Below are 227,033 nucleotides of genomic sequence, written 5' to 3' on the forward strand. Positions count from 1 at the left end.
GCCGGCCTGAAGGGAGGTAATGGCGGCAAACGCTGCGAACAATGCTGTGCTTAGCGCAATGGTGCGAAGCAGGCCACCGCTTTCACGTTCGACCTCGTCGGCAATGGCCTCACGAAGCTTGTCGGTATCGACTTCAATTTCTTCGGGCATGGTGCGTAAGTCCTCATCCTGTTCAATGAATTCATGGTCCGCGCGATCGTGGTTGGAGGCAAGGAAGGCCACTCAACCGGCATCGGGGATGTACCGTTGTTACGTCATGTACCCAAGGGTTCGCAGATCGGTAGCCCGGTAACCGGGTCAGCGCCCCTTTCGAGAATCTCTTACAGCGGTAATACCGGAGCCAGAAGTGGCTCAGACCCGCTTTCGGCTCGCGGCTGAGGGCCGCATCGCGCTCGACCGCCATGTCGATTTCCTGAAGGAACATGGCAACGCCTCGATCAAATGTCCTCTTCGGTGCCGTTCACGATCTTCCGCTGCATATGATCGAGATAGTCGTCCAACTCCTCCACGCTGGCGAAAACATCGCTGACGGGCACGGCCTTTACGATCTCGAAGACCTTTTTCACCTGAGGTTGCGGATTCACGAGCAAGGTGTGCCCGTTGCGCGCGCGCATCGCTTTGCGAATCTTGGCGATGCTTCGCAGCCCTGCACTGCTAATGTATTCGAGGAAGGAAAGGTCAACGACCACCGTTCCGCCTTCCGCCATCTGCTGGAGTATCGGGGCGACCCCTTCATCGAACTCACCGAAAGTCATGGCATCAAGTCGTCCACCCACGCGCAATGTGACGCGCTGGGGCGTCAAGCCATCGGTACTCAGATTGAACGTCATGGCCCTACTCCGTCCGATTGGGAGAGATGAAGCGAAGTTGCAGGTGGTTGCCCTGCTCGTCGTGGGTGTAGCTGAGATCGCTTGCCATGGCCCTTACCAAGTGGATACCGAGGCCACCGTCGATCTCGCGATCGGCGATGTCGCCAGTGAGCAAGGGTGAAGGCGATAACAGTGGATTGAACGGTTGGCCATCGTGATGCAGTTCGACCAGGATGGCGTCGCTGGCCAAGGTCATGCGCAGTTCAATGTGCCCAACGTTCGGCTCGGGGTGGCCGTGCTCGACCATGTTGACCATCAGCTCCTCGAGCACCAACCGCACGTCCTCGCGGGTGCCTGCTTCGATGCCAGCCGCATGCAGCTGGTGATCGCAACGATCGAGCGCCACGAACACCTCTTCCACGGTGGCGGCGACGGTTATGTCCAGCATGGCGGCACTTCCCCCCGGCCCAGCGTGATGCCAGCGTAGCGCAAGCACCGTGATGTCATCGGCCTGCCCATGCCCTGCCGCGAAGCTTTCGACATCGGCGACCAGATAGCGTGCAGCATCGTCATCTCCGTTTTCCGCATGCCGGGCCAGGCAAGCGAGCATCCTTTCCTGGCCGTACATGTTCAAGGCGCCATCGGTCGCTTCGGTGATGCCATCGGTGTACATGAGCAGGGTTTCCCCGGGCCGCAGGCGGACGCGGTACGTCGGGTAGGTGGCCTCCTCGTCCAACCCCAGTGCCGGCCCGGTCTCGAGTTCCAGCAGGCGCGGTGCATCATTGCGGCCCCATAGGACGGGTGGCTCATGGCCCGCGCTGGCCATGACCAAATTGCCGGTCACCGTGTCGAGCAACCCGCATAGCAGGCTGACGAACATGCAGCCATCGTTGTTGCGGCAGAGCTCCTGGTTAAGCAATTGCAGCAAGTGCTGAGGGGAATGAGCGCGCGGCGCCAGGGCCTTGGCCAGCGTGATCGCTCGCGCCATGAACAGCGCCGCGGGAATGCCCTTGTCGGAGACGTCGCCGACCATGATGTAGAAGCGCTGGTCATGCATCATGAAGTAGCTGTACAGGTCGCCACCGACGGTTCGCGCCGGTTGGAGAACGGCGTGCAGTTCGAAGTTGCGACAGAGCGCGTCCAGGTAGTGCGCACCCGGAAGCAGCGCCGTCTGGATCTGATAGGCAATCTCCAACTCGCTGGAGAGACGCTGTTGCTCTCGTGCCACCCGCGTCAACTCGGCGATATGCCCAGCCAACTCGCGGCGCATGCGATCGAAGGCATGCGTCAAGCGGCCAATCTCGTCACCCTGACGCACTGCGGGCAAGGCGAAGTCGAGTGCTCCGCGTGACACTTGCTCGGCGCGTTCGGTCAGCACACCCAACGGGTTCATGATGCGCCGTGTGATGGCGAACGTCAGTATCGTAAGTACCAGCAGCGCCAGCGAACCCATGCCGAGTGCACTGAAGAACGCATGCCGGGCACCCGCGTAGATCTGAACTTCCGGTACCGCGAGACCGAACTGCCAGTGCGTACCCCTGATGGGCGCGTGATAAATCCACACGGTCCCCGCGGCTCGCGCGGTCTGCGCGGCTGCTTGTCGTATAGGACGAGTGTCGCTGCTGCTCAGAGTCTCAAGCAGCCCGGCTTTCGCCTGCTGGCCGACCCATCTCGGGTCGTCATTTGCCAGGTAGGTCCCGTGTTCGTCGATGACGAAGGCCTCGGTCCCGGGTGGTATGTTCAGCGCCTCCAGTATGTCCTGGAGCCATTCGAGCGTGACGTCCGCATTGACGACACCCACGGCCTGCCCGCCCACCAGGATGGCCGACGAGTAGTTGACCAGCTTGCGATGCCTAGACTGGGAAAAGAACGGCTGCTGCCAGCATCCCTCGACACAGGTCAGCCCCGTGAGAAACCAGGGGCGGTCCCCGTAGGGGGCTGGATCCTGCAGCATATCGCGGCTGGCCAACGAGCCATCGTCCAGCCGACTGACGAAGGGCGATCCACCGGACGCCCGCGCGGCGTCCGATTGCGGAATATATGCTGCCGCCAAGCCCGCAAGGTCGGGATTGTGCTGCATGGCATCGTGAATCAAGGACTGTGCGTCATCCGGCCGTGGGCCAATGAGGGCGGCGAGCATCTGAGCCGCATGGGCGATCTTGTCCAGTCGCTGCTCGATACGGTCGCCGGCGTCGTTCGCCAGTGCCTGGGATTCCCGATGGGTTTGCTCAAGGATCTGATGGCCCACCCGTCGAAAGAGCAGGAATCCACCGGCGACGACCACGAGCATGGTGCCGGCCAAGACCCCTAAGGCCAGGCGTGAAGCAATGCTGCGCAAGGCCATACGACATCCCCCCTTTTAGGGGAATCTAGCGAGTCGACACAATCGCCCGCAAGAGAACCATGTCTCAGCCGCAGGACTGGAGTTGTTTTGCTGACGCTTCGGGGCCGAAAGTTCGTTCTTTGGGACTTCTCCTTCCACACGGAATTCACAAAAGAGAGCGAATATCCGTCGAGGTATTTTTCCTCGAGCGCCGGCGTGACCTACGGTAACCGGGTCAGCGCTCCTCACGAGAGCCCCTTACTGCGGTAATACTGGAGCCCGAAGTGACTCCGGCCCGCTTTCGCAATTTACGGGGTAACCCTCTATCAGTCGGACGTTAGCTGAGACACACGAATCACTCAAACAAGCAGCCCATCACTTGGAGATAGACATGAAGTTGAAGACCGTTGTCGTACTCGCGGTGGCTTCGCTCAGCCTGATCGCCGGTTTCGCGCTGGCCAAGCCCAAGCTGGCACCGAGCGTTTCGACGCCGGAGGCAGCCGACAAGATGATCGTGATCAAGGACACGACCAAGAGCGTCAACGTGTTTGAAAACGAAACGGTGCTGTTCAAAGTGGGCGACAAACAATTTGCCATCAAGTTTGACGGAAACAACGCCTTTTACGACCTGAGCACGCTAGCGCCTCCCGGCGTATTGAATCGGAAGGTGAAGGTCAATGTTGCCCCTACTCCAGCTCAACACTAGCGAGGCATTCCTTGATGTCGACTCCCGCTATTCAGCGTGAGGTTTGGTAACCGCGATTTCATCAACAAAAACGCCCGGCAATCGCTTGCTGGGCGTTTTGCTTTTGGGAGATGGCTGAAGCAACTATCCGGCGTGGTTGTGATGGCTTCTTGCCCAGCGCTCAGCCCACCACTCCATCGAACGCCATGCGCTGGCCAGCCGTACATCTAGTTGCCCAAATACCCATCCACGAGATCGCCAAGCTTGGTGGGCAAGCCACTCCTTAACGCTGCTCCCAATCCCTGAACATCGCAGGGCCTTCAGCCGCAGAGCGCCAAGCGCACGCTTGGCAGCCGCACCGACCCAGGCAAGGCATGGCGCAATTGGACCCGCACCGACATGGTTCGAGCCGGGCTTTTCCCCTGCGCACCACAAAGAAGTCGGCGATGTCGAAAAAGCCGTTCGTCGATGGATAGCGGAGCTGGCCTTCGGCCGTAGGAATGGGATTCGCGATCATCTGAAGACCCCCATGTAGGAGATGCAGCATACGCTGACGCCCGTTACTTATGCGGACTGGCAGCTCGTCGACCGTTGGCACGCCGATGTGAACCTGTGCCTAGCCTGGAGCGAGAAGCCTCGCGCCACTCCGTTGGTCTCCCAATGCCTTCAGCCTCGACCCGTTCCGCGCTGATGTCGTTTAGCCGTTTCAGGCGCACGCCAGTGATCTCCAGGGTGTTGAGAACCCAAGGATCGATGGGCCGGCATCCACATCAAAAGGTTCACACTGCGAACGCACTGCAGGAGTAGTGTCATGACACTGGGGCTCTGCGAGGTTCGGATCATGGCTAATATTTTCGGTACGACCTCGAATGGCTTCGCCTATGAAGGTGAGTACGAGCCCTCGGTCAACGGCAGCGTTCGCTGGATGGCGACGTTTCGCTTTCATGGGATCTACCGTGGCATGCGGCACGGAAGGGTCTTTGACGTGTCCAAACTCCCGACAGCGGACTTGCAGACAGCGGTGAAGGACGACATTGAGGGTGTGTGGGTTAACGTGCATTAGAGCTGGAGTTTTCATCGCGCAGCTCAATGACATCGCCGTCCCACACAGCATCGCCGCGCGCGCGACCGGCATAGGTCAAGAAATTCAACTTTTGCGCCGTGCCTTGGCCCGAAGTTTCGATTGCCTGGTCGATGAACTCTCTAAGACCTTGCACGAAAGCTCCCGGTGGCCAAAGAGGGACCAGGCCGCAATAAGCGCGCCTTAGTTCAAGTCACCCCAGTCTTCCCGACATCCATCGGAATCACCGTCCCCCACATAGCTCGCCAACGGCTTGGCCTGCATGGAGGCGTGCATGGCATCGGCGTGCAGCTCGGCCACAGGCGTGCGTTTCGCTGCGCCGGCGCAATTGACCAGCACGCCAATGGGGCCGAATTCGTTCTCGATGTATTCGACGATCATTTGCGCAGTCACGCTGTCGCTCGGTCGGCCGCGGCCACGTCCATATGCGTTGCTTTCTTGCCGTTACCGAAGAACTCCATTTCGCCCGCGCCGCCGAGCGGTTGCACATCGAGCAGCCATCGCTGTCGCGGGTCGTCAGAAATTGGCGAAACGCATACAAGGACGGGCTCTGGCGGCGTGCCGGTGTCCTTGGACACAAGGTAATGCTCTCCAGCGCTTGCCACGCCATGCTGAATAACCACACAGGCTTCGGCCTGTTGCAGTCGGCGGTAGATCAACCCTTCTGCGCTTCCGGCACTTCCACCCGCAGCCCCGCCGCCTTCCATTCCGGAAACCCCGCACCCAACCGATGGGCCGACAGGCCGTGCGCGCGAAGCGCGATCACGACGTCTGTGGAGAGCACGCAGTACGGACCGCGACAGTAGGCCACGATATCAACATCTTTCGGCAGTTCTCCCAGACGCTTCTCCAGCTCTTCGGTCGGTATGTTGATGGCATTCGGCAAGTGTCCGAGCGCGAACTCTTCTGCGGGGCGCACGTCGAGCACAATGACGCTTCCCATGCGATCGAGCAGCTCTTCGACGGAGATTCCCTCCAGGCGCTCGCGTCGGTGGAGACTATCTGTGACGACACCTTGCATCTCGGCCTGCTGGTGCGCCGCGTAGTCCCGCAGAGATGCCAGCACATTGGCGATAGGGCCAGTGCCCAGCCTGTACAGCACGCGCTTGCCGTCGCGACGTGTCTGTACCAACCCCGCCCGCCGCAAATGCTGCAAATGCTGAGAAGCATTGGCGATGGACAAACCTGAGAGCTCTGCAAGCCGCTCGACCTGACGCTCGCCCTGGGAAATGTGCTCCAGCAGGACAAGCCGATGCGCGTGCGCCAGCGTCTTGGCGACATTGGCAAGCGCATCAAAGAGTGGGGATGGATGCGGGTCGATTCGGGTACTCATTGACGCCAGAATAGCATCAACCTAATATTCAATCAATTAATTGAATGTATATAACAAGGAACCTACCGTGTCACTCTCCCCTTTTGACGCCGGTCTGCCTTCATCGGCCAGCAAGACGCCTCCTTCTGCACCACGCACGGGCTTGGCGTTCACGGTACTGGCACTCGTCCAGGCCACGCTGATCTTCACAATCACGCTCATCAATGTCCCGCTGCCCAGGATTGCAAGCGAGTTCGCTTTGACGCGAGCGAATCTCCTGCTGGTGACGGCAGCCTACGGTCTGCCGTTCAGTGGCTTGCTTCTGTTCGGCGGCCGCCTGGCGGATCGCTACCGCGGCCGGCGGATGCTCGTGGTAGGGGCGATTCTGTTTGGCTTGGCCTCGTTGGCAGGCGCTTACGCGTCGAGTTTCGAATTGCTGGTCAGCATGCGCTTTCTGCAGGGTGTGGGCGGAGCACTGATCGCTCCGGCCGCGATGGCTGTGCTACGCGCGCTTTTTCCCGATCCGGCAGCTTTTGGCAAAGCGATGGCGACCTGGGGTGGTGTATCCGTACTGGGTTCGGTGATGGGCTTTGTCGTTTCTGGCGCACTGACCACTTGGCTATCGTGGCGCTGGATGTTCGCCGTTCCCGCGCTGATAGCGCTGACGACGCTGATGTGCGCGCGCCGCTTGTTTCCAATGGGGGAGGCCATGGCGCCTGGGTCACGGCCTGGACTCGATCCGTTCGGTGCCGTCTTCGCCACGCTGGGCATCTCTCTTAGCAGCTACGGCTTGATCGCTAGTGGCGACCATCCGTGGGGTTCCGCCATCGTACTCACCCCTCTAGTTTTGGGCATAACTTTGTTGGCCCTCTTTGCTCGCATCGAGAGAACAGTCTCCGATCCGCTGCTGCCACCTGGCTTCTTTCTGGAACGATGCCGCATCATCGGTCTGTCCGGGATGCTGCTGGCCGCGGCGGGCGCGGGCGGCCTTATCAACTTCGTGCTCTCGCTCTACCTGCAACAAGTGCGCGCGTGGTCGTCTTTGGCCACGGCGGCGGCATTCGTGCCATTCGCCATCGTTCTGATCGCGACGGGCCGCGCGGCAGGTCCGTTGGTTGAACGTTTTGGTCCGCCACGGGTAATCATCGGCGGCTTTCTGATCGCCGCTGCAGGTCTGGGGCTGCTCTCGGGCATCGACCGCTCGATGTCCTATGCCCTTGGCTTGCTGCCTGGACTCATTTTGTTGGCCGCTGGCGGTTCATTGCTGTTCTCGGGCTCGGCCGTGCTATCGACGACGAATGTCCCGCCGCACCAGGCCGGCTTGGCCGGAGGCGTGATGAACACGGCGATGGAATTGGGGCCGACCGTAGGTTTAGCAACCCTGATGTCGGTAGCGGCGTTGCCGGCGGATGTGGTCTCGGGCTATGGCTGGGCATTCGGCGCCGCCGCCACTGCCTATGTGGTTGCAGCGATCGTCGCCGCGGCGATGCTGATCGGACGTTCTTGCTCGCCAGCGCCGGGTGTATATCAGGTGACGCAAGCGCCGAGGGCTCGGCAATGATCGGCGGATTTGAATGGCTCGTTCGCGTTGCACTGATCGGCGCGGGCGCGACGGTGGTCATGGATTTGTGGGCGCTTTTCCTCAAACACAGCTTCGGCATTTCGTCGCTCGACTACGCCATGGTGGGAAGATGGATCGGCCACTTGCCACAAGGGCGCTTTGCGCACTCGAGCATTGCCAAAGCGGCACCGGTTCGCGGAGAAGCAGCGATTGGCCAGTTGGTGCATTACGTCACCGGCATCGTCTTTGTGGCGTTGCTGCTGGCTATCATTGGCCCCGAGTGGGCGCTCGCGCCTACCTTGGTTCCAGCCGTACTCTTTGGCGCCCTCAGCGTGGCGGCACCATTCTTCATCTTGCAGCCAGGGATGGGCGCAGGCATTGCCGGCTGGAAAACCCCCCGGCCCTTTACAACGCGCTGCCGAAGCTTGATGGCGCATACAATTTTTGGGGTTGGAATGTATGTCGCGGCGTGGCTTCTTGCCCGCCTCTTCACCTGGTGAACGGGTATGCAGCGGATGAGCGCTTCAGGCGGTCCATCGCCCGGTCTCTCGGTAAGAGGCAGCAGGCATGGAACTTCGCCATCTTCGCTGCTTCCTCGCCGTGACCGAAGAGCTCCACTTCGCCCGCACAGCAGAGCGGCGGAACATCGAGCAGCCGTCGATGCGAGGGCATGTGGGTTAAGGTCCATCAGGGCTGCAGCTCCGTGTCGTCGAAACCGGACCAAGTCGCTATGGCTCTCCTTGATTCAAATAACCCCTGTCTTACCGCCATCCATCGGAATCACCGCACCGGTGACGTAGCTGGCGAGTGGCGATGCAAGAAACACGGCGACACTGGCGACCTCTTCCGGCTCCGCCATGCGGCCCATGGGAATTTCAGCGAGCTGCTCGGCCAGCAATTCGTCGGTGGGGCGGCCGGTGGCACGTGAGGAGGCGTTGAGACCTTCCTGTACGCGGCCGGTGCGGGTAAGACCTGGGTTGATCACGTTGACGCGCACGCCTTGCGCGGCATACGCGGTGGCGTAGCCGACGGAAGCGAGCATGAGTGCAGCGTTGGCGGCGCCGCCGCCGATATGCACGGGATTGGCCTGGCGCCCACCCTGCCCGACCACGTTGACGATGCTGCCGCGTCCACGCGCCGCCATGCGGCGAATCACCGGATCGATGATATGCATGTAGGTGAAGTATTTCGCTTGCATGGATGCGTGCATGGCATCGGCATGCAGCTCGGCGACGGGCGTGCGCTTCGCTGCGCCGGCGCAATTGATCAATACCTCGATGGGACCGAACTCGTTCTCGATGTATTCGGTCACCATTTGGGCGGCAACGCTGTCGGTCAGATCGGCGGCGGCCACATCCATGCGCAGCCCTTCGCGTTCAAGATCGTGCTGGGCGGCATGCAGGTGGGCGAGGTCGCGTGAGATGCCCACCACTTCCGCACCTTCGCGCGCGAACGCCATCGCGCAAGCCAGGCCCATGCCCTTGCTGGCTCCGGTGATAACGACCACGCGTCCACTCAAACCAACATCCATGGATGACTTCCTTTCGCGGATGGGTGGCCATTGAATCACGGCCTTCACCAAAACGCCGTGAGGTGATACCTGTCACCCGCGATGCCTGATGGCCGCCCCTGCCCCGCCCTCCCCGGTCGGCGGAGCATGCTCCCCGGCTTCCGCTCGCCATGGTCCGCCCGGATCGCCTGTTCAGCCATATAGGCCATTAGTCATGTTGCGACTATCAACTTTTCCATTGACAACTTCGACTATGGTGTTATAGTTCACTACAACACCGGTCCACGAGGTCACTAAAGGAGTACAGCCATGAACGCGAACCTACTAGCACTGACCGCCGCTGCCCTGTTCACCACCGCAGGCCTGGCCGCCATCCACTCCAACGTCAAAGCAGCCCCTGTGAGCGAAATCAACGGCGTGCGGGTTATCACCCTGGCACCCGTCGATGTCCGCCCGACCGCTGACGACTTCCGCGCTGCGGCGCTGAGCGAGGCCGGCGTGGCCGCCATGACGATCTCTCCGCTGCTGAGCCCGGCCTCCCCGGCCAACGCAAGTGTGCTCGGGGCCCAGCTGGCCATGCCCTACTATTCGTTCGGCACCACGTTCGGCCGTATCAGCAAGGAATAAACGCATATGACCATCACCTGGAACGACAGCGTCCCGATCTACCGCCAATTGCGCGAGCGCGTAGTGGCCATGATCCTGGACGGCGCCTTGAACGAGGGCGACCCGCTGCCGTCAGTACGCCAGGTGGCAGCGGACTATCAAATCAATCCGCTGACCGTTTCGAAGGCGTACCAGGAACTGGTCGATGATCAACTGGTGGAAAAAAGGAGGGGGTTGGGCATGTTCGTTATTGATGGAGCCAGGGAAGCGCTGCTTAAGTCCGAACGTGAGCGCTTCCTTCGTGAGGAATGGCCCTCGCTCTTCGCCCGGCTGCAGCGCCTTGGGCTGGATCTGAAAACCCTGCTGCGGGAAGCGCCGGGCCATTCGCCGGCTAACGGGGAGAACCAGTCATGAACGCGGTTGTGACGGCCACTGGTCTGACCAAGCGATACAAGAACACCCTCGCCCTGGACGATGTGAGCTTTCGGATTGAGTCCGGCCGCATCGTCGGGCTGATCGGCCCCAACGGCGCAGGCAAGACGACGGCGCTGAAGGCGATCCTCGGCCTCACCGATTTCCGCGGCGAACTGAACGTACTGGGCTTTGATCCGCGCACCCAGCGCGACCGCCTGATGGAACAGGTGTGCTTCATCGCCGACGTCGCGGTGCTGCCGCGCTGGATCCGGGTGCGCGAGGCCGTCGATTTCGTTGCCAACGTGCATCCGCGCTTCAATCGGGCCAAGTGCGAGGCCTTCCTGGCACGCACCAAGCTCACGCCCGACCAGCGCGTGAAGCAGATGTCCAAGGGCATGATCGTGCAGCTGCACCTGGCCCTGGTCATGGCCATCGATGCGCGCCTGCTGGTGCTGGACGAACCGACACTGGGCCTGGACATCCTCTATCGCAAGCAGTTCTACCAGAGCCTGCTGGAGGATTACTTCGACGAGAACAAGACCATCATCGTGACCACGCACCAGGTCGAGGAGATCGAGCACATCCTCACCGACCTCATGTTCATCCGCGACGGCAAGCTGGTACTGGATACCGATATGGATGCCGTGGGCGAGCGGTTTGCCGAAGTCATGGTCAGCCCCGACAAGGCCGAAGCCGCGCGCCAGCTCAAACCGCTGGATGAGCGCCAGGTGTTCGGCAAGTGCATCTTCCTGTTCGATGGAGCCGACCGCGCCGTGCTGGAAGGCATGGGCGAGGTAAGGCGCCCCACAGTCAGCGACCTGTTTGTCGCCACCATGAAGGGGACCTACGCATGAAAACCTTCTACTGGCTCCTGAAGCGCGAATATTGGGAACATCGTGGCGGCCTGCTGTGGGCCCCGGTGATTACCGGCGCGGTCTTCCTGGTACTCAACCTGATGGCGATCATCACCGCCGAGGTGCTGGGCTCGCGTCATGGCTTCCAGGTCGGCGGCAATGATTTCCGCATGATGATCGAACACGCCGATGCCGGCGACCTGGCTCATCTCGGCTCGGCCGTGGACGTGGCGATGCTCTCGTCGATGAGCCTGATCGGCATCGTCATGGGCCTGGTGGTCTTGTTCTATTGCCTGGGCTCGCTGTTCGACGACCGTCGCGACCGCAGCGTGCTGTTCTGGAAATCGCTGCCGGTGTCCAACACCAGCACCGTGCTCTCAAAAGTGGTCAGCGCCGCGGTCATCGCACCCGTCATCGCCGTGTTCGTGAGCATCATCTGCGGCGTGATCCAGTTGGTTATCTACGCCGTCGTGTTGTCGCTGCATGGCGTGAACATCTGGCAGTTGCTGACACTGGCGCATCCCTTCCGGGTCATCGGCAGCTTGCTCAGCGCGGTTCCGCTGTACACCTTGTGGGCCCTGCCCGCCGTCGGCTGGCTGATGTTCTGCTCGGCCTGGTCACGCTCCAAGCCTTTCCTGTGGGCGTTGGCGGTGCCGGTGGTGGTCGGCTTGATGGTGAGCTGGTTCGGCATCATGGGACTGTTCAACCTGCCCACGGCCTGGTTCTGGACCCATGTGGTGCAGCGCGTCCTGCTCAGCGTGTTCCCCGGTTCGAGCATCGTGTTCAGCGACCACAACCTCAGCACCATGTCGGACATGGATTCCAGCGATCCGCTTAGCGTGCTATCCCCCGGTCACACTTACGGCCTGCTGGCCACACCGAATCTGTGGATTGGCGTAGCAGCAGGCGCCGCGCTCATCGCCGCCGCCGTGTGGTTCCGCCGGGTTCGTGACGACAGCTGATGTGTTTTGCCCCACCGGCACCTTCCGCAAGGATGCGGCCGTGCCGGTGGGGCAACCTTTTGCGATCAACGAGTGACGCGCGTCGTAGTAGCGCCGGAACTCAACCGCGCGTGACCCGGGTGGTGCCACCGCCGGAGTTCACCCGTATACGGTCACCAGGACGGAAATCATTCGACGTACCGGGCTGCACCACGGCCATCCGCCGACCGGATTCCAGCAGCACGCTCACTTCGACGCCTGCCGTATTGCCACCGCGACCGATGGCATTACCCGCCAGGCCACCACCGACGGCGCCGGCCACCGCTCCAGCCGTATTGGCACGGGTTCCACTACCGATGTTGCTGCCAAGGAGGCCACCCAGCACGGCGCCGGTAGTAGCACCCAAGGTGGAGTTGCCGGGCTGAATCGTCACATCACGCACGGTCTCCACCACGCCAAGCTGGACGTTCTGCGCCTGCATGGACTGGTTGGAACTGAACGTGTTGCTGGTGGGTTGCGACTGGCAAGCGGAAACGAGCAATCCCACACACAGCGCGAGCGAGATATTGCGAAGCGCATTGAGACAAGCATTCATAAAGGTCTTCTCCTCAATTTCTGCGGGCGAAATGGACAGAAAACAGAGCTTCTGCTCGCGGGCAACGCCAATCCGTTAATCGTGTGCGAGGGTCACGCACGCTGAGTGTCCACAGTTAATGTGCATGAAAGGTGTGCGTCAAAACCGTTTCAACTGGACCCATAGGCAGAGCCGCTTGCCGAGGCACAGTTCCTGCTGGCAGCCCTGGCCCCGCAAGCCGCACGACCGGCATCGGGTCGGGCCCGCTGGCCCTTCGTGGCTCTGACTGAAAGAAATTCCGTATGATCCCCGGAGCAGGCAAAGCGTCACACCGAGCCAGCATGGAAGCCTGCCTTGTGCCGAACTCCCGTACTGATCCCCCCAAGGAGTGCCAACCGTGAACCCTCGACATCTCCCCTCGCTGCTGGCGCTGGCCGTCCTGGTGACCGCCTGCAGCAACTCGTCCAATGACACCCAGGTGTTCGGCGGCCGCACCGACATCATCAACCACCGCATCACCATGCAGGACGGCCAGGTCACCATCCACGCGGACGGCGCACCGGATGCCGTCGTCGATGGCAACGGCAAGCTCACCATCGATGGCCGCGATGTGCCGGTGAACGACGCGCAGCGTGCCTTGCTACAGCGCTACAACGCATCCGCGCAGTCCATGCGCGAGGACGCCATTGCCACCGGCAAGGCGGGCGCGGCGACGGCGGCCAAGGCGGTGGGCTCGGTCGCCAGCAAGCTCACTGGCAGCGATGAAGACAAAGCCGCCGCCCACGACCAGATCGAAGCGGCGGCGAAAGACGTGAAAGTTGCCGCCGCGAAGATTTGCGACGACGTGGCCAGCATGAAGAAGGCGCAGGACGAACTGGCCACCCAACTCGATGCGTTCAAGCCCTATGCCACGGCACTGGGCGAGGCGAATGTCGAGAAGTGCCGCGAGCACAGTTCTAACTGAGGGCTCGGAAAGTCTGATTAGCTCATCATCCCAGCGAACACTGGAGGCGCTCTACAACAGCGCAGCTGGTCATCCAGTGCCTCTGCACGACACTGAAGGCACCGGATTCCAGCTTGACCAGCCATTCGGCTGTTGAGAGCCGCTGGAATGACGAGTCATTGAGACTTTCCATAGATCGTGGTGCATCAACCACCGCCACCGTGGATGCCGCCACGCGTGAGCGTCAGCGGGTCGAGCAGTTTCTGTAGCTCGCTTTTCGACAGGCCGGTGGTTTCCAGTGCCACATCGAGGATGGGGCGCTTTTCCTTGTAAGCCTGCTTGGCGGTCGCAGCGCCCTTCTCGTAACCGATGACCGGATTGAGCGCGGTGACCAGGATCGGGTTCCTGTCCAAGGCTTCCTTCACTCGTGCGGTGTTGACCTTGAAGCCGGCAATGGCCTTGTCGGCCAGCAGCACGGTGACATTGGACAAGATGCCGATCGACTCCAGCAGGTTGTAGGCCACCAGCGGCAACATCACGTTGAGCTGGAAATTGCCCGACTGGCCGGCGATGGTAATTGCCGCATCATTGCCGATGACCTGGGCGGCCACCATCGCGGTCGCCTCGGGTATCACCGGATTAACCTTGCCGGGCATGATCGACGAGCCCGGTTGCAAGGCCGGCAATTCGATTTCACCCAGGCCGGCGAGCGGGCCGGAATTCATCCAGCGCAGGTCGTTGGCGATTTTCATCAAACCCACCGCCAGCGTCTTCAGCTGACCGGACAATTCCACCGCGGCGTCCTGCGCCGCCATGCCCTCAAAGTAGTTGTCGGCGGACTCGAAACGTACGCCAGTGATCTTCTTCAATTCACGCGCCACGGCCGCACCAAACTTCGCATCGGCATTGATGCCGGTGCCGACGGCGGTGCCGCCTAGTGGCAGCCGGCGCATGCGCTTCAAGCTGTCTTCGATGCGTTCGATCGCCGTACCGATCTGTGCCGACCAGCCGGACAGCTCCTGCCCGAACGTCACCGGCATCGCATCCATCAGATGCGTGCGCCCCGTCTTGGGCACGTTGCGCAATTCACGCGCGCGGCGGTCGATCGTGCGCTTGAGGTGCTTGAGCGCTGGCAGCAATTGTTCGCTGCTGGTGAGTGTCGCGCTGACATGGATCGCGGTGGGAATCACATCGTTGGAGCTTTGCCCATAGTTGACGTGATCGTTCGGATGGATCTTGCCACCGGCCTTGTTGGCGAGATGGGCGATCACCTCGTTGGCATTCATATTGGTGCTGGTGCCCGAGCCGGTCTGGAAAACGTCGATCGGAAACTGGTCGTCGTACTCGCCCTCGGCCACCGCCAACGAGGCCCGCCGTATGGCCGTGGCCTGGGTCTTCTTCAGATAGCCCAACGCCAGGTTTGCGTCTGCCGCCGCGGCCTTGATCAGGCCTAGCGCACGGATAAAGCTGCGCGGCAGGTGCAGCCCGGAGATGGGGAAATTGTCCACGGCACGCTGGGTCTGGGCGCCATACAGCGCCTTGGTTGGCACCTTGAGCTCGCCCATGCTGTCGTGTTCGATGCGGAACTGACTCATAACCTTGCGATTCCTGGCATGAAAGTTGGGGGAACTATAGGCCCGGCGCCGTTAGCGCGCCGCCAAGGGCGGTCAAGACGGGGCTTTGGAAGTCTGTTGTAAAATGGCCGCTTTCCCGCCTTTGGAACACCCCCCGATGTCCTCCCATGCCCTGACCGCCCTGTCGCCGCTGGACGGCCGCTACGCCAGCAAGGTCGAAGCGCTGCGCCCGATCTTCAGCGAATTCGGACTGATGCACCGTCGCGTGCACGTGGAGATCGAGTGGCTGCTGGCCCTGGCCGCCGACCAGGGCATTGTCGAGCTGCCGGCGTTCTCGGCCGCGCAGATCGCCAAGCTCAAGGCGATCGCGGCGGATTTCAGTGTGGATGACGGTGCCCGCATCAAGACCATCGAGGTGACCACCAACCACGACGTCAAGGCGGTGGAGTACTTCATCAAGGAGCGCATCGGCAACGATGAGTCGCTGGCCCAGGCCAAGGAGTTCGTGCACTTCGCCTGCACCAGCGAGGACATCAACAACCTGTCCTACGCGCTGATGCTGCGCGACGCGCGCGATCAGGTCTTGCTGCCGGCTTTCGACGGCATCATCGCGAAGCTGCGGGAGCTGTCGCACGCCAATGCCGCATTGCCGATGCTGTCGCGCACGCATGGCCAGACCGCTTCGCCAAGCACGCTGGGCAAGGAACTGGCCAATGTCGTGGCGCGCCTGGAGCGCCAGCGCAAGCAGCTCGCTGCGCTGGAAGTGCCCGGCAAGATCAATGGCGCCGTGGGCAACTACAACGCCCATGCCATCACCTTTCCGGAACTGGATTGGCGCGGTTTCTCGCAGCGCTTCGTGGAAAGCCTGGGGCTCGACTACAACGCCTACACCACCCAGATCGAACCGCATGACGGCGTTGCCGAGTACTGCGATGCCGTGCGGCGCGCCAACATCATCCTGATCGACCTGGCGCGCGACGTATGGGGTTACATCTCGCTGGGCTACTTCAAGCAGTCGCTGAAGGCTGGCGAAGTCGGTTCCTCGACCATGCCGCACAAGGTCAACCCGATCGATTTCGAAAACGCCGAAGGCAACTTCGGCCTCGCCAATGCCCTGCTCGGCCACTTCGCCGAGAAGCTGCCGATCAGCCGCTGGCAGCGCGACCTCACCGACTCCACCGTGCTGCGTGCGCTGGGTACCGCGTTCGGTCACACCCTGGTGGCGCTGGAATCACTGAAGAAGGGCCTGGGCAAGCTCACCGTCAATGCCGACCGCCTCGCCGCCGATCTCGACGCGAGCTGGGAAGTGCTGGCCGAAGCCGTGCAGACGGTGATGCGCCGCTATGGTCTGCCGGAGCCGTACGAGCAGCTCAAGGCGCTGACGCGTGGCCAGGGCATCACCAAGGATTCGATGCGCACGTTCATCACAGACCTGGATCTGCCGGCCGATGCGAAGCAGCGGCTGCTGGATCTCACGCCGGGTGGTTATATCGGCCTGGCCGAGCCGTTGGCGAAGGATATCTAGGCCGTCTTCGGACGATGACGCTAGTTTGGGTCGCGCACAGGGCGCGCTCCTACAAGGACAGGTTCCTGTTGTAGGAGCGCACCCTGTGCGCGACCCGCTTTACCTCAGGCCGCAGCCTTCTTGATCAACCCTTCCGCTTCAAGCGCTGCCTGCACCGCCGGACGCGAAGCAACCCGTTGTTGGAAATCGATCACCGCAGGGTAGTCCGAAAGATCCAGGTCCACGTGCTTGGCCCAGTTCGTCACCGTGAAGAGATAAGCATCCGCACCTGTGAAGTGATCGCCCACCAGCCAGAGGTGGCTGGCCAGATGTTTATCCAGCAAGGCGTAGCGCTTGCGCAGGTATTCCTTGCGCTCCTGCCGGACAGCGTCGGGTGTTTCCGGCTTGAACAAGGGCGAATAGGTCTTGTGCAGCTCGGAGTTGATGTAGCCCAAGGTCTCCTGGAGGCGATAGCGCGCCGTGGAGCCATTCGCCGGTGCTAGCTTGCTCTCCGGCTTAAGGTCCGCCAGGTACTGCACGATGGCCGGGCCTTCGGTCAGCAGCTCGCCGTCGTCCAGCAGCAGCGCCGGCACGTAGCCCTTCGGATTGATCTGCCAGTAGTCCTCACCGTGTTCGGTGCGCTTGGCCTTAGTGTCCACCTTTTCCAGTTGTAGGGTAATGCCTGCTTCCTGCGCAACGATGTGGGGGGACAATGAACAGGCGCCGGCCGAATAGTAGAGCTTCATGGTGTTTCTCCAGGCTTTGGTTATGGGGAAGCGCCAACGCGACATCCCGTCGCGAAGGAGCCGCCATGCTAGCCAAGCATGGTTACCCCTGGATACCACCTAACCGGTGGTAACCCGTAAAATCCGGTAACCACGCAGTTACCAACCTCTACCTGGACAAGCCGCCATGGGCCTTCCCGTACGTAAAAGCAAAGTTGCGCCACCGCCGGCCTGCCCGCTCAGCGAAGTACTGGGCCTGCTACGTGGCGCCTGGGCGCCCAACGTGATCTGGCAGTTGAGTGGTGAGGCGCGTCGCTTCGGAGAATTGCGCCATGACATGCCACGCATCTCCGCCCGAGTACTGAGCGCGCGTCTGCGCGAATTGGAATCGCGAGGACTGGTAGTACGTCGCGTGCTCGAGACCTCGCCGCCCTCCGCCGAATACGCGCTAACAGCTCTGGGTCGCGAACTGCTGCCGGCGATCAACGCGCTGGCCTCGGTGGGCCAGAAGCTGCTGCTCGAGTGGGGCTCACGGAGAAGCGAAATACCGGTGACTGACGCTTCACGCAGAACTGCCGCGTAGAAACACGGGCGCCACGTATCTGGCGCCCGCGCGAGGAGCTTATTCGACCTCGTCCGACCCTTCGTTGACGCCCTCGAACAGGAAGGTCGACAAATAGCGCTCACCCGTGTCGGGCAACATGGCCAACAACACCGAGCCTTCCGGTGCATCCTGCGCAACCTTGAGCGCAGCCGCCATGGTGGCGCCAGCCGAGATGCCGACGAAGATGCCTTCCTTCTGGGCGAGATCGCGCGAAGTGTCGCGCGCCAGCACATCGTCCACCGGCACGATGCTATCAATCACGTCACGATTGAGTACGGCCGGCACGAAGTCCGGGGTCCAGCCCTGGATCTTGTGCGGCTGCCACTCGTTACCGCTCAGCAGTGCGGCACCCGCGGGCTCGGTGGCGATCAGCTTCACCTCGGGGCGTGCCACTTTCAGCACCTCGCCCACACCGGTAAGCGTGCCGCCGGTACCCCAGCCGGTCACGAAGTAGTCCAGGCGCCGGCCAGCGAAATCGCGCAGGATTTCCGGTGCCGTGGTGTTGCGGTGATACGCCGGGTTGGCCTCGTTCTCGAATTGCCGGGCCAGGAACCAGCCGTGTTTCTCCGACAGTTCCTTGGCCTTGCGCACCATGCCGCTGCCGCGTTCGGCGGCCGGCGTGAGCAATACCTTGCCGCCGTAGGCGCGGATCAGCTTGCGCCGCTCGATCGAAAACGTTTCAGTCATGACCGCCACGAATGGATAGCCACGCGCCGCGCACACGGCCGCCAGCGCGACACCCGTATTACCTGACGTCGCTTCCACCACGGTCTGCCCCGGTTTGAGCACGCCGCGCTGCTCCGCGTCGATGATGATCGCGTAGGCCAGGCGGTCCTTCACCGAACCGGCCGGGTTGAATGCCTCCACCTTTGCATACAGCGACACGTGCTTGGGACCCAGCCGATGAATACGCACGATGGGCGTATTGCCGATGGTGTCAAGAATGCTTTCGTAAATCATGAGGTCGCTCCGTGGCACGGTATGGAAGGGACGTTACGGATAAGTACGGCAGCGCCCGCGATGGTGCGCCAGTTCAGGGCAAGTTTGTGTCAAGCAATCAGGGCTTGGGGCGCCACTGACGATAGCGGAAGCTTGGCGCCCAGCGGCGCGCGGCCAAACCACGCCAGCGACGTCGCCAGTGCCGCCACTTCGCCGATGATCAGCAAGGCGGGCGAGCGGACCTCATAGGCGCTGGCCCGCTCCGCCAGGCTCGACAGGGTGCCGGTGATGACGCGCTGTTCCGGTCGCGAGCCGTTCTCGACCAGGGCGAACGGCGTGCTGCCGGCACGGCCATGGGCCATCAACTGCTGTTGCAGCACGGGCAATTCGCTGGTTCCCATATAGACGGCCAGGGTCTGGCGTTCCTGCGCCAGCGCCTGCCAGTCCAGGGTATTGACCGAACCCTGGCAATGCGCCGTCACCAAGCGTACGGACTGCGCGTGATCCCGATGGGTCAGTGGCACCCCGGCGTAGGCCGCGCAGGCAAGCGCCGCCGTAATGCCGGGTACCACTTCGTACGGAATGCCATGGCCGCGCAGGAACTCCAGCTCTTCGCCACCTCGCCCGAATACGAAAGGATCGCCACCCTTCAAGCGAACCACGCGCCTTCCTGCCGCAGCGTGTTCCAGCATCAGCGCATGAATCTGAGCCTGGGTGGTGTGGTGGTTGCCGGCTTGTTTCGCCACCTCGATGCGCTCCGCGTCACGACGCGCCAGGGCCAAGACCTCGGCACTGACCAGCCGGTCGTGCAGGATCACATCTGCCTCGTTGAGCGCGCGCAGGCCACGCAAGGTGAGCAGGCCCGGGTCGCCTGGTCCTGCGCCCAGCAACACCACCGAGCCGGTCGGGCTGACGGTGGCGGTTTCCAGCAAGCGTTCCGCTGCCGCCTCGGCCAAGGCCTGCTGCTGGCGCCGCAATAGGCTCAGTACCGGACCACCGAGCAGATGCTCATAGAACCGGCGTCGCGCGGTGAGGTCGGGCAGGCGTGCGCGAATACGCGAGCGCATATTGGCCAATAGCGAGGCTAGCGGCCCCATCACCGGATCGATCAGCACTTCAAGCCGTTCGCGCAACAGGCGCGCCAGCATCGGCGCATGGCCGCCACTCGAGATGGCGATGGTCACCGGGGCGCGATCGATCACGGCCGGCACGTGGAAACTCGACAAGGTCGCATCATCGACCACGTTGACGAAAACACGTCGAGCCTCGGCCAGAGCGGCGATGCGCTTATGCAGGACGGAATCAGCCGTGGCCGCGACGACCAGCCACGCATCATCCAGCCAAGCGTCCTCAAAGGTTCCGGCGCGCCAACTGATACGACCCTGCTCCACCCAGGCCTGCAGGGTCGGATGGAGATGCGGGGCCCCGACCGTCACCCGCGCGCCGGCGTCCAAGAGCGCAGCGGCCTTGCGTTCGCCGACCACGCCGCCGCCCACCACCAGCACCGGGCGTCCGGTGAGATCCGCAAACAACGGGTACAGCTTCATCGATCCAAGGGCTCCATCGGGGAAAAGCACGGCGATATGGGTCTGCTCCACGCTAGGCAGGCGGCGCCGCGCGCACAAATGATTTGTATCGCTGCCTATATGCGCTGTGGTTATAAGTGCGCCAAACATCCACCAAAAACCATTGACGCAGTGCACCAACAGATGTATAGACGTCTAACTTAGCCTTCTCTGACGACGCCCTAGCGCCATGGATATCCACCGCAGATCACTGAACACCGAGACTGCCGCCAGCACTCGCCAGCGCTGGACTTCGTGCGAGGACAAGCGATGTATCCGCTCCGCGACCACGAGCCCAACCTTTCTCGATCGCCTGCGGAACCCACAGCATGACTCTTACGCAATTGCGCTACCTGGTAGCCATCGCCGATGCCGGACTCAACATCACGCTCGCGGCCGAGCGGGTGCACGCCACCCAGCCGGGCTTGAGCAAGCTGCTGCGGCAGCTTGAGGACGAGCTGGGTTTCCAGCTGTTTCACCGCAAGGGTCGCAGCCTGCATGCGATCACCCATGCGGGCACCCAGGTACTGGAGCGCGCGCGCACCATCCTGGCCGAGGCGGCCAATATCCGCTCCATCGCCGCCAACCTGCGCAACGAATCGCACGGCACCTTGCGCATCGCCACCACGCACACCCAGGCCCGCTTTGCGCTGCCCGGCGCCGTGGCAGCGTTGAGCCGAAGCTATCCGCAGGTGAGCGTGCACCTGCAACCGGTGAGCGACTCGGACGTCATCGGCTTGCTGGAAGGTGGCCTGGTCGACCTGGCCATTGTCAGCACCCCGGCAGGCGCCCCACCACCGAGCGGCATCGCCCTGCCCGCGTATCGCTGGAATCGCATCGTGGTCGCGCCGCACGACCATCCGCTGGCCCGGCGCAACCGACCACCGACCTTGGCAGAACTGGCGACGCAGCCGTTGATCAGCTACGACTCGTCGCTCAAGCCGGATTCGTCGCTGACCCGGGCATTCCACGCGGCCAACCTGCAACCGCAGATCGCCATGACGGCCAGCGATGCCGACCTGATCAAGACCTATGTGCGCGAAGGGCTGGGCATCGGCGTGCTGGCCGAGATGGCGTTTCAACCGGAGCACGATACGGATCTGCGCCAACTGAGTGCCGATCACCTGTTCGCACCCTGCATGACCTGGATCGTGTTGCGCAAAGAGAGTGTGTTGCGCGAATTCACACTGGATTTCATCAGTGTCTTCGCGCCGCATCTGGAACGACGGGCGGTGAGCCATGCCTTGGCCAACGCGGGTGTTGGCGCCTCAAACTGGCCGGGCGTTCCGCATTGGCGCGACCGGCGTGTTCCGGGCAAGGTGGTTGAGCAGGTGGTTGAGGCTCGTTGAAGAAAAACCACACGAACCCTCTCCGTCATCCCAGCGAAAGCTGGGATGACGACTTCGGGGTGACCGTCTTGGGGATGGCAGCCGTGGGATGACCGCTTGCTGGACCGTCCTTGGTCCGCGGCTGGAGCCGTAAACTTCAGCTCCGCAGCAATCCCCGCTGCTGCAGCAGCGACACGATATGTCGCGCCAAAACCACCGGTTCCGCAGCGTTGCCATCGACACGCAACTCAGGCTGCTCCGGTACCTCATAGGGATCGCTGATACCGGTGAATTGGGCGATGGTGCCGGCACGTGCCTGCGCGTACAGCCCCTTGCGGTCGCGTGCTTCGCACACTTCCAGAGCGGTGGCGACATGGATTTCGATGAAATCGCCATGCTCCTCCACCAGGGTGCGCGCCTGGGCGCGCGAGTCCGCGTACGGTGCAATCGGCGCGCACACGGCGATGCCACCATGGCGCACGATCTCGCTTGCGACGTAGCCGATGCGCGTCACGTTGGCGCTGCGATCCTCGCGCGAGAAGCCCAGCCCCTTCGACAAGTGCTTGCGTACCTCGTCACCGTCGAGCACGGTCACCGCGCGACTGGTCCGCTCCAGCAACTGCGCCACCACGGCCTGGGCAATCGTCGACTTGCCGGCCCCGGAGAGACCGGTGAAGAACAGCGCGAAGCCGCGTGCAGCCTCCGCCGGATGACGTTCGCGCAGAATCCGCACGACCTCGGGAAAACTGAACCACGCGGGGATTTCACTGCCCTCCTGCAAATGCTGGCGTAGCTGGGTGCCGGAGATATCGCGCACTTCATCGTCGGACTGCACTTCGGTCGACGGCAGGTAGGTATCGCGATTGGCGACGTAGACCATGGCCGGAAACGGCACGATACGAATGCCCAGCTCGTCCTGGTGGCGCTCCAGCAGATGCTGTGCATCGAAAGGACCATAGAACGGCTTGCCGTTGGCATCCTTGCCGGGACCCGCGTGATCGCGCCCTACGATGAAATGGCTGGCGCCGTAGTTCTTGCGGATGATGGCGTGCCACAACGCCTCGCGCGGGCCGCCCATGCGCATGGCCAACGGCAACAGGGAAAGCCGCGCGCTGTTCGTCGGGTACTGGGGTAGCAAGGCCTGGTAGCAGCGCACACGCGTGAAGTGATCGATGTCCCCCGGCTTGGTGCGACCCACCGAAGGCTGCAGCAGCAGTTTCGCGCCGACCTGTTGCGCGGCCCGCAAGGTCAGCTCGCGATGCGCGCGGTGCATCGGGTTGCGCGTCTGGAATGCGACGATCGTGCTCCAGCCGTTCAGGGCGAACCATGCGCGCAGGCTACGCGGGGTGTCGCGCAGCTCGGCAAAGTCGTAATGCGCAGGCGACTGAATGCCGCGCACACGGCCACCAAGATTGACGGGACGATAGCGACCCAGCAATTCGGCGACACCAGGGTGTGTGTGGTCGGTCGTCCCGAATACGCTGAGCGCCTCCTGCTCGCGATCAGGTCGATAAATGTCTTCCACGTCCAGCACGGCCAGCGGCACGCCCTGCGAATCGCGCAACGCCACTTCGCTGCCCGGCACCAGCCGGGCGGCGAATTCCTCGCTGACATCCAGGGTGATCGGAATCGGCCACAAGGTGCCATCGGCCAAGCGCAGATCGTCGACCACCCGCGCGTAATCGCGTTGCGTCAGAAACCCTTCCAGCGGCGAGAACGCGCCACTCAACAGCAACTCGAGATCGCACAACTGTCGCGTATCGAGATCGATGCCAGGCAAGCCCGCACTCCGCTGTTTCAGCCGCTCCGCCTCCGCAGCAGGCAGATACAGCTCTTTCAGCACACCGCCATGTGGGGCGATCAGCTCATTGTCGGCAAGAAGTTCGGCGGACGAAACATCCGCTTGGGCAAGGGCGTTCTGGCTCATCGTGGTTTCTTATGTGATCGGGTAAGCGGCCAGCACGGCGGGCTGGAAGAAATGCAATGAAATAGGCGCGTCAGGCGAGACCATGCAATCCGCATTCGCGCTTGAGGCCAAAGAAGCGTGTTGCATCGGCATCCATACCCGGCTCCCAGCGGTGCGTCGTGTGCACGTCGCCGATGGAGATGTAGCCCTGATCCCACAGCGGGTGATAAGGCAGGTCGTGCCGGCGCAAGTACTGACCGACGTCGCGGTCGCTCCAGTCGGCGAGCGGATGGAATTTCCAGCGCCCATCGCGTCGTTCGGCAAAGTGGATGGCCGCGCGGGTGCGCGCCTGGCTGCGCCGCAATCCGGCGAACCATGAGCCCGCGCCGAGATCGTTCAAAGCCCGCTGCATGGGCTCCACCTTGCGCAACTGGTTGTAGCGATCGATACCCGCGACGCCCTGCTCCCACAGCCGGCCTTCGCGCGCCTCCTGCCAGGCAGCACTCTGCCGCGGGCTGTACACCTTGAGATTCAGTGCAAGCCGCTCACGCAGCTCATCGACGAAGCGGTACGTTTCCGGGAATAGATAGCCGGTATCGATCAGCACCACCGGCAAGCTGGGTTGGCGATGCGTGAGCAGGTGCAGCGACACGGCGGCTTGTGCGCCGAAGCTCGATGAAAGGACGTGCGCACCCGGCGCGTTTTCCAGGGCCCACTCGACGCGGGCTTCCGCGCCGAGCGTACCAAGCCATAGGTTCAACGCATCGAGCGCCCTGGGATCATGCTGTGCTGCTTCGAGTTGCGACGGCGTCACGCCACTACCTCCAGCGGGATCTGCCGTGATGGCGTGTCGATTACCCTGATGCGGAGCAGGAAGTCGCCAAAGTGTTCGCCCGCCAGTCGCTCCGCCGCATAGCGTTCGAACAGAGGTGACAGCGCTTCAAGAATCGCCGCTTCATCCACGTTCTCGCGGTAGAGCTGGTTGAGGCGCTGGCCGCGGAAGTCTGCTCCCAGTCGCAGGTCGTAACGGCCGGGTGCCCGCCCGACCAGGGCAATCTCGCCCAGATAGGGCCGCGAGCACCCATTGGGGCAGCCGGAGAGTCGCAGCAGGATCGGCGCTTCTGCCAGCCCGTGCGCTTCAAGCAGCGCTTCGAGCTTGGGCAGCAAGTCCGGCAGGTAACGCTCTGCCTCGGCCATGGCCAGTCCGCACGTCGGCAGGGCTACGCAGGCGACCGCATGTCGGCGAATGCCACTATGCCGCTGGTAGCCGTCCAACCCGTGCGCTTCGACGATGGCGTCGATGCGCGCGCGCTGGTCGGCAGGCACATTGGCAACGATCACGTTCTGGTTGCAGGTCAGGCGAAAATCGCCTTCGTGCACCTTGGCTATCTCACGCAGGCCGCTGAGCCAACGGCGTGCACCCACGTCGGCAAGGCGACCGGCTTCGATCTGCAAGGTCAGGTGCCAGCGACCGTCGCTACCCTCGATCCAGCCGTAACGATCGCCGTTATGGTCGAACTGATAAGGGCGTTCAGCCTGCAAGGCGAAGCCGAGCCGCGATTCCACCTCGGCCTTGAAGGCATCCAGCCCGCGATGATCGAGGGTGTATTTAAGGCGCGCATGCTTGCGTTCGCTGCGATTGCCCCAGTCGCGCTGCACCGCCACTATCGTTTCGGCTACCGCAAACAGGTGTTCCGGTGCCACAAAGCCGATCACGCTGGCCAGGCGCGGGTAGGTGCTGGCATCACCCTGCGTCGCACCCATGCCGCCGCCCACCGCAATATTGAAGCCGAGCAGATGACCATCTTCGATGATGGCAATGAGCCCCAGGTCCTGGGCAAATACGTCGACATCGTTCAGCGGCGGAATGGCCAGCCCGATCTTGAATTTGCGCGGCAGGTAGGTGGCGCCATACAGCGGCTCCTCGTCCTTCGGCGTATCGACCAAGGCTTCGCCGTCCAGCCAGATCTCGTGATAGGCCCGCGTACGCGGCGCCAATCCGTCGGAAAGGCGCGTGGCCCAATCGTAGGCGAGCGCGTGGGCCGAGGACTCCACCGGATTGGGCGTACTCACCACGTTGCGCACGACGTCGCCGCAGGCGGCGATGGTGGTAGCCAGGGCGGCGTGGATGGCTGCGATGGTCGGCTTGAGGTTGTGCTTGATGATGCCGTGCCACTGGAACGTCTGGCGCGTGGTGATGCGCAACGTGCCATTGGCGTAGTCGCGCGCCAGCTGGTCGTAGACCAGCCATTGCGCTGGTGTCACCACGCCGGATGGCAGGCGCGCGCGCAGCATGAAGGAGTACGCCGGCTCCAGTTTCTGGCGACGGCGCTCATCACGCAGGTCGCGATCGTCCTGCAAATAGCTGCCGTGGAATTTCAGCAATTTGTTGTCGTCATCGCTGATGGCGTTGGTGATCGAGTCACGCAAGCCTTCCGCAATGCCACCGCGCAGGAAGCGGCTGGCCGCCTTGATGCGTTCGAAGTCTGAAGGTGGCGTCGTCATCTCAGTACACGTCCCGGGCATAGCGGCCCTGTTGCAAAAGCTCGCCCAGCCACGCCTTGGCCTGTTCCGGCGATTGACCGCCATGAGCGATCGCCACGTCGATCAAGGCAGCGTGCACATCTTTCGCCATGTGATTCGAGTCGCCACAGACATAAAGGTGCGCGCCGCCCTGTAGCCACGCGTACAGCTCGCGCCCCTGCTCGCGCAGGCGCTGCTGCACGTAGATCTTGGACGCGCCGTCGCGCGAAAACGCCAGATCGAGTCGGTGCAGCGAACCATTGCGCAAGGCCGCCTGCCATTCCAGCTGGTAGAGGAATTCGCTGGTGAAATGACGATTGCCGAAGAACAGCCAGTTGCGTCCCCGCGCGCCCGTCTCGCGGCGCTCCTGCACGAAGGCGCGGAACGGTGCCACGCCAGTGCCGGGGCCGATCATGATCACGTCGCGCGTATCATCCTGCGGCAAGCGGAAGCGTTCGTTCGCTTCGATATAGATGGGCAGTCGGCGTTCGTCGCTGGCGGCGGCGATGAATGAAGAGGCGGCGCCCCAGTGCCGCTCACCGTGGGCGAGATAGTCAACCGTGGCCACGGTGAGATGAACTTCGTCGCCGACGACCTTCTGGCTGGAGGCGATCGAGTACAGCCGTGGCGTCAACGGACGCAGCGCGGCGACCAGCTCCTCGGCCGACCACGCGCCCGGATGACGCCGCCACAGGTCGATCGGCTGATGCTCGGTGAGCAGCGTCGACAAGGCGCGCGACTGATCCGGCCGCAGCAATTGCGCCAAACCCTCGTCACCGCTGACATCGGCCAGTGCGGCGATGAGGGGACGACTGAGTCGCGTCAATTCGCGCTCGTTCGTCAGCCACTGGCGTAACGGCAGACTGCGCCCGCCGTGGTTCGCCAGCTGATCGCCATCCATCTGCAGCAACGACAGCCATTGCTGGACCAGGGCAGGTGGATTCTGCGGCCACACACCCACGGCGTCGCCGGGCTGATAGCTGAGGCCGGATCCTTCCAGTGACAATTCGAGGTGCCGAACATCGCGCGCAGCATCACGCGCGACGATGGCCTGGTTGTCGAGTACCGGCGCCGCAAAGGGACGTTCGCGCGAATGAATGGCCCGGCTAGGCACGGGTTGCAGGGTCGCCACGCGCGCCAGCGGCGGCTGGGCTCCCAGGACCTTCTTTGCCTGCTCGAGCGCATGATCGGCCCAGGGACCTGCGACCGCCTCGATATCCACATCGGCCTCGCCCAAGGGCGCAAAGCGCGAAGCGCCAAGCTCGGCCAGGCGCTCATCGAGCTGGCGACCAATGGCGCAGAACTGAGGATAGCTGGAGTCGCCCAGACCCAGCACGGCGTAGCGCAGACCGGGCAGCTTGGGCGCACGCTTGCCCAGCACGTATTCGACCAGGCCCCGTGCATCGTCCGGCGGCTCGGCATCGCCCTGGGTGCTGATCACGACGACGAGGTGCTTTTCCTTCGCCAGGTCGCGCTGGGAATAGGCATCGGCCCGCACCAGCCGTACTGGCAGGCCTGCGGCTTCGGCCCGCTCGCCGAGCTGGGTGGCGATGCGCTTGGCCTGGCCGGTCTGGCTGCCGTAGATGATGGTCAGCGCATCGTTGAGCGCCTTCGCCGGCTGCGCCTGGATGCCCGGCAAGCCGCGTAGCACCTGCTCCGCCCGGGCAGCACTCCAGGCAGCAACCCAATAGAGCTCCGCCGGGCTAAGCCCTTCCACGAGTCGCTCCAGCGCCAACAGTCTTGCGCTGTCCATGGATGCCGGACGGATTTCTGTCGCAACGACCGCGTTCACATCGACTTCCTTTGGACGTCCATACTTCTGGCCACCCAAAGTAGTCATCACTTCATGTCATGTGAAAGGACGTGTTGGCATATCCATATGTCCACGTGCTTATTTCCAATAAGGAGTGGGCGTCCCCTACACTGGCTTTCTTCACCCTCTGCCATAGCCCATGCCTACGGATTTTCTTACGTACGCCGTCATCGGCGCGCTCGCCCAGCTCGTCGACGGTGCATTAGGCATGGCCTACGGCGTCACTTCGGCGGCCTTGTTGTTGACCCTGGGCGTACCGCCGGCGCTGGCCAGCGCCAGCGTGCACTATGCGGAAGCCTTCACCTGCGGCGCCTCCGGAGCCAGCCACCTGCTCGCCGGCAATGTGTTGCGTCGGCTGTTCTGGGCCCTGGTGATTCCGGGAGCGATCGGCGCCACCATTGGCGTCTACGTGGTGAGCCATGTGCCGCCCGCCTGGATGAAGCTGGTGCTGACGCCTTATCTGATCGGCATGGGCCTATTCCTGCTGTTTCGCCCGATCCGGGGCCAACGCCTGCATGACGAAACGCCCCGGGTCACCCGCCCCCTGGGCCTGCTCGCCGGCTTTGCCGACGCGGTCGCCGGCGGCGGCTGGAGCGCGCTTAGCGTCCCCACCCTGGTGGCTCGCGGGGTCAGGCCGCGCATGGTGATCGGTACCGTGCACCTGGCCAAATGCGTGGTCAGCGCCGTGGCCAGCGTCAGTTTCTTCATGCAAGTCGGACTGCCCCATGGCAGCTCGGTGCTCGGCCTGATCGCCGGCGGCGTCGTGGCCGCACCCATGAGTGCCTTGCTGGCGCGCAGGATGCCACCTCGCGCGGCCACCGTGCTGGCCGCTCTCGCCGTCCTGGCCATTGGTCTTAATAACGTGGCACGAAGCTTCCTGCCCCACTGATCGCGATCAACGAGGCCGCGCGCGTCATTCGCTTAGAATAGGCGAATGAGCACATCACGCCCCCTCCCCATCGAAGTCCGCGGCAGCGCCAAGCAGCCGCTGGGCATGAGTCCCACGCAGTTCCTGCGCGATTACTGGCAGAAGCGCCCGCTGCTGATCCGCCAGGCGTTTCCCGATTTCGAGTCGCCGATCGAAGCGGACGACCTGGCCGGGCTCGCCTGCGAGGAATCGGCCCTGTCGCGCCTGATCGTGCATGACGAAAAGCGTGATCGCTGGCAGGTGAAGACCGGTCCGCTCAGCGAGGCCGACTTCGCCAAGACGCCGGACAGCAACTGGACCCTGCTGGTACAGGATGTGGACAAGTGGGATGCGGATGTCGCCGTCCTGCTGCAGAGCTTCAGCTTCCTGCCCAGCTGGCGCATGGACGACATCATGATTTCGTACGCCGAGCCCGGCGGCGGCGTGGGCCCGCACGTGGATCAGTACGACGTGTTCCTGCTGCAGGGCATCGGCCAGCGCCATTGGGCCGTCAACACCGACCCGAATGCGCCGAAGGAGTTCCGCCCGGATGTGGAGCTCAAGCAGCTCCAGCATTTCGAGCCTACCCACGAATGGCTGCTGGAGCCGGGCGACATGCTCTATCTGCCGCCCGGCGTACCCCACGACGGCATCGCCTTCGGCGGCCCCTGCATGACCATCTCGGTTGGCATGCGCGCACCGTCGCAGGCCGAACTCACGGGCGATCTGGCGGATTACCTGGCCGAGCGCCTGCCCGACGAACTTCGCTACAGCGACGCCGACCTCGCCCCGGCCAAGGCCGCCGGAGAGATCGATCGCGCCGCCATCGCCCGCCTGAAATCGTCGCTGCCGTTTGCGGCAGCGCTGGACGAACCCACGCTGACCGATTGGTTCGGTCGCTTCATCACGCGCTATCGCAACGCCCAGGTGCCGGTGCCGCCCGAAAAGGCGGTGACGGAAGCGGCCCTGCTCAAGCAACTCGACGGCGGTGCGCAGCTGCTGCGCCATCCCTGGGCGCGCATGGCCTGGGCACGCGGTAAAGCGGCCGCCACGCTGTTCGTCAACGGCCATGCCTACCCGGCGCCGATGGAACTGGCCGAGCGTCTGTGCCGCGAACGCGAGCTGAGTCCCGGCAAGAAGATCCCCGCCGCCGAGCGCACCCTGCTGCTTGCACTGGTCAACGATGGCCACCTGGTCCCCCGCAAATCACGCCGCCGATGAAGCTATGAAGCTGCAGGACTTCCACGTCGAAAGCGCCGACTGGGCTCGTCCTAACGAGTGCGAGGCCTTGCGCGACATTCGACTGGAAGTCTTTGTGGCGGAGCACGGCGTGCCGGAGGCTCTGGAATGGGACGAGTTGGACACCGTCTCGCTGCATCTGCTGGCCCGCGATGGCCGAGGTGAGGCGATCGGTTGCGCCCGGCTCACGCCGCAGGGCAAGATCGGCCGGGTGGCGGTGCGCCAGCCCTGGCGCAACCAGGGTGTCGGCGCGGCGCTGGTACGCGAACTGGTCGCGCGGGCCAGAACCCAGGGCCAGACCCAGGTGGCCCTGGATGCCCAGGTCGCCGCCATCGCCTTCTACGAGCGCGAAGGCTTCGTGACTCATGGCGCTACGTTCGAGGACGCCGGGATCATGCACCAGGCCATGCGCCTTGATCTCGCGCGGGCGGAAACCACCAGCAGCCTTACCGCGGCTGCCGATACGCTACCCACCGGCAGCCGTGGCGACCTCGCCGCCAGCCGCCTGCGCTTGCTGAGCGAGGCCAGTCATCGCCTCTCCATCTATCAACCCAGGCTGACCGAAGACGTCTATGCCAGCACCCAGGAGCTGGCCGAGTTTCGGCGTATCGCCACCTCTGGCCGCGGCGCGCAGATCCGCATCCTGCTGCACGACGCGGCTGCCGCGTTGCGCGACAGCCACCGCCTGATCGCTCTGGCCCAGCGCCTGCCCAGCGTGATGTTGGTGCGTACGCCGGTCGAGGACCTCGACCTGGCCTACGCCTCGTCGTATCTGCTCACGGACCGGGGCGGCTACCTGTTCCAGCCCGACGCCCAGCGTGCGGCCGGGCGCGCGGCCGCGGCCGACCGCGCGTCTCAGGCACCGCTGCTGCAGCACTTCAATGAAGTCTGGGAGCGTTCAGCGCGCGCCAGCGCGCTCCATCCGCTCGATCTCTAGCGCTGGCTGAACGACACCACGTAAAGTGGTGCAGGCATTTCCATCACCTCAAAGTGCCGCGAGCCTGTGAAAAACAGAGGTCTACGGCGATGGTCGGTACCCCGGGACTCGAAATATGGTTCGCCAACCCCACTTTGGGTGGGTGCGTCGGGTTGCCGCGCCGCAGCAGCACAAGGCTATAATTAACAGGATTTTTCCCAGCCATCCGGCCAACCCCGGCACGGACGGCTGCAAGCTTCCCTTCCTCACCGGTGGTGACGTGAGCATTAATCTGATCCGCGAGTTCCTCGAATCCTCCCAGCTCGCCGGCGGTAACGCCGAATATGTCGAACAACTCTATGAATCCTGGTTGGCAGACCCGTCTTCGGTCTCCGCCGACTGGAGCAAATATTTCGAATCCTTCAAAGGCCGCGAGTCCGGGGACGTGCCCCGCTCTGCGGCCATTGCGCGTATAGAAGCCGCACAAAAGCAACGCCGCACGGCCGTCGCCGCTGCCGCTGGCCCGGTCGACGACGCCCACGCGCGCAAACAGGCTGGCGTGCTGCGCATCCTCACCGCCTACCGCTCGCGCGGCCACCTGGCTGCCAACCTCGATCCGCTCGGCCTGGCTGAAAAGCTCCCCGCGCCGGACCTGGAGTTGTCGTTCCACGGCCTGAGCGACGCCGACCTGGACACCGAGTTCGACTGCGGCAACTTTGCCGGCGGTGGCCAGCGCATGAAGTTGCGCGATCTGATCGCCCGACTGAAGAAGGTGTACACCAACACCCTCGGCGCCGAGTTCATGTACATCAGCAACCATGAGCAGCGTAACTGGATCTACTCCCGCCTCGAGCAGGCCAATGGCAGCGCCGGCCTGGACAAGGCAGGCAAGCAGCGCGTGCTGGCCGGGCTGACCGCCGCCGAGGGCCTGGAGCGCTACCTGCATACCAAGTATGTCGGCCAGAAGCGCTTCTCGCTGGAAGGCGGCGATAGCCTGATCCCGATGGTGGACGACATGGTCCGCGCCGCGGGCGACAACGGCATCAAGGAAGTCGTGATCGGCATGGCCCATCGCGGCCGTCTCAACATGCTGGTGAATATTCTCGGCAAACCGCCGCGCACGCTGTTCAACGAATTCGAAGGCAAGTTCGATCATCCGGATGATCCGGCGCACTCGGGCGACGTGAAGTACCACCTGGGCTTTTCCGCCGACGTCAAGACGCCGAACGGCGCCACCCACGTGGCGCTGGCGTTCAACCCGTCGCACCTGGAAATCGTCAACCCGGTGGTCGCCGGTTCCGTGCACGCGCGCCAGACGCGCCGCCGCGATACCGAGCACAAGCAGTCGCTGGCCGTGCTGGTTCACGGTGATGCGGCGCTCGCCGGCCAGGGCGTGAACATGGAATTGTTCAACATGTCCCAGGCCCGCGGCTTCAAGATCGGCGGCAGCGTGCACCTCGTGGTGAACAACCAGGTGGGCTTTACTACGTCGAACCCGCAGGACGCCCGTTCCACCCTGTACTGCACCGACCTGGCCAAGATGGTCAATGCGCCGGTGTTCCACGTGAACGGCGACGACCCGGAAGCGGTGATCCAGGCCACCCGCCTGGCCTACGATTTCCGCAAGCAGTTCCGCAAGGACGTCGTGCTCGACCTGGTGTGCTACCGCCGCCACGGCCATAACGAAGCCGACGAACCGGCCGCCACCCAGCCGGTGATGTACCAGATCATCCGCAAGCGCCCCACCGCCCGCGACCTGTATGCGCAGCAGTTGGTGAAGGAAGGTGTGCTGGCCGACGGCGACGCGCAGAAGATGTTCGACGACTATCGCGCCCGCCTCGAAGCCGGTGAGCCGATGACCGAGCTGACCTCGGCCCTGATCAAGGACATCGAAGTCGACTGGGAAGTCTTTATCGGCGGCAAGCTGTCCACGCCGACCAACACTGGCGTGCCGAAGCAGCGCCTGATCGAGCTGGCCAACCAGTTGCTGAAGTACCCGAAGGACCTGACCCTGCAGGCGCGCGTCGCCAAGATCTACGACGACCGCGCCAAGATGGCCCGCGGCGAGCAGGCGGGTGACTGGGGTTTTGCCGAGAACCTTGCCTATGCCACGCTGATCGACGAGAACTACAACCTGCGCCTGGTCGGCCAGGACTGCGGTCGCGGCACTTTCTTCCATCGTCATGCGGTGCTGCACGACCAGAACACCGGCTATACCTACATGCCGCTGGCGAACGTGCGCGACGGTGCCGACGTGGAAATCATCGACTCGCTGCTCAGCGAAGAAGCCGTGATGGCGTTCGAGTACGGCCAGTCCACCACCGATCCCTATACGCTCAATATCTGGGAAGGCCAGTTCGGCGACTTCGCCAATGGCGCCCAGGTGGTGATCGACCAGTTCATCAGCTCCGGCGAATCCAAGTGGAACCGCCTGTGCGGTCTGGCGCTGTTCCTGCCGCACGGTTACGAAGGCGCCGGCCCCGAGCACTCCTCGGCGCGTATCGAGCGCTTCCTGCAGTTGTGCGCGCTGGACAATATGCAGGTCTGCGTACCGACCACGCCGGCCCAGGCCTTCCACATGATCCGCCGCCAGATGGTGCGCCCGGCGCGCAAGCCGCTGATCGTGATGACGCCAAAGTCGCTGCTGCGTCACAAGCTCGCCACGTCCACCCTGGATGAACTGGCCACCGGCAGCTTCCAGCTGGTGATCCCGGAGCATCGAGAGCAGGCTGCCAAGAAGGTCAAGCGTGTGGTGTTGTGCTCGGGCAAGGTCTATTACGACCTGCTTGAGGACTCCGAGAAGCGCGGCCTCACCGACGTGGCCATCGTGCGTGTGGAACAGCTGTATCCGTTCCCGCGCCCGGAAGTCACCGCCGAACTGGAAAAGTACCCAGCCGCCAAGGAAGTCATCTGGTGTCAGGAAGAACCGATGAACCAGGGCGCGTGGTTCCAGATTCGCCACCACCTGCAGGCCTGTGTCAGCAGCAAGCAGAGTCTGTCCTATGCGGGACGCTCACGCTCGCCGGCTCCGGCCGCTGGCCACCTCAATACCCACGTCGCCGAGCAGGCAGCACTTGTCGAGCAGGCGCTGGTCGCACCGATCGGCACTGACCACGCGGCCGAATAAGAGACCCCAAGGATTCCCAATGTCTATCGAAGTCAAAGTTCCTGTTCTGCCCGAGTCCGTCTCCGACGCCACCATCGCTACCTGGCACAAGAAAGCCGGTGATGCGGTGAAGCGCGACGAGAACCTGGTCGACCTCGAGACCGATAAGGTGGTGCTGGAAGTGCCCGCCCCGGTCGATGGCGTGATCAAGGAACTGAAGTTCCAGATCGGCGACACCGTGACCAGCCAGCAGGTCATCGCGGTGATCGAGGAAGGCGCCGTCGCCGCTGCTGCTCCGGCCGCTGCTGCTGCCGCTCCGGCTCCAGCCGCTGCCCCCGCTGCCGCTCCGCAGGCCGCCAAGGGCGCCGAGGATTTGTCCCCGGCCGGCCTGCGCGTTGCCACCGAACAGCACATCGACCCGTCCAAGGTGGCCGGCACCGGCCGCGATGGCCGCGTGACCAAGGAAGACCTGGTCAACTACGGCAAGGGTGGCGCGCCTGCCGCTGCCGCACCGGCGGCGCCGGCTGCCAAGCCGACCCCGGGCGCCCGTCCGGAAGAGCGCGTGCCGATGACGCGCATGCGTGCTCGCATCGCCGAGCGTTTGATGCAGTCGAAGAACTCCATCGCCATGCTGACCTCGTTCAACGAGGTGAACCTGGCCGAAGTGGTCAAGATGCGCAAGACGCTGGGCGAGTCGTTCGAAAAGGCCAACGGCGTGAAGCTGGGCTTCATGAGCTTCTTCGTGAAGGCCGCCGCCGAGGCGCTGAAGCGCCATCCGGCGGTCAACGCCTCGGTCGATGGCAACGACGTCATCTATCACGGCTACCAGGACATCTCGATCGCCGTGTCGACCGACAAGGGTCTGGTCACGCCGGTGCTGCGCGACGTGCAGGACATGGGCTTCGCCGATATCGAGAAGGGCATCCTCGATTACGCCAAGAAGGCGCGTGACGGCAAGCTCGGTCTCGACGACCTGCAGGGCGGCACCTTCACCATCACCAACGGTGGCACCTTCGGTTCGCTGCTCTCCACGCCGATCGTCAACCCGCCGCAGAGCGCCATCCTGGGCATGCACGCCATCAAGGAGCGCGCCATCGTCGAGAACGGCCAGGTGATCGCCGCGCCGATGATGTACATCGCGCTGAGCTATGACCATCGCATCATCGACGGCAAGGACGCGGTGCTGTTCCTGGTCGATATCAAGAACCAGCTTGAGAATCCGCAGCGCATGCTGCTCGGTATTTGAGCGCCCCGCTCAAATACCAAATAGGTAACGAAGCTCTGGCGGCGAGGCGTGGTGCTCACTCCACACTCGCCGCACTCCTCCCCCGCTTCATCCTGATGCGCCCATTGAGCGCGTCACGCAGCTAGGAAACAACATGAGCGAGAAATTCGACGTCATCGTCATCGGCGCAGGTCCTGCCGGCTATGTGGCCGCGATCCGCGCTGCGCAGCTGGGCCTGAAGACCGCCTGCGTGGACGCCTTTGTGGGTAAGGACGGCAAGCAGGCCCTCGGCGGCACCTGCCTCAACGTGGGCTGCATCCCGTCCAAGGCGCTGCTCGATTCGTCCAAGCAGTTCTACAACATCGCCCACAACCTGCCGGTGCACGGCATTACCGTGGACGGCGCCAAGGTCGACATGGCGACCTTCATCGGCCGCAAGGACAAGATCGTCAAGCAGTTCACCGGCGGCATCGGTCAGCTGTTCAAGGCCAACAAGGTCACGCCGTTCTTCGGCACCGGCAAGCTGCTCAAGGGCAACGACGTCGAGATCACCGGCAACGACGGCTCCAAGCAGACCATCAACGCCACCAACGTGATCCTGGCCACCGGTTCGGTGCCGATCGAGCTGCCGTTCGCCAAGTTCGACAACAAGATGATCGTCGACAACGCCGGCGCACTGGACTTCACCGAGGTGCCGAAGCGCCTGGGCGTGATCGGTGCGGGCGTGATCGGCCTGGAGTTGGGCAGCGTGTGGAAGCGCCTGGGTGCGGATGTGACCGTGCTCGAAGCGCTGCCGGATTTCCTCAGCGTCGCCGACGCCGACATCGCCAAGGTTGCCGCCAAGGAATTCGCCAAGCAGGGCTTGACCATCAAGCTCAGCGCGAAGCTGACCAAGGCCGAGATCAAGAAGAATGAGGTCGCCCTCACCTATGAGGACAAGGACGGCGCGCACGAATTGGTGGTCGACAAGCTGCTGGTCGCCGTGGGCCGCCGCGCCTACACCGACGGCCTGCTGGCTGCCGACACCGGCGTGAAGCTGGACGAGCGTGGCCGCATCGTGGTCGACGAGCACAACCACACCGGCGTGAATGGCGTGTGGGCCATCGGTGACGCCGTGCGCGGCCCCATGCTGGCGCACAAGGGTTCCGAGGAAGGCGTGGCCGTGGCTGAGTGGATCGCCGGCAAGGCGGGTCACGTCAACCTCGACACGGTGCCGTGGGTCATCTACACCGAGCCGGAAATCGCCTGGGCAGGCAAGACGGAAGCCCAGCTCAAGGCCGACGGCGTGCCATACAAGATCGGCACCTTCCCGTTCGCCGCCATCGGCCGCGCCGTAGCGATGAACGAGGCGATCGGCATGGTGAAGATGCTGGCTCACGCCGAAACCGACCGCATCCTGGGCGTGCACATGGTGGGTCCGGGCGTGTCCGAGCTGATCGCCGAGTGCGTGGTGGCGATGGAGTTCAAGGGCTCGTCGGAAGATCTGGCCCGCATCGTCCACGCGCATCCCACCCTCTCGGAAGCCGTGCACGAGGCCGCCCTTTCGGTCGACAAGCGCGCCATCCACAAGGGCAACTAAGGGCTTCATCCCGTGCCGGCCGAGTATGGCCTGTGTCACGGGATCCACGGCCCGCTCGTGGCGACATGAGCGGGCCGTTTGCTTTTGTGGCATATACATAACCAACACCCACCAGCGTCATTCCGGCTCGCGCCGCAAAGACGGACTTTTCCCGCCCCGCGTACCCGATTCCCCATGCCCCAACCCACCGCCCTTTGCGTCTACTGCGGCTCCAGCAGCGGCAACCATCCCGAATACGTCGAACAGGCCCGTGCTTTCGGCACCGAGATGGCCCGGCGCGGCATTGCGCTGGTCTATGGTGGCGGCAAAGTCGGTTTGATGGGCACCGTGGCCGATGCGGTACTGGCGGGCGGCGGCAAGGTGATCGGCGTCATTCCGCGCCAGCTGGTCGAACTCGAGGTGGCCCATGGCGGGCTTACCGAGATCGTCGTCGTCGACACCATGCACCAGCGCAAGACACGCATGTACGAACTATCCGACGCCTTCGTGGCCCTGCCCGGCGGCTTCGGCACCATGGACGAAATGTTCGAGATGCTGACCTGGGCGCAGCTGGGACTGCATCGCTATCCCTGCGCCTTCCTCGACGTGCGTGGCTACTACGGTCAGCTCCGCGCGATGATGGACCACATGGTGGCTGAGCGCTTCGTGCGTCCCGAACAGCGCGAAAGTGTATGGTTCGGTCAGGACATGCGGCAGCTGTTCGACTGGATGGAAGTCTACGAGGGCAATCACACGCCCAAATGGATCGACCGTAGCAGCGTCAAGGCCTGAGCGGCCCGACGACTACTTCGACAGGATTGACCATGAGCACACCTAACGCATTCCGCGCTTTCCGCATCCACAACGACGACGCGGGTTACCGCGGCGGCATCGAAACGATCAACGCTGACGCCCTCTCGGCGGGCGAAGTGCTGGTCCAGGTGGCGTACTCCTCAGTCAACTTCAAGGACGCCCTGGCCGGCACCGGCAAGGGCAAGATCCTTCGCCAGTACCCGCTCAATGGCGGTATCGACGTGGCGGGCCACGTGGTCGCATCGAGCGATCCGGCCTTCAAGGAAGGCGACGCCGTGTTGTGCACCGGCAGCGGTCTTTCGGAAACGCGCGACGGTGGCTACGGCGAATACATTCGCCTCCCCTCGGCCTGGACGATTCCCCTCCCGAAAGGCCTCAGCCTGCGCGAAAGCATGATCATCGGTACGGCCGGCTTTACGGCTGCCCTGTCCTTGCTGCGCATGCAGGACAACCGGCAGACGCCGGCGATGGGACCGCTTGCCGTCACCGGCGCCACCGGTGGCGTAGGCATGCTCGCGATCGACATCTTTACGCGCGCCGGCTACGCCGTGCATGCGATCAGCGGCAAGGCAGCGCATTTCGATTTCCTGCGTGACCTGGGCGCGGCCGAGTGTATCGACCGGCACCAGCTCGCCTTCAGCGGCAAGCCGATGGACTCCGTGCGCTTCGGCGGTGCGCTGGACAACGTGGGCGGCAGCATGCTGGCCGGCCTGCTTCCGCTCATTGCTCCCTACGGCAATGTCGCCATCTGCGGCAACGCCGGCGGCCTCGGCCTCGAAACCACCGTGATGCCCTTCATCATTCGCGGCGCCAGCCTGCTCGGCATCGCTTCCGCGGGCACGGCACGCGACATTCGCGATCGCGTCTGGGAGCATTTAGCCAGCGACTGGAAACCGCAGCATCTTGAGCGCATCGCCACTCGCGAAGTGTCGCTTGAGCAGCTCCCGGACGTATTCGCACGCATGCTTGCAGGCGAGTCCTTTGGGCGTACTCTGGTACACATTGGCCAAGCCAGCTGACCATCGCGCTTGGAAGCTCCACGACAGCGTCTTAGAATCCACCGAAACAACAAGGGGAATATCACCTTATGGCACGCATCCTGATCGTCGACGATTCGCCGTCGCAGTTGCTGGGCATCAAGCGCATCGTCGAGAAGCTCGGGCACGAGGCTCTTACCGCCGAGGACGGCGCTGCGGGTGTGGAAGCGGCCAAGCGTGAGCGTCCCGATCTGATCCTGATGGATGTAGTCATGCCAAACCTCAATGGTTTCCAGGCCACCCGCACGATCAGCAAGGACCCGGAGACCTCACATATCCCGGTCGTGCTGATTACCACCAAGGACCAGGAGACCGACAAGGTATGGGGACTACGCCAGGGTGCGAAAGCCTACGTGACCAAGCCGATCAAGGAAGAAGAACTGGTGTCCACGCTCAAGGAGCTTTTGCCCGCCTGACGGACGACAGCCCCAAAAAAAAGAACGGCGCCGTTGGCGCCGTTTTTTTGCCTTGCGAACGGGTCAATGCCGCGGATCGTAATCGGGAAATTGACCGCGCAAGGATTCATAGGCCTCACGCTGAGCGTCGGTATCCGCCAACGGCACGCGGATCGACAGCTCGACCAGCTGGTCGCCCGGATGCGCACCCGGCAGACCACGCCCCTTGAGGCGCAGCTTGCGCCCCGACTGGGAGCCCGCCGGGATGCGCAAGTCCACCGTGCCGGCCAGCGTCGGCACCGGCACCGTGGCGCCGAGGGCAGCCTCCCACGGCGCAATGGGAAGCACATGCAATACATTGCGGCCATCGAGACGGAAGCGTGCGTCGTCCCGAATCCCGACCTCCAGCAACAAGTCGCCATTGGGCGCGCCACCCATGCCGGCATGCCCCTGGCCGGCCAGGCGGATCACCTGCCCCGGCTGGATGCCGGCAGGAATCTTCACTTCGAGCACGCGCTCGCCGCCGCTGGAGTCCTGCAAGGCCAGCCGCGTACGTCCACCATCGAAGGCGGTCTGCAGGTCAATCTGCACGTGTGCATGCACGTCGCCACCCCGGCGCGCACGCGGCGCGCCTGCGCGCGGACCGGCGCCGCCACGTCCGAACAGGCTCTCGAAGAAATCGCTGAAGTCGCCACCGCCGTCGCCGCCGAAGTCGAAGCCGTGATTCTGTCCCCAACCCGGCGGCGGCCGAAACTGCTCGCCACCGCGGTAGCCGCCAGCGCGTAACTCGTCATACGCGCGACGCTTTTCCGTATCGCGGAGTACTTCGTTCGCTTCGTTGATGGCCTTGAATTTGTCCTCGGCCCCGGCGTCCTTGTTCTTATCCGGATGGTATTTGCGCGCCAGCTTGCGGTAGGCACCCTTGATCTCGGCCTCCGTCGCTTCCGGCTTGACGCCAAGAATGTCGTAATAATCTTTGAATTCCACTGCCACTCCCCGACGCAAACCTGCTCACTCGGACGCGCGGGAAATCATCGTTCCCCGCGAAAGCGCCCGCAAGGCAAGCTCCGCCCGATCCAATAACGCTCATGCGTAGCGACGTCTCGCCACCCTCTGTATGGCCAAATGGGTGCGAAAACCGCGTGATTCAAGGCGACAAGCCACCCCGGCTGGCGCTAGCATCCGGTTCCCCCTTCCTTCGCCACAGGTCCAGCCATGAGCATCCAAGTGGGCGATTTGCTGCCCGATGTCGAGATCCGCGCTATCGGCGCCACGATCGAACAAACCCAGACGGGCACCCTGTTTGCAGGGCGAAAAGTGGTGATGTTTGCCGTGCCCGGCGCGTTCACGCCTACCTGCTCCAATCGCCACCTGCCTGGCTATGTGCAGCATTTCGCCGAGTTCCAGGCCCGTGGGGTCGAGGTGATGTGCCTGGCCGTCAACGATGCCTACGTGATGCAGGCATGGGCTACCTCGCAACAGGTACCGCACGAGCTGCTGATGCTCGCCGACGGCAACGGGGGCTTCACCCAAGCGCTCGGCCTGCAGCTGGATGGCAGCGCCTACGGCATGGGGCTGCGCGCCAAGCGTTTCGCCCTGTACGCCGAAAACGGCGTGGTGAAAGTGCTGCAGGTCGAAGCACCTGGCGAGTTCCGCGTGTCGACGGCCGAGGCGATGCTCGAAGCCATCGGCTGATCACCGCACGAGGTCGCGCGCCACGCGAACAAAAAACCCCGGCCAGGCCGGGGTTTTTCGTTTCATGACAGCTGCGGATTATTCGGCGCTGTCGGGCATATCGGCAGCGGGTTCAGCCGCTCCCTCTTCCCCTTCGCCGTTCTCCACTTCCGCATCGAGACGCACCACGCTGACCAGCGATTCGTCCGTTGGCAGGCGGATCAAAGTGACGCCCTGGGTGTTGCGGCTCAGCTGCGAGATTTCCGCCACACGCGTACGTACGAGCGTGCCCTGGTCGGAAATCAACATCAACTCGTGCGCTTCGGTCACCTGCGTGGCAGCCACTAGGGCACCGTTGCGCTCCGAGCACTGGATGCCAATCACACCCTGCGTGCCACGACCCTTCTTCGGGAACTCGTCCAGCGTGGTGCGCTTGCCGTAGCCGCGCTGCGTCGCGGTGAGGATGTCACCCTCGGCGGCCACGATCAGCGAAACCACGTTTGCGTCTTTAGCCAGCTTCATGCCGCGCACGCCGGTGGCGGTACGGCCCATGGAGCGCACTTCCGACTCGTCAAAACGCACGGTCTTGCCGTTGGACGCAAACAGCAGCACATCGCTGTTGCCATCGGTGAGTTCCACGCCGATCAGCGCATCGCCTTCGTCCAGATTGATCGCGATCTTGCCCTTCTGCAGCTGGAACGCGAATTCCGTGAGCGGCGTCTTCTTCACCGTGCCCTGCCTGGTAGCGAAGAACACGAAGCGATCTTCGGTGTATTCGCGTACCGGCAACACGGCCTGCACCTTCTCGCCTTCGACCAGCGGCAGCAGGTTCACCATCGGCTTACCGCGCGCGTTCGGACCGGATTCCGGCATCTGGTAGACCTTGAGCCAGTACACGCGACCGATGCTGGTAAAGGCCAGCAAGGTGTCATGCGTATTGACCACCCACAGCTGCTCGACGAAATCCTCGTCCTTCAGTGCGGAGGCCGAACGTCCCTTGCCACCGCGACGCTGTGCGCGATACGTACTGGCCGGCTGGCGCTTCACGTAACCCGTGTGCGACAGCGTGACGACCACGTCTTCCGGCGCGATCAGGTCGAGCACATTGAGATCTTCCTGCGAATGCTGGATCTCGGTGCGACGCTCATCGCCAAACTCGTCCTTGATCACCTGCAGCTCGTCGCGGATCACCGCGAGCAGACGCGCGGGATCTTCGAGGATCTCGATCAAGCCACGAATGGTCTCGAGGATCTGGCGGTATTCGTCGGAAAGCTTGTCCTGCTCCAAACCCGTGAGGCGATGCAGGCGCATGGCCAGGATTTCCTGGGCCTGCACTTCGGACAACTGATAACCATCGCTCTTGAGGCCGTCGCGCGGGTCCATGTCTTCCGGACGCGAGGCTTCGGCGCCGGCGGCACCCAACAGCGCACCCACCATGCCGGGCTGCCACTTGCGCGCCAGCATGCGCTCGCGTGCTTCCTGCGGCGAGGCGGAATTGCGGATCAGCTCGATCATCTCCTCGATGTTGGCGAGCGCGACGGTGAGACCTTCCAGGATATGCGCACGCGCACGCGCCTTGCGCAGATCGAAGATGGTCCGGCGCGTCACCACTTCGCGACGATGACGGATAAACGCCTCAAGAATTTCCTTGAGGTTGAGGAGACGCGGCTGGCCGTCCAACAGGGCGACCATGTTGATGCCGAAGGTCACCTGCAGCTGGGTCTGCTGGAACAGGTTGTTCAGCACGACGTCGCCCATGGAATCGCGACGGATTTCGATGACCACGCGCATGCCGTCCTTGTCGGACTCATCGCGCAGCTCGCTGATGCCCTCGAGCTTCTTTTCCTTGACCAGCTCGGCGATCTTCTCGATCAGGCGAGCCTTGTTCACCTGGTACGGCAGCTCGTGGACGATGATCGTCTCGCGTCCGTTCGACTCAGTCTCGATCTCCGCCCGCGCACGCACCAGGATGCGGCCGCGGCCGGTGCGATATGCCTCGATGATGCCGGAGGAACCGTTGATGATGCCCGCGGTGGGGAAGTCCGGACCCGGGATGTACTGCATCAGGTCTTCGATCGACAAGGTCGGATCGTCGATCAGGCCAATCGTGGCAGCAACCACTTCGGTGAGGTTGTGCGGCGGCACATTGGTCGCCATGCCCACCGCGATACCGGCCGAACCATTGATCAGCAGGGTCGGTACGCGCGTGGGCAGCACCAGCGGCTCGTGCTCGCTTTCGTCGTAGTTGGGTCCGAAGTCGACGGTGTCCTTGTCGATGTCGGCCAGCAGCTCCTGCGTAAGGCGCGACATGCGCACTTCGGTGTATCGCATCGCCGCGGCGTTGTCGCCGTCGACCGAACCGAAGTTACCCTGGCCATCGACCAGCATGTAGCGCAACGAAAATGGCTGCGCCATGCGCACGATCGCGTCGTAGACCGAAGCGTCGCCGTGCGGGTGGTATTTACCGATCACGTCACCGACCACGCGGGCCGATTTCTTGTACGCCTTGTTCCAGGCATTGCCCAGTTCACTCATGGCGAACAGGACGCGGCGGTGGACCGGCTTGAGACCATCGCGTACATCAGGGAGGGCGCGTCCCACGATCACGCTCATGGCGTAATCGAGATAACTCTGACGCATCTCGTCTTCGATATTGACGCGAATGACTTCTTTGGCGAGTTCTGCCATTCAATCGGCTTCCGTGATGATGAGAAAGGTCGCCCTGCACTCGCCTCATGCGAGTGCGTCAGCGACCTTGGAGGCAACCTCAGAAGTGTAACACGTTTGTCGTCAGATTCACAGTATTTTCACATTACAAATCAATGACTTACGTCGGCGTCTTGGCATCCTTGAAAAGCATGCCGCGGGCTGTCGCGAAATTGACCAGCGCGGCGGTCGCCGAACTCGCCGCCACGGCCAGCGACGGCCAGCGGACCAGCGGCGGATAGGCCAACAGAATCGCCGCGTAGGCGCCGTAATTGACGACCGCGCCCACGCTCATCAGGGCAATCCAATGCAGCCATTCCGCATGCAGGGAGCGCCCGCTGCTGCGTTGCGCGAACGTGTAACGACGGTTCCACAACCAGGTGGCGGTAGCCGCCGCAAGGAACGAAAGAATACGCGCGAGGTAGGGATTCCAGTGCGCGAAACTCACCAGAGCCTGCACGCCACCGGCATCGACCACCAAGCCGATCACGCCGCCCACCGTGAACATCAAAACCTGGCGACGCAGACTCATCGACCGAACAGCGCCTGCATGGCCAGCGTGTTCGGCCGCTCAATCACGCCGCGCTCGGTGACGATGGCATCGATCAGATCCGCTGGCGTCACGTCGAATACGGGATTCCACGCTTCGGCACCATCGACCACGGTACGGCGCCCGGCCACGGACAGGAGCTCGGCCGCGTCACGCAGCTCGATCTCGATGCCTTCGCCCGACGCGGTGGCCATGTCCACGGTGGAGGACGGTGCGACCACCATGAACTTCACGCCGTGGTGGCGTGCGGCAATGGCCAGCTGATAGGTGCCGATCTTGTTGGCGGTGTCGCCGTTGGCGGCGATGCGATCGGCGCCCACGATCACCCACTGCACCGCACCGGAACGCATCAGATGCGAGGCGGCGGAATCGGCGATCAGCTTGGCCGGAATCCCGTCGCGCACCAATTCCCACATGGTCAGACGCGCGCCTTGCTGCCAGGGGCGCGTCTCGCCCGCGAAAACCTGCTCGATACGGCCGTCCGCCACGCCCGCACGAATCACCCCCAGTGCCGTACCGTAACCGGCCGTGGCCAGCGAGCCGGTATTGCAATGCGTAAGTACGCCCGAATGCGGTGCGATCAGCCCTGCACCCAATTCACCCATATGGCGATTGGCGGCAAGATCCTCGTCCTGGATGGCCTGCGCCTCGCGCTCGAGCGCGGCGGCATCGGCACCGGCGACGATGCGCGCCTTCATGCGATCCAGCGCCCACATCAGGTTCACCGCGGTGGGACGTGCTGCGCGCAGCATCGACAACGCCGCATCGAGCGACTCGCCCTGTTTGGCCGCAAGCACCACGCCCCAGGCGGCGGCGATACCAATCGCGGGGGCGCCGCGGACGGCCAAATCCTTGATCGCCTGAGTCACCTGCGCAGCGCTGGCGCAGTCGATCCAACGCTCTTCCTGCGGCAACAAGCGCTGGTCCAGCAGGCGCAAAAGATCGCCTTGCCACTGGACGGCGCGGATGCGGTCGTAACGGTCGTAATCCATGTGTCGTGCTACTCGATGAAAAGCAAAGTCGCATAAACCGGAAGCGGCAGCGAAACCGCCGCCATAGCTCAGGGCGCCTCAGGCATGACCATCCAAAGAATCAGGTAGATCAGCACACCCGAGCCACCCATCAGGGTGAGCAGGATCCAGCCAAGACGCACCAGGGTGGGATCCCAACCAAAGTGTTCGGCGATACCGCCGCAGATGCCGGCCAGCTTCCTGTCGTTGCGGGAACGGTAGAGTCGCTTGTCCATGGCGGCCAGCTCCTGAAAGAATCTCAGTTTCGCGTACTGAGCCATTGATGGATAGCCGGCGGCACTTCGCGCTGCGCGCGCCCGGATACGTAGATACCGATGTGGCCGCCCTTGAAAGCGAGCTGGGTGTAATCGGTGGTACCTACATGGCGGCCGAGCGCACGCGACGCATCCGGCGGCACCAGGTGATCCTGTTCGGCGAAAATATTCAGCACCGGCTGCGTGATCATGCCCAGGTCCACCGGCTTGCCGCCAATCGTCACCTCGCCCTTGATCAGCTTGTTCTGCTGATAGAACTCCTTGATGAATTCGCGGAACGCCTCACCCGCCTGATCGGGCGAATCGAAAATCCAGCGCTCCATGCGCAGGAAATTCACCAGCTCTTTCGGGTTGTCCAGCACGTCGACCAAGCCGATGTACTTCTGCTGATTCAGACGTACCGGCTTGAGCGTGAGATAGACCCAGTTGAGCAAGGCGGCGGGAATATTGCCCATGGTGTCGACGAACTGGTCCACATCGACCTCGCGCGACCAGTGCGACAGCATGTTGTCCGGCGTCTGGAAATCCACCGGCGTCACCATGGTGATCAGGTTTTTGACCTTCACCGGTTGGATCGCCGCATAGCAAAGCGAGAATGTGCCGCCCTGGCAGATACCGAGCAGGTTCACGGCGCCGACGGCAGCGTGCTTGCGCACGGCATCCACGCAACGATCGAGATAACCGTTGATGTAGTCGTCCAGACCCAGCCAGCGATCAGCAGCGTCGGGATAACCCCAGTCGAGCAGATAGATGTCCTCACCTTGTTCGAGCAGGTTGCGCACCAGCGAACGGTCCGCTTGCAGATCGGTCATCCACACCGTATTGACCAAGGCATAGACGATCAGCGTCGGGGTCTTTGCGGTGGGCTTGCCCTGCCCCTTCATATGCCAGACCGTGAGCTTGTCCTCGCGGTACACCGCCTCACGCGGCGTGTTGGCGTATTCGGGCTCCAGCTGATGGGCAAGATTGCCCAAACCAGCACTCAGCTTGCGCTGGAAGGCTGAAATTTCACCCAGCAATGCAGCCGGGTCGAGACGTACGGGAGGAAACATGGACACTCCTTACTTGCGCGTGCGCGTGGCACCGCGCACGACGGACTTGCGAGCGGCTACCGCCGCGGCTGGCTTTGGCTTGGCGCGACGGATCGTCTCTTTGTCCGAGGTGCGCTTGCTGCTACGTGCAGCGGTTTTCTTTGCGACGGACTTCTTGGCGACGACTTTTGCCGCCGCCGGTGTATCGGACAGCTTGCGCTTCAGCGCCGCAACCTCGGCGCGCAAACCGGAGACTTCATCGGATGCGTTGGCGACCGATGCCGCGCGCAGTTCGCGGCGCATCTCCTGCAGCCGCTTGCCCAGGGCCGTGACCTCACTGCGGGTAGGCATGCCGAGCTCGCGGCAAACGGCTTCGAGCTGTTCTTGCTGAAGCTGCCGTACGCGACTCTGCGCATTGACCATCGCCCCGTAAACATGGCGAAATTCATCGGACAGCGCGATCTGGGCATAGGCTTCTTCGGCGCCATCGACCCACAAATCATAGAGCGCCTTGAGCGAATCGATCTGCTGCGTCGAAGTGGTGAGGTCCGCCAACTTGACCTTCAGACGCTCGAAACCTTCCGCATTGGCGCGCTGAATCAACGCCTGGTATTTGCCCGCCGATTCGAGGTACTCGCGCATCGCCGCAGCCAGCGCCTGCTGCTGGAGCTGGCGCTCGCGCGTGTAGCCGAAAGCGGCCATATGCTCGACGTCGAAAGAGAAGCCGCCGGCGGCCGACGGCTGCGCCTGCAGCCAGGACTGCCAGAACTGGGAAAAGCTGCGGGCCGCCTCGTTATCGATACCCGCAAAGGCATGCGCAAACGGTTGGCCGCCCAGGCTGGCGAACAGATGCTGTAACGGTTGCTGCCAGTCGCCGGAGCCCTGCCCCAGGCCACTGCCGACGGCGCCCTGCAGCCATTCGCCGTAGCCCTTCAGGGCAGCCATGCTACGGGCCAGTACATCTTCGCCAGCACCGGCATGCGGCATCGCTGAAGCGTGCGCAAAAGGCGTTGCCGAGGTCACGTGCTGTTGCAGGTGACGGGTCCAGGCGTCCCAGGATTGCTGCGCAAACGCCTGGTAATCCTTCAACAAATCATTCGCCTGGTCGGCCATACCCACATCCTCATGACACTGGCTGCATCGTAGCAAAAGCACGTGACAGCGAACGCAAAAACGGCATTAGGGAAGGTCTGAATAAGGCGTCATCCCGGCGACTCTCAACAGCCGAAGGGCGGGTCACGCCGGGACCCGGTGCCTTTTACCAGGCGCGGAAGGCGCTGGATTCCAGCTTGACCAGCCCTTCGGCTGTTGAGAGCCGCTGGAATGACGAAGAGGAGTCCCCGAAGGTCCCCGAAAAAGGCCACCCTTCCATCCGAAATTTCATGCGCCCCAGAAAGCAAAAGCCCGGCAGATGCCGGGCTTTTGCAGTGTCACACCTTGCGGCGGACTTAGGCGTTGGCGCCCTCGTCCTCGGCCACGGCCTTCATGGACAGGCGGATACGGCCCTGCTTGTCCACTTCCAGCACCTTGACCTTGACGATATCGCCTTCCTTCAGCTTGTCGGAGACCTTCTCCACGCGCTCGCTGGAAATCTGCGAGACGTGAACCAGACCGTCCTTGCCCGGCATGATGGTGACGAACGCACCAAAGTCCATCAGCTTGGCGACCTTGCCCTCGTAGATGCGGCCCGGCTCGACGTCGGACACGATCTGCTCGATGCGCGCCTTGGCGGCGTTGGCAGCCTCACGATTGACCGAAGCGATGACCACGGTGCCGTCATCGGTGATGTCGATGGTGGTGCCGGTCTCTTCGGTGATCGAGCGGATGGTGGCGCCGCCCTTGCCGATGACTTCGCGGATCTTGTCCGGATGGATCTTGATGGTGAGCAGGCGCGGGGCGTACTCGCTCATCTCCGAACGGGCGGTGGTGATGACCTTGGCCATCTCGCCGAGGATATGCAGACGACCCTGCTTGGCCTGGGCCAGCGCGGCACGCATGATCTCTTCGGTGATACCGTCGATCTTGATGTCCATCTGCAGCGCGGAGATGCCGTCAGCGCTACCGGCCACCTTGAAGTCCATATCACCCAGGTGATCTTCATCACCCAGGATGTCGGACAGCACGACGAAGTCGTTGCCTTCCTTGACCAGACCCATGGCGATACCGGCCACCGGCGACTTCAGCGGCACGCCCGCATCCATCATGGCCAGCGAGGAACCGCACACCGACGCCATCGACGAGGAACCGTTCGACTCGGTGATCTCGGAGACCACGCGGATCACGTACGGGAATTCCTCGATCGTCGGCTTCACCGCCTGCACGCCGCGCTTGGCGAGACGGCCGTGGCCGATTTCGCGACGCTTCGGCGCGCCGAAGCGGCCAGCTTCACCTACCGAGAACGGAGGGAAGTTGTAATGGAACAGGAAGGCATCCTTCGACTCGCCTTCCGGCGCGTCGATGATCTGCGCATCGCGGGTGGTGCCCAGCGTGGTCACGACCAGCGCCTGCGTTTCACCGCGGGTGAACAGCGCCGAACCGTGGGTACGCGGCAACACGCCGACGCGCACGCTGATCGGGCGGACATCGTCCAGGTTACGGCCGTCGATGCGCACCTTGGTCTTCAGCACACTGTCGCGCATGGTGTGGTATTCGAGCTCGGCGAATTCCTTCGCCAGGTCGGCAACCGCCCAAGCCTTCTGCTCGGCCTCACCCTTGAGCGACGCCAGTACATCGGACTTGATCGCGGAGATCGCATCGCGGCGCTGCAGCTTGTCGCGCACCTGGAAAGCCTCTTCCAGCTTGCTGCCGACGGCGCCCTTGAGCGCAGCAATCAGCGCTTCGTCACGGGCCGGCGGCTGCCAGTCCCACGACGGCTTGGCCGCCTCGGTGGCGAGTTCGGCGATCGCGCGGATCGCGGTCTGCATCTGCTGGTGACCGAACACCACCGCGCCGAGCATGACGTCCTCGGACAGCAGCTTGGCTTCGGATTCCACCATCAGCACGGCATTGGAGGTACCGGCGACGACCAGATCCAGCGCCGAGGTCTTCAGCTCGGTGGCGGTCGGGTTCAGCAGGTACTTGCCATCGGCGTAACCGACGCGGGCAGCAGCGATCGGGCCCTTGAACGGGATACCGGCGAGGCTCAGCGCAGCGGAAGCACCCAGCATCGCCAGGACGTCGCCGTCGATCTCGGGATTCAACGAGACGACCTGTGCGATGACCTGCACTTCGTTCTTGAACTCTTCCGGGAACAGCGGACGCACCGGACGATCGATCAGACGCGAGGTGAGCGTCTCCTTCTCGGTCGGACGGCCTTCGCGCTTGAAGAAGCCACCCGGGATACGACCGGCGGAGTAGAACTTCTCGACGTAGTCAACGGTGAGGGGGAAGAAATCCTGCCCCTCTTTCGCCTTGGTTGCAGCTACCACAGTGACGAGCACCACGGTGCCGCCCATGCTGACCATAACGGCACCGGAAGCTTGGCGGGCGATTTCGCCCGTCTCCAGTGTGACTTCGTGATTACCGTACTGGAATGACTTGGTTACTTTCGCCACGGGCTTATCCTGATGTGTAAAGTGCGGCCAGGTATGGCCGCTTTTTGACTCTCGCGTTGATGGACCAACGCAAAGTTACCTACGCAGGCCGAGGCGCTCGATCAGGGTCTGATAGCGAGCCAGGTCGCGATCCTTCAGGTACGAAAGCAGGCTCTTGCGGCGGTTTACCAACTGCAGCAGGCCGCGGCGGGAATGGTGATCCTGCTTGTGCTCTTTGAAATGACCGGTGAGGTGGTCAATACGGGCCGACAGCAGGGCTACCTGGACTTCCGGCGAGCCGGTGTCGTTCGGCACGCGGCCGAAATCAGCAATGATCTTGCTGGTCTGTTCAACGGTGAGGGACATGAGTATCTCTTCCTTAAAAGCGGATGCGAAGCTTGCGCAACGTCACGGGATGACGTTGCGCAAGCTTCGCCTTGATGAATGAAAAGTCTTAAACAAGCTCCGTATTGTAGCGACCGGAGCCCTATGACAACAAGACCGTCATGGTTGCCTGGTATTTGCAGCCACCGACGGGAGATTGAAACCACGCACAATTCGCAGCTTTCCGGCCACGGCCTCGCCCAGCGCCTGCAAGCGCCCATCGTCCGCGTAGACCGCCAGCTGCCCCGTCATCGACGGGTCCAACGGAATCTGCTGCCCCTGTGAGACGGCCACCGTGAGATCGGCGTCCAGATGGAGCACGGGCAGCCCAGCCAGACCGGCTGAAACCGGCAGCAACAAGGGCAACAAGACCTCATCGCCCTGCGCCGCGGCAGCCTGCAGCTGTTCCAGCGTGACCATGGCTGGCTCCCTGAACGGCTCCACCCACAGGCGGCGCAAGGCCACCAGATGAGCGCCGCAGCCAAGATCCTCGCCCAGATCCACGGCCAAGCTGCGCACGTAGGTGCCCGAGCCGCACTCCACGTACAAGGTCAGGCTGTTTTCGGTACGGGACACCAGATCAAGTCGATAGACATCGACCTTGCGTGACGGGATATCCACCGCCTCGCCTCGACGCGCCTTGACATAAAGCCGTTCGCCATCCTGCTTGATGGCCGAATAAGCCGGGGGCACCTGGGTGATGCGTCCACGCAATTTGGCCAAGGCCTGCTCGATGGCCTCGTCGGTCAACGCCGGTACCGGCCGCTCGAGGACGATCTCGCCCTCAAGATCCGCCGTGGCCGTCGTCACGCCCAAACGGCATTCGGCCAGATACGCCTTGCGCGAGCCAAGCAGCATGCCGGCGAGCTTGGTCGCCTCGCCGAAGCACAGCGGCAACAAGCCGCTCGCCAGCGGATCGAGCGCGCCCGTATGGCCACCCTTTTCCGCCCGAAAAATACCTCTGCGCACAGCCTGCAGCGCCTGGTTGGAGCTCAGGCCGAGCGGCTTGTCCAGCAGCACGATGCCGTGCAGCTCACGGAAACGTATGCCTTCTGTTTTTCGTCCTCGGCTCATTCGTCCTCGGCACTTTCCTTGCCCGTGCCGCTAGCGCGCTCGCTTTCCTGCCGCAGCAGGCTTTCGATGCGCTCGCCCTTGTCGACCGAGTCGTCGTACTTGAAGCGCAGCTCCGGCACCCGACGCAGGCGCATGCTGCGTGACAGTTCGCGACGGAATTCGATGGCCAGCTCCTTGAGCGCCTTCATGGCCTCGGCGGAACGCTCCGGCTGCAGGGCGGTGACCCACACCGTGGCCCAGTCGAGATCACGAGTGACCTCCACGTCCGACACGCTGACCGAAGGCAGGCCATGGTCGCGCACGGCGGCATGGACCAGCAGGGCCAGTTCGCGGCGCAGCTCGGCACCGACGCGGTCGGTACGCTTGAAATCGCGTGAAGGCATGACGCCTCTCCTCTAAAGCAAGAACCAGCCGGCGCGGCCAGTCCTGAAACAAAGCGAGCGATGTGGATATCCACACCGCCCGCCTGGGTAAACACTACTGAAGGTTACCGGCCGCCCTAGGCAGGCCGGCCGCCATTACAGCGTGCGGGCCACCTCGATACGCTCGAAGCATTCGATCTGATCGCCGACCTTGACGTCGTTGTACTGCTTCACGGCGATACCGCATTCCATGCCGTTGCGCACTTCGTCGACCAGTTCCTTGAAGCGACGCAGCGATTCCAGTTCACCCTGGAAGATCACCGTATTGTCGCGCAACACGCGGATCGGCTTGCTGCGCTTGACCGTGCCTTCGATGATCATGCAGCCAGCGACCGCACCGAACTTGGAGCTGCGGAACACTTCGCGGACCTGCGCCACACCGATGATCTCTTCGCGCACTTCCTTGCCGAGCAGGCCGGAAGCCGCCTGCTTCACCTGGTCGATCACGTCGTAAATGATCGAGAAGTAGCGCACGTCCAGACCGGAGGTATCGATCACCTTGCGGGCGGAGGCGTCGGCACGCACGTTGAAGCCGATGACCAGCGCCTTGGAGGCCACTGCCAGGGTGGCGTCGGACTCGGTGATACCGCCCACACCGGCCGCGATCACGTTGACCTTCACGTTCTCGTTACCAATCTGGCTGAGCGACTCGCGCAGTGCCTGTACCGAACCCTGCACATCGGCCTTGACCAGGATATTGAGCGTCTGCTGCTCAACGCCCGCACTCATCTGGGCCATGATGTCCTCAAGGCGGTTGGCCTTGCTGACCATGCGCGTCTCGCGGCGCTTGAGGTGACGTTCGGCCGCCACTTCGCGGGCGAGGCGCTCGTCAGCCACCACCACGAAGTCGTCGCCCGACTCCGGCACGCCGGAAAGACCCAGCACCTGCACCGGAATCGACGGGCCGGCTTCCTGCACCTGCTTGCCGCTTTCGTCGATCAACGCACGCATACGGCCGTATTCGATACCGCATACGACGAAGTCGCCACGCTTGAGGGTGCCCTGCTGCACCAGCACGGTCGCCACCGGACCGCGACCGCGATCCAGGCTGGATTCGATCACCACGCCGGACGCCGGGCCGTCTTCGACTGCAGTCAGCTCCATCACTTCGGCCTGGACCGAAATGGCGTCGAGCAGCGCCTCGATACCCATGCCGGTCTTCGCCGACACCGGTACGAACGGCGTGTCACCACCCCACTCTTCCGGAATCACTTGCAGATTGCCGAGACCCTGCTTGACGTGGTCCGGATTGGCGTCGGTCTTGTCCATCTTGTTGAGCGCAACGATGATCGGCACCTTGGCGGCGCGTGCATGCTGCACGGCTTCCGCCGTCTGCGGCATCACACCGTCATCCGCTGCAACCACCAGCACCACAATATCGGTGGACTGGGCGCCGCGTGCACGCATCGAGGTGAATGCCGCGTGGCCTGGGGTATCCAGGAAGGTGATGACGCCCTTCGGCGTTTCCACGTGATACGCACCGATGTGCTGGGTAATGCCACCGGCTTCGCCCGAGGCGACCTTGGTGCGGCGGATGAAGTCGAGCAGCGAGGTCTTGCCATGGTCGACGTGACCCATGATGGTGACCACTGGCGGGCGCGGCTTCTTCTCGCCGTCCAGTTCGGCGCTCTGCGTATGTGCAGCCAGCGTGGCCTCGGCGTTGTTCTCGCTCGCGGCGACCGCCGTGTGACCCAACTCTTCGATCACCAGCACCGCGGTGTCGTGGTCGATGGTCTGGTTGATGGTGGCCATGACGCCCATCTTGAACAGGGCCTTGACCACTTCCGAACCCTTGACCGCCATCTTCTGGGCGAGATCGGCGACGACGTTGTTGTCACCCACCACGACCTCACGCACGACCGGCGCGGTCGGGCGGGAGAAACCGTGGCTACCGGCGGCAGCGGACGAACTGCTACGCGACGCTTCACGACCTGATCCCTTGCCGGGCTTGCCACGCTTGTTGGAACGGCGGGCACGATCGGCGTCGCTCAAATGCAATTCGCCACCGGCGAAACGCTTGCCGCCCGGGCCTTCGTCGCGATCGCGACCATGCCGTGGCTTGTTCGCATTGGCGTTGGCATTGGGCGCGCTGGTGCCAGCATTCGCCGGGGCATTGCCGCCAGTGCGATGGGGCGCGCCAGTCGACGCCGCACCGCCAGCGCGATTGGGTGCGCCAGTCGATGCAGCCGGAGCCGCAGCGGCAGGTGCCGCCGGGCGCACAGGTGCAACCACCGGGGCGGGCGTGATCACGACCTTCTTTTCGCGGCGGCGCGGCTCATGAATGGTCGGCACGATCATGCCGAATACGCTGTGATCGACGCGCTGCGGCGGCTGGGCGGCTTCGACGACGGGAGCCTTCTCGACCGGAGTCTTCTCACTCGATACGGCGACCACGGGAGCAACCACCTGCTCTGCGGCAGGCGCTTCGGCCTGACCGGCCTGCTGCGCCTTGGCATGCGCAGCAGCCTCGGCCTCGGCCTGCTGACGGCGCTGTTCTTCTTCAGCCTCGCGCTGGCGCTGAGCTTCCTCGGCGCGCAGCTGCGCCTCTTCATGACGCTGGCGATCGGCTTCGGCGCGCTCGGCTTCTTCGTGCTCGCGCTGCTCATGCGATTCCTGCAGCTTGCGCACGGCATCTTCGCGCTCGACGTCGCCGCCTGCTTCTTCAGCAATGACACTGCGCTTGACGTAGGTACGCTTGGCGCGCACTTCGACATTCACGGTCTTGGCGCCGGTCGCACCGCGGGCACCCGGCGTAGCGACCTTGAGTTCGCTGACCTTGCGGCGCTTGAGCGTGATCTGACGAGGCGAGCTGTCTTCCGCTTCGGCGGTGGTGACTTCGCTCTTGCCATGGGTACGGCGCAGGAATCCGAGCAGCTTCACCTTTTCAGTGCTGCTGATGATCTGCTCCGGATCGGAGAATTTCATGCCGGCCTCGCCAAGCTGTCCAAGCAGCTTGTCTACCGGCATGCCAAGTACCTTGGCGAGTTGTTTGATTGTTACGTCTGACATCGTGTTCTTTCTCCGCCGTTCCCGCGCTAAGTCCGTGAGGCCTCGCCTGCACGTCCACCTCCATCCTTGGTGGAGAGCTTTTCAGCTCTCCTCGGCGCACCCTTCCAGGGCGCGGCCGTCAGCGGTTAGCCACCTTTCTCCAGACGCGCGATCATCGGCGCACGTGCAGCCATGATCAGCGCCGCGGCGCGATCTTCGTCCATGCCATCAATATCGATCAGGTCGTCAACCGCCAGATCGGCCAGATCGTCCACCGTCACCACTTCACGCGAAGCCAGCGCATACGCCGTGGCCTCGTCCATACCCGGCAGCGCAAGCAGTTCGCCCGACGGCTGATGCTCGTCGATGCCTTCTTCCACGGCCAGTGCCTCGGTCAGCAGCGCATCACGGGCGCGGGCACGCAGCTCCTCGACGATATCCTCGTCGAAGCCTTCCACGGCCAGCAGCTCGGCGCTGGGGACATAAGCGATTTCTTCGACGCTGGAGAAGCCTTCCTGCACGAGGATGTTGGCGATCTCCTGGTCCACTTCCAGCTTGTCCATGAACAGCTGGCGGGCGGATTCCTGCTCGGCCTCGCTCTTGGCGGCGACCTGGTCCTGGGTCATCACGTTGAGCTGCCAGCCGGTGAGCTTGCTGGCGAGGCGCACGTTCTGGCCACCGCGACCGATGGCCTGGGACAGCTTGTCCTCAGCCACGGCGATGTCCATGGAGTGCTTTTCCTCGTCCATGATGATGGACTGCACTTCCGCCGGCGCCATCGCATTGATGACGTACTGCGCCTGGTTCTCGTGCCACAGGATGATGTCGACGCGCTCGCCATTGAGCTCGTTCGACACCGCCTGGACGCGCGAACCGCGCATGCCGATGCAGGCACCGATGGGATCGGTGCGGGTGTCGTGCGCGACCACGGCGATCTTGGCGCGGTCGCCCGGATCGCGGGCGCAGCCCTTGATCTCGACCAGGCCCTGGCCGACTTCCGGCACTTCGAGCTTGAACAGCTCGATCATGAATTCCGGCGCGGCGCGCGAGACGAACAGCTGCGGACCGCGAGCTTCCGAGCGCACCTCGTAGAGGTAGCCGCGGACGCGGTCGCCGACGCGGGCCGATTCGCGCGGAATCGTCTTGTCGCGCGGGATGAAGGCCTCGGCATTGCTGCCCAGGTCGAGGTAGACATTGCCGCGCTCGACGCGCTTGACGATGCCGGTGACCAGCTCGCCGACGCGCTCCTGGAACGCATCGACCACCTGCTGGCGCTCGGCTTCGCGTACGCGCTGCACGATCACCTGCTTGGCGGCCTGGGCGGCGATGCGCCCGAATTCGGCGTTCTCGACCTGTTGCTCGATGTACTCGCCGACCAGCGAATCTTCACGCTCGTCCAGGGCATCCATCAGGCGCACCTGGTGGAACGGCGATTCCATCTCACCGTCGTCTGCGATCACTTCCCAGCGACGGAACGTCTCATAGTCGCCCGTGTGGCGATCGATGGAAACGCGGATGTCCGGATCTTCATCCGGATAACGCTTTTTGGCGGCGGACGCGAGAGCCGCTTCCATCGCCAGGAAAATCACTTCACGCGGCACGCCTTTTTCATTGGCAACCGCGTCAACCACCAGCAAAAGTTCTTTGCTCATTGCAGCAACTCCGTAGACGCTATCCGCGCCCGATCGCTTTCGATTGATTACTTCGTAGGCTTCTTGCCCGGCTTGGGCTGCGGCACGTAACCGAGCGCTACCCAATCCGGCACCACGCGCGCGCTTTCCACCGCGCCATGTTCGAACTCGAAGGTCTTGCCCTCGCCTTCCAGCAAGATCCGCTCACCTTCGACCGACACCACCTTGCCGCGCATACGGCGACGACCTTCCAGCGGTGCCTTCAGTAATACTTTCACCTCCGCACCGGTCACCTTGGCAAACTGAGCCGCCGTGAACAGCGGGCGATCGATGCCCGGGGAAGAAACTTCCAGCACGTAGTGGCCCGGAATCGGGTCCTCCACATCGAGCAGCGCCGACAGCTCGCGGCTCGCCGTCTCGCAGTCGTCGAGGCCCACTTCGCGGCTCTCGCCACCTTGATCGAGCACGTCCAGGTAGATGCGCAGAGTACTCTGCCCCTGCGACGGGGTGAACTCCACGCCGATACATTCCAGCCCCAAATCGACCAGAACCTCGCTGAAGCGTTGAGCTAATGCCTGCGTATCCATAGTTCGCCTATCGTTACCGTCGCCAGAAACAAAAAATGGGCTCAAGCGGCCCATTCCCTTATCTCGCCGATGTCCCGACCCATCCAGCATCTTTCCGGGGCACCCGTCCATGCAGCTTCGAAGCCGTATGTGACGCTTGTGCGACGCTTCCTTGCGCCCAACAAAAAAGCCTCACGAGGAGGCTTTCTTGTTCTAAGAAAGATCTGGTAGCGGGGGCAGGATTCGAACCTGCGACCTTCGGGTTATGAGCCCGACGAGCTGCCAGACTGCTCCACCCCGCATCAGAGTCCGAGAATATTAACGAGATGGCCGAATTCTTGCAAGCTTTTTCGAGAATATTTTCAAAGATTCGTCTGACGTTGATGTGACGGAAGGGTTCCGTCACGTCGCACATCAGCCGACAAACACACGCTGGCACCAGCCGAACAGCGGGCCCCAGCCAATGCCCAGCACCAGCAGGGCCAACACATTCAACGACAGCACCAGGCGTACCGAGACATCGCTTTGCAGGCGAATTTCAGTGCCATCGACGGGCTTGTCGAAGTACATCACCTTGACCACGCGCAGGTAGTAGTAGAGGCCGATGATGGCGAATACCGCGCCCACCAGGGCCAGCCACATCATGCCGGCGTGGATCGCCGCCTGCAGCACCAGCAGCTTGGCGAAGAAGCCAAACAGCGGCGGTACGCCAGCCAGCGAGAACATCACCAGCATCATCAGGAACGCTGCCCACGGCGAACGCTGGTTGAGGCCCTTGAGATCATCGATCTCTTCGCATTCGAAGCCCGCACGCGCCAGCGCCAGGATCACACCGAAGGCCGCGGTACTCATCAGCGCGTAGCTGATCGCGTAGAACAAGGCAGCCGCATAGCCTTCCGGCCCTGCGTTGACCAGACCCAGCAGCAGGTAACCCATGTGCGAGATGGTCGAGTAAGCCAGCAGGCGCTTGAGGTTGCTCTGCACGATCGCCACGAGGTTACCGATCCCCAGCGAAAGCACGGCCAACACGGCCAGCATCAGCTGCCAATGCTGCGACAGGTCGCCCAGGCCCGAGGCCAGCAGGCGATACGCCATGCCGAACGCGGCCAGCTTGGGAGCGGAACCGATGAAGATCGTCACCGCGGTCGGCGAGCCCTGGTAGACGTCCGGTATCCACATGTGGAACGGGGCGGCGCCGAGCTTGAAGCCAATGCCTACGACCATGAAGATCAGGCCGAAGATCAGCAACTGCGGCATCGAGGTATGCACAGCCGCGGTATGCAGTTGCGCGAGACTCAGCGTGCCGGTCGCACCGTAGACCATCGACATGCCGTACAGCAGCATGCCCGAGGCCAGCGCACCCAGCACGAAGTACTTGATCGCCGCTTCCGACGACAAGCTGGAATCGCGATTCAGCGCCACCAGCGCATAGGACGACAGCGTCAGCAGTTCCAGGCCCAGGTACACCATCAGCAAGTTACCCGCCGAGACCAGCAGCATGATGCCGATCACCGCGAAGATGGTCAGCGTGTAGAACTCGCCAATAAACAGCTTGCGGTCGATCAGGTAAGGCTTGGCGTAGATGAACACCAGGGCCGTGGTGAGCAGCGCGAAGACCTTGAGGATCTCCGCCACGCCGTCGCGCACGAACATGCCATTAAAGGCCGTCACAGCCTGGGGCGGCTGGCCCGCGATCACCAGATAGATGGCCACCAGCAGCACGGCGACCGAGAGCCAGTGCAGCATGGGACGCTGCTCCGGCTTCATGAAGGCATCGAGCAGTAGCAGCAAACACGCCGCCACCACCAGATACAGCTCCGGCAACAGGATCAGAATGTCATTGAAATTCGGCATGATCGGTCCTGCTTAAACCTTGTGATTGCCAAGCTGCGTCACCAGCTGCGTCACCGACGAATCCATCAGATGGATCAGCGGCTGCGGCCAGATGCCCAGTGCCAGCACGGCGGCGGCGAAGGCGCCAAGTACAAACCACTCGCGGCCGTTGATGTCCTTCATCTCGGCCACGTGGGGGTTGCTGATATCACCCCACAGCACGCGCTTGACCATATACAGCGTGTAGGCCGCGCCGATGATCAGGGTGAAGCCGGCGAACAGCGCGATCCACGGGTTGGCCTGGAAGCTGGCCAGGATCACCTGGAATTCGCCCACGAAACCGCTGGTACCCGGCAGGCCGCTGTTGGCCATGGCGAACAGCACGTAGAAGAAGCCGAACCACGGCATCACATTGATGACGCCGCCGTAATCCTTGATCTGGCGCGTGTGCAGGCGGTCATACAGCACGCCGATGCACGAGAACATCGCGCCCGAGACGAAGCCGTGCGAAATCATCTGCACCATCGCACCCTGCATGCCCAGCTTGGCCGCGTCGATATTGCCCGCGCCACGCACCAGCATGAAGGCGATGAAGATGCCCAGGGTGACAAAGCCCATGTGCGCCACGGACGAGTAAGCCACCAGCTTTTTCATATCCTCCTGCACCAGCGCGATATAGCCGATGTAGACCACTGCAATGAGGCTGAGCCCGATCACCACCCAGGCATAGGCCTCGGACGCATCCGGCACGATCGGCAGCGAAAAGCGGAGGAAACCGTAGCCACCGATCTTCAGCATCACCGCCGCCAGCACCACCGAACCGCCGGTAGGCGCTTCCACGTGGGCATCCGGCAACCAGGTATGCACCGGCACCATCGGCACCTTCACCGCGAACGCGATCAGGAAGGCGAAGAATAGCCAGCTCTGCTCCTTCATCGTCAGCGGCAGCGCTGCCAGCACCTGCAGGTCAAACGAGCCGGCCTTCAGGTACAGGTAGATCAGGCCGACCAGCATGAAGATGGAGCCGAAGAACGTGTAAATGAAGAACTTCAAGGTAGCGTAGACGCGACGCGGACCACCCCAGACACCGATGAGGATGAACATCGGGATCAGCATGGCCTCGAAGAACACGTAGAACAGCAAGGCGTCGGTGGCGCAGAACACGCCGATCATCAGGCCCTGGAGCACCAGCATGGCGGCCATGTACTGGTGCGGGTTGACCTGGATGACCTCCCACGCGCCGACGATCACCAGGATGCCGACGAAGCTGGTGAGCAGGATCAGCGCCACCGAGATGCCGTCGACCGCCAGGCTGTAATGCACCCCGAGCGAGGCGATCCAGACATGGTTTTCGACCAGCTGCTTGGCGCTGTCCGCCGCGTTGTACTGCGGCAACAGGTAGAGGCTGAGGACGAAGGTGATCACGGCCACCAGCAGCGCCGTCCAGCGCGCGACGTTGGGTCGACCCGAGCCGGCAAGCAGCACGGGGATGGCACCCACGACGGGGAGCCAGATCAGCAGGCTGAGCAAATGATTGAACATGGAGCAGGTTCCCTTATTGCCCGACCAGCCAATACCCGCCGAGCAGCAGGATTAGGCCAAGGATCATCGCGAAGACGTAGTGATAGAGGTAGCCGGACTGCAGACGGCGCACGCCGCCTGCGATTCGCTGGACAAGACCCGCCGAACCGTCGATCAGCACACCGTCGATCACGGCAGCGTCGCCGCCCTTCCACAGCGCACGACCGAGCGCGATACCGCCGCGCGCGAAGACGATGTAGTACACCGCATCGAACCAGTACTTGTGGTTGAGCAGGTTGTAGAACGGCTTCAGCGCATTCTTGATGCGATCGGCCACGGCCGGGTTGAACAGATAGATATAGGTCTGGATGGCGAACGCCGACAACACCAGCAGGAACGGCAACTGGGTGAAGCCGTGCAGCGCCATGGCCATCGAGCCGCCGAACTCCTTGCCGAGTTCAGCCAGCACGTTGTTCGCCTCGTGCACCTGGATCGCGCTACCGAACCACTCGCCAAACAGCAGCGGCTGGACCGCGAAGAAGCCCACCAGCAGCGACGGAATCGCCAACAGGATCAGCGGCAAGGTCACCACCCACGGCGATTCCTTCGGCGTCTCGTGCATGATGCCGGCATCGTGATGACCATGGTCATCCTTGTGCGATTCATGGTGATGCTCGCCATGTCCATGATCGTGGACCACCGTGAAGCGTTCCTTGCCATGGAAGGTCAGGTACATCTGGCGGAACGTATACAGCGCGGTCACGAAGGCACCAGCCATCACGCAGAAGTAAGCGTAGGTGGCACCCCAGCGATGCGACTCGCCCACCGCCTCGATGATCGCGTCCTTGGAATAGAAACCCGCGAAGAAGGGCACGCCGCACAGCGCCAGCGAACCGACCCACATGGTGATCCAGGTGATCGGCATGTACTTGCGCAGGCCGCCCATGTAACGCATGTCCTGCTCATGGTGCATGGCGATGATCACCGAGCCCGCGCCCAGGAACAGCAGTGCCTTGAAGAACGCATGCGTCATCAGGTGGAACACCGCGCCCGCATAGGCGGACACGCCCAGCGCCACCGTCATATAACCCAGCTGCGATAGCGTGGAATACGCCACCACGCGCTTGATGTCGTTCTGCACGATGCCGATCAGGCCGGTGAACAAGGCACCGGTGGCGCCGATCACCATCACGAAGCTGAGCGCGGTATCGGACAGTTCGAAGATCGGCGACATGCGCGCGACCATGAAGATGCCGGCGGTCACCATCGTCGCGGCGTGGATCAGCGCCGAGATCGGGGTCGGGCCTTCCATCGAATCGGGCAGCCACACGTGCAGCGGCACCTGGGCGGACTTACCCATCGCACCGATGAACAGCAGGATGCCGATGACGGTAGCCGCATCCCAGTGCGTGTTCTGGGTGATCTGCAGGGTCTTGCCGATCAGGCTGTCCGCGTTACCAAAGGCCGTGGCGTAATCCAGCGTATTGAGGAAATACAGGATCGCCGCGATACCGAGCAGGAAACCGAAGTCGCCCACGCGGTTGACCAGGAACGCCTTGAGGTTGGCGAAGATCGCCGTGGGACGCTTGTACCAGAAGCCGATCAGCAGGTAGGACACCAGGCCCACCGCTTCCCAGCCGAAGAACAGCTGCATGAAGTTGTTGCTCATCACGAGCATCAACATCGAGAAGGTGAACAGCGAGATGTAGCTGAAGAAGCGCTGGTAACCATCGTCGTCGGCCATGTAGCCGATGGTGTAGATATGCACCAGCAGCGACACGAAGGTCACCACTACCATCATCATCGCGGTGAGACGATCGATCAGGAAGCCCACATTGGCGGTGTAACGACCGATCTCGAACCAGGTGTAGATGTTCTGGTTATAGATCGGCGCGCCGCCGGCGGTGAGTTGGTACAGCACATAGAACGACAGGCCGCAGGAAAGCGCCACACCGAGAATGGTAACGGTGTGCGAGCCAGCGCGGCCGATGATGCGACCAAAGAAGCCCGCGAGCAGGCAGCCGACAAGCGGCGCCAGCGCGATGGTCAGCAAAATGGAGGTAGACAATTCCATTGGCTCAGCCCTTCATGCTGTCGATTTCGGCGATGTTGATGGTGCTGCGATTGCGGAACAGCAACACCAGGATCGCCAGGCCGATAGCGGTTTCCGCCGCAGCCACGGTAAGAATGAAGAACACGAACACCTGCCCCGCGGCATCGCCCTGGAAGCGGGAGAACGCGACGAAGTTGATATTCACCGCCAGCAGCATCAGCTCGATCGACATCAGCAACACGATGACGTTCTTACGGTTGATGAAGAGACTGGCCAGGGCAATGCTGAACAACACAGCGCCGAGCACGATGAAGTGCGAAAGCGTGATCATGGGGTGGTCTCCTTGCCCGGTGCCGGCGGCGCAGCGGGGACTTCCGCCGCCATCTTCACCACGCGAATGCGATCACGGGGATTGACGAGCACCTGCTGCGAAGCCGTCTGGTGACGCGTACCGGGACGCTCGCGCAGGGTCAGCACCACCGCTGCCACCACACCGACGGTGAGGATCAGCGCAGCGATTTCGAACGGCAGCAGGAACTGCGTATACAACGCCGTACCCAGCCATTCGGTATTGGACATGCCAGCCACGGTGGCCGGGTTGGCACCCATCACCTGGGCGTGCATCGCGCGAACGCCGATCATCGCCAGCATCTCGCCCAGCATGATCAGGGCCACGATGATGCCGACCGGCAGGTATTTGATGAAGCCTTCGCGTACGTGCTCCTGCTTGATGTCGAGCATCATCACCACGAACAGGAACAGCACCATTACCGCGCCGACGTAGACCACGATAAGCGCGATGGCCAGGAACTCCGCTTCGGCCAGCAGCCAGATGCAGGCCGTGCTGAAGAAGGTGAGCACCAGCGCCAACACGGCGTGCACCGTGTTGCGCAGGCTGATGACGCCCAGCGCGGCACCGATGGTGACCGCGGAGAACGCGTAGAAACAAATGAGTTGGAACATTTGTGGGTCGATCATGATGTCCCGTCCTCAGCGATACGCAGCGTCTTGAGCACGAGCGGCCGCGATGTCCTGCTCGAAGCGGTCGCCAATGGCGAGCAGCTGCGACTTGGTCACCACGTTCTCGCCACGCTGCTCGAAGTGGTATTCGTGGATATGCGTCTCGACAATCGAGTCGACCGGGCAGCTCTCTTCGCAGAAACCGCAGAAGATGCACTTGAACAGGTCGATGTCGTAGCGCGTGGTGCGGCGCTGGCCATCGCTTTCACGCGGGGCCGAGTCGATGGTGATGGCCAGCGCCGGGCACACCGCCTCGCACAGCTTGCACGCGATGCAACGCTCTTCGCCGTTCGGATAACGGCGCAGGGCATGCAGGCCGCGGAAGCGGTTCGACTTGGGGATGTGCTCCATCGGATAGCGCATCGTGTACTTCGGGCTGAACATGTAGCGCATGGTCAGCGCCATGCCCTTGAACAGCTCGATCAGCAGCAAGCTTTTAAAATAGTGGGTAATGCGAGACATGGTTTTCTTCAGCCTCCCGTGCCGACGGTGACCCAGCCGAAATACTTCATGCAGCCGGCGACGAGGACCCAGACGATGGTGATGGGAATAAATACCTTCCAGCCCAGACGCATGATCTGGTCATAGCGGTAGCGCGGGAAGCTGGCGCGGAACCACAGGAACATGAAGGCGAAAAGGAAAGCCTTGATAAACAGCCACAGGAAGCTGCCGTGTCCGATAAAGCCCCACGAGGCCGGGAACGGAGACAACCAGCCGCCCATGAACAGGATCGCAGCCAGGAAGCTGACCAGGATCATGTTGGCGTATTCGGCCAGGAAGAACAGCGCGAACGCCGAGCCGGAATATTCCACGTGGAAGCCGGCCACGATTTCCGACTCACCTTCTGCCACGTCGAACGGTGCGCGATTGGTTTCGGCCACGCCCGAGATGAAATAGATGATGAAGACCGGCAGCAACGGCCACATGAACCAGTTGAGGATGCCCTTGTGGCCGGACTGCGCATGCACGATGTCGGTGAGGTTCAGCGAACCGGCCAGCACCAGCACGCAGACCAGACACAGGCCCATCGCCAGCTCGTACGAAATTACCTGGGCTGCCGAACGCATGGCACCGAGCAATGCATAACGCGAGTTGGACGCCCAACCGGCGAGGATGATGCCGTACACGCCCACTGAGGTCATCGCCAGCAGATACAGCACGCCGGCATTGACGTTGGCCAGCACCATCTGCTCGCTGAACGGCACCACCGCCCACGCCGCCAGCGCCGGAATCAAGGCCAGCATCGGTGCAAGGTAGTACAGGAACTTGTTCGCTTCGGTCGGAAGAATCACTTCCTTCAGCAGCAGCTTGACCACGTCCGCGAAGGCCTGCAGCAGGCCGAAGGGACCGATCTTGTTCGGCCCCATGCGCACGTGCATCCAGCCGATGACCTTGCGCTCCCAGTACACGAACATCGCCACCGCGATGACCAGCGGCAGGATGATGGCCAGGATGTAGATAACCGGCCAGATGATCTGGTTAAGGATCTGATCGCCCATGTGCTTTACGCCTTGCTCAGGGTGAGGGCCGCGCCATAGGGCGGCAGCGCAACGGTGTCATCGTGTCCAGCTTCGATCCACGCCGTGCCATCGGGCACGCTGACGTCGATCACCAGCGGTAGCACCGTGTCGGCAACGCGCACCGCCACGCCCTCGCCCAGACCCAGGCGCTGAGCCTCGTCGGCGTTGACGCGCACGGCCGGCGCCCGGTTCAACGGGTGGGCGCTCAGGGCCGATGAACGACGGAGTACCGCGTCGGTACGATAGATCGGCCAGGTGGCCAGACGGCTCAGGCCGGCAACCGCCGGACGCGCCGCCAGTTCCGCACGCACCTGATGACCGCGCTCGATGATGCCTTCGCGCAGACCCGCCAGATCGTCGAACTCGAACCCGGCAAGCTTCAGCACGCCACCCAGGGCACGCAACACTTTCCAGCCCGGACGCGCTTCGCCCGGCGCCTTGGCACCGGCAGCGACGCTTTGCGACAGGCCGTCGACATTGACCAGGGTGCCGTCGTTTTCCGGCAACAGCGCGATCGGGAGGATCACGTCAGCCACGTCACGCAGCACCGGACCGGCGTAGGCGGAGAACGCCACCACATGCTCGGCACCACGCAGCGCCTTCAGCAAGGCGGCGCCATCGGCGACGTCCTGCGGCTCGACGCCATACAGCACATACGACTTGCGCGGCTGGGCCAGCATGCCCTGCGCATCGAGGCCACCATTGCCCGACACCACACCGACGCGCGCCAGACCCAGCGCATTGGCGCCGACCGGCAGCTCGTTGTAAGCCGCGCCCGTCGCTTCGGCGATGAAGCGCGCGACGGCACGCAGCCACGAGGCTTGCGGATGCGTCACGGCGGCTTCGCCGAGGATGACCACGGCGCTGCCACTCTTGAGTGCAGCGATGGCGTCGTTGTCACCCTGGTCCGACGAGGCAGCATCGATCGCGGCAGCCAGTGCGGACGGTACCGCAGCACCCGCCCCGACGGCAGCCTTGGCCAGCGCCAGCAGCGCATCGACCAGGGCTTGCGGCGCGACGATCGCTTCGCCAGCCAGCTTGTAGTTGAAGTTGAAGCTCACCGGATTGACGGCGTAAACCTTGGCGCCCTTCTTCACCGCCTGATGGATGCGGTGATTGACCAGCGGCATCTCATGGCGCAGATCCGAACCGACCAGCAACGCGGCCTTGACGTGGTCCAGTTCCGCCACCGGCTTGGCAAACACCTGCGCAGCGGCGTTGTCGGCGAAGTCCAGCTGACGCAGGCGGTGATCGATATGCGCGCTACCCAGCCCACGCGCCAGGCGCACCAGCAGGTCGCCTTCTTCGTTGGTGGTGGCCGGATGCACCAGTACGCCCAGGTCGCTGCCAGCGGACTGCTTCAGCGATTCCACGGCCGCACTAAGCGCATCTTCCCAAGTGGTGGTCTGCCACTGGCCGTTCCGCTTGACCTGCGGTGCGCTCACGCGATCGGCGGCGTACAGGCCTTGATGGCTGTAACGGTCACGGTCGGAGAGCCAGCACTCGTTGATCGATTCGTTATCGCGCGGCACCGTGCGCAGCACCTCACCGCGGCGCGTATGCAGCCACAGGTTGGAACCCAACGCGTCGTGATAAGCGATCGACGGCTTGGCCACCAGCTCCCAGGCACGGGCCTGGAACTGGAACGGCTTGTTGGTGAGCGCACCCACCGGGCAAACATCGATGATGTTGCCCGACAGCTCGGTCTCGAGCGTCTTGCCGATATAGGTGCCGATCTGCAAGTTGTCGCCGCGGCTCATGCCACCCAGTTCGTAGGTGCCGGCAATCTCGCTGGTGAAGCGGACGCAGCGCGTGCACTGGATGCAGCGGGTCATCTCGGTGGCCACCAGCGGGCCGAGGTTCTCATCGGCGATGGTGCGCTTGCGCTCGGTGTAACGCGACACGCTGCGACCATAACCCAGCGCCACGTCCTGCAGTTCGCACTCGCCGCCCTGATCGCAAATCGGGCAATCGAGCGGATGGTTGATCAGCAGGAATTCCATCACGTCCTTCTGATACTTCAGAGCGACGTCGGTGCGGGTCTTCACCTTCATGCCTTCGGCCACCGGCGTGGCGCAGGCCGGCTGGGGCTTGGGCATGGGCTTGCCGCCCATCTCGACCTCGACCAGGCACATGCGGCAGTTCGCGGCGATCGGCAGCTTGCGGTGATAGCAGAAACGAGGGATCGCGACGCCAATGGCGTCAGCGGCCTCGATGATCATGGCGCCCTTGCGGATCTGCGTGGGCTTGCCGTCGATCTCGATGTTCAAGAGATCAAGAGCGGGGGCAACGGGCTGCGCACTCATGCGGCGGCTCCAAGCTTGTCGTCGACGATGGAACGACCGTTGACGATGTAGTACTCGAATTCATCCCAGAACTGGCGCAGGAAGCCCTGCACCGGCCACGCCGCGGCTTCGCCGAAGGCGCAGATGGTGTGGCCTTCGATCTGGCCGGCAATGGCCTTCAGGCGATGCAGGTCGTCCATGCTGCCCTCGCCATCCACGATGCGGGTCAGCACGCGGTGCATCCAGCCGGTGCCTTCGCGGCACGGCGTGCACTGGCCGCAGGATTCCTTATGGAAGAACTGCGAGATGCGACGGGTGAAACGCACGGTGCAGACGGTGTCGTCCAGCACCACGATGGCGCCCGAACCGAGACCGGTCTTGAGGTCACGCAAGGTGTCGTAGTCGAACGGCAGACCTTTCAGCTGTTCGGCACGCAGCACCGGCATCGAGACACCGCCGGGAATCGCACCCTTAAGCGTACGACCCGGACGCAGACCGCCGGCCATTTCCAGCAGTTCGTCGAAGGTGGTGCCGAGCGGCACTTCGAAGTTGCCGCCCTTCTGCACGCAGCCGGAGACCGAGAAGATCTTCGGACCACCGTTCTTGGTCTTGCTCTGCGCCAGGAACCAGTCCGCGCCCTTGCGCAGGATGGCCGGCACCGAGGCGTAGGTTTCGGTGTTGTTGATGGTGCTGGGCTTGCCGTACAGGCCGAAGTTGGCCGGGAACGGCGGCTTGAAGCGCGGCTGGCCCTTCTTGCCTTCCAGCGACTCCATCAGCGCGGTTTCTTCGCCGCAGATATAGGCACCAGCGCCGAGTGCGCCATAGATGTCGATATCAAGGCCGGTGCCCTGGATGTTCTTGCCCAGCAGACCCGCTGCGTAGGCTTCCTTCAACGCCTCTTCGAAATGTTCGAAGGGCTCGTGATGGAATTCGCCACGCAGGTAGTTATAGGCCACCGTCGAACCCGTGCAATAGCACGCGATCGCCATGCCTTCGATCACCGAATGCGGGTTGAAGCGCAGGATGTCGCGGTCCTTGCACGTACCCGGCTCGGATTCGTCCGAATTGCAGAGAATGTACTTCTGCATATTGCCCTTGGGCATGAAGGACCACTTCAAGCCGGTCGGGAAACCCGCGCCGCCGCGGCCGCGCAGATTGCTCTTCTTGACCTCATCGATCAGCGTGTTCGGATCGGGCTTCTCGGCGAGGATCTTCTTCCACGCTTCGTAGCCGCCAACCTGGGTATAGCTGTCCATCGCCCACGGCTTATCGAAATGCAGCGTGGTGTAGACGACCTGATGTTCCTGGGGTGCGGGTCCGTATGCCATTGCGCCCTGCCCTTACTTGAGACCGTCGAGAATCTCATCGACCTTTTGGGCCGTGAGATGCTCGTGGTAGTGACCATTGACGGTCATCGCCGGCGCACTGGCGCAGGCGGCGATGCATTCTTCTTCGCGCTTGAGATACACGCGGCCATCCGCGGTGCTCTCGCCGAGCTTGATGCCCAGCTTCTTCTCGGCGTGCCTCACCAGCTCCTCGGCGCCGTTGAGCCAGCACGAGACGTTGGTGCAGATCGCCACGTTGTTGCGGCCAACCGGCTTGGTTTCCAGCATCGAGTAGAAGCTGGCGACTTCATAAGCCCATACCGCCGGCAGCTCGAGATACTTGGCCACGGCCGTGATCAGCTCGTCGGTCAGGAAGCCTTGGTTCTGCTCCTGCGCCGCAAACAGCGCCTGGATCACCGCCGAGCGCTTGCGATCCGGCGGAAAGCGGGCCACCCACTCCTCGATGTGATGACGAGTGTGGTCGTTGAGTACGACGAGCGGATCAACATTCTTGACCTGCTCGAAATTTCCGGTTGCTTTCATAGATGCTTTCCTCCGGGCTCAGCGATCGACTTCGCCGAACACGAGGTCATAAGTACCGATCATCGCTACGACGTCGGCCAACATGTGGCCGCTGACGGTAGCGTCCATCGACGACAGATGGGCAAAACCCGGCGCGCGCAGATGCACGCGGAACGGCTTGTTGGCGCCATCGGAAACCAGGTAGCAGCCGAACTCACCCTTGGGCGCTTCCACCGCGGCATAGGTCTCGCCGGCCGGCACGCCGTAGCCTTCGGTGAACAGCTTGAAGTGGTGAATCAGCGCTTCCATGTCCTGCTTCATGTCTTCGCGGTTGGGCGGCGCGACCTTGTAGTTCTGCACGATCACCGGACCCGGGTTTGCCCGCAGCCACGTCACGCACTGCTGAATGATGCGGTTGGACTGGCGCATCTCTTCCACGCGCACCAGGTAACGGTCGTAGCAGTCGCCGCCCACGCCTACCGGGATATCGAAATCCACCTCGGCGTACTTGGCATACGGCTGCTTCTTGCGCAGATCCCACTCGATACCCGAGCCACGCAGCATCACGCCGGTCATGCCCCAGGCCTGGGCCTTTTCGGGCGGAATCACGCCGATGCCGACGGTGCGCTGCTTCCAGATACGGTTGTTGGTGAGCAGCTCTTCGTACTCATCCACCTTCGACGGAAAGTCGCCGGCGAACGCCTCGATGAAGTCGAGCATGGAACCTTCGCGCCAGCTATTGAGGCGCTTCAAGTCCTTGCCCTTGTGCCAGGGCGATTCGCGGTACTGCGACATCTGTGCCGGCAGGTCGCGGTAGACGCCGCCCGGACGGTAATACGTGGCATGCATGCGCGCGCCCGACACCGCCTCGTAGACGTCCATCAGCTCTTCGCGCTCGCGGAACGCGTACAGGAACACGGCCATCGCGCCCAGGTCGAGCGCGTTGGATCCGATCCACATCAGGTGGTTCAGGATGCGGGTGATTTCGTCGAACATCGTGCGGATGTACTGCGCACGCTCCGGCACCTCGATCCCCATCAGGGTCTCGATGGAACGCACATAGGCGTGCTCGTTGCACATCATCGACACGTAGTCGAGACGGTCCATGTAACCGATGGACTGGTTGAACGGCTTGGACTCGGCCAGCTTCTCGGTGCCGCGATGGAGCAGGCCGATATGCGGATCGGCGCGGACGACGGTTTCGCCATCCATTTCCAGCACCAGGCGCAGCACACCGTGCGCAGCCGGATGCTGGGGGCCGAAGTTCATCGTGTAATTGCGGATTTCCTGCATGCTCAATTCTCCCGCCACTTGTCGGCGGACTCGGCCTTGGCCTGGACCAGGTCGGCGTCATCACGGATCACACGCGGCACCAGCACGCGCGGCTCGATCGACACGGGTTCGTACACCACGCGCTTCTGCTCGGGGTCGTAGCGAACCTCGACGTTGCCGATCAGCGGGAAGTCCTTGCGGAACGGATGCCCCACGAAACCGTAGTCGGTCAGGATGCGGCGCAGGTCCGGGTGGCCTTCGAAGACGATGCCGTAGAGGTCGAACGCTTCGCGCTCGAACCAATTCACGCCCGGCCAGATGCCGGTCAGCGACGGCACCACCGGCAGCGTGTCGTCGTCGCAGAAAACGCGCAGACGCAGGCGATGGTTGTGTTCCAGCGAAAGCAGATGGATCACGGCAGCGAAACGGCGCGGCTGGCCATCCGAACGCGGACGATCGGCCCAGGTAAAGCGACCCATCGCCTCGCCTTCCACACCGCGGGAGAAGCCGGTACTGGAAACGGTTTCGGTATCCCACTCGGTCTGGCCGTAGCCCATGTAGTCGATGCCACACACGTCGATCGGCAGACGGAAGCGGAACGGTGCTTCGTCGCGCAGGGCGGTGGCGACCGCGAGCAGATCGGCAGCAGCGACCTCGGCGGTCACTTCGTTGCGTACGATGCTGATCGACAGCGTTTCGCCGAATCGCGCGGAAAGGCGCTCGGCCAGCGAGTTCGATGGTGTATCAGTCATGGCTTAAGGGTGTGTCTGTGCATGCGAAATGGGCCGCGCCGGGAGCTGTTTGCTCGCGGGGCAAGGAAGAGCGAAGGAGTGTATGTCGATACACGACTGAGCGATGACGCCGCCCCGCGGGCAAACAGACCCGGCCCGAAGGGTTGCTTCTCATTGGCCACCAGGCGGCGGGCCACGGCTTGCTCATGGCGCCACCATGGGCGGCGCCGCGCCCCACCACCTGGCGGCCAATGAGAAGCAACGCGGCCCATCTCGCATGCACAGACACACCCTCGGTCCTCAGGAACGCGCGATGGTGTTGGTGCGGCGGATCTTCTTCTGCAATTGCAGAATGCCGTGGATCAACGCTTCCGCCGTCGGCGGGCAGCCCGGCACGTAGATGTCCACCGGCACAATGCGATCGCAACCGCGCACCACGGAATAGGAATAGTGGTAATAGCCGCCGCCATTGGCGCAGCTACCCATCGAAATGACCCACTTCGGCTCCGGCATCTGGTCATAGACCTTGCGCAGCGCCGGGGCCATCTTATTGACCAGGGTGCCTGCCACGATCATCACGTCGGACTGGCGCGGACTGGGACGGAAGATCACGCCGTAGCGGTCAAGATCCAGTCGCGCAGCACCGGCGTGCATCATTTCCACGGCGCAGCAGGCGAGACCGAAGGTCATCGGCCACATCGAACCGGTGCGTGCCCAGTTCATCAGCGCATCGACACTGGTCGTGGCAAAGCCACGCTGCATGATCGGGTTGTCCTCGACCGGACGCAGGATGTCGTCCACCAGGTTCAACGGCTGCGGGTTGTGCATCACCCGATCGAGCGACGAGATCACTCCCATTCCAGTGCTCCCTTCTTCCATACGTAAGCAAAACCAATGACCAAGAGCAGCAGGAACAGCGCCATCTCGATAAGCGCGGTCAGGCCGATCTTCTGGAACACCACTGCCCACGGGAACAGGAAGGCGATTTCCAGATCGAAGATGATGAAGATGATCGCCAGCAGGTAGTAGCGCACGTCGAAGCGCATGCGCGCATCTTCGAAGGCTTCAAAGCCGCACTCGTAGGGCGAGAGCTTGTCGGCATCGGGACGACGGGGACCGGCCAGCAGGCCAATGACCAGCAGGACCACGCCAAGGCCGGCGGCGACGCCGATGAACAGCAGAATGGGCCAGTATTCGGCAAGCACGATGGAGCGTACCTCCGCGCCTTCATGGCGCATCAGTGACCGTCGGGGTAAACGGTCCGGCAACTGGGTACGGCAGGCCTGCAAGGGCCAGGGCTATCCGCCACGATCGCGCGCGTTATTTAAGCCACGAACGTCCGACTTTCCACGATCAAGGTCGGGAATCGCGACATTGTATCAGTGCGCTTAACAACAACAAGCCTTGACGGCTATTTGCAGGGAACTTTGCGCATGATCCGTCTGCGACTTTGGTAGCGCAAGGAATTACATGGTGTGCGTAGGACGCTCGGACCCGGTCATGCCCACGAGGATATTCTCGATGCGGGTGCGGGCCACCTCACCATCGGACGATTCGTTGAACTGCACGCCGATGCCAGCGGTGCGATTGCCCTGGGCACCGACCGGGGTGACCCAGACGACCTTGCCGGCCACGGAGAGGCGCTCGCCCTCGTCGGTTAGATTGATCAGGAGCACGACCTCGTCACCCAACGCGTAGCGCTGGGCCGTGGGCGCGAACAGGCCGCCGTGCTTCAGATAAGGCATGTACGCGTTATAAAGCGCGGCCGTGTCCTTGATCTTCAACGAAATGATGCCCTGGCGGGCGGCGATGGCCGGGTTCATGGCTGTGCTCCTGCAAACCGCGGGGGCGACAGGCCCCTCATGCCGCATCCTAACGATCACGGCGGCCAAGCGTAAAGCGACCTGTCAGAGGAATGTGATGGCGGGCTAAAGCTCGCACCATCCCCAACGGTCGAAGATCCATGGCGACGGTACGTACATATGGAGCTTGGCGAACGCCGGACCGATCGCCCCTTCCGCAAACGCATGCAGCACGTAGCGGCCCTGTCCGTCCTGGGCAATGGGCGCCTTGGACCAGGGCCAGTCGCGCACGCCCGTGCGGTCGGCCACCGTCAGGTGCAGCCACGGATGCAAGGACGACGGCGGATTCCAGGGCAGCACCGACGCATCCTCCCTGGGCAGGCCGCCCTTGACCGCCAAGTATCGCTCCGGGCGACCCGCAAGTCGCCGCATGCGTTTGCCACTGAGGGTCATCTGGCTTTGATGGCATGCCAACGCCGCCATCTTGTTCGCGTGCAGCCCCACCGAGGAGTCGAGCTTGACCCTGCCCGTCACCTCCTCTTCACGACCATGGACCAGATAAGCGAGCAACTCGGGCGCGCCAGCCTGCCACTGCGCAACCGCCAGGCGCGCAAGCACATGGGCGGCGCCATGGTCGGGGTGGTGATCACCCAAGGCCGGGATCGCCAGCAGATTGGGGCGACAACGGTCGAGATAGGTGGTCATGGTCGACACGCCCTGGTCGAAGTTCTCGCACAACAAGGTGGTGATACCCATATCGGGCCAGCCGAGCGGATGCAAGGCGGCGGGATCGACGCCTAGCTGACGCAAGGCCCGCTCTACTTCGCCGCGTCGGCGCTCACCCCAGCGACGGCGCTCGTCGACACCGATGCGCAGGCGCCGCTCCACCCAGCGCTGAGGCCAGGGGTTGTTGTCGCCATTCGTCAGCAGAAGAATCTGGACGTCGCCGCCCGATGCTCGAACCTGCTGAATCAGTTCGCCCGTCGCAATCGATTCGTCATCGGGATGAGGGGCTACCACCAGCAGGCGCGTGTCGGCGTTGAGACTCAACGCCATGTCAGCCACCCACTCCGTCAGGCGAAAGCGGCCGCCAGCCGCGGTCAAACGCCTTGCTCCAGACCAGGGCGACCGGGACCCCCTCGGCCACCTTCAAGTGGTGCCGGCCTCGATCCAGAAACCAGTGGTCGGCGTCCGGCGCACCATCCAGGCTTGCGCGCAGGCGCGTGTGCCCATCGGTCAGCACGTAGTCGCCCGGCAAGGCCACGTCGATGACCTGGTCTTCTGACCGCGGGGAAAGCATGCGCCCCGCCACCCACACATTCGGACCCGCCGCCACGTAATTGCCCTCCAGGAAACGCGTACTTGCATCAGGTAGACGATGCGCGGTCGTCATCATCGTGCAGTGGCGCACCAGTTCGTCAACAATCGTGTCTGCCATTTGACCGCGCCGCAACCGGCGCATAGCCAGGCTTTCCAGCACCGGATAGTACGGGCGCGTGCGAAAAATCGACTCGCCCTTGGCGTCCATCACGGTATCGGTCTTGTCGCTGTAGCGGAGCACCAGGGCCAGCTCGGCGCGCTGCGGCGCCAGGCTGTCCTGCCAGGGCGGCGCATAGGCCACGACGGTCGCCAGCTCGCCGGCAAGCACCAGGGCAACCAGGCCACGACGAAGTCCGGGCCGCGCGCCCAACCAACCCCAATGCGAAACCCACCCGCACGCCACCAACACCAGCAAGGGCACAGCGGGCAGGAAATCCTGCTTGGTGATTAGCGGCCAAACAAACCAGATCAGCAACAGATAGAGGCCACTCTGCAAGGCAAGAAAGACCGCCCAGTCAAAGTCCCGCAATCCGCGCTGGCGGATCGTACGCGCCGCCACGGCAATCATCGGCCCCGCCAGCAGCAGGAACCAGAGCAGGTTCAGCGCGGCGTGGCGCTTTTTCGCACCGCCCACGTTGTACCCAGCCAGGCCGTACCAGACGTCAGCGAGCGCGTCATGCCCGGCGAACCAGCCGACGAAAAGAGCCGGAACCAGCAGCAGCCCGCCCGCGGCCGCAGCCCAGCGTCGCCATCCGACCGGCGCGGCGCCTGCCGGCTGCATCAGCTTGACCACGGCCATTGCCGCCAAGGCGGTGACCACCAGCACCAGCGTCTTCTGCGACACCGCGAGCGCGCAGCCGATCAGCAATCCGGCCACGAAATAGCGCCAGGTTCGGGCTGGCGTCCCGACCACGAAGGCCAGGCCGGCAAGCCACATGGCCGTCCACAGGTCGTCCGTGCGGAACTGCCCGCTCACGATGAAGAAACGGGGAAACAAACCGGCCACGAGCATGGCGACCACGGCCACGCGCCAGCCATACAGACGCCGCCCCATCCAGCCGACGGCGCCGACCGCCACGACATACCAGACCTGCATGGCCAGACGCAGCCAGGTCAGCACGTCGGCGCGCTCATCGAGCAAGGTCAACAGCGGCGAGTGCAGCCAACCAAACAGGGGACCGTGGTTGTCGAAAACATCCCGATACGGCAACAGCCCCTGCGTCCACGCCCAGGACACGTGGGCATGCTGCGCCTCATCGGAATTGAGCGTGTACGCGTTCAACCACACCAGCCGGAGCACCAGCAGGAGCAGAAGGGATAGCCAGGGCCAAACCGGGACACGTTGCGGCAGTGGGGACTTCATCCCGCCAGCCTAGGTAGACGTCCTGTCTGCCAGCTTTCCCTGATCTCAGGCCTCTCTTTCAGCGCCGAGTGACGTCGGTTATCGCCAGCGAGCCAACAATTCCAGCAGCAGGAGATCCCCACGCAAGGGCCCGCGCAAGGACTCGCGCGTGCGATTGGCAGACATGTACCACTGATCCAGCGCCTCGGCATCCAGGTTGCTCGACAGCGGACTGGCAGCAGTGCCGGCGCGCGACCTCACTTCATCGGCTACGGCCTGGGCGGCAAACCACAAGCGCTGCTCGGGCTCGTTGTCCAACCAGCGACGCGCCACTTCCATCGCCTCGCCCCGCCCTGCCGCCAGGGCGGACAAGTCCTTGCGCACTTCCTGCCTTCGAGCCAGGGCACCGGCGTCGACCCACGCGCGGGCCAGTCCCGGATTGCCCGCAGCCGCGTCCAGCGCGGCCGCCGCATCGTTCACGCCGGCTTGCTGCAACCAGCCAAGCGCCTCCTCCCGCGGGGGCAGATGAAACTCGATGCGCTGGCAGCGACTGCGAATGGTCTGCGGCAATCGCCAGGGCGCATTGGCGACCAGCATCAGCAAGGTCTGTTGCGACGGTTCTTCCAGCGTCTTGAGCAAGGCGTTGGCCGCGGCGGTATTCATGGCATCGGCCGGATCGATGCAGACGATCTGCCAGCCGCCGAACTGGCTGGACATGGCCAGGCGCGCCGACAGCTCGCGAACCTGATCGACCACGATCTCGCTGCGTTGCACGCCGTCTTTGCGCAAGCCAAAACTCAGCACGGCAAAGTCCGGATGCGTACCCGCCACGAACAATAGGCAGCTGCGGCAGTGTCCGCAGGCTTCACCATCCTGCGTCTGCTTGCAGAGCAAGCCCTGCGCGAAACGACGCATGAAATCGCGCTTGCCCAGACCTTCCGGCCCACACAGCAGCAAGGCGTGCGGCATGGCATCGCGCGCACGGCGCGACTGCAAGCGCGACCAATGCTCGGCGTGCCAGGGCATCGCGTTCATGCGGCCGCTCCAAACAGGTTCGCCATAGCGTCCACCGCTGTCTGCAGCACTTGCGCCTGCGAAAGGCTGGCATCGATGACGCGAAAACGGGCAGGCTCGGCAACGGCGCGTGCGCGATACGTGCTGCGCACGCGCTCGAAGAAAGCATCAGCCTCCACTTCGATGCGATCGGCCTCACCACGACCTGCGGCGCGCGCGCGACCGGTGGCCACGGGAAGATCAAGCAGCAAGGTGAGATCGGGCTTGAGGCCGTTGGTCGCCCAGCGCTCCAGCTCGGCAATGCGCTCCATCGGCATGCCGCGTCCACCGCCCTGATAGGCAAAGCTGGCATCGGTGAAGCGGTCGCACAGCACCCACCGACCGGCGGCCAGGGCTGGCTCGATGCATTCGCGCACCAGCTGCGCGCGCGAAGCGAACATCAGCAACAGCTCCGACTCCGCACTCATGTCGCCGCGGGCAGGATCCAGCACGATGCTGCGCACCGCTTCGCCCAGCGGGGTGCCGCCAGGTTCGCGGGTCTGCACCAGCGCCACGCCACGCCCCACCAGATGCTCCTGCAATCCGGCCAGCAAGGTGCTCTTGCCAGCACCCTCGCCGCCTTCGAGCGAAATGAATTTGCCTCGTGATGTCATGGACAGCGCTTCAGTTGGTAGCAGGCGACGTTGCGATTGTGTTCGTCCAGCGTACTGGAGAAAGCATGGCTGCCATCGCCCCGGGAGACGAAATACAGCTCAGTACCGTCTGCCGGATGCAAGGCGGCCTCGATCGCGGGCTTGCCCGCCATCGCAATCGGCGTCGGCGGCAGCCCCGGGCGGGTATACGTGTTGTATGGCGTGTCGGTAGTGAGGTCGACCTTGTGGATGCTCCCCGTATACGACTCGCCCATGCCATAGATCACCGTAGGATCGGTCTGCAGCAGCATGTGATTCTGCAGGCGACGCACGAACACACCGGCGATGCGAGGACGCTCGTCCGCACGGGCCGTTTCCTTCTCCACGATGGAAGCCAGGATCAAGGCGTCATACGGCGTAGCCAGCGGCACATCCTGGTCGCGCTGAGCCCATAGCGTATCCAGCATCTTGGTCATCGCGGTATGCGCGCGGCGCAGGACGTCCAGATCACTGTCGCCCTTCACGTAGGCATAGGTCTCAGGGAGGAAGCGACCTTCCGGCATCTCGCCTGCGGCACCGATCTTGGCCATCAACGCCGCGTCGTCCAGACCGGCACCGTCCTGGCGCAAGCGATCGGCCTTGGCCAGTGCCTGGCGCAGGTCGCGGAAATTCCAACCATCGACGATGGTGAAATTCCGCTGCAGTACCCTGCCCGCCGCCATATTGAGCAGCAGGTCGCGCGGCGTCATGCCCACGGTGAGCGCGTATTCGCCCGCATGCAAACGCCCCGCTACGCGCAGTTGCTCGGCAAGCACGCGCCAGTAGAGCGGCCCGACCGTGGTGACGTGTTCCTCACGCAGCTGACCCACCACGTCGCGAAGGCTGCTGCCACGTCCCACATCGATGCTGGGGGTCTGCGCTGTCACCGCCAACGGCGTGCGCGTAAAACGCTGGAAATCCTGCCATCCATAGATCAGGGTGCCAGCCACCGCCAGCAATACCAGCACGATCAGCGCGCGCCAACGCACGCGCCCCTGCATCTTGTCTCGACTCATGCCTGCTCCATCGGAAAACCCAGACCGCGCCAGTGACGCTGCAAAGCGCGGGTGACCGGGCCGGGAACATACACGGTATCGTCCACGGCCTGAACTGGCAGGATGCCGCGGACGCTCGAACTGAGGAAGACCTCATCCGCGCGCAGGAGATCTTCCCGAGAAATATCACCGACATGGACGGCGGCCCGGCTCGCCAGGACTTCGGCGCGGGCCACGCCCGCCACGCCGGACCGTTCGACGGACGGGGTGACGAGCACGCCGTCGACCACGGCAAACAGATTGGCCATGGTGGCCGCGATGACGTTTCCGTCGGTATCGCGCATCAAGCCGTCGGCGACCGAAGGGTCGCTCCATTCCGCCCGTGCCAGTACCTGTTCCAGCCGATTGAGATGTTTCATGCCTGCCAGCGATGGCTGTATGGCCAGGCGTGTTTCGCACCAGCGCAGGCGGATGCCATGGATATAGGCATCGCCCATCATCGCGGGCGCGGCAAAGGCCGCGACGATGCGGGTGGGGTGAGCCGTTGTCGGCAGGGCATAGCCCCGCTCACCCACCCCGCGCGTCAGCGTCATGCGCACGACGGCCTGATCCATGCCACCCACGACGCTCCGTGCCTCGTGCAGCAACAGCGCCGCATCCGGCATCGGCAGTTGGAGTCGAACGCAGCTGTGCTGGAGTCGTTCCATGTGACGCGACCACAACGGTGCAAGCCCAGCCACAAAGCGAATGGTTTCGAACAATCCATCGCCATAGGACAGTCCGCGATCGAGCGCGCAAACCGTGTCGACGCCTAGGCCATCGACCAGGACGCGCGCCGTGGCGGACATCAGCCTGGTACTCCGAGTGCCCGCAACAGTCCGCGCGCCTTGGCACGCGTTTCGTCGAGCTCCTTGTCCGCCACCGAATCGGCCACGATGCCGGCACCGGCGCGTAGCGTCACCCGCGCATCGGCGAGCATAAACGTGCGGATAAGAATGTTCAGATCCAGGTCGCCGTTGCGGTCGAGATAGCCCAACGCGCCGGTATAGGCCCCACGCGGGGCGTCCTCCAGCGCGGCGATGATCTCCATGCAGCGCACCTTGGGACAACCGGTGATGGTGCCGCCTGGAAACGTCGCCGCGATCACCTCGCCGGGCGTCACATCCTCGCGCAGCCGCCCACGCACGTTGGACACGATGTGGTGAACATGCGCGTAGCTTTCCACCACCATCAATTCGTTGACCTCGACCGTGCCCGGCACGCAAACGCGGCCCAGATCGTTGCGCTCGAGATCGATCAGCATGACGTGCTCGGCGCGCTCCTTCGGATGCGTGCTGAGTTCGAGAATACGGGCCAGGTCGTCATCGCCCGGGGTACGCGGTCGCGTGCCTGCGATCGGGCGCGTCTGCGCCACTCCATCGCGCACTTCCACCAATCGCTCGGGCGAAGAACTCACCACCGCCCAGTCCGGCTGCTGCAACAAGCCAGCGAACGGAGCGGGATTGGCCAGCCTCAGCGCCTGGTACAGCTCGACAGGCTTCGGCGGTACCGCATAGTGCGCATGCCATGCCCGGGAAAGATTGACCTGAAAAATATCGCCGGCGTGGAGATGCTCGTGGATGCGCGCCACGCCATCGAGGAACAGCTTTGGATCGTCTTCGTCACAGCTGGACGGTGTAGCCAGCGTCGGGATCGTAGGTGTCGCGGAAAGATCCGCCGCCATGGCATCGAGCAGTGCCTCGTGGCCCGCTTCGGCGATCAGGATCGTGCAATCGGCCTCATGATCGACAATCACGGCGGCAGGACAACGCAGCGCCAGTGCGGTAGGCAGCAATTCGGGAGAACGCAGCCGCAGGCGTGGCTCAATCTCGCCGACCAGTTCATACGCAAGCAGCAGCAGCCAGCCACCGTGAAATGGCAGATCGTCCGTTTCGTCGCGCGGCACGCGGGCCTTTCGCCACGCCTCGTCCAGCGCATCGAGAAAACGCCCGTCGCGCGCCACGCCCTGCGCATCGAGCAGACGTCCATCCGCATGCAAGGTCAGGCTTTCCTGCGGGTAAGCAAACAGGATGTCGTAGCGGGACTGCGGCGTACCGCGCGTCACGCTTTGCAGCAGCCCGGGATAGCGCTCCGGAAATGCAGCGGCCGGCGCGAGTAGATCGCGCCGGCCGTGCAAGGTACGACGATGGAAGTTCAACTCGCCGCTCAAACGCGGCGGAATGCCAACGTGCCGTTGGTACCACCAAAGCCAAACGAGTTGGAGATGGCTACGTCAAACTTCGCCTCGCGCGCCACGTGCGGTACGAAATCGAGGTCACAGCCATCACCCGGCTCATCCAGATTGATGGTCGGCGGCAGCACCTGATCGCGCAGCGCCAGGATGGTGAAGATCGCTTCCACACCGCCGGCCGCACCGAGCAGATGACCGGTGACAGACTTGGTCGAGCTCATCGCCAGCTTGTAGGCGTGGTCGCCGAAGACCTTCTTCGCCGCCATCACTTCACCCAGGTCGCCCAACGGCGTCGAGGTGCCGTGCGCATTGACGTACTGCACGTCGGTCGGGTTGATGCCGCCGTCCTTGAGTGCGCTGTCCATGCAACGCGCCGCACCCTCACCGCCCTCGCTCGGTGCGGTCATGTGGAATGCATCGCCACTCATGCCGAAACCAACCAGCTCGGCATAGATTCTCGCGCCACGCGCCTTGGCGTGTTCGTACTCTTCCAGCATCAGGACGCCCGCGCCATCGGACAGCACGAAACCGTCACGATCCTTGTCCCACGGACGGCTGGCCTTGGTCGGCTCATCGTTGCGGGTGGACATGGCCTTGGCCGAGCAGAAGCCCGCCATGGCGGTGCCCGTGGTGGCGAATTCGGCGCCGCCGGCGATCATGGCGTCGGCATCACCGTACTGGATCATTCGCGCGGCCATGCCGATGTTGTGCGTGCCCGTGGTACAGGCGGTGACGCACGCAATATTCGGGCCTTTCAGGCCGAACATGATCGATAGCTGGCCCGACACCATGTTGATGATCGAACTGGGCACATAGAACGGCGACACCCGGCGCGGCCCCTTCGCCGCCAGTTCCAGCGTGGTCGCTTCGATCGTATACAGACCGCCGATGCCGGCACCCACGGCCACACCAATTCGCGGTGCATTCGCCTCGGTCACTTCCAGCCCGGAATCGCGCAGCGCCTGGGTGCCCGCAGCCACGCCATAGTGGATGAACGGATCCATCTTCTTGACGTCTTTCAGCGGCATCCACTCAGCCGGATCAAAACCAGCGACCTGTCCGGCAATGCGGGTGGAATAAGCGGAAGTATCGAAATGGGTGACCGGGCCGATCCCGCTGACACCCTTGAGGACACGCTCCCAAGCGGTGGCGAGTTCGTTACCGACCGGCGAGATGATACCCATGCCGGTCACTACCACACGTCGTTTACTCATGTTGATCTTCCCTCATTCGGTTCCGTGGTACTGCCGACATCGACAGTCTTTCCGCGCTATCGCGGCCACGTCGTCCGTACCGTCCGGCGCGTATTCGCGCACCATACGGGATCGGACGTTGCAAAATGCAGAAACGAAAACTGCGCCAATGAGGCGCAGCTTCCGGTATCGCTAGTGGGCGGACGCATAGTGCGAACGCGCCTGCCTTCACAGAGCGATCACTCCTTGGTATGGGCCTTGATGTAATCAACAGCCTGCTGCACCGTGGTGATCTTCTCGGCTTCCTCGTCCGGGATCTCAGTCTCGAACTCTTCTTCGAGGGCCATGACCAGCTCGACGGTGTCCAGCGAATCAGCGCCCAGATCGTCCACGAACGAAGCGTTCGCCGTGACCTCATCCTCCTTCACGCCCAGCTGCTCGATGACGATTTTCTTGACGCGCTCTTCGATGGTGCTCATGTTGCCAATACCTCCCAAGGAGTAGTTACCTATCAAAGCCGACCCATCGGTCGACTATGGCCGGCGGATTGTAGTGGCTAAGCACAAGGGCCGCCATGGTCCGCCAGCAATGGTTGGACGCAGGTCACGGGACCGGCGCGAAAGGGTAATTGTCGCCTAAAACGAAGCCGCTGGCGACAACCCCGTGTTAAACCGGCCCGTGCCGGCGCTCCGGAACGTCATCCAGCCATGGCCAGACGACCCTTCCGGCCGTTTCAAACGTTACGTTCAGCGGTGCTCGCAAACCGCCCGGGACAGCGAAGACATCGCCTTCGCTGCGCTTCCTGACCGCCTTACGGCATGTACATGCCGCCGTTGACATGCAGGGTCTCACCCGTGATGTAGGCGGCCGCAGGCGACGCCAGGAAGGCCACCGCCTTCGCGATGTCGCTGGCTTCGCCGAGGCGACCCAAGGCAATCTGCCCGAGCAACGCCTGCTTGGACTCTTCCGGCAGTGCGCGCGTCATATCGGTATCGATGAAACCCGGTGCCACCACGTTGACCGTGATGCCACGCGAACCGATCTCCCGCGCCAGCGACTTGGAAAAGGCAATGATGCCGGCCTTTGCGGCAGCGTAGTTCGCCTGCCCCGGATTGCCGGTAAGACCGATCACCGAGGCGATGGAAATGATGCGACCCTTGCGCGCCTTCATCATGCCGCGCATCACCGCCTTCGAAGTGCGATACACCGAAGTCAGGTTGGTATCGAGAATGGCCTGCCAGTCTTCTTCGCGCATACGCATCAACAGCTGGTCGCGGGTAATGCCGGCGTTGTTGACCAGGATCGATACCGCACCAAATTCCTTGCCGATGCCGTCGATCAAGGCCTCGACCGACGGACCGTCGGTGACATTGAGCATGCGTCCGTGACCGCCATGGGCAGCCAGACGCTCGCCGATCGCCGCCGCACCACTCTCGCTGGTCGCGGTGCCTACGACGGTAGCGCCCAGCGCTGCCAGTTCGTCAGCAATCGCAGCGCCAATGCCGCGGCTCGCGCCAGTGACGAGGACGATCTCACCCTGCAATATCTTGCTCATCTGTCATTTCCTTTTGGATGGCCAAACGCGCATCCGTCGAAGCGAAAGCGTATCAATCATGCGAGACATTGAAGCCTCGCCATCGCGGATTCGTCTATTGCCGACTCAAGCCCACTCGGTGCGGACAGCATCGATCTCGGCCGGCGTGCCAATAGCGCGCGCCTCGATGCTTTTGTCGATGCGCTTGATCAAGCCGGCCAGCACCTTGCCCGGGCCCGCTTCGGCGATACGCGTGGCGCCGCCAGCGGCCAGCGTCTGCACGCATTCGGTCCAGCGCACCGGCAAGTAGAGCTGGCGCTGCAGAGCGCCGCGGATATCGTCCAGCGAGGCATAGCTGCGCGCCTCCGCGTTCTGCACCACCGGAATGTTTGGTGTGCGCCAGTTGAGCGTCGCCATGCGCTCGCCCAGCCGATCGGCCGCATCGCGCATCAACGCGCAATGGGACGGCACCGACACGGCCAGCTTGATGGCCTTCTTCACACCCAGCTCAGCCAGCTTTGCCAGCGCGCGATCCACCGCTTCGGCGTTGCCGGCGATGACCAGCTGGCCCGGCGAATTGAAGTTGGCCGGCGACACCACCTGCCCCTGCGCCATTTCCTCGCATACGGCGGCGATCTGCGCATCGTCGCCGCCAAGAATCGCCGCCATTGCACCGACGCCCGGCGGCACGGCCGCCTGCATCAGGCGGCCGCGCTCGGCCACCAGCGCCGCTGCGTCGTGCAGCGAGAGCGCGCCAGCGCATACCAGGGCGCTGTACTCGCCCAGGCTATGGCCCGACAGCTGCGCCGGCTGCACGCCGCCCAACTTCTGCCACACCCGCCACACCGCCACACTGGCGGCCAACAGGGCCGGCTGCGTGTTCTCAGTGCGATTGAGATCGCCTTCAGGTCCCTGCTGGCTGAGCGCCCACAGGTCCACGCCGGCGCCCTGCGAGGCTTCGTCGAAGGTGGCCTTCACGTCCGCATGGACAGCGGCCAGTTCGGCCAACATGCCCACGGATTGCGAGCCCTGGCCCGGGAAAACGAAAGCGAGCGTAGCGGCGGTCTGAGTCATGGAGCGAGCGATTTCCGGATGCTAAAAGCGGAATGGTGCCAGTAATGGCGGACATACGCAGCTGTATCGCGGGGAAAGGGGACGACGTGGGGATCTTAGGGGGCCGCTAAGCACCTTCATCCACTGCCTCGTAGGCCGAATGTAGGAGCGCACCCTGTGGCCAATCAGCCAACGGGGCGGTGACGCCGTGATCGCGCACAGGGTGCGCTCCCACATGGCAATCATGCCCAGCGGGCGCTTTCCGATTTGTCACTGCGACCCGACCGGCGCAAAAACAATGCCGCCCGAAGGCGGCATGGAGAGAACACCACAAAACCAAGAGATCAGTAGCGCAGCAACGCCGACGCCCAGGTGAAACCACCACCAAACGCCTCCAGCAGCAGCGTCTGCCCGCGCTTCACCTTGCCCGAACGCACGGCAAAGTCGAGCGCCAGCGGCACCGAGCCGGACGAGGTGTTGGCATGCTGGTCGACCGTCACCACCACCCGCTCCATCGGCATATTCAGACGCTTGGCCGTGGCTTCGATGATGCGCAGGTTAGCCTGGTGCGGAATCAGCCAGTCGATCTGCGAGGCCTCCATGCCGGCCGCCTGCAGGGTTTCATCGACCAGCGCGTCGAGCGTCTTCACCGCAACCTTGAACACCTCGCGGCCCGCCATAGTAATGCGCATGCCGTGGTTCGGCTCGTCCTTGAAGCCCACGGAAACGCCAACCGGGTTGTACAGCAGATGCTTGAAGCCGCCATCGGCGTGCAGGCAGGTGGCGTAGATGCCCGGCTCTTCGGAGGCTTCGAGCACGACCGCGCCGGCACCATCGCCGAACAGCACGCAGGATTCGCGCTCCGTCCAGTCGACCATGCGGGTCAGCGTTTCCGCGCCGATCACCAGCACCTTCTTGGACTGACCGCTACGGATAAACTTGTCGGCCACGCCCAGGGCGTAGACGAAGCCCGAGCAGGCCGCATTGACGTCGAACGCGGCGCAGCCGTTGGCGCCCAGACGGTGTTGCACCAGGCAGGCGGTGGACGGAAAAATGAGGTCGGGCGTGGTGGTGCCCAGCACGATCAGGTCCAGTTCGGACGCCTTGACCCCAGCGGCCTCCAGCGCACGCTGGGCGGCCAGGGTGGCCAGGTCGCCCGTGGTTTCGCCGTCAGCGGCGATATGTCGCTGCTGGATGCCGGTACGGGTGCGAATCCACTCGTCCGTGGTTTCGACGATCTTTTCCAGATCGGCATTGGTAACCACGCGCTCAGGCAGCGCGCTGCCGGTACCCGTGATGCGGGCGTAGATCTGGGACATTAACTTTCCAGGTGCGGGGCTGGCCGAAGCAGGCCGTCCTCTCGCGCTTGCGCGCAGGCGCCCGCCCCCAAGCCGCCAAAACTACGTGGGTGATCGCTCAAACGCAAAGCGGCGCGTTACCGCGCCGCCCCGCTAAACCGCATCCCTTGCGGGAACGATCAATCCTCTTCGGTCACCGACGTGTTGGTGTCGATCACCTTCTTGCCGCGATAGTAGCCATCCTTGGTGACGTGGTGGCGCAGATGCACCTCACCACTGGTCGGATCGGTGGACAGCTGCACGGTTTTCAGCGCATCGTGCGAACGACGCATGCCGCGGGTGGACGGGGTCTTGCGGCTCTTGGCAACGGCCATGGCGAGTCTCCAGCTAAATCAACGTTTCTTGAGTTCGCGCAAAACCGCGAACGGGTTATCGGAACGCCCTTCACCGGAGGAATCTTCCTCTGGCTCGTGGCCTACTACTGCTTCGGGCAGCGTGCTGTCCGGGTTCACCGGGATCAGCGGCAGTGCCAACAACAATTCGTCTTCGATCACATCCGCCAGGATCAACTTGCCGTCGTCGGCCACGAGCAGTGGCTCGCAACCCGGCGACAAGGCCGATTCCTCGCGCTCGGTCCGGATCAGTCCGAGGCGGCTGTCTACCGGCACCGGCAGCACAAACGGCTCCAAGGTGCGTTGGCAGGTCAGCGTGAGAGGGGCTTGAACGCGGACATCGAGGTACGCCGTACCAAACTCGTCCCGCCCAAAATCCAGCTCGTATTGCAGTGTTCCTTCCGTACCAGCCAAGACCTCGCCCAACCGCTTTAAGGCGGCTACGGGTAGTTCTCCCTGGAAGGAACGCCGCGCCGAGACCATGCGCCAAGCGTCCACGGACTCTGGCAGTGTCACGGACATAGACATGAAATCTTAGGATTACAACCAGTTGAAGTCAACCGTTACGACACTTAAAAACACCGTATCCACGCCATTTTGCCTGAATGCGGCTGGTACGGCAGACTTCAACCACTTCATCAAGCGAGCCGACCGTCCCCGTGAATGATTATCTGACGCTTGGCCTTGCCGCCCTGGTGGCGCTCGTGGCGGTCGCGATCGGCCTCGCCATATTCTACCGCTACCGCAGCGACCGGCGCAGCAGCAGCCTGTACCGGTTGCTGGAGCTGGCTGACCGGCTGGAGGTGGATCTCAAGACTTGCCGTGCCGGCCTGCAGCAGGCCCACGCGGTCATGTCGCTCAATCCCGACCAGCCCGCCAGTGGTGAGCAGGAAGCGCGTCAGGCGATCGATGCCGGCTTGCGCTCGCTGCTGCAGCAGCGCATCTGGATCCGCGACGAGGCGCCCCGGGCCAGCCAGCGACAGCTGGACCAGGCAGTCACCACCATGAATCTGACGCGAGAACGCCTGCGCCCCCTGGTCGAGGCGCTGGACCGCGCCCAGCACGATCTGGACAGCGCCATGCGCGAACACATCCGCCGGGAGCACGACGCATGAGCCTGCCGCGCCTGGTGCTGGGCTCCACCTCGCGCTATCGGGCCGAACTGCTGCGGCGGATTTATGCCGATTTCGAGCAGCGCTCGCCTGGAACGGATGAACATCCGCTGCCGGGGGAGACGCCGCGTGAGCGTGCCTTGCGTCTCGCCGTCGCCAAGGCCCGCGGCGCGGCAGTGGACCTGCATGACGCCCTGGTGATCGGCTCGGATCAGGTCGCCGAATGCGATGGCCTAGTATTGGACAAGCCGGGTACGCTCGAGCGCGCCCATGAACAGCTCGCCACCTGCTCCGGCCGCGAGGTGCATTTCCACACCGCCCTGTGCCTGTATGACACCCGCAACGGAGCGGAGCGTATCCACGTCGACCACACCCGGGTTTGTTTTCGCAGCCTCGACGCCGCGGAAATCGTCCGCTATGTCGAACGCGAGCAGCCACTCGACTGTGCCGGCAGCTTCAAGTGCGAGGGCCTGGGCATCAGCCTGTTCGAGCGGATCGACAATGAAGACCCCAGCGCGCTGGTCGGCCTGCCCTTGATCGCGCTCGCCCGCTTGCTGCGCGAGGCGGGCATCAGCCTGCCCTGAGCCCTCGATCTAGAGAACGATCTAGAGAAGACCTGATAAGCCGTCATCCCAGCGGCTCTCAACAGCCGAAGGGCTGGTCAAGCTGGGACCCAGCGTCTTTGCAAGGTACAGAAGGCACTGGAAGCCATGCCCGGCCACCGTTTCGCCCAGCGGGATCAGCCAGGCCGTGAGTGGCGGCAGGTCGCTATAGCCCCAGGCGAGATGGAGGCTTTCCTGCCAGTAGAACGCTTCGTCACCAAATGGCGACAGTCTCGCGACAAGCATGAGCTTGACCAGAAACAGCGCGACGGAAGCCATGACGAAAGCGCCTCGCCAGCGCGCGAGGTCGGCGGCTACACTGCTTCCGTCAGGCATGGCTGTTGCCCTGCGCCATTCTTTTACGCTGCCGGAAGCCCATGTCCGCCATCACTCCATTGCACGATGAAACCCTGCGTACGCACCTGGACGCGGCCATGGCCCAGGTCAATCGCGTGCTGCTGGGCAAGCCGCGCCAGGTAAAGCTCGCTTTTACCTGCCTGATTGCCGGCGGCCACCTGCTGCTGGAAGACGTCCCCGGCGTGGGCAAGACGACCCTAGCCCACGCGCTGGCGGCCAGCTTTGCGCTCGATTTCCAACGCGTGCAGTTCACCAGCGACCTGCTCCCCTCGGACATTATCGGGGTCAGCGTATACGAGCGCGAGACGAGCCAGTTCCGTTTTCATCCAGGACCGATCTTTACCGGCCTGCTGCTGGCCGATGAAATCAACCGCGCCACACCCAAGACGCAAAGCGCGCTGCTGGAAGCCATGGCCGAAGGTCAGGTGACGGTGGACGGCCAGACGCTTGCGCTGCCGCAGCCGTTCTTCGTGGTGGCCACGCAGAATCCCATGGACCTGGCGGGCACCTTCCCGCTGCCCGACTCGCAGCTGGACCGTTTCATGTTGCGCGTGTCGCTCGATTACCCCGATGCCGCCGCCGAACGTGCCTTATTGACCGGTAGCGATCGCCGCGACTTGCTCGCTCAACTCACCCCCCAGCTCGATGGTGATGGTCTCGCCGAACTGTCGCGTCGCGCCCGAACCGTCACCGCGAGCAGCGCACTGCTGGATTACCTGCAGGCGTTGCTGGCGGCAAGCCGCCGGCATGCGGACATCCGGGTCGGTCTCTCGCCTCGTGCGGGCCTGGCCCTGCTCAGCGCCGCGCGGACATGGGCGATGCTAAGTGATCGCCAGCATGTATTGCCCGAGGACGTGCAAGCTCTATTCGTACCGCTGGCGGCCCATCGCATGGTCGCCGCCCGCGGTGCCAGCGGCGACCACCTGGCACGTGATCTGCTCGCAAACGTCGCGGTGGGCTAATGCTCGCAGCGCTCCGCCGCTCTCAGGCATGGGCGGAACGACGCCTGCCCGCGCTCACCCGCTACAAGCGGCCGGAAAGCCTGCCCATTACGCTGCATCGCCGGCGTATCTACATCGTGCCTACGGCGTTCGGCGCGGGCTTCACCGCCCTGCTTTTCATCATGCTCATCGGCGCACTCAACTACGCCAATAATGCTGCGCTCTTGCTTACGTGCCTGCTCGGCGCCGCCAGTTCTTCCAGCATGCTGGTGGCGTTCCGCAGCCTCAACGGACTACGCCTGATCAGCATCCAGCAGGGACACGCCATCGCCGGCGAACCGCTCTCGCTGCAACTTGTCTTCGAGGGTGGCGAACGCGCGCACGCCTCGGTACACGCGGATCTGGACGGCCATACGCAAGCATTCTCGCTGCCCCCGCGCGAACAAACGCTGGTGACGCTGGACGTGCCTACGTCGAAGCGCGGCTGGCAACCCCTGCCGCGCATCAAGCTGTGGAGCAACTGGCCACTCGGCTTGTTCCACGCCTGGAGCTGGATTCACCCGGAGCAGGCCGTGCTGGTGTGGCCACAACCGGAAACCGGCGGCCCGCCGCCGGTATTGCCAGGCGAGGACGGGCAGCGCCAGCGACTGCACCATGGCGAAGACGTTGCTGCACTGCGCGACTATCGGCCGGGCGACCCCCAACGACACATCGCCTGGAAAGTCAGTGCCCGCCACTCGAACCTGTTGGTGAAGGATTTCGAGCAGCCCGAAGCGCGGCAGGAATGGCGACTGGACTGGCGGCACCTTCCGCAACTTTCCCCCGAGGCGCGTATCTCGCGACTCGCCCGTTGGCTTGGTGAAGCGGATGCACTGGGACGCAGCAGCAGCCTGTGGCTGCCCGACGAGGAGATTCCCCTCGGTGGTGGCCACAATCACTACGCGCGTTGCATGAACGCGCTGGCGCGCATGCCGTGATCAAGTTTTCGCTGTTTCACCGCAAGCCACGGCTGCCGCTTGGCGCGCGCGCCTTCGACCTGCTCTGCCTTACCGTCCTCGTCGTACTGACGGCTCACGCACCGCATTTGCCGGTCTGGTTCAGCGGGGCCCTCGTCCTCGTGCTCGGGCTGCGCTGGTGGCAGCGCCGCAAGCACGGTGGCCGCGCGCCGCTGTATCTCAAGCTGCCCTTGATCGCGCTGCTGTCTGCGGCCGTGATCTTCCACTACGGCACCTTGTTCGGACGCGAACCCGGCGCGGCGCTGGCGGTGGGCCTGCTCGTGCTCAAGCTGCTGGAATCTGAAGCGACACGCGACGCACGCGTCGGCGCGGCGTTTGCCTGCTTCGCCCTGATGACCGCCTTGCTGTTCGATCAGGGCATGCTGGCAACCCTGCTGGTCGCGCTGGGCTTGTTGCCGGCCCTGGCCACGCTGCGCGCGCTAGAACCGGCCCATGGCACGACCTCGCTGCCGCGCGAGTTGCTGCCGGCACTAGGGCTGCTCGCTGTATCACTGCCACTGGCCCTGCTGGCCTTCCTGCTGGTGCCCCGACTCAGCTCGCCCTTATGGGGCGCGCCGAATGCGCCCCAGGCGCGCACCGGGCTCAGCGACGACATGGCGCCTGGCGACTTCTTCGACCTGCTGACCGACGATCGCCCGGCCATGCGCGTCAGCTTCGCAGGCCAGCCGCCCCAAAACAGCCAGCGCTATTTTCGCGCCTACGTCATGTCGCAATTTGACGGGCGCCGCTGGAGTCATGTCGATGGGTTGGGCCAGCCACCCGCAGAAGTGGAACACGGCAAAACCGTTGACTACACCGTCGACCTCGAAGCGAGCGGCCAACGCGTACTGCCCGCCCTGGATGTTCCCATCAACGCACCCGAGCAGGCCCAACTCGGTCCGAACCGGGAGGTAATTGCCGATCGGCCCATCAACGACACGCTCACCTACTCACTGCAATCCGCACTCAGCTATCGTCTGCAATCCCAGTTGGGCGAACCGGGGCGGCGGCGTGGCCTGCAACTGCCAGCGGGCTTCAATCCGCGATCGCTCGCACTGGCCGCCCGCTGGCGCGCGCAGTACGGCGCCAATGACTCGGCCGTCATAAAAGCCGCACTGAGCCTGTTCCACGACGGCGGGTTCAGCTACACCCTGGCACCGGCGCCCCTCGGCCGCGACTCGGTCGATGACTTTCTGTTCTCAACCCATGAGGGCTTCTGCCAACACTACGCGTCGGCGTTTACGGTACTGATGCGTGCGGCCGGCATTCCGGCAAGAGTCGTCACCGGCTATCAGGGTGGCTTTTGGAATGCGATGGGCAACTATCTGCTGGTGCGCCAGTCGGATGCCCATGCCTGGAGCGAAGTCTGGTTGCCGGCGCGCGGATGGACGCGCGTCGATCCCACCGCCGCTGTGCGCCCGGAGCGCGTCAGCCTGGGTGCCGCTGCAACGTCCAGCGCCGCAACAGACTGGTCACCCAATCGTTGGTGGCTGGGCTTGCGCAATCGCTGGGACATCGTCAACCGCTGGTGGAACCAGGGCGTTATCGGCTTTGACGCGCTTCGGCAACACGGGTTGCTGACGCCGTTCGGTGTACGTGACACGGACCCGGGCATGTTGGGTTTGCTGCTGGCCATCGGCGGTATCCTTTTCGCGGCCCTTGGGCTGGCTTGGGCGCTATGGAGACGCCCGCCTGCCGATCCGCTGCGAGCGGCGATGCAACTGTTGGAACGGAGACTGGCTGTCGTCGATGTTGCCCGTCGCCACAGCGAAGGACCGCAGCACTTTTTCAGTCGCGCTGGGCGAGCGTTGCCCGCCCAGCGCGCGGAACTGGACGGACTGATGAGGACGTATCTCGAACTGCGCTACGCCCACGACGAACCGCCGCCGAATCTGGTTAGAAACTTTCGACTGGCCGTGCAGGACTTTCGGCCACGTCGCATGGTCAAATGATATTGAACCGTGGGTGCTTCGCATCCACTAGACGATGGAGAGAGTGTCATGTCCATGCACAAGCCGTTGATCCTCGCGACCGCAGTAGCGACATTGGCCGCCTGCGCAACGGTGCCGCAACCGCTGCAAGGCACGTACACCGAGGTGTCCTCGGTGTCAGTCCAGCAGGGCGCCGCTTCCGGTGCCGAGGTACGCTGGGGCGGCCAGATCATCAAGACCGAACCAGGCCCGCAGGAAACCTGCTTCTACGTGCTCTCGCGCCCATTGGATAGCCAGGCGCGTCCACACGACGCCGACAGCAACAGCGAGACCCAGGGTCGCTTTGTGGCCTGCCGCGCCGGCTTCTACGACCCAGAAGTGTTTGCCCAGGGCCGGGATATCACCGTCACCGGCACCTTGCACGGCACCGTGTCGGAGAAGGTGGGCGAATACGGCTACCCCTATCCGCGCGTCGAAGCCAACGTGGTCTATCTGTGGCCCAAGCGCGTGGTCTATCCGTATGGGGGCTACTACGACCCGTTCTGGGGTCCGGGCTGGGGCCCGTACTGGGGCGGCCCGTGGGGCTGGGGCGGATACGGCTGGGGCGGGTATGGCGGCTGGGGTGGCTACTACCCGACCCGCGTGATCGTGGCGCCGCGCCGCGTGGCGCCGGTGCACCGTTGATCCTCACCCATGAAAACGCCGGCCACATGCCGGCGTTTTCATAAGAGCCCTTTGAACAGGCTCCGAGCAGGAACGGCGACCTGGACTCAGCCAGGTGGCCAATGCATGCGACGCCCACCGAGCAGATGCACGTGCAGATGGAAGACGGTCTGCCCGCCGTGCTCATTGCAGTTGACCACCGTGCGGTAACCCTTTTCCGCCAGCCCCTCACTGCGGGCATAGCTGGCTGCGGCCAAAAGAAGCTTGCCCAGCAGCTCCGCGTCTTCCGGCGTTGCCGCGTCGAGCGTGGCGATAGCCTTCTTCGGCACGAACAGCACGTGCACCGGTGCCTGCGGGTTGAGGTCGCGGAACGCGAGTACGTTTTCGTCCTCGTACACGATATCGGCGGGTATTTCGCGCCGGATGATCTTGCCAAAGATGGTATCGGCCACAGCAGACTCCTTCCGTTTACAGACGCAGCAGCATACCGTGCGCCGCCGGCGCCACCAGTTTGAAACCGAATTGCTCGTAAAGCCTCGAAGCCGTGCCATCGGCGATCAGGCCAATCATGGCGCGTGCCGGCGCGCGTGCATGCACCTGATCCATCAAGGCCTGCATGATGCGGCGACCCCAGCCCTGTCCCTGCCAGGCAGGCGCCACGGCGATGTCGACCACGAACAGGAATAACCCGCCGTCGCCGACGACGCGGCCCATGCCGATAAGTTCGCCTTCATGGCGCACACAAACCGAACACCAGCTCGCCGGCAGTCCCACGGCGGCAGCCTCTGGCGTCATGGCACTCAAGCCGGCGGCGCTGCGCAAGGCACGGTATTCGTCGGCACCGGGGATCGCCAGCGAGAGATGCGGCGCCGACGTCATGGCTGTCAATCCGCCGTTTGCCGGCTGCCGAACGCATGCGCGAGGGTGCCGCGATCGACGTATTCCAGCTCGCCGCCCAGTGGCACGCCGTGGGCCAGGCGCGAAGGCCGCACGTTGGCGGCACGCGCCAGCTGCGCGAGGTAATGCGCCGTCGCCTCCCCTTCCACGGTGGGGTTGGTGGCGATGATCAGTTCCTCGATCTCGCCCTCTCCCAGCCGCTCCGAGAGCAGATCCAGCCCCAGCTCCTCCGGACCGAGTCCATCGAGCGGCGACAGCCGGCCGAGCAGCACGAAGTATTGCCCTCGAAAACCCGTCGCCTGCTCGATCGCCGCCAGTTCGGTAGGCGACTCCACCACGCACAGTACCTGCCGGTCGCGGCTCGTGCTGGCGCACAGCGAACAGATCGGCGTTTCACTGAAGTTGCGGCAGCGCGAGCAATTGCCGATCTGGCGCATGGCCTGCTCCAGCGCCTGGGACAGGCGCAGGCCACGCTCGCGGTCGCGTTCCAGCAGATGGAAGGCCATCCGCTGGGCGCTTTTGCCGCCTACACCGGGCAGGCAGCGCAAGGCTTCGATGAGGTCGGTAAGGAGTTTGCTCATGAACCGGAGTCGATGGGTAGGAGCGCACCCTGTGCGCGAAAAGCCTACGTAGCGGTAACGCCGTGATCGCGCACAGGGTGCGCTCCTACAAAAATAACAACGACGAGGCTTAGAACGGCATCTTGAAACCGGGCGGCAGGTTCAGGCCCGAGGTAACGCCACCGAGCTTGTTCTTGCTGACCTCGGCGACCTTGTTCACCGCGTCGTTGACCGCGGCGGCGACGAGATCCTCGGCCATCTCCGGGTCATCCGCGAACAACTTGCGGTCGATCTGCACGCGACGCACCTCGTGTGCGCCGGTCATCAGCACGCTCACCAGGCCGCCACCGGCGCTGCCGGTGACTTCCAGCTTCGCGATTTCTTCCTGCGCGCGCTTCATGTCGTCCTGCATGCGCTGGGCCTGCTGCATTAGCTGGCCGATCTGTCCTCTCATGGCGTACTCCGCTTATCGCTGTCAGTTCTCAAAGGGTTTGATCGACTGGGGCACCACGCGCGCACCGAACTCGCGCTTGAGCGACTGCACCAGGGGATCTTCTTCAATGGCCTGCTCGGCCGCCGACTGCGCGGCTTCGCGCGCGTTGGCGGCACGCGCCGCCGGCGTTTCCGTGGTCCCGCCGCGTTCCTCCATAAAGCGCAGGCGGATGCGCTCGCCCAGCGTCTGGCTGATGCGCTCCTCCATCTGCCCCACCATCGGCTCGACCGCAAGATGCATATGCGCGGGCTGCAAGGCCAGCAGCAGGGTGATGCCGTCGCGCCCACGCAAGGCCGCATTCTGCGCAAGCTGACCCAGCGGGCCGCGCAGATTCGCGCGCTCGATCAGGGCATCCCAATGCGGCAGGCCGTTTGCATCGAGAACCAACGGTTCCCGTGGTGGCGCCGCGACGGGTGCAACCGGCGCTACCGGGGATGGCGCGACGCGCGACGCGGGCGTTTCGGCCGCGCTGGCGACATGCATCCGCTCGTTCACCACCGGCGCTGCAGCGCGCGGCGGCGATGCCGGTGCGCGTGAGGCAGGAGCCGCAGGACGCTCCGCTGACGTCGCCTGGCCGCCATCCGTCGGCCGGAATGCCAGCATCCGCAGCATCGCCATTTCAAAACCGGTGCGCGCATCGGGAGCCAAGGCAAGATCGCGGCGTCCGGAAGTGGCAATCTGGTAGTAAAGCTGCACGTCCTCGGGTGCCAGTTGCTGGGCCAGCGTCACCAGGGCGCTGTCATCACTACCGTCTTCATCGGGACGATAACCCGGCACCAGCTGGATCAGCTGGATGCGATGCAGCACGCTGGCCAGGTCGTCCAGCACGCCACCGAAATCGGGCGAGTACGAGGCAATACGCGTGCATTCAGCCATCAAGGCTTCACCGTCGCCGGCCGCCAGCGCCTCGAGCAGGCCGAGCACCTGGCCACGGGCCACGCTGCCGAGCATGGCCCGCACATCGTCCACGCGCAGCGTACCGCCGCCATAGGCGATTGCCTGGTCCAGCAACGACAGGCCGTCGCGCAAGGAGCCATCCGCGCCACGCGCCAGCTCGGCGATGGCAGCGTCTTCGTAAGGAATATTCTCAGCGCCCAGGATGTGGCGCATCTGCCCCGAGATCTGCTCCGGCAGCAGCCGCTTGAGGTTGAACTTCAGGCAGCGCGACAGCACCGTCACCGGCAGCTTTTGAGGGTCGGTGGTCGCCAGCAGGAACTTTACATGCGGCGGCGGCTCCTCCAGCGTCTTCAGCAAGGCATTGAAGGCCGGCTTGGACAGCATGTGCACCTCGTCGACCAGGTACACCTTGAAGCGCCCCCGTGCCGGCGCGTACTGCGCGTTCTCGATCACCTCGCGCACATCGTCCACGCCGGTGTTGCTGGCCGCGTCGATTTCCAGCAAGTCCACGAAGCGGCCGGCATCGACCGCCGTGCACACCGCGCATTCGCCACAGGGATCGGCCGATTCGCCGCGCTCGCAATTGAGCGACTTGGCGAAAATGCGCGCAATCGTGGTCTTGCCCACGCCGCGGGTGCCGGTGAACAGATAGGCATGGTGCATGCGGCCGGTGTCGAGCGCATTGGTGAGCGCGCGCACCACATGCTCCTGCCCGACCAGTTCGGCGAACTTGCGGGGGCGCCATTTGCGCGCGAGTACCTGATAGGACATGCAGAGATACCTTGGGGCGAAGGCCGATTGTGCCAAGTCAGCACAGGCAAGTCTAAGTCAGCGGTGACCACACAGCGCCATGGCTACAGCACAATTCACCAACCCCAGAAAGGCGGCGGCCCTGCCAGCCACACCCCGGCACCCGAATCATTCGCTACCGTTGCTCCCTTCCGGGCCTGGCGGAATTTACGAACTATCGTCGCGGGGGGACCGACAGGGCCACCATAGAGACGTACATTTTGCGTCAGCCCAGGGGCGGCGCTTGGTTTCACTCACTGGCGGAGAGGGCGGGATTCGAACCCGCGATACGGGGATAAGCCGTATACACACTTTCCAGGCGTGCTCCTTCAACCACTCGGACACCTCTCCGCGGTGGTGAAACCTCTTCAACCGGACAACTCGCCCGGCAAAGAGGCGAAAGGATAACGGCAGCAGGCCGTTCGTACAAGAGATACCCCGTCGGCTCAGGGCTGGGAAACGTCGCGCAGGAATACCGGCAGGTCGGTGGCCGGCGGCTTGGCCGGCACCTGGTAGAACATCTCGGCGACGAAACCACGGTGATAGGTAGCGTGGTTGACCACGTGCAGGATCATCTCCTCACGGCTCATGCGCCCGTCCCCGCCGCCGATGAACTGAAACGACACTTCTTCGGCGGCCTGGGCGGGCGAAAGCGCCTGGGCATAGGCAAGATACCAGTCGTTCATCGCCTGCTGCCGCAGCCACAACTCATTCAGCGCCAGCGGCTCGGGCATCTTGCGACTGGTATAGCCGTGCGAGCGCCCCTGCAGGTGCGCCTGGAAAATATCGTCGACCACATAGGTGTGGCTAAGCGTGCCCAGCATATTGCCGAAGATCGTGGCACGGGTTGCCTCGGCGGCGCCCTCCGGCAGGGCGGCCACCGCGCCGTAGGTCAGCTGGTCGGCCCAGGCGCGGTAGCGCAGTAGCTTCGTCAGATAGTGGGTTGTCATGGCGGTGAATGCCCCATGCGTCAAAAATGGTTGTCGGGGATTTTGCCCGTCTTTCCACCGACGAGCTTCTCAACAGCGAAGCTTCTGCCTGGGATGACGATCCATTGAGGCCATTCCTAGCCGGCATCAGGCCTGGTCGGAGCCGGCGCCGGCAACGCAACGCGCTCACCCGCTCGCGCAATGGCATACCCGCGCGCCAGCAACGCCGCGCCATCGGTCTCACTTCCATAGTGATAAAGCCGCATCCGCTGGCGTTGTGCGGCGTCATATTCGCGCTCGATATCATCGATACCGGTATGCGAGGGGTTGCCTACCAGACCGCAGTCGTGGGCAATGACCTCAGTGCTCGCCGCAACCCGCGCCAACACCTCAGGAATCGGACGCGTATCGCCGGTATAGGCAAAGCTGCCCGCCAGCGCCACGCCATACGACGTACCCGCCATATGGTGACGCGTGGCAAACACATCGAACCAATGACCGTCGAGCCAGAATCCGCGTGTGCATGGCACCAGCCGAAACGCTTCCCAGAAATTCACGCCGCCCTCGGCCAGCACATTCGGGTAATCCGCCACCCTCGCCTGCAGCCAAGTCATCAAGCCGGCATGGATGAACAGCTTGGTGCGGCCACGCCACTGCTCGTCAAACCACAGGCGGAAAAACAACCGCTCCATGCCACCCACGTGATCCATATGGATATGCGTAATGAACACCGCTCGGGGCGGCTCGCCATAGGCGGCCTGGTAACGATCCAGCGTATCGGGGCCGCAATCGACCAGCAGCACGGGAGCGCCATCGCGCTCAAGCACGACGGCCGACGAGCCCAGCTCCACGGCATGCGCCGCGCCTACACCAAGAAAATGCAGATTCCAGTTCATGCGCGAAGGGTACGCTCGTAGCGGTAGACCAGGGGTTTCCACAGGTGTTCTTCGAAGCCGGACTGGTCCTGCGCGGCTGCGCCCAGCTTGACCAGTGAGCGGCGCAAACGCTGCAGGTTGGCCTGCTGCCACGCGTCGGAAGGTGGGCGCTGGCATCCGCGATCGAAATCGATCAGGTAAAGCTCGTCCGTCGTCACGAGTACATTGTGCGCATTGAGGTCGGCATGCCAGATGCCTGCCCGATGAAAGCGCGCCACCAGCGCGCCGACCCGTTCGGCCATCTCGCTGTCGAGCACGCCGGCCGCCAGACACTCCGCCAGCGTCCGGGAGTGGGCAATTCGACGAGTGATCAGGTCTGCCGTATAGAACAGGCCGCTTCGCTGGTAGCGACAAGCTATGACCTGTGGCCCGGGCAGACCGAGCGCCGCAATGACGCTAAGCAAGCGGAACTCGGCAAAGCTCCGCGTACGGTCGGCACCGGTCCACAGGTATCGATCACCCATCCAGGAGGCCACCAGGCCGCCCCGCCGGTAGTGCCGCAAGACGCATTCGCCGACCGGTGTTTCGATGATGGCAATCCCACCGCGGCCGCCCGCCTGCTGGCGCAGCGCACCGCGCTCACGCCAGGCTTCGGGCACGAACCAGTCAGCGTCGACTTGTGGCGACACCGCCGCGTCGAACAGAATCGCTCCGGCGGAGTCCTCGCGGATTCGTTCCTGCATCGCCATCATGCGTTATCGACGCCCGCCTTCCGCCCTAAGTCCAGCGATTCTAGCCCATGCCTGCTCCCTCCTCGATCTGCCTGCTACGCACCTCTGCCATCGGCGACGTCACCCACGTGGTGCCGCTGGTGCGGACCCTGCAAAAGGCATGGCCACAAACAGAGCTGACCTGGATCGTCGGCAAGCTGGAGCGTCGCCTGGTCGGCGACCTGCCCGGCGTAAGCTTCGTGACTTTCGACAAGGGGGCGGGTTTGGCCGGCATGCGCGCCGTAGGCGAGGCGCTGGGCGGCCAGCGTTTCGATGCGTTGCTGCAGATGCAGGTTGCGCTGCGCTCCAACCTGCTCAGCCTGTTTATCAAAGCCCGCCAGCGTGTGGGCTACGACAAGGCACGCGCCAAGGACGGCCACGGCCTGGTCATCAATGAGCGCATTCCTGCGCGCACGGGCGAACATGTCCTCGAGGCCATCGGCAGTTTCTGCGAGCCACTGGGACTCAAGCAGACCGACGTGCGATGGGACATTCCCGTACCCGAGGAGGCGCATGCCTGGGCGGCCGAACAGCTACCTGGCGACACACCGACCCTGCTGGTCAGCCCCACCTCCAGCCACGTACTGCGCAACTGGAGGCCGGAACGGTATGCCACCGTGATGGATCACGCCAGCGCACGCGGGTGGCGCGTGGTGCTCGTCGGCGGCCCCTCCGCCCTCGAACGCAGCATGGCCGATGCCGTCATTGCCGCCTGTCGCCACGCCCCGCTCGACCTCACCGGCAAGGACACGCTCAAGCAGCTGATGGCGATGCTTGCGCGCGCCCCAATGCTGCTGACACCGGATTCCGGGCCGATGCACATGGCCAACACGGTCGGCTGCAAGGTGCTGGGCCTGCACGCGCCCAGCAATCCGGATCGCTCCGGCCCCTACTCCGATCGCCGCTGGTGCGTGAACAAATACGACGAAGCCTCGCGTAAATGCTTCGGCAAACCGGCCAGCGAGATTCCCTGGGGCAGCAAGATCGAGAAGCCCGGCGTGATGGACCTGATCGGCGTGGACGACGTCATCGACCGCTTTGAAGCCTGCGCTCGGTATCTCGGCCTTGGCTGAGCATCACGCCTGGCATCGCTACACCCGTGCGCTTTGGACGGGACAACAATCGCGACATACAACGAGAACAGGGCCGGCATGAGGTAACCCGATTTTTGCCTCGGGGGCGGACGGATAGTGCATCGCGTATGACTATGAGGCGGAGTACTGGCTCAGCCAGTGTTGAATGGCAGATTGAACGGCAACGCTGTAAGCATTCTGGCCGTCCTGCACTCTGGTTGGAGCCATAGTTTTCACGAAAATCCGCTTTCCTGCGATGGTTGCGTCGATATAGATAACGAACACCGAGGCATGCTGGGGGTTCTCGGCAATGGTGTAGTACGCACGCTCGTACTCGTCGCCGTACTTCTCAAAGGCGTTCCTGTCCACGATGGACTGGTTAATGTTCGTTTGAGCCGGTACGGCACCTTGGGCTGACACGCCTGCCGCCGCACCACCTATCGCTCCTCCCAACGCGCCACCCAGCCCAATGCCGATGGAGCTCTTCCGCAACTCCGACTTGGCATTGGCATAGACCACCAAGTGATGAACCGTAATGGGGGCCTTTGTGACCTCATCGCCCAGGGTTTCATAGGCTACACGGCGAAACACGTGAATCGCGGGCGGGTCCAGCGTGCTGTCACCTTTGCGGTAGATGCCATAGCCGCTACTCGTGACGAGAAGGCTGAAGATTTTGTCTTCCTTCTCACTCGCCGGCCTGAGGTCATCGACGTGAACGGCGACAGAAAGGTCTGGGCCAGGCATATCAATCCGTGTTGCCTTAGGCGTTGACGCGCAAGCAGTAAGACACAGGGATAGAAGCAGCATCAACTTTTTCATTAATTCATTCCGTGACGGTCAATGGTGAGTACTAGTAGGAGAGGCATCCGCCACCTGCTCCTTCGCGAGATATAGACGTCTGAGTTGAGTGCGCGAAGCGTTCGCTTCAAAAGTGGCATTGCACGCCACCTCTGCGCTCTGGACGGGACAGTCAATGTGATGGCTGCAAGGCTGATTCCGGCGCCGATACGCGCTTGAAACGATAGATTCCATACGACCTTACAGAACCGATAGGAACGAACAAGACATTCATATCGACTTGGCTGCCCCTTTCCAGTAAGAGGTCGCCGTTGCCGTCCTTATAGAAGGATTGCTGGCCGAACCATTGTGTCCTGCCCATATCAGAGCGAGTCTTGCCGGGAGCTGGACCGCCCGACATTACCTTCCCGTCCTTGCAGATGTAGATCTCTGGGTCCTTGTAATCCGAGTGATACGTACCGATTGTTCCGCTCTTATAGCCGAGCGTTATCTCCAGTGAGCGTGGACCCTCTTGCGTCACTTTGGCGTAATCTGCTTCCTTAAATTGACCGCCAACCTGCACACGTTTGGACCGCGTGCCGTCACCGATCGGCATATCTACCCATCGGGGTAAACCTTCGGGTCGGATATGGTTTCGTCGGACACGCTCCCTTTCCTCCGTGTTCTGCGGCGCGCCATCGGGAAAAAGGAAATAGAAGGCCAGATATTGTTCACTGACATTTCCCCCTTTGACCAACGTCCCAATGCCCTCGTACGTTCCACTGAAATCCGGGCACGGAGCGTGAAGGTAATCAGCAGGATTGATGCCGGAGGCGCGCGAACCGGCATACGTTGGCGAGCGATGCAAACAACCACCCAACGCCACGATAGTCATCAGCGAGGCAACTTTGGCGCCCCATGCCGTTCCGCTCATCACTTCTTTTCCTTGCCGTTCAATTGCATCTGTAGCCACAGTACTTCGGTGTTGGAAAGGCCGTACTGATGTAACAGCGTGGGAAGTGCCACTACGCTCGCGCTCGAAGTAAAGCGGGTCAGAGTGGAGTTACCAGCCTTCCTTGGACAAGGTCTAGCATCTGAGCTTGCGGTTGGAGGGCAGCGACATGTCTACGCACAAGTTCCCAAGCAAAGCTCGGCGTGCGTATAAGTTCATAGAGTCGCATCGGAACGAGTTCAGCATACAAGTGATGTGTCGACTCCTTGGAGTTGCCCGCGCCGGTTACTACGCTTGGTTGGATCATCCGGTATCTGATCGAGCCCAGGAAGATGCTCGACTGCTCCGACTTGTCCGCGCCTCCTTCACCGCCAGTCACGGAATTTATGGCGCGCCCAGGGTGTTCCAAGACCTACGCGAACTCGGAGAGACGTGCAGCAAGCACAGGGTTGCGCGCTTGATGCGGGAGAACGGATTGCGGGCACTGCATGGCTATCGCACGCGGCACATCCCGGTGACCAAGCCACAAGCCTTGATCCCAAACCTACTGCAGCGCCAGTTCACGGTGTCGCGACCGAACGAAGCGTGGGTGACAGATATCACATACATCCGAACCTGGCAGGGTTGGCTCTATCTGGCCGTAATCATGGATCTTTTCTCGCGCCGGGTCGTCGGCTGGGCCGTCAAGCCGACGATCCATCGAGAATTGGTTCTAGAGGCCGTCATGAAAGCCGTGCGTAGCCGGCGGCCCCGCAAGACCTTGATCCACTCGGATCAAGGAGCTCAGTATGGAAGCGACGCTTGGCGGCGGTTCTGCAAGGCCAATCACCTCGAGCCGAGCATGAGTAGGCGCGCAAACTGCTGGGACAATGCCGTAGCAGAGTCCTTCTTCGGCAGTCTGAAAAAGGAACGCATCAAGAAGCGCATCTACGCTGACCGAGAGACTGCGACTCTGGACGTGTCCGAGTACATCGAGGGCTTCTACAATCCGACACGTCGCCACAGTCATCTCGGTGGCATCAGTCCGATTGAGTTCGAAGCGGCACATCGAAGCCACCGATCAGGTGTCCACTAAATCCTGGTAACTCCAAACTGACCACCTATCAGGCTTCACCTATCGACAAGTCAGCCATCCAGATCCCTGGACCTAAGGGGCTCTGACCCCGTTACCCGTTACCGGTCAGCCATCGAGACACAACCCGATAGAATCAATGCTGCGCATAGGGCAATTAGACTATTGATGGTGGTGTTCATTTGTTCTCCCCGTCGCCCCATCGACGTAGGTTTTGTTGTTTTCATAAGGATGGGCGGTGATGAATTTGATCGGCATCACGGCGGTACTCCAGTTGAACAACTGCCCCAAGTGAGATGCAAACAAGGAAACCGCGCGACGTCATTTCATGTTGTCCAGCTTGTCGCAACGATCCACGCACTTGAACCAGGGCTGGCCCGACCAGTCACCGGAGTCCTCGACACGAATCCACGATTTTTTCTCAGCCCCCACCGCCAGATGCTCGTTCTTCAGAAACTGCCATCCGTAAACGCTGCCATCTCGGCGAACGTAGACATGGATTTTTTGGAGATCGCCAAAATTTCGTGCGCACATGCTGTCTGCGTTTTTCTTGAACGGAGGCAGTGGCCGACTGGCGTGGAGTACGCAAAACCGATGATCATATGCTTCCGCATACATCAAGTAGCGCCCATTTATATTATGGGTCACCTGCCAGCGTTCACCGGAGAGGAAGGCCGGAGTGAGTGATCCGGCGAAACCGTGCGATTGATTTACCCCATACCGCGGAGCTTCCAGGCTATCGATTTTTGCAAGCTCGAAAACCGGGTAGTCGATCGGGTTAACGGAAAACTGCTTGTCGTAAGCGGCAAACGTGCCGTCGTTAGCCGACGCTGCTTGATAGTCGGCCATAGAAGCGCAACCCACCAACGTCCCCGTTGCGCACAGGGCGATTGAACCAAATTGCGCACTGAAAGACAGGGGGCGAGGCGAAAAACTGGCCGGCTTCATTTCATGTTGACCAGCTTGTCGCAACGATCCACGCACTTGAACCAAGGCTGCCCCGACCAGTCGCCTTTGTTACTTACTTTGAACCAGGTTTTTTCAAACGGAGCCATTTTGTTATTTCTTATGTATTGCCATCCATGCACGAATCCGTCGCGATCTACATATAGGTACTTGTAATAATCACCGTCCATTCGGCCATTTAGGTCGCAATCGTGTATCCATCCTTGCACCTGTCGTTTGCAGTACCTGTACCCATATGAGTTGGAATAGGCCAAATACCTTCCGTTCACCAGACGAGTTATTTCCCATCGATCACTAGGAAGAATGTCGTCACCCCACTCTCGTGGTTGATTCCGTGCTGCTATTTCCGGGTCTCGCTTAGCTTGATCACCCGCAAGAGCAAAGACGGGGTAGTCCAAAGGATTCACCGCAAACTGCTTGTCAAACGCTGCAAATGATCCGTCATTCACAATAGCTACCTGATAGTCCGCCATAGATACGCAGCTAACGAGACCCCACGCGACGCACAGGGTCGCCAAGATTTTAATCTTAGTGTTCATTTGTCCTTCGCCGCTCCGTCGACATAAGGTTTGTAGTTTTCATAGGGATGGCCGGTGATGAACTTGATCGGCACTACAGTGGCGTTCCAGTTGAACAACTGCCCCCCATAGAAGCCGTTCACGGCATCGCCGTTGCCAAGAAACACGGTCGCATTAGGCGGCGCCACCACGCACCGGTACCATGACGCCCGCCATGATCCACCACGACAGCCATCGACGCAGCCCACTCTCCTTGCGTTGCTGCACTTGCCTTTCCTTGGTAATTCGCGCGTGGCGACCGCTCCCATTGCGGCCAGAACAACCTCAAGCATTAAAAGGAATTCCGCGGTCCATCGGAATGATCCTAATCATGCGCGAGTCGTGTTCCTGCCCCCGATGAGTCCTGCTATCAGGCCATCCAAGCCCGTTGAACCTGTATCAAGGGTACGGGTGCCAACGGGCCTGTCGGTTCACGAGAGGCTACCGACGTCGCTCAACCAGAAACATCAGGAAATTCTGAAAAGCGGCACGACTATCTGCTGCCTGCGAACGTCCAGGGACGCAAGATCGCGACCACCCTCCGGAGGGCACTTCGAAAAACCCTTTGACCAGGTCGTTGTGATAGCGCGCGCGATTCGTGGTGGGAGCGACTTCAGTCGCGACACACGCTTGTCTGGATGCCCGTTATCGCGACTGAAGTCGCTCCCACCATAAAGACAGGCTTTTCGAGACTCTCTGGAGTGGGCACAGAAGAGTGGTTTCAATGGCGCGACCGCGTTCTGCCAGCGCGGCTCTCAGGCGAACCAGCGATTTCCTACCTTGTCCGTCAGTCGGCACGCGAGTCGCCGCTGATGAATGTCGCTTTCCACATGACAGGCAGGGGACGCCGGCGCGTGCCATAACGCGAGGCCCGTATCGTCCGCGAATCGTCCTGCGCCCATGCCCGGAAAAGTACGCTCGAGGCCGTCGGCCTCCTTCGGGGGGTGTTTTGCCTGGACGAACGTCCTCGAGCATGCGGGACAACGTAGGCGAATCGCCAACCGTCTTCCAGCAGGCAATGCCTAAGGCACTGTGGCTTTTCGACGCACGGGGCCCGCCCTATGGCAGCAGTCCAGCGGATCGGTTTACCGACGCGACAGGCAACAACCAATGCAGCTCGGCGCCCGCGGCTAGCCGCTCAACGCACGCAATGAAGGTGCGTAAGTGGGCAGGCCCAGCGCACAGGACATCGGATCACCGCGCCGGGCCATGACGGCCTACGCGCGGTAGTCCTTGTACGACTTTTCTTCCACCAGCTGAGAGCCCAGCTTGAGGTTGATCTCGCGTTTCACCGCGGCGCGCTCGTCATTGCGGAAGTAGACCGCGCGGGCCAGCTCGATGAACTCCGCGTCGAACGCCTGGGCCTTCTCCTTGAGGCGGATGCGGTCCTCGATGTCCCATAACAGCTCGTTGACCGCCAGCAGGCGGGCGCGCTCGTCGGCGATGTCGGTGTGGGAGGCGGCGGCGCCGGACCATGTCGTGTTGAGCAGATCGAGTTCGTTGCGGACGTTGGCCAGCTTGGCGGGGTCGGTGATCTGCTGCGACTTGATTTCCAGGATGGTGATCTTGTCGATCAGCTCGCCATAGGAAACGGGGACTTGGATAAGGCTCATGGAAAACTCCGACGGGTATGGGCAAGGCCCCGTGATCAATCAATCGCGTTGCCTGGCTGACAGAACGCATATCATAAGCGGTGTCTTGTCCCTTGGTTCAGCCTGTCGCATTAGACTGGCGCGGTACCCGACCCCAACCCGAGAGGTTCCATGTCCACGCAACGCTTTCTTATGCTGCCCCTGGCCGCCCTGCTTGCCCTCAGCCCGCTGGCCGCCGGTGCACAACAGTCCCGCGGCAACGGCAACGTCCTGGTCCGCAACGACGGCATCTTCGTGCGTTGCGACCAATGCGGTACCGTCGACTCGATCGACCAGAACGTCAGCCAGGGCAGTGACCACAGCATGGCTGGCACCATCATCGGCGGCATCGCCGGTGGCGTGCTGGGCAACCAGGTCGGCAAGGGCAAGGGCAATACCCTGGCGACGGTGGCCGGCGCGGTCGGCGGCGGCTATGCCGGCAACCGCATCGGCGCCAATAGCGGCGGTGGCCACCAGAGCTTCACCGTGCACGTGCGCATGGGCAACGGCAGCATCGCCAATGTCAACGTGCCGGACGCCAGCGCGATCCGTTCGGGCGATATCGTGCAGATCGACCAGGGCGGCAATATCACGCGCATCCAGTAAGCGCGGCCGCTCAGCAAAAGCAAGCCGACCCCAGGGTCGGCTTTTTTCTTGCCCGAAACAAGGAGTTCAGTGCGGGCGCGCCGTGGTCAGTCGCGCCACCAGATCCTCGTAGAAGTCCGGCGGCAGTGCGGCCCGTACCGGGACCGCCCACCAATGCGGCTGGGCAAAGGCTCGGCATTTCACCGCATCCTTTTCGGTCATCAGTACTGCCCGGCCATCGGCGTACGCCAGGTCGGCCGCCACAAAAGCGTGGTGATCGGGAAAGGCATGCTCCACCACCGTGATGCCTTGCGTGCGCAAGCTGGCAAAGAAACGCTGCGGGTGGCCGATGGCCGCGACGGCGTGCACGGTCTGTCCGGCGAAGTCCGATAGCGGCTTGACGTGATCGTCGGCCAACGCCCGCACCAGGCCACCTTGCAGCTGCATGGGCACGTCACCGAGTGCCACTACGCCGCCGTTACTGATACGGAAATCCACGCGATTCAAGCGCGACAGCGGTTCGCGCAGCGGGCCCGCGGGTAGCAGCCGCCCATTGCCGAAACGGCGCACGCCATCGATCACGCAGATCTCGACATCCCGCGCCAGCGCATAGTGCTGCAGGCCATCGTCGGCGATCACCACATTGCAGCCAGCATCGATCAGCAGCCTGGCGGCGGCGGGACGATCGCGCCCCACGGCCACGGTCACGCCGCTGGCATGGATCAGGCAAGGTTCGTCGCCCACCATGGCGGGATCGGGCGTCGCGTCCAGCAGCACGGGCTCGACATGCGAGCCGCCATAACCACGACTGACGACACCCGGCGTATAGCCGCGACGGCGCAGGACCTCAGCTACGGCAATCGTCACCGGCGTCTTGCCGGTGCCGCCAACACTCAGGTTGCCGATCACCACGACCGGCACCGGCAGGCGCACTTGGCGCAACAGACCCAGCCGATAGAACGCCCGGCGCATACAGATAGCCGCGCCGTAGATCGCGGCAAGCGGCGCCGCCCACCACGGCGTCCGGCCAACACCATACCAAGCCGATTCCAGACGTTCGGCCAGGGTCATGGCTGCGCCTCAGTCACTGCTCTGGTGGTGGAACTGCATGCGATGGAGCGCGGCGTAGTGGCCTCCCAGGGTCAGCAGTTCGGCGTGGGTACCGCGCTCGACGATCTGGCCCTGATCCATGACCGCAATCTGGTCGGCATGCTCGATGGTGGAAAGTCGATGCGCGATCACCAGTGTCGTGCGGTCCTTCATCAGTCGCTGCAGCGCTTGCTGGATCAGCCGTTCGGATTCTGTATCGAGCGCGCTGGTCGCCTCGTCCAACACCAGGATGGGCGCGTTCTTGAGGAGGGCGCGCGCAATCGCGATGCGCTGGCGCTGGCCACCGGACAGCATATTGCCGCCCTGCCCGATCTCGCTATGCAGACCCTTGGGCATGTTGCGAATGAATTCCCAGGCATTGGCCGCTTCGGCCGCCGCCATGATGTCCGCTTCGCTGGCACCGGCAAGCTCACCGTAGGCGATGTTCTGGGCCACGGTGCCGTCGAACAGCACCACGCTCTGCCCTACCCAGGCGATCTGCCGGCGCAAGGACGGTAGCGTAAATGCCTCGTAGTCGAGGCCATCCACCAAAATGCGGCCCGCGCTTGGCGCATGGAAGCGCGGCAGCAGGCTGACCAGGCTGCTCTTGCCGCTGCCCGAACGCCCGACCAGGGCCGTCACCGTGCCAGCGGCGCAATGCAGGTTGATGCCACGCAAGGCCTCGAACGCATTGCGTGGGTAAACCAGATGCACGTCCTCGAAACGCAGGTCGCCCCGCGCGCGCTCCAGCACCTGCGTGCCGGTGTCGGTTTCGGGCGGAAGATCCATGATCTCGAATAGATTCTCGGCCGCTGAGATACCGCTTTGCACATTCGACTGGATGTTCGCCAAGCGCTTAAGCGACGGCATCATGCCGCCCATCGCCGTCAGTACGGCAATAAACACACCAGCGGAGATCTTTTCGATTTCGCCTGGCCGGGTCGCCAGGAACACCATGACCGCAAGCGCCACCGCCGCCACCGTCTGGATGGCTGAACTCGACGTGGCATTGGTCGCTGCGACTTTCAGGTTGAGGCGTCGCGTGTAATTGGTTACTTCATCGAAGCGCGAGGAGGCGTGTTGCTGGCCCGCATAGATGCGTATTTCGCGATTCGCCGCGACCGACTCTTCCACCGTACCCGTTATTGAACCCATCGTGCTCTGGATACGCCGACTGATGGAGCGATAGCGACGGCTCACCACGGTCGCGATCAGCGAGATCAGCGGCACCATGATCAGCACCACCAGGGTCAGGTAAGGGCTGGTACTGATCATGACGTAGAACATGCCGATGACGGTGACGCCTTCCGTCACCATGACTTTCACGGCATCAGTCGTTGCCGAAGCCACCTGCTCGCTGGTGTAGGTGATGCGCGACACCTGATGCCCGGAATGCTCTTCGCCGAAGAACGCGGCAGGCAAACGCAGGTAGGCAGCAAATACATCGCGCTGGATCGACTGCACGATATTGCGACCCATATAGGAGATGCCGTAGCTGCTGGCAAAGGTTCCAAGGCCACGTACGAAGAAGATCAGGATGATCCAGATCGGCATCCAGAAGATCAGGTACGCATCCTTCTCCACAAACAGCTTGTCGATCATCGGGACAAGCAGCTTGGTGAAAACGGCCAGGCCGCCGCCATCGATCAGCATGCCGGTCACGGCGATGACGCCCACCACCCAGAAGCGTTTGGTGTAACCCAGCAGGCGCTTGTAGATCTGGCGCGTGTGCGCGTCCCAGATCGCTACTTTCTCGCCGCTCATTGGCCCTTGTCCGCCTGCGTCGGCGTCGTGGCGATCGATAGCTTGGAGAAGCCCAGCTGGCCCAGCGCATCCATGGCCATTACCACGTTCTGATGCGGCGTCATGGCATCGGCGCGGATGGTCACCTGGCGCTCGCGATCATCCCCGGCCACATTGGCGATGGCCTGCTTGAGCGGCTCGACGCCCTCGCCCAGCACTTCATCGCTGCCCACATAGAAATGGCCATCGCGGTCCACCACGACGGTGAGCGCGGGAGCCTGCATATCGCGCTCCTCGGCACTGGCCCTGGGCAAGGTCACCTGCATCCGCGAGTGCTGGATGAAGGTGGTGGTGAGCACGAAAAACATCAACAGGGTTAGCAGCACGTCGATCAACGAGATCACGTTGATCTCGATATCGTCTTGCCGACGGTCATTGCCAATACGCATGCGTCAGCTCGCGCTCGACTCGGTCGTGGCACGCGCTGCGGCGCGCGAACGCGGCGCCGGCTGCTGGGTGATGGTCAGTTCGTCGAGCAGCTCGGTGGCCTGGCGCTCCATCTCCACGCAGTAGCCGCCCACCTTGGAGCGGAAATACCGGTGCAGCACGTAAGCGGGAATGGCCACGATAAGACCAGTGGCCGTGCAGATCAGCGCCTCGCCGATACCGCCTGCCATCTTCATCGGATCGCCCACGCCACCCTTCATGACGTCCATGAACATGCGGATGAGGCCGATCACGGTACCCAGCAGGCCGAGCAACGGACCAATCAAGGCGATGGTGCCGAGCGTGTTGAGGTAGCGCTCCATGCGGTGCACGACATGGCGGCCGGTATCCTCGATGCGCTCCTTGATCAGTTCGCGCGGACGATTGCGCACGGCCAGCGCCGAGGCGAGCAGCTCGCCCAGCGGCGAACCGTTGGCCAGCGCCGTCAGGTGACTCGGGTCCAGTTGGCCCGAGCGCGCCCAGTTGCGTACTTCTTCGCCCAAACCGGGCGGCAGTACCGAGCGACGACGCAGCGTCCAGCAACGCTCCAGCACGATCGCCAGGGCGACCGCAGAACAAATCAGGATGGGCAACATCGCCCAGCCACCAGCCATCAGGATTTCCAGCACAACGACTCCGCGCCACTCGATCGGTAGGAAGGGCGCATCATAACAGCCCCGTCCAGCGGTTCCGCGGCACCGGTGGCAGTTGTGCATTGACTGGAAACCGGGCACCGGGCCGGTCATTCATCTTGGCCCGCCGCTCGCCCCCAGGGGCCTATTCGCGCCAGTAGCGAGACTGCTGCTGGCGCTCTTGGGAGATCACCCGTGGGGGAGCATCGGCCGGAAAATCGACCTGGATGGCGCCGGAGCGCGCCGTGTTCAGCCAGGGCACGCCAGCGTCGTCGTAGCGCCGAATCACCAACGGATGCGGGTGACCGAAACGGTTGCGCCAGCCGGACGAAATCAGCGCCAGCGTTGGCTGGATTGCCGTGATGAAGGGCGTGCTGGACGAGCTGCGGCTGCCATGGTGCGGCACTGACAGCACCAACGGAGGGCCGGGCGCTACAGCGCTGGCCACGGTGGGCTCCACGCGCGCGGAGATATCACCGGCAAGCAAGGCCCGGCCACCCCGGCCTTCGACCAGCAAGACACAGGAACGATCGTTACTCGACGCCGACGCTGCCCCTGACGGCAGTACTCGCACGGTCACACTGTCCCAGACCCAGGATAGGCCGACCTCACAAGCGGCCATGGGCAAGGGCAGTCGTTCGGGTTCGCCCGAATAACGCTGCGCGTCGGGAAACGCCCTGGCCACCGCCGGCACCCCTCCCGCGTGATCATTGTCGGCATGGCTGGCCACCAGCACATCCAGGCGACGCATGCCGATGCCCCGCATCGACCGCAGCACGACCGCCTCACCGAGATCGAGATCCGAGGGATAGCGCGCCCCGGCGTCATACACCAGGGCATGGTTCTGGGTGCGCAACAACACCGCCAGTCCCTGCCCCACGTCCAGCACCCATAGCTGGAACGCCCCCTCGCCTAGCGGCGAACGCGGCGGCAGCAGCAAAGGCAGGAACAACAGCACGCCCAGCCAGCGCATTGGCACGCCACGCGGCGTGAACAGCCACAACGCCCCGAGCGTCGCCAACAGCAGCGCCCCCAGGCGCACGTCCGGCAGATACCAGTGGGCGCCGGGCCAGGTTGCCATCCTTTCAAGCAACCACCACTGCAGGTGCGTCAGCATGCCGGCAAGCCACAGCATGGGCGCGGCGAGCGGCGGGCACAGTCCAAGCAACAGCATGCCGAGCAAGGTGCAAGGCACGATTACGAAACTGACGAACGGCACCGCGATCAGATTGGACAAGGCGCCGACCAGCGATGCCTCGCCGAAGAACCACATGGTGAGCGGCAGCAGCGCTAGCGTCATGACCAGCTGTCCCGCCGACAACTCGTGCAGGAAGCCGCGCAGGCCGCGACCGCGCGTCGTCAGGCAGAGCATCAGAAACGCCACGCCGACAAAGGACAGCCAGAACCCCGCGGCCAACACGCTCAGTGGATCGAAGAGCAGGACGACAACAAGGGCCATGGCCAGCGATTGCAGTCCGGTCGGTTGGCGACGCAAGCAACGGGCCAGCGCCACCACACCGATCATCAACATGGTTCGCACGGTCGGCAGACCAAAGCCGGCCAGCGCGCTGTAGATACCCGCAGCAAACAACGCCAATGCCGCTTGGGACGGAGGTCGCGGCACGCGCAAGGCCAAGGCAGGAAACACCCAGTAGAGCAGGCGCGCCAACCAGATACCGAATAGCGCCGCCACGCCCACATGGAATCCGGAGATCGAAATGAGGTGCGGGATGCCGTTGGCCCGAGCCACCTCCCAATCTTTCTGGCTGAGGCCGCGGGTATCGCCCACCGCGAACACCTGCAGCAGCGAGGCATCGTGCGTATCGGCCACTCGTGCCGCGATGCCGCGACCGATCGAATCGCGCACACGGTCAATACAAAAAACCGCCGGATCGAGCGGCACATTGGAGGGGTCGTCGCGCACATAACCCGTGGCCACGATGCCGCGTTCCAACGCGGTGCGCTCGCTGTCGCTACCGCCGGGATTGATCAGGCCACGCGGCCGCTTCAAACGCAAGGTCAGCTGCCAACGGCTACAAGGCGCGATGGTCGGTGCGTTGTTGTACCAGTTCACGCGCACGCGCCCTCGCCACGGAACCGGCATGCCGTCCAGCTCGGCACGCGCTACTGACAGGACGAAACCGGTGGCGTCTTCGCGACTCGTGGGTAGATCGTTGACGGTGCCGACCACCTGCAGGTCGCGACCTTCCCATGCGTGGGGAAGGCGCGATTCCATCGCCCATCCGCCACGCCAGCACGCCCAGGCGATGCCGAACAGCCCCCAGGCGATCCAGCGCGCACGCGGAAAACGCCACGCAAGACCAAGTGCGACAGCCGCCATGGCGAGGCAAACCCAGCGCGGAGGCAGCACCGGCAGCCATTGCACGGCCAGCACGCCGAGCATCAGCATCAGACCAGGCACCATCGCACCGCCCCTGCGCAGCAAGACGCTCCCTCCATCCTTGTGGAAGGAGACAGGTTAGCGTCTGGCTATTCGCGCAGCGGCGGAAATCGTTGTAGGCATCGGCTCAACCGCACGGCCGAAGCACGCACGCGATCAAGCGTGCGTCTTCTCCATCAGCACGCCGTTGTGCAGCTCAAGCGTGCGGTCCATGCGTGCCGCCAGTCGATTGTCGTGCGTCACCAGGATAAAACTGGTGCCGATCTCGCGATTGAGCTCCAGCATCAAGTCGTAGACGTGCGCCGCGTTGGCCTCATCGAGATTGCCGGTGGGCTCGTCGCCCAGGACGCACGCGGGCCGCGTTACCAGGGCACGCGCGACCGCACAACGCTGGCGTTCGCCGCCGGAAAGCTCCGAAGGCTTGTGCTGCAGGCGCTGGCTCAAGCCAACGCGTCCGAGCAAGGTGCTGGCCTGTCGCTCCGCTTCGGCAATCGCCACACCACGAATCAACAGCGGCATGCACACGTTCTCCAGCGCGGTGAACTCGGGCAGCAAATGATGGAACTGGTAGATAAAGCCCATCGAGCGATTGCGCACGCGACCGCGCTCGGCATCGGAAAGGCGCGAGAGATGCTGCCCCTCCACTTCCACGTCGCCACGCGTCAGCGTGTCGAGGCCACCGAGGATATGCAGCAGCGTGCTCTTGCCCGAGCCCGAGGCGCCGACGATGGCCAGCGTCTCGCCACGCTTAAGCGTAAAGCTGACATCGGCGAGCACGTCGGTCTTCAGGTCGCCTTCTTCGTAGACCTTGGCGATGTTGCTGGCGCGCAGCACGATGTCGTTGGGGGAAGTCATGGGTTAGAGCCTGCTTTGGCCCTACCCGTGCCCCGCGCCGGAGTCGGTTTGCGCGCAGGCCAAGGAAGAGCGATGGAGTGTATGTCGATACACGACTGAACGATGACGCCGGCATGCGCGAAAAGCGGCCCGGCGCGGGGCACGGGTAGGGCCAAAGCAGGCTCTCTACTCATAACGCAGCGCCTGTGCCGGCTGGGTACGCGAGGCGCGCCACGCGGGATAGAGGGTGGCAAGTAACGAGAACAGGAAGGTGATCAGGGCCACCCAGCCCACATCGCTGGCCAGCAGCTTGCTGGGAAGCTCGCTGATGTAATAGACGTCCGGCGACAGGAAGGTGACGCCGGTGACCTGCTCAATCCATTTCACAATGCCGGGCAGCTTCCACGACAGCAGCGAGCCGAGGCCTACGCCGAAGCCTATGCCCACGACGCCGACCAGCACGCCCTGCACCATGAACATGCCCATGATGCTGCGCGGCGTCGAGCCGAGCGTGCGCAGGATGGCGATATCGGCCTGCTTGTCGGTCACCAGCATCATCAGCATCGAAATGAGGTTGATCACGGCGACCAGGATGATCAGCGAGAGGATGATGAACATCACCTTCTTCTCCATCGAGATGGCGGAGAAGAAATTGGCATGGCTGTCCATCCAGGTGTCTACGCGATAGACCTGGCCCAACTGATCCGCGAGCTGATGAGCCACCAGCCCGGCATTGAACATGTCATCCAGGCGCAGGCGGATGCCTGTAGGTCCTGCCACGCCACTCAGCCTCTGGGCATCGCTCATATTGACGAGCGCAAGATTGGCATCGAACTCCTGCATGCCCAGCTCGAAGATGCCGACCACCCTGAAACCACGCAGCGTAGGCACGCTTCCGGTGACGGGCGTAGAGCGGAACGACGGTGCAGCCACCACGACCTTGTCGCCCACCGATACACCCAGCGACATGGCCAGCTCACGGCCAAGCACGATATTCCAACTGCCGGGGGTCAGATCGGTCAATGCACCTTCGACCATATGCTGGTCGATGTCCGAGACCTTCGGCTCCTGCGTCGGCTCGATGCCGCGCACGATCGCACCACTGGGACGACGAGCCTGCAGAAAAGCCTCCGTCTCCACGTAGGGCGCCGCGCCCTTCACATGCTTGTTGGCGTCGGCAATCTGTACCGCACGTTGCCAGTTCTGCACGCTCTCGCCCGGCAGACCCGACACCGTAGCGTGGGAGATGGCACCCAGGACACGCGTACGCAACTCGTCGCCGAAGCCATTCATCACCGACATCACCGTGATCAGCGCGATCACGCTGATGGCGATGCAGACGATGGAGACGGTGGAGATGAAGGAGATGAACTGATTGCGACGCTTCGCTCGGGTGTAACGCAGGCCGATAAAAAGCTCTAACGGTCGAAACATGGGCAGGTCGCTTTGGGGATTCGAAAGGGCTGGCCGCCCACGTGGGGCCGATTATCGCCTGATAAGCGGTGAAACCGTAGGACCGCGTTCAGGCGACAGAGTGCCCAGGCTCGCTAGGCCGGCTTCGCCGCCTCGTCGTGGGCAGGCAAGGCCAGGCGCATACGGAGCCGCCGCCGGATATCGGCATCGGTATTGTCAGGCGCCAGCAGCAAAACGACGCTGCGGCCGCCGGCCAAGGACAGTCGCAGCCAGATGAAATCGCCTATCGCGCGAAACGAGTCAAGCGAGGCAGCCAGGTCGTCGCCGGAGGCGACGCGCAAGGTCCAGCTAGCATCGCGGCTCCAGCCAGCCGCCCGCACCGGAGATCGCCTGAAGCGCAATGCGGCATGACGAGCTGCCAGGATCGGCATGACCGCCAACGGGTATTTCAACCAGAACGGGACGGCCGCCAGCAGTATCGCCAACAGTGCCAGCATCGACATCCCCACGAGCAAGCGCGGGAGCCAATGCGAAGGCGAATACTCAAAGCCGATGGCGGGAACGGATGTCATCGATGATCGCCTGCCAGTCCGGGCGAGATGCCTTGGCGTGCCCCATGACCCAGTCCCACAGGTCCGGGTCCTGCACGTCCAGCAGCGCCTCGAAAGCCTGGCGCTGCGCTTCGTCGGCTTCGGCGAAACGCTCGTCCAGCCAACCGCCAAACAGGGCGTCCAGTTCACGGGTACCGCGCCGGGTGCGCCAGCGCAGCCGTTTGATGCGGGCTTCTTCCATAAAAAATGCGCGAAGCGCCTCCTTAGCTACTTCCTCACCCCTCTGGGGGGAGAGGATTGGGGTGAGGGGCAATCTTGCCTCAGTTTTGCCAAGCGCGGGCTAGGAAGTTCTCCCACGAGCACCCGCCCCTCACCCTAACCCTCTCCCCCAGAGGGGAGAGGGAATCAGAGCTTAAGTACGACGCTCGACGATCAGCTTCTTGATCTCCGCGATCGCCTTGGCCGGGTTCAGGCCCTTCGGGCAGGTGCGCGCGCAGTTCATGATGGTATGGCAGCGATACAGCTTGAACGGGTCTTCCAGATCGTCCAGGCGTGCACCGGTGTCCTCGTCGCGACTGTCGACGATCCAGCGATAAGCCTGCAGCAGGATGGCCGGACCGAGGTAGCGGTCGCCATTCCACCAGTAGCTGGGGCAGCTGGTCGAGCAGCAGGCGCACAGGATGCACTCGTAGAGGCCGTCGAGCTTCTTGCGGTCTTCCGGTGACTGCAAACGCTCCTTGTCGGCCGGGGCCGGGCTCTGCGTACGCAGCCAGGGCTTGATCGAGGCGAACTGGGCGTAGAAGTGCGTCAGGTCGGGCACCAGGTCCTTGACCACCGGCATATGCGGCAGCGGATAGATCTTGACGTCGCCCGAGCCGCAATCCTCGATGGCCTTGGTGCAGGCCAGCGTATTGGTGCCATCGATGTTCATCGCACACGAGCCGCATATACCTTCGCGGCAGGAACGGCGCAGCGTCAGCGTCGAGTCGATCTCGTTCTTGATCTTCAGCAGCGCGTCCAGAACCATCGGACCGCACGCGGCCAGGTCGACCTCATAGGTGTCGATGCGCGGGTTCTGGCCATCGTCCGGCGTCCAGCGATAAATGCGGAACGTACGCGGCTTCTTGGCGTCCTTGGCCGGGTAGTGCTTGCCGGGCTGGACCTTGGAATTCTTGGGTAGCGAAAACTCTGCCACGTTTGCCTCACTGATCTCGTGCTTGCCGTAACAGCTCGTCTTGCGAGCGCCGGTACTACGATGAAAGAACCTCGAGCCGAACTCCCCAAGGAGTTCGAACCCGGTTAGTAAACGCGCTTCTTCGGCGGCACCACCTCGACCTCATCGGTCATGGTGTACATATGCACCGGGCGGAAATCGAAACTGGTATTGCCCGCTTCATCCACCGCCACCAGGGTGTGCTTCTGCCAAGTCACATCATCGCGATCAGGGAAATCTTCGCGGGCATGCGCGCCGCGGCTCTCGTGACGCTGAGCAGCGGAGTACATGGTGGCCACGGCCTGATCCAGCAGGTTGGCCAGTTCCAGCGTCTCGATCAGGTCGGAGTTCCAGACCATGGAGCGGTCGCTGACACCCACGTCCTTGAACGAATCGCGGACCTTGGAAATCTTCTCGCAGCCTTCCTTCAGCGAATCGCCCGTACGGAACACCGCCGCGTCGGACTGCATGGTGCGCTGCATTTCCGCGCGGATCTTCGCGGTCGGCTGGCTGCCCTTGGCGTTGCGCAGGTTGTCGAAGCGGGCCAGTGCCTTGTCCAGCACGTTGGCCGGCAGATCCTTGTGCGCCGTATCCGGCTTGATCAGTTCGGCGCAGCGATGCGACACGGCACGACCGAACACCACCAGGTCGAGCAGTGAATTGGAGCCCAGGCGGTTGGCGCCATGCACCGACACGCAAGCCGCTTCGCCGATGGCGAACAGGCCCGGCACGATGGCGTCGACGTCGTCGCCCTTCTTCTGCACCACCTCACCGTGATAATTGGTGGGGATGCCGCCCATGTTGTAGTGCACCGTCGGGATGACCGGGATCGGCTCCTTGGTCACATCCACGCCGGCGAAGATGCGTGCCGACTCGGCAATGCCGGGCAGGCGCTCGTGAATCACGTTCGCGCCCAGGTGCATCAGGTTGATGAAGATGTGGTCCTTGTGCTCGCCCACGCCGCGGCCTTCGCGGATCTCCATGGTCATGGCGCGGCTGACCACGTCGCGCGAGGCCAGATCCTTGGCGTTCGGCGCATAGCGCTCCATGAAGCGCTCGCCATTGGAGTTGGTGAGGTAGCCACCTTCGCCACGCACGCCCTCGGTGATCAGGCAGCCCGAACCGTAGATGCCGGTCGGATGGAACTGCACGAACTCCATGTCCTGCAGGGCCAGACCCGCGCGCAGCACCATGCCGCCACCGTCGCCGGTGCAGGTATGTGCCGAGGTGGCGCTGAAGTAGGCGCGGCCGTAACCACCGGTCGCCAGCACCACCGAATGGCCACGGAAGAAGTGCAAGGTGCCTTCATTCATGTCCAGCGCGAGTACGCCGCGGCACACACCCTCTTCGTCGAAGATCAGGTCGATGGCGAAGTATTCGATAAAGAACGTGGCGTCATGCGCCAGCGCCTGCTGGTACAGCGTGTGCAGGATGGCGTGGCCGGTACGGTCGGCGGCGGCGCAGGTGCGCTGCGCGGTGCCCTTGCCGTAGTGCGTGGTCATGCCACCGAACGGGCGCTGGTAGATCTTGCCTTCCTCGGTACGCGAGAACGGCACACCGTAGTGTTCCAGCTCAATGATGGCTGGAATCGCCTCGCGGCACATGTATTCGATCGCGTCCTGGTCGCCCAACCAGTCCGAACCCTTGATGGTGTCGTAGAAATGGAAGCGCCAGTCGTCTTCGCCCATGTTGCCGAGCGCCGCCGAGATGCCGCCCTGCGCCGCCACCGTATGCGAGCGCGTCGGGAACACCTTGGTGATGCAGGCAGCCTTGAGGCCCTTCTCGGCCAGGCCGAAGGTGGCGCGCAGGCCCGCGCCACCGGCGCCGACCACGATCACGTCATACTTATGTTGTTGGATCTTGTAGCTTTCCATCGAACTCAGGCTCCCAGCGCCACGCGCAGCACGGCCATCAGCGTCGCCAATGTGCCCAATACGGCAATGAACTTGACCAGCACCAGGAGGGCAACCTCCTTCCAGCGGGTGTGCACGTAATCTTCAATCACGATCTGCAGGCCGAGCACGGCGTGCCAGCACACGGTGAGCACGAAGGCCACCAGCAGCAAGGCATTCCAAGGCTTGGCCACCACGGCGCGGGCGCTGGCATAGTCCGCGTGCAGCAGGCTCAGCACGATCACCACGAACCAGATGCTCAGGAACACCAGGGCGGCGGCGGTGACACGCTGCGTCCACCAGTGGCTTACGCCCGACTGCGCCGAGCCCAGGCCACGGGCGCGCTTGAGCGGATGTTGAAAGTCCTTGCCCGCGCTCATGCGGCACCCCCGGAGGTCAGCACGTAGGCCCACACGATGACCGTGAGCAGGATGCTCACGATGATCGACAGCCAGCTGGTGCGGACGAACTGGTGAATGGCATAACCGGCACCGCTGTCCTGGACCAGGTGACGAATGCCGTTGCACAGGTGATAGAACAGCGCCCAAGTCCAACCGAACATCAGCACGAGACCCACGGGACTACCGATGCAGATCCTGAACTGGTTGTAGCTGTCCTCGCCTTGCGCCAGGGAGAACACCCCCCACAGCACCAGCAAGGTGCCTACGGCCAGGGCAATACCGGTGCCGCGATGCAGGATGGATGTCGCCATCTGCACCTGCCACTTATATATGCCCAGATGAGGAGAGAGCGGTCGTTGCGTGTCTGCCATGGCGGCTATCCTGAGTGGAATCGCTGATGCCCTTTAACGCCCTTCCCTGTTTCCATCGATGCCAGCGCATGAGCCGGCCCGGTGGATCAGAAGTCGATACAGCGCCCGTTCTTTTCCCAATCGCCGTAGCGCGTGGGATCCGGCGCCGGCCGCTCTACCGAGGCCTTGTCCTTAACCGGAACGACAGGCACGGTGGAATGCTCCGAGGGAACGGAAGCCGGATTGGACTCTGGTTGGGAGGACGTATCGGACATGGTATGTGAAAGCCCCGAAAGCGTAATACTTGCGTAAATTCAGCACAACCTTGACGGCCGAGCAATCGTCTGACAGTAAGCGCTCCGACCTTGTCCTCCCGCCCCTCTGCCCACACCTCGCCCCTCTGCCCACACCTCGCCCGTCATATGCCCACACACTATCCCGCACAAACCTTGCTGATCGATGGCGCCGACGCGATCGCCTTCGCGCAAGCCCAGTTCAGCAGTGACATCCAGTCACTAACCATCGGGCAATGGCAGTTCAGCGCGTGGCTGGATGCTCAAGGGCGCGTACGCGCCCTATTCCATCTAGCTCGAGTTGCCGACGACTCATTGCTCCTGTTGCTGCGCGGCGGCGAAGCCGCCCCCATGGCGCAGTCGCTGCAGCGTTTCGTGTTTCGCTCAAAGGTCAAGTTGACCGCGAACGAATTACGCACGCTTGGCACAGGCGATGCCGTCGACACTTACGCTTACCGTCGTGAAGGTGATGCCTACATATTTGGCTGCGGCGATCACAGCCTCGTGGTGGGAGCCGCTGCAGACGATGCCTGGCGCTTGCCGCAGATTCGTGCGGGCTGGCCGTGGCTACCCGACAACACACTCGGCCAATGTCTGGCACCAGCGCTATCGCTTGAGCGATTGCAGGCGGTTTCCTTCGACAAGGGCTGCTATCCGGGACAGGAGATCGTGGCGCGACTGCATTATCGCGGAGGTCACAAGCGGCATATGCATTGCGTCGTATTGTCGCAACCGTTGCATGCGGGCACCGTGCTGCGCCATGAGGGCAAGGAGGTTGCCCAGGTACTCGATGTTGCAGCCGACGCGCAAAGCATCGAAGCACTTGCGATCATCGGTGATGACATCGTTTCACAGTTCGATGATGGTGCCCCTCACAGTGTAGACGGAGACGTGTCGATGCAAGTTGCCAACAGCTGGTCCGCATGACGATCGTCATTGCGCAAGGACTCACGACAACATCACACCAATGTGAGCGCGACGTGAATCTGAACGGTCAGGCACTTGCCATACTCGGAATGCGCCACTAGGCTCCGCCGACCCATTGAACGATCCCCGCAGCCCACGGGTATCCATATACGCGACGAACCGGAAGGGTCCGGATCAGCGCGACCCGACAGCGATGTCGGAGTACATGCCGCCCCAAGCGCGGACAAAGTTGCAGGCAACGTGGTCCTTAGTACCCGAGCAAAAGCCTTGGCAGCACAACATGTTGAGAGTGGCACCGGATCAGCCGCTCGACTGGCCACAATCCCGTGGCAAACCGCCCGACCACAAGTTTCGGTTCGGTGCGTTTAATCCAGGTGGAACGGCCTGCCCGCCCGTCCACCGCAACGGCGCATGAGTTCAGCAGCATCGAGCTCACGCGTACAGCACGTTGGAGGCAGATCTAATGAAACTTTCCATGCTGTTGTGGCTAGCGTCCGTGCTTCCCCAACCCCTTGCGGACCAGACCTGCCTGGCCACGACGGTGTATCTCGAGGCGCGCAGCGAGTCGACCATAGGCCAATACGCCGTGGCCGAAGTTGCGCTTCGCCGCCGAGATCGCGGCACCTGGGGCGGCAGCGTCTGCAAGGTCGTCACTTCACCGAATCAATTCGCATTGACCACGACCGCACGCACTTTCGAAGTCACTGATCTCAACTCGTGGACCAAGGCGTGGAAGATTGCAGGCGACTCGATCAGCAACTGGAGCCTGCCGAAGGGTGAGCGCACGGTCTATGTGCCGCAAGCGGATCATTTCGCCACGCTCGCAGTCGCACCATCGTGGTCGACCCGACGCATCGTAAAGACGATAGGCGATCACGCCTTCTACGCCGTCAACTGAATCTCGATAACCCATAAAAAAGGCCCTCAAAAGAGGGCCTCTAAGTTATGGACGTCTAGACGCTTATGACGTCATAACCTGAAAATCTGATTATTGCGAATCTGCACATAATCGCCGGGACGAACCTGCGGATCGTTTGCCTGCGTTACCGTCGCATCACGACCATCGTCGAGACGTACGGTGACCTGCCATTGCATGTCGGGACTGCCGGTATTCTTGCCCACCTGGTTGCCGACTGCGCCACCTGCGACCGCACCGACCACCGTGGCCGCCGTACGACCGCTGCCACCGCCGATAGTGCTGCCGAGCAGACCACCAGCGATGGCACCGATCACCATGCCGCCAGGCGACACCCCCTTGGGCACAGCCACCTGGCGCACATCATTCACTACGCCGCACAGTTCGCAATGGTCGCTGGGGGATGCGTAGCTATTGAAGACCACGGGTGGCCGCTGCGGTGGCGGCGCACATCCCGAAATCATCGCATTGATAGCAACGAGTCCCGCAACTGCAAACTGTCTACGACGTGTCTGCATGACGTGAATCCTTAGTGAGCGTCGGAAACGGCTACCACCCCTTCCTGCACCTGCAACCTGTCGCCCGGATCATGATCCATCCGTACCGTGCGGGTCACGCCCTTGTACTCGTAACTGACGTCGTACGCCACCACCTGGTCGCCGCCCTTGTCGTTCACCGTGGTGCAATGCTTTTGCACGCTAGATACAGTGTTGTTCTCCTGGTGATTCTTCTGGATTTCATGGCCGGCGTAACCGCCGCCAGCCGCACCCGCCACCGTCGCGAGCGTACGCCCCTTGCCGCCACCCACCTGGTTACCGAGCAGGCCGCCCACGACGGCGCCGATGGCCGTACCGGCGATCTGATGGGTGTCTTTTACAGGCGCGTGCTGCGTGACGACTTCGTCACGACACTCCTGTCGCGGCGCGCTCGCCGCCTGGCGGACCGGCGTCACGCTTACGACACGCGCATAGGCGGGACCATCCTGAGCCGGGGCCTGCTGCGTCGTGGCATCCACACCACCATCGGCATTCGCGTCGCGATTGCATGCCGATAGACCAAAAACGAGTACGGCGCCGATGGCGATATTCGACGCTGAAACGATCAACCTGTTCATAATGCTCTCCTGTCTGGATCGGCGGAGCACCCCGCGTCCGCCTGATTCGATCCGAACGTGCATCCATTGAACCTTTTATTCACTGAATATTCGCTTAGACCGAAATCGGCCATTCTCCTAAGACGGGACCTAGCAATCTGTGCTCGAACTCACTGACAGCCACGCCCATATCGACGACGGGAGTTTCGACGCCGACCGCGACCTGATGTTCGCGAGGGCCCGCGAGGCTGGCATCCGGCATATCGTCGTGCCCGCAGTCGACCGGGCCTCCTGGCCGCGCATCGCGTCGCTCTGTGCCAGTCACCCCCAGGCACACCCCGCCTACGGCCTGCACCCCATCTTCCTGGACCAGCACCGGCCCGAGCATCTGGACGATCTCGTCGTCCAGCTGCAAAGCCATCCCGCCATCGCCGTGGGCGAGATCGGCCTGGATTTCTTCCTGCCCGAGCTCGATCCCGCACGGCAGCGCGAATATTTCCTGCGGCAACTTCGTATCGCTCGTGAATTCGATCTGCCCGTCATCGTGCATGCGCGCCGTGCCATGGACGAGGTCACTTCCACGATCAAGCGCATCGGCGGCTTGCGTGGCGTCGTGCACAGTTTCGCTGGCAGCGTGCAGCAGGCCGCACGATTGTGGGAACTGGGCTTTCACCTGGGCATCGGCGGCCCCGTCACCTATGAACGGGCGCAGCGACTTCGTCACATGGTTGCGACGATGCCGATCGAACGATTGCTGCTCGAGACCGACGCACCCGATCAACCCGATGCCGCAAACCGTGGTCAGCGCAATGAGCCGGCGAGGGTGACTGAAGTACTGCGGGTGATCGCCCTGCTTCGCGGCGAAAGCGAAGCTGCCGTGGCCGCGGCCACCACCGCGAACGCACGACGCCTGTTCAAGCTCAACTGAGGCTTGTTGAATCGAGCAGCCGAGTGCTAGCCTAATACTTCACTGGCTAAATATCCTCTGATGAAATGAAGCGGATGAACGAGTGCCTTGAGCACATGGATGCCGGAATCGCCCGCATGGGCGAGATCCTTCCAGACATCCCCTTGCAAGAGGTGAAACTGACCAGGCTGTTGCTGTTGGTGGGCGGCAATCTGCTGGAAGAGCTGGAACGCAAGCTCAAGCCGCATGGATTGAACGACAGCGATTTCCGTACGCTGATGATGATCCACAGCAGTCCGACCGGCAGCGCCAGCCCCAGCGAACTGTGCGAGTACGCTCAACAGGGCGCGACCAATATGACGCGCATCGCGAACGCGCTGGTGAAAGCCGGCCTGGTGACGCGCGCGGCCAGTGCCGAGGACCGCCGTCGTATCGTGCTGAGCATCACGCCTGCCGGCAAGCGGCTGGTGCGCAAGATTCTTCCTCCCCTTTTTCCACAAGTACTCGGTGCATTCGCGTCGTTGAGCGCCAGTGACAAGCGCACGCTGGATCGCCTGCTGCGCCAGGTCGCGCTCAACATCGATTTGCTTACCCAATCGGACCCTCGTCCATGACCGCACACTCTCCGACTGGCCGCGGATTCGGCTATCGCGCGGCACTGGCCTGCACGATTGCCCTGATCGTGGCGGGATGTTCCATTCCTTCCAAATTGAGCCGTCCAGCGATTCGTGACGACGTACCGCTCGCTGGCCTCGATGTCGGCAAGCGTGCCGGATGGCCGGATTCGGCATGGTGGCGTCAGTACAACGATCCACAGCTGGACTCGCTGATCGCGCTGGCCATGAAAGACTCGCCCGATATCGCGCAAGCTCGCTCGCGCGTGGACTCGGCTCAGCAATCGATACGCGCGACGGCGGCCCAGGCCGGCCTCGCCGTCAGCGGCAGTGGTCAGTTCGAGCGCCAACGCCTGAGCGAAACGGGCCTGATCCCGCCCAAGTTCCTTGGTTTCACCTGGTACAACCAGGCCGATCTCAGCGTGCAGGCGCAATACGACTTCGACTTGTGGGGCAAGAAGCGCGCTGCCATCGAGGCGGCCACGGATCAGGCGCATGCCGCTGAGGCCCAGCACAGCGCCGCCGCGCTCACCCTCCAGAACATGGTGGCGGACACGTACTTTGGCTGGCTGGCGGACGAGGCGCGCATCGATCTCGCGCGCCAGACCGTGCGCGCCCAGGAACAGCTGGCCCACCTCGCCGAACTGCGCGTGCGCCAGGGCGTGGACCTGCCCGATACCGCGCAAACGGCGAACGCACAACTCGCCGCTTCGCGCGAAATGCTGGTGAACATCGAAGGCTCCGCGAAGATCCGTCTGGCGGCGCTGGCCAGCCTGTTGGGCGTCGCTCCTGCGGACCTGCCGCCATTACAGCCAAAGCCGCTCCCCGGCATCGACAGCGGCTTGCCCGATAACGTGGGCGTGGATCTCATTGCACGCCGCCCGGACATTGCCGCCAGCCGTTGGCAGGTGGAGTCCGCGCTGCGCCAGACCGACGTCGCGCGCGCGCAGTTCTTTCCCGACATCAGCATCAGTGCGATGGCGGGACTTTCCAGTATCGACATGGACCAGTTCTTCAACGCCGGTAGCCGCGTTTTTGCGCTGGCGCCCGCCGTGCATCTGCCGATCTTTACCGGCGGCCTGCTCAAGGCCAATTACGGCGTGAGCAAGGCGCAACTCGACGCGGCCGTAGCGCAATACAACAGCAACGTGTTGACGGCCGCACGCGAGGTCTCCACGCAGAGCCTCACGGCCCAGCAGCTGGCCGGACGCCGTCACGAACAGCAAGCTGAGGTGACCGCCAACGAACGACTGGTCGCGAGTGCGCAGGCACGCGCCCGCCAGGGTGTACGTGATATGCGCGAATCGCTCGGTGCCGAGGCGCAACTGCTGCAACAGCGCGACAACGCCGTGAATTTGCATGCGCAGGCGCTATCCACCGATCTCGCACTGATCAAGGCTCTAGGGGGCGGTTACCACGCCAGCTCACCAGACCACGCATCCACCGCTCCCTCCCCTACTGATTCCCCTACGAACCTTGCCGGAGACGCCACGCATGAGCGCCACTGATTCCGCTGCCCATCAGCAGGACAACGACAGCGGCATGGCCGCGAAGGATCCGGCCAAGCGGCGGCGTACGCTGCTGATCGTTGCAGCCATTTTCATTGTGGCGGGTGCAGCGTGGGTCTTGCTGTGGGTGTTCGTGTTCTCCACCCGCGAGAAGACCGATAACGCTTATGTTGGCGGCAACCAGGTCGCGATTTCCGCCCAGGTTTCCGGCACCGTCATCGCCATCCTCGCCGACGACACCCAACGGGTTGAAGCCGGCCAGGTGCTGGTCAAACTCGACAGCACGGATGCCGACGTACGCCTGCATCAGGTCAGCAGCGCGCTCGCACAAGCCGTGCGGCAGGTGCGCCAGCAGACCGAATCGGCCTCCAGCGCCGATGCGCAGGTCGCGAACGCCCGCGTCGATTTGAACAAGGCCCAGGCCGATCTCAAGCGTCGCCTGCCGCTGATTGCCGAGCAGGCGGAAGCGCCAGAGACCGTGCAGCATCTGCGTGACTCCGTCGAGCAGGCCCAGGCTGCGCTGAACGCTGCCGTGGCGCAGTCGGCTGCGGCGCATGCCTCCATCGAGGGCACCGAGATCACCAACAACCCGGCCGTGGAACAGGCACGGGCCAACTTTCGCGCGGCCTGGGTGGCTTCGCAGCGCAATGCCATCCTGGCTCCGGTGACCGGTTATGTCGCGCAGCGCAGCGTCCAACTAGGCCACAGCGTGCAGCCCGGTCAGCAGTTGATGTCGGTGTTGCCGCTGCACGATTTGTGGGTGGACGCGAACTTCAAGGAAAACCAGCTGCGTCACATCCGCGTCGGCCAGCCGACCAGGATCGTGACCGATCTTTATGGCAGTGGTGTCGAGTACCACGGCAAGGTGATCGGTCTGGGCGCAGGCACTGGTAGCGTGTTTTCGCTGTTGCCGGCGCAGAACGCCACCGGCAACTGGATCAAGGTGGTGCAGCGCGTGCCGGTGCGCATTGCGCTCGATGACAAGGAGCTCGACAAGCATCCGCTGCGCGTGGGCCTGTCCACCGAAGTCACGGTCGACATTACCGACGACTCGGGCCCCGTCATGGCACCCGTCAACAACGGCCAGCCCGTGGCGCAGACCGACGTGTACGAGCAGATGGCCAGCAAGGCCGATGCGGAGGCCGAGAAGATCATCAAGGCCAACTTGAGCCAGCGTAGCGCCAACTGACAAGCGACCTAAACCGCCATGGCCTCCACCCCCAACGACGCGCAGCCGCTACCGCCACTGCATGGCAGTGCGCTGGTCCTGCTGACCATCGCGGTCGCGTTCAGCACCTTCATGGAGGTGCTGGACATGACCATCGTCAATGTCGCTGTGCCGCATATCGCCGGCAGCCTCGGCGTCAGTTCGAGCGAGGGCACCTGGACGATCAGCTCCTATTCGCTCGCCAGCGCCATCATGCAGCCGCTTACCGGCTGGATCGCGCGACGCTTTGGCGAAGTAAAGACGTTCGTCTTTTCGGTGATGCTGTTCGTGGTGTTTTCGATGCTGTGCGGCCTCGCCACCTCGATGCCGATGCTGGTGGTCGCACGCCTGCTGCAAGGCGCCGGCTCCGGCCCGATGGTGGCGTTGTCGCTGACCCTGCTGCTGTCCAGCTACCCCAAGGCAAAACAGGGCATCGCGCTGGCGTTGTGGGCGATGACCGTAGTGGTGGCGCCGATCTTCGGCCCCATCCTCGGCGGCTGGCTGACCGACAACTTCTCGTGGCCGTGGATCTTCTACATCAACGTGCCAGTGGGCCTGCTCGCGGCGGCGATCACCTGGGCGTTGCTGCGCAAGCGTGAGACCAGGATCTTCCAGACACCGATCGACGTGATCGGCCTGGTGCTGCTGGTGGCCGGCGTGGGCAGCCTGCAGTTCATGCTGGACAACGGCAACGACCACGATTGGTTCTCTTCGCCGATGATCGCCACGCTCGGCCTCGTCGCGCTGGTATGCCTTACCTTTCTGATCGCGTGGGAGTTGAACGCCAAGCATCCCGTGGTCGACCTGAGCCTGTTCCGACGGCGCAACTTCACGGTGGGCGTTTCCGCGCAGTCGCTGGGCATGTTCGCGTTCTTCGGCATCAACGTGGTATTCCCGCTATGGCTGCAGACCACCTTGGGCTACACGGCCACATGGGCGGGCCTGGCCACGGCACCGGTGGGCATCCTGGCCTTCCTGCTCGCACCGATCCTCGGACGCAACCTGCACCGACTGGAACTGCGTGCGGTCGTGACCTTCGCCTTCATCGTGTTCGCCGGGACGTCGTATTGGTTCTCCACCTTCGACAGTTCGGCGTCGTTCAATTCGCTGATCCTGCCGCGCTTCGTGATGGGTATCGCCATCCCCTGCTTCTTCATCCCGCTCAATCAGATCTATCTGGCGGGGCTGCCATCCGAGGAAATCGCCAGCGCCACCGGCCTGGCCAACTTCTTCCGCACGCTGGGATCGAGTGTTTCCACCGCCGTGTCGGTCACCCTTTGGCAGCACCGGGGCATCTGGCACCACGCCACGCTCACCGAGAACGTGACCGCCGCCAGCCAGCCGGCCGACCAGGTGCTCCAGCAGCTGACCCATACGGGACTGAGCCAGACGCAGGCGCTGGGCATCACCGATCAGCTGCTCAACAAGGAGGCCCTGACCCTGGCGGTGAACGACATTTTCTGGCTGTGCGCCATCCTGTTCGTGCTGTTGATTCCGGTGCTGTGGTTCGCCAGGCCGCCGTTCGGCAGCGCAGGTGGTCCGGCAGCAGGCCACTGATCCGTAAGGATTGCTGCACCACTGGTCGCAACATGACCCAGATCATGGACGACTGGTGCGCCGCAATACCTTCTGCTAGTTTGTGCCGCATGGCACAAACGATCCGCATCATCAAAAAGTATCCGAACCGCCGGCTCTACGACACGGAGATCTCCAGCTACATCACGCTGGAAGAGGTCCGTCAGCTGGTGCTCGACTGTGAGACCTTTGAGGTCCGCGACGCCAAGAGTGGGGACGACCTGACCCGCTCGGTGTTGCTGCAGATCATTTCTGAGCATGAGGAAAAGGGGCAGCCGATGCTGTCGCCCCAGCTACTCAGCCAGATCATCCGCTTCTACGGCGACTCGCTGCAGGGCTTCATGGGACCGTATCTGGAGCGCAGTCTCCAGGTGTTCCTGGACCAGCAACAACAGTTCCGTACCCAGCTCAACAGCCTGCTTGGCCAGACGCCCTGGTCCATGCTGAACGAGCTGACCGAGCGCAATATGGACGCTTGGCGCAACATGCAGCGCGGCCTGCTGGACGCCGCTACCCAGGCCAAGCCGCCAAGCGGCGGCAAGAAGCCCGGCTAATCGATTCCGGCTGGCGTCCGCTGACGCCAGCCATCTCCCATTCCTTACGACCGCTGCAGCACAACACGTGCTGCCCTGCGGCATGACCGTGTCCGAGCCCCTGCCATGAATCCTTCTGTCCGCACCCCGCGCGTTGCCATCGTGACCGGAGGCATCGGCGGTCTCGGCACCGAGATCTGTCGTCAACTGGCCCAGGCCGGTCGTCAGGTCATCGCCGTGGACCTTCCCGGACGCGAGGAACGGTTGGCCGCCTTTCGCCACGAGCTGGCCGATCTGAATGGCGCGGTCGTATTCGAGCCTGGCGATGTGAGCCAGTTCGATAGCTGTGCCGAACTCATCGGGCGGGTGGAAGCCCGCCACGGCAGTGTGGACATCCTGGTCAACGCGGCGGGCATCACCCGTGATACGAGCTTGCGCAAAATGACCCCGCAGCAATGGCATGAGCTGATGCGCGTCAATCTCGACGGCGTCTTCAACACCTGCCGCAACGTGATCGAAGGCATGAGCGTGCGCGGCTTTGGCCGCATCGTGAATCTCAGCTCGGTCAACGGCCAGACGGGCCAGTTCGGGCAGACCAATTACTCGGCCGCCAAGGCCGGCGTGCATGGCTTCGGCATGGCCCTGGCGCGCGAGACGGCGCGCAAGGGCATTACCGTCAATACCGTATCTCCGGGCTATTGCGACACCGCCCTGGTGGCTGCCGTGGCCGCCGACATCCGCGACCAGATCATCTCGGACATCCCGGTCGGCCGGCTTGGTTCGCCTGCCGATATCGCACGTGCCGTGTCGTTTCTCGCCGCGGAGGACGCTGGCTATATCACGGGCGCGAATCTGCCGGTGAATGGCGGCTACTTCATGAGCTTCTGAGGAAGCAGATGGGGTCGCAAGGACGGTCTGGATGGATCGTCATTCCAGCGACTCCAATGCCGTGCAAAGGCACTGGATCCCAGCTTGACCAGCCCTTCGGCTGTTGAGAGCCGCTGGGATGACGAGCAAAGTGCTTTGCGACGACCCTCCCCGCTCCAAAACTTGCAGTCCTCCGTCGCTTGCGGAACAGTGCCCTGATTGCCCCGACGGAACGCACCATGGCGCAGCAGCAAACGATCACCCTCATTGGCGGCGGCCTGGTTGGCGCCCTGCTGGCCCAGCAACTGGCTGGACGAGGGTTTGCCGTCGATGTGTTCGAGAAGCGCCCCGATCCTCGCGTAGCCGGTTTTGTCGGCGGACGCTCGATCAACCTAGCCCTGGCCGAACGTGGCTTGCAGGCCTTGCGCGAAGCCGGACTGGCGGACGACGTGCTGCAACGCGCGGTGATGATGCGCGGTCGCATGGTGCATACCCGCGATGGACGCTCCGGCCTGCAGCGCTACGGCGTGGACGACAGCGAGGTGATCTGGTCGGTCTCGCGTGGCGCCTTGAACATGCTGTTGCTGGATGCCGCGGAAGCCGCAGGCGTGCGCTTCCATTTTGGCCAGTCGCTGGTGAGCGCCGATTTCGATGCGCGCCGCATCCGCCTGGCCGACGAACAAGGTGTGGAACGCGATCTCGATGCGCCCGTCATCATCGGCGCCGACGGTGCCGGCTCGGCGCTGCGCGCGGCGATGAATGCCCATACGCCGCTGGGCGAACGGATGGACGCGCTAGGCCATGCCTACAAGGAACTGGAGATTCCGTCCGCCGGGGTGCTGGCGGCGGACCTGGTGGGCCGCAGCGGCGGGCATGACCAGTTCGCGCTGGAACCACATGCGCTGCATATCTGGCCGCGCGGTGGCTATATGTGCATCGCCTTGCCCAATACCGAGGGCAGCTTCACGGTGACCTTGTTCCTGCCGGCCCAGGGCGCCCACCCGAGCTTCGCGACCTTGCCGGATACCCAGGCCGCCCGCGCGTTCTTCCAGGAAGACTTTCCCGACCTGCTACCGCTGATTCCCGATTTCGCGGCAGACTACGAGGGTCATCCGATCGGCACGCTATCCACGCTCTATCTGCAGCGCTGGCATCTGGACGGGCGCGCCCTGCTGGTCGGCGATGCAGCGCACGCCATCGTGCCGTTCCACGGCCAAGGCATGAACTGCGGCTTCGAGGACACCGTGGTGCTGGCCTCGCTGCTGGCCCAATCGCCCAACGACACCGCCGACGCGTTCGCGGAATTCCAGCGCATCCGCCAACCCAACGCCGATGCCATCGCGGCGATGGCGCTGGAAAACTACGTGGAAATGCGTGACTCGGTCGCCGATCCGCACTATCTCGCCAAGCGCGAGCTGGGCGCGTTGCTGGCCGAACGCGCGCCGCAGCATTTCATGGCGCGCTATCGCATGGTGACGTTTACCCACCTGCCGTACGCCTATGCCTTCGAGCGCGGGCGGGCGCAGGATCAGCTGCTGGAACAATTGCTGCGCGGCTCAACCCAGGCGACCACAGTCGACCTCGATGCCGCCATCACCGCCCTGCGCGCGACCCTGCCGCCGCTGCCCGATCTGCGGCATGGATGAGTCCCTGCTTGCCGCTTACCGGGCCACCGCATATCGGGTGCGCCTTGGCCGCGGCGGCTGGGCGACTATCAGGATCGATCATCCCCTGCCTGCCCCGCTGATGGATTGGGCGGGCGATCACGGCTGGGGATATATCACCGCCTGGAATCCTCGCTCGCGGCCGCAGGCACGCACGGCGAACCGCTGCGCGCAACGACAGCTGCTTGACGCCTTGCGCTACCAGCCCGAAACCATCGCCGTACATGCCGCCATCGGTGTCGGCGGCGATGGCTGGAGGGAACCCAGCCTGTTCGTTATCGGGCCAGCCCCCGACCTGCTCGATCGCCTGGCTGAACACTTCGGCCAGCACGCTTACGTTCACGGCCAGGGCCAGGCACCGGCTCAACTGCGTCTGCTGCCGCACCCCGGCGAGCGTTGAGCCGACCACCATCAGCCGCCGTCTCACATGGTTTGCAGCTGTGCCGCCGAGTGGCGATTTCGTTGGCGGCACTGCGCCGCATGGACAAGCTTGCCAGCCATTGCGGACAATCGCGCGATGACTGCCACGTCCACCGTCGCCCCTATCCTGCTGGAAGCACGGGCGCTCACCTTCTATCGCCAGGACGAACCCGTGTTCGGTCCGCTGGATTTCAGCCTGCGTGCCGGTGAAGTGGCCTTGGTCGAGGGCGACAACGGCAGCGGCAAAACCACCTTGCTGCGCATGCTGGCTGGCCTGCTGCACATCGAAGAAGGTGAGTTGCAATGGCGCGGCCGCCCGTGGCGGCGTGACGAACATCTGGGCGATACCTTGTTCCTTGGGCACCACCTCGGCCTCAAGTCGGATCTCAGTGCGCGCGAGAATCTGAACGTGGCCGTCGGCTTGTATGGCAACCGCTGCGGCCGCGGCGTCGACGACGTCCTGCGGGATATCGGCTTGGCGGGCTACGAGGATGAACCGGTACGCCGTCTCTCCGCCGGCCAGAAAAAACGAGCGGCACTCGCCCGCCTGCTGCTCTTGCCCGCCACGCTGTGGTTGCTGGACGAGCCCTACGCCAACCTGGATCGCACCGGCATCGACCTGGTCAATCGCCTGCTCACCGAACACTCGTCCAGCGGCGGCGCAGCCCTGGTAACCAGCCATGGCGCGGTGAGCTTCCTGCATGGCGAGCCGAAACGGGTGCGCATGCACGCATGAGTCTCGCGCCGCTCACTCCCGCCTGCGTCGCCGTGCTGCGTCGCGACCTCACCCTGGCCTGGCGCCGCCGTGGCGATATCGTCATGCCGGTGCTTTACGCGTTGATCGTCACCACCCTGTTCCCGTTCGCCCTGGGCCCGGAAAACGCATTGTTGCAACGTATTGCCGGCGGCGTGGTACTCATGACCATGTTGCTGGCCATGTTGCTGGCGCTGGACGCCATGTTTCGCAGTGACATCGAGGACGGCTCGCTGGAACAGTTGATGTTATCGCCGCAGCCGCTCGCGCTGATGATGGGCATGAAGATCCTCGCCCACTGGATCACCACGGCGTTACCGCTGATCGTGATCGCGCCGCTGCTGGCCGGCATGCTGCATCTGCCGACCGCGGTCATGCCGGTGCTTATCTACGCGCTGCTGCTCGCAACGCCGCTGCTTAGCCTGCTCGGCGCCGTGCTGGTGGCGCTGACGGCCGGCAGCCGTCGCTCTGGTATGCTGCTGGCCTTGATGCTGCTGCCACTTTGCGTGCCGGTGGTGATCTTTGCCGCTGGCGCCGTCGCCGCGGCACAACAGGGTCTGCCGTGGCTCGCGCCCATCGCCTGGCTGGGGGCCGCACTGGCCATGGCCCTGGTGCTGGCGCCGCTGGCCTGCGCCGCCGCCCTACGTATTGCCTTGGACGCCTGAGACGCTATGGCCAACTGGATCCCGCTCTGGGTGCACAAGCTCAGCTCGCCGCCCAACTTCTACCGCTTCGCCGGGACGCTGCGCCCCTGGGCCCTGGTGCTGGCGTTGCTGCTGGGCGCGGTGGCGCTGTATGGCGGCCTGGTGCTGGCGCCGGCCGATTACCAGCAGGGTGACGCCTACCGCATCATCTTCATCCATGTGCCTTGCGCGTGGATGGGCCTGTTTATCTACGGCATCATGGCGGTTGCCTCGTTCATCTCCCTGGTCTGGCGCATCAAGCTGGCCGAAGTGGTGGCGATGGAATCGGCGCCGATCGGTGCCGCCTTCACCTTCATTACCCTGGTCACCGGTTCGCTGTGGGGCAAGCCGATGTGGGGCACCTGGTGGACCTGGGATGCGCGGCTCACCTCCGAGCTGGTGCTGCTGTTCCTGTACCTGGGTGTGATCGGCTTGTACCACTCGTTCGAGGATCGCCGCCAGGGCGCGCGCGCTGCCGCCTTCCTCGCCATTATCGGCATCATCAACGTGCCGATCGTGCATTTCTCGGTGAACTGGTGGAACACGCTGCACCAGGGCTCCACCGTGCGCCTCCTGGGTCCGTCCAAGATGAGCAGCGAGATGTTGTGGCCGCTGCTGACCATGATGGCCGCGACCAAGTTCTATTACATCGCCAGCCTGTTCGGCCGCGTGCGCACTGACTTGCTGTCGCTGGAAAGCGGCAAGGACTGGGTGCGCCAGATAGCGGAGCAGGAGAAGCGCCGATGAACACGCTCTCGTGGGACAGCTTTATTGCGATGGGTGGCTACGCCGCCTATGTGTGGCCGGCCTATGCCGTGTTCTTCATGGTGCTGATTGCCGACTACGTCAGCCCCGTCCTGCGCCGACGCCGCGACCTGCGCGAGCTGCGCGCCCGCATGGCGCGCCAGAGCGCGCGCGCCCAACGTGCCTCGTCATCGCCTTGAGCAGTTACCACCCGAGTTATTCATGAACCCCACTCGCAAACGCCGGCTCACCATTGTCCTTTCGGTTATCGCGGCGGCAGCCGTGGCGATTGGCCTGGTCGTGTTCGCCCTACAGCAGAACATGAACTACCTGTTCACGCCGAGCCAGGTGCAGACGGGCCAGGCCACCAGCTACAAGAACTTCCGTCTTGGCGGCATGGTCAAGGCAGGCTCCATCCAGCGCAGCAACGATTCGCTGAAAGTCACCTTTACCGTGATCGACGCCAGCGGTTCGATGCCGGTGGAATACACCGGCATCCTGCCGGACCTGTTCCGCGACAATCAGTCGGTGATCGCCAGCGGGCATATGGACAACGCACGTTTTATCGCCACCGAAGTGCTGGCCAAGCACGACGAGACCTATATGCCGAAAGAGCTGAAGGACGCCATGGCCAAGGCGCACGAAGGCAAGCAAGTGAATGAAGCCGCCGGGCAGGACAAACCGCAATGACGCCCGAACTCGGTCAACTCGCGCTGATCCTGGCCCTGCTGCTGGCCTTCGCGCAGGGCGTACTGCCGCTGATCGGTGCATGGCGCAACAACCGTGCGCTGATGGCCGTCGCCCGTCCTGCTGCTGCAGGCCAGGCAGTGTTCGTGGCGCTGGCGTTCGGCCTGCTGGTGTGGGCATTTGTGCAGTTCGATTTTTCGGTGCGCTATGTCGCCGACAACTCCAATCTCGCCCTGCCCTGGTACTACAGAGTTGCCGCCGTATGGGGCGCCCATGAAGGCTCGCTGCTGTTGTGGATCTTTATCCTCAACGTGTGGACCTTGGCACTGGCCGCGCTGAGCCGGCACTTGCCCGAGGTGTTTGTAGCGCGCGTGCTGGGCGTGCTCGGCCTGGTGGCGGTCGGCTTCCTCGCCTTCATCATCTTCACGTCCAATCCGTTCGAACGGCTGCTGCCGATGCCTGCCGATGGCGGCGATCTCAATCCGGTGCTGCAAGACCCCGGCATGACCTTCCATCCACCTGTGCTGTACATGGGCTACGTGGGCTTCTCGGTGGCGTTCGCGTTCTCCATCGCCGCCTTGCTCGGCGGCGAACTGGAACAGGCCTGGGTGCGCTGGGCACGTCCGTGGACCAACGTGGCTTGGGCGTTCCTCTCGGCCGGCATCGTCGCCGGCAGCTGGTGGGCGTATGCCGAACTGGGCTGGGGCGGCTGGTGGTTCTGGGATCCGGTCGAGAACGCCAGCTTCATGCCGTGGCTGGTTGGTGCCGCCCTGATCCATGCGCAGGCGGTGACGGAAAAACGCGGCGGCTTGCGCGCGTGGACCATCCTGCTGTCGATCTTCGCGTTCTCACTGTCGCTGCTGGGCACCTTCCTGGTGCGCTCGGGCGTGCTCACGTCGGTGCATGCGTTCGCCTCCGATCCGAAGCGCGGCTTGTTCATCCTGTGCTTCCTCGCCATCGTGGTCGGTGGCTCCCTGCTGCTATACGCGCTGCGCGCGCCCAAAGTGGCTGGCGGCAGGCCGTTCAGAGTGGTCTCGCGCGAAACCGCGATTCTGATCGGCAATCTGATGCTCACCGTGGCTGCGGCCATGGTGCTGCTGGGTACGCTGTTCCCGTTGATCGGCGATGCACTGAACCTAGGCAAGATTTCGGTGGGCCCGCCCTACTTCGGCTTCCTGTTCACCCTGTTGATGCTGCCGATCGTGGCGCTGCTGCCGTTCGGTCCGTATCTGCGCTGGGGCAAGGGCGATCTCTCACTGCTCAAGGGCGTGATGTTGCGTGCGGGACTGGCTGCCGTCGCCTGCGCCATCGTCGCCGGCCTGCTGACCGATGGCGCCAGCAAGGTGATCGCTGGCACCGCTGCCGCCGTGTGGTGCGGCTTCGGCACCCTGCTCTACGTGATCAAGCGCTGGCGCGAGATGCCGGCCGGCCGCCGCTACCCCGCCGAGATGGCCGGCATGCTGCTGGCGCATTTTGGCGTGGGCGTGTTCCTCGCTGGCGTGCTGCTCACCAATGCGCTGAGCGTCGAACGTGATGTGCGCCTGTCGCCAGGGCAGACCGAAACCATTGGCGGCTACGACTTCCGCTTCGATGGCGTGCAGGAAACCCGCGGCCCGAACTGGCAAGGCGATCAGGGCACGGTAACGGTGATGCGCAACGGCAAGCAAATCGCCGTGATGCATCCGCAGAAGCGCACCTATACGCGCGGCCAGGTGCAGACCGAGTCGGCGATTGATCCGGGCGTGACACGCGACCTGTATGTGGCCCTGGGGGAACCGATGGATCGCAGCCAGCCGGAAGGCGCGTGGGCCTTGCGTCTTTACGACAAGCCGTTTGTGCGCTGGATCTGGGCCGGTGGCTTGCTCATGATGCTGGGCGGGTTCTTTGCCGCCGCCGATCGGCGCTTCCGCGCCAAGCGCGTGGCCGAAACCGCCGATGTACCGGCTGAGCTACCGGCGGCTGCGCTGCAGGAGTCGCGTGCATGAGTCGCCTGCTGCCCTTTTTCGGCTTTGTGCTGCTGGTGGCGCTGTTCGGCTTCGGCATCTGGTGGAACACGCAGCACCATCAGCGCGAGGTGCCTTCGCCGCTGATCAACAAGCCTGCGCCTGCCTTTGTCCTGCCCAAGCTCGATGATCCATCGCAAACGGTCAGCCGCGAGTCGCTGCTGGGCAAGCCCTACCTCATCAATGTCTTCGCCAGCTGGTGCATCGCCTGCGGTGAAGAGCATCCGGTGCTGATGAATGACGGCAAGTCCATCGGCGTGCCGCTGGTTGGCTACAACTACAAGGACGCGGCGGACGATGCCAAGGCCTGGCTTGCCGAACACGGCAATCCCTACGACATGATCATCGTCGATCAGCCAGGCCGCACCGCCATCGACTTCGGCGTGTACGGCGCGCCGGAAAGTTTCCTGGTCGACGGCAAGGGCATCATTCGCTACAAGCACATCGGGCCGTTGACGCCAGACGTGATCGAGAAGGAACTCAAGCCGGCCATCGCCGCGCTGGCGAAGGAAACCTCGCCATGAGCTCCCTCTCTGTCCGACTCGGGGATCGCGCACAGGGTGCGCTCCTACTCGCATTGTTGTTTTTCACGGGCATCGTATGGGGTCAGGCGATCGACCCGCTGCCGTTCAAGAATCACGCGGAAGAAGTACGCTTCCAGAACCTCACGCGCGAACTGCGTTGCCTGGTCTGCCAGAACGAGAATCTCGCCGATTCCAATGCCGACCTCGCCCGCGACCTGCGCCATGAGGTGTTCGACCTGATGCAGTCGGGCAAGAGCGACGACGAGATCAAGCAATACCTGGTCGATCGCTATTCCGATTTTGTGCTGTACGACCCGCCGGTCAAGTCCAGCACGATGCTGCTTTGGTTCGGTCCGCTAGCGATCCTGCTGGCAGGCGGCGTCGTGGTCGTGATGACGGTACGCCGTCGCAGTCGTGTGGCGCCGGTCGCTACCGTGGATGACAAGTCGACCGACGAAGGGGACGACTGGTGAAACTCGCTTTCTTTCTGATCGCCACGGCCATGATCGCCGTGGCGCTGGCCTTGTTGCTGTTGCCGTTGATCCGTCACGGTCGCCAACAGGGTCGTCCCCGCAGCATCTTTGTGCTGGCGTTGATGGTGGCGCTCGCCGTGCCATTGGCAGCCATTGGGCTCTACCGCCTGGTCGGCGCGCCGATCGCGCTGGATGGCGTGCAACGGCCCGATGCCGGCATGAGCATCGACCAGGCCGTTAGCGAACTGACGGCGCATCTGGCGCAGAAGCCCGACGACTTGCAAGGCTGGATGCTGCTGGCACAAACCTATGGCGCCATGCGCCGCCCGTCCGATGCGCGCGATGCCTACGAGCAGGCGCTGCGTATCGACGCCAACAACAGCGTGGCGATGGTGGGTTGGGCCGAAGCCGATTCCCTGGTGCGCCAGGACCATCGCATCGAAGGCCGCTCGCTCGAACTGCTGGAGCGCGCGGTCAAGCTCGATCCGCAAAGTCAGCGTGGCCTGTGGCTGCTCGGTATCAGCCAGTTCCAGCACGACCGCTACGGCGAAGCGGCCGCCACCTGGCGCCAGCTGCAGCCGCTGCTGGATCCCGACTCCACCGTCGCCAAGGCTGTCAGCGAACAGATCGCCGTGGCGGACGCTCGTGTGCGCGACGGTGGAAAAATCGCGCCCGAAGCGCCCACCCCCGCCGCCGCAGACGAAACCCAGGGTCCAGCCTTGCAGGTACAGGTGGCCCTGTCTTCCGCGCTCAAGAACAAACTGACGCCCGGCGATACGCTGTTCGTCTACGCGCGTGCCGAGCAGGGTCCGCCGATGCCCCTGGCTGTAGCGAGACTCGATGCTGCCGCCCTGCCCGCCACCGTCACGCTTACCGACACGATGGGCATGACACCCCAACTCAAACTATCCTCCGTGCCACGCGTATTCGTCGGCGCGCGCATCAGCAAGAGCGGCCAGGCCATCGCCCAGGCGGGCGACCTGGAAGGCGATGCCGGTGTCGTCGACGTCCATACCCATACTCCGATCAAGATCAGCATCGACAAGGTTCATTGATGAATCGCGACGCACGCCGGTACTGCGCCCTTCCCTCGCCGTTTGCGATGAAGCGAGGTGGCGAACTCCACGGTGCCCGCGTCGCCTACGAAACCTGGGGTGAGTTGGGCCCCGCGCGCGACAACGCCGTGCTGATCCTTACCGGGCTGTCGCCGAGCGCACACGCCACCTCCAACGCCGAAGATCCCTCGGCCGGTTGGTGGGAGGCGATGATCGGCCCTGGCAAGGCCATCGACACCTCGCGCTGGTTCGTAATCTGCGTGAACTCCTTGGGCAGCGACAAGGGTTCCACCTGCGCCGCGTCGATCAACCCGGCGACAGGCGAGCCCTATCGTCTCGACTTTCCGGAACTGTCGCTGGAAGACGTCGCCAACGCCGCGCATGCGGCCGTCAGCGGCCTCGGCATTGCGCAATTGGCCTGCCTGATCGGCTGCTCGATGGGCGGCATGAGCGCGCTGGCCTATATGGTGCTGCACCCGCGCAGCGTGCGCGCGCATATCAGCGTGGATACCGCACCGCAGGCGCAGCCGTTTGCCATCGCCATCCGATCGCTGCAACGCGAGGCGATCCGACTCGATCCGCACTGGAACCACGGTCACTACGGCGCCGACAGCTATCCCGAGGACGGCATGAGCATCGCGCGCAAGCTCGGTGTCATCACCTATCGCTCGGCGATGGAATGGAACGGCCGCTTCGCACGCATCCGCCTCGATGCGGAACAGCGCGACGACAACCCGTTCGGCCTGGAATTCGAGGTGGAGTCGTACCTGGAAGGACATGCGCAACGCTTCGTGCGCACGTTCGACCCCAACAGCTACCTCTACCTCTCGCGTGCCAGCGACTGGTTCGACATCGCCGAGTACGGCGACGGCAGCGTGATGGAAGGCCTCAAGCGCATCCGCATCGAGCAGGCGATGGTGATCGGCGTAAGCACCGACATCCTGTTCCCACTGGAACAGCAGGAGCAGATCGCCGAGGGACTGCGCGCCGCGGGCGCGGCCGTGGAGTTCGTGGCGCTGAACTCGCCGCAGGGCCACGACGCCTTCCTCGTCGACATTCCCAACTACAGCCGCGCCATCGGCGGCTTTCTCACCCGACTCTGAACACCTGAGAGCCGTCCTCGGTCCGCGCTGCTAAGATAGACAGGTAGAACTGCAACCCGAGAACGTCATGCTCACCCTCGAATTCCCCGGTTCCCGCCAACTGATCGATGCCATCGACGCTGCTGTCGCACATGACAGCACCCGCGCCGTCACCGACAGCCTGCGCAACAGCCTGTGCAAGCTCATCCGCGGCCAGGAAGTGAAGCTGCCCAACTGCGTCTTCGAAACCGCCGAAGGCCGCTATGCGCGCCGCGAGCTGTATCAAAGCGAAGACCATGGCTACTGCGTGGTCGCCATGACCTGGGGACCCGGCCAGGGCACCCCCATCCACGACCACTGCGGCATGTGGTGCGTGGAAGGCGTCTGGAGCGGCGCGCTGGAAGTGGTGCAATACGAGCGCCTGGAGAACGAGGACGGCCACTACCGCTTCCAGCCGGTCGGCTCGATCCAGGCCGGCCCCGGCTCCGCCGGCAGCCTGATCCCGCCGCACGAATACCACACCATCCGCAACCCCAGCGACGACGCCGTTGCCGTCAGCCTGCATATCTACTCCGGCCAGATGACGCACTGCGCGACCTTCCAGCCGCTGGGCGACAACGAGCACTACGAGCGCACCGACCGCAAATTGGGGCTCGACCCAGTCCACTGAACTTGGCATAATTAGCGTTCGTTGTGCCGGTGTGGCGGAATGGTAGACGCGGTGGACTCAAAATCCACTGGCAGCGATGTCGTGTAGGTTCGAGTCCTATCACCGGTACCAAGAGGTTTACGTGAGTTTTAGCACTACCTGGGCGCTCCGCAATGCCGGATTCGCTCCGCAATGCTCACGTCCACCAAGCAAATAAGGCTGCCGAGAGGCGGCTTTTTTTGTGCCCGCTGGTGCTCGTAATACGGGGTCCGAAAATAGGGTCAGAGCCACTTCGAGCCGGGTTAGCCACTACGGGTGATATCTCTTTCCTGCCGTGATGAGCCGGTCGCACGCTCTTGCTAAGGGGCTCTGCCCCGGTTACCCGCCAACCCCTCTCAAGTGTCTAGACGAATGCCCGGCCGGCCCATCAACAGGCCAGCCAGGTGTCGTTTTCAATGCGCGAGATAGCAGGTCCGCGTTTCATCATTCGCGCCTGGGGCCATCTCGGCGGCGATGAACACTGGCGAGGCGCCGCTATGCGCCGCCGCCCTCGGGGTCAGCTATGGCGATGCCATTGCTGTCCTGACCATCAGTACAACCCTGGCCAATCACCGCCAGCGCCAAGCCGGGAGTGCCCCGCGGCCAATGTTGTACCTGACCCGCCCTTGGCCCGCTGTTGAACTGACAGGTGGTCGAGTAGCCGTCATTGGGCTCGAGCGTGCCGCCCGAAGCTTTCATAGACGCATGGGCGGAGTCGGCTATCGCGACGCCATAGCTCTTCTCATCGTCGGTACAACCCTGACCGATCGGCACAGGTGTGACGCCGGCGGTACCTCGTGGCCAGTGTTGTACTTGGCCTGCCTTTGGTCCCTTCGTGAACTGACAAGTCGTCGAGAGTCCATCCCCCGCCGCGTTACCGCCAGCGCTCGTCGGAGCCTGACTGGCAGTTTGAGCAAGAGCGGCACCCGTTATCATCAGTGCTGAAACTAGTAACGCTGTGGCAATGCTTCTCATGGAAATACCTCGCAACCAAGATGGGGGATTTAGGCGGCCGGTTTGAAGGGCGTCGTCCATGACGTTCAATTCTTTACCTGATGCTGCGCGAACGTTTGGTGACCGAGGAACGGTCCGTTCTAGTCACGAGAAATTCACACCCACGGGTACGCGACGGCCATCAGACGGCAGGCTGATACCTGGCTGCGGGGTGCCTGACGCCACGTGGACGACAGGCAAATCTCGCAAACTGGCTAGCGATGGCATGCGGCCGAGCAGCTCCACCGTCTTTGCAACCACACCGCGCCATGCGCGACCAGAGTCAATGGACGCTTCCCTTGAAGCTGGCTAGCAGGCGCAGCGTTACTTCGACGTTGGCGCGTGAAGCATCGGCTTCAGCGCGAATCCGGCCCGCCACATCGATGTCGTCGACCGAAGTTCTACGACGGGAGCGTCAGGTCGGCACTGAGAGTGCATAGCCTCGGTAGAGCTAAGGCTAGTGCAAATGGGAACAGCGAGCCGACGATGTCTTCATCTCAGGATTGGCGCCACGCTGCGAGGTGTACCGGACTTTTCCTGCAAGCACCTCATGCTCCGCCCGCAGTGAAGTTTCCATGCACCACAACGTCGGTTCCAGGCAGTCATCGCCCTGGAGCTGGCGAGCAAATGCAGTTCCTTCGTCCTCGCCCGCGCGGTGTGCGCTCTCGACATTCGCAAAACTTTGCGGCGTCGTTGCGTGTAACAGCGCTTCCCAGTCCTGGCGATTGCCAGAGGGAGATCGAGAGACGGTCCAGGCGCCAATCCACGCAGAGTCGCCGTCAACCTCAACTTCGATGGAAACGCACTGCACCAGGTAGATGCCAACGAGTACGGCCATGCACGAGCTCCTTTTCGGGACGCGTACACGTGCGAAGCGAAAACACTGGCTTCGTCAATCGGCGTGTGTCGTCTCTGATGGTGCGGGGGATCACCAATAGGGGGAAGCTTACGTCTGACTGACGATTAGGCAAACGTGACAAAGGTCATGGATCGCCGTTCGCGGCGTCGGGATTGCGAGCGCAACAAGCTGCGCCACGCTGACGTCGACCACCATTCCCTCGCTCTAGATGACCACTGAATGACAAATCGTGGTGCGGGCGATTCGCGCTGTCGGAGAAACCAGATGGTGCAGCAGGCGACCGAGATCGTGATTAACAAGCACGCGAGGGATGCGTCGTTGGTACACGCCGTGCTGCCCAGCTCGTCACCACGATCAGCAACGAACTTCGCGTCTGCGCGCATACGCCTATAGGCGATAGCGAGTTCATCCGGATCTGATGGCTACGCGCCAACGTGGCCTCGGCGTTGCTGCTGATCAAGGCCTGCCTATCGCTCTTCTCTTATAGGAAGCGCGGCATATTTCGGATTTGTCTGATGTCGTCGGCGAAGACCAGCGCATAGAGTAGAAATCAGTATCACGGGAGCCTGCTGATGTTGGTGCTACTCGCCTTTTCCTTGCTTCCAGGCGCTTTCTTTGCAGGCTATCTGGTCGGCAGCCTGCGCGAATTAGCTCGCCGTCACGGACCGTGACTGCCCCGTTCGCAAGAAAATAAAGAACCATGACTCCCGCCAGAGTCGCCATCGCAACAGCTGACGACGTCGACCCCTCTGCCACAACTCTGCCTCGATGCACGGTGGTATGGCGATGGCGTCAGCGAAGCCTCCGAAAACTGCACATGGGTTGTCAGTGCATGAGCCTTCAGGCGAAGCCTGGACGCTTCTCCGACTAACCTCTCTCGGCACCGCCGCTGAGATCGTCGCGATCGAGTTCGCCCAGCAGTGCCTCCAGGGCGTCGAGACGACGGACCAGCTCCTGGCGCTGCGTTGCGCCGTCGCCGGCGAATTCATCGGCTTCGTCACCAAGCAAGCGAAGCGCACCATGAATGCGATGCAGGATGTCGCGTTGGGATTCACCGTCATCACGCTGCACGGCCTGATCGAGCGCCATGAGGTCCTTCCGACTCGCGTCAAGAAGTCCACGCAACACTTGCTTGACCTGTTGCGCGGAGCCAAATACCTCCAGCAGCGCGCGAATACGGTGGTTTGCCACATCGACACTGCTCGCCGTGACGACCGGATTCTCCGACGGCATATGCGACAGACAGGCCGACAACATGGCACCAAGATCGTCCAGCTTGACGGGTTTGGCGAGAAACTCGTCCATGCCCGCTGCACGGCAACGGGTGACTTCTTCCGGCAAAGCGCTGGCCGACAGCGCGACGATCGGAAGTCGACTGGCGCCGCCCTTCTCGCGTTCGCGTATACGTCGCGCCAAAGCAAACCCATCGAGTACGGGCATATGGCAGTCGGTAATGAGCAAATCGTAGTGCTCGCTGGCCAACGCCTCGAGCGCTTGCAGCCCATTCTCGACCATCGTATGGGCGTAGCCAAGCCGCTCCAGCTGTCGACTGATGACAGCACGATTGGTCGGGTGGTCTTCCGCCACGAGGATGCGGGCCGCATGGGTGACCGCGACAGCGCCCGGGGCAGCCGAGCGTTGCGGCATGGCCAATCCGAGTACGGCGTGACATGCGTCCAGCGCGGACCGCCACAGCAAGGGGCGACCACTGAGCATCACCTGGCCATCATCCACGTAGAAGCCGCGCGGATCGGGCGAGTCCATCAGCTGAATCACGCGAGCGCCATCTGGCAGCATGCCACTTCGCGCCAGATCCGCGTCAACCGCAAAAAAGTCGACGTCGTTCGCCGTGAAGTCACGCAGGTCGTTCGCATCGGCGCCGACGACGCTCATGCCAATGGCCGAGAACATATTGGAAAGTTCGCGTTCAAGCATGAGATCACGCGTACAAAGCAGCGCAGCTTTCCCGGCCATGGCCGGCTGAGGCTGGAGCGCACGCTGTACCGGAAGCAGGACTTCGAAAATGGCCTGCGTGCCAAAACCCACCGCGCTGGTCAGCCGCACCTCGCCACCCATCATATGGGCGAGCTGATTGCTTATGCTCAGCCCGAGGCCAGTGCCACCGTAGCGCCTGGTCGTGGATATCTCTGCCTGAACGAAGGGGTGAAACAGTCGTCCAAGCTGCTCTTCGGAGATGCCGATGCCCGTATCCATCACGGCGATGCTCAGGCGATGACCTTCCGCGGATTCGCCGAGCAGTTCCATGCGTAGCTCGACATGTCCCTTCTCCGTGAACTTGAGCGCGTTGCTAAGCAGATTGGTGATGATCTGCCGCACGCGCGTCATATCACCCTGGTATTCCGCCGCGAGCCGCCAATCGAGCACGGCGTACAAGCGCACGCCTCTCTCCTGCGCACGTGCAGCAAAAAGACCGAGCACGCCGTCGGCCAACGCACGCAGATCGAAAGGATGGATGTCCAACATCAACCGACCCGCCTCGATACGGGAGAAATCGAGGATGTCATCCAAAATCTGCAACAGCACCCCGGCCGAGTCGTGCACCATCTCGACCATATGCAGTTGCTCGCGATCCAGTGGCGTCTTGTCGAGCAACTCGATCAAGCCCAGCACACCAGCCATGGGCGTGCGGATCTCGTGACTCATCATGGCCAGGAACGCGCCTTTGGCGGCAACCGCCGCTTCCGCCGCTGCCTTGGCTTCCAGGAGTGCCTGCGCCTGTTCCTTTTCTGCCGTGATGTCGTTGGAGAAAACGCTGCAAGACACCGTGTTCTGGTCATCCATGCGGGGTTGGCCAAACGAGGTTCGCACCCAATGGATGCCGGTTGGCGTCTGGGTTCGAAACTCCGCTACCTGACCGCCCTGGCCTTCCAGCAGTCGCTCAATAATCCGCTCCACGGAAGGGCGGTCTTCGGGCAGGGTCACATCCAAGGCGCGACGACGCCCTTGCAGGAAGTCTTCATGAGTCAGGCCAAACAGTGCCTCGGTCTGACCACCGACGTAGTCGTAGCTGACCCGGCCATCTCTGCTAAAGCGGGCGCGCGTGACGACGCCTGGCAGGGTTTCATTGGTATAGATGAGACGTTGCTCGGACGCGAGCGCTCGTGCCTCGGCCTTGCGCAAATCGCTCACGTCGACGAGCGTCCCAAGCAGGCCGGTACCTTGGTCGGGCCCGCGTGAGAAAGTGTGTAGCCACAGCAGTACGTCGCGCGCGGACGTGGCTTCCTCCGAGGTGCTCAAATACAGCTCGCGGCGAACTTCGCCACCCTGGCTCAATACTTCCATGTCAGCGCGATGCAGAGCCTCGGTGTCCACGTCCTTGGCATGTCGCGTTTCGATCAGTGTCCGCCCGAGCAGGTCGGCGCGCGAACATTCGAACATCGTCTCGTAGGCCCGATTGACGGCGATATAGCGCACCTCTGCGTCCTTGACGAACACCGGGTAAGGAATCGATTCCAACAAGGCCTGCTGGAACGCCAGTTGAATCGCGAGCTCCCGCTCCGCCAGCTGCCGTGCGTGCATGAGGCGACGCAGACGCGTATACGCGAAGCCGATGATCGCGAGCACGACAACGGCCACGAGTATGCCGAGCAGCACCCACTTCCAGGGCACGCCATAGTGGTATTCCGTGGTCAACCAACGACTGCGGATAGCCATCCGCTGTTGGTCCTTCACTGCCGCTAGCACGCGATTGATCAGCGGCATCAGCTGACCGTAGCGCCTGTTGAGCCCCACCGTGAAATCCTGGTCATCGCCAGCCGGGCCCATGACCCGCAATGCCGTGTAGCGGTTGCGAATCAGGATGTCGATGGCCGGAAGCGTGCCGATATAAGCGTCCGCCCTGCCCGACGCCACCAATTCCAGTCCAGCCTCATTACTGCCCACTGGCAATAAGTGGCTAAGTGGCATACGCAGCCGAAGCCGCGGTGAGGCTTCCTCGCGTACCGCGACCGTACGGCCGGCGAGATCCTCGGGGCCAGCGATGGCCCGATTGCTGGCGTGCGCCACGATGACTTCAGGAAAGTGCTCGTAGGGGTGACTAAAAAGCATGTCCTCGATGCGGAAGTCTTCCGGCATCGCGGCCGCCACCATGTCCACCTCGTTGGCGCGGACCAAGCGCTGCAACGCGTCCGAATCCTTCGCGGGAACCTGCTGGATGCGGATGCCCAGCTCCTGCTGGAGAATCTGCACATAGTCCGCGGCGAGACCGTCAAGGCGCCCTTGGCCGTTGAGATACGTGTACGGATTGCGATCGATCTCGAAACCGACGCGCAGCGGTGGCAGCGCCTTCAACAACGCCCGCTCGTCCGCACTCAAGCCACTCGCCTTCGGAGCGAGGAGATTGGCATCGCTTTGCAGTCCCCAGCGCTCACGGAGGCTGTTCAGCTCGTCGGCTGTCACGCTGGCCTCCGCCTTGCGCAGGAGCTGCACAAGCATGGGACGCCCACGCGGTATCGCCAGGCCGATGGATATCGGCGGCAAATCAATCGGCGTCAGGACCGATAGATCCTCACTCTCGCGCTCGCTCAACAGCGTTCGTACCCGCGCCAGCGGAGTGCCGAGATACGCATCGGCCTGGCCAGCCACCAGCATGTCCAGCGCTTGGCGGCCGTCGCTGGCGAATACCAGGTTTGCCTGCGGGTAGCGCCCTGCCAACTGGACGGCCAAATTGCGATACGGTCGCTCGATGACGATGCGCGTGTGCTTCAGATCGCGCGCGTCGCGAATTTGTTCATCGCCCTTACGAGCGACCAGGATCAGCGGCCCGGTCTCATAGGGCGTCAGGAAATCGAAGCGCCCCTCCCCCACCTCGCTCATCACCTGACCGAGCAGCAGGTCGTACGGCGGCGGTTCCGCCGGGTTGCCAAAGGCGACCGCATCCAGTTCCGTAAACGGACGAAATTCGAGGCGCATGCCCAAGCGCCCGGCCAATAGTCGCGCATAGTCCACGCCGAAGCCGGCCGGCCGACCGGCTACCCAGGTCTCCATGGGCAAATGGTCACCTGCCAGGACACCCACCTGCATCACGGGATGCCGGTCCCGCCAAGCCTCCTCCTCCGGCGTAAAGCGGAGCGGATTACTGGTTACCCCTTTGTCAGTGGATGCCGCACTAGTTTGTGCGACCTCACCCTGACCTGCGACAGCAGTCGCCCACACCCCTAGCGACCATGACAGAATCAGCCATCTCAGCCAGCTTGCCCAAGGCCCACTTTTTACTCCCCGCGGGGGCGACAGGGAGTTGATTTGCCTGCTACCGCAAGAGCCGACGTTTGCGTTCATGGGTGCGCTCAAGAGCCGAACGTGCTCGCGAAGTGCCAAAGCTTAATGGGGGGCCGAAGTACCCTCCATCAGAATTGTCTCAACATGACCTACGCCTACGTAGGGGTTTTCGCAATTTGTTGCAATGCAGAATCAGCTACCCTTGTGGCTAAGCCGGCGTTATCGGGGGGAACCGTGACCTTACGCATCATTCTGGCCGACGATCACCCTATCGTGCGTAGCGGGGTACGCATGCTGCTCGAGGGCAGCTCGAACGTCGCCGTGATCGTCGATGTGGGCTCGCCTGATGAGTTGCTCGGCGCCCTCGACCAACGGCCGTGTGATTTGGTGATTACCGATTTCAGCATGCCAGGCGGCCAGCTCGCCGATGGCCTGAACATGCTTGGATTGATCCAGCGGCGATGGCCAGACCTACCTATCATCGTACTTACCATGGTGAGTAACGCGGGCGTGCTCAGCTCCATCCTCGCGACGGGCGTGCGCGGCTTGCTCAACAAATCTGACGCGCTTACCGAGCTGATGCTGGCTGTCCAGGCTGTCTCGCATGATCGCTACTACGTCAGCACGAGTATCGAGAGGGCGCTGGACGCCACACGCCCAGGAGGAGCCTCCGCGGCACATCCCACCCTCTCCAAACGCGAGACGGAGGTACTGCGCCTGTTTGCATCGGGCATCACCGTGTCGGAGATCGCCATCCAACTCAATCGCAGCGTGAAAACGATCAGCCGTCAAAAGATGGACGCCATGAGCAAGCTCGGCTTGCGTAGCGATCTCGATATTTACAACTACGCCCGCGAACACGGCCTGGTTCACTGACGGGATAGGTGCACCCAATCCTGGTGCGACATCCGCTTGTCGTTAGCACCTGCTCAACATTTCTGCGTTTCCCGCGTTAGCGTTGCCGTGCTTGCTGCTCCAGCCAACCACGCCAGGCGCGATCTCGACCACGCGGGTGGTCGCCTGATTCATCGCGAAGCCTAGGAACCGCTTCTAACTGCATGCATGCCGGCTCTGCCCCTAGCTTCCCTGACAACTACGGTAGATTCACTACCTCAGCGCCTTTATCGCTGAAATACACCAGGCCATCGCCCAACATGGCGTAGCCCTGGACGACGGCCATCGCATGTGGCGAGGCATCGCTTACCGCCGCCAGGAAGTCTGGCGTGAAGATGCCGGGCCAGGCGGCGGCAAGCTGTTGCCGGTTCCTGATCAACTCGTACGTACGGGGCCCGGTATTCACCCGCAAGGGGAAGTGGACGTAGCGGGCCGCCTCGCCACTGTCACCCTTGAGCACGGCGGCGTAGAAGCCCTTGCTGCGTGCCTCGAAAACCTCATCGGTCTGATCAGTTATCGATTGATACCAGCGATGTTCCGGCGCCGCTGGCGTCAGCCCGCCACCATCCAGCTTCACCGGCAGGTTTTTGGTGCCGTTGCTCCATGTACCTTCCAGGCCAACGCTGTTGTCGAAGTCGAGCGCATGGCCCTGCTCACTGCCATTGCCTACGAAATGCAGGGTGAAGGTGGCAGCAGGTTCGCGCAGCGTGATACTGCCGGCCTTCCGCTCACCGATAAGCGGAATATCCATCAGATGCCGCAAGTAGTAATAACGGCCGCCCGCGATGCGCCCGCCGTCCATGATCAGGATCAAGCCTACGCGCTGATTGCCCAGGGTGCCCTCGTAAACCGCTTGCTGGAGGTCCGCGGCATGGACGCGAGAGGACCACGGCACCAGTAAGAGCATGCCAACAACAAGGAGCACACGAACAAAACGGGAGCGTGAGTGGCGCCGCACGGGCATGGCCTCCTCTCGAGGGATGGACGCGACCTCGGCAGCGGGAAGCATAGCGCGGCACTCGCGCCCACTCACGTCAGAGCCGGCAAGCGCTTGAAAGCCGGGGCGCCACTGGCGATCCGACGATCGTGGAAGGCCGGCAAGCACCCGGCACGGACGGGCACCAAACCAAGAGAGCCAAAAAAAAGCCCGGCTTGCGCCAGGCCTCGAAATGGTGACCCCGGCCCGATTCGAACGGGCGACCTACGCCTTAGGAGGGCGTCGCTCTATCCAGCTGAGCTACGGGGCCAAGCCACGAAGGATAACGGGGCGATGGAGAAAGCGAAACCGCGCGGCGTGATACCCGACGCGTATCGGCAGCGGAGCAGACGATTCCTGGATCGACTTGGACGAATCACGGACCTTGCACGATCTAGGTCAATCCGGGGTGCTACATTCCTACAGCGCCAAAGGGGGCGCTACCGCCACTTTAAGAGGGGATTCATCATGACGAAGGTTGGTTTGCGCCGCCTCGCACTCACAGGGCTGTTGTCGTTCGGACTCATGGGGACGGCCTTCGCCCAACCCCCGGCCACGGGACTCGGACAGTCCTGGCCGAACACGACCGACGTGAGTGCCAGCCCCAATTGGCACGCCTATGTGTTCGTGCTGGGGGGCATCAAATATGTCCAGATCAACGATCTCAACGGCAACGTGCTGGGTGCCGTGGGCACGTCCAATGGTCAGTTCATCACCCTGCCCATCGGTGCGTTCGCGCAGCTGGTCTCCACGCCGCAACAGCCGGCAGCCGTCTCCACCGGGGCCGCTCCTGCTGCCCAGCCGTCAACGGTGTATCAGGACACTTCCGTGCAAGTCACGGCAACACCGAAGACCGACGGCACGGTGACGCTCATTGCCACCGCAATGGGCTGCGACCCGATCGACTGCAACATCCGCAATCAGTAAAGCAGACCACAACCGCTGGCAGCGTCACACGCCGCCAGCGGTTGACGGGGCATACAGGATCACACTGATCCGTCGGCTATCGCGCAGCATCCGCTCGCGTACCTGCCCTTCGAACGTTGCCGCCCGATCCTCGATGGCCTGACGCCCCAGTCCGCTGGTCGTGCGCAGCACGACGCGCGGCAGCAGCTCTTCCCAACGAATCCGCGCAACGTGCTCGGCGTTCGCACGGAAACCAATGCGCAGGACGACCCAACTGCGCCCCTGATGCTCGCCGCAGCGCAAGCGCAGGTCGATCTCGCTGATGTTCTTTTGCGCGCAAGCCTCGGAAACGGCTTCGCAGGTGATGCGATAGATCGCCATGTGGATCGCCGGCGGCAGCAGGTTGAGCGGCCCCCGCAGGTCGCACCAATAGCCGATGCCTACCTCGCCCAGGACGCGAGGAATCGTTCCTTCGCGCAGGGCCGACGGCAAGCCACGTTCCCGCCAGGCAACGGGATAGAGGCTGTCGGCCAAGCGATAGAGCTGGTCCTGCGCGATCAAGGCCTGGCGACGGTAATGGCGCTCATCGAAAGCCGGCGCCAAATGCCGCATGCTCGCCAGCATCATGGCGCAGGTGGCATGCACGGTCTCGCGAATTTGCTCCAGCACTTGCGAGGTCATGAGCAGCTGCAGTTCGCCGGTCTGCACGTTGCGTTGCGCCAGCGCTATCGCCTGACGCACATCGATACGCTCGTTGCCCGCGCGCCGATCGAGCACGGCAATGCGGGCTCCCACCAGCAACATGGTGGAAATGGCAAACGCGATCACCACTTCGGCCTGGAAGGTGCTGGGATCGTTGCGCTGGGGCATCAGCACCATGAGGGCCACGCTGGCCAGGCTGCCCCCTACGGCCGCGCCCGCCCAACCATGCCGAAGTGCCAAGGCCACCACGGGCAGGAACATCGCCACTTGGGTGAATTGGCGAGTAGCGGGCTGATCGAGCCCCACCCATACGAGCAGCAACAACACAGGCGTTGCCAGAAACACACTTTCAAACACCAGACGGCTCTCGCCGACCCTACGCCAGAGATGACGCCAGGACCCAACCGCCAGCTTCTGATGGAGCAGCAGGGCGAACGGCGCGATGGTCAGGGTGCCGAGGTAATTGCCAAGCATGACCTGGGCGGCAACCTCGCCCGGATGAACGACATAGCCCGGTGGAAACGGCGTGACGGCGATCATCCCAAGCGTATTGAGCGTGATGATTGCAGCTGCCAGCAACGCCGTGGAAAGCAGCACACCGATGTGCACCGTCGTGCGTGTCGGAAACAGGTGCCAGCGTTCGCGGCATACGTACACCACGGGCATGATGAAGGTGATGGATGGCAGCAGATTCAAGAGGGACCAGGTCAGCCCGAACTGATCGACGCAGGTCCAGCTGATATAGGCCAGGCGGGCCACCTCGCCCGCCAGGAGCGCCGGCCAGTACCGATAGCGGGTGAGCAGCAACACGCTTACATGAAAGCCGCTGAGAATGATCCAATGCCGAATCGACAGGTAGCGGAACAAGACGCCGCCCAGCCCGAATGCCAGCGACACCGCGACATAGCGCAGCCACATGCTCGACCCTAGACGGTTCCCCATGCTCCACCCCGTGATGGACTCGCTTATCGACGCCAGCATGCACGCGTAAACCCGTTAGGCTGGCGACGTCCCCTACGAATGCGCCGACCGTGATTTAAGCGCCATTATCCTAGCCCATCCCAATAGGACGCGCCGGCGCAATGACTTACGGTCCCGATAATGTGACGTAGCGCACAGTAGCCTTCAGCACCTGCCGCTGGCAGCCAATCAGGCACCCGGATGGAGCAAGAACACGCCGACGGTGGGTAGGCGTTGGCAATCGCGATCGCCATGGCTTGCCTCGCCGCCCCGGAAGTCGGGCTCCGCCCTGGGCCCCACGGCAGCTTGGATGACCGGTACTAGACCAAGCCGCCTTTCGACGGGGCGGCTCGCTACCTTGAGCCAACCGCTCCCTTCGGTTGGCGCCCGCCCGCTGGCCGCCTGCCCCTCCTGGCGCTGCCGCTGGATCAAGCGCCCCTGCGATCCGCCCCGGAAACCCGCCTGCTAGAATGGGCGTTTTCTTCCCGGCGCCGATCCCCAGCGCCCTGGTCTGGAGCCAAGCATGTCCCACGAAATCCTCACCGCACTCGGTCTCGGCAACTCGCAATCGGGTACGTATCTCGGCCAGGGCGAATGGTCCAAGACCACGGACGCTGGCACCTTGCAGCCGGTGAATCCGGCCACCGGCGAAGTCATCGCCTCGGTCTACGCCTCCAACGCGGCGGACTACGACATCATCGTCAAGCGCGCCCAGGAGACCTTCAAGACCTGGCGTACGACCCCGGCACCTCGTCGCGGCGAAGCCGTGCGCCTGTGCGGTGAAGCGCTGCGCAAGCACAAGCATGCCCTGGGTTCGCTGGTCGCGCTCGAAATGGGCAAGATCAAGCCCGAGGGCGACGGCGAAGTGCAGGAGATGATCGACATCGCCGATTTCGCCGTGGGCCAGAGCCGCATGCTCTACGGCTACACCATGCACTCCGAGCGCCCTGGCCACCGCATGTATGAGCAGTACCAGCCGCTGGGCCTGGTCGGCATCATCAGCGCGTTCAACTTCCCGGTCGCGGTGTGGGCTTGGAACGCGTTTCTGGCGGCCATTTGCGGTGATATCTGCATCTGGAAGCCCTCGCCGAAGACGCCGCTCTCGGCCATCGCCTCGATGAAGATCTGCAACGAAGCGCTGAACGCCGCCGGCTTTCCGGACATTTTCTTCCTGTTCAACGACGCCGGCACCGAGCTGTCGCAGAAGTTCGTGGACGATCACCGCATTCCGTTGATCAGCTTCACCGGCTCAACCAAGGTCGGCCGCCAAGTCGGTGAGCGCGTTGCCAAGCGCATGGGCCGCTCGCTGCTGGAACTGGGTGGCAACAACGCCATCATCCTGGACGAGAGCGCGGACCTGAAGCTGGCCATTCCGGCCATCGTGTTCGGCGCCGTAGGCACGGCCGGCCAGCGTTGCACCAGCACGCGTCGCCTGTTCGTGCATGAGTCGATCGTCGACGACGTGACCGACAAGCTGGTCACCGCCTACAAGCAGGTCGAAGGCAAGATCGGCGACCCGACCCTGACCACCACGCTGATGGGACCGCTCAACAGCAAGGATGCCGTGCAGGCGTTCCTCGGCGCCGTCGACAAGGCCAAAGCCTCCGGCGGCACGGTGCGCACCGGCGGTGCGGCGCTCAGCGACCGCCCGGGCAACTTCGTGCTGCCGACCCTTGTCACCGGCGTGAAGAACAGCGACGAGGTGGTGCAGACGGAAACCTTTGCGCCGATCCTCTATGTCATCCCGTTCAAGACGCTCGACGAAGCGATCGACCTGCAGAACAGCGTGCCGCAGGGCCTGTCCTCGGCCATCTTCACGCAGAACCTGAAGTCGGCCGAGCAGTACCTCTCGGCTTCCGGCTCAGACTGCGGCATCGCCAACGTCAACATCGGCACGTCCGGTGCGGAAATCGGCGGCGCGTTCGGCGGCGAGAAGGAAACCGGCGGCGGTCGCGAATCCGGTTCGGATGCATGGAAGGTCTACATGCGCCGCCAGACCAATACCATCAACTACTCCAACTCGCTGCCGCTGGCGCAGGGCATCAAGTTCGATCTGTAAGACTTGTCGCGGCGCATCCTGGTAGTTTCCAGGGTGCGCCTGCCTCAACCATGATCCGCAAGCGCACCCACGTCGACGACAGGAGTTGTAACGATGGAAGACGCACGACCGGTTCAAACGGCATCCACCATCAGTACGCTGGCTATCGTCAGCCTGATCTTCGGCATCCTGGCATGGACGCTTTTGCCTTTGATGGGCATGGCGCTGGCGCCACTGAATGTCATGAACTTCATTGCCTTGCCGCTGGCGGGCGCGGTGATCGCTTCGGTAGGCGGACGGGTGGCGCTTAAGAAGATTCGCGTCTCCGAGGGAACGCTGCATGGCGCCGGCCTGGCCAAGGTAGCCCAGGCCCTGGCCTATACGCTGTACGGCGTGGTGCTCCTGTTGCTCTTGTTCGCCTCGCTTTCCATCTTCCTTCACACGCACTAACCGGCCCACCTTACGCTGCCACGATGACTCTTCCTCTGCGTCCCATCTGCGATTTCCACGGTTACCGCGTTGTCGTCGCCGGAGGCAGCAAGGGCATCGGCCGCAGCATCGCGCTCGCCTTCGCCGAGGCCGGTGCCTCGGTATCGGTCTGCGCGCGGGGCGAAGCGGCACTCGATGAAGTGCGCCACGCCATCGCGGCTTACGGCGTCACGGCGCATACGCGCCGCTGCGATCTTGCGGATGCCGCAGCGATCAAGTCCTACGTCGGGGAAGCCGCGGAAGTACTCGGCGGCATCGACGTCCTGGTGAACAATGCCAGCGGCTATGGTTTCAACGATGACGACGCTGGCTGGCTGGCCGGCTTCCAGGTTGACCTGATGGCGGCCGTACGCGCCTCTCACGCTGCCTTGCCGCATCTGAAGACGTCAACGCACGCGAGCATCCTGCACACCTCGTCGATCGCCGCGTTCCATCCGACCGTGCGTGGCGCGCCGTATGCGGCGATAAAGGCCGCATTGAGCCAGTACACGTCGTCGCAGGCGCTTTCCCTGGCGAAGCACCGCATCCGCGTCAACGCGATCGCGCCAGGCTCCATCGAGTTTGCGGACGGCCTGTGGGATCGTCGCAAGAGCGATGCACCGGAGCTCTACCAGCAGACGCTGGCCAAGATTCCGTTCGGCCGCTATGGCAAGCCGGAGGAAGTCGCCCACGCTGCCTTGTTCCTTGCATCGCCCTTCGCCAGTTGGATCACCGGCCAGACGCTGTGCGTGGATGGCGGCCAATTGTTGTCGGGATGAACACCATGACCGATTTCAAACCGACCGACCTCAAACCCACCGAACGCTTCAGCGACCGCGTTGCCGACTACGTGCGTTACCGTCCGGATTATCCCGTCGCGATGCTTGAATGGCTGCAACGCGAGTACAGCGTCAACCCGCACTGGCAGGTGGCTGACGTGGGAGCGGGAACCGGCATTTCCAGCAAGCTCTTTCTCGACGGCGGCTATCGCGTCATCGCGGTTGAACCGAACGAAGCCATGCGCACAGCCGCCGAGCAATGGCTGGGCGACAACGCGCGCTTTCGCACTGTGGATGGCCATGCGACCGCGACGGGCCTGGATGATGCCAGCATCGATCTCGTGATCGTGGCACAGGCCTTCCACTGGTTTGACCAGGAGGCGGCCCGCCGCGAGTTCAAGCGCATCCTGAAAACGGACGGCCTGGCCGCCATCGTCTGGAACTCCCGCCGCCTTATGGGTACGCCGTTCCTGGAAGGGTACGAAGCGTTGTTGCAGGAATACGGCACCGACTACACCAGCGTTGCCGAACGTTACGGCGACGAACCGCATATGCGTGCATGGTTCGGTGCGGGTTACCTCGGCATGGGGCGTTTCGATCACGGCCAGATGCTCGATTTCGATGCACTGAGCGGACGCTTGATGTCATCGTCGTACGCGCCGCGCACCGGCCACCCCTCCCATGAGCCGATGATGCACGCCCTGCGGGAGCTGTTCGACAGCTGCGCGCAGGACGGCCGCATCAGCTTCGATTACGACACCGTTATCTATGTGGGCAAGGTGCCCTGACTATGTATGACCTGATTCGCCCCCTGCTGTTTGCACTTGATGCGGAGACCGCGCACGGCGCGACGCTCTACGCGCTCGATGTTGCCCAGCGCAGTCAGTTCCTTCATCGCCTGGTGAAGCCGCCTGCCGAATTGCCGACCACGGCCTTCGGCATCCGCTTCCCCAACCCGGTCGGCCTGGCGGCTGGCCTGGACAAGAATGCCGATCACCTCGATGCGCTCGGTGCGCTCGGCTTCGGCTTCGTCGAGGTGGGCACCACCACCCCGCGCCCGCAGCCCGGCAATGACAAGCCACGCATGTTCCGGCTGCCCCATCACGAAGCGGTGATCAATCGCCTCGGCTTCAACAATGCCGGCGTCGATGCGCTGGTGAGAAACGTGCAGCAGTCGAGTTATCGCGGCGTGCTCGGCATCAATATAGGCAAGAACAAGGACACGCCGAACGACAAGGCGGTGGATGACTACCTGTTCTGTCTTGAACGTGTCTACGCGCATGCCAGCTACGTGACGGTGAATATTTCCTCGCCCAACACCCAGGGCCTGCGCGACCTGCAGGAAGAGGCCACGCTGCGCCGCTTCATCGAAACCCTGCGCGAAGCGCAGGAACGCCTGGGCTCGCAGGTTGGCTCGCGCAAGCCCATGTTGTTGAAGATCGCGCCAGACCTGAGCGAGACCGAACTCGACGCGATTGCCGAAGTGCTGCTCGCGGCCAACGTGGACGGCGTGATCTGCACCAATACCACCATCGATCATGCAGCGGTCGCCAGCGACCCCCACGGCAATGAAACCGGCGGCCTTTCCGGCAAGCCGCTGTTCGCCAGGTCCACGGCCGTCTTGCGTGGCATGCGCAAGCGCGTGGGTGATCGCATCGGCATCATTGGCGTCGGTGGCATTCTCGATGGCGGCGACGCCGCGGACAAAATCGACGCAGGTGCGTCGCTGGTGCAAATCTATTCGGGCATGGTCTATCGCGGGCCGAAACTGATCGCCGAATGCGTGGACGAAATTCGCCGGCAGCACGAGGACACCCATGGTGGTTGAGCGCGTTGACATGGGTGGCTACACGCTGATCGAGAACGCCTCGCTGGCCACGCGCAATACCCTGCGCGTCGATGCTCGCGCCTCGCTGCTGGCGGAAGTGCGGGATGCGTCGAAGCTGCCCGAACTGCTGAATTTTCCCGCCGTGCGCGGTGGCCGGCTGCTGGTGCTGGGCGAAGGCAGCAACCTGCTGTTCACTGGCGACTTCCAGGGCACCGTGCTGGCCATGGCCACCAGCGGCGTGCAGGTGGAACAGGATGGTGAGGTGGCCCGCATTGCCGTGGCCGCCGGCGAACGCTGGGATGACTTCGTGCGCTGGACCTTGGGCCAGGGCTTTGCTGGACTGGAAAACCTGATTCTGATTCCCGGCACTGTCGGCGCCGCGCCGATCCAGAACATCGGCGCCTATGGCACCGAGGTGGCCGAGTTCATCGAAAGCGTGGAGGCATGGGACACGCAGGAACGAAGAGTAGCAATCCTCGATCGCGCCGCCTGCGCGTTTGCCTATCGCGACTCCGTGTTCAAGCATCAACCCGGCCGCTACATCGTCACCGCCGTGCGCTTCGCCCTGCCCCGCTCGCGCGAACTGCGCATGGACTATGCAGGCATTCGCGAGGAACTCGCCCGCATGGGCGTGGACAAGCCCGCACCGTTCCATGTCGCCGAAGCCGTGGTGCATCTGCGCACCAGGAAGCTTCCCGATCCCGCCGTCATCGGCAACGCGGGCAGCTTCTTCAAGAATCCGTTGGTCGAAGCCTCACGGGGCGAAGCACTCAAGCGCGAACATCCGGAACTCGTTGCCTGGGTCGGCAGCGATGGTCGCTGGAAGCTTTCCGCAGCCTGGTTGATTGAAACCACTGGTTTCAAGGGCGTGCGCGAAGGCGATGCCGGCATTTCCAACCGGCACGCATTGGTGCTGGTCAATCACGGTCGCGCCACGGGGCCGGAATTGTGGGCGCTGGCGCAGCGGGTGATTGATGGGGTGCAGGCGAAGTTTGGGATGAGGTTGGAGCCGGAACCGGTCGTTGTGGGCGGCTGAAGTTATGGCTCGCCGAAGTCCCGGTATAGCTCGGTCGTCATCCCAGCGGCTCTCAACAGCCGAACGGCTGGTCAAGCTGGAGGCGCTTTACAACAGCGCAGCTGGTCATCCAGCGCCTTTCGCTTTTGTTTTGGCGCACACGCGACCTGGCTCGCCTGCCGCGGGCTTCCGAGCCGCTGCCGCGGCCCGGGTTACTTCTCTTTGTTTGGCCAAAGAGAAGTAACCAAGAGAAAGGCCACCCCGATGGCGCGCCTTCCGGGCTACGCCCTCCAGGTGCGCGGGTGGGTTACGGAGGTTTGTCGACAGGGCTTCCTGCCCTGACGACAAACTGGCCGGCGTCCTGCCGGCCACCCTGCGGGCTTTTCCTCCACCCACCCGCCACGCCATAGGGGCCCGACCAGCAGAAAAGCAAAACCCAAGAGCAGAGCGAACAGCCAAGAGCGATGAGCAGCGCACCGCGCTGCTCGAGCCTTGAGCTCTTGACGTATGGGACCCCTGTGCGGCGGTGAGGGGCGGACGATCAGGCCCGCAGGGGGATCGGCAGGACGCCGATCCCTTTTCGTCAGGGCAGGAGCCCTGTCGAAAAGCCCGGCCGACCCTCACGGACTTGCCGAGCTTGGCTCGGCAAGCGCCAAGCGGGGTGCCCTTCTCTTTGGTTACTTTCTCTTGGGCAAGCAAGAGAAAGTAACCCGGCCATCGGCAGATGGTCGGAAGCCCGCCGCAGGCGAGCCAGGTTGCCGCAGCGTCACCAAGAAGCGAGAGCCGCTGGGATGACGGGGGCGGAGGGCGGAGGAAACGAAACGGGGATCAGCCCGCCCTCGCCCGCTCCAGATTCGGCAAGAACACCGTGATCACACCGATCAACGGCAAATACGCGCACAGCGCATAGACAAACTCAATGCCTCGCGCATCCGCGACATGCCCCAACACGGCGGCACCGATGCCACCCATGCCAAACGCGAAGCCGAAGAACAAACCCGAAATCATGCCTACGCGGCCAGGAATAAGATCTTGCGCGTAGACCAGGATGGCCGAGAACGCCGAGGAAAGGATCAGGCCGATCACCACGGTGAGCACGCCCGTCCAGAACAGATCCACATGCGGCAGCAGCAAGGTGAATGGCGCGACGCCGAGGATCGATGCCCAGATCACCCATTTGCGGCCGATGCGGTCGCCGATGGGACCGCCGATCAGCGAACCTGCCGCCACGGCGAACAGGAACACGAATAGATGGGTCTGCGCGTTCTGCACCGACACGCCGAACTTATGCATCAGATAGAACGTGTAGTAGCTGCTGATGCTGGCCAGGTAAAAGTACTTCGAAAAAATCAGCACGCCGAGAATCGACAGCGACCAGGCCACTTGCGAGCGCGTCAACGTTACCAGTGATGCATGCCGCGCGTTGCCCTTGCCGCGCACGGTGGGGTGATCGCGGTACCAACGGCTCACCTGCAGCAACACCACCATCGCCAACAGGGCTGCCAGCGAGAACCACGCGACGCTGCCGCGCCCATGCGGCACGATGATCCATGCGGCGAGCAGCGGCCCCAATGACGCGCCGGTGTTGCCACCGACCTGGAACAGCGACTGCGCCAGGCCGTGTTGGCCGCCCGACGCCATGCGCGCCACGCGCGAGGACTCCGGATGGAACACCGACGAGCCGGTTCCCACTAGCGCTGCGGCTATCAAGAGCACGGCAAAGCTCGGCGCGGTGGCGAGCAACAGCAGACCGCCCAGCGTGAAACCCATGCCCACGGGCAGCGAATACGGCATCGGCTTGCGGTCGGTGAGCATGCCCACGGCCGGCTGCAACAGCGACGCGGTGAGCTGATAGGTCAGTGTGATCAGGCCGATCTGAGCAAAGTTGAGATTGAAGCCGCTCTTGAGGATGGGATAGATCGCCAGGATCAACGACTGGATCATGTCGTTGAGCAGATGCGAAAAACTGATCGCACCCAGGATGCGGAAATCTGTGCCCGCTTCGGCACGCGCGGCGGGTGCTGGGGACAGCTGCATATCTTCGACACGGGTCTGCATGGGAGCTCTAGGGGCGTTGGCTTGGGAGTTGGCATCGCAAGTTGCGTCGCCGAGGTCGCCACCTTAAAGTGGGCACGGCCGGCCCGCACACGCTTGTGGGTCAATCTCTATTGAATTTGGGCCAAGACTTTGCGCAACGCGCGTGCCGATGCCTACGAGAACACCCCGCGCGATGTCGTCGCCACGGGTAACGAATACCCGCCGCACTACGTGCTGCCAGCGCACTCGCATCGCCGAGGCCAGCTGCTTTATGCCTCTACCGGTGTGCTGACGACGATCACCAGCGAAGGCAGCTGGGTGGTTCCGCCGCGCCGGGCATTGTGGATACCGCCTGGGGTCACGCATGAGGTGCACATGGGTGGTCCAGTTTCCACTCGCAGCGCCTACGTTGAGCCCAAGGCGGCACGAGCTGCCGGGCTACCTACGCGTTGCCAGGTGATATCGGTATCGCCGCTGCTGCACGAACTGTTGCTTGAGGCCGTGGATCTTCCCGCCGAATACGATCTCGACGGTCGCGATGGACGCGTGATGGCGTTGCTGCTTGATGAGATCCGTCGCATGCCGGTACTGCCATTGAGTGCGCCATTGCCACACGACAAACGCCTGGCCGCGCTATGTCGCGACCTGCTCAGTCAACCCTCATTGGAAGTGAAGATCGACGACATGGCTCGCGAGGCGGGCATGAGCCGCCGCCACTTCACTCGCACCTTCCGCACGGAGACGGGGATGAGTTTCACCGCCTGGCGCCAGCAAGCCTGCCTATTGGCTGCGCTCACGCGACTGGGCAATGGGGAATCGATTACCCACGTGGCGGTGGACCTCGGCTACGGTAATCCCAGCGCGTTCGCCACTGCCTTTCGGCGCGTGCTCGGCACTTCACCCAGCCGCTATTTCGCCACCCCGGCGTCGTGAGTTCCCACATCACGATGTGAATACATCGTCACGGGCATTGTCACATGAGTGTCAAGTGTCATGCGCAACATGTCCGTGACGTGACAGGGCAAGTAGCCGGCTGCGCTGCCATGGCCCGGTCTTCGTCGGCGCCGTATGATGTTCTCTTGCGGATAAGCGTGGCTCCTTCGCGCCCGCCCTTCGAACGGTGAACCGATGAGTACCGATGTCGTTCGTCCCAGCCCCGTTCGCGACAGCGAAAGCACCGAAATCGCGAGCGATGCGCGCGCCGACTCAGGGGCAACGGCCATCCCCGCCCCGCCAGACCTGAACGACCCCAGCCTCTATATCAATCGCGAGCTTTCGCAGCTGCAGTTCAACATCCGCGTGTTGGAGCAAGCGCTGGACGAGAGCAAGCCGATTCTAGAACGGCTCAAGTTCCTGCTGATCTTCTCCAGCAACGTGGACGAGTTCTTCGAGATCCGTGTGGCGGGGCTCAAGAGCCAGATCGCGTTCGATCATGAAATCGTCGGCCTCGATGGCATCGCACCCCGACGTGCATTGGCCGAGATCAGCGAGATTACCCACAAGCAGATCGAGCGGCAGTACGCGATCCTCAATGACCGCATCTTGCCCGAGCTGGCACGCCACGGTATCCGCATCGTACGGCGCAACGAGTGGTCGCATAAGCAGAAGATGTGGGTGCGGCGCTATTTCCGCCACGAAGTGGCACCGCTGGTGACACCGATCGGGCTGGATCCCACGCATCCGTTTCCGCTGCTGGTCAACAAAAGCCTCAACTTCATCGTGCAGCTGGCGGGTATCGATGCGTTCGGCCGCGATTCGGGCCTGGCCATCGTGCCGGCGCCGCGCGTGCTGCCACGCCTCATCCGCCTGCCTGACGAGGTCAGCGAGGGCGGCGAGAATTTCGTGCTGCTCTCGTCGATCATCCATGCGCATGCGGAAGAACTGTTCCCGGGCATGTCGGTGCATGGCTGCTATCAGTTCCGCCTGACCCGCAACGCCGATCTCACGATCGATCCGGAAGACGTCGAAGATCTCGCGCGTGCCTTGCGCGGCGAACTCTATTCACGCCGCTTCGGCGATGCCGTGCGCCTGGAAGTGGCCGACAATTGCCCGCCCGAACTGACCGACTACCTGCTGCGCCAGTACGGCCTGGTGGCCGCGGAGATGTACGAAGTGAACGGGCCGGTCAACCTGGCGCGCCTGTTTGGCCTCGCCAGCAAGACGCATCGCCCGGAGCTGGAATACCCGACCTTCACTCCATCGATTCCCAAGGCGCTGAAGAAGGCCGAGGACCTGTTCCAGGTCATCGGCCGCCAGGACGTGCTGCTGCTGCATCCCTACGAGTCTTTCGCCCCCGTGGTGGATCTGCTGCATCAAGCCGCGAAAGACCCCGCCGTGCTCGCCATCAAGCAGACGCTGTACCGCAGCGGCGCCAATTCCGAGATCGTCGACGCGCTGGTGGATGCGGCGCGCGCGGGCAAGGAAGTGACGGTGGTGATCGAGCTGCGCGCGCGCTTCGATGAAGAATCCAATCTGACGCTGGCCTCCCGCCTGCAGCAGGCGGGCGCCATGGTGATCTATGGCGTGGTGGGCGTGAAGACGCACGCCAAGCTGATGTTGATCCAACGCCGCGAAGGTGACGAGCTCGTGCGCTATGCGCATCTGGGCACCGGCAACTACCACACCGGCAATGCGCGCCTGTACACCGACTACAGCCTGCTCACCTCGGACCAGGCGCTGTGCGAGGACGTGCACAAGCTGTTCAGCCAGCTCACCGGCATGGGCAAGCTGCTGCAGATGAAGAAGCTGCTGCATGCGCCGTTTACGCTGAAGAAGACCCTGCTCGACTTGATCGCCCGCGAAACGGCACACGCCGCCGCCGGCCGCGAAGCCCGCATCGTGTTCAAGGTCAACGCCATCACCGACGCCAAGATGATCCGTGCGCTGTACAAGGCAAGTATCGCCGGGGTGAAGATCGACCTGATCGTGCGCGGCATGTGCTGCCTGCGTCCCGGGGTACCGGGCGTGTCGCACAATATTCGCGTGCGCTCCATCGTCGGTCGCTTCCTCGAGCACAGTCGGGTGTACTGGTTTGCCAACCACGGCGAGGATCAGTTCTACCTGGCCAGCGCGGACCTGATGGAACGCAACCTCGACCGCCGTGTCGAGACCGGTTTCCCGATCGAGGGCAAGAAACTGCAGGGCCGCCTGAAGAAGGAGCTGGAGCTGTACCTGACCGACAATGCCAGCGCCTGGCTGCTGCAGCCAGACGGACGCTACATACGCGAGCGGCCTGGTTCGAATCAGGCCAAGCGTAATGTGCAGGTGCAGATGTTGGAAAAGCTATGCGGGTCGGGGGCGTCAGCCGACGCATGACCCTCCTACCCCTCACTTCCCCGTGATCAACCTCACCCACGCCACATACTGATCCATAAAACCCTGCAGGAACTTCTGCGTACCCTCGCTGCCGATCTTCCCCTCAGGATCGAGCAAGCCCTCCTTGTGCTGGATGAAGACCTCTGGCTGTCCCAAGGTCGCCACATCCAGATAGGCGAGGACGTTACGCAAATCCTGCTGCGCGAGAGCAGTACCGGTGGCCCCCACGGAAATACCGATCACCGCACCTGGCTTGCGGGCAAAGGAGTTGCTGCCCCATGGCCGCGATGCGATATCGATAGCGTTCTTCAGGACGCCCGGAATCGACCGGTTGTACTCGGGCGTGACGAACAGCAACGCATCGGCGGCCTCCACTTCCTGCTTCAGGCGCTTGCATTCGTCGGGGTAGGCACCGTCGAAGTCCTGGTTGTACAGCGGCAGGTTGTCGATGCGCAGGTGCTCGAACGTAAAGTCGGGTGGCGCCAGCCGCGCCACCGCCAAGGCCAGATGCCGGTTGAACGACCCCTGGCGGAGACTGCCGACCAACACAGCGACGCGGATCTTGCTCATGACCCTCTACTCCTGCTGATGGGGAACGCTACCGGGAAGCGGCAAGCCCGAAGGATGGCAGCCCAGGCGGTTAAACCATCGTGATCGCCCGATATCTGCCGTGACACGTGTCTTGTGGCATGCTCTCGGCTCAGCCGTCCATGGTTTTTGACGTCGCTCAGCCAGGACAGGCCGCCTCGGGCGCCTCCGGCGTCCACGGGGATAGGGGACAAGGGGCAACTGGAAAGGCCAAAGCAGTACGCACTTCCTTAAGTGGGTAAGTTTGCCGGTTACAGGGGAACGGCAGATGGGCGGTCAGGTCGTGCCACAAACGAGGCGTCGCCGATGGCGGATGCTCTGCATCCTCGCCACCAGTCTGCTGGTGGCCGCGGCGCATGCGGGCATCCCGCTAGCCGGCTTGTCGCGGGAAGTACGGGCTGGCGATACGCCTGCGAGTGTCCTTGAGGACTATCGTCACGGCGGCCTGAACGGCTTCGACCCCCAGGCGCTGCAGCGCTTCTCGCAGCAAGGGTTGGGGACGTGGGTGATCCTGCAGCCACAGCCTCCGCTTGTAAGCGAGGAGCGCGTGCTGTCGATCTATCCGCCCCCGCTCACCCCGGTGACGATGTACAACGCGCACGGCGCGCCGCTCACGCTGTCGCTGGACGACTTCACGGCGATCGCACACGGCAACGGACGTCTAGCCTACCGTCTCACCGACGACACGCCCGCCTCCGATCCGATTGTTCTCAAGTTCGAACCCGCATCGGCGCGCGTCTCTCCGGTGAGCTTTCAGTTGCAGACATGGAGCGAATATCTCGAGCGCGACGCCCGCTGGCTGGTATTCGCCAGCGCATGCTTTGCGGTGATGCTGGCCATGGCACTGATGGCACTGTGCCTGGCCATGATGCTGCGCGACGCCACCTACGGCTGGTATGCCGGCTACATCCTCTGCTATGCGGTCATCCAGGGCATTCAGACCGGCTACTTTTTTCATCCACTCGGACTGACCTGGCTCGCCGGTAGCGCGCCGCTGGTCAGTTCTTCGGCGGTAGCCTTGTCGCTGGCGTTCGCCGCGATGTTTATGGCGCGCTTTTGCGAACTGCCTCGCTACGTGCCCCTGCTGCATACCCCAACGCTCGCGCTGGCGGTCGGCATGCCCTTGGTGGTCTTGCTGCGCATCTGCCAGATTCCCCTGCTGCAGGAGACCGCGCAGGTACTCATCGACCCCCTGTTGGTCATTGGCACACTCTTGCTGCTGCTGGCCGCCATCACCTCCGCCGTGCGAGGCGCGCGACCGGCGTGGTTCTTCCTGGTGGGCTGGACGCCCCTGCTGGCCCTTACCGCACTGTCGAGCAGCCAGGTGAACGGCATGCTGGCAGACGTCATTTGGCTTAGCGACGCCTCGCTTGCCGCAGGTGCCTTCGAGGCCATCGTGCTGTCACTGGGCCTGGCCGATCGCGCGCTCATCATGCGTCACCACCATGAAATGGTGCAGGAGCTTGCCGACAACGATGCACTGACTAATGTGCTCAATCGCCGCGCCTGGAGCGCTGGCGTCGGCAAGGTATTGGAGAGTGGGACCGAGCAGCCCGTGGCACTGCTGTTCCTCGACCTCGACCATTTCAAGCTGCTCAATGATCGCCAGGGCCATGCCGCCGGCGATCGTGCGTTGATCGCCGTCGCCGATGCCCTGCGGCACGAACTACGCCCGCTCGACCTGCTCGGTCGTTACGGTGGCGAAGAGTTTGTCGCCATGCTCTACGGCGTCGAGCAAGGCCAGGCGATGCAAGTGGCTACGCGCTTATGTCGCCGTGTGCATCGCCTGGATATTCCGGTGAACGGCGACGGGCTCGTGCTCAGCGCAAGCATCGGTATCGCCATGCGCGCACCCGACGATACCGTAGCGTCGCTGGTTGAGCGTGCGGACCAGGCCATGTATCGGGCCAAGCTCGAGGGGCGCAATCGCGCGCGCCTGGATGAGCCTCTGGAGACGCCTGCACCGCGGGTGTGGCCGCAGGTGGTGGAGGGGGATCAGGGTGGGTGATAGTGACTGTCGCTCTGCTTATTCGCTACTGCGACTGGCTCGCCTGCGACTGAAAGAAATCACCGTAGGACGGCGGGGCCACACATGTAGGAGCGCACCCTGTGCGCGATCACGGCGTTACCGCTCCGTTGGCTTTTCGCGCACAGGGTGCGCTCCTACAAACGGAACCAGGTGCAGCCTGGATTCATTCCGGCCCTAGACGCGGCTCTGCCGCTCGCCGTGCCCCTATGACGCGGAGGGTGGTCTCTCGACATACCAGCCCGCCAAACCACCGAAACCTCCCCCTCTCCTCCATGGCATCATGCCCCCTCCCAAGGGAGCCGCCCCATGCCCAAATCCTCCCCATCCACCGATCTCCTCTCCAACACTCCCCACCACGGCACACCTTCGCGCATCCGCGTCGGCATTGGCGGCTGGAACTTCGCGCCCTGGCGGAACAACTTCTATCCGGCGGGCCTGGTGCAACGTCGCGAGCTGGAATTTGCGAGTCGTCAGCTGCGGACCATCGAGATCAACGGCACGTACTACGGGGCGCAGAAGCCGGCGACCTATGCGAAATGGGCGGCCGAAACGCCGGAGGGTTTCGTATTTTCGCTGAAGGCGCCGCGCTATATCACCGAAGGCAAGCGACTGGCCGATACCACGCGTGGCATCGAGGGCTTTGTTCTTGGCGGACTGGAAGCGTTTGGGGATCGTCTCGGCCCCGTGCTTTGGCAGTTGCCGACATCGCGTGCGTTCGACGCGGATGATCTGTCGGCCTTCCTCGACCACCTGCCACGTGAGCTTGCCGGCCGGCCGCTGCGCCATGTGCTGGAAGTGCGCCACAACAGCTTTCTGGATCAACGCTACGTCGCGCTGACTCGCGAACATCGCATTCCCACGGTTTTTACCGATTCGCCGCAATACCCCTCCTTAGCCGACCTCACCGGCGATTTCGCCTATGCGCGGCTGATGCGCAGCGAGTCGCATATCGACACCGGCTATGCCGCCGATGATCTCGATACCTGGACGGCGCGTGCCCATACCTGGGCGCAAGGTGGTGATCCGGCCGAACTGCCCCACGTCGGCGTTCCCGTGGCGAAGCAAGCCCCGCGTGACGTGTACGTCTACTTCATCAGCAGTGCGAAGGAGCGCAACCCGGCGGCCGCGATGGCGTTGCAACGGCGGGTCGACGCCAGCGCCTGAGGCACGACGATGCGTGCCTGAGCGGGACGGAAGCTCTACACTCGCGCCACTCCATCCGGGCCCGTGCCATGCGCACACTCAAACCTTTGCTCTTGCTGGTGGTGCTGGCGATCGCCGCGCTGCTGTGGGGGCGGCACACATCGGAACCTACCCCGTCGGGTGCTGCCGTGCCGGTCACATCGGCTGCCGTTACGGCGCCCGGCCACAGCGGTACCTTGCCGAGCTTCCTGCCGCCGGAGGCTGCCGACACGCTGGCCCGCATTGCGCGCGGAGGGCCATTCGACCACCGCCAGGACGGCGTGGTATTCAACAACCGCGAAGGCCACCTGCCGCCGATGCCCGAAGGCTATTATCACGAGTACACGGTGGAGACGCCGAATCTCGACTATCGAGGTGCTCGCCGTATCATCACGGGCGGCACGCCACCGCAGGTCTACTACTACACCGACGATCACTACCGCAGTTTCCGCCGATTCGAGGTAGCCCGATGAATGCGCAATTCGATCTCGACTTTGGCGATGCCTCGCACGGCGGGATTTTCTTCGTTACCTCGGAAGACCTCGAGCCGTTGGCGGATGCCGCAGGCATGCAGGGCTTGCGCGTCTGCCGGGTCAGTCTTGCCGAATACCGTGACCGCGAGGCGCTGTTCGATCAGTTGACCACCGTACTCAGGTTGCCAGCCGACTTTGGCCGCAACTGGGACGCGCTGACGGATAGCATGCGCGACCTTTCCTGGCTGAAAGCACCCGGCTACATCCTGCTGTTCGATCACGCGGAAGGCATGCGCGATTCGAACGAGGAAGATTTCGACACCCTGCTCGATATTCTCGAGGAGGCCGTGGACTACTGGCAGGATGCGGGTTCGCCGTTCTTTGCCTTCCTGGCGCTGCCCGAAAGCGCATTTGACGAAACCGACACCTGAGCCACCATGCACGAACTCGATTTTGAACTGGACCGCGACTTCATTGAGCTCAACCAGCTGCTCAAGCTGGTCGGGATATGCGATAGCGGCGGCGCCGGCAAGGCCATCGTGGCCAGCGGTGCGGTGTTGGTGGACGGCGCGCAAGAACTGCGCAAAACCTGCAAGATCCACGCGGGTCAGGTCGTGCAAATCGACGACATCGTCATCCACGTGCACGCGGCAGAGTGAGCCAGGCCGCCACGCCGTGCAAGCGGGCGTGACTTATGCGGGCGTGGGTAGCGCCGCCAGCCGGCGATCCAGCTCCGCATGCGCGGGAAGTCGTATGCCGAACTGCTCCTGCAAGACCTGCTTGATCTCGGCGACGCCGTGCAGCGTGCGCCGTACGGACTCGCCGTCCGTGGGATGCACGGCGAACTCGCGATTGCGCAGGCCGATGCGCCGATCCGCAAGTGTGCGCGCGGCGATCAGCCCATGCAGGAAGTGCGAGCCCGGAAACGTCGAGGTGTAGTGATTGGCCACCACGTAATCGATGGCCTGACGCGGCTGCAGGTCGAAACGGTATAACGTCTTCCACTCGCCGCGAACCAGCGACTGCATGCGCCAATCGGCGCCGAGGTTGAGCAGGCGAAATGGCTCGTTTCCCGTGGGCTGTTGCGTGTCCGGTTGCAAGCGCAAGGCGCCGCTGAGCGCCATGCTGCCAAAGCCCACATCCGCCAGCCAACTCTCTCCATCCAGCTCGATGCGCAACAACATGTGCGTCTGGGCGGTTTGCGCATCTTCCGGCTGCATCCACAGCACGCGCGCGATCAGACCTGAAACCTCAAAGCCGATCGCCTTGAGTACTTCCAGGAACAAGCGGTTCTGCTCGAAGCAGTACCCGCCGCGTCCCTCATGCACGAGTTTCCGCTCCACCACATCGGGCTCCAGCGACACCGGTACACGCAGCAGTGGATCCAGGTTTTCGAAAGGAATCGCAGCGACGTGCGCGGTGGCGAGAGCCCGCAGCGTGGTGATGTCGGGCGCCACCGGGCCGCCATACCTAAGCCGGCGCAGATAAGCGTTCAGGTCGATCGCATGGGACATAGATGAGCCCGTTGGCATGCTGGACGCGCAACATAACACCGCGTTGTCGCCGGTTTTGCACGCAAGCCGGCGCGGAGTGGGAGGATCAAGGTAACCGGGCGTGCTCATGCAGCGAATACTGGGTTGGCGGCCCGGCTTAAGTCAGCGGGCCATCGTGCCGGCGACCCATGCATGGGCCGGGGGCACACCGTCTCATCCGTCGATGGAGCGTTCCGTTATGAGTATCCGCCGATTCAAGCTGCTTCCTGGCCTCGGCAGCCTGTTCATCATGGCCGGCCTGGTCGCCTGCAGCCTGCCCGCCGTAGGCAGCGATGCCGTCAGCCTGCCGGACCCCGCCGTGGATGCCAGCCCGGGCCAGGGCAACCAGGTGGCCGTACTGGCGGGCGGTTGCTTCTGGGGCCTGCAGTCGGTGTTCGAGCATGTGAAGGGCGTCAAGAAGGTCTGGGCCGGCTATTCGGGTGGCGCCGCGAATACCGCGGAATACGAGCGCGTCAGCGATGGCGACACCGGCCATGCGGAATCCGTGAAGATTCTCTACGACCCGGCCAAGGTCAGCTACGGCCAGTTGCTGAAGGTGTACTTCTCCGTCGCCACCGATCCCACCCAGCTCAATCGCCAGAATCCGGACGTCGGCACCCAGTATCGCTCGGTGATTTTCTATGGCAACGACGAGCAGAAGCGCGTCGCCGCGGCCTATATCGCGCAGCTGACGGCAGCCAAGTCGTTTCCCAGCCCCATCGTGACCCAGGTGGTGCCCTTGCAGGCGTTCTACGTGGCCGAGGCCTATCACCAGGAGTACGCGCAGCGGCATCCGAATGACCCGTACATCGTCTTCAACGACGCGCCGAAGGTAACGCATCTCAAGCAGTTGTTGCCGACCCTGTATCAGCCGGAACAGATGGTGGTGGACGTGCAGCTGCACTGAGCACGGCGCCCGCTTGCCGCCGGGATCAGATCGATTCCGGCGGCACCAACCTCAGATGCGGACCACCCTGGCGTCGACCAGGGCTCAACAGTTGCACGATCACATCCGGCTCGACCGGCCTGGAATAGAGGAAGCCCTGCCCCTCCACGCACCCGGCGCGGAGCAGGAAGCGGTGCTGCTCCTCGGTCTCGATGCCTTCTGCGATGGGGCTGATGCCCAGGTTGCGGCACAACGTGAGCATGGCTTCGACGATGGCCGCGTCGCTGCTGTCATCGGGTAGGCCAAACACGAAGCTCTGGTCGATCTTCAGGTAGGCGATCGCACGCAGCTTCAGATAGCGCATCGATGAATAGCCGGTGCCGAAGTCGTCAATCGCGACACCCACACCGAGCGCGTGCAAGGAGTGCAGGGTCCGCTCCATCTCTTCACCCAGTCGCAGGATCGCGCCCTCGGTGATCTCCAGCATCAGGCGCTCCGGTGCCAGCCGGCGCGACTCGAGCAGGGAGCGGATGTCATCGACGAAGTTGGCCTGGCCGAACCAGTTCGCCGAGACATTGATCGCCATGCGCAGTGGCGGCACGCCAGCCTGGTCCCATAGATACATTTGCGTGCACGCCGCCTGCAGCACCCACTGGTCGATGCGCCGGATCAGGCCCAGCTTCTCCGCCATGGGGATGAATTCGCCCGGCGAGATCGCGCCACGTTCGGGATGATGCCAGCGCAACAGCGCCTCCACCGCCACGATGCGGCCACTGCGCATATCCACCGTGGGCTGATAGACCAGGCGGAACTCCTTCTCCGTGAGCGCCTTGCGCAACTCCGATGCCAATGCAATGCGCCGGAGCACGTCGGCATGCATGCGCGGCGAATAGAAGCGGAACGCGTTGCGCTCCTCGGTCTTCGCCGCATACATGGCGGCGTCGGCATTGGTGATGAGGGTCGGTACATCCATGCCGTCCAGCGGATAGCAGGCAATGCCGATGCTGGCGCTTAGCGCGACTTCGTATTCGCCCACCACCACGGGCGCGGCCAAGGTGGTGAGCAGGCGCCCGGCCAAGGCGCTGGCCTGCTCGCGCGAATACAGATCGCCGAGCAAGACGGTGAACTCGTCACCGCCGATGCGACCGGCCAGGCCACGCTCGCCCAATTCATACGCGATGCGTTCGGCCACCTTCACCAGCAGGTGATCGCCAATGGCATGGGTATAGCTGTCGTTGACCGCCTTGAACGCGTCCAGGTCGATGAACAGCACGGCGATCATGCCCCGATCGCGTTCCGCCTGACCAATCGCCTGCACGCACCGGCGCTCGAACTCAGTGCGATTGACCAAGCCGGTCAGCGGATCGTGCGCCGCCATGTATTGGAGCCGTTTCTCGTTCGCCTTCGCAGCGCTGACGTTGTTGATGACCGCCACGTAATGCTGCACGCCGCCGTCCGGATCACGGATCGCGCTGATACTGAGCAGCTCCGGATACGCCGAGCCGTCGAGTCGCCGGCTGCGCACCTCGCCCACCCAGTTGCTGTCGATGTCGATGGCTGCCCATACCGAATCGGGTAGCGGCGAGCCATCGGGCAGGCTGCGCAAGTCATCGAAGCGCACGCCCTCGAGCGCCTGCGCCGTGAAACCTGTCATGCGAATATGCGCCGCGTTTACCCGCGTCACCCGGCGCGCGGCATCTGCAATGATCACCCCCTCGGCGATACCCGCGAGCGCCTCGGAGGCGATACGGCGCTGCTGCTCTAGGTTCACCCGCTCGGTGATGTCGCGCATGATCGACTGACGCACGCTCTGCTCACCCCATTTCGCCACGCTGCTGCGCATTTCCACCGGGCGCATGCGCCCATCTGGACCGCGCAGCTCGCCGGTGACGGCGCCATCGGCGCGGTGCAGCAAGGGCACGAACAGGCGGGACAGCTCGGTGTTAATCAGCGCCTCCGTATCGAGTCCGGTCCACTCCCGTGCCGTGCGATTCGCGCCAAGCACGCGGCCACTCGCCTCATCGACCATCACGATGGCATCCGCAGCGCTATCGAACAGCAGGCTGTAGCGCTCTTCCGTACCGCGAATGCGCGACAGCGCCCGCTGCGCCATGCGCAGCCATAGCAAGGAGGCCAGGCATGCGGCGAGGAACACGCCCGCGAACAACACGCGCCCGAGCCAGATTGCACCTTGCGCAACCTCCAGCGAGAACCGCTTAGTCAGCGGGTCCAACTCGTCGTTGAGCGCATTGATGCGCGCACGCTGTTTGGCAATCAGTACATCGTCGGGCCGACCGTGCTCATAGGCGCGCTGAAGTTCCTCAGCGATACCCCCAAGTTGCGCGATGGGAGGGTCGGCGGCGCGCCAGGCCGCAACCGCCTCGCGCATATGCCGTGCCCCGGTGAAATACCGGAGCATGAAGATCATGCCGGGTTCGGCCGCGGGCAGAATCTTGCCGCGGGCGAACGCGTTATGCACGTCCGCGCGATCGAATACGCCAGACGCAATCGCATCACGCGCCCGGCCATCGGAGATCAAAAGATCATAGTTGTCCTTGAATCTCGCCAGACGGTCCGCATCGCCGGTCTCGGCGAAGCTCAGCAAATCGATGACCGTCTGTTTTTCGGCCTTGCTCCAGACACTCTCGCCGTTGAGAAAACCGGCGAGAGTGACCTGGACCTGGAGCGCGCCCCAGGTCAATACGAGAATCAGACCAATAACGGCCACCAGCCCATAGGCCAGTGGCCTCAAGCGCCGCGACAGAGGTCTTTGAGAGGTGCTACGGATCGAATCCATGGCGTACCTTTTACACGACCACTTCGGAAACCTACATCTCGCTCATCACACTGTCGACGGCGCGGCCTGAATCTTTATGCAGCGCGCTCCCCCATCTCCTCGGCTAGCTGCGGCACCATGCAACGCTCCAGTCCGTAATGGAGGCTGGTATAGCTACGCACGATGCACTCGCGCACATGCTCGACCTGCTCCGGTGCCGGCCGCGTGCCCATCAACGTGCACACGATTTCCAAGGCCTCCCAAGGATGGGTATCGTCATAGGCTGCGTGCAACTGAAGCCAGCGCAATGTGGCCTTGCGACCGGTCTCCGGCAGACTCTGAGCGTAGGCTACGCTGTCGTAGACCTTTTGCGACCATTCGCCGGTCACCCCCTCGATAGCGTAATTGGTGGCGGCAATGCCCGCAGCCAAGGTGTCGCGACCGCACACCTCGTGACACCAGTCGGCCGCCGTCTGGGTTCCCCTGGGCGGACGCGCGCCAAGCACCACCTCGCGCGCCACGCCAGACCCGTCGGCCCAATCCAGCCAGTACTCGGCATGGTTCTGTTCGACGCGGATGTTGCGTACCAGCCAGCGACGCGCCAGGTTGTCGCCCGGGCTCCGGCCGTACTGGGTTTTCAGCAGGTTCTGCGCCATGAACGATGGAAAGCGCTCGATCAGCGACCAGGTACCGACCATGAAATTGCGCATGGTCTGGTGGTCGATGCGCCCCTCGCTCATCAAATCCCACATCGGGTGGTCACGGACGCTCCGGCGGGCGGGTTCGCAGGCGGCGATCATGTCTTGCGCCCACTGCGGGTAGCTGGCGAGTTCGGTCAGCGAGCCGGTGCGTTCAAATTGAGCTTTCATGCAGTTCTCCAATCATCAGTAGGGAAAACCGCCGACCCCTTGCCGGCGGCCCAACGCGAGTAGGCGTCGGAGCCGCATAGTGGTCATGCGCTCGTGCTCTTGCGAACACCCTACTTATCTAGGACTGGAAAGAAAGCATCATAAGACAATGATATATATGGCTTATATGGAATAACTGAGACCATTCCGAAAGTCCATCGCCCGTCGATTAACGGATTTCTGGCGCCAAGAAAGCGACACCCGTCAAACAAATGACGATCATCGTCCCGGCAAGCCGGGGACGATCGCGCACCGCGAAGCGGGGAATCCGGTGCCTGTTGGCCGTACGGGGTCTCTAGAATGGCGGCTTTCGCCAGACTGACGGCCTGTTCAAGCCAGGGATGGATCGCGCACGAGCGTCGTTTCATCGTGTCGATGAGCTCGCGCAAAAATCTGAAAGACGTCGAGGGCAGCGACGTTGTCGCCACACTCCGACGAATCAGAATAACCCGAACACCACCATCAACAGGCCGGCGAGCGAGGTTGCCCAAACCAGGGTACGCAGATACGGAATGCCGATCAGGTAAACCGGCAGATAGACCACCCGGGCCCAGAAGAACAGTTGCGCGCCCAGCGCGGTCGACGCATTCGTGCGTTGCGCGACGACGACGGCCAGGACCGCCGCCACAAAGAACACAAACGTTTCCAGGAAATTCTTGAAGGCCCGGTCCGAACGACCGGTAACACCTGCGATTTCAACCGGTGAACGCAACACATTGGCGAGTAGGTTCGTAAGTCATTGGAATTTCAACATCTTCCTTGGTTCCTAGTGAAGGGTGGCGCTATGGCGTTTGGCTGCGTAGCCCCCTCAAATTAGGGCACTTCCAACCCTCCTGCTTCCGGTTGGAGAGTACGGAGCCCAGGCGCCATCACAACACGCTCCCCGATTGCCCGCTCTCTGGGTGTTGCAACGACCGGTTGAGTCCGCACCGGTCAGCGGTTTCGACTCACCTTCCCGATTGCTGGCATTCCACGCCAGTCCGCGCTGCAGGGTAACGAGCGTTGTCGCGATCAGGAAATAAACCAATCCAAGCAGCATCGACCACGCAAGCATCTGCAGTTCGACCGGCATGTCGCCACTCCCCCATGGATGTGGGGCCATCATGCACGCTTGCATGGGTACCGCCAAGACCTGGGACCGGGCTTAGGGAGGAGGCGCAAGTGGCGTGCCGCACCCTGCGGCGCGGCACGCCATCTACATCAAAGCATCGGCAGCTTCAATCCCTGTTCCTTGGCGCACTCGATGGCGATCTCGTAACCGGCATCGGCATGACGCATCACACCGGTGCCGGGATCGTTCCACAACACGCGGGCGATGCGCTTGTCGGCGGCTTCGGTGCCGTCACAAACAATCACCACGCCGGAATGCTGCGAGTAGCCCATGCCAACGCCACCGCCATGATGCAGCGACACCCACGTCGCGCCGCCCGCAACATTGAGCATGGCATTAAGCAACGGCCAGTCGCTGACGGCATCGGAACCATCGCGCATGGCTTCGGTTTCGCGATTGGGGCTGGCGACGGAACCGGAGTCGAGATGATCACGGCCGATCACGACCGGCGCCTTCAACTCGCCGTTACGCACCATCTCGTTGAACGCGAGGCCGAGCTTGTGACGCACGCCCAGACCCACCCAGCAGATACGTGCCGGCAAGCCCTGGAAGCTGATGCGCTCCCTGGCCATGTCCAGCCAGCGATGCAGGTGCGGATCGTCGGGGATCAGCTCCTTCACCTTCTGGTCGGTCTTGTAGATGTCTTCCGGATCGCCCGACAGCGCGACCCAGCGGAACGGGCCCACGCCGCGGCAGAACAGCGGGCGCACAAATGCGGGAACGAAACCGGGGAACGCGAACGCGTTGCTCAGTCCCTCGTCCTTCGCCATCTGACGGATGTTGTTGCCATAGTCGAACGTGGGCACGCCCCGCTCGTGGAACGCGAGCATCGCTTCCACATGCTTGCGCATCGATTGCTTGGCCGCCTTGGCCGTGCCGGCCGGGTCGCTCTTGCGCCGCTCGAACCACTGTTCCACCGTCCAGCCGCTGGGCAGGTAACCATTCACTGGATCGTGTGCGCTGGTCTGGTCCGTAACGGCATCCGGGCGAACGCCGCGACGCACGAGTTCGGGCAACACATCGGCCGCGTTGCCGAGCAAGGCAATCGACTTCGCTTCGCCGGCCGCAGTGTATTTCGCGATGCGCGCGAGCGCGTCGTCCAGGTCGGTGGCCTGTTCGTCGACGTAACGCGTCTTCAGGCGGAAGTCGATGCTCTTCTGCTGGCACTCGATGTTCAGCGAACACGCGCCAGCCAGCGTCGCGGCGAGCGGCTGCGCGCCGCCCATGCCACCCAGGCCGGCGGTAAGTATCCACTTGCCTTTGAGGCTGCCACCGTAGTGCTGGCGTCCCATTTCAACGAACGTCTCGTAGGTGCCCTGCACGATGCCCTGCGAACCGATATAGATCCACGAGCCGGCCGTCATCTGGCCGTACATCATCAAGCCCTTCTTATCGAGCTCGTTGAAATGTTCCCAGTTCGCCCAGGCCGGTACGAGGTTGGAATTGGCCAGCAGCACGCGCGGCGCATCGACGTGGGACGGAAACACGCCGACCGGCTTGCCCGACTGGATCAGCAGCGTCTCGTCATCACGCAACTCGCGCAGCGCGCGCAGGATCGCGTCGAAGCACTCCCAGTTGCGCGCGGCGCGGCCAATGCCGCCGTACACCACGAGTTCGGCCGGATTTTCCGCCACTTCGGGATCGAGATTGTTCTGCAACATGCGGAACGGTGCCTCGGTGAGCCAGCTCTTGCAGCTCAGCTCGGTGCCGCGCGGTGCACGCACGGTTCGGGTGGTGTCAATGCGGGTGGGAGCGTTCATGGACAGGATCACGACCGATGGGGAAAACCCGATTGTGGCGACGCTGGCCCGCTCCCGCAAACCGCAGCGCGGCAAAACCGGCAAATCGGCGTTTCGCTACGCTTGCGCAGGGTTTCCGTCGAATGCGCTGCGACCCCCAACTTACTGGCACGGCAGACATTTTTTGTGTATCAGCATTGATGTCCGAAAACGGCGAGTCTGGTCGTCCCGCCGGTGCTAGCCTTTAGCCATGTCCTCCGCCACCGAACCATCGCTGCCTGACGAACACGCCTGCGAGCAGGCCCGCCTGAGTCGCGATGCGCGCTTCGACGGCCTGTTTTTCACGGCTGTCACCAGTACGCGCATCTACTGCCGTCCGGTATGCCCGGCCCCATCGCCGAAACCGCAGAACGTGCGCTACTACGTGAGCGCCGCGGCCGCCGAGGCGGCAGGCTTCCGTCCCTGCCTGCGCTGCCGACCAGAACTCGCGCCAGGCAACGATGCGTGGCAACGCGGCGACCATGTCATCGCGCGAACGCTGAAGTTGATGGAAAGCGGCGCGCTGGACGAATTGTCGATGGAGGCGATGGCCGAACGCATCGGCCTTGGTTCGCGGCAATTGCGCCGCCTGTTTGTGGAGCGCCTCGGTGCACCGCCGATCCATGTCCACACCACGCGCCGCCTGTTGTTCGCAAAACAGCTGCTCACGGAAACCACGATGCCGGTTACCGAGGTCGCGCTTGCGTCTGGCTTCCGCAGCCTGCGCCGCTTCAATGCAGCGTTTCTTCAAGCGAACCGCATACCCCCGCGCGAACTCCGTCGCCATCCAAGCATCGCGAACGGCGATGCCATCACGTTGCGGCTTGGTTACCGCCCGCCCTATGACTTCGAATCGATCCTGGCGTTCCTACGCGGACGCGCCTTGCCGGGTGTAGAACTGGTCGACGAACACAGCTACGCGCGGCTGTTCGGGCCCGCCGAGGCACCGGGTTGGCTGCGACTGACGGCGTGGCCCGGTGACGAACACGCACTCCAGTTGCAACTGCACTGCCCGCAACCCGCGCAGATGTTGGCTGTGGTGACGAAACTGCGGCGCATGTTCGACCTGGACGCGAATCCTCAAGCGATTGGCGAGGCGCTGAAACAAAGCTCCGTGCTCAAACCGTTGCTGCACAAACGCCCCGGCTTGCGCCTGCCCGGTGGCTGGGACGGTTTTGAAATCGCCGTGCGCGCCGTGCTCGGCCAACAGGTAAGCGTGGCCGCTGCGCGGACGCTTGCCACGCGCATCGTGCAGCGCTATGGCACACCGGTGCCCGCATCACCCATGCCTGGGCTGGAGCGCTTGTTCCCTGGTCCCGAAGCGCTGGTCGACGTCGACCTGCGGGAATGTGGACTGACCACGGCACGTGCCGCGACGATACGCGGCGTTGCACAGGCTCTGCTGGATGGCCGCATCGACTTTCGCAGCGAGCAGCCGCTCGATGCGTTCGTGGCACATTGGGTAGCGCTGCCGGGCATCGGCGAGTGGACGGCGCACTACATGGCCATGCGCGCACTGAGCCACCCCGACGCGTTTCCGGCGGCCGACCTGATCCTCCGCCGCGCCGCAGCCAGCAGTGGTCCCGAGCTGAGTACAAAAGCACTTACGTCGCTGGCTGAGGCATGGCGGCCTTGGCGCGCCTATGCAGTCATGCATCTTTGGCGCAGCGCCAGCGATGCGGCGAGCGCGGCCTCGACGAAACGGTCCAGCTGATGTCGAACATTGCGCCCATCTGGTACGACGAACTCCCCACGCCGATCGGGACACTGAGACTGGTGGCCGACGAGCAGGGATTGCGCGAAGTCTGGTTCGAACAAGGACGTCACCAAAAAGCGCCGCAATCGCATTGGCAACGCGCCAGCGAGCCCCTGGCCCAGGCGCGGCAACAGCTGATGGAGTATTTCGCAGGCGAACGTCAGCACTTCGACCTGCCCTTGCATCCGCAAGGGACACCGTTTCAACTCAAGGTATGGTGGGAGCTGGCGTGCATTCCCTATGGTGTCACCATCAGCTATGGCGAGTTGGCGCGACGCATTGAACAGCCTCAGGCCGTGCGCGCGGTGGGTGCCGCGAATGGTCGCAATCCGTTGCCGATCGTGCTGCCCTGCCACCGCGTCATAGGTAGCGACGGAAGTCTTACGGGTTTTGGTGGCGGCTTGCCGACCAAGCGCTATTTGCTGTCAATGGAAGACGGCGTCGCCCATGGCGATCTGTTTGGCGTGGCACGCCATATCAGTTGAGCCTGATTTCTACGCGCAGAGCGATTACTGACCGCCAATCACCGGCGGCGGCGTCACCGCATTCTGATATTGCCCGATGAGATGGCGCTGAGACGATGAATAGGGATTGACGCTGTCGTTGGAGACAACGGCGGCTTGTGTCTTCGTGTCCGGACCTTTCATGGGCTTCCTGGCCATCGACGCACGCTGACTTTGCGACTTACGCAGCTGCGCCAGATGCTGGCGGCCACCTGTGTTTGCCGTCCCCTGAGACGACGGCGACAAAGATGTCCTTGTCGCCGCTGCGGGCACGACGGCCGTTGGCGTTGCGTCTTGCGGTTGGGCGGAAACTGTACCCGCCCACGCTAGCCCACCAAGTAAAGAAAGCGCTGCCAGATGGTAGAAAGAACGTGTAATGGTCATATGACTAAGCGAATATACGCAGTTTGATTACATTGTACGGACCGTCGCATGAAAATCCTGTTTCGCCTGTTGTTCTGTTCGCTGATCGCATTCAGTGCGGGTTGCGCTACTCAACCCACGCCAGCGCCATCCGCGCCCACCGTCACCAAGGCGAAGCCGGCAGTCACGCCGTTATTGCTCATCTCGATCGATGGCTATCGCAACGACTATATCGAGCGTGGCCTCAGCCCCACCCTGTCAAATCTTGCGAAGGACGGCGTGCACGCCACCGGCATGCAGCCCTCGTTTCCGTCGCTGACATTTCCGAACCACTACACCCTCGTTACCGGCCTGCGCCCGGATCACCACGGCATCGTCAACAACACGATGGTCGATCCGGTGCTCGGCAAGTTCTCGCTGAGTAATCGCGATGCGGTGGGCAACGGGCGCTGGTGGGACCAGGGCATGCCGCTTTGGATTACCGCGAGTCAGCATGGCCTCAAGAGCGCCACCATGTTCTGGCCTGGCTCCGAAGCGGATATTCATGGCCAACATCCGGACTTCTGGAAGCCATACGACGGCAAGGTCTCGCCTGACCAGCGCGTGGACCAGATCCTGGCGTGGCTTGACCTCCCCGCCGACCAGCGCCCCACGTTCCTGACGCTGTACTTCGATGAGGTCGATCATACCGGCCACACCTACGGCCCGGACTCACCGCAAGTGGACGACGCGCTACGCGACACCGATGCTGCCCTTACCCGCCTCGTGCAAGGCCTGAAGCAGCGCGGCCTGTTCGGCCACATCAACATGATCGTACTGGCCGACCATGGCATGGCTTCCGCGCCCACGCAGAACAGCATCCTGCTCGACAAGGTCATTCCGCTCACCCGCGTGGATGTCGTCAGCCTGGGCGTGCTGGCCGGCCTGAACCCCACGCCAGGCCATGATTTCGCAAAGATCGAAGCGCAATTGGAGAAGCCACATCGGCACATGACGTGCTGGGACAAGTCGCGCGTACCCGCGCGCCTGGTCTACGGCAGCAGCCCGCGAGTGCCCCAGTTGCTTTGCCTGGCCGATGTCGGCTGGCGCATTACCACCACGGACTACGTTGCCAAGAAGAAGGGCAAGTCGAGTCTGGGTGAGCATGGCTACGACAACGAATCGCCGCTGATGCAGGCGCTGTTTGTTGCACATGGACCGGCTTTCCGTCAGGACGCCACCGTCGCGTCGTTCCCGAATGTGGACGTCTATCCGCTGATGACGCATCTGCTCGACCTGCCCGCCGCCGCAAACGACGGCGACTACCAGGCCGTGAAGGACATGCTCAAGCCCGAAGCGCAATAAGCATCACCTGTCGGAGCGCACCCTGTGCGCGAAAGGCCTACGTAGCCGTAAACCCGTGATCGCGCACAGGGTGCGCTCCTACGCAAGCGGCGTGTTCCATGGCGCGCATGGAACACGCGGCTTGCGTCGACGTCGCCCCATGCCAAACCTTCATTGCGGAATGGGCGGCTCCGTGCCGGTTGACGGCGGACCGGGCAGCGGTGCCAGGTAATACAGCCGCCAGGCAATCAACAAGCCGGCAAGCACGAGGGCGACCACGAACAGCGCCACCCCGTTCCAGCCATGGGAGGCGTAGAACAGGCCACCACTCGCGCCGGCCAGGCTGGATCCCATGTAGTACGAAAACAGATACATCGACGAGGCCTGGGCCTTGGCGCTGCCGGCGCGCCGTCCCACCCAGCTGCTGGCAATGGAATGGCCGCCGAAGAAACCGAACGTCACCGCCGCGATACCCGCCACGATGAGGATCAACGGCCGTGTCATGGTCAGGCCCACGCCCAACAGCATTAATGCAAACGCCGTCCACAGCACCTTGCGTCGCCCCAGTCGTCCGGCCAGATGGCCCATCCATGCCGAGCTGAAGGTGCCGATGAGGTAAACACTGAAAATCGTACCCACCACGGCCTGACTCAGCCCATAGGGTGGCGCCAGCAAGCGGTAGCCAATGTAGTTGTAGATGGTGACGAAGGCGCCCAGCAGCAGGAAACCCTCGGCAAACAGCCAGGGTAATCCGGCGTCGCGGAAAGCCAGCCTGAAGCGCCCAAACAACGCACCCAGGTGCAGCGGCTGCCGCACGTGATGACGCGATGGTGGCAGACTGAACCAGAACACCAGGCCGGCGATCAGACCGATGGTGCCCACGGTAGCCACGCCAATGCGCCAACTGAAAAAATCGGCCATCACACCGGCGACCAGACGCCCGCCCATGCCACCGATGGCGTTGCCACTGATGTACAGGCCCATGCCCAGGCCGATCGACTCCGGATGCATCTCTTCGCTGAGATAAGTCATCGCCACCGCGGGCAGGCCGCTCAGGGTCAAGCCGAGCAGCGTCCGCAAAATCAGCAGCATGTGCCAGTCCGGCACCAAGGCGGTCAACAGCACCAGTACTGCGGACGACAGCAGTGACGCCACCATCACCGATTTGCGCCCCCAGGCATCGGACACGCCGCCGGCAAACAGCATGGCAAATGCCAATACACCCGTCGTGAGCGACAACGAGAGCGACGCCGTGGCGGCACTCACGCCGTAGTCCTTGCTGAACTCCGGCATCAGGGGCTGGGTGCAGTACAGCAGCCCGAACGTCGCCAGGCCGGCGGCGAACAAGGCCAGGTTGGTCTGCCGGAAGATCGGCGTGCCGTGGCGAATGAACGGTGCCGACTCAAGCTCCTGCGTCGCCGGCCGATGTCCTGAGTGAGACACCGTTTCCACTTCGCCCTGACTTGCCATGCTGCAACCGCCTTGCCCAGGTCTTCAGACGGCAAGCATAGAACTTGCCGTGTCGGTGATCGAGGGTCGCTCAAACGTCTGTTCGGCTTGCATTTTCTTACGCGTCAAATTTTTCACCGGTAGCCTCCAAGCGGCCCGGGTAACGTGATACATAGTGCACTACGAGCTGCCAGCCGATCGGCTGCACTCGGGGTACCGGCAACGGGGGGCCGGACAATGGGGGGATTTATGTATCGCGGACCCATCGTGGTTTTCGTTGCATGCCTGTTCGCCGCACTCTATGTGCTGGTGGCGCATGCGGCGCCAACGACGGAGCCCAAGACTGCACTGCGGATATCGGCATTGCCAGCCACCACGCGCGGCGTCGAGCCCGCGCAAGTCGTGCATGGCACGATGGACGCCTTGTTCGCTCCAACCCACTCGCCCTACACCCCCAATGCCGTCGAAACCCAACGCTGGTATCGACTGGACACGAACGCGGACTGGCAAGGCACCACCTCGCCGGTACTGAGTTTTGCGGGCGCCACCTATATACGTATTACGGTTTACGCGCCACCCGATTACCAGCCGCACGAACTGTGGTTTGCGCAGATCGAGGATAACCCGCGCTTCTCGCGTCATCGCCTGGCGCTGGAGCTGCCGCATGACCTGCATGCAGGGCAACCGATCTACGTGCAGATCGCCGCTGACAACTTCACGCGGCAGATCAAACCGTCGCTTACGGACCTGGCCGACTACCAGTCCCAGGATCTCAACCACGTTCGCCTGACCACGATGTTTGCCAGCGTGCAGGTCACCATGATCCTGGCCGCGCTGTGCCTGTGGATGGTCCTGCGTGACCGCGTGCTGGTGTATTTCATCGGCTACACCACATTCCAGCTGATGTACCAGATGCTCATCAGTGGCGAAATCTACGAACTGCCCGGCGGCGGGCTGTGGGTGCCGCTGGGTACGCATGCACCCTGGTTGTTCGCGGCACTGAGTACGCCGCTGCTGGTGTCGTTCATCCTGGAATTCTGCGAACTGCGGCAGATCACCCCGGTCGCTGCCAGAATATTGGGCTGGATGCGCTGGCCGTTCCTGCTCGCCGCGCTCCTGCTGTGCCTGCCGTTTGCCGAACGCACACATTTGTTAGCCAGCGCGTTCAATGTGTGGTTCATGCTCACCGAGCTGTGGACCCTGAGCTCGGTCGTGCTCGCCGTGTCGCGTCACGGCCGCCAGGCGCGGTTCTTCCTCATCGCCTGGATGCCCCAGCTGATGTTTACCTTGCTGCGGCTGAGCCAGATCCTGCTCAACCTGGATCAGCCGCGATGGCTGGAATACGGCTACCCGTTCACCATGGCGTTCGCCAGCATTGTCGTCACCATCGGCTTGGCGGACGCCTCGCTGCGCGCGCGGCGAGAGCGTGACATGGCGCATCACCTCGCCGACCACGATGCACTCACTGGCGTACTCAATCGCCGTGCCCTGGTCAGGCGCCTCAATGCCGCTATTACCGAGGCGCGCCTGCAGAAGGAACCGTTAGCCTTGCTGTTCCTGGACATGGACCATTTCAAATCCGTCAACGACCGTTACGGGCACGCGGTGGGCGATGCCTGCCTGCGCGCCGTGGTCGTGACCATCGCAGAAGAGCTCCGCCCGGCGGACTGGCTAGGTCGCTACGGCGGTGAAGAATTCATCGTCGGCTTACCCGGTGCCACCCACGAGAATGCCATGGCCATTGGCGAACGTATCCGCAAAAGCATCGAGGCACTGCACGTCCATTCCCGCGGCTGCACGCTGCAGACGACGGTGAGCCTCGGTGCGGCCAGTCTTGGCGGCCCCACCGATACCGCCGACGAACTGCTGGCGCGCGCCGATGTGGCGCTATACCGCGCCAAGAGCGCCGGCCGCAATTGCATCGTCGCGCACTCCCCGCTTGCCGCCACGGGTAGCTGACCCACGCGGTCTAGCCGGCGCGATCAAGGCTGGCCGGTGCCATAAGCCCACTGCAGGAATACCGGCAGCACGCGCTTCCAGGTGGCCTGGTTGTGTTCGCCGTCAGGCAGAACATAGAAGGCAACGCCGGCACGATGCGATGGGTGATGGGCGTAGTACATGTCAACCGTATAACCCAGATCGCGCAACCCGCGAACATGCGAACCATCGGGCGCGCGATAGCCGCCGATTAGATCCTGTACATCCTCGACCGCATCGATGATGCCATTGCCATTGCGGTCATCGGTCTCCTCGCGTGCGCCCACCGAGAACCAGAAGCGCAGCTCCTTATGCGGCGTCGCGTCGTTCACCATGGCTTGCGCCAGACGCGACGATTCGATCGCCTGCGCACTGCTGCGATCGGCCGCCAGCCAGAACGATGGCGAGAACGCCGCGACACGTCCGAACACGTCGGGATATTGCCAGCCGAGGTTGAACGCATTGAGGCCACCCAGCGACCAGCCCAGCGCCGTGCGCCCCTGGCGTGTTGCCTGCGTGCGGTAATGCGCATCGACATAGGCCACCAGCTGGGTCGCCACCCAATCGGAATACGCGTAGGCGTGTCGACCGATCGGCCCGATCCGCGAGTCGCCGACCAGGCTTCGCTTCGCCTGCCGATCGGACAGGCCATAGCCGGACGCACGGTCTGCGAGCATGTCGACGGCAACCACGATAACGGGCCGCATGGCGTGCTCGGCATAGAGCCGGTTCAACGTCTCCTGCAAACCGACCGCCGCCATGTCCTGGCCGTCGTTCGCATAGAGCACGGGGTAGTGGATGCTGGCCGACGAGGTCGCGTCATACCCCGGCGGCAGATAAACGGCCACCTTGATCGTCTCCGGCGCGAAAGCCGGTGCATCCAATGCCAGTCGTATGACGGGCGGCGCAGCGATCGCGGCAGCAGGTGCCGCGCTGGCGACGCCTGCGCTCGCACCCGTTGCCCAGAACAGTACGAGCCAGCCCAGCCACCCGCGCGAACGCGCATACCCCAGGCGTTTACATTGCGTGTGCATGAACATCATTCGACCACCAGCAACCAGCCCTTGCCGGGCTCGACCGCAATCGCCTCACCCGGCTTGAATGTGGCCGCAGACTGGAAGCCGTTGACGGCTGGCGCCACTAGCGTGACCTTGCTTGCCGAAAGACCCAGCGCGTGCCAATCGATGGTGAGCTTGACCTCGGTTTTTTCGGGCGCCCACGAAGCCAGCGCGATCAGCGTTCTTTTGCCCTTGCGCACATAGCTGGTCGCCAGCACATCGTCGCGACCGGTTTTCACCGGCGTGTCATGCACCCACCAGCCGACCATGTCGGCCTGGCTGATGCCGAAGTCATCCCACAGCTTCCACAGGCCACGTGGATCACTGCCCGGCGACCAACCCAGCCGGTTGGTCATGCCGAACAGCATGCCCCGCCATAGATTGCCGTCGTTCTGCAGCATCTCGCCCATCACGCCATACGGAATACCCGAGATTTCGGTGAGCCAATACGCCGGCGAGGTCTTCTCGTAATCGAACTCTTCGCCAAACCACAGGCGGTCGATATAGGGGAACAGCTCCATATAGAGCAGCGCACTGTTGATATAGCCATCGCGCGGGTTGTACTGGCTGGCCGAATGGAGATCGATCAGCGGGTGCGGTCGGCGCGCCTCCAACACCTTGCGCACGCGCTTCATGGTGGTGCGGTCGTAGGCCACGTCATCGAGGTACAGGCCGTCGATACCCATGTTGCGGGCAAGCCAGTCAAGCCCTTCGATGTAGTAGTTGTGCCAGCGACTTTGACCCGCGTTGATCACCGCCGCGTCGCGATTCTCCGGCACGTGCCAGGCGGCGATGTAGTCGCCGTCCAGATGCTCCTGCAGCCAGGAGAAACCACCGCCCTTGCCGGCGCTGATAACCTCATGGCCGAGGCTCTTCAGCACGGGCAGTTCGGGCGCGCGATCGGAGAGCTCGCGCACCGTGTAGTAGATCTTCACGCGCATGTCGCGCTGGTGAGCCGCATCGATATACGCGCGCATCGCGTCGGGCTCGAGGAACGGATAATTGATCCAGGGATTGATCGGCGTGGCGTGATGGATATTGACCACGTTAGCGCCGTCGGCCTTGATCGCATCAAGGTCGCCGTACTTGTGGAAGAAGCGTTCACTGAAGTGCTCGGACGGATTGATCGTCTTGAACGGCGTCACGCGCATGACGACGTCGTAGCGCAGCGTTTCGCCCGCCTGCATGGTGCGCGGACCACTGAACGCCTCGGCCAGGTAGTCCGTGCGCTCGTTGCGCAAACGGATACCGCCTTGCCCGCGGTTGTCCCACGACACCGGCATGCGCAACGGCTGCTGGTGATAGAAGTTGGTATTGAGCGGGCGCAGGTAGTGCTCGTCGCGCAAATGGAACGCCAGGCCGGCATTCACCGTACCGATCCAGGCGCCATCCTGGTTGTTTTGCACGTTCCACTTCCAGTCGAGCTCAGTGGGCGCATGATCGCCTTGTCGACCGAGGCCAAACTGATACTGCGCCACGTCGCGATTCAGCGGAATGTCCAACCGAATGTCCTGCAGCGTGGTCGTCTGCTTGGCGGTCAGTGCGATCGCATAGACCAGGGTGCCATCCGCTTCGAGGCTGGCATTTACTTCGCCCTGCAACGGCCCTGCCGTCGTGCTTAATTGCCAATGCACCTTGCCGGGGCCGTCACGCTGCACCTTTGGTATGCCTGATGCATCCATCGCGTGTTCGCCGGTGGCGTCCTGTACGACCAAGCGCATCGGGGCCGCCAGCAGCGGCTTCGGCTGCTTGGCGAAACCGGTCATGCGTTCATCGAAGTGGCTGGTGATCTGCGCGGGCAATCCGCTCGGCGCGAGCGTCACATCGCGTCCGAGGATGCCCAACGTGGGGCCGTTGACGGTTATCGCCGTGAACGGCTTAACCAGTGAGTCGTCCTGGGCCAAGGTGGAATTGAGCCAGCGCAGGCGGGTGAGCTTGAACGGATCGTCGTCGCCGTGCGCAACAGCCAACCCGTCGCCCACCGTGATCACCAACGGCAGCTTTTGCGGCGGCAAGCCATCAGCCGTAATGGTCACCTCACCACGATAGACGCCAGGCTTGGCGGACTCCGGTATGTCCAGGCCGATCCACAACGGCTGCACGCGCCCCTGCGCCACATCGACGCGCAAGGTGAACGGCTTGCCGGTGAAGTCGATACCGCCGAGGTTGAAGCAGGTGAAAGCGCCGGCGGGAATACGGCCGCCATCGACGCCGCTCAGGTCGCTGAACTCGACGCGGACGTTGTCCACGTGGTCGCGCGGCGCCCAGGCACCGATCTGGAAGCTCAGGTACTCACCGCGCAGCGCGCTGTCGCTGAAGCTGCCGCCCGGGCCACGCTGCGCCCAGCTTTCAGGAAGCGTGTCGAACATGCGCACCGGATTGGCGCGTGTTTCGGGGAAAAACAGCAAGGCCTCGTTCGAATGCGCGCTCAGGAGTGCCTTCAGCTGCTCAGGCGTGGCTGCCCGCTCCATCGTCGTATAGGCATCGAAGTCGTCCACCGCTTCGTAGCGCAGCACATGAGCCTGTGGCAGCGAGCGCCATGCCTGCGCGCTGGCGCCAAGCTTGCGCGACCAGGCCGCGTCGGCGTCCTGCTTCGACGGGGCATAGGTCACCGTGGGATAGTTGCTGCGGCCGCTGCTCACATAGGGCTGGTAGTAGATCGCATAAATGCCGGCTTGCGCAGCCTGGAATACCAACTCGCCGCTGGCGCGATTGATCGTTCCGCGCAACACGTTGCTGAGTGACTTGCCGTCCGGATCAACGACGATCACCGCGACCTGGTCGGGGTGCGCATCGCGACGTCGCCACGGAATCACCACGTGCACGGCATTGGCCGGCCCATCCACCTGCACCAGATAGCGGTGATTGCCGAGCGTCGATGCGGCCCAACGCAGCGATGGCGGCATGTCCGGCGCTGTTGCATTGGCCCAGGACGCTGCACACAGCAATACGCCCGCCACGATCCACGCACTTCGCCGATTGCCCATCACTACCCCAGAGTCCGGAACAAAACCGGCAGCGTGCCCATCACAGGACGACACGCATGCCACGAGCGTGCGACTGCCGGAAGCTAGGGTGTTTAACCCGCGCCCGCCAATCGACGCAAGTTCCGAAGGTCCGGGTCAGGCACCGCGATCACTGCGAAGCGTGCGCACCGCCTCATCGTGGCCTGCCGCCGAGCGTCCGCTGACCCAGCCAAACAAGGCAATGCCCACCACGATCATCAGCGCGCCGGCAGCGGAAAAGCCTTTCGGCCACGCCTCGCCGAGAAAACTGGCGCCAATCACCGTCGCGAACAACAGCTCTGCCGCCTGCATGGCCTCCACCGCCGCAAGCGATGTCGGCTCGCTGCGCACCATGTCGGTGGCGCGGAAAAACAGCACGGTGGCGATCACGCCGGAAGACAACGCCACGCCACCGGCCAACAACACCTCGCGCAGGTTGGGCGGCCCGATCGTGAACCAGGCTACCAACGCCAACAGCCACCACAGTGGCCAACTGCACAGCGTCATGCCAAACACCCGTTGCGTCGCACCAATTCGCGTGCCGCTCTGCTCCAGATGCAACAACAACATGCGATTGCCCAGCGGATAAGCGAACGCGGAAAACACCACGGCAGCGATCGCCAACCAGTCGCTCGGCTGCAATCGCCCTTGCGCGTGTCCCCATTGCAGGGCGAACACACCCGCCACGATCAGCACGCCGATGGCGACGCTGCGCCAGGCCAGGCGTCGCCGTTCGTCGCGATAGATGAAAGGCGCAAGCAGCGGGCCGGCCAGCACCGTGGTCTGGAAGCTGCCCGCCACCAGCCATGAAGGTCCGCTATTCGCGGCCCAGGTCAGCGGCAGACCGAACAGCACGAAGCCGACCGCGCTCCACAGCAACCACGTGCGCGGAGATTCTTTCAGCTCCGCCGGCAGCCTGCCCAGGCCACCCTGCCAAGGCAGCACCAGCGCGAGCATGGGCAACGTGATGAGATAACGCAGGATGACCGCCCACGCCCAATGGCCACCGCCCGCCACCAGGCTGCGGTTGAGTACATAGGTCATGGTGAAGAACAGCGCCGCGCATAGCGCCAGACCCACTGCGGCTAGAGCGTTCGAGCGCATCGGCAACCCACGGCAAAGGAGCCGAGTTTGGCAAATGTCGTAGCGTTTTCGTAGGCCCGGAAGGGATGGCGCTGTTACGGCGTCAGGCCAGGCCGGTTGGAGTCAGCGGCAAGTCCAACTGTACGATCAGGCCACCGCCATCGGCATTGCTGGCGCGGATCTCACCGCCATGCGCCCGCACCACCCGCTGGACAATGGCCAGCCCGAGGCCATGGCCGCCTGCACGCACGGCGTTGCTGCCTCGAAACAGCGGACGAAATAGCGATGCAAGTTCGGCCGGCGGCACGCCAGGGCCGTGGTCACGAATGGACAGTTCGACGCGGTCCTTGCCGGCCTGCAGGGACAATTCAACGCGGCCACCGACCGGACTGAACTTGATCGCATTCGCGAGCAGATTGTCGAATGCGCGTTCCAGCAACAGCTCGCTGCCGGACACCGTCACCGCCTCGGCAGGGCCGAGCGCCAGGGTGATGTCGCGCGCCTGCGCCTCCAGCTCGGCCCGTCGCACGCACTCGCTCACCAGCCCGACCAGCTCGACCGGCTCACGGTTCACTCCCGGAATGCCACCTTCGAGTCGTGAGAGCGCGAGCATTTCGCCGGTCATGTTGTCCAGTCGAGTGATTTCCTGTTCGGCCTGGTGAAAATAACCAGCCGCTTCGCTGGCATCCGAACTGCGCCGAGCCAGGTCGAGGATCAGATGCAACCGAGCCAACGGCGAGCGCAATTCGTGTGACAGATCCTGCAGCACACTGCGGTCGTGGGCCACCAACGCTTCGATGCGTTCGGCCATGGCATCGAAATCGCGCGCCAGCTGTGCGAGCTCGTCGTGAGCGTGCCCTCGATCGTCACCCACGCGCGCCGACAGCTCACCCGACGCCATGCGTCGCGTCGCCTGCCGGATGGCCTCGACCGGTCGCGCCACATTGCGTGCCACCCACCACCCGACCAAACCGATGAAGATCATCGACAGCACGCCCTGGATGGCCAGGAAAATCGTCTGCCGCGTCTGCTGTCGCAAACGCGTATGCACGCGACTCAACGCTACCAATTGACGCGTCTTGCCGTCTGCTCCGGTGATCTGCTGCACGGCGAGGTAGAGATTTGGCCACGGCTGCAGCACCACATCGCGCTTGGCGTCAAGCCAGGTTTGCAGCGACCCTTGCACGGATGACGGCAACCGAATCGGCACCAGCGCCTGCCCTTGTTCGAACAGCGTCGCCTCGATGCCTTCGCGGCGCTGTTGCGCCACCCACTCGGCCAGTGCGGCCGTACCACCGGCTTCATAGGCTTGGTCAGCACTTTGCCCGAGATTGGCCCAATTGATTTCCACCGCGGTGGTGTATGCGATGAAGCGCGTGGTGAGGAATCCGCCCACGCCCAGCGCCAACAGATTGGCTGCGCAGAAGCTGATCAGCAGGCGCCAGTACAGTGAACTCTTGAACGGACTCACGCAGCCCCCGCGATCAGGCTGTAACCCGCGCCGCGCACCGACTCGATGCGCGGCGATTGCGCCGATGCTTCGGTCAATTTGTGACGCAAGCGACTCACGTGCACGTCGATGCTGCGATCGAATCGCTCCAGTTCCCGCCCCAGCGCCATGCGCGTCAAGGTGGACTTGTCCACCAGCTCACCGGTGCGCTGCGCCAGCGCGAGCAGCAGCTGGAATTCGGCGCCGGTCAGTGACAGCTCTTGTTCCTCGACATAGGCGCGCCGCTCGCTAGGCTCCAGTCGCAACGTGCCAACCTGCAGCGTCCCCGCCGCGACCGGCGTATTGCGCCGCAGCTGGGCACGCACGCGGGCCAGCAGCTCGCGCGGCAGGCAGGGCTTGGTCAGGTAGTCGTCCGCGCCCAATTCCAGCCCGATCACCCGATCTACCGGCTCGCCCCGCGCGGACAGCATGATGACCGGCAAGCGGTGTTTCAGGCGCAGCTCGCGCAAGGTCTCCAGGCCGTCGCGACCCGGCATCATCACGTCGAGGATCAGCAGGTCGGGCCGCGTGGACTGGTTGTGCAGCTGGGCCAGTCCGGACTCGCTGTCATGGGCGACGTCCACCACGAAACCCTCGCGCTGCAGGTACTCGGCCAGCAGTTCACACAGGGCTCGATCGTCGTCGACTATAAGGATTCTTGGCATGGCGTTCCGTAGCTCCGGGGCCATTCAAGCGGCGCCATCGCGCGAACTCTATCGGCTTTACCCTTCTTTACCTTTCGGCAAAGAACATACACATAGCGCTGTCGTCAAATGGACACCAGCAAGTCCACCTCCACGACCCAAGGTAACTCCCCATGCGCAAGAACATTACTGTCGCCCTGGTGCTGGCATCGGCCATGGCCCTCGCCCCGTTCGCTATCGCCGCCGCGCAGGATGGCGGTTTTCATGGCGGCCACGGCCATCACGGCGGCTTTGAGGCTTACAGCAAGCTCAACCTGAGCGACGCCCAGAAGGCCAGCATCAAGCAGATCATGCAGACCGCGTTTGCCCAGAACAAGCCGCAGCGCCAGGCTCTGCAGCAACAGCGTGAGGCCTTTGAGGCGATGGCGCCGAACGCGACTGGCTACCAGGCCGCCGCTGCCAGCCTCGCCCAGGCTGAAGGCGCTGCGATGCAGGCCCGCGTGCAGCAGCGCGCTGCGGTCCGCGCCCAGATCTATTCCATCCTGACGCCGGCACAGCAGAGCCAGCTGGCCTCGATCAAGGCCGCCAAGCAGGCCCAGCGTCAGCAGTGGCAGCAGTTCAAGGCCCAGCACCCGGTGTCCGGCTCCAGCTCCGCCCAGTAATTCGGACGACGTCATAACAAGCACGCGGCGTCCCCTCGCGCCGGCGACAACCACGGCGCCAGCCTGCATGCTGGCGCCGTTTTTCGTTGCTCAGTCCGCCTTGAAGCCGGCCTGCGCCTGGGCCGGCACATATACCGGCGGTGCATAGCCGGCCGGCTTGCTGCCCACCGCAACGCCGCCATGCAGGCGCGACTGCTGCACGTCGCCAAAGAACCAGTAAGGGAAGGTCGGCTCCAGCACGCTGGCGGCGTCCAGGCGGGCACGCCATTCGGCCGGGATCTCGAAGGACAAGGCCGCGAGGTTGTCGTCGAGCTGGGCCAGCTTGGTCGCGCCGATGATGACCGACGCCACGCCGGGCTGCGTCGCCACCCAGTTGAGCGCCACTTGGGCCATGGGTCTGCCGACGGCCGACGCCACCTCCTCGAGCGCCGTGACGATGCGCCAGTTGCGTTCGGTAAACCGATCAAAACCAGGCGTCCCCGCAATCTTGGCCAGGCGTCCCTCGCCACTAGCGCCGCTCTCGCTGGCCTTGTACTTGCCCGACAGCAGTCCCATGCCCAGCGGACTCCATGCGGTGATGCCCATGCCCAGCTCAGCAGCCATCGGCACGAACTCGTGTTCGATATGCCGCTCGATCAGCGAGTACTCCAGCTGCAGGTTGACTAGTGGCGTCAGCGCATGCGCCTCGGCGAAGCTCTGTGCGCGCGAGGCATACCAGGCCGGCACGTCCGAAAGCCCGGCGTAGCGGATCTTGCCGGCACGCACGAGATCGTCGAGCGTGCGCACTACTTCCTCGGCGGGCGTCAGGCGGTCCCAGGTATGCAGCAGGTAGAGGTCGATATAGTCGGTGCGCAAGCGACGCAGGGAACCCTCCACCGCACGCAGGATGTTCTTGCGACCGTTGCCACCCGCATTCGGGTTGCCCGGCTGTCCGTTGTAGCTGAACTTGGTGGACAGCACGACGCGATCACGCGAGCCCGTCTCGGCGATAAAGCGCCCCAGCAGCTCCTCGCTCGCACCATCGGTGTAGAGATCGGCGGTATCGACAAAGTTGCCGCCCGCCGCCAGGTAACGGTCGAACATGCCGCGGGCGGTGTCCTCCGCGGCGCCCCAGCCCCAGTTGTCACCGAAGGTCATGGTGCCCAGGGCGAGGCGGCTGACGCGCAGGCCGGAGTGGCCCAGGGTGTAGTACGAGTCGAGTGACATGGCGAACTCCAGTTCGATGGATCGGATCGGCCCAGTTTGCGCCTTGCTATTGCGCGGAAAAATCAGCATCTTGTTGATGCTTTATTAAGTATGGCTAATTAATGCGCATCGATGACGCTACCGCCCTGCGTGCTTTTCGGCTGATTGCCCGCCATGGAAGCTTTACCCGTGCCGCGGCCGAGATGGAGGTCACCGCTTCCGCCCTCAGCCAGACCCTGCGCCAACTGGAGACCCATGTCGGTGTGCGCCTGCTGCATCGGACGACGCGCCGGGTCGGGCTGACCGAGGCCGGCCGCGCGTTCCTGGAGCGGATATCCCCTGCCCTCAGCGAAATCGATGCCGCGGTAGAGGCGTTACGCCAGCACGGCGACCGGCCCATCGGTACCCTGCGCATCACCGTGCCGCAGATGGTGCTCCATCACCTGATCACGCCGATGCTGGCGGAGTTCATGCGCGCGTGGCCGGAACTGAAACTCGACATCCATGTTGAGAACCGCTTGACCGATCTGATCACCGAGGGTTTCGACGCCGGCATCCGGCTCGGCGAGCGCCTCGCGCGTGACGTGGTGGCCGTACCGCTGGGCGGTCCGCAACGCGCGGTGGTCGTGGGCTCACCGTCGTATTTCCGGCAACACAGTAAGCCGCTGCTTCCGCGCGACCTGGTCGCGCACGAATGCGTGCGCTTCCGTTTCAACAGCGGTGCGATTTATCGCTGGGAGTTTGCCCACCCCACTGGCCCGTCCAAGGGCCAATGGTTCGAGCTCGACGTGGATGGTCCGCTGACCACCAACGAGCCCGCCATGGCGATACGAGCAGCCATCGACGGGCTGGCGTTGACGCATATGGTGGAGCCGTCCGTGCGTGCAGCGCTTGCTTCCGGCCAATTGGAAACCGTGCTGGACGACTGGCTGCCGCCCTTTGATGGGTTCTACCTGTATTACCCCAGTCGCCTGCAGGTGCCGCCCAAGTTGCGCGTGTTCGTTGAACATCTGCGCAAGTACCTTGCAGGAACGCCATAAGCGGGTGCTTGCGCACCCGCGTTGCCGGCTGTAGCCGATCTTATTCGCGCCAGTGACCGGCTACATACACGTTACCCGGCACCCAGGCGCGCGCCGCGTAGTGCGGCCTTGGCGCCACCACCACGCAACCGGTGAGTGAGAGGCTCGCGCTGAACATGACGGCGAGGCCAAGACTGATCAGCATGAGTCGACGCATGGGTGTTCTCCTTGGTGGGCGCCCTTAGTGAGCGTTAGCCACGGAGAACGCCGGCCTCATGCAGCAGATGACGGCAATGCCGGAACATGATGGCTGCGGTTCATGCATTTCGCGGCGACCATTCAGCCTGACATGAGGCTTAGGATTCAGCGTTGCGCCAACCGCTCCATGGTGGAGCGATAACGCGCAGCGATCCGCTCTTCGTCGCGATGTACGAAATGCCGCACGACCCACTCGCCGCCCACCATGACATCGCGTACGAGCGGCGCGTTCCCCGCGAACAGGAAACTGTCGATAACGGCGTGCTCATCGCGCGCGGCCAACAGCGCGGCGCGATCATCGAGCACCAGGAGATCCGCACGCGCACCCGCCCGCAGCTCGCCAATCGGCAGGCCGGATGCCAAGGCACCGCCGCGCAGTGCGGCGGGCCAAAGCGTTTCGCCCACGCTATCGCCTTGGCGGCGCGCGGCGATATTGCGATGGCACGACGACAGACGTTGGCCGTATTCAAGCCAGCGCAACTCCTCCACCGGCGACACCGAGATGTGCGAATCGGAGCCCACGCCCAGCGTGCCGTGCGCATCAAGATAGTCAGCCAACGGGAACAGGCCATCACCGAGATTAGCCTCGGTGGTCGGACACAAACCCGCCACCGCGCCGCTACGCGCCAGTCGCGAGGTTTCCCCTGCGCTCAGATGCGTGGCGTGCACCAGGGTCCATCGCGCGTCGACGTCGGCGTGGTCGAGCAACCATTCCACCGGGCGGGCGCCGCGCGTGGCGAGGCAGTCCTGCACTTCGCCAAGCTGTTCGGCGATGTGGATATGGATGGGGCAACTTTTCGCGGCATCGCTCGCCAGTACGTTGCGCATCGCGTCCTCTGGCACGGCACGCAGGGAATGCAAGGCTATGCCCACGCGGAGCTTTTCGTTCTCATACTTCTGCAAGGTCTCAAGCAGGCGCAGGTAAGAAGGCAGGTCGTGGCCAAAGCGACGCTGACGCGGCGTCAATGGACGGCCATCGAAACCACCGCTCATATACAACACAGGTAGCAGGGTCAGCGTAATGCCCGCTTCGCGGGCCGCTTCGATCAATGCCAATGACATCGCCTCCGGCTGCGCGTAAGGCGTGCCGTCCGGCTGGTGATGCAGGTAGTGGAATTCGCAAACCTGGGTGTAGCCGCTCTTGAGCATTTCCACATAGAGCTGGGCGGCAATGGCCTTGAGCTCGTCCGGGCCAATGGCGGCGGCAAACGCATACATGGTTTCGCGCCAGGTCCAGAAGCTGTCGTCACTCCTACCCTTGCGCTCGGCCAAGCCCGCCATGGCACGCTGGAATGCATGCGAATGCAGGTTGGGCATACCAGGTAGCACCCAATGCCCTAGCCGCTCGGCCTCGCCCGACGCCGTGCTGGTGAGGTAGCCGCGATCGTCGATCGACATCCTGACATCGCCGGCCCAGCCCTGCGTGGTCCAGACCCGATCTGCGACGTAATTGGTCGGAATGGTGGCGCCCATGTGCCTGCTCCTTGGGGTATCCCGCCGAGTTTAACCGCCCCGCCCGGCCTCGTCGTTCAGCCCGCTGCGGCATAATGCGCCCATGGCCAAGAAGATCCGAGAAGACGCGCCAAAGCTACTGGTACGCCAGGCCAAGCCTGCCGACGTAGCCAGTCTGGTCGAGCTCACCGCACGGGTCTACACGGCCGAGTGGGGGCATTCGGCGGAAATGCTGCGATCCCAGCAGACGCATTTCCCCGAAGGGCAGTTTGTGGTCGAGTACGAAGGGAAGATCGTCGGCTATTGCGCCACCTTCCGTATCGACGAAGCCACCGCGCTCGCGCCGCACACGTGGATGCAGATCACCGGCGGCGGCATGGGCTCGCGCCATAAGGCCGATGGCAACTGGTTGTATGGCATGGAAGTGGTGGTCCATCCCGACTATCGCAATATGCGCATCGGCCAGCGCCTGTACCAGGCGCGCAAGCGTCTTTGCAGCGACCTGAAACTGCGCGGCATCGTATTCGGTGGGCGCATCCCGGGCCTCGCCCGCAACCTGCACCGCTACGGCAGCGCCGATGCCTACGTGCAGGCCGTGGTGGAAGGCAAACGCCGTGACCTCACGCTGAGCTTCCAGCGGAGCAACGACTTCGAGGTGATCGGCCTGCTGCGCGGCTACGTGCCGTCCGATTACGAGTCGCTGGGTTATGCGGCGCATCTGGTCTGGCGCAATCCGGAGCTGCTCAACCAGCCCGATATTCCGTCGATTCCGTCGACCCAGCGTCTGCCCGACCTGGTGCGCGTGGCTTCGGTGCAATACCTGCAGCGGCGCATCCGTTCGTTCGAGGAGTTTGCGACCCAGGTCGAATACTTCACCGATATCGCCGCCGACTACAGCGCGGACTTCGTCACCTTCCCCGAACTGATCACCTTGCAGCTGCTGTCGATCGAGAACGAGGAACTGTCGCCGGTCGAGTCGATTCGCAAGCTCAGCCAGTACACGCCGCAGGTGAAAGAGCTCTTCAGCCACCTCGCAGTGAACTACAACATCAATATCATTGCCGGCTCGCACCCGACCGAGCAGGCCAACGGCGACATCCATAATGTCTGCTACGTATGCCTGCGCGACGGCTCGATCCACGAGCAGGAAAAGATCCACCCGACGCCCAGCGAACGCATCGTGTGGAATATCACCGGCGGCGACAGCGCGGCGACGATCCCGACCGACTGCGGCCCGATCGGCGTGATGATCTGCTACGACTCGGAGTTCCCTGAAGTTGCACGCCACCTGGTCGATCAGGGCGCGCTGATCCTGTTCGTACCGTTCTGCACCGATGTGCGCGAGGGTTACCTGCGCGTGCGCTACTGCTCGCAGGCGCGGGCGATCGAGAACCAGTGCTACGTGGTGCTTTCGGGCAACGTCGGCAACCTGCCGGGGGTGAACAATTTCGACATCCAGTACGGCCAGAGCTGCATCCTGACGCCGAGTGATTTCCCCTTCGCGCGCGATGGCATCGCCGCCGACTCCACGCCCAATATCGAAACCGTGCTCTTCGCTGATCTCCATCTAGGCAGTCTTGCCCGCGCCCGCAACGCCGGCGCCGTGCAGAACCTCAAGGATCGCCGCTTCGATCTTTACGAAACGCGCTGGACGCGCAAGTCCGAGGTGCGCAAGTGAGCGGCGCCGAGGACGGCGCCAGCCCGGGATCGCGGGCCACCACATCGGGGCGTCTCAAGCGCCTTACTGATTCGGAGCTGTTCTCGCCCGTGCAATGGCGTCGCCGCGTGTTGTTCTGGAGCGGCGCCGTACTGGTAGGCCTGGCCGCAGTGGGCTTTGCACAAGCGGCCGACTATGTCTACGGCCTGTTCCGTGGCGTGGTGACCCACAACCGCTTCTGGGCTTTCCTGATCACACCGGTCACGTTTGCGTTGCTCGCCTGGCTTACCCAGGGCGCGTTGAAACCCACACGCGGCTCGGGCATTCCCCAGGCTATCGCCGCACTCAAGGTGGAAGACGAAGACTTTCGCCAGCGCCTGCTCTCGCTGAGAGTGGCGATCGGTAAGATGGCGTTGACCCTGGCTGCCCTGGCAGGTGGTGCGTCGGTGGGGCGCGAAGGTCCTACCGTGCACGTGGGCGCGGGCCTGCTCTATTCGCTGGGCCGTCGCTTCGGCTTTGATGACCCCACGGCAGCAGGTCGCTTCATTCTGGCGGGCTCCGCCGCCGGCCTCGCCGCGGCCTTCAATACGCCGCTGGCCGGTGTAGTGTTCGCCATCGAGGAAATGAGCGGTGCGTTCGAGCATCGCATGAGCGGCACCCTGCTCACGGCGGTCATCGTCTCGGGTGTGGTGTCGCTGGGCATCCTCGGCAACTACTCCTACTTTGGCCATTTCGACATCGGCCTGCCCCTGGGCCAGGCGTGGTGGGCGGTGCTCGCCGCCGGTATCGTCTGCGGCCTGGCGGGCGGCGTGTTCGCCCGGCTTATCCAGCCTAGCAACCATGGCTTCCGTGGCCTGGTCGGCCGACTGCGCGCCCGCCAGCCCGTCGTGTTTGCCGGCGCCTGCGGCCTCGCCCTGGTGCTGCTCAGCCAGCTCACCCATACCGGTCTCTATGGCACAGGCTATGCCCAGGCCAAGGAAATCCTCGAAGGCCATGGGGATACGGTCGCGAGCTTCGGCGCGCTGAAGTTCCTCGGCAATATCGCCTCGTACTGGGCGGGCATTCCCGGTGGCATCTTCTCGCCTGCCTTGGCGGTTGGTGCCGGCCTGGGGCAGAATCTGAGCACGATCCTGCCCGGCGTCGATGTTTCCGCGATGGCCTTGCTCGGCATGGCGGCCTATCTCTCCGGCGTCACCCAGGCGCCACTGACGGCGACGGTCATCTCGATGGAGCTCACCGCCAACCAGCAGATGGTGTTGCCGATCATGGCGACCTGCCTGATCGCGCGGGCGGCCTCGTCCATCTTTTCGCGCAAACCGGTGTACCGCGCGCTGGCCGACAAGCTGATCGAGGGCTATGAGCATGAGCTGGCGCGGCGCAACGCCAAAGCGCAGCGCGATGCCCTGGCCGAAGGCGATGTTTCCGCCAGCGATGAGGCGATGCAACAGCGCACCGACGAACCCATGGTTGAAGATCCGGCGACGCCGAATCCGCCTTCCGACGATCACCCGGATGACCTCGTCGTCCCCACACCACCGCTGACCCGCATGACTACACGCTGGGACCACCTGCTGCTCGATGCCACGCTGGCGACGTTTGCCGGTGAGGCGCCGTATGGCTTGATCGAACAGGGCGCGATTGCGCTGCATCAAGGACGCATCGCCTGGATCGGAGCACAGAGCGACTTGCCCGGCGATGCCGAAGAGCTGGCTGCGCACGTCGACTACCTGGACGGTGCGCTGGTCACACCAGGACTGATCGACTGCCATACCCACCTCGTGTTCGGCGGTAATCGGGCGCACGAATTTGATCTACGCCTCAATGGCGCCAGCTACGAAGAGATCGCGCGCGCCGGCGGCGGCATCGTCTCCACCGTCAAGGCCACGCGCGAAACGAGCGAAGATGCACTATTCGCCCAGGCGCTGCCGCGCGCGCATGCCCTGCTCGCTGATGGCGTCACCACCCTTGAGATCAAATCCGGCTATGGACTGGATCTCGACACCGAACGTCGCATGCTGCGGGTCGCGCGCCGCCTCGGCAACGCGCTAGGCATCACCGTGCGCACGACCTTTCTCGGCCTGCACGCGCTGCCACCGGAGTTTCGGGATGATCGTGATACCTATGTCGACCTGGTATGCGACGTCATGTTGCCCACGCTCGCTGGCGAGGGATTGATCGATGCGGTCGACGCATTCTGCGAGAACATCGGTTTCACGCCCACGGAAACGCATCGCGTCTTCGAGCGTGCCACGCAATTGGGCCTGCCGGTAAAGCTGCACGCCGAGCAGTTGTCCGATCTCGACGGAGCGGCCTTGGTCGCGTCCTTCAACGGACTCTCCGCCGATCATCTGGAGCACCTCAGCGAGCACGGTATTCGCGCGATGGCCCATGCAGGCACGGTCGCCGTGCTTCTGCCCGGTGCCTTCTACGCCCTGCGCGAAACCAAGCTTCCGCCCATCGCCAGCCTGCGCGAACACGGTGTTGCCATGGCCGTGGCTACCGACTGCAATCCAGGCACCTCGCCCCTGCTGTCGCTGCGTCTCGCCGCCAGCATGGCCTGCACGCTGTTCCGCCTGACGCCGGAAGAAGCCTTGCGCGGTGTCACCGTGAATGCCGCTCGGGCGCTGGGTCTTTCCGACCGCGGCACCCTGGCCGTGGGCCAGCGTGCCGATCTCGCCCGCTGGAATGTGCGCACGCCCGCAGAGCTTTGCTACTGGACCGGTGGCGGCAATGTGCTGAGGGAAGTTTTTCTCGGTGGAGAAGTGCTGTCGCCCGAGCCGTGAGCCAGCGAGGTCACGTGGAATATCGGCCAAAAAAAACCCCCGCATAGCGGGGGCTTTGATCGAAGCGCGTACGGCTTAAGCCGACTTCTTCTTGGGAGCAGCTTTCTTGGCGGCGGCCGGCTTGGTCACGGTCGCCTTGGCACCAGCAACAGCCGGCTGCAGCGAATGCGCGCGGGAGTTGCCATAGCTGCCACGGTAGGTCTTGCCACGACGGGTCTTGCGATCGCCCTTGCCCATAGGGGAACTCCTTGATTCGTTAGGGTGAACAGTCGTCCATCCTATCAGTGACCGCCCAAATCGCAATAGTCAGCGATTGCCGTGACCCGCACAGTCACGCTGGTGTTCAGGACATGGCTCCGAATCGATCTGTACGGTGACATGCTGAATACTGAAGCGCTCGGCCAATACCTGGTTGATCGCGCCGATCGCAGCGGCACTGTTACCGCTGTCATGCAGCTCTGCATGCAGGGTGGCCATGCGCGAGCCGGTCGCCAGCTGCCACACATGCAAATGGTGGATGTCACGGATCGAAGCATCCGCCGCGCGCAACGCATCGGCTACATCGCCGGTGTTCATGCCTTCGGGCACGCCTTCGAGCAGGATGTGCGCGGATCGGCGCAACAATCGCCATGCGCTGTTGAGGATCAACAACGATACGAACAGCGAGAGCACCGGATCGGCCCAGTTCCATGCCATCCAGCGCACCAGCAGAGCCGCGACCACCGCACCCACCGAACCCAGCAGATCACCCAGCACGTGCAGCGTGGCGCCTGCCAAGTTGACGTCGTCATGCGCATGGCCATGCAGCGTGCGCAGCACCAGCAGGTTCACGACCAGGCCTGCCACCGCGACCACCAGCATCATGCCGGAGAGGATTTCCGCCGGATGGAACAATCGCCCGATCGCCTCGTAGGCGATAAAGGCGACCAGCACAAACTGCGTCAGCGCATTGACGAAGCCCGCTAGCACCTCCAGGCGTCCATAGCCGTAGGTGCGACGCGCATCGGCTGGCCGCCGGGCAAACCACGCCCCCACCACGGCCAGCAGCAGCGCCAGCGAATCGATCAACATATGGCCGGCGTCGGCCAGCAAGGCGAGTGAGCCCGACCAGAAGCCGCCCACCACCTCGATCACCATCATCACCGTGGTGAGCGCGAAGGCGATGATCAGTTTCCACTCGCGTCCGCTTACGCCGCCGTGCTCATGGGCCGCGCCGTGAGCGTGACCGTGATGCCCGTGGTCATGATCGTGCTGGTGATGGTCGTGCGCCTGCACGCGTGCCGTATTCATGCGCAAATGCTAGGAAGCACAGGCCCCGTTACACAATCACGGCGGCTTTTGACGGCGCATTCAGTGTGCACACTGCGGGCCATGTACGTGCGTGGCGCGATGCGTACGCAAGTTGAAGAAATGCGCCGAAGCCACCAGCAGGCCACCGCAAGCCACCAGCACGCTATGCAGTACGAGGGAATAATGTTCCGCAAAGGTGACGCCGGTGATCAGCAGAGCCAGGCCGGGCAAGGCCAGCAGCAGTGGACGTTGTTGATGGTGGCGCCGATAACCGCTGATCAGGCTGACCAGCGCGAGCGCGCAGGCGAACATGACAAAACCGCGCTCGAAACGGTGATCGGCAAGAAAGCTCAGCCCGAGCAGGGGCAGCACCGCCAGTACGAACGGCAAGGCTGCGCAGTGGATGGCACACAGGAAGGATGCCGTTGCACCGATCCGGTCAGCCACAAACCACCAGCGGGATTTTTTTTCTAGCCTGGTATCCATCGGTTTGGACCGAAGCGCACCGCGAGTCGACCTGGGCCACCCCAGGCGACACATGTTACATTATAACGTAGCGAACGCAAGCCACCGGCCCGAGCGGACGCTCAGGTATCAACAGCAGCGGGGCTCAGCCCTTGCGGCAGTTCTTGCAGAGACCGTGCACTTCCAGCGTCTGAGCCTGCGGGCGGAAGCCAAACGCCTTGGCCTGCGCTTCGATCAGCTCGGCCACGCGCTCGTCGCAGACTTCCTGGGCACTGGAGCAGTTGTCGCAGATCAGGAAGGGCACCTGATGCGCCTCTGCCGGGTGGTGGCAGGAGACGAAGGCGTTGATGGATTCCAGCTTGTGGATGAAGCCGTGTTCGAGCAGGAAATCGAGCGCGCGGTACACCGTGGGCGGTGCCGCATTGCCATGGCGCTCGCGCAGCTGATCGAGCAGATCGTAAGCCTTGACCGGCTTGCCGGCAGCGGCCACCAATTCCAGCACTTCCTTGCGCAAGGGCGTAAGGCGCAGGCCACGTTCCTCGCTGGCGTGCTCCACCGCACGCACGAAGCTCTGGGCATCGTCGTGATCGTGGTCGTGGTGATGGTGCGCGTGCGGCTTGTCGGAAGCGATATGACTCAAAGAATTCACCTCGGTAGCCATCATACACTCCCGCGCAAGAGGGCCTTGTCAGCGCCTGCGCGGTAGCGGCGGCGGCTCCGGCCGGGGCTTGGGACGGGGACGCCCCAGCACCACGATCCAGCCGATCGGCCCCAGCACCACGGCCCAGACGATGCCCTCCACCACGCGTCCACGCCACCAGCCGAGCAAGGCCCCTACCACGACGAAGAACACGCTCCACCAGAACAACGCCGCCCACGGCAGCATGACCATCAGGTTCAGGAAGATGTGCAGGAAGGCGTCTGGACTGTCCGGATCCACGCCCTGGGTCGCCTTGTCCAGCCAATGCTCCACGTCGACCTCGTCCTATCACTGCGATGATTGCGATCATGAAGCGTCGGCGCCCGGCTTGCACTCGCCGGAGTCTCAGCCTTACGTGCAGAGGGGTCAGTCGCTATGAGCATCAGCGAAAGGTTGGTGCGATGGGCCTATTGCACTTTAACGTTCGTCATCCCAGCGAAAGCTGGGATGACGATTGAGTTTCTGGGATGGCGACGAAAGAGCCGCGGCTCAGCCCTTCGCCTTGGCAATCGCGTCATCGACACGCTTAAGCGCTTCCTCGCGCCCTGCCAGATACACAGTGTGCTCGATCGACGGCGACACCTGCGTACCGGTCAGCGCCACGCGCAGTGGCTGGGCAATCTTGCCCATGCCCAGCTCCAGTTTCGCCGCGACCTGCTCGATCACCTGATGGATCGCCTCGGGCGTCCAATCGGCGGTGGCCAGCAGCGACTTGGCGGCTTCGAGCACCGGTACGGCGGAGTCGTTCTGCAAATGCTTGGCGACGGCCTTGTCATCCCATGCCAGGATCGGGCCGTACCAGATCTTCGCGCGCTCAGCCATTTCCTTCAGCGTCTGCACACGATCGCGTAGCGCCACGATCACTTCGGCCGGCTTCGGTCCCTGGCTGAAATCGATACCCGCCTGGGTGAGGTGCCACTCGAACTCCGGCGCGATCGCGGCCGGGTCTTCGGACTTCAGGTAATGCTGGTTGAGCCAGGACAGCTTGGTCACGTCGAAACGCGAGGCCGCCTTGTTGACGTCGCCGATGTCGAACAGGCGCACCATCTCCTCGGCCGAGAAGATCTCCTTGTCGCCATGCGACCAGCCCAGGCGCACCAGGTAGTTCAGCAGCGCATGCGGCAGGAAGCCGTCGTCGCGGTACTGCATCACGCTCACCGCGCCGTGGCGCTTGCTGAGCTTCTGGCCATCCGGGCCCAGGATCATCGGCAGATGGGCGAACTCAGGCACTGGCGCGCCGAGCGCGTGGTAGATATTGATCTGGCGCGGCGTGTTGTTGACATGGTCGTCGCCGCGGATCACCTCGGTGATGCCCATGTCGATGTCGTCGACCACCACGGCGAAGTTGTAGGTTGGCCAACCGTCGGAGCGGAAGATCACCAGATCGTCCAGCTCGCTATTGCTCCACTCCACCCGGCCCTTCACCTTGTCGTCGAACACCACCGAACCTTCGGCCGGGTTCTTGAAGCGGATCACGCGGTTCGGGTCGTCGCGATACGGCTCGTTGCGGTCGCGGTAATAGCCGTTGTAGCGGGGCTTCTCGCCCTTGGCCATGGCCTCGTTGCGCATCGCCTCGATCTCGTCCTTGCTTTCGTAGGCGTAGTAGGCCTTGCCGGCCTTCAACAGCTCGTCGGCGACCTGCTTGTAGCGCTCCAGGCGGGCGGTCTGGTAAATCGGACCGTCGTCATGGACCAGGCCCAGCCACTGCATGCCGTCGAGAATGGCCTGCACGGCCTCCACCGTGGAACGCTCGCGATCGGTATCCTCGATGCGCAGCACGAATTCGCCGCCACGGCGGCGCGCCTCCAGCCAGCAATAAAGTGCGGTGCGAGCACCGCCGATATGCAGGAAGCCGGTGGGACTGGGGGCAAAACGAGTGCGAACGGTCATCGGGTTTTCTTGGAATGTGCGGAGCGAAGCAATGGATTTTAGCCGATCTGGCCGATGGCACCGCACTCTTGCCTTGCTGGCGCTCGGTCTCGCCTGTGCGCTGCCGGCGTGGGCGGACGATGAACCCGGCTTCGATCGTCCCGGCCTGGGCTTTTCCACCAATCCGATGAACGCCGGCCAGTTTGGCTATGAACAGGGACTGCCCGACTGGAGCCTCAACAAGGATGCCGGCGTGACCAGCCGCCTGAGCACATTCGACAGTCTGCTCCGCTTGGGCGTCGGCTCTGGCCTGGAGCTGCAGCTAGGGGGTTCGCCGTATAACAGCTTGCGACAGACCGGTGCGGGGCGTGCGCAAACCAGTCACGGTCACGGAGATACCAGCCTGGGACTGAAATGGGCGCCGCAGTCCGGCAGCAAGGTGTGGGATTGGGGTCTGTTGGGCACGGTGGAATTCAACGACGGCACGCCTGACTTTCGCAGCGAACAACGCGTCTACACCCTGGGCCTCGTGGTGGACCAAAAGTTCAGCGAGAAGGCCGACCTGAGTTACTTCGCGCAGTGGCAGCGTAGCGCCGGCAAGGACAATTATCTGGTTGCTCCCGACTACAACTACCAGGTCAACGACTTGTTCGGTTTTTATATCGAAGCGGCCATGTTGCGCGATGCAAACCATCGTTACGGCAGCCAGGCGGGCGGCGGCATCACCTTCGCACCCTTGCCACGACTGCAGTTTGACAGTTGGTTCCGCCACCGCCTGGGCGGTCGCGCCGCCGAGTGGGAGGCCGGGCTCGGGGTAGCAATGTACTTCGGTCGCTGAGCGCCGCCGCAGCAGCCAACCCAAGGGGCGGCTTCGTCTCGACGAAGCCGCCTAAGCAACGCCTTACTTCACATGCACGGTGATCTTCGGCGAAACCAACGGCGGGTCGAACGGAATGTGATTCTCGTCCGCCAGTTCCATCTGCAAGGTGTGCGTGCCGGGTGCGAGCTTGAGCGCGGTTTCGGTCTGGCCGTTGCCGAAGTGCATATGGTGCTCGTCCTTCGGAATCGGCTGGCCGGCAGCCGGCATGTCGGTCACATCGACCAACAGGTGATGGTGGCCGGTACCTTCCTTCTTCACCCCGGCAGGCGCGACACCCATGCCTTTCAGGCCGAATACGACGGTGAATTCCTGGCCAACGGTCGCACCGTCTTTCGGCGAGACAATGTAGACCTCGGCACCGGCGGTGGCCTTCGTCACCGGCAGCCCCGGTGCATCGGCGGCGAAGGCACTGCAAGTCAGGGTGGCCAGGGCCAGAGCGAGCAACATGCGTTTCATCGACGTGTCTCCACGGTGACAGGTGCGGGCAGTGTACTCGCCCGAGGCGCCCTCAGCGCCCGCAGCGCCTGCCCGGGACGACCGTCACGCGGTCGTCATACCGACGCCATGCCTCCGCAACGCCAAGGGTAGAACCTGCTCCGGGCCAGCAGACGGTATCTACCAGTGCGCATCGGCATTGTCAGCGAGACTTATCCACCCGAAATCAACGGCGTGGCACTGACCGTGCACAGCCTCGCCGCCGGACTGGCGGCGCAAGGCCACACGGTCGATCTGATCCGCCCCCGCCAACAACACCCCTTCGACGACGAACCGGGCATCACCACGCTCGAAGTACGTGGCGCCTCGCTACCCCGCTATCCGGGCCTGCGTTTTGGCCTCCCCGCGAGCAGCGCGCTGAGCGAACGCTGGACACGCCTGCGCCCCGACGCCATCTACGTCGCCACGGAAGGCCCGCTGGGCTGGTCCGCCGTGCGCACCGCCAAGCGACTTGGCATTCCCACCGCCACCGGCTTCCACACCCGCTTCGACACCTACGCCGACCACTACGGCATCGGCTTTCTTACCCCCGTGGTGAGGAGTTATCTGCGCCGCTTCCATCGCCGCGCGGCAGCCACCTTGGTGCCGACGGAGGCGTTGGCCAAGGAATTGACCGCACTCGGTGTCGACACGGCACGTCTGCTGCGCCGCGCGGTCGACACCCAGCTCTTTCATCCGCGTTACCGCGATGTCGAACTACGCCGCAGCTGGGGTGTGGATGGAAACACGCCCGTCGTGCTGTACGTGGGACGCATTGCGCCGGAGAAGAATCTCGACCTCGCCGTGCGTACCTTCCGCGCCATCCAGCAACAGGTGCCCAAGGCACGTTATGTGTGGGTGGGCGATGGTCCCGCGCGCGCGGCGCTGCAGGCGGCCAACACGGATTTCATCTTTGCTGGTGTCCAACGCGGCGACGTGCTCGCACGCCATTACGCGAGCGCGGACGTGTTTCCCTTCCCCAGCCTCAGCGAGACGTTCGGCAATGTGATCCTCGAAGCGCTCGCCTCCGGCCTGCCCGTAGTCGCCTATGAGGAAGGCGCGGCCCGCGAACATCTGCTCAGCGGCCACAACGGCTATCGCATCGACATCGGCGACGAGAAAGCGTTTATCCAATCTGCCACCACTCTGGCCAGCAACGCGAGCCTGATTCGCCATATGGGGCGCGCCGCGCACGCCAGCATCGCCAACCTCTCGCCGAATGCAGTCATCGGCGAATTCGAAAACCTGTTGCGTGAACTGGCCCAGGAGCGCACTCATGAACGCCATGCCGCCGCTGCACACGCCTGAACTTCCCGCAGGGCCACGACTGGCGATTGACCGCCGCATGTGCGTGGCGGCCAATCGCTGGGGCACGCGCCGCGCGGTCGGGGTGTTCTTCGGCCTCATCAGCCGGCTCGGCGACGGTGTGTTCTGGTATGCGCTGATGCTGGTGCTGGCCCTGGTCGGCGGACGTCACGGCTTGCTCGCGGCCGCGCAGATGGCGGTGACCGGACTCGCTGCCCTGTTGCTCTATCGCTTGCTCAAGCGCTGGACACGGCGGCCGCGTCCGTTTCGTTCCTGCCCTGGCGTCATCGCCCACGTGCCACCGCTGGACGAGTTCAGTTTCCCTTCCGGCCATACGCTGCAGGCGGTGAGCTTCACCGTGGTGGCCCTCGCCTGGTATCCGGTGCTGGCTCCGTTGCTGCTCACCTTCACCGCCATGGTCGGCGCGTCGCGCGTGATCCTCGGACTTCACTATCCCAGCGATGTGCTCGCGGCTACGGTCATCGGCAGCGCACTCGGCGCGCTCTCGCTATGGCTGCTGCCACTGCACGCGTTGTTGACGTGATTCTCCGCACTGCGCATTCTGTTGCCGGTGCGTCGCAGTTCCTTTCAACTCAAGTGGATAGCACACCTATCCACAGGCTTTGCCCATGCGCATCCACACCGGCTGTGGAAAACACGCGACGCACCCGTCACCGACGCTCTCGCGCATGCTGGTCAAAACATCGTCAACGCGTCACAAGTATCTGTTGGCAAAGGCCACTTGCGCGCTTGTCCACAGGCTTACCCGAACGCCATCCACAATCGCTGTGGAAAACTCCGTAACAGCAGGTGCCAGCACTGCGCAAAAAGTAGTCACGACGTAGCAAGTGTCTGACGGCAAAGCGCAGAATCTCACTTTTCCACAGGCTTACCCAGGCTGCGTCCACATAAGCTGTGGAGAACTTCCGCGCGCCCAAACGAAAACAGCGCCCCGCATGGCAGGACGCCGTTTTTGATGAAGCCCGGTGAGTGGCGATCAGGCGGCGCGCGGCGCCTTCATGAGCAGGCCGAGCAGATCGGCAAGTCTGTCGCGCATCTCCCGACGATCGACGATCAGATCGATGGCGCCATGCTCGACCAGGAACTCCGAACGCTGGAAGCCTTCCGGCAAGGTCTCGCGCACGGTCTGTTCGATCACGCGCGGGCCAGCAAAGCCGATCAGCGCCTTCGGCTCGGCCACGTTGATGTCACCCAGCATGCCCAGGCTGGCCGACACGCCGCCGGTGGTGGGATGCGTCAGCACGCTGATGTACGGCACGCCGGCATCGCGCATGCGCGCGAGTGCCGCCGACGTCTTCGCCATCTGCATCAGCGAGAACAGCGACTCCTGCATGCGCGCGCCGCCGGTGGCGGAGAAGCACACCAGGGCACTGCGATCGGCCAGGGCGCGTTCGGCGGCGCGAGTGAACTTCTCGCCCACCACCGAGCCCATCGAACCGCCCATGTAGGAGAACTCAAACGCCACCGCCATCAGCGGACGACCCTTGAGACAACCGCTCATGGCCAGCAGCGCGTCCTTCTCACCAGTCGATTTCTGCGCCGCGATGATGCGGTCGCGATACTTCTTGGTGTCGCGGAATTTCAGCGGATCGCTCGGCTCCATGCTGGCCCACCATTCCTGCGTGGAGCCTGCATCGAGGAAGGAATCGAGACGTGCGCGCGCATCGATGCTGTGGTGATGGCCGCACTTGGGGCAGACCATCAGATTGCGTTCCAGCTCCGGGCGATACAGCACGGTGCCGCAACCGCCGCACTTCTCCCACACGCCCTCGGGCACCTTGCCCTTGCCGGCAGTGGAAGAAGCCTGCGTGCGGGCACGCGGAGTCATGATTTTCTGCAGCCAATTCATCGCAACACCTCAAACGTTCATGACGCGACGCCGCGTCAGACGCAGCGTGTGCTCAATGCGCATCCAGCGCGGCGCGAATGGGGGCGAGGAAGGCGCTTGCCCGCGCGGTGATGTCTTCGACATGTTCCGCACCGGCCAGGCGCTCCACCAGAGCACTGCCAATCACCACCGCATCCGCGAAACCGGCGATCGCCTTGGCGGTCTGCGCATCGCGCACGCCAAAGCCCACGGCCACCGGAGCCTTGGACTTCGCCCGGATATCGGCCACGCGCTGGGCGATGTCGCTGGTGCTCAATCGCGCGGCGCCTGTGATACCGGCGAACGATACATAGTACAGGAAACCCTGGGCCGACCCGCACAGCTCCACCATACGCCCGGGTGCGGTCGTAGGTGCCGCCAGCAGGATTTGCTGCAGGCCGGCATCGCGCAGCGGCTGCAGCACGGCCGATTCTTCCAGCGGGCAATCAACCACCAGCACGCCGTCGACGCCGGCCCGTACGGCTTCGGCCGCGAAGCGAGCGTAACCGTGGATCTCGATCGGATTCAGATACCCCATCAGCACCACCGGCGTGTCGGCATCGCGCTGTCGGAACTCAGCCACATAGCCCAGCACGTCGACCAGGCCGACGCCGTGCTCGATGGCACGCTCGCTGGCGTGCTGGATCACCGGGCCGTCGGCCATCGGATCGGAAAACGGCACGCCAAGCTCGATCACGTCGGCGCCCGCGGCCACCAGCGCATGCATCAGCGCGACGGCATGCTGCGGCGACGGATCACCCGCCGTGACAAACGGAATCAGGCCAGTGCGGCCAGCCGCTTTCAGCTGGGCGAAACGATGGTCGATGCGGCTCATACCTGCACTCCTTCGCGCGCGGCAATCGTGTGAACGTCCTTGTCACCGCGACCGGAGAGGTTGCACAGCACCAGCCCGTCCTTCGGATACTCACGCGCCAGCTTGATCGCCTGCGCCACCGCATGGCTGGATTCCAATGCGGCCAGGATGCCTTCGGTCCGCGCCAGCAGATGGAAGGCCTCGAGCGCTTCGTCATCGGTGACGCCGACATATTCCGCGCGACCGGCATCCTTCAGGAACGCGTGCTCAGGGCCGACGCCGGGATAGTCGAGACCGGCCGAGACCGAGTGCGTCTCGGTGATCTGGCCGTTGTCGTCGCACAGCACATAGGTGCGATTGCCATGCAGCACGCCCGGCCGGCCCGCTGCCAGCGAGGCCGCGTGATGCCCGGTCGCGATGCCTTCGCCCGCTGCCTCGGCGCCCACCATGCGCACATCGGCATCGTTGAGGAAGGCATGAAACAGGCCGATCGCATTCGAGCCGCCGCCCACGCATGCAGTGAGCACGTCCGGCAGACGGCCGAATTGCTCCAGCATCTGCTCGCGGGCTTCGCGTCCCACGATGGCGTTGAAGTCGCGCACCATCAGCGGATACGGGTGCGGACCGGCCACGGTACCGATGATGTAGAAGGTGTCGGCCACGTTGGTGACCCAATCGCGCATCGCTTCGTTGAGGGCGTCCTTGAGCGTCTTCGAGCCGGAGGTGACCGGCACTACCTCGGCGCCGAGCAGCTTCATGCGGTAGACGTTGATCTTCTGCCGCTCGATATCCACCGCGCCCATGTAGACCACGCACTTCAGCCCGAAGCGTGCCGCCACGGTGGCGCTGGCCACGCCATGCTGGCCGGCGCCGGTCTCGGCAATGATGCGCGGCTTGCCCATGCGCTTGGCCACCAGGGCCTGGCCGATGGTGTTGTTGATCTTGTGCGCACCGGTGTGATTCAAGTCTTCGCGCTTGAGCAGGATGCGCGCGCCGCCCACCTGCTGGGATAGCCGTTCCGCGTAGTAGATCGGGCTGGGCCGGCCGACGTAGTACTTGAGGTCGCGGTCCAATTCGGCGAGGAAATCGGGATCCTGGCGCAGGCGCAGATATGCCTCGGTCAGTTCGGCCAGCGGCGCCATCAGGGTTTCGGCGACAAAACTTCCGCCGTAGTTGCCGAAGCGGCCGTGCTCGTCGGGGTAGACGCTGAAATCGGTGATCTTGCTCATGAATCCACTCGCGAAACGGCGGCGGAATGCACCCGCCATGTGCTCGCCACCGTACCCCAAAGGACCCGCGACCAAAAGCGATATGATGGCTCCCATACGTCAGAAAAAGTCACACATCCCATGCCCCGTCCACTACCCTCCCTCAATGCTCTTCATGCCTTTGAAGCGGCAGCACGGCTGGAAAGTGTCAGTCGCGCAGCGAGCGAGCTGCACGTCACCCACGGTGCCGTCAGCCGACACATTCGCGCACTGGAGGGCGAGCTGGGCGTCGCCCTGTTCCAGCGCCAGGGACGAGGGCTGGCACTGACGCCGGCGGGGCAACGCTTGCGTGACACCAGCACGGCCGCGTTCGCGCAGCTACGCGAAGCCTGTGACGACCTGCGTCAGGGCGCCGCGCAGTCGCCGTTCGTGCTCGGCTGCCCGGTCAGCCTGCTGGCGCGCTGGATGATTCCGAGACTCGACCGGCTGATGGCCGATCTGCCTGAACTGGCACTTCATCTTCGTCCGCAGGAAACATCCTTTGATGAAACGTTGGGCGGGCTCGATGCCGCCCTGCTGGCGGGCGAACCTCCGTGGCCGGCAACGTGGCAAGTACATCCGTTATCGCGCGAGTCCATCGGGCCCGTGGTGAGCCCACGGTACGCAAAAAAGCATGGTCTTAGCCCAGGCAAACCCGAGGCGCTGCTGCAGCTGACGCTGCTGCACACGCTATCGCGACCCAAGGCGTGGTCGAATTGGGCGCAAAGCACGGGGTTACCGAACGATAAACTCAGCCTCGGCGAAGGCTATCCGCACCTCTATCATCTGATCGAGGCCGCCGTGGGCGGGCGTGGCGTCGCCATCGCCCCCGCGCCGCTGGTGGCGGACGACCTGGCGAACGGGCGCCTGATCGCGCCATGGGGTTTTCAGGAAACGGCCGCGCAGTGGGTACTGGCAACACCGGCCAGGGCATCGGCTACGCGCGCGGCAGAGCTGGCGACTTGGCTGAAAGCCGAGTTTGCAGCACGCTTCCCTGCGGAGAGCGGCGCGGGGTGAGCGCTTAGCCTCGCCACAGGTTGAATCGAGCCGGCTTGCGCCGAATCCCTGCGATCGATGCGCCCCCTGGCCAAGCTATCCTCAGTCAGGCAAAGGCACGCCATTCAGAGGTAACGCCGGATCCTTTCCAGCAGCTTCCCCGACTGCTCCGCATCCAGCTCGCCCAGCCAGCCACGGCGCGCCTCTGGAATATGCGCGGCAGGGTCCTCGTCGCCGAATACATAGTGATCGAGCAACTCGCGCCATGCCGCGCGCTCGGCGGCCGGCAGCGATTTGAACAGCAGGATGCAATGCAGCAGCCCGCCCAGGCGGGTCTGCGGTACCAGTCCCGCGCCCTGCTCCTTCCGCCACCAGTAATTCACCAGCGCGTTGAGCTTTCCCAGCGAGGTCACGTGATGCCACCACATGGGCGGTATGTAGATGGCGTCACCCGGTGCCAGATCGGCCACCTGTGCTTGGGCAAGCGCCAGCTTGAGGCGCGGGAAACGCGGGTCTTCGGGCCGGTCCAGCCGAGCCATGCTGATGGCGGCACCGGTGGGCGCGAAATCCAACGGCCCCACGTAGAGGTTGCGCACCTGCTCGGGCGCAAACAGCGTAAATCGCCTGCCGCCGCATGCCACGCAGGCGATGTTATGGAATTCGTCGAAGTGGGCCGGCGTGGTCACCTGATTGCCGATCCACACGCGCGGCTTGATCGCCGTATCGAGAAACGGGACCGCATGATCCTCCAGCAGGCCCGGCAAGCAACCCGCCACGGGCGCGCTCTGCATGGCCAGGCCAGGCGCGTTGTCCTGTTGAGCCAATTGCAGCAAGCGCTGCAGCCCCTGGGTAACGGAAACGCGGTGATGGCTGAAATTGAACGCCTCGCCATCGGCACGATAACCGACCACTCCCTCTTCTTCCGGAGGGATGAGCAACGCATCGACGATCGTACCGTTGTCCAAGGAGGCGAGTCGGGACGCGAACGCCTGGTTCGATTCGCCGGCAAGGGCAACGATGGGCCAGTGCTTGACCAGCCCCCGGATAACGAGAGGGCGTTCCCGGCTGACTATCTGGTCCAGCGCATCGGCCTGGCCGTCGTAGCGAAACTCTTCAATCGGTGCTGGCATGGGGGGCTCAGGGCAGAGGGACGATCAACGCCGCATGCTAGCGTGCCGTCTGCCGGCCGTCATCGAAGCACGCTGGCATTGGCACGCGGAACGATCAGCCGCGGAGGAAAGGCCTGCTCAGCTGGCGTCCGCCCAACGCACGGCGTGAATGAAGTCCGCCATTTTTTGCGGATCCTTGATGCCTGGCGCCGATTCGATGCCGCTGGCTACATCCACCGCCCAGGGACGGGCGATACGGATGGCTTCCGCCACATTTCCTGGCGTGAGCCCGCCAGCGAGCATCAGCGGCTGCGGCAGGTCCTTTGGCATCAGCGACCAGTCGAATGCCTTGCCGCTGCCGCCCGCCTCACCGAGGCCGTGTCCATCCAGCAGCAGGCCAGCCGCGCCGGGATACGCACGCAGCTGTGGCAGCGCAGTGACGCCGGCGCCCATCGCAATCGCCTTCAGGTAGCGCCAGCCGAACTGGGCACACCAGTCGTCACGCTCGCTGCCATGGAACTGCAGCAGATCGGGTTGCACCGTGTCGATAGCCTCCTGGACCAGTCCCGCGTCGTCGTCCATGAACAGCGCCACGGTCGAAACAAACGGCGGCAGAGCCTGGCGGATGGCGCGTGCCTGCTCGAACGACACCTGGCGTTTGCTGCGTGCGGTAAACACCAGGCCGATGGCGTCCGCTCCCAGCCGTGCGGCCAGCAGCGCATCCTCGACGCGGGTCATGCCGCAGCACTTGATGCGCGTCATTGGCTCACCTCCGCCGGCAAACCCCAATGGGCTTCGTAACGTGGACCGAGAAACGTCAGGCCCGAGGCCAAGGCAGTGGGGCCGGCGACCTCGCGGCTGCGTCCGGCCAGCAGCTCGCCCATCCACGAGGTCGGCTGCTCGCCACGCCCGATCGGCAGCAGCGAGCCGACGATGTTGCGCACCATATGATGGAGGAACGCATTCGCCTCGATCTCGATGATGACCTGCTCGTCCTCGCGTCGCACGCTCACCGCCAGCACCTGGCGCCGCGGATGCGCGGCCTGGCAGGACATCGCGCGGAACGCGCTGAAATCATGTTCACCGAGCAAGGCCTGCGCGGCGTCATGCATGCGCGCGGCATCCAGGGGCAAGCGCTCCCAGGTCACGTAGCGCGCTTCCAGCGCGGCGCGGACCTGCCGATTGAGGATGCGATAGCGATAACGCCGGCTGCGCGCGGAAAAACGCGCGTGGAACGCCTGGTCCACTGGCTGGGCCCACAACACGGCCACGCTGGACGGCAGGTTGGAGCAGCCGCCAAGCACCCAGCTGCGCGGATCGCGCTGTACTTCGGTATCGAAATGCACCACCTGGCAACGGCCATGCACGCCGGCGTCGGTGCGCCCGGCACAGGTCACCTCGACCGGCTGGGCGGCCACGAACGACAGCGCCCGCTCCAGCGCACCCTGCACGGTTTCGCCGTGACTCAGGCGCTGCCAGCCGGAGAAGTCGGTGCCGTCGTACTCGATACCCAGGGCTAGTCGCATGAAGAAACTGACACGTAAAAACGGAAGCGCACTAGGTTAGCAGGCCCTAGGGATGCTCTGATTCACTCTGCGTAGGAGTCACCGGCTCTGTCTGTTCGCAGACCACAGGGGTGACGGCGACGGCAGACTGGACGTCTGTCGAGCCGGCGCACCGAAGGGATGCGGACAGACAGAGCCGGCCCCACCCTATGGAATTCAACGCGATGGGGTGATGTCCAGAAGGCCCGCCGGCTGCGCCGCGCGGCTTGGCAAGACGGCCACGCCGCGCAACACACCCGGCGGGCCTTCTGGACATCATGACGCCTACGCAGAGTGAATCAGAGCATCCCTAACGCACTCGGGCCGGCAAGGCCGGCCCGAGTGGACATCACATCCGTGGTGATGCAGGTTTCAGTGCAGGCTGTCGAGCAGGCGCTTGGCCACGTCCTTCTGCATCTGTGAGCCTTCGTGCATCACTTCCTCGAGCATGGCCTGTGCGCCATCGGGATCGCCCATGTCGACGTAGGCGCGGGCAAGGTCAAGCTTGGTATCGATCGGGTCGTCGCTGAGCTGGCCCAGCTCATGCTGGGATTCCTGGGCCGTCATGTCCTCCGCCGGCTCAGTGAACTGCCAGGTCGAAGCATGATGTGTCTCGAGCTCTTCCTCGACATCCTTGCCGGCGATCACGGCCTCCGACTCATGCGCAGCCGCCTTCGCGGCGCCATGCGCCGGGCGCGGCGTCAGGTCAAAGTCAAAGTGATACTCGCTGACCTTGTGATTGGCCGCATGCTGCGGGAGCGGCGGTGGCTCGTCCGCCTTGTGCTCATTGACGTAGCTGTCTAGGTCGAAATGATGCAGGGCATCGTGCTCGTCCTGACCGCGCGGGGGCCGCGGTGCAACGGCCGCGAACAGCGGGTGCTCCGGCACCAGGTCCTCGCCCATGTGCACGACGTCCTGCCATTCCGGTTGCTGTGCATCGGCGATATGGGCGTGCATGGCCTCGGCCGCCGCCTCGAAATGTTCGACGTCGCGGCGAACGTAATAGAGGCTCACCAATTCCAGGTGCAGGCCGACATCGTCCGGGTGCTCAGCCAGCTGATCCAGCAGTTCGTCCTGATCCAGATCGGGGCCATCGTGCCCTGGCTGCGGCACGGTGCCGAAGTGATCGGCCAGCGACGAAGCGCCGCTTGCTCCTGCCACGGCCGACTTGCGACTACGCCCACGCATGGCGAGCAGGAGCAGCCCGACCACCGCAACCGCACCTGCGCCCCAGGCCCAGGTCTGCATGTACCAGGGATCTTCCTCAGCCACTGGGGCCGCTTTGACCACAGGTTTGACGACCGGCTTGGCCGGGGCTGGCTTCGCGACCACCGGCGCAGCGCTGGCCTGCGCTGCGCTAGTGCTTGCGGCAGGCGCTGTAGCGGCGTGCATGGCGTCGGCCTGGGCGGGCTGCGCCGTGGATGCGTCGGCCTTGACCACGGTCTCGGTGGTGGCCGCCTTGGCGGGTGCACTGACCGGCGCATTGGCTACCGTCGCCGCGGCGGCCGGCTTGGCGGCCATGGCTTCAGCGGGTGCGCCGGCCACCTTGCGAGCGTCGGCCAGCTTGTGCTGGAGCTCGGCGATCTCATTGTCCTTGAGCGAAAGCAAGCGCTCGTTCTTGCTGTTGATGTCTTCCAGGTCTTTCAGGCGCGCCTTCAACTCGTCGCCCTGCTTGGTCAGCGTGGTCAGCGACTCCTGGCTGCGCAACAGATCCTGATGCAGGGCAGCCATGCCCTTCTCGGCCTTCTCACCCTTGCCACCGCGACCGGCGGCGCTATCGGCGCCCTCCTTGGCCGGGACCAGCGCCAGGTGATCGCCGGCAGGTGCCGTCGCCGTGGGAGCGGACGACGCATTCGCGCGCGTGCCGGCATCAGCCACGGTTGTCGGCGTGCGTGCGGCGCCCGAGCGCCAGTCGCCGTTCTGCCGACGAACCTCGGCCATCGCAGCGGCCAGGGCGGTGGCCAGTGCATCCTCGCGGGACGGCACGCGCAGCACCGCGCCCGTCTTCAGGGCATTGATGTTGTCGCGGTAGAAGGCATCCGGGTTGGCCTGCTTGAGCGCCAACATCATCTGGTTGACGTCGACGCCATCGGGTGCGGTTTCATGCGCAATCCCGGTGAGCGTCTGGCCGCTTTCGACCGGGCCAAAGCTGCCAGCAGCGGCGGCACGTGGCGCCGGCGCCGGTTTGGCAGGCTTCGCTGCGGGCGCGGGCGCCGGTGCGACAGCTGTGCTCTGGCTAGCAACCGCGGCCGGCGTTGCCGCTGCGGCGTGGCGCGAGGGCTTGGCGGCAGCCTGCGCGGGTGCATGCGTGGCAGGCACGCTGGCGGCCGAATTCGGCGGATCGAGCAGGATGGTGAATTCGCGCAGGCTCTTGCCCGCGCCGTTATTCACCTCGACCAACAGGTCGAGATAGGGGTCGTTCACTGGCGCACTGCTGGTGATACGGATGACTTTCTTGCCGTTGGCTCCGTCCACCACGGCAAATTGCAGCGGAATGGTCGGGCCGGCAGCCACGCCGGCAGTCGCCGCATCCTGCGCCGACGCCAGTCGCGCGGTGAGGTTCTGCAGTTCAGCCGGACTCTCGGGGTTAACCGGTATCTCGGCCAGCAAGGGCTGCCCCAGGGCTGACTTCACCTGGATTTGGCCCAGTTCCAGTGCCATTGCCTGGCTGCTGCCCAAGGCAAGCGCCATTAGCATCGACAGCTTCAACGAACGATTCATCGCGTATTCCCCCGAACAACCCCGTGACGTTTCTTATCGGCTTACCGCTTGACGGTAGCACCCGGAACGAGGCGTCACTTTAGTTAGGTACAGGCCAATCAACAATAGCGCTGGCCAATGCTTACGACATCTTGCTACGGTTTGTTCTTGCTTGGAAAGGCGCCCCGAAGCGCCCCGCCGACTTAAGGATGAGCGCCCCCCTGTGGCGCGCCCTTGAGTGCCTTGAGTTGTTGCTCCAGGTCGGCAATAGCCTGATCCTGCTGCTTCAGTTTCGCATCGTTCTGGTGCGTGCGCGATTCTTCCCGCTCAACGCCATTTTGCAGCTGGTGGACCTTGGCCGCCTGGGCGGCAATCGCGCGGTCCACCTGTTTCGGGTCCTTCGCCGGACCCGCCGCCTCCTGCACATCGGCCGCCCGGACCGGCGCAGCAAGCGCCAATACACACCACGCCAACCCGGACAGCAAGCCTTTCATTACAGATAATCCTCGATCAGCAATTCGGCGATCTGCACGGCGTTGAGTGCCGCGCCCTTGCGGATATTGTCCGCGACGATCCACAGGTCCAGACCGCGCTCGTGCGAAATATCTTCGCGAATGCGCCCCACGAAAACCGGATCCTTGCCCGCGGCGTCGGTCACCGGCGTCGGATAACCGCCCGCCTTGCGCTCGTCCATCACCACCACGCCGTCGGCCTGCTCCAGCAAGGCACGCGCCTGTTCCGCCGTGATCTTCTCGCGCGTCTCCACATGCACGGCTTCGGCGTGGCCATAGAACACCGGCACCCGCACCGCCGTCGGGTTCACCTGGATGGTGTCGTCCTCGAGAATCTTGCGCGTCTCCCACACCATCTTCATTTCTTCCTTGGTGTAGCCGTTGGGCTGGAAGTCGTCGATATGCGGAATGACGTTGAAAGCGATCTGCTTGCAGAATTTCTTGAGCTCGACATCCTGGAAACTGAGCATCGCTGCGGTCTGCTGGCCCAGCTCTTCCATGCCGCTGCGACCGGCGCCGGACACCGACTGGTAGGTTGCCACATTGATGCGCTCGATGCCGGCGGCACGGTGGATGGGCGCCAACGCGACCAGCATCTGCATGGTCGAGCAGTTTGGGTTGGCGATGATGCCGCGGTTGGTGTATTCGGCGATGGCGTGCGGATTCACCTCGCTCACCACCAGCGGAATGTCGTCCTGGTAGCGGAATTCGGAAGTGTTATCGATGACCACCGCACCGGCCGCCGCCGCGCGATGCGCATGCTCCCGGCTTACCGAACCGCCGGCCGAGAAGAACGCAATGTCGACGCCGTCGAAATCGTAATCGGCAAGATTGCGCACGGTGACCGATTTGCCGTCGAAGACGATTTTCTCGCCCGCGGAACGCTCGCTGGCCAGCGGCACCAGCTCGCTGACCGGAAATTCACGCTCGGCCAGGATCGCCAGCAAGGTTTCACCCACGGCGCCTGTCGCGCCAACCATCGCCACCTTGTAACTGCTCTTCTTGCTCATATTCCGCTATCAGGTAGGAGTAATCGGAAAACCGTCCGACGGCGCCGATCTCCGCATTAGCGGAAATCTAACCGGGACGGCACACAAAACAACCTGCGACACGCCCGGGCGTGAATATCGTCACGCTTTACGTGTTGCCCAGTGGCTCATGACCGCCGGATTGAGTGGCGTCAGCGGCTTTCCGGCCGCTTCACCATAACCCAGGGCAGCAATCACATTGTCGGCTGCCATCCGGGCCATGGACCGGCGCGTATCTTCGCTTGCGCTGGCGATATGCGGGCTTAGTACCACATTGTCCAACCCTAGCAAATCGGGATGCACGGCGGGCTCGCCTTCGAACACATCCAGGCCGGCTGCCGCCAGCTTGCCATCGCGCAAGGCCACCGCCAACGCCGCATCGTCCACGATGCCGCCACGCGCGATATTGACCAGCACCGCCGAGGACTTCATTTGGGCCAGCTCTTCGGCGCCAATCGCATGCCGGTTCGCCGCCGTGAAAGGTAGCACCAGCACGAGATGGTCCGCTTGGCGCAGCAGCTCGGGCTTGCTTACCAGGGTGGCGCGGCATTCGCGCTCGACCGTCTCGGGCAAGCGTGAACGGTTGTGATAGATCACCCGCATGTCGAAGCCGCAGGCCCGGCGCGCAATCGCCTGGCCGATGCGCCCCATGCCCAGGATGCCCAGTGTCCGGCCGTGTACATCGACGCCCAGCCAGTCATCGAAACGCATACGGCTACCCGCCCAGTGCCCTGCCCGCAGCCAGCGCTCGGCCGCACCCACGCGACGGGCAGCGGCCAGCATCAGGGCCCAGGCGTAGTCGGCCACGCTCTCGGTGAGCACGTCGGGCGTATTGCAGGCGAGCACGCCGGCCTTGGATATCGCATCCAGATCGAGATTGTTGTAGCCGACGCCCAGATTGGCCACCACCTTCAGTCGGTGGTTACCCTCGAGCACCTCGGCGTCGATGCGATCGGACAAGCCCAGCAGGGCGCCATCCACATGGGCCAGCTTTTCCCGCAGTTCCGCCGCGGTGTGTTTATGCTCAACGGCCTCGGCCTGCACGTCGAAATATTCAGCCAGGCGCGCCAACACATCGGGGAACAGGGGGCGCGCGACCCAGACTTTCGGTTTGGCAGTCATCGGTGCTACTTCAACTCTCTGCTCAGGGCGAAGCATCAATACGGTTCGCCCGTGAAACCTAGGGGATACGAGGGCTAACCTCGCCCACATCCCCACATTGCGCGCGATGACGCAGCGCGTGATCCATCAGCACCAGCGCCACCATCGCTTCCGCAATCGGCGTGGCGCGGATGCCGACACAAGGGTCATGACGCCCCTTGGTGACCACCTCGACCGGCTCGCCAGCCAGGTTCACGCTGCGCCCGGGAATGAGGATGCTGGAGGTCGGCTTGAGCGCCATGGAGGCGATCACCGCCTGGCCGGTACTGATGCCACCCAGGATGCCGCCGGCATGATTGGACGTAAAGCCGTCCAAGGCCATTTCGTCGCGATGCTGGCTACCATGCTGGGTGACCACGGCGAAGCCATCGCCGATCTCCACGCCCTTTACCGCGTTGATCGACATCAGCGCGGCGGCCAGGTCGCCGTCGAGCTTGCCGTAAATGGGCTCGCCCCAGCCTGGGGGTAGGCCGTCGGCCACCACGTTCACGCGGGCACCCACGGAATCGCCCGACTTGCGCAAGGCATCCATATACGATTCCAGCGCGGAAACTTCATGGGCATCGGGCCAGAAGAATGCATTCTGTTCGACCACATCCCAGTCGAAGGTGCCCGGGGTGATTTCGCCGATTTGCGCCATGTAGCCGCGCACACGCACACCGTAGCGCTCGGCCAGCCACTTCTTGGCGATCACGCCGGCGACCACGCGCATGGTCGTTTCGCGGGCGGACGAACGCCCGCCACCGCGCGGATCGCGGATGCCGTATTTCTGCCAATAGGTGTAATCGGCGTGCCCGGGGCGGAAGGTTTGGGCGATATCGCCGTAGTCCTTGCTGCGCTGATCGGTGTTGCGGATCAGCAGCGCGATCGGCGTGCCGGTAGTGCGACCCTCGAAAACGCCGGAAAGGATTTCCACCTCGTCGGCCTCGCGCCGCTGCGAGGTATGCCGACTCTTGCCGGTGGCGCGACGATCGAGATCAGCGCGAAATTCCTCCGGCGAAATGGCCAGACCCGGCGGGCAACCATCGATCACGCAGCCAATGGCCGGTCCGTGGCTCTCGCCGAAGGTAGTGACGGTGAAGAGTTTGCCGAAGGAATTACTGGACACGGGGCTCTGGACGTCTGGACGGAAACCCGCACAGCTTAGCGCGATGCGACCCCGGCTGTATGTTCTGGTGGCGCCCCCCATCTCCAACTGGGCAGGGGCGCCCCGCTCCTCGGCGCGGATCAGCGGCCTTGGCGCGCGGCTGCCGCCTCACGGATGACCGCGGCATGCTCGATAAGATCGCGGCGCTCCAGCGCGAACACGCCCATCGCGCCCACCTTGAACTCGATCCACACGAACGGCACTTCCGGCAGCAGGGCGGCCAGCGCGTGCTCGCTCTCGCCCACTTCGACGATCAGCAAACCGTCTTCCGTAAGGTAATCAGCCGCCTCGTCGAGCATGCGCACGCAGATGTCCAGGCCATCCGCGCCCGAGGTCAGACCGAGCTTGGGTTCATGGCCGTACTCGCCCGGTAGCGCGGCGTATTCGTCTTCGGTGACATACGGCGGATTGGAGACTATGAGGTCATAACGGCGTTCCTTCAGCCCGTTGAACAGGTCGGACTTGACCGCCTCAACGCGGCCCTCGACGTGCTGAAACACGATGTTCTCGCGCGCCAGCGACAGCGCTTCGTCACTGATGTCGACGATATCAACCTGCCAGTCCGGGTTGTACTCGGCCATCGCAATGCCGATGCAGCCCGAGCCGGTGCACAAGTCGAGCGCTCGCTCGACATGGCGATGATCCAGCCAGGGCGCGAAGCCCGATTCGATCAACTCGGCGATCGGCGAACGCGGCACCAGGGCACGACGATCGCTCTTGAACTTCAATCCCGCAAACCAGGTTTCGCCCACCAGGTAAGCCACCGGCAGGCGCTCAGTGACGCGACGCTCGATCAAGGCCAGCACGCGCTCGCGCTCTTCGGTGGTCAGCCTGCCTGCGCCATAGGCCGGCGGAATATCCGGCGGCAGATGCAGGCTGGCGAGTACCAGATGCGTGGCCTCGTCGATGGGGTTGTCGTGGCTATGACCGAAGGTGAGCCCGGCCGCCGAGAAGCGGCTGGCACCGTAACGGATGAAGTCGATGATGGAGGCGAGTTCGTGGGTCACGGCAGGGCTGCTGGTCTTTTGGGGGTCGCCAAGTATAGCCGGTGCCGGACGACGGGCCGGCGGCGGCCCTAGCCACGGGCCTGGTTGCGATTTGGCGGCCAGGTTGCCGCTGGAGGCGGACGTTTCGACAGCCTGCCCTGTCGGCGCGCGCGGCTCCTTGCTCCCCTTTGGGGAGAAGGAGCAGGAGCGTGTGATCGGGGCGTAAACATCCCTCGCATCGTTCATACTTGTGGGATGACCTTTAACGTACTCCTGCAATACATCCTTCCCCATCGCGCCCTGTCGCGGGTGGTCTACTGGGCCACGCGCTGGACGTTCAAGCCGTGGAAGGACTTCCTGATCAGCACCATCGTGCGCAATTATCAGGTCAATATGGCCGAGGCAGCGCAGCCGGACGCGCTGGCCTACCAGCACTTCAACGCGTTCTTTACGCGCAAGCTTCGGCCTGATGCGCGTCGTCCGGATCCGGACCCGAGCGCCCTGCTCTCGCCTGCCGACGGCAAGATCAGTCAGCTGGGCAAGATCGTCGACGGCCGCATCTTCCAGGCCAAAGGCCAGGAGTACACCGCGGCAGAACTGCTGGGCGACGAGGCCAGCGCCGTGCCATACCGCAACGGTCGCTTTGCCACCATCTACCTGTCGCCGCGTGACTACCACCGCGTGCACATGCCACTGTCCGGTACGCTCAAGGAAACCGTGCACGTGCCTGGCCGCATCTTCAGCGTGGCCCCGTTCGCGGTAGAAGCCATCCCGCGCCTGTTCGCGCGCAACGAGCGACTGGTTTGCCACTTCGAAGGTGAACATGGCCCCTTCGTGGTGGTGATGGTAGGCGCGATCCTGGTGTCCAGCGTGGCCACCGTGTGGGACGGTCTGGTGATCCCGCCCTATGCCTCCTCGATCCGTCGCAAGTCATTCACCGGCCAGAACATTACGCTGGATCGCTTTGCCGAAATGGCCCGCTTCAACATGGGCTCCACCGTCATCCTGCTGTTCCCGGAAGGCATGGCGGAACTTGATCAACTCGCTCCGCAGGCGCCGGTAAAAGTGGGGCAGCGCATGGGCACCCGGCTCCAGGGCTGACCGCTCGTGACGTCAAAATATTGACGCCACGGTGACGCGCTCCGTCGTTTTGTGACGTTTTTGGCGCATTGTCATCGCGAGCACGATTAACATCCCGGCTCAGCGGCGCCACCTGTGCGCCCTTTCCCTGGTCAGACCGAGGACAGCCCGTGCGCATCGTGACCCGACTTATTGCGATGAATCGCGGCCGGCAGCTGGGCCGGCAATTTCGCGAGATTGAGCACAGCATCAACGCACTACCCAAGCGCAGCCGCTCTCGACTCGGCACGATGGCGCTGCGTGAAATCGGGCAGGCCGCGCGCAGCGACTTCCCGCACCTCTATGGGACGCCCCCCGAAGAACGCTACCTGCCCTGGGGCCAGGGCACCGATATCGGCTTTGCGCGTGCCCGCTCTGACAACCCGGAAGTGGCCATGCGCGGTATCGCCCTGTGGCTTGCCGCGGCCTATCATGAGACCAAGGACACGCCGCACCCCAACTTGCAGCCGCATCACCGCCAGCTGATGCGCGTGCTGCGCGAGTTGAAGGAAGACCACCGCACCGACACCGTAGAGAAGTGGATGCAGGCACCTGCCGCCGCCTGATCACGATTGCCTGTGGAACGAAAAACGCCGCCCTAAGGGGCGGCGTTTTTCGTTGTCGACCGGCGTCATGATGCCTGCCGAAACGTCCTCAGCGACAGGTCGGTAGCTTCAGGGTCTGCCCTGGCTTGAGCTGGTGATGCTTGAGATCGTTCATGTCGGTCACTTCCTCAATCGAGGAACAGCCGAGCTTGTTCACGACGCTGGTCAGGGTGTCGCCACGCTTGACCACGTAACTGCGCGTCCTGGACGTGCTCGACGAGCGTGCCACCGGTGCCGGCGGCGGTGGCGTGGACGGCACGATGGGCAGCACGGCCGTATGCAGGTCATTGGCCAGGATCGGCCAGGGACCATCGGTGCAACGTGCTTCGAAAGGCCGCTCCAGAACCCTGGGTACCACGACGCGCGTGCCCGCCGGCTGTGCCACCTGCGGATCCAGGCGCGGGTTGAGGTTGCGCAAGGTGCGGAACCACCCATTGCTCATGCCGGCGGCCGAGCCCAGGCAAACCGTCAACTCGGTCAGCGACGTCGCCCGCTTGAGCGTGATGCTGCCGGGTACGCCGTCCACGCGAGGGAAGCGCAGGTTGTAGCTCTCCGGATGCAGGAACAGCCACGCCGCGGCGAGCACGGAGGGCACGTAGTCGCGCGTCTCCTGTGAAAGCTGGTTATAGATGCGCGGGTCGTACAGGCTGACCGAGGTGTCGTCACCTACCAGGCGTTTCATGCGGCCTTCGCCGCCGTTGTACGCGGCGATGGTCAGCTCGAGATTGTTGTTGAATACCCCAAGCTGCTCATTGAGGTAATCGGCATTGGCACGTGCCGCTTCGGCGGGATCGAAGCGGGTGTCGAAACCGTCCTCCATGCCCAGCCCAAAGCGCATGCCGGTGGCATACATGAACTGCAGCGGCCCCGCCGCGCCGGAGCGCGATACGGCGTGCACCTTGCCGCCCGATTCCTTGGCGAGGATGCCGAACAGCAGCGCCTCCGGCAGATCCGCCCGCTCGTACGGCGGCCACATCTGGTGGCGCAGGAACTGGTAGTTGACGTACGCATCCATCAAGTTGGGACGCCATTGGGTCAGCCACATTTCCAGAGCGGCCTTGACCGGGCCGTTCATGGCGATCAACTGGGAGAGTTGCTGCCCTCGCAGCAGCGTCACGCTGCGTTGCGCCTCCGGCAGGCTGGCCGCGCCGGTCTTGCCAGCGACACTTCCCTCCGGCGCTTCGTCATTCGTGGCATCCATGTCGTCGCCGAGGGAGAAATTGCCATCCTTCAGACGCAGCAGGCGATCGAACACCGAGAAGAAACGCTGCGGATCGCAGCCTGGCGTCTTGCCGCACTGCGCCGCGGCCATCCTCAGCTGATCGAGCGATGCATCCAGGGTCTTCTGGGATGCTTGCGTATTGCCCTGGCGCGCCTGTGCCAGGGCTGTTTCATAACCCTTGCTGGCCTGGTCGAGTTGCGTGTAGAGCTGGTTGGCCTGCGGCGTGGGGCCCTTGCCGGTCGAGGCGCATGCACTGAGCAACACGAGGGCGCCGGCCAGGGGAGCCAGGCGAAAGGTAGCGGGGAAAGCTCGGGGGAACATGGACGACTTCACTGTCAGAGCGAAGGGTCGACCTTACTGCGCACGGGGTCGATGACTCAACACGCTGGTGCCATCCCGCCACGACAGGCGATGCCGCGACGAAAACGCGAAGGCCTGCGGGCTCCTGGGTCCACCTGGCTACAATCACCACGCAACCAAGGGACGGAACGCCATGAATGACATCCTGATCGGCCGCCATGAAAGCGTCCGCACCGGTTTCGCGCCGGTCGCGCTGGGCAGCGCCGTTGCCGGCAAGTGGTGAGCGACCGCCAGCCATGCCATCCATGAACCGCGTCTCGACCGTCTCGCCCGACACGCCTTTCCACGCACGCTTCATCACAGGCTTGGGCTACCCACTGCGCGGAGCGGGCCTGGCCACCTGCACCGCACTGGCGTTGGCGCACTACGCGGTGATGCTGCCGGCGTTTATCGGGGTGATCGCCAGTTTTGCCTTATGGACCGCCACCTGGCGCTACGCCGCCACCTGCATGCTGCATACGGCCAACGGCTACGCCGATCCACCGGATATCGGTGCCGATGAGAATCCCGCCGCCGGACGCGGCCTGACGGCGGTACATCTGTTTGCCGTGGCGCTGTGCATTCTCAGTGGCGTGTTCTACCCGCCGGCGCTGTGGCCACTGATGATCCTGTTCGCCATCACCCTGCCCGCCATCGACATGTCACTGGCGTTCGACGGCAGCATCGAACTGGCGCTGAGCCCGGTGACCTGGTGGGAGGTCATGCGCCGATTCGGCACGGCGTATCTGATTCCCGTAGCGTTGAATCTCGCTACGGGCGCCTTGATCCTGGGGACCTCGGTGGCCACGAGCTTGCTGCCGCGACTGCTTGCACTGCCGCTGTTCGCGTTCGCGTATATCTACTTGATCATCCTCAACCTGCACTTGATGGGCGCAATGATCCACCAGCGCCACGAACGCTTCGGCCTGACACCGGAAGCGGAAACGATGGTTGCAGAGAACGGCCAGGACGAGGACGCGCAACTGCTGC

The 227,033-nt window shown here is 63.4% G+C and carries 213 protein-coding genes, 4 tRNA genes, 1 other RNA gene and 4 pseudogenes (2 of these 222 running past the window's edge); 88 read left to right on the plus strand and 134 right to left on the minus strand.

All coding sequences use genetic code 11. From position 1 onward, the window contains the following. The 3 genes from ACT01B_RS13615 to ACT01B_RS13625 all read right to left on the minus strand — a co-directional run. Positions 1–150, minus strand: the start of a protein-coding gene (locus ACT01B_RS13615; RefSeq protein ID WP_445143787.1) for a DUF4337 domain-containing protein. The gene continues 438 nt to the left of window position 1, outside the view; the window shows 150 of its 588 coding nt (coding positions 1–150); the start codon lies at positions 148–150; its stop codon lies off the left edge, out of view. A gap of 287 nt (positions 151–437) precedes the next feature. Continuing rightward, positions 438–830, minus strand: coding sequence for an STAS domain-containing protein (locus tag ACT01B_RS13620; RefSeq protein WP_445143788.1), 393 nt, complete (start codon positions 828–830; stop codon positions 438–440). A gap of 4 nt (positions 831–834) precedes the next feature. Beyond that, entirely contained in the window at positions 835–3,153 is a 2,319-nt protein-coding gene (locus ACT01B_RS13625) for a SpoIIE family protein phosphatase (protein WP_445143789.1), read from the minus strand. A gap of 370 nt (positions 3,154–3,523) precedes the next feature. Here ACT01B_RS13625 and ACT01B_RS13630 point away from each other — a divergent pair, with 370 nt between their 5' ends. Then, entirely contained in the window at positions 3,524–3,838 is a 315-nt protein-coding gene (locus tag ACT01B_RS13630) for a CzcE family metal-binding protein (protein ID WP_445143790.1), read from the plus strand. A gap of 790 nt (positions 3,839–4,628) precedes the next feature. Next, positions 4,629–4,880 carry a TonB-dependent receptor gene (locus tag ACT01B_RS13635; RefSeq protein WP_445143791.1) on the plus strand — a complete coding sequence of 84 codons (252 nt, stop codon included), beginning with the start codon at positions 4,629–4,631 and terminating at the stop codon, positions 4,878–4,880. A 201-nt stretch (positions 4,881–5,081) separates the two neighbouring features. On the opposite strand, the gene ACT01B_RS13640 is transcribed toward ACT01B_RS13635, so the two are convergent. Next, entirely contained in the window at positions 5,082–5,291 is a 210-nt protein-coding gene (locus tag ACT01B_RS13640; RefSeq protein ID WP_445143792.1) for a hypothetical protein, read from the minus strand. A 32-nt stretch (positions 5,292–5,323) separates the two neighbouring features. Here ACT01B_RS13640 and ACT01B_RS13645 point away from each other — a divergent pair. Continuing rightward, a pseudogene (locus tag ACT01B_RS13645) lies at positions 5,324–5,419 on the plus strand (LysR family transcriptional regulator); the annotation flags it as partial. A 134-nt stretch (positions 5,420–5,553) separates the two neighbouring features. Here the strand turns inward: ACT01B_RS13645 and ACT01B_RS13650 are convergent. Continuing rightward, the gene (locus ACT01B_RS13650; RefSeq protein WP_445143793.1) at positions 5,554–6,231 is read right to left on the minus strand and encodes an ArsR/SmtB family transcription factor; all 678 of its coding nucleotides are present in this window, start codon (positions 6,229–6,231) and stop codon (positions 5,554–5,556) included. A 67-nt stretch (positions 6,232–6,298) separates the two neighbouring features. Between ACT01B_RS13650 and ACT01B_RS13655 the strand changes: the two genes are divergently transcribed. The 3 genes and pseudogenes from ACT01B_RS13655 to ACT01B_RS13665 all read left to right on the plus strand — a co-directional run. Beyond that, positions 6,299–7,771: an MFS transporter gene (locus ACT01B_RS13655; protein ID WP_445143794.1), complete on the plus strand. Its 1,473-nt coding sequence runs from the start codon at positions 6,299–6,301 to the stop codon at positions 7,769–7,771. Continuing rightward, positions 7,768–8,271, plus strand: a complete 504-nt coding sequence (locus tag ACT01B_RS13660; RefSeq protein WP_445143795.1) for a DUF2938 domain-containing protein — start codon at positions 7,768–7,770, stop codon at positions 8,269–8,271. The genes ACT01B_RS13655 and ACT01B_RS13660 overlap by 4 nt, the downstream gene beginning before the upstream one ends. A gap of 67 nt (positions 8,272–8,338) precedes the next feature. Continuing rightward, positions 8,339–8,425, plus strand: a pseudogene (locus ACT01B_RS13665) (LysR family transcriptional regulator); the annotation flags it as partial. Between the two features lie 91 nt (positions 8,426–8,516). On the opposite strand, the gene ACT01B_RS13670 reads toward ACT01B_RS13665, so the two are convergent. Next, a complete protein-coding gene (locus ACT01B_RS13670) occupies positions 8,517–9,302 on the minus strand; it encodes an SDR family NAD(P)-dependent oxidoreductase (protein ID WP_445143796.1) in 786 nt (261 codons plus the stop codon). A 288-nt stretch (positions 9,303–9,590) separates the two neighbouring features. Between ACT01B_RS13670 and ACT01B_RS13675 the strand changes: the two genes are divergently transcribed. Genes ACT01B_RS13675 through ACT01B_RS13690 form a run of 4 tightly spaced genes read left to right on the plus strand, consistent with a single transcriptional unit; the run spans position 9,591 to position 12,117 of the window. After that, positions 9,591–9,908, plus strand: coding sequence for a hypothetical protein (locus ACT01B_RS13675; protein ID WP_445143797.1), 318 nt, complete (start codon positions 9,591–9,593; stop codon positions 9,906–9,908). 6 nt (positions 9,909–9,914) lie between these two features. Beyond that, positions 9,915–10,301 carry a GntR family transcriptional regulator gene (locus tag ACT01B_RS13680; RefSeq protein WP_445143798.1) on the plus strand — a complete coding sequence of 129 codons (387 nt, stop codon included), beginning with the start codon at positions 9,915–9,917 and terminating at the stop codon, positions 10,299–10,301. After that, positions 10,298–11,155 (plus strand): ABC transporter ATP-binding protein, encoded by an 858-nt coding sequence (locus tag ACT01B_RS13685; RefSeq protein ID WP_445143799.1) that lies wholly within the window; start codon positions 10,298–10,300, stop codon positions 11,153–11,155. The genes ACT01B_RS13680 and ACT01B_RS13685 overlap by 4 nt, the downstream gene beginning before the upstream one ends. After that, positions 11,152–12,117, plus strand: a complete 966-nt coding sequence (locus ACT01B_RS13690; protein WP_445143800.1) for a hypothetical protein — start codon at positions 11,152–11,154, stop codon at positions 12,115–12,117. Before ACT01B_RS13685 ends, ACT01B_RS13690 begins: the two co-directional genes overlap by 4 nt. 100 nt (positions 12,118–12,217) lie before the next feature. On the opposite strand, the gene ACT01B_RS13695 is transcribed toward ACT01B_RS13690, so the two are convergent. After that, a complete protein-coding gene (locus ACT01B_RS13695; RefSeq protein ID WP_445143801.1) occupies positions 12,218–12,691 on the minus strand; it encodes a glycine zipper 2TM domain-containing protein in 474 nt (157 codons plus the stop codon). A gap of 376 nt (positions 12,692–13,067) precedes the next feature. Between ACT01B_RS13695 and ACT01B_RS13700 the strand changes: the two genes are divergently transcribed. Continuing rightward, positions 13,068–13,634 (plus strand): DUF2884 family protein, encoded by a 567-nt coding sequence (locus ACT01B_RS13700; protein WP_445143802.1) that lies wholly within the window; start codon positions 13,068–13,070, stop codon positions 13,632–13,634. Between the two features lie 185 nt (positions 13,635–13,819). On the opposite strand, the gene ACT01B_RS13705 is transcribed toward ACT01B_RS13700, so the two are convergent. Continuing rightward, on the minus strand, positions 13,820–15,208 hold the full coding sequence (locus tag ACT01B_RS13705; protein WP_445143803.1) for a class II fumarate hydratase: 1,389 nt from the start codon (positions 15,206–15,208) through the stop codon (positions 13,820–13,822). Positions 15,209–15,344: 136 nt separating this feature from the next. Here ACT01B_RS13705 and purB point away from each other — a divergent pair, with 136 nt between their 5' ends. After that, positions 15,345–16,712, plus strand: a complete 1,368-nt coding sequence (gene purB, locus ACT01B_RS13710) for an adenylosuccinate lyase (protein WP_445143804.1) — start codon at positions 15,345–15,347, stop codon at positions 16,710–16,712. Positions 16,713–16,816: 104 nt separating this feature from the next. On the opposite strand, the gene gstA is transcribed toward purB, so the two are convergent. Further along, the gene (gene gstA, locus ACT01B_RS13715) at positions 16,817–17,437 is read right to left on the minus strand and encodes a glutathione transferase GstA (RefSeq protein WP_445143805.1); all 621 of its coding nucleotides are present in this window, start codon (positions 17,435–17,437) and stop codon (positions 16,817–16,819) included. 166 nt (positions 17,438–17,603) lie between these two features. Between gstA and ACT01B_RS13720 the strand changes: the two genes are divergently transcribed. Continuing rightward, complete coding sequence (locus ACT01B_RS13720) at positions 17,604–17,999, plus strand: winged helix-turn-helix transcriptional regulator (protein ID WP_445143806.1); 396 nt, start codon at positions 17,604–17,606, stop codon at positions 17,997–17,999. 39 nt (positions 18,000–18,038) lie between these two features. On the opposite strand, the gene cysK is transcribed toward ACT01B_RS13720, so the two are convergent. Both cysK and cysG read right to left on the minus strand, forming a co-directional pair. Beyond that, positions 18,039–18,980 (minus strand): cysteine synthase A, encoded by a 942-nt coding sequence (gene cysK, locus ACT01B_RS13725; protein WP_445143807.1) that lies wholly within the window; start codon positions 18,978–18,980, stop codon positions 18,039–18,041. 89 nt (positions 18,981–19,069) lie between these two features. Then, positions 19,070–20,506: a siroheme synthase CysG gene (gene cysG / locus ACT01B_RS13730; RefSeq protein ID WP_445143808.1), complete on the minus strand. Its 1,437-nt coding sequence runs from the start codon at positions 20,504–20,506 to the stop codon at positions 19,070–19,072. Positions 20,507–20,853: 347 nt separating this feature from the next. Between cysG and ACT01B_RS13735 the strand changes: the two genes are divergently transcribed. Then, complete coding sequence (locus ACT01B_RS13735) at positions 20,854–21,873, plus strand: LysR substrate-binding domain-containing protein (protein WP_445143809.1); 1,020 nt, start codon at positions 20,854–20,856, stop codon at positions 21,871–21,873. Positions 21,874–22,009: 136 nt separating this feature from the next. On the opposite strand, the gene ACT01B_RS13740 is transcribed toward ACT01B_RS13735, so the two are convergent. The 4 genes from ACT01B_RS13740 to ACT01B_RS13755 form a co-directional block, all read right to left on the minus strand. Next, entirely contained in the window at positions 22,010–23,779 is a 1,770-nt protein-coding gene (locus ACT01B_RS13740) for a bifunctional sulfate adenylyltransferase/adenylylsulfate kinase (protein WP_445143810.1), read from the minus strand. Between the two features lie 70 nt (positions 23,780–23,849). After that, complete coding sequence (locus tag ACT01B_RS13745) at positions 23,850–24,572, minus strand: phosphoadenylyl-sulfate reductase (RefSeq protein WP_445143811.1); 723 nt, start codon at positions 24,570–24,572, stop codon at positions 23,850–23,852. After that, positions 24,569–26,263 (minus strand): assimilatory sulfite reductase (NADPH) hemoprotein subunit, encoded by a 1,695-nt coding sequence (cysI, locus tag ACT01B_RS13750; protein ID WP_445143812.1) that lies wholly within the window; start codon positions 26,261–26,263, stop codon positions 24,569–24,571. Before cysI ends, ACT01B_RS13745 begins: the two co-directional genes overlap by 4 nt. Position 26,264: 1 nt before the next feature. Further along, positions 26,265–28,034, minus strand: a complete 1,770-nt coding sequence (locus ACT01B_RS13755; protein WP_445147486.1) for an assimilatory sulfite reductase (NADPH) flavoprotein subunit — start codon at positions 28,032–28,034, stop codon at positions 26,265–26,267. A 199-nt stretch (positions 28,035–28,233) separates the two neighbouring features. Here ACT01B_RS13755 and ACT01B_RS13760 point away from each other — a divergent pair, with 199 nt between their 5' ends. The 9 genes from ACT01B_RS13760 to pilH all read left to right on the plus strand — a co-directional run bounded on the left by ACT01B_RS13760 (position 28,234) and on the right by pilH (position 39,311). After that, positions 28,234–28,983 carry a sulfite exporter TauE/SafE family protein gene (locus ACT01B_RS13760; RefSeq protein ID WP_445143813.1) on the plus strand — a complete coding sequence of 250 codons (750 nt, stop codon included), beginning with the start codon at positions 28,234–28,236 and terminating at the stop codon, positions 28,981–28,983. A gap of 45 nt (positions 28,984–29,028) precedes the next feature. Beyond that, a complete protein-coding gene (locus ACT01B_RS13765; RefSeq protein WP_445143814.1) occupies positions 29,029–30,222 on the plus strand; it encodes a JmjC domain-containing protein in 1,194 nt (397 codons plus the stop codon). A 4-nt stretch (positions 30,223–30,226) separates the two neighbouring features. Next, positions 30,227–31,177, plus strand: coding sequence for a GNAT family N-acetyltransferase (locus tag ACT01B_RS13770; protein ID WP_445143815.1), 951 nt, complete (start codon positions 30,227–30,229; stop codon positions 31,175–31,177). Positions 31,178–31,436: 259 nt separating this feature from the next. Further along, positions 31,437–34,283: a 2-oxoglutarate dehydrogenase E1 component gene (locus ACT01B_RS13775; RefSeq protein WP_445147487.1), complete on the plus strand. Its 2,847-nt coding sequence runs from the start codon at positions 31,437–31,439 to the stop codon at positions 34,281–34,283. A 19-nt stretch (positions 34,284–34,302) separates the two neighbouring features. Further along, positions 34,303–35,508, plus strand: coding sequence for a 2-oxoglutarate dehydrogenase complex dihydrolipoyllysine-residue succinyltransferase (gene odhB / locus ACT01B_RS13780; RefSeq protein ID WP_445143816.1), 1,206 nt, complete (start codon positions 34,303–34,305; stop codon positions 35,506–35,508). Positions 35,509–35,641: 133 nt separating this feature from the next. Further along, the gene (gene lpdA, locus ACT01B_RS13785; RefSeq protein WP_445143817.1) at positions 35,642–37,066 is read left to right on the plus strand and encodes a dihydrolipoyl dehydrogenase; all 1,425 of its coding nucleotides are present in this window, start codon (positions 35,642–35,644) and stop codon (positions 37,064–37,066) included. 174 nt (positions 37,067–37,240) lie between these two features. Continuing rightward, positions 37,241–37,837: an LOG family protein gene (locus tag ACT01B_RS13790; RefSeq protein ID WP_445143818.1), complete on the plus strand. Its 597-nt coding sequence runs from the start codon at positions 37,241–37,243 to the stop codon at positions 37,835–37,837. A 32-nt stretch (positions 37,838–37,869) separates the two neighbouring features. After that, positions 37,870–38,877 carry a YhdH/YhfP family quinone oxidoreductase gene (locus tag ACT01B_RS13795; protein WP_445143819.1) on the plus strand — a complete coding sequence of 336 codons (1,008 nt, stop codon included), beginning with the start codon at positions 37,870–37,872 and terminating at the stop codon, positions 38,875–38,877. Between the two features lie 68 nt (positions 38,878–38,945). Beyond that, positions 38,946–39,311 (plus strand): twitching motility response regulator PilH, encoded by a 366-nt coding sequence (gene pilH / locus ACT01B_RS13800; RefSeq protein ID WP_445143820.1) that lies wholly within the window; start codon positions 38,946–38,948, stop codon positions 39,309–39,311. A gap of 63 nt (positions 39,312–39,374) precedes the next feature. Here pilH and ACT01B_RS13805 read toward each other — a convergent pair whose 3' ends face one another. Next, positions 39,375–40,277, minus strand: a complete 903-nt coding sequence (locus ACT01B_RS13805) for a DnaJ C-terminal domain-containing protein (RefSeq protein WP_445143821.1) — start codon at positions 40,275–40,277, stop codon at positions 39,375–39,377. 228 nt (positions 40,278–40,505) lie between these two features. Here ACT01B_RS13805 and ACT01B_RS13810 point away from each other — a divergent pair, with 228 nt between their 5' ends. Beyond that, complete coding sequence (locus tag ACT01B_RS13810) at positions 40,506–40,985, plus strand: peroxiredoxin (RefSeq protein WP_445143822.1); 480 nt, start codon at positions 40,506–40,508, stop codon at positions 40,983–40,985. Between the two features lie 78 nt (positions 40,986–41,063). Here the strand turns inward: ACT01B_RS13810 and gyrA are convergent, their stop codons facing one another. From gyrA to ACT01B_RS14025, 43 genes are all read right to left on the minus strand, one after another. Further along, complete coding sequence (gene gyrA / locus ACT01B_RS13815; protein WP_445143823.1) at positions 41,064–43,652, minus strand: DNA gyrase subunit A; 2,589 nt, start codon at positions 43,650–43,652, stop codon at positions 41,064–41,066. Between the two features lie 139 nt (positions 43,653–43,791). Further along, a complete protein-coding gene (locus ACT01B_RS13820; RefSeq protein WP_445143824.1) occupies positions 43,792–44,202 on the minus strand; it encodes a GtrA family protein in 411 nt (136 codons plus the stop codon). Continuing rightward, positions 44,199–45,212 carry an S-methyl-5-thioribose-1-phosphate isomerase gene (gene mtnA / locus ACT01B_RS13825; protein WP_445143825.1) on the minus strand — a complete coding sequence of 338 codons (1,014 nt, stop codon included), beginning with the start codon at positions 45,210–45,212 and terminating at the stop codon, positions 44,199–44,201. The genes ACT01B_RS13820 and mtnA overlap by 4 nt, the downstream gene beginning before the upstream one ends. A gap of 68 nt (positions 45,213–45,280) precedes the next feature. Beyond that, positions 45,281–45,466 (minus strand): PspC domain-containing protein, encoded by a 186-nt coding sequence (locus tag ACT01B_RS13830; RefSeq protein ID WP_445143826.1) that lies wholly within the window; start codon positions 45,464–45,466, stop codon positions 45,281–45,283. A 23-nt stretch (positions 45,467–45,489) separates the two neighbouring features. After that, a complete protein-coding gene (gene phaC, locus ACT01B_RS13835; protein WP_445143827.1) occupies positions 45,490–46,557 on the minus strand; it encodes a class III poly(R)-hydroxyalkanoic acid synthase subunit PhaC in 1,068 nt (355 codons plus the stop codon). A 9-nt stretch (positions 46,558–46,566) separates the two neighbouring features. Beyond that, positions 46,567–47,649 (minus strand): poly(R)-hydroxyalkanoic acid synthase subunit PhaE, encoded by a 1,083-nt coding sequence (locus ACT01B_RS13840; RefSeq protein WP_445143828.1) that lies wholly within the window; start codon positions 47,647–47,649, stop codon positions 46,567–46,569. Between the two features lie 335 nt (positions 47,650–47,984). Further along, a complete protein-coding gene (pnp, locus tag ACT01B_RS13845) occupies positions 47,985–50,090 on the minus strand; it encodes a polyribonucleotide nucleotidyltransferase (RefSeq protein WP_445143829.1) in 2,106 nt (701 codons plus the stop codon). Between the two features lie 75 nt (positions 50,091–50,165). After that, positions 50,166–50,435 carry a 30S ribosomal protein S15 gene (gene rpsO, locus ACT01B_RS13850; RefSeq protein ID WP_266151271.1) on the minus strand — a complete coding sequence of 90 codons (270 nt, stop codon included), beginning with the start codon at positions 50,433–50,435 and terminating at the stop codon, positions 50,166–50,168. Between the two features lie 138 nt (positions 50,436–50,573). Continuing rightward, the gene (gene truB / locus ACT01B_RS13855; protein WP_445143830.1) at positions 50,574–51,527 is read right to left on the minus strand and encodes a tRNA pseudouridine(55) synthase TruB; all 954 of its coding nucleotides are present in this window, start codon (positions 51,525–51,527) and stop codon (positions 50,574–50,576) included. Then, complete coding sequence (gene rbfA / locus ACT01B_RS13860) at positions 51,524–51,910, minus strand: 30S ribosome-binding factor RbfA (protein WP_445143831.1); 387 nt, start codon at positions 51,908–51,910, stop codon at positions 51,524–51,526. The genes truB and rbfA overlap by 4 nt, the downstream gene beginning before the upstream one ends. A 135-nt stretch (positions 51,911–52,045) precedes the next feature. Then, positions 52,046–54,958 (minus strand): translation initiation factor IF-2, encoded by a 2,913-nt coding sequence (infB, locus tag ACT01B_RS13865; protein ID WP_445143832.1) that lies wholly within the window; start codon positions 54,956–54,958, stop codon positions 52,046–52,048. Positions 54,959–55,083: 125 nt separating this feature from the next. Further along, positions 55,084–56,589 carry a transcription termination factor NusA gene (gene nusA / locus ACT01B_RS13870; protein WP_445143833.1) on the minus strand — a complete coding sequence of 502 codons (1,506 nt, stop codon included), beginning with the start codon at positions 56,587–56,589 and terminating at the stop codon, positions 55,084–55,086. 47 nt (positions 56,590–56,636) lie between these two features. After that, complete coding sequence (gene rimP, locus ACT01B_RS13875) at positions 56,637–57,155, minus strand: ribosome maturation factor RimP (protein WP_445143834.1); 519 nt, start codon at positions 57,153–57,155, stop codon at positions 56,637–56,639. Between the two features lie 204 nt (positions 57,156–57,359). Then, positions 57,360–57,436: transfer RNA gene (locus ACT01B_RS13880), tRNA-Met, on the minus strand. Positions 57,437–57,548: 112 nt separating this feature from the next. Beyond that, the gene (nuoN, locus tag ACT01B_RS13885) at positions 57,549–58,988 is read right to left on the minus strand and encodes an NADH-quinone oxidoreductase subunit NuoN (protein ID WP_445143835.1); all 1,440 of its coding nucleotides are present in this window, start codon (positions 58,986–58,988) and stop codon (positions 57,549–57,551) included. 12 nt (positions 58,989–59,000) lie between these two features. Continuing rightward, positions 59,001–60,509, minus strand: coding sequence for an NADH-quinone oxidoreductase subunit M (locus ACT01B_RS13890; protein WP_445143836.1), 1,509 nt, complete (start codon positions 60,507–60,509; stop codon positions 59,001–59,003). 13 nt (positions 60,510–60,522) lie between these two features. Beyond that, on the minus strand, positions 60,523–62,562 hold the full coding sequence (nuoL, locus tag ACT01B_RS13895; protein ID WP_445143837.1) for an NADH-quinone oxidoreductase subunit L: 2,040 nt from the start codon (positions 62,560–62,562) through the stop codon (positions 60,523–60,525). Between the two features lie 4 nt (positions 62,563–62,566). Further along, on the minus strand, positions 62,567–62,872 hold the full coding sequence (gene nuoK, locus ACT01B_RS13900) for an NADH-quinone oxidoreductase subunit NuoK (RefSeq protein ID WP_266181682.1): 306 nt from the start codon (positions 62,870–62,872) through the stop codon (positions 62,567–62,569). Further along, a complete protein-coding gene (locus tag ACT01B_RS13905) occupies positions 62,869–63,519 on the minus strand; it encodes an NADH-quinone oxidoreductase subunit J (RefSeq protein WP_445143838.1) in 651 nt (216 codons plus the stop codon). The genes nuoK and ACT01B_RS13905 overlap by 4 nt, the downstream gene beginning before the upstream one ends. Positions 63,520–63,531: 12 nt before the next feature. Beyond that, on the minus strand, positions 63,532–64,023 hold the full coding sequence (gene nuoI, locus ACT01B_RS13910; protein ID WP_266181680.1) for an NADH-quinone oxidoreductase subunit NuoI: 492 nt from the start codon (positions 64,021–64,023) through the stop codon (positions 63,532–63,534). Positions 64,024–64,031: 8 nt separating this feature from the next. After that, entirely contained in the window at positions 64,032–65,060 is a 1,029-nt protein-coding gene (gene nuoH / locus ACT01B_RS13915) for an NADH-quinone oxidoreductase subunit NuoH (protein ID WP_445143839.1), read from the minus strand. Positions 65,061–65,065: 5 nt separating this feature from the next. Further along, positions 65,066–67,387 (minus strand): NADH-quinone oxidoreductase subunit NuoG, encoded by a 2,322-nt coding sequence (gene nuoG / locus ACT01B_RS13920; protein WP_445143840.1) that lies wholly within the window; start codon positions 67,385–67,387, stop codon positions 65,066–65,068. Continuing rightward, a complete protein-coding gene (gene nuoF, locus ACT01B_RS13925; protein WP_445143841.1) occupies positions 67,384–68,694 on the minus strand; it encodes an NADH-quinone oxidoreductase subunit NuoF in 1,311 nt (436 codons plus the stop codon). The genes nuoG and nuoF overlap by 4 nt, the downstream gene beginning before the upstream one ends. Positions 68,695–68,706: 12 nt before the next feature. After that, on the minus strand, positions 68,707–69,234 hold the full coding sequence (nuoE, locus tag ACT01B_RS13930) for an NADH-quinone oxidoreductase subunit NuoE (protein ID WP_445143842.1): 528 nt from the start codon (positions 69,232–69,234) through the stop codon (positions 68,707–68,709). 18 nt (positions 69,235–69,252) lie between these two features. Beyond that, the gene (locus ACT01B_RS13935; protein WP_445143843.1) at positions 69,253–70,506 is read right to left on the minus strand and encodes an NADH-quinone oxidoreductase subunit D; all 1,254 of its coding nucleotides are present in this window, start codon (positions 70,504–70,506) and stop codon (positions 69,253–69,255) included. Between the two features lie 2 nt (positions 70,507–70,508). After that, complete coding sequence (locus ACT01B_RS13940; protein WP_445143844.1) at positions 70,509–71,237, minus strand: NADH-quinone oxidoreductase subunit C; 729 nt, start codon at positions 71,235–71,237, stop codon at positions 70,509–70,511. Between the two features lie 279 nt (positions 71,238–71,516). Beyond that, positions 71,517–72,074, minus strand: a complete 558-nt coding sequence (locus tag ACT01B_RS13945) for a NuoB/complex I 20 kDa subunit family protein (RefSeq protein WP_266151252.1) — start codon at positions 72,072–72,074, stop codon at positions 71,517–71,519. After that, positions 72,065–72,421 carry an NADH-quinone oxidoreductase subunit A gene (locus ACT01B_RS13950; RefSeq protein ID WP_445147488.1) on the minus strand — a complete coding sequence of 119 codons (357 nt, stop codon included), beginning with the start codon at positions 72,419–72,421 and terminating at the stop codon, positions 72,065–72,067. Before ACT01B_RS13950 ends, ACT01B_RS13945 begins: the two co-directional genes overlap by 10 nt. Positions 72,422–72,682: 261 nt before the next feature. After that, on the minus strand, positions 72,683–73,039 hold the full coding sequence (locus ACT01B_RS13955) for a PilZ domain-containing protein (protein WP_445143845.1): 357 nt from the start codon (positions 73,037–73,039) through the stop codon (positions 72,683–72,685). A gap of 105 nt (positions 73,040–73,144) precedes the next feature. After that, complete coding sequence (locus tag ACT01B_RS13960) at positions 73,145–74,074, minus strand: PIG-L deacetylase family protein (RefSeq protein WP_445143846.1); 930 nt, start codon at positions 74,072–74,074, stop codon at positions 73,145–73,147. A 1-nt stretch (position 74,075) separates the two neighbouring features. Beyond that, positions 74,076–75,701 carry an ArnT family glycosyltransferase gene (locus tag ACT01B_RS13965; RefSeq protein ID WP_445143847.1) on the minus strand — a complete coding sequence of 542 codons (1,626 nt, stop codon included), beginning with the start codon at positions 75,699–75,701 and terminating at the stop codon, positions 74,076–74,078. Positions 75,702–75,779: 78 nt separating this feature from the next. Next, on the minus strand, positions 75,780–76,715 hold the full coding sequence (gene holB, locus ACT01B_RS13970) for a DNA polymerase III subunit delta' (RefSeq protein WP_445143848.1): 936 nt from the start codon (positions 76,713–76,715) through the stop codon (positions 75,780–75,782). Beyond that, positions 76,712–77,347 (minus strand): dTMP kinase, encoded by a 636-nt coding sequence (gene tmk / locus ACT01B_RS13975; RefSeq protein WP_445143849.1) that lies wholly within the window; start codon positions 77,345–77,347, stop codon positions 76,712–76,714. Before tmk ends, holB begins: the two co-directional genes overlap by 4 nt. Further along, positions 77,344–78,381 carry an endolytic transglycosylase MltG gene (mltG, locus tag ACT01B_RS13980; protein WP_445143850.1) on the minus strand — a complete coding sequence of 346 codons (1,038 nt, stop codon included), beginning with the start codon at positions 78,379–78,381 and terminating at the stop codon, positions 77,344–77,346. Before mltG ends, tmk begins: the two co-directional genes overlap by 4 nt. Further along, the gene (gene pabC, locus ACT01B_RS13985; RefSeq protein WP_445143851.1) at positions 78,378–79,208 is read right to left on the minus strand and encodes an aminodeoxychorismate lyase; all 831 of its coding nucleotides are present in this window, start codon (positions 79,206–79,208) and stop codon (positions 78,378–78,380) included. Before pabC ends, mltG begins: the two co-directional genes overlap by 4 nt. Further along, positions 79,208–80,557: an aminodeoxychorismate synthase component I gene (locus ACT01B_RS13990; RefSeq protein WP_445143852.1), complete on the minus strand. Its 1,350-nt coding sequence runs from the start codon at positions 80,555–80,557 to the stop codon at positions 79,208–79,210. Before ACT01B_RS13990 ends, pabC begins: the two co-directional genes overlap by 1 nt. Positions 80,558–80,565: 8 nt before the next feature. Then, the gene (gene fabF / locus ACT01B_RS13995; RefSeq protein ID WP_445143853.1) at positions 80,566–81,804 is read right to left on the minus strand and encodes a beta-ketoacyl-ACP synthase II; all 1,239 of its coding nucleotides are present in this window, start codon (positions 81,802–81,804) and stop codon (positions 80,566–80,568) included. A 218-nt stretch (positions 81,805–82,022) separates the two neighbouring features. Then, on the minus strand, positions 82,023–82,262 hold the full coding sequence (gene acpP, locus ACT01B_RS14000; RefSeq protein ID WP_114823364.1) for an acyl carrier protein: 240 nt from the start codon (positions 82,260–82,262) through the stop codon (positions 82,023–82,025). 332 nt (positions 82,263–82,594) lie between these two features. Then, a complete protein-coding gene (gene fabG, locus ACT01B_RS14005) occupies positions 82,595–83,338 on the minus strand; it encodes a 3-oxoacyl-ACP reductase FabG (RefSeq protein ID WP_445143854.1) in 744 nt (247 codons plus the stop codon). 105 nt (positions 83,339–83,443) lie between these two features. Next, positions 83,444–84,391 carry an ACP S-malonyltransferase gene (gene fabD, locus ACT01B_RS14010; protein ID WP_445143855.1) on the minus strand — a complete coding sequence of 316 codons (948 nt, stop codon included), beginning with the start codon at positions 84,389–84,391 and terminating at the stop codon, positions 83,444–83,446. 323 nt (positions 84,392–84,714) lie between these two features. Continuing rightward, positions 84,715–85,689: a beta-ketoacyl-ACP synthase III gene (locus ACT01B_RS14015; RefSeq protein WP_445143856.1), complete on the minus strand. Its 975-nt coding sequence runs from the start codon at positions 85,687–85,689 to the stop codon at positions 84,715–84,717. A 158-nt stretch (positions 85,690–85,847) separates the two neighbouring features. Continuing rightward, complete coding sequence (gene rpmF / locus ACT01B_RS14020) at positions 85,848–86,042, minus strand: 50S ribosomal protein L32 (protein ID WP_445143857.1); 195 nt, start codon at positions 86,040–86,042, stop codon at positions 85,848–85,850. Between the two features lie 18 nt (positions 86,043–86,060). Further along, on the minus strand, positions 86,061–86,543 hold the full coding sequence (locus ACT01B_RS14025) for a YceD family protein (RefSeq protein ID WP_445147489.1): 483 nt from the start codon (positions 86,541–86,543) through the stop codon (positions 86,061–86,063). A gap of 176 nt (positions 86,544–86,719) precedes the next feature. Between ACT01B_RS14025 and ACT01B_RS14030 the strand changes: the two genes are divergently transcribed. After that, positions 86,720–87,175, plus strand: coding sequence for a hypothetical protein (locus tag ACT01B_RS14030; RefSeq protein ID WP_445143858.1), 456 nt, complete (start codon positions 86,720–86,722; stop codon positions 87,173–87,175). Next, a complete protein-coding gene (locus tag ACT01B_RS14035) occupies positions 87,172–87,756 on the plus strand; it encodes a Maf family protein (RefSeq protein WP_445143859.1) in 585 nt (194 codons plus the stop codon). The genes ACT01B_RS14030 and ACT01B_RS14035 overlap by 4 nt, the downstream gene beginning before the upstream one ends. A gap of 21 nt (positions 87,757–87,777) precedes the next feature. Here the strand turns inward: ACT01B_RS14035 and ACT01B_RS14040 are convergent, their stop codons facing one another. After that, positions 87,778–88,053, minus strand: coding sequence for a hypothetical protein (locus tag ACT01B_RS14040; RefSeq protein WP_445143860.1), 276 nt, complete (start codon positions 88,051–88,053; stop codon positions 87,778–87,780). Positions 88,054–88,151: 98 nt separating this feature from the next. Between ACT01B_RS14040 and ACT01B_RS14045 the strand changes: the two genes are divergently transcribed. Genes ACT01B_RS14045 through ACT01B_RS14060 form a run of 4 tightly spaced genes read left to right on the plus strand, consistent with a single transcriptional unit; the run spans position 88,152 to position 92,682 of the window. Further along, the gene (locus ACT01B_RS14045; protein WP_445143861.1) at positions 88,152–89,093 is read left to right on the plus strand and encodes an AAA family ATPase; all 942 of its coding nucleotides are present in this window, start codon (positions 88,152–88,154) and stop codon (positions 89,091–89,093) included. Next, complete coding sequence (locus ACT01B_RS14050; RefSeq protein ID WP_445143862.1) at positions 89,093–90,049, plus strand: DUF58 domain-containing protein; 957 nt, start codon at positions 89,093–89,095, stop codon at positions 90,047–90,049. The genes ACT01B_RS14045 and ACT01B_RS14050 overlap by 1 nt, the downstream gene beginning before the upstream one ends. Beyond that, on the plus strand, positions 90,046–92,019 hold the full coding sequence (locus tag ACT01B_RS14055; protein ID WP_445143863.1) for a transglutaminase TgpA family protein: 1,974 nt from the start codon (positions 90,046–90,048) through the stop codon (positions 92,017–92,019). Before ACT01B_RS14050 ends, ACT01B_RS14055 begins: the two co-directional genes overlap by 4 nt. 48 nt (positions 92,020–92,067) lie before the next feature. Next, positions 92,068–92,682, plus strand: a complete 615-nt coding sequence (locus ACT01B_RS14060) for a Slp family lipoprotein (protein ID WP_445143864.1) — start codon at positions 92,068–92,070, stop codon at positions 92,680–92,682. Positions 92,683–92,768: 86 nt separating this feature from the next. On the opposite strand, the gene ACT01B_RS14065 is transcribed toward ACT01B_RS14060, so the two are convergent. From ACT01B_RS14065 to ACT01B_RS14110, 10 genes are all read right to left on the minus strand, one after another. Beyond that, positions 92,769–93,113, minus strand: a complete 345-nt coding sequence (locus tag ACT01B_RS14065) for a histidine triad nucleotide-binding protein (RefSeq protein ID WP_445143865.1) — start codon at positions 93,111–93,113, stop codon at positions 92,769–92,771. A 16-nt stretch (positions 93,114–93,129) separates the two neighbouring features. Further along, positions 93,130–93,540: a GNAT family N-acetyltransferase gene (locus ACT01B_RS14070; protein WP_445143866.1), complete on the minus strand. Its 411-nt coding sequence runs from the start codon at positions 93,538–93,540 to the stop codon at positions 93,130–93,132. A gap of 5 nt (positions 93,541–93,545) precedes the next feature. Next, complete coding sequence (gene recR, locus ACT01B_RS14075; protein ID WP_445143867.1) at positions 93,546–94,139, minus strand: recombination mediator RecR; 594 nt, start codon at positions 94,137–94,139, stop codon at positions 93,546–93,548. 109 nt (positions 94,140–94,248) lie between these two features. Next, positions 94,249–94,572, minus strand: coding sequence for a YbaB/EbfC family nucleoid-associated protein (locus ACT01B_RS14080; protein WP_445143868.1), 324 nt, complete (start codon positions 94,570–94,572; stop codon positions 94,249–94,251). A 21-nt stretch (positions 94,573–94,593) separates the two neighbouring features. Beyond that, positions 94,594–96,279 carry a DNA polymerase III subunit gamma/tau gene (dnaX, locus tag ACT01B_RS14085; protein ID WP_445143869.1) on the minus strand — a complete coding sequence of 562 codons (1,686 nt, stop codon included), beginning with the start codon at positions 96,277–96,279 and terminating at the stop codon, positions 94,594–94,596. Positions 96,280–96,398: 119 nt separating this feature from the next. After that, an RNA gene (gene ffs, locus ACT01B_RS14090) (signal recognition particle sRNA small type) lies at positions 96,399–96,495 on the minus strand. A 60-nt stretch (positions 96,496–96,555) separates the two neighbouring features. Next, positions 96,556–96,648 (minus strand) — tRNA-Ser (locus tag ACT01B_RS14095). Positions 96,649–96,743: 95 nt separating this feature from the next. Next, positions 96,744–97,247 (minus strand): DinB family protein, encoded by a 504-nt coding sequence (locus tag ACT01B_RS14100; RefSeq protein ID WP_445143870.1) that lies wholly within the window; start codon positions 97,245–97,247, stop codon positions 96,744–96,746. Between the two features lie 116 nt (positions 97,248–97,363). Then, positions 97,364–98,122 (minus strand): MBL fold metallo-hydrolase, encoded by a 759-nt coding sequence (locus ACT01B_RS14105; protein WP_445143871.1) that lies wholly within the window; start codon positions 98,120–98,122, stop codon positions 97,364–97,366. Further along, positions 98,119–98,850, minus strand: coding sequence for a 3-deoxy-D-manno-octulosonic acid kinase (locus ACT01B_RS14110; RefSeq protein ID WP_445147490.1), 732 nt, complete (start codon positions 98,848–98,850; stop codon positions 98,119–98,121). The genes ACT01B_RS14105 and ACT01B_RS14110 overlap by 4 nt, the downstream gene beginning before the upstream one ends. A 50-nt stretch (positions 98,851–98,900) precedes the next feature. Here ACT01B_RS14110 and ACT01B_RS14115 point away from each other — a divergent pair, with 50 nt between their 5' ends. Next, on the plus strand, positions 98,901–99,944 hold the full coding sequence (locus ACT01B_RS14115) for a glycosyltransferase family 9 protein (RefSeq protein WP_445143872.1): 1,044 nt from the start codon (positions 98,901–98,903) through the stop codon (positions 99,942–99,944). Positions 99,945–100,076: 132 nt separating this feature from the next. On the opposite strand, the gene ACT01B_RS14120 is transcribed toward ACT01B_RS14115, so the two are convergent. Next, positions 100,077–100,763 (minus strand): hypothetical protein, encoded by a 687-nt coding sequence (locus ACT01B_RS14120; RefSeq protein WP_445143873.1) that lies wholly within the window; start codon positions 100,761–100,763, stop codon positions 100,077–100,079. Positions 100,764–100,914: 151 nt separating this feature from the next. Beyond that, positions 100,915–101,655, minus strand: coding sequence for a hypothetical protein (locus ACT01B_RS14125; RefSeq protein ID WP_445143874.1), 741 nt, complete (start codon positions 101,653–101,655; stop codon positions 100,915–100,917). 214 nt (positions 101,656–101,869) lie between these two features. Between ACT01B_RS14125 and ACT01B_RS14130 the strand changes: the two are divergent. Beyond that, positions 101,870–102,748: pseudogene (locus ACT01B_RS14130) on the plus strand (IS3 family transposase); the annotation flags it as partial. A 318-nt stretch (positions 102,749–103,066) separates the two neighbouring features. Here ACT01B_RS14130 and ACT01B_RS14135 read toward each other — a convergent pair. From ACT01B_RS14135 to ACT01B_RS14150, 4 genes are all read right to left on the minus strand, one after another. After that, a complete protein-coding gene (locus ACT01B_RS14135; RefSeq protein WP_445143875.1) occupies positions 103,067–103,693 on the minus strand; it encodes a hypothetical protein in 627 nt (208 codons plus the stop codon). Then, positions 103,690–104,250 (minus strand): hypothetical protein, encoded by a 561-nt coding sequence (locus ACT01B_RS14140; RefSeq protein ID WP_445143876.1) that lies wholly within the window; start codon positions 104,248–104,250, stop codon positions 103,690–103,692. Before ACT01B_RS14140 ends, ACT01B_RS14135 begins: the two co-directional genes overlap by 4 nt. Next, positions 104,247–104,561 carry a hypothetical protein gene (locus tag ACT01B_RS14145; protein ID WP_445143877.1) on the minus strand — a complete coding sequence of 105 codons (315 nt, stop codon included), beginning with the start codon at positions 104,559–104,561 and terminating at the stop codon, positions 104,247–104,249. The genes ACT01B_RS14140 and ACT01B_RS14145 overlap by 4 nt, the downstream gene beginning before the upstream one ends. Before the next feature lie 924 nt (positions 104,562–105,485). Then, positions 105,486–105,881, minus strand: coding sequence for a DUF6165 family protein (locus ACT01B_RS14150; RefSeq protein ID WP_445143878.1), 396 nt, complete (start codon positions 105,879–105,881; stop codon positions 105,486–105,488). Between the two features lie 150 nt (positions 105,882–106,031). Here ACT01B_RS14150 and ACT01B_RS14155 point away from each other — a divergent pair, with 150 nt between their 5' ends. Then, complete coding sequence (locus tag ACT01B_RS14155; protein WP_445143879.1) at positions 106,032–106,505, plus strand: glycine zipper 2TM domain-containing protein; 474 nt, start codon at positions 106,032–106,034, stop codon at positions 106,503–106,505. Between the two features lie 66 nt (positions 106,506–106,571). Here ACT01B_RS14155 and lpxK read toward each other — a convergent pair whose 3' ends face one another. The 14 genes from lpxK to ACT01B_RS14225 all read right to left on the minus strand — a co-directional run bounded on the left by lpxK (position 106,572) and on the right by ACT01B_RS14225 (position 119,764). Further along, on the minus strand, positions 106,572–107,555 hold the full coding sequence (gene lpxK, locus ACT01B_RS14160) for a tetraacyldisaccharide 4'-kinase (RefSeq protein ID WP_445143880.1): 984 nt from the start codon (positions 107,553–107,555) through the stop codon (positions 106,572–106,574). Between the two features lie 9 nt (positions 107,556–107,564). After that, a complete protein-coding gene (gene msbA / locus ACT01B_RS14165) occupies positions 107,565–109,337 on the minus strand; it encodes a lipid A export permease/ATP-binding protein MsbA (RefSeq protein ID WP_445143881.1) in 1,773 nt (590 codons plus the stop codon). After that, positions 109,334–109,765: an ExbD/TolR family protein gene (locus tag ACT01B_RS14170; RefSeq protein ID WP_445143882.1), complete on the minus strand. Its 432-nt coding sequence runs from the start codon at positions 109,763–109,765 to the stop codon at positions 109,334–109,336. Before ACT01B_RS14170 ends, msbA begins: the two co-directional genes overlap by 4 nt. Positions 109,766–109,768: 3 nt before the next feature. After that, entirely contained in the window at positions 109,769–110,431 is a 663-nt protein-coding gene (locus ACT01B_RS14175; RefSeq protein ID WP_445143883.1) for a MotA/TolQ/ExbB proton channel family protein, read from the minus strand. Between the two features lie 148 nt (positions 110,432–110,579). Beyond that, a complete protein-coding gene (locus tag ACT01B_RS14180; RefSeq protein ID WP_445147491.1) occupies positions 110,580–112,877 on the minus strand; it encodes a DNA internalization-related competence protein ComEC/Rec2 in 2,298 nt (765 codons plus the stop codon). A 114-nt stretch (positions 112,878–112,991) separates the two neighbouring features. Continuing rightward, entirely contained in the window at positions 112,992–113,690 is a 699-nt protein-coding gene (gene lolD / locus ACT01B_RS14185; RefSeq protein ID WP_445143884.1) for a lipoprotein-releasing ABC transporter ATP-binding protein LolD, read from the minus strand. Positions 113,691–113,855: 165 nt separating this feature from the next. Continuing rightward, positions 113,856–115,103 carry a lipoprotein-releasing ABC transporter permease subunit gene (locus ACT01B_RS14190; RefSeq protein ID WP_445143885.1) on the minus strand — a complete coding sequence of 416 codons (1,248 nt, stop codon included), beginning with the start codon at positions 115,101–115,103 and terminating at the stop codon, positions 113,856–113,858. 113 nt (positions 115,104–115,216) lie between these two features. Further along, complete coding sequence (locus tag ACT01B_RS14195) at positions 115,217–115,654, minus strand: protein YgfX (protein WP_445143886.1); 438 nt, start codon at positions 115,652–115,654, stop codon at positions 115,217–115,219. After that, positions 115,626–115,874, minus strand: coding sequence for an FAD assembly factor SdhE (locus ACT01B_RS14200; protein WP_445143887.1), 249 nt, complete (start codon positions 115,872–115,874; stop codon positions 115,626–115,628). Before ACT01B_RS14200 ends, ACT01B_RS14195 begins: the two co-directional genes overlap by 29 nt. Positions 115,875–116,045: 171 nt before the next feature. Beyond that, on the minus strand, positions 116,046–116,828 hold the full coding sequence (locus ACT01B_RS14205; RefSeq protein WP_266181636.1) for a succinate dehydrogenase iron-sulfur subunit: 783 nt from the start codon (positions 116,826–116,828) through the stop codon (positions 116,046–116,048). A 104-nt stretch (positions 116,829–116,932) separates the two neighbouring features. After that, positions 116,933–118,720: a succinate dehydrogenase flavoprotein subunit gene (gene sdhA, locus ACT01B_RS14210; RefSeq protein WP_445143888.1), complete on the minus strand. Its 1,788-nt coding sequence runs from the start codon at positions 118,718–118,720 to the stop codon at positions 116,933–116,935. A gap of 5 nt (positions 118,721–118,725) precedes the next feature. Then, positions 118,726–119,118, minus strand: a complete 393-nt coding sequence (gene sdhD / locus ACT01B_RS14215) for a succinate dehydrogenase, hydrophobic membrane anchor protein (RefSeq protein ID WP_445143889.1) — start codon at positions 119,116–119,118, stop codon at positions 118,726–118,728. Further along, the gene (gene sdhC, locus ACT01B_RS14220) at positions 119,115–119,510 is read right to left on the minus strand and encodes a succinate dehydrogenase, cytochrome b556 subunit (protein ID WP_445143890.1); all 396 of its coding nucleotides are present in this window, start codon (positions 119,508–119,510) and stop codon (positions 119,115–119,117) included. Before sdhC ends, sdhD begins: the two co-directional genes overlap by 4 nt. An 86-nt stretch (positions 119,511–119,596) precedes the next feature. Then, positions 119,597–119,764, minus strand: a complete 168-nt coding sequence (locus ACT01B_RS14225) for a DUF1674 domain-containing protein (RefSeq protein WP_445143891.1) — start codon at positions 119,762–119,764, stop codon at positions 119,597–119,599. A 147-nt stretch (positions 119,765–119,911) separates the two neighbouring features. On the opposite strand from ACT01B_RS14225, the gene ygfZ reads away from it, so the two are divergent. Together ygfZ and ACT01B_RS14235 are read left to right on the plus strand one after the other, a co-directional pair. Then, entirely contained in the window at positions 119,912–120,709 is a 798-nt protein-coding gene (gene ygfZ / locus ACT01B_RS14230) for a CAF17-like 4Fe-4S cluster assembly/insertion protein YgfZ (RefSeq protein WP_445143892.1), read from the plus strand. Positions 120,710–121,172: 463 nt separating this feature from the next. Then, complete coding sequence (locus tag ACT01B_RS14235; protein ID WP_445143893.1) at positions 121,173–121,607, plus strand: cell wall hydrolase; 435 nt, start codon at positions 121,173–121,175, stop codon at positions 121,605–121,607. A gap of 71 nt (positions 121,608–121,678) precedes the next feature. On the opposite strand, the gene ACT01B_RS14240 is transcribed toward ACT01B_RS14235, so the two are convergent. Both ACT01B_RS14240 and ACT01B_RS14245 read right to left on the minus strand, forming a co-directional pair. Further along, positions 121,679–122,143, minus strand: a complete 465-nt coding sequence (locus ACT01B_RS14240; protein WP_445143894.1) for a glycine zipper 2TM domain-containing protein — start codon at positions 122,141–122,143, stop codon at positions 121,679–121,681. An 11-nt stretch (positions 122,144–122,154) separates the two neighbouring features. After that, complete coding sequence (locus ACT01B_RS14245) at positions 122,155–122,739, minus strand: glycine zipper 2TM domain-containing protein (protein ID WP_445143895.1); 585 nt, start codon at positions 122,737–122,739, stop codon at positions 122,155–122,157. Positions 122,740–122,878: 139 nt separating this feature from the next. Here ACT01B_RS14245 and ACT01B_RS14250 point away from each other — a divergent pair, with 139 nt between their 5' ends. The 21 genes from ACT01B_RS14250 (at position 122,879) to ACT01B_RS14350 (ending at position 140,799) form a co-directional block, all read left to right on the plus strand. Beyond that, entirely contained in the window at positions 122,879–123,646 is a 768-nt protein-coding gene (locus tag ACT01B_RS14250) for a TatD family hydrolase (RefSeq protein ID WP_445143896.1), read from the plus strand. 95 nt (positions 123,647–123,741) lie between these two features. Beyond that, positions 123,742–124,239: a MarR family winged helix-turn-helix transcriptional regulator gene (locus tag ACT01B_RS14255; RefSeq protein ID WP_445143897.1), complete on the plus strand. Its 498-nt coding sequence runs from the start codon at positions 123,742–123,744 to the stop codon at positions 124,237–124,239. Further along, entirely contained in the window at positions 124,236–125,747 is a 1,512-nt protein-coding gene (locus tag ACT01B_RS14260; RefSeq protein WP_445143898.1) for an efflux transporter outer membrane subunit, read from the plus strand. The genes ACT01B_RS14255 and ACT01B_RS14260 overlap by 4 nt, the downstream gene beginning before the upstream one ends. Next, positions 125,734–126,936, plus strand: a complete 1,203-nt coding sequence (locus ACT01B_RS14265; RefSeq protein WP_445143899.1) for an HlyD family secretion protein — start codon at positions 125,734–125,736, stop codon at positions 126,934–126,936. Before ACT01B_RS14260 ends, ACT01B_RS14265 begins: the two co-directional genes overlap by 14 nt. 18 nt (positions 126,937–126,954) lie before the next feature. Then, complete coding sequence (locus ACT01B_RS14270; protein WP_445143900.1) at positions 126,955–128,511, plus strand: DHA2 family efflux MFS transporter permease subunit; 1,557 nt, start codon at positions 126,955–126,957, stop codon at positions 128,509–128,511. An 89-nt stretch (positions 128,512–128,600) separates the two neighbouring features. Beyond that, a complete protein-coding gene (gene phaR, locus ACT01B_RS14275; RefSeq protein WP_445143901.1) occupies positions 128,601–129,083 on the plus strand; it encodes a polyhydroxyalkanoate synthesis repressor PhaR in 483 nt (160 codons plus the stop codon). Positions 129,084–129,188: 105 nt separating this feature from the next. Then, entirely contained in the window at positions 129,189–129,950 is a 762-nt protein-coding gene (gene phbB, locus ACT01B_RS14280; protein ID WP_445143902.1) for an acetoacetyl-CoA reductase, read from the plus strand. Between the two features lie 218 nt (positions 129,951–130,168). Next, positions 130,169–131,575 (plus strand): FAD-dependent oxidoreductase, encoded by a 1,407-nt coding sequence (locus ACT01B_RS14285; RefSeq protein WP_445143903.1) that lies wholly within the window; start codon positions 130,169–130,171, stop codon positions 131,573–131,575. Further along, positions 131,568–131,993, plus strand: a complete 426-nt coding sequence (locus ACT01B_RS14290; protein ID WP_445143904.1) for a DUF3293 domain-containing protein — start codon at positions 131,568–131,570, stop codon at positions 131,991–131,993. Before ACT01B_RS14285 ends, ACT01B_RS14290 begins: the two co-directional genes overlap by 8 nt. A 117-nt stretch (positions 131,994–132,110) precedes the next feature. Beyond that, on the plus strand, positions 132,111–132,749 hold the full coding sequence (gene ccmA / locus ACT01B_RS14295; protein WP_445143905.1) for a cytochrome c biogenesis heme-transporting ATPase CcmA: 639 nt from the start codon (positions 132,111–132,113) through the stop codon (positions 132,747–132,749). Further along, positions 132,746–133,432 carry a heme exporter protein CcmB gene (ccmB, locus tag ACT01B_RS14300; protein WP_445143906.1) on the plus strand — a complete coding sequence of 229 codons (687 nt, stop codon included), beginning with the start codon at positions 132,746–132,748 and terminating at the stop codon, positions 133,430–133,432. Before ccmA ends, ccmB begins: the two co-directional genes overlap by 4 nt. Before the next feature lie 6 nt (positions 133,433–133,438). Continuing rightward, positions 133,439–134,197: a heme ABC transporter permease gene (locus ACT01B_RS14305; RefSeq protein ID WP_445143907.1), complete on the plus strand. Its 759-nt coding sequence runs from the start codon at positions 133,439–133,441 to the stop codon at positions 134,195–134,197. Further along, the gene (gene ccmD, locus ACT01B_RS14310; protein ID WP_445143908.1) at positions 134,194–134,394 is read left to right on the plus strand and encodes a heme exporter protein CcmD; all 201 of its coding nucleotides are present in this window, start codon (positions 134,194–134,196) and stop codon (positions 134,392–134,394) included. Before ACT01B_RS14305 ends, ccmD begins: the two co-directional genes overlap by 4 nt. A 22-nt stretch (positions 134,395–134,416) precedes the next feature. Next, positions 134,417–134,884 (plus strand): cytochrome c maturation protein CcmE, encoded by a 468-nt coding sequence (gene ccmE / locus ACT01B_RS14315; RefSeq protein WP_445143909.1) that lies wholly within the window; start codon positions 134,417–134,419, stop codon positions 134,882–134,884. Next, complete coding sequence (locus ACT01B_RS14320) at positions 134,881–136,866, plus strand: heme lyase CcmF/NrfE family subunit (RefSeq protein WP_445143910.1); 1,986 nt, start codon at positions 134,881–134,883, stop codon at positions 136,864–136,866. Before ccmE ends, ACT01B_RS14320 begins: the two co-directional genes overlap by 4 nt. Beyond that, complete coding sequence (locus ACT01B_RS14325; protein ID WP_445143911.1) at positions 136,863–137,408, plus strand: DsbE family thiol:disulfide interchange protein; 546 nt, start codon at positions 136,863–136,865, stop codon at positions 137,406–137,408. The genes ACT01B_RS14320 and ACT01B_RS14325 overlap by 4 nt, the downstream gene beginning before the upstream one ends. Next, positions 137,405–137,881 carry a cytochrome c-type biogenesis protein gene (locus ACT01B_RS14330; protein ID WP_445143912.1) on the plus strand — a complete coding sequence of 159 codons (477 nt, stop codon included), beginning with the start codon at positions 137,405–137,407 and terminating at the stop codon, positions 137,879–137,881. Before ACT01B_RS14325 ends, ACT01B_RS14330 begins: the two co-directional genes overlap by 4 nt. Next, entirely contained in the window at positions 137,878–138,936 is a 1,059-nt protein-coding gene (locus tag ACT01B_RS14335; protein WP_445143913.1) for a tetratricopeptide repeat protein, read from the plus strand. The genes ACT01B_RS14330 and ACT01B_RS14335 overlap by 4 nt, the downstream gene beginning before the upstream one ends. Further along, positions 138,936–140,039 carry a homoserine O-acetyltransferase MetX gene (gene metX / locus ACT01B_RS14340; RefSeq protein WP_445143914.1) on the plus strand — a complete coding sequence of 368 codons (1,104 nt, stop codon included), beginning with the start codon at positions 138,936–138,938 and terminating at the stop codon, positions 140,037–140,039. Before ACT01B_RS14335 ends, metX begins: the two co-directional genes overlap by 1 nt. Positions 140,040–140,106: 67 nt before the next feature. Further along, positions 140,107–140,688, plus strand: coding sequence for a cysteine dioxygenase (locus ACT01B_RS14345; protein ID WP_445143915.1), 582 nt, complete (start codon positions 140,107–140,109; stop codon positions 140,686–140,688). A gap of 25 nt (positions 140,689–140,713) precedes the next feature. Further along, positions 140,714–140,799 (plus strand) — tRNA-Leu (locus ACT01B_RS14350). Between the two features lie 1,357 nt (positions 140,800–142,156). Here the strand turns inward: ACT01B_RS14350 and ACT01B_RS14355 are convergent. Continuing rightward, a complete protein-coding gene (locus ACT01B_RS14355; RefSeq protein WP_445143916.1) occupies positions 142,157–142,537 on the minus strand; it encodes a hypothetical protein in 381 nt (126 codons plus the stop codon). Positions 142,538–143,425: 888 nt separating this feature from the next. Further along, positions 143,426–147,565, minus strand: a complete 4,140-nt coding sequence (locus ACT01B_RS14360; protein ID WP_445143917.1) for a transporter substrate-binding domain-containing protein — start codon at positions 147,563–147,565, stop codon at positions 143,426–143,428. Positions 147,566–147,940: 375 nt separating this feature from the next. Between ACT01B_RS14360 and ACT01B_RS14365 the strand changes: the two genes are divergently transcribed. Further along, positions 147,941–148,672 carry a response regulator gene (locus tag ACT01B_RS14365; RefSeq protein WP_445143918.1) on the plus strand — a complete coding sequence of 244 codons (732 nt, stop codon included), beginning with the start codon at positions 147,941–147,943 and terminating at the stop codon, positions 148,670–148,672. Positions 148,673–148,889: 217 nt separating this feature from the next. Here the strand turns inward: ACT01B_RS14365 and ACT01B_RS14370 are convergent, their stop codons facing one another. Then, a complete protein-coding gene (locus tag ACT01B_RS14370) occupies positions 148,890–149,597 on the minus strand; it encodes a hypothetical protein (RefSeq protein ID WP_445143919.1) in 708 nt (235 codons plus the stop codon). 263 nt (positions 149,598–149,860) lie between these two features. Next, positions 149,861–149,937 (minus strand) — tRNA-Arg (locus ACT01B_RS14375). A 197-nt stretch (positions 149,938–150,134) separates the two neighbouring features. Between ACT01B_RS14375 and ACT01B_RS14380 the strand changes: the two genes are divergently transcribed. Continuing rightward, on the plus strand, positions 150,135–150,593 hold the full coding sequence (locus ACT01B_RS14380) for a hypothetical protein (protein ID WP_445143920.1): 459 nt from the start codon (positions 150,135–150,137) through the stop codon (positions 150,591–150,593). A 24-nt stretch (positions 150,594–150,617) separates the two neighbouring features. On the opposite strand, the gene ACT01B_RS14385 is transcribed toward ACT01B_RS14380, so the two are convergent. Further along, positions 150,618–152,216, minus strand: coding sequence for an MASE1 domain-containing protein (locus ACT01B_RS14385; RefSeq protein ID WP_445143921.1), 1,599 nt, complete (start codon positions 152,214–152,216; stop codon positions 150,618–150,620). Between the two features lie 541 nt (positions 152,217–152,757). On the opposite strand from ACT01B_RS14385, the gene amaB reads away from it, so the two are divergent. The 6 genes from amaB (at position 152,758) to murB (ending at position 158,383) form a co-directional block, all read left to right on the plus strand. Further along, a complete protein-coding gene (amaB, locus tag ACT01B_RS14390; RefSeq protein WP_445143922.1) occupies positions 152,758–154,293 on the plus strand; it encodes an L-piperidine-6-carboxylate dehydrogenase in 1,536 nt (511 codons plus the stop codon). Between the two features lie 93 nt (positions 154,294–154,386). Then, positions 154,387–154,722 (plus strand): hypothetical protein, encoded by a 336-nt coding sequence (locus tag ACT01B_RS14395; RefSeq protein ID WP_445143923.1) that lies wholly within the window; start codon positions 154,387–154,389, stop codon positions 154,720–154,722. 23 nt (positions 154,723–154,745) lie between these two features. After that, positions 154,746–155,519: an SDR family NAD(P)-dependent oxidoreductase gene (locus tag ACT01B_RS14400; protein ID WP_445143924.1), complete on the plus strand. Its 774-nt coding sequence runs from the start codon at positions 154,746–154,748 to the stop codon at positions 155,517–155,519. Between the two features lie 5 nt (positions 155,520–155,524). Beyond that, positions 155,525–156,307 carry a class I SAM-dependent methyltransferase gene (locus ACT01B_RS14405; protein WP_445143925.1) on the plus strand — a complete coding sequence of 261 codons (783 nt, stop codon included), beginning with the start codon at positions 155,525–155,527 and terminating at the stop codon, positions 156,305–156,307. Positions 156,308–156,309: 2 nt separating this feature from the next. After that, positions 156,310–157,347, plus strand: coding sequence for a quinone-dependent dihydroorotate dehydrogenase (locus tag ACT01B_RS14410; RefSeq protein WP_445143926.1), 1,038 nt, complete (start codon positions 156,310–156,312; stop codon positions 157,345–157,347). 10 nt (positions 157,348–157,357) lie between these two features. Continuing rightward, positions 157,358–158,383, plus strand: coding sequence for a UDP-N-acetylmuramate dehydrogenase (gene murB, locus ACT01B_RS14415; RefSeq protein WP_445147492.1), 1,026 nt, complete (start codon positions 157,358–157,360; stop codon positions 158,381–158,383). Between the two features lie 807 nt (positions 158,384–159,190). On the opposite strand, the gene ACT01B_RS14420 is transcribed toward murB, so the two are convergent. Further along, positions 159,191–160,420 (minus strand): MFS transporter, encoded by a 1,230-nt coding sequence (locus tag ACT01B_RS14420; protein ID WP_445143927.1) that lies wholly within the window; start codon positions 160,418–160,420, stop codon positions 159,191–159,193. A gap of 129 nt (positions 160,421–160,549) precedes the next feature. Here ACT01B_RS14420 and ACT01B_RS14425 point away from each other — a divergent pair, with 129 nt between their 5' ends. Both ACT01B_RS14425 and ppk1 read left to right on the plus strand, forming a co-directional pair. Beyond that, on the plus strand, positions 160,550–161,332 hold the full coding sequence (locus ACT01B_RS14425) for an AraC family transcriptional regulator (RefSeq protein WP_445143928.1): 783 nt from the start codon (positions 160,550–160,552) through the stop codon (positions 161,330–161,332). A 195-nt stretch (positions 161,333–161,527) separates the two neighbouring features. Beyond that, positions 161,528–163,714 (plus strand): polyphosphate kinase 1, encoded by a 2,187-nt coding sequence (gene ppk1 / locus ACT01B_RS14430; RefSeq protein WP_445143929.1) that lies wholly within the window; start codon positions 161,528–161,530, stop codon positions 163,712–163,714. A 12-nt stretch (positions 163,715–163,726) separates the two neighbouring features. Here ppk1 and ACT01B_RS14435 read toward each other — a convergent pair whose 3' ends face one another. Next, positions 163,727–164,284, minus strand: a complete 558-nt coding sequence (locus ACT01B_RS14435; protein WP_445143930.1) for an NADPH-dependent FMN reductase — start codon at positions 164,282–164,284, stop codon at positions 163,727–163,729. A gap of 331 nt (positions 164,285–164,615) precedes the next feature. Between ACT01B_RS14435 and ACT01B_RS14440 the strand changes: the two genes are divergently transcribed. From ACT01B_RS14440 to ACT01B_RS14460, 5 genes are all read left to right on the plus strand, one after another. Then, complete coding sequence (locus ACT01B_RS14440) at positions 164,616–166,310, plus strand: sensor domain-containing diguanylate cyclase (RefSeq protein WP_445143931.1); 1,695 nt, start codon at positions 164,616–164,618, stop codon at positions 166,308–166,310. A 327-nt stretch (positions 166,311–166,637) separates the two neighbouring features. Next, positions 166,638–167,495, plus strand: coding sequence for a DUF72 domain-containing protein (locus ACT01B_RS14445; protein ID WP_445143932.1), 858 nt, complete (start codon positions 166,638–166,640; stop codon positions 167,493–167,495). Positions 167,496–167,563: 68 nt separating this feature from the next. Further along, positions 167,564–167,986 carry a ribonuclease domain-containing protein gene (locus tag ACT01B_RS14450; RefSeq protein ID WP_445143933.1) on the plus strand — a complete coding sequence of 141 codons (423 nt, stop codon included), beginning with the start codon at positions 167,564–167,566 and terminating at the stop codon, positions 167,984–167,986. Beyond that, positions 167,983–168,417, plus strand: coding sequence for a barstar family protein (locus tag ACT01B_RS14455; protein WP_445143934.1), 435 nt, complete (start codon positions 167,983–167,985; stop codon positions 168,415–168,417). The genes ACT01B_RS14450 and ACT01B_RS14455 overlap by 4 nt, the downstream gene beginning before the upstream one ends. Positions 168,418–168,423: 6 nt before the next feature. Next, entirely contained in the window at positions 168,424–168,645 is a 222-nt protein-coding gene (locus ACT01B_RS14460) for an RNA-binding S4 domain-containing protein (protein ID WP_445143935.1), read from the plus strand. A 33-nt stretch (positions 168,646–168,678) separates the two neighbouring features. On the opposite strand, the gene ACT01B_RS14465 is transcribed toward ACT01B_RS14460, so the two are convergent. Continuing rightward, a complete protein-coding gene (locus tag ACT01B_RS14465) occupies positions 168,679–169,500 on the minus strand; it encodes an arylamine N-acetyltransferase family protein (RefSeq protein ID WP_445143936.1) in 822 nt (273 codons plus the stop codon). A gap of 217 nt (positions 169,501–169,717) precedes the next feature. Here ACT01B_RS14465 and msrA point away from each other — a divergent pair, with 217 nt between their 5' ends. Next, the gene (gene msrA / locus ACT01B_RS14470; RefSeq protein WP_445143937.1) at positions 169,718–170,425 is read left to right on the plus strand and encodes a peptide-methionine (S)-S-oxide reductase MsrA; all 708 of its coding nucleotides are present in this window, start codon (positions 169,718–169,720) and stop codon (positions 170,423–170,425) included. 25 nt (positions 170,426–170,450) lie between these two features. On the opposite strand, the gene ACT01B_RS14475 is transcribed toward msrA, so the two are convergent. From ACT01B_RS14475 to hutU, 4 genes are all read right to left on the minus strand, one after another. Then, positions 170,451–173,201 (minus strand): putative bifunctional diguanylate cyclase/phosphodiesterase, encoded by a 2,751-nt coding sequence (locus ACT01B_RS14475; protein WP_445143938.1) that lies wholly within the window; start codon positions 173,199–173,201, stop codon positions 170,451–170,453. 74 nt (positions 173,202–173,275) lie between these two features. Next, the gene (locus ACT01B_RS14480; RefSeq protein WP_445143939.1) at positions 173,276–174,049 is read right to left on the minus strand and encodes a TenA family transcriptional regulator; all 774 of its coding nucleotides are present in this window, start codon (positions 174,047–174,049) and stop codon (positions 173,276–173,278) included. Positions 174,050–174,527: 478 nt separating this feature from the next. Further along, entirely contained in the window at positions 174,528–174,803 is a 276-nt protein-coding gene (locus ACT01B_RS14485) for an MAPEG family protein (RefSeq protein WP_445143940.1), read from the minus strand. Positions 174,804–175,288: 485 nt separating this feature from the next. Further along, positions 175,289–176,959 (minus strand): urocanate hydratase, encoded by a 1,671-nt coding sequence (gene hutU / locus ACT01B_RS14490; protein ID WP_445143941.1) that lies wholly within the window; start codon positions 176,957–176,959, stop codon positions 175,289–175,291. 229 nt (positions 176,960–177,188) lie between these two features. Between hutU and ACT01B_RS14495 the strand changes: the two genes are divergently transcribed. Continuing rightward, the gene (locus ACT01B_RS14495; RefSeq protein ID WP_445143942.1) at positions 177,189–178,691 is read left to right on the plus strand and encodes an AlkA N-terminal domain-containing protein; all 1,503 of its coding nucleotides are present in this window, start codon (positions 177,189–177,191) and stop codon (positions 178,689–178,691) included. Then, entirely contained in the window at positions 178,691–179,218 is a 528-nt protein-coding gene (locus ACT01B_RS14500; protein WP_445143943.1) for a methylated-DNA--[protein]-cysteine S-methyltransferase, read from the plus strand. The genes ACT01B_RS14495 and ACT01B_RS14500 overlap by 1 nt, the downstream gene beginning before the upstream one ends. A 24-nt stretch (positions 179,219–179,242) precedes the next feature. Here ACT01B_RS14500 and ACT01B_RS14505 read toward each other — a convergent pair whose 3' ends face one another. Then, positions 179,243–179,380 carry a hypothetical protein gene (locus tag ACT01B_RS14505; RefSeq protein WP_445143944.1) on the minus strand — a complete coding sequence of 46 codons (138 nt, stop codon included), beginning with the start codon at positions 179,378–179,380 and terminating at the stop codon, positions 179,243–179,245. Positions 179,381–179,668: 288 nt separating this feature from the next. Here ACT01B_RS14505 and ACT01B_RS14510 point away from each other — a divergent pair, with 288 nt between their 5' ends. Next, on the plus strand, positions 179,669–180,943 hold the full coding sequence (locus tag ACT01B_RS14510) for an alkaline phosphatase family protein (protein ID WP_445143945.1): 1,275 nt from the start codon (positions 179,669–179,671) through the stop codon (positions 180,941–180,943). A 150-nt stretch (positions 180,944–181,093) separates the two neighbouring features. Here the strand turns inward: ACT01B_RS14510 and ACT01B_RS14515 are convergent, their stop codons facing one another. Further along, entirely contained in the window at positions 181,094–182,392 is a 1,299-nt protein-coding gene (locus ACT01B_RS14515) for an MFS transporter (protein WP_445143946.1), read from the minus strand. A gap of 228 nt (positions 182,393–182,620) precedes the next feature. Between ACT01B_RS14515 and ACT01B_RS14520 the strand changes: the two genes are divergently transcribed. Next, on the plus strand, positions 182,621–184,330 hold the full coding sequence (locus tag ACT01B_RS14520) for a sensor domain-containing diguanylate cyclase (RefSeq protein ID WP_445143947.1): 1,710 nt from the start codon (positions 182,621–182,623) through the stop codon (positions 184,328–184,330). Between the two features lie 23 nt (positions 184,331–184,353). Here ACT01B_RS14520 and ACT01B_RS14525 read toward each other — a convergent pair whose 3' ends face one another. The 5 genes from ACT01B_RS14525 to ACT01B_RS14545 form a co-directional block, all read right to left on the minus strand. Next, entirely contained in the window at positions 184,354–185,382 is a 1,029-nt protein-coding gene (locus ACT01B_RS14525) for an alpha/beta hydrolase (protein ID WP_445143948.1), read from the minus strand. Positions 185,383–185,387: 5 nt separating this feature from the next. Further along, positions 185,388–188,393: a glycoside hydrolase domain-containing protein gene (locus ACT01B_RS14530; RefSeq protein WP_445143949.1), complete on the minus strand. Its 3,006-nt coding sequence runs from the start codon at positions 188,391–188,393 to the stop codon at positions 185,388–185,390. Positions 188,394–188,528: 135 nt separating this feature from the next. Further along, on the minus strand, positions 188,529–189,515 hold the full coding sequence (locus ACT01B_RS14535; RefSeq protein ID WP_445143950.1) for a multidrug resistance efflux transporter family protein: 987 nt from the start codon (positions 189,513–189,515) through the stop codon (positions 188,529–188,531). An 82-nt stretch (positions 189,516–189,597) separates the two neighbouring features. Then, a complete protein-coding gene (locus tag ACT01B_RS14540; protein WP_445143951.1) occupies positions 189,598–190,965 on the minus strand; it encodes an ATP-binding protein in 1,368 nt (455 codons plus the stop codon). Then, on the minus strand, positions 190,962–191,648 hold the full coding sequence (locus tag ACT01B_RS14545; RefSeq protein ID WP_445143952.1) for a response regulator: 687 nt from the start codon (positions 191,646–191,648) through the stop codon (positions 190,962–190,964). The genes ACT01B_RS14540 and ACT01B_RS14545 overlap by 4 nt, the downstream gene beginning before the upstream one ends. Positions 191,649–191,800: 152 nt before the next feature. Between ACT01B_RS14545 and ACT01B_RS14550 the strand changes: the two genes are divergently transcribed. Next, entirely contained in the window at positions 191,801–192,289 is a 489-nt protein-coding gene (locus ACT01B_RS14550; RefSeq protein ID WP_445143953.1) for a Spy/CpxP family protein refolding chaperone, read from the plus strand. Positions 192,290–192,379: 90 nt separating this feature from the next. On the opposite strand, the gene ACT01B_RS14555 is transcribed toward ACT01B_RS14550, so the two are convergent. Next, positions 192,380–193,495: an aldo/keto reductase gene (locus ACT01B_RS14555; RefSeq protein WP_445143954.1), complete on the minus strand. Its 1,116-nt coding sequence runs from the start codon at positions 193,493–193,495 to the stop codon at positions 192,380–192,382. Between the two features lie 101 nt (positions 193,496–193,596). Here ACT01B_RS14555 and ACT01B_RS14560 point away from each other — a divergent pair, with 101 nt between their 5' ends. Then, complete coding sequence (locus tag ACT01B_RS14560) at positions 193,597–194,514, plus strand: LysR family transcriptional regulator (protein ID WP_445143955.1); 918 nt, start codon at positions 193,597–193,599, stop codon at positions 194,512–194,514. Positions 194,515–194,554: 40 nt separating this feature from the next. Here the strand turns inward: ACT01B_RS14560 and ACT01B_RS14565 are convergent, their stop codons facing one another. Beyond that, positions 194,555–194,710: a hypothetical protein gene (locus ACT01B_RS14565; RefSeq protein WP_445143956.1), complete on the minus strand. Its 156-nt coding sequence runs from the start codon at positions 194,708–194,710 to the stop codon at positions 194,555–194,557. Positions 194,711–194,856: 146 nt separating this feature from the next. Further along, positions 194,857–196,224 (minus strand): formimidoylglutamate deiminase, encoded by a 1,368-nt coding sequence (locus ACT01B_RS14570; RefSeq protein WP_445143957.1) that lies wholly within the window; start codon positions 196,222–196,224, stop codon positions 194,857–194,859. A gap of 82 nt (positions 196,225–196,306) precedes the next feature. Between ACT01B_RS14570 and ACT01B_RS14575 the strand changes: the two genes are divergently transcribed. The 3 genes and pseudogenes from ACT01B_RS14575 to hutI all read left to right on the plus strand — a co-directional run bounded on the left by ACT01B_RS14575 (position 196,307) and on the right by hutI (position 200,643). Then, the gene (locus ACT01B_RS14575; protein ID WP_445143958.1) at positions 196,307–197,881 is read left to right on the plus strand and encodes a GNAT family N-acetyltransferase; all 1,575 of its coding nucleotides are present in this window, start codon (positions 196,307–196,309) and stop codon (positions 197,879–197,881) included. Positions 197,882–197,958: 77 nt separating this feature from the next. Continuing rightward, positions 197,959–199,296 (plus strand): annotated as a pseudogene (locus tag ACT01B_RS14580) (chloride channel protein); the annotation flags it as partial. Positions 199,297–199,407: 111 nt separating this feature from the next. Beyond that, a complete protein-coding gene (gene hutI / locus ACT01B_RS14585) occupies positions 199,408–200,643 on the plus strand; it encodes an imidazolonepropionase (RefSeq protein ID WP_445147493.1) in 1,236 nt (411 codons plus the stop codon). Between the two features lie 75 nt (positions 200,644–200,718). Here hutI and ACT01B_RS14590 read toward each other — a convergent pair whose 3' ends face one another. The 6 genes from ACT01B_RS14590 to gltX all read right to left on the minus strand — a co-directional run bounded on the left by ACT01B_RS14590 (position 200,719) and on the right by gltX (position 204,988). Then, positions 200,719–200,880, minus strand: a complete 162-nt coding sequence (locus ACT01B_RS14590) for a 30S ribosomal protein THX (RefSeq protein ID WP_201316151.1) — start codon at positions 200,878–200,880, stop codon at positions 200,719–200,721. 69 nt (positions 200,881–200,949) lie between these two features. Continuing rightward, positions 200,950–201,933, minus strand: coding sequence for a cation diffusion facilitator family transporter (locus tag ACT01B_RS14595; RefSeq protein WP_445143959.1), 984 nt, complete (start codon positions 201,931–201,933; stop codon positions 200,950–200,952). Positions 201,934–201,993: 60 nt separating this feature from the next. Beyond that, positions 201,994–202,419, minus strand: coding sequence for a MerC domain-containing protein (locus ACT01B_RS14600; protein WP_445143960.1), 426 nt, complete (start codon positions 202,417–202,419; stop codon positions 201,994–201,996). A 124-nt stretch (positions 202,420–202,543) separates the two neighbouring features. Then, positions 202,544–203,062, minus strand: coding sequence for a transcriptional repressor (locus ACT01B_RS14605; RefSeq protein ID WP_445143961.1), 519 nt, complete (start codon positions 203,060–203,062; stop codon positions 202,544–202,546). A gap of 24 nt (positions 203,063–203,086) precedes the next feature. Then, a complete protein-coding gene (locus tag ACT01B_RS14610) occupies positions 203,087–203,371 on the minus strand; it encodes a hypothetical protein (protein ID WP_445143962.1) in 285 nt (94 codons plus the stop codon). A gap of 216 nt (positions 203,372–203,587) precedes the next feature. After that, positions 203,588–204,988, minus strand: a complete 1,401-nt coding sequence (gltX, locus tag ACT01B_RS14615) for a glutamate--tRNA ligase (protein ID WP_445143963.1) — start codon at positions 204,986–204,988, stop codon at positions 203,588–203,590. Between the two features lie 31 nt (positions 204,989–205,019). Here gltX and ACT01B_RS14620 point away from each other — a divergent pair, with 31 nt between their 5' ends. Next, positions 205,020–205,805: a transporter gene (locus tag ACT01B_RS14620; protein WP_445143964.1), complete on the plus strand. Its 786-nt coding sequence runs from the start codon at positions 205,020–205,022 to the stop codon at positions 205,803–205,805. 63 nt (positions 205,806–205,868) lie between these two features. On the opposite strand, the gene ACT01B_RS14625 is transcribed toward ACT01B_RS14620, so the two are convergent. Beyond that, entirely contained in the window at positions 205,869–206,303 is a 435-nt protein-coding gene (locus ACT01B_RS14625) for a DUF4399 domain-containing protein (RefSeq protein WP_445143965.1), read from the minus strand. 165 nt (positions 206,304–206,468) lie between these two features. On the opposite strand from ACT01B_RS14625, the gene ACT01B_RS14630 reads away from it, so the two are divergent. Both ACT01B_RS14630 and ACT01B_RS14635 read left to right on the plus strand, forming a co-directional pair. Continuing rightward, complete coding sequence (locus ACT01B_RS14630; protein ID WP_445143966.1) at positions 206,469–207,629, plus strand: glycosyltransferase family 4 protein; 1,161 nt, start codon at positions 206,469–206,471, stop codon at positions 207,627–207,629. Further along, positions 207,598–208,170, plus strand: coding sequence for a phosphatase PAP2 family protein (locus ACT01B_RS14635; protein WP_445143967.1), 573 nt, complete (start codon positions 207,598–207,600; stop codon positions 208,168–208,170). The genes ACT01B_RS14630 and ACT01B_RS14635 overlap by 32 nt, the downstream gene beginning before the upstream one ends. Before the next feature lie 453 nt (positions 208,171–208,623). Here the strand turns inward: ACT01B_RS14635 and accD are convergent, their stop codons facing one another. The 3 genes from accD to trpB are packed head-to-tail and all read right to left on the minus strand — an operon-like array spanning position 208,624 to position 211,557. Next, the gene (accD, locus tag ACT01B_RS14640; protein ID WP_445143968.1) at positions 208,624–209,496 is read right to left on the minus strand and encodes an acetyl-CoA carboxylase, carboxyltransferase subunit beta; all 873 of its coding nucleotides are present in this window, start codon (positions 209,494–209,496) and stop codon (positions 208,624–208,626) included. Positions 209,497–209,548: 52 nt separating this feature from the next. Continuing rightward, on the minus strand, positions 209,549–210,349 hold the full coding sequence (gene trpA, locus ACT01B_RS14645; protein ID WP_445143969.1) for a tryptophan synthase subunit alpha: 801 nt from the start codon (positions 210,347–210,349) through the stop codon (positions 209,549–209,551). Next, positions 210,346–211,557 carry a tryptophan synthase subunit beta gene (trpB, locus tag ACT01B_RS14650; RefSeq protein WP_445143970.1) on the minus strand — a complete coding sequence of 404 codons (1,212 nt, stop codon included), beginning with the start codon at positions 211,555–211,557 and terminating at the stop codon, positions 210,346–210,348. Before trpB ends, trpA begins: the two co-directional genes overlap by 4 nt. A 120-nt stretch (positions 211,558–211,677) precedes the next feature. On the opposite strand from trpB, the gene ACT01B_RS14655 reads away from it, so the two are divergent. After that, a complete protein-coding gene (locus ACT01B_RS14655; RefSeq protein ID WP_445143971.1) occupies positions 211,678–212,592 on the plus strand; it encodes a LysR family transcriptional regulator in 915 nt (304 codons plus the stop codon). 104 nt (positions 212,593–212,696) lie between these two features. Here the strand turns inward: ACT01B_RS14655 and ACT01B_RS14660 are convergent, their stop codons facing one another. The 9 genes from ACT01B_RS14660 to prmB form a co-directional block, all read right to left on the minus strand. Next, complete coding sequence (locus tag ACT01B_RS14660) at positions 212,697–213,701, minus strand: cupin-like domain-containing protein (RefSeq protein WP_445143972.1); 1,005 nt, start codon at positions 213,699–213,701, stop codon at positions 212,697–212,699. Positions 213,702–213,818: 117 nt separating this feature from the next. Then, positions 213,819–214,442 (minus strand): phosphoribosylanthranilate isomerase, encoded by a 624-nt coding sequence (locus ACT01B_RS14665; RefSeq protein WP_445143973.1) that lies wholly within the window; start codon positions 214,440–214,442, stop codon positions 213,819–213,821. Beyond that, positions 214,439–215,206, minus strand: coding sequence for a tRNA pseudouridine(38-40) synthase TruA (gene truA, locus ACT01B_RS14670; protein ID WP_445143974.1), 768 nt, complete (start codon positions 215,204–215,206; stop codon positions 214,439–214,441). The genes ACT01B_RS14665 and truA overlap by 4 nt, the downstream gene beginning before the upstream one ends. Before the next feature lie 390 nt (positions 215,207–215,596). Next, on the minus strand, positions 215,597–217,945 hold the full coding sequence (locus ACT01B_RS14675) for a FimV/HubP family polar landmark protein (protein WP_445143975.1): 2,349 nt from the start codon (positions 217,943–217,945) through the stop codon (positions 215,597–215,599). A gap of 182 nt (positions 217,946–218,127) precedes the next feature. After that, positions 218,128–218,418, minus strand: coding sequence for a hypothetical protein (locus ACT01B_RS14680; RefSeq protein ID WP_445143976.1), 291 nt, complete (start codon positions 218,416–218,418; stop codon positions 218,128–218,130). Further along, on the minus strand, positions 218,418–219,446 hold the full coding sequence (locus ACT01B_RS14685) for an aspartate-semialdehyde dehydrogenase (protein ID WP_445143977.1): 1,029 nt from the start codon (positions 219,444–219,446) through the stop codon (positions 218,418–218,420). The genes ACT01B_RS14680 and ACT01B_RS14685 overlap by 1 nt, the downstream gene beginning before the upstream one ends. Positions 219,447–219,566: 120 nt before the next feature. Next, the gene (locus ACT01B_RS14690) at positions 219,567–220,586 is read right to left on the minus strand and encodes a 2-hydroxyacid dehydrogenase (protein ID WP_445143978.1); all 1,020 of its coding nucleotides are present in this window, start codon (positions 220,584–220,586) and stop codon (positions 219,567–219,569) included. 58 nt (positions 220,587–220,644) lie between these two features. Beyond that, the gene (gene aroC / locus ACT01B_RS14695) at positions 220,645–221,733 is read right to left on the minus strand and encodes a chorismate synthase (protein WP_445143979.1); all 1,089 of its coding nucleotides are present in this window, start codon (positions 221,731–221,733) and stop codon (positions 220,645–220,647) included. Positions 221,734–221,852: 119 nt separating this feature from the next. Next, positions 221,853–222,779: a 50S ribosomal protein L3 N(5)-glutamine methyltransferase gene (gene prmB / locus ACT01B_RS14700; RefSeq protein ID WP_445143980.1), complete on the minus strand. Its 927-nt coding sequence runs from the start codon at positions 222,777–222,779 to the stop codon at positions 221,853–221,855. 234 nt (positions 222,780–223,013) lie between these two features. On the opposite strand from prmB, the gene asd reads away from it, so the two are divergent. Together asd and ACT01B_RS14710 are read left to right on the plus strand one after the other, a co-directional pair. Further along, entirely contained in the window at positions 223,014–223,859 is an 846-nt protein-coding gene (gene asd / locus ACT01B_RS14705; RefSeq protein WP_445143981.1) for an archaetidylserine decarboxylase, read from the plus strand. A 149-nt stretch (positions 223,860–224,008) separates the two neighbouring features. Further along, on the plus strand, positions 224,009–224,443 hold the full coding sequence (locus ACT01B_RS14710) for a hypothetical protein (RefSeq protein ID WP_445143982.1): 435 nt from the start codon (positions 224,009–224,011) through the stop codon (positions 224,441–224,443). A gap of 88 nt (positions 224,444–224,531) precedes the next feature. Here the strand turns inward: ACT01B_RS14710 and ACT01B_RS14715 are convergent, their stop codons facing one another. Next, positions 224,532–226,025, minus strand: a complete 1,494-nt coding sequence (locus ACT01B_RS14715; protein WP_445143983.1) for a transglycosylase SLT domain-containing protein — start codon at positions 226,023–226,025, stop codon at positions 224,532–224,534. A gap of 284 nt (positions 226,026–226,309) precedes the next feature. Between ACT01B_RS14715 and ACT01B_RS14720 the strand changes: the two genes are divergently transcribed. After that, positions 226,310–227,033 carry the 5' portion of a hypothetical protein gene (locus ACT01B_RS14720; RefSeq protein WP_445143984.1) on the plus strand. It continues 536 nt past the right edge of the window, so only the first 724 of its 1,260 coding nucleotides appear in the window; it begins with the start codon at positions 226,310–226,312; its stop codon lies off the right edge, out of view.

It is taken from the genome of Dyella sp. Tek66A03 (assembly GCF_052567735.1).

Excerpts from the sequence above, each read along its gene's own strand:
- ACT01B_RS13620 (WP_445143788.1), bottom strand. The coding sequence starts at position 830 with ATGACGTTCAATCTGAGTACCGATGGCTTGACGCCCCAGCGCGTCACA.
- ACT01B_RS13625 (WP_445143789.1), bottom strand. The coding sequence starts at position 3,153 with ATGGCCTTGCGCAGCATTGCTTCACGCCTGGCCTTAGGGGTCTTGGCC.
- ACT01B_RS13630 (WP_445143790.1), top strand. The coding sequence starts at position 3,524 with ATGAAGTTGAAGACCGTTGTCGTACTCGCGGTGGCTTCGCTCAGCCTG.
- ACT01B_RS13635 (WP_445143791.1), top strand. The coding sequence starts at position 4,629 with ATGACACTGGGGCTCTGCGAGGTTCGGATCATGGCTAATATTTTCGGT.
- ACT01B_RS13650 (WP_445143793.1), bottom strand. The coding sequence starts at position 6,231 with ATGAGTACCCGAATCGACCCGCATCCATCCCCACTCTTTGATGCGCTT.
- ACT01B_RS13660 (WP_445143795.1), top strand. The coding sequence starts at position 7,768 with ATGATCGGCGGATTTGAATGGCTCGTTCGCGTTGCACTGATCGGCGCG.
- ACT01B_RS13670 (WP_445143796.1), bottom strand. The coding sequence starts at position 9,302 with ATGGATGTTGGTTTGAGTGGACGCGTGGTCGTTATCACCGGAGCCAGC.
- ACT01B_RS13675 (WP_445143797.1), top strand. The coding sequence starts at position 9,591 with ATGAACGCGAACCTACTAGCACTGACCGCCGCTGCCCTGTTCACCACC.
- ACT01B_RS13680 (WP_445143798.1), top strand. The coding sequence starts at position 9,915 with ATGACCATCACCTGGAACGACAGCGTCCCGATCTACCGCCAATTGCGC.
- ACT01B_RS13685 (WP_445143799.1), top strand. The coding sequence starts at position 10,298 with ATGAACGCGGTTGTGACGGCCACTGGTCTGACCAAGCGATACAAGAAC.
- ACT01B_RS13690 (WP_445143800.1), top strand. The coding sequence starts at position 11,152 with ATGAAAACCTTCTACTGGCTCCTGAAGCGCGAATATTGGGAACATCGT.
- ACT01B_RS13695 (WP_445143801.1), bottom strand. The coding sequence starts at position 12,691 with ATGAATGCTTGTCTCAATGCGCTTCGCAATATCTCGCTCGCGCTGTGT.
- ACT01B_RS13705 (WP_445143803.1), bottom strand. The coding sequence starts at position 15,208 with ATGAGTCAGTTCCGCATCGAACACGACAGCATGGGCGAGCTCAAGGTG.
- purB (WP_445143804.1), top strand. The coding sequence starts at position 15,345 with ATGTCCTCCCATGCCCTGACCGCCCTGTCGCCGCTGGACGGCCGCTAC.
- gstA (WP_445143805.1), bottom strand. The coding sequence starts at position 17,437 with ATGAAGCTCTACTATTCGGCCGGCGCCTGTTCATTGTCCCCCCACATC.
- ACT01B_RS13720 (WP_445143806.1), top strand. The coding sequence starts at position 17,604 with ATGGGCCTTCCCGTACGTAAAAGCAAAGTTGCGCCACCGCCGGCCTGC.
- cysK (WP_445143807.1), bottom strand. The coding sequence starts at position 18,980 with ATGATTTACGAAAGCATTCTTGACACCATCGGCAATACGCCCATCGTG.
- cysG (WP_445143808.1), bottom strand. The coding sequence starts at position 20,506 with ATGAAGCTGTACCCGTTGTTTGCGGATCTCACCGGACGCCCGGTGCTG.
- ACT01B_RS13735 (WP_445143809.1), top strand. The coding sequence starts at position 20,854 with ATGACTCTTACGCAATTGCGCTACCTGGTAGCCATCGCCGATGCCGGA.
- ACT01B_RS13740 (WP_445143810.1), bottom strand. The coding sequence starts at position 23,779 with ATGAGCCAGAACGCCCTTGCCCAAGCGGATGTTTCGTCCGCCGAACTT.
- cysI (WP_445143812.1), bottom strand. The coding sequence starts at position 26,263 with ATGACGACGCCACCTTCAGACTTCGAACGCATCAAGGCGGCCAGCCGC.
- ACT01B_RS13755 (WP_445147486.1), bottom strand. The coding sequence starts at position 28,034 with ATGGACAGCGCAAGACTGTTGGCGCTGGAGCGACTCGTGGAAGGGCTT.
- ACT01B_RS13760 (WP_445143813.1), top strand. The coding sequence starts at position 28,234 with ATGCCTACGGATTTTCTTACGTACGCCGTCATCGGCGCGCTCGCCCAG.
- ACT01B_RS13765 (WP_445143814.1), top strand. The coding sequence starts at position 29,029 with ATGAGCACATCACGCCCCCTCCCCATCGAAGTCCGCGGCAGCGCCAAG.
- ACT01B_RS13770 (WP_445143815.1), top strand. The coding sequence starts at position 30,227 with ATGAAGCTGCAGGACTTCCACGTCGAAAGCGCCGACTGGGCTCGTCCT.
- odhB (WP_445143816.1), top strand. The coding sequence starts at position 34,303 with ATGTCTATCGAAGTCAAAGTTCCTGTTCTGCCCGAGTCCGTCTCCGAC.
- lpdA (WP_445143817.1), top strand. The coding sequence starts at position 35,642 with ATGAGCGAGAAATTCGACGTCATCGTCATCGGCGCAGGTCCTGCCGGC.
- ACT01B_RS13790 (WP_445143818.1), top strand. The coding sequence starts at position 37,241 with ATGCCCCAACCCACCGCCCTTTGCGTCTACTGCGGCTCCAGCAGCGGC.
- ACT01B_RS13795 (WP_445143819.1), top strand. The coding sequence starts at position 37,870 with ATGAGCACACCTAACGCATTCCGCGCTTTCCGCATCCACAACGACGAC.
- pilH (WP_445143820.1), top strand. The coding sequence starts at position 38,946 with ATGGCACGCATCCTGATCGTCGACGATTCGCCGTCGCAGTTGCTGGGC.
- ACT01B_RS13810 (WP_445143822.1), top strand. The coding sequence starts at position 40,506 with ATGAGCATCCAAGTGGGCGATTTGCTGCCCGATGTCGAGATCCGCGCT.
- gyrA (WP_445143823.1), bottom strand. The coding sequence starts at position 43,652 with ATGGCAGAACTCGCCAAAGAAGTCATTCGCGTCAATATCGAAGACGAG.
- ACT01B_RS13820 (WP_445143824.1), bottom strand. The coding sequence starts at position 44,202 with ATGAGTCTGCGTCGCCAGGTTTTGATGTTCACGGTGGGCGGCGTGATC.
- mtnA (WP_445143825.1), bottom strand. The coding sequence starts at position 45,212 with ATGGATTACGACCGTTACGACCGCATCCGCGCCGTCCAGTGGCAAGGC.
- ACT01B_RS13830 (WP_445143826.1), bottom strand. The coding sequence starts at position 45,466 with ATGGACAAGCGACTCTACCGTTCCCGCAACGACAGGAAGCTGGCCGGC.
- phaC (WP_445143827.1), bottom strand. The coding sequence starts at position 46,557 with ATGTTTCCTCCCGTACGTCTCGACCCGGCTGCATTGCTGGGTGAAATT.
- ACT01B_RS13840 (WP_445143828.1), bottom strand. The coding sequence starts at position 47,649 with ATGGCCGACCAGGCGAATGATTTGTTGAAGGATTACCAGGCGTTTGCG.
- rpsO (WP_266151271.1), bottom strand. The coding sequence starts at position 50,435 with ATGTCCCTCACCGTTGAACAGACCAGCAAGATCATTGCTGATTTCGGC.
- truB (WP_445143830.1), bottom strand. The coding sequence starts at position 51,527 with ATGAGCCGAGGACGAAAAACAGAAGGCATACGTTTCCGTGAGCTGCAC.
- rbfA (WP_445143831.1), bottom strand. The coding sequence starts at position 51,910 with ATGCCTTCACGCGATTTCAAGCGTACCGACCGCGTCGGTGCCGAGCTG.
- infB (WP_445143832.1), bottom strand. The coding sequence starts at position 54,958 with ATGTCAGACGTAACAATCAAACAACTCGCCAAGGTACTTGGCATGCCG.
- nusA (WP_445143833.1), bottom strand. The coding sequence starts at position 56,589 with ATGAGCAAAGAACTTTTGCTGGTGGTTGACGCGGTTGCCAATGAAAAA.
- rimP (WP_445143834.1), bottom strand. The coding sequence starts at position 57,155 with ATGGATACGCAGGCATTAGCTCAACGCTTCAGCGAGGTTCTGGTCGAT.
- nuoN (WP_445143835.1), bottom strand. The coding sequence starts at position 58,988 with ATGCCGAATTTCAATGACATTCTGATCCTGTTGCCGGAGCTGTATCTG.
- ACT01B_RS13890 (WP_445143836.1), bottom strand. The coding sequence starts at position 60,509 with ATGTTCAATCATTTGCTCAGCCTGCTGATCTGGCTCCCCGTCGTGGGT.
- nuoL (WP_445143837.1), bottom strand. The coding sequence starts at position 62,562 with ATGGAATTGTCTACCTCCATTTTGCTGACCATCGCGCTGGCGCCGCTT.
- nuoK (WP_266181682.1), bottom strand. The coding sequence starts at position 62,872 with ATGATCACGCTTTCGCACTTCATCGTGCTCGGCGCTGTGTTGTTCAGC.
- ACT01B_RS13905 (WP_445143838.1), bottom strand. The coding sequence starts at position 63,519 with ATGATCGACCCACAAATGTTCCAACTCATTTGTTTCTACGCGTTCTCC.
- nuoI (WP_266181680.1), bottom strand. The coding sequence starts at position 64,023 with ATGTCTCGCATTACCCACTATTTTAAAAGCTTGCTGCTGATCGAGCTG.
- nuoH (WP_445143839.1), bottom strand. The coding sequence starts at position 65,060 with ATGGGCGATCAGATCCTTAACCAGATCATCTGGCCGGTTATCTACATC.
- nuoG (WP_445143840.1), bottom strand. The coding sequence starts at position 67,387 with ATGAGTGCGCAGCCCGTTGCCCCCGCTCTTGATCTCTTGAACATCGAG.
- nuoF (WP_445143841.1), bottom strand. The coding sequence starts at position 68,694 with ATGGCATACGGACCCGCACCCCAGGAACATCAGGTCGTCTACACCACG.
- nuoE (WP_445143842.1), bottom strand. The coding sequence starts at position 69,234 with ATGAAAGCAACCGGAAATTTCGAGCAGGTCAAGAATGTTGATCCGCTC.
- ACT01B_RS13935 (WP_445143843.1), bottom strand. The coding sequence starts at position 70,506 with ATGCAGGAAATCCGCAATTACACGATGAACTTCGGCCCCCAGCATCCG.
- ACT01B_RS13940 (WP_445143844.1), bottom strand. The coding sequence starts at position 71,237 with ATGACTGATACACCATCGAACTCGCTGGCCGAGCGCCTTTCCGCGCGA.
- ACT01B_RS13945 (WP_266151252.1), bottom strand. The coding sequence starts at position 72,074 with ATGGGAGTGATCTCGTCGCTCGATCGGGTGATGCACAACCCGCAGCCG.
- ACT01B_RS13955 (WP_445143845.1), bottom strand. The coding sequence starts at position 73,039 with ATGAACCCGGCCATCGCCGCCCGCCAGGGCATCATTTCGTTGAAGATC.
- ACT01B_RS13960 (WP_445143846.1), bottom strand. The coding sequence starts at position 74,074 with ATGGCGTTGAGTCTCAACGCCGACACGCGCCTGCTGGTGGTAGCCCCT.
- ACT01B_RS13965 (WP_445143847.1), bottom strand. The coding sequence starts at position 75,701 with ATGAAGTCCCCACTGCCGCAACGTGTCCCGGTTTGGCCCTGGCTATCC.
- holB (WP_445143848.1), bottom strand. The coding sequence starts at position 76,715 with ATGAACGCGATGCCCTGGCACGCCGAGCATTGGTCGCGCTTGCAGTCG.
- tmk (WP_445143849.1), bottom strand. The coding sequence starts at position 77,347 with ATGACATCACGAGGCAAATTCATTTCGCTCGAAGGCGGCGAGGGTGCT.
- mltG (WP_445143850.1), bottom strand. The coding sequence starts at position 78,381 with ATGAGTCGAGACAAGATGCAGGGGCGCGTGCGTTGGCGCGCGCTGATC.
- pabC (WP_445143851.1), bottom strand. The coding sequence starts at position 79,208 with ATGTCCGCCACGGCGCGCGTCCTGGTCGATGGCCTAGGCGTCGACACG.
- fabF (WP_445143853.1), bottom strand. The coding sequence starts at position 81,804 with ATGAGTAAACGACGTGTGGTAGTGACCGGCATGGGTATCATCTCGCCG.
- acpP (WP_114823364.1), bottom strand. The coding sequence starts at position 82,262 with ATGAGCACCATCGAAGAGCGCGTCAAGAAAATCGTCATCGAGCAGCTG.
- fabG (WP_445143854.1), bottom strand. The coding sequence starts at position 83,338 with ATGAGCAAGATATTGCAGGGTGAGATCGTCCTCGTCACTGGCGCGAGC.
- fabD (WP_445143855.1), bottom strand. The coding sequence starts at position 84,391 with ATGACTCAGACCGCCGCTACGCTCGCTTTCGTTTTCCCGGGCCAGGGC.
- ACT01B_RS14015 (WP_445143856.1), bottom strand. The coding sequence starts at position 85,689 with ATGTCCCAGATCTACGCCCGCATCACGGGTACCGGCAGCGCGCTGCCT.
- rpmF (WP_445143857.1), bottom strand. The coding sequence starts at position 86,042 with ATGGCCGTTGCCAAGAGCCGCAAGACCCCGTCCACCCGCGGCATGCGT.
- ACT01B_RS14025 (WP_445147489.1), bottom strand. The coding sequence starts at position 86,543 with ATGGTCTCGGCGCGGCGTTCCTTCCAGGGAGAACTACCCGTAGCCGCC.
- ACT01B_RS14035 (WP_445143859.1), top strand. The coding sequence starts at position 87,172 with ATGAGCCTGCCGCGCCTGGTGCTGGGCTCCACCTCGCGCTATCGGGCC.
- ACT01B_RS14040 (WP_445143860.1), bottom strand. The coding sequence starts at position 88,053 with ATGGCTTCCGTCGCGCTGTTTCTGGTCAAGCTCATGCTTGTCGCGAGA.
- ACT01B_RS14045 (WP_445143861.1), top strand. The coding sequence starts at position 88,152 with ATGTCCGCCATCACTCCATTGCACGATGAAACCCTGCGTACGCACCTG.
- ACT01B_RS14050 (WP_445143862.1), top strand. The coding sequence starts at position 89,093 with ATGCTCGCAGCGCTCCGCCGCTCTCAGGCATGGGCGGAACGACGCCTG.
- ACT01B_RS14060 (WP_445143864.1), top strand. The coding sequence starts at position 92,068 with ATGTCCATGCACAAGCCGTTGATCCTCGCGACCGCAGTAGCGACATTG.
- ACT01B_RS14070 (WP_445143866.1), bottom strand. The coding sequence starts at position 93,540 with ATGACGTCGGCGCCGCATCTCTCGCTGGCGATCCCCGGTGCCGACGAA.
- recR (WP_445143867.1), bottom strand. The coding sequence starts at position 94,139 with ATGAGCAAACTCCTTACCGACCTCATCGAAGCCTTGCGCTGCCTGCCC.
- ACT01B_RS14080 (WP_445143868.1), bottom strand. The coding sequence starts at position 94,572 with ATGAGAGGACAGATCGGCCAGCTAATGCAGCAGGCCCAGCGCATGCAG.
- dnaX (WP_445143869.1), bottom strand. The coding sequence starts at position 96,279 with ATGTCCTATCAGGTACTCGCGCGCAAATGGCGCCCCCGCAAGTTCGCC.
- ACT01B_RS14100 (WP_445143870.1), bottom strand. The coding sequence starts at position 97,247 with ATGACAACCCACTATCTGACGAAGCTACTGCGCTACCGCGCCTGGGCC.
- ACT01B_RS14105 (WP_445143871.1), bottom strand. The coding sequence starts at position 98,122 with ATGAACTGGAATCTGCATTTTCTTGGTGTAGGCGCGGCGCATGCCGTG.
- ACT01B_RS14110 (WP_445147490.1), bottom strand. The coding sequence starts at position 98,850 with ATGGCGATGCAGGAACGAATCCGCGAGGACTCCGCCGGAGCGATTCTG.
- ACT01B_RS14115 (WP_445143872.1), top strand. The coding sequence starts at position 98,901 with ATGCCTGCTCCCTCCTCGATCTGCCTGCTACGCACCTCTGCCATCGGC.
- ACT01B_RS14120 (WP_445143873.1), bottom strand. The coding sequence starts at position 100,763 with ATGAAAAAGTTGATGCTGCTTCTATCCCTGTGTCTTACTGCTTGCGCG.
- ACT01B_RS14125 (WP_445143874.1), bottom strand. The coding sequence starts at position 101,655 with ATGAGCGGAACGGCATGGGGCGCCAAAGTTGCCTCGCTGATGACTATC.
- ACT01B_RS14135 (WP_445143875.1), bottom strand. The coding sequence starts at position 103,693 with ATGAAGCCGGCCAGTTTTTCGCCTCGCCCCCTGTCTTTCAGTGCGCAA.
- ACT01B_RS14140 (WP_445143876.1), bottom strand. The coding sequence starts at position 104,250 with ATGAACACTAAGATTAAAATCTTGGCGACCCTGTGCGTCGCGTGGGGT.
- ACT01B_RS14145 (WP_445143877.1), bottom strand. The coding sequence starts at position 104,561 with ATGCTTGAGGTTGTTCTGGCCGCAATGGGAGCGGTCGCCACGCGCGAA.
- ACT01B_RS14150 (WP_445143878.1), bottom strand. The coding sequence starts at position 105,881 with ATGAGCCTTATCCAAGTCCCCGTTTCCTATGGCGAGCTGATCGACAAG.
- ACT01B_RS14155 (WP_445143879.1), top strand. The coding sequence starts at position 106,032 with ATGTCCACGCAACGCTTTCTTATGCTGCCCCTGGCCGCCCTGCTTGCC.
- lpxK (WP_445143880.1), bottom strand. The coding sequence starts at position 107,555 with ATGACCCTGGCCGAACGTCTGGAATCGGCTTGGTATGGTGTTGGCCGG.
- msbA (WP_445143881.1), bottom strand. The coding sequence starts at position 109,337 with ATGAGCGGCGAGAAAGTAGCGATCTGGGACGCGCACACGCGCCAGATC.
- ACT01B_RS14170 (WP_445143882.1), bottom strand. The coding sequence starts at position 109,765 with ATGCGTATTGGCAATGACCGTCGGCAAGACGATATCGAGATCAACGTG.
- lolD (WP_445143884.1), bottom strand. The coding sequence starts at position 113,690 with ATGACTTCCCCCAACGACATCGTGCTGCGCGCCAGCAACATCGCCAAG.
- ACT01B_RS14190 (WP_445143885.1), bottom strand. The coding sequence starts at position 115,103 with ATGTTTCGACCGTTAGAGCTTTTTATCGGCCTGCGTTACACCCGAGCG.
- ACT01B_RS14195 (WP_445143886.1), bottom strand. The coding sequence starts at position 115,654 with ATGACATCCGTTCCCGCCATCGGCTTTGAGTATTCGCCTTCGCATTGG.
- ACT01B_RS14200 (WP_445143887.1), bottom strand. The coding sequence starts at position 115,874 with ATGGAAGAAGCCCGCATCAAACGGCTGCGCTGGCGCACCCGGCGCGGT.
- sdhA (WP_445143888.1), bottom strand. The coding sequence starts at position 118,720 with ATGGAAAGCTACAAGATCCAACAACATAAGTATGACGTGATCGTGGTC.
- sdhD (WP_445143889.1), bottom strand. The coding sequence starts at position 119,118 with ATGAGCGCGGGCAAGGACTTTCAACATCCGCTCAAGCGCGCCCGTGGC.
- sdhC (WP_445143890.1), bottom strand. The coding sequence starts at position 119,510 with ATGGCAGACACGCAACGACCGCTCTCTCCTCATCTGGGCATATATAAG.
- ACT01B_RS14225 (WP_445143891.1), bottom strand. The coding sequence starts at position 119,764 with ATGTCCGATACGTCCTCCCAACCAGAGTCCAATCCGGCTTCCGTTCCC.
- ygfZ (WP_445143892.1), top strand. The coding sequence starts at position 119,912 with ATGCCCACACACTATCCCGCACAAACCTTGCTGATCGATGGCGCCGAC.
- ACT01B_RS14235 (WP_445143893.1), top strand. The coding sequence starts at position 121,173 with ATGAAACTTTCCATGCTGTTGTGGCTAGCGTCCGTGCTTCCCCAACCC.
- ACT01B_RS14240 (WP_445143894.1), bottom strand. The coding sequence starts at position 122,143 with ATGCAGACACGTCGTAGACAGTTTGCAGTTGCGGGACTCGTTGCTATC.
- ACT01B_RS14245 (WP_445143895.1), bottom strand. The coding sequence starts at position 122,739 with ATGAACAGGTTGATCGTTTCAGCGTCGAATATCGCCATCGGCGCCGTA.
- ACT01B_RS14255 (WP_445143897.1), top strand. The coding sequence starts at position 123,742 with ATGGATGCCGGAATCGCCCGCATGGGCGAGATCCTTCCAGACATCCCC.
- ACT01B_RS14260 (WP_445143898.1), top strand. The coding sequence starts at position 124,236 with ATGACCGCACACTCTCCGACTGGCCGCGGATTCGGCTATCGCGCGGCA.
- ACT01B_RS14265 (WP_445143899.1), top strand. The coding sequence starts at position 125,734 with ATGAGCGCCACTGATTCCGCTGCCCATCAGCAGGACAACGACAGCGGC.
- ACT01B_RS14270 (WP_445143900.1), top strand. The coding sequence starts at position 126,955 with ATGGCCTCCACCCCCAACGACGCGCAGCCGCTACCGCCACTGCATGGC.
- phaR (WP_445143901.1), top strand. The coding sequence starts at position 128,601 with ATGGCACAAACGATCCGCATCATCAAAAAGTATCCGAACCGCCGGCTC.
- phbB (WP_445143902.1), top strand. The coding sequence starts at position 129,189 with ATGAATCCTTCTGTCCGCACCCCGCGCGTTGCCATCGTGACCGGAGGC.
- ACT01B_RS14285 (WP_445143903.1), top strand. The coding sequence starts at position 130,169 with ATGGCGCAGCAGCAAACGATCACCCTCATTGGCGGCGGCCTGGTTGGC.
- ACT01B_RS14290 (WP_445143904.1), top strand. The coding sequence starts at position 131,568 with ATGGATGAGTCCCTGCTTGCCGCTTACCGGGCCACCGCATATCGGGTG.
- ccmA (WP_445143905.1), top strand. The coding sequence starts at position 132,111 with ATGACTGCCACGTCCACCGTCGCCCCTATCCTGCTGGAAGCACGGGCG.
- ccmB (WP_445143906.1), top strand. The coding sequence starts at position 132,746 with ATGAGTCTCGCGCCGCTCACTCCCGCCTGCGTCGCCGTGCTGCGTCGC.
- ACT01B_RS14305 (WP_445143907.1), top strand. The coding sequence starts at position 133,439 with ATGGCCAACTGGATCCCGCTCTGGGTGCACAAGCTCAGCTCGCCGCCC.
- ccmD (WP_445143908.1), top strand. The coding sequence starts at position 134,194 with ATGAACACGCTCTCGTGGGACAGCTTTATTGCGATGGGTGGCTACGCC.
- ccmE (WP_445143909.1), top strand. The coding sequence starts at position 134,417 with ATGAACCCCACTCGCAAACGCCGGCTCACCATTGTCCTTTCGGTTATC.
- ACT01B_RS14320 (WP_445143910.1), top strand. The coding sequence starts at position 134,881 with ATGACGCCCGAACTCGGTCAACTCGCGCTGATCCTGGCCCTGCTGCTG.
- ACT01B_RS14325 (WP_445143911.1), top strand. The coding sequence starts at position 136,863 with ATGAGTCGCCTGCTGCCCTTTTTCGGCTTTGTGCTGCTGGTGGCGCTG.
- ACT01B_RS14330 (WP_445143912.1), top strand. The coding sequence starts at position 137,405 with ATGAGCTCCCTCTCTGTCCGACTCGGGGATCGCGCACAGGGTGCGCTC.
- metX (WP_445143914.1), top strand. The coding sequence starts at position 138,936 with ATGAATCGCGACGCACGCCGGTACTGCGCCCTTCCCTCGCCGTTTGCG.
- ACT01B_RS14345 (WP_445143915.1), top strand. The coding sequence starts at position 140,107 with ATGCTCACCCTCGAATTCCCCGGTTCCCGCCAACTGATCGATGCCATC.
- ACT01B_RS14355 (WP_445143916.1), bottom strand. The coding sequence starts at position 142,537 with ATGGCCGTACTCGTTGGCATCTACCTGGTGCAGTGCGTTTCCATCGAA.
- ACT01B_RS14360 (WP_445143917.1), bottom strand. The coding sequence starts at position 147,565 with ATGGAGACCTGGGTAGCCGGTCGGCCGGCCGGCTTCGGCGTGGACTAT.
- ACT01B_RS14365 (WP_445143918.1), top strand. The coding sequence starts at position 147,941 with ATGACCTACGCCTACGTAGGGGTTTTCGCAATTTGTTGCAATGCAGAA.
- ACT01B_RS14370 (WP_445143919.1), bottom strand. The coding sequence starts at position 149,597 with ATGCTCTTACTGGTGCCGTGGTCCTCTCGCGTCCATGCCGCGGACCTC.
- ACT01B_RS14380 (WP_445143920.1), top strand. The coding sequence starts at position 150,135 with ATGACGAAGGTTGGTTTGCGCCGCCTCGCACTCACAGGGCTGTTGTCG.
- ACT01B_RS14385 (WP_445143921.1), bottom strand. The coding sequence starts at position 152,216 with ATGGGGAACCGTCTAGGGTCGAGCATGTGGCTGCGCTATGTCGCGGTG.
- amaB (WP_445143922.1), top strand. The coding sequence starts at position 152,758 with ATGTCCCACGAAATCCTCACCGCACTCGGTCTCGGCAACTCGCAATCG.
- ACT01B_RS14395 (WP_445143923.1), top strand. The coding sequence starts at position 154,387 with ATGGAAGACGCACGACCGGTTCAAACGGCATCCACCATCAGTACGCTG.
- ACT01B_RS14400 (WP_445143924.1), top strand. The coding sequence starts at position 154,746 with ATGACTCTTCCTCTGCGTCCCATCTGCGATTTCCACGGTTACCGCGTT.
- ACT01B_RS14405 (WP_445143925.1), top strand. The coding sequence starts at position 155,525 with ATGACCGATTTCAAACCGACCGACCTCAAACCCACCGAACGCTTCAGC.
- ACT01B_RS14410 (WP_445143926.1), top strand. The coding sequence starts at position 156,310 with ATGTATGACCTGATTCGCCCCCTGCTGTTTGCACTTGATGCGGAGACC.
- murB (WP_445147492.1), top strand. The coding sequence starts at position 157,358 with ATGGGTGGCTACACGCTGATCGAGAACGCCTCGCTGGCCACGCGCAAT.
- ACT01B_RS14420 (WP_445143927.1), bottom strand. The coding sequence starts at position 160,420 with ATGCAGACCCGTGTCGAAGATATGCAGCTGTCCCCAGCACCCGCCGCG.
- ppk1 (WP_445143929.1), top strand. The coding sequence starts at position 161,528 with ATGAGTACCGATGTCGTTCGTCCCAGCCCCGTTCGCGACAGCGAAAGC.
- ACT01B_RS14435 (WP_445143930.1), bottom strand. The coding sequence starts at position 164,284 with ATGAGCAAGATCCGCGTCGCTGTGTTGGTCGGCAGTCTCCGCCAGGGG.
- ACT01B_RS14440 (WP_445143931.1), top strand. The coding sequence starts at position 164,616 with ATGCTCTGCATCCTCGCCACCAGTCTGCTGGTGGCCGCGGCGCATGCG.
- ACT01B_RS14445 (WP_445143932.1), top strand. The coding sequence starts at position 166,638 with ATGCCCAAATCCTCCCCATCCACCGATCTCCTCTCCAACACTCCCCAC.
- ACT01B_RS14450 (WP_445143933.1), top strand. The coding sequence starts at position 167,564 with ATGCGCACACTCAAACCTTTGCTCTTGCTGGTGGTGCTGGCGATCGCC.
- ACT01B_RS14455 (WP_445143934.1), top strand. The coding sequence starts at position 167,983 with ATGAATGCGCAATTCGATCTCGACTTTGGCGATGCCTCGCACGGCGGG.
- ACT01B_RS14460 (WP_445143935.1), top strand. The coding sequence starts at position 168,424 with ATGCACGAACTCGATTTTGAACTGGACCGCGACTTCATTGAGCTCAAC.
- ACT01B_RS14465 (WP_445143936.1), bottom strand. The coding sequence starts at position 169,500 with ATGTCCCATGCGATCGACCTGAACGCTTATCTGCGCCGGCTTAGGTAT.
- msrA (WP_445143937.1), top strand. The coding sequence starts at position 169,718 with ATGAGTATCCGCCGATTCAAGCTGCTTCCTGGCCTCGGCAGCCTGTTC.
- ACT01B_RS14475 (WP_445143938.1), bottom strand. The coding sequence starts at position 173,201 with ATGGATTCGATCCGTAGCACCTCTCAAAGACCTCTGTCGCGGCGCTTG.
- ACT01B_RS14480 (WP_445143939.1), bottom strand. The coding sequence starts at position 174,049 with ATGAAAGCTCAATTTGAACGCACCGGCTCGCTGACCGAACTCGCCAGC.
- hutU (WP_445143941.1), bottom strand. The coding sequence starts at position 176,959 with ATGAACGCTCCCACCCGCATTGACACCACCCGAACCGTGCGTGCACCG.
- ACT01B_RS14495 (WP_445143942.1), top strand. The coding sequence starts at position 177,189 with ATGTCCTCCGCCACCGAACCATCGCTGCCTGACGAACACGCCTGCGAG.
- ACT01B_RS14500 (WP_445143943.1), top strand. The coding sequence starts at position 178,691 with ATGTCGAACATTGCGCCCATCTGGTACGACGAACTCCCCACGCCGATC.
- ACT01B_RS14505 (WP_445143944.1), bottom strand. The coding sequence starts at position 179,380 with ATGAAAGGTCCGGACACGAAGACACAAGCCGCCGTTGTCTCCAACGAC.
- ACT01B_RS14510 (WP_445143945.1), top strand. The coding sequence starts at position 179,669 with ATGAAAATCCTGTTTCGCCTGTTGTTCTGTTCGCTGATCGCATTCAGT.
- ACT01B_RS14515 (WP_445143946.1), bottom strand. The coding sequence starts at position 182,392 with ATGGCAAGTCAGGGCGAAGTGGAAACGGTGTCTCACTCAGGACATCGG.
- ACT01B_RS14520 (WP_445143947.1), top strand. The coding sequence starts at position 182,621 with ATGTATCGCGGACCCATCGTGGTTTTCGTTGCATGCCTGTTCGCCGCA.
- ACT01B_RS14525 (WP_445143948.1), bottom strand. The coding sequence starts at position 185,382 with ATGCACACGCAATGTAAACGCCTGGGGTATGCGCGTTCGCGCGGGTGG.
- ACT01B_RS14530 (WP_445143949.1), bottom strand. The coding sequence starts at position 188,393 with ATGGGCAATCGGCGAAGTGCGTGGATCGTGGCGGGCGTATTGCTGTGT.
- ACT01B_RS14535 (WP_445143950.1), bottom strand. The coding sequence starts at position 189,515 with ATGCGCTCGAACGCTCTAGCCGCAGTGGGTCTGGCGCTATGCGCGGCG.
- ACT01B_RS14545 (WP_445143952.1), bottom strand. The coding sequence starts at position 191,648 with ATGCCAAGAATCCTTATAGTCGACGACGATCGAGCCCTGTGTGAACTG.
- ACT01B_RS14550 (WP_445143953.1), top strand. The coding sequence starts at position 191,801 with ATGCGCAAGAACATTACTGTCGCCCTGGTGCTGGCATCGGCCATGGCC.
- ACT01B_RS14555 (WP_445143954.1), bottom strand. The coding sequence starts at position 193,495 with ATGTCACTCGACTCGTACTACACCCTGGGCCACTCCGGCCTGCGCGTC.
- ACT01B_RS14560 (WP_445143955.1), top strand. The coding sequence starts at position 193,597 with ATGCGCATCGATGACGCTACCGCCCTGCGTGCTTTTCGGCTGATTGCC.
- ACT01B_RS14565 (WP_445143956.1), bottom strand. The coding sequence starts at position 194,710 with ATGCGTCGACTCATGCTGATCAGTCTTGGCCTCGCCGTCATGTTCAGC.
- ACT01B_RS14570 (WP_445143957.1), bottom strand. The coding sequence starts at position 196,224 with ATGGGCGCCACCATTCCGACCAATTACGTCGCAGATCGGGTCTGGACC.
- ACT01B_RS14575 (WP_445143958.1), top strand. The coding sequence starts at position 196,307 with ATGGCCAAGAAGATCCGAGAAGACGCGCCAAAGCTACTGGTACGCCAG.
- hutI (WP_445147493.1), top strand. The coding sequence starts at position 199,408 with ATGACTACACGCTGGGACCACCTGCTGCTCGATGCCACGCTGGCGACG.
- ACT01B_RS14590 (WP_201316151.1), bottom strand. The coding sequence starts at position 200,880 with ATGGGCAAGGGCGATCGCAAGACCCGTCGTGGCAAGACCTACCGTGGC.
- ACT01B_RS14595 (WP_445143959.1), bottom strand. The coding sequence starts at position 201,933 with ATGAATACGGCACGCGTGCAGGCGCACGACCATCACCAGCACGATCAT.
- ACT01B_RS14600 (WP_445143960.1), bottom strand. The coding sequence starts at position 202,419 with ATGGATACCAGGCTAGAAAAAAAATCCCGCTGGTGGTTTGTGGCTGAC.
- ACT01B_RS14605 (WP_445143961.1), bottom strand. The coding sequence starts at position 203,062 with ATGATGGCTACCGAGGTGAATTCTTTGAGTCATATCGCTTCCGACAAG.
- gltX (WP_445143963.1), bottom strand. The coding sequence starts at position 204,988 with ATGACCGTTCGCACTCGTTTTGCCCCCAGTCCCACCGGCTTCCTGCAT.
- ACT01B_RS14620 (WP_445143964.1), top strand. The coding sequence starts at position 205,020 with ATGGATTTTAGCCGATCTGGCCGATGGCACCGCACTCTTGCCTTGCTG.
- ACT01B_RS14625 (WP_445143965.1), bottom strand. The coding sequence starts at position 206,303 with ATGAAACGCATGTTGCTCGCTCTGGCCCTGGCCACCCTGACTTGCAGT.
- ACT01B_RS14635 (WP_445143967.1), top strand. The coding sequence starts at position 207,598 with ATGAACGCCATGCCGCCGCTGCACACGCCTGAACTTCCCGCAGGGCCA.
- accD (WP_445143968.1), bottom strand. The coding sequence starts at position 209,496 with ATGAATTGGCTGCAGAAAATCATGACTCCGCGTGCCCGCACGCAGGCT.
- trpA (WP_445143969.1), bottom strand. The coding sequence starts at position 210,349 with ATGAGCCGCATCGACCATCGTTTCGCCCAGCTGAAAGCGGCTGGCCGC.
- trpB (WP_445143970.1), bottom strand. The coding sequence starts at position 211,557 with ATGAGCAAGATCACCGATTTCAGCGTCTACCCCGACGAGCACGGCCGC.
- ACT01B_RS14655 (WP_445143971.1), top strand. The coding sequence starts at position 211,678 with ATGCCCCGTCCACTACCCTCCCTCAATGCTCTTCATGCCTTTGAAGCG.
- ACT01B_RS14660 (WP_445143972.1), bottom strand. The coding sequence starts at position 213,701 with ATGCCAGCACCGATTGAAGAGTTTCGCTACGACGGCCAGGCCGATGCG.
- ACT01B_RS14665 (WP_445143973.1), bottom strand. The coding sequence starts at position 214,442 with ATGACGCGCATCAAGTGCTGCGGCATGACCCGCGTCGAGGATGCGCTG.
- truA (WP_445143974.1), bottom strand. The coding sequence starts at position 215,206 with ATGCGACTAGCCCTGGGTATCGAGTACGACGGCACCGACTTCTCCGGC.
- ACT01B_RS14675 (WP_445143975.1), bottom strand. The coding sequence starts at position 217,945 with ATGAATCGTTCGTTGAAGCTGTCGATGCTAATGGCGCTTGCCTTGGGC.
- ACT01B_RS14680 (WP_445143976.1), bottom strand. The coding sequence starts at position 218,418 with ATGAAAGGCTTGCTGTCCGGGTTGGCGTGGTGTGTATTGGCGCTTGCT.
- ACT01B_RS14685 (WP_445143977.1), bottom strand. The coding sequence starts at position 219,446 with ATGAGCAAGAAGAGCAGTTACAAGGTGGCGATGGTTGGCGCGACAGGC.
- ACT01B_RS14690 (WP_445143978.1), bottom strand. The coding sequence starts at position 220,586 with ATGACTGCCAAACCGAAAGTCTGGGTCGCGCGCCCCCTGTTCCCCGAT.
- asd (WP_445143981.1), top strand. The coding sequence starts at position 223,014 with ATGACCTTTAACGTACTCCTGCAATACATCCTTCCCCATCGCGCCCTG.
- ACT01B_RS14715 (WP_445143983.1), bottom strand. The coding sequence starts at position 226,025 with ATGTTCCCCCGAGCTTTCCCCGCTACCTTTCGCCTGGCTCCCCTGGCC.